The organism is Arenibacter antarcticus (genome assembly GCF_041320605.1).
In the GTDB taxonomy this organism is placed as follows: domain Bacteria; phylum Bacteroidota; class Bacteroidia; order Flavobacteriales; family Flavobacteriaceae; genus Arenibacter; species Arenibacter antarcticus.
This window is the reverse complement of the sequence record NZ_CP166679.1, coordinates 1,153,429-1,384,114: the sequence shown is the minus strand read 5'-3', so window position 1 is coordinate 1,384,114 and position 230,686 is coordinate 1,153,429. Positions and strand designations below refer to the sequence as shown.

166 protein-coding genes, 2 tRNA genes and 1 pseudogene (1 of these 169 cut by a window edge) are annotated in these 230,686 nt (G+C 39.1%); 94 read left to right on the top strand and 75 right to left on the bottom strand.

Features of this window, described 5'->3' with window-relative positions:
* On the top strand, nucleotides 1-845 hold the 3' portion of the coding sequence (locus KCTC52924_RS05695; RefSeq protein WP_251807603.1) for a nucleoside permease. It extends 385 nt beyond the left edge of the window; the window shows 845 of its 1,230 coding nt (coding positions 386-1,230); its start codon lies beyond the left edge, outside the window; the stop codon is at nucleotides 843-845.
* A gap of 19 nt (nucleotides 846-864) precedes the next feature.
* Complete coding sequence (locus KCTC52924_RS05690; protein ID WP_251807604.1) at nucleotides 865-2,001, top strand: Gfo/Idh/MocA family protein; 1,137 nt, start codon at nucleotides 865-867, stop codon at nucleotides 1,999-2,001.
* A 158-nt stretch (nucleotides 2,002-2,159) separates the two neighbouring features.
* Here KCTC52924_RS05690 and KCTC52924_RS05685 read toward each other — a convergent pair whose 3' ends face one another.
* Nucleotides 2,160-2,615: an ASCH domain-containing protein gene (locus KCTC52924_RS05685; RefSeq protein ID WP_251807605.1), complete on the bottom strand. Its 456-nt coding sequence runs from the start codon at nucleotides 2,613-2,615 to the stop codon at nucleotides 2,160-2,162.
* Between the two features lie 502 nt (nucleotides 2,616-3,117).
* Here KCTC52924_RS05685 and KCTC52924_RS05680 point away from each other — a divergent pair.
* The 6 genes from KCTC52924_RS05680 to nadD all read left to right on the top strand — a co-directional run bounded on the left by KCTC52924_RS05680 (nucleotide 3,118) and on the right by nadD (nucleotide 8,403).
* Nucleotides 3,118-4,170: a sugar phosphate isomerase/epimerase gene (locus KCTC52924_RS05680; protein ID WP_251807606.1), complete on the top strand. Its 1,053-nt coding sequence runs from the start codon at nucleotides 3,118-3,120 to the stop codon at nucleotides 4,168-4,170.
* 17 nt (nucleotides 4,171-4,187) lie between these two features.
* Nucleotides 4,188-4,970, top strand: coding sequence for a DUF1080 domain-containing protein (locus tag KCTC52924_RS05675; RefSeq protein ID WP_251807607.1), 783 nt, complete (start codon nucleotides 4,188-4,190; stop codon nucleotides 4,968-4,970).
* 105 nt (nucleotides 4,971-5,075) lie between these two features.
* Nucleotides 5,076-5,819 (top strand): DUF1080 domain-containing protein, encoded by a 744-nt coding sequence (locus KCTC52924_RS05670; protein WP_251807668.1) that lies wholly within the window; start codon nucleotides 5,076-5,078, stop codon nucleotides 5,817-5,819.
* Between the two features lie 467 nt (nucleotides 5,820-6,286).
* Entirely contained in the window at nucleotides 6,287-7,144 is an 858-nt protein-coding gene (locus tag KCTC52924_RS05665) for a YicC/YloC family endoribonuclease (RefSeq protein WP_251807608.1), read from the top strand.
* Nucleotides 7,144-7,728: a guanylate kinase gene (gene gmk, locus KCTC52924_RS05660; RefSeq protein WP_251807609.1), complete on the top strand. Its 585-nt coding sequence runs from the start codon at nucleotides 7,144-7,146 to the stop codon at nucleotides 7,726-7,728. Before KCTC52924_RS05665 ends, gmk begins: the two co-directional genes overlap by 1 nt.
* Before the next feature lie 87 nt (nucleotides 7,729-7,815).
* The gene (gene nadD / locus KCTC52924_RS05655) at nucleotides 7,816-8,403 is read left to right on the top strand and encodes a nicotinate (nicotinamide) nucleotide adenylyltransferase (RefSeq protein ID WP_251807610.1); all 588 of its coding nucleotides are present in this window, start codon (nucleotides 7,816-7,818) and stop codon (nucleotides 8,401-8,403) included.
* 32 nt (nucleotides 8,404-8,435) lie between these two features.
* On the opposite strand, the gene KCTC52924_RS05650 is transcribed toward nadD, so the two are convergent.
* Nucleotides 8,436-10,703 carry an inorganic phosphate transporter gene (locus KCTC52924_RS05650; RefSeq protein ID WP_251807611.1) on the bottom strand — a complete coding sequence of 756 codons (2,268 nt, stop codon included), beginning with the start codon at nucleotides 10,701-10,703 and terminating at the stop codon, nucleotides 8,436-8,438.
* Between the two features lie 74 nt (nucleotides 10,704-10,777).
* Nucleotides 10,778-11,974 (bottom strand): porin, encoded by a 1,197-nt coding sequence (locus KCTC52924_RS05645; RefSeq protein ID WP_251807612.1) that lies wholly within the window; start codon nucleotides 11,972-11,974, stop codon nucleotides 10,778-10,780.
* 323 nt (nucleotides 11,975-12,297) lie between these two features.
* Here KCTC52924_RS05645 and dgt point away from each other — a divergent pair, with 323 nt between their 5' ends.
* On the top strand, nucleotides 12,298-13,641 hold the full coding sequence (gene dgt, locus KCTC52924_RS05640) for a dGTP triphosphohydrolase (RefSeq protein ID WP_251807613.1): 1,344 nt from the start codon (nucleotides 12,298-12,300) through the stop codon (nucleotides 13,639-13,641).
* An 8-nt stretch (nucleotides 13,642-13,649) separates the two neighbouring features.
* Here the strand turns inward: dgt and KCTC52924_RS05635 are convergent, their stop codons facing one another.
* Together KCTC52924_RS05635 and KCTC52924_RS05630 are read right to left on the bottom strand one after the other, a co-directional pair.
* Nucleotides 13,650-14,792 (bottom strand): DUF3078 domain-containing protein, encoded by a 1,143-nt coding sequence (locus KCTC52924_RS05635; protein WP_251807614.1) that lies wholly within the window; start codon nucleotides 14,790-14,792, stop codon nucleotides 13,650-13,652.
* Between the two features lies 1 nt (nucleotide 14,793).
* Entirely contained in the window at nucleotides 14,794-16,572 is a 1,779-nt protein-coding gene (locus KCTC52924_RS05630; RefSeq protein WP_251807615.1) for a 1-deoxy-D-xylulose-5-phosphate synthase, read from the bottom strand.
* Between the two features lie 311 nt (nucleotides 16,573-16,883).
* On the opposite strand from KCTC52924_RS05630, the gene KCTC52924_RS05625 reads away from it, so the two are divergent.
* Complete coding sequence (locus KCTC52924_RS05625; protein WP_251807616.1) at nucleotides 16,884-17,333, top strand: nucleoside deaminase; 450 nt, start codon at nucleotides 16,884-16,886, stop codon at nucleotides 17,331-17,333.
* A gap of 103 nt (nucleotides 17,334-17,436) precedes the next feature.
* The gene (locus KCTC52924_RS05620) at nucleotides 17,437-17,865 is read left to right on the top strand and encodes a hypothetical protein (RefSeq protein WP_251807617.1); all 429 of its coding nucleotides are present in this window, start codon (nucleotides 17,437-17,439) and stop codon (nucleotides 17,863-17,865) included.
* A gap of 110 nt (nucleotides 17,866-17,975) precedes the next feature.
* On the opposite strand, the gene KCTC52924_RS05615 is transcribed toward KCTC52924_RS05620, so the two are convergent.
* From KCTC52924_RS05615 to KCTC52924_RS05580, 8 genes are all read right to left on the bottom strand, one after another.
* A complete protein-coding gene (locus tag KCTC52924_RS05615; RefSeq protein ID WP_251807618.1) occupies nucleotides 17,976-18,227 on the bottom strand; it encodes a hypothetical protein in 252 nt (83 codons plus the stop codon).
* 12 nt (nucleotides 18,228-18,239) lie between these two features.
* On the bottom strand, nucleotides 18,240-20,042 hold the full coding sequence (locus KCTC52924_RS05610; RefSeq protein ID WP_370671543.1) for a chloride channel protein: 1,803 nt from the start codon (nucleotides 20,040-20,042) through the stop codon (nucleotides 18,240-18,242).
* Nucleotides 20,043-20,281: 239 nt separating this feature from the next.
* Nucleotides 20,282-22,129 carry a chloride channel protein gene (locus KCTC52924_RS05605; RefSeq protein ID WP_251807620.1) on the bottom strand — a complete coding sequence of 616 codons (1,848 nt, stop codon included), beginning with the start codon at nucleotides 22,127-22,129 and terminating at the stop codon, nucleotides 20,282-20,284.
* Between the two features lie 286 nt (nucleotides 22,130-22,415).
* Complete coding sequence (gene aspS / locus KCTC52924_RS05600) at nucleotides 22,416-24,164, bottom strand: aspartate--tRNA ligase (RefSeq protein ID WP_251807621.1); 1,749 nt, start codon at nucleotides 24,162-24,164, stop codon at nucleotides 22,416-22,418.
* Between the two features lie 159 nt (nucleotides 24,165-24,323).
* Complete coding sequence (locus tag KCTC52924_RS05595; RefSeq protein ID WP_251807622.1) at nucleotides 24,324-27,824, bottom strand: efflux RND transporter permease subunit; 3,501 nt, start codon at nucleotides 27,822-27,824, stop codon at nucleotides 24,324-24,326.
* 7 nt (nucleotides 27,825-27,831) lie between these two features.
* A complete protein-coding gene (locus KCTC52924_RS05590) occupies nucleotides 27,832-29,001 on the bottom strand; it encodes an efflux RND transporter periplasmic adaptor subunit (RefSeq protein ID WP_251807623.1) in 1,170 nt (389 codons plus the stop codon).
* A 30-nt stretch (nucleotides 29,002-29,031) separates the two neighbouring features.
* Complete coding sequence (locus KCTC52924_RS05585) at nucleotides 29,032-30,369, bottom strand: TolC family protein (protein WP_251807624.1); 1,338 nt, start codon at nucleotides 30,367-30,369, stop codon at nucleotides 29,032-29,034.
* A gap of 43 nt (nucleotides 30,370-30,412) precedes the next feature.
* Complete coding sequence (locus KCTC52924_RS05580) at nucleotides 30,413-31,018, bottom strand: TetR/AcrR family transcriptional regulator (RefSeq protein WP_251807625.1); 606 nt, start codon at nucleotides 31,016-31,018, stop codon at nucleotides 30,413-30,415.
* A 145-nt stretch (nucleotides 31,019-31,163) separates the two neighbouring features.
* Here KCTC52924_RS05580 and KCTC52924_RS05575 point away from each other — a divergent pair, with 145 nt between their 5' ends.
* Nucleotides 31,164-32,138 carry a polyprenyl synthetase family protein gene (locus KCTC52924_RS05575; RefSeq protein WP_251807626.1) on the top strand — a complete coding sequence of 325 codons (975 nt, stop codon included), beginning with the start codon at nucleotides 31,164-31,166 and terminating at the stop codon, nucleotides 32,136-32,138.
* 46 nt (nucleotides 32,139-32,184) lie between these two features.
* On the opposite strand, the gene KCTC52924_RS05570 is transcribed toward KCTC52924_RS05575, so the two are convergent.
* The 3 genes from KCTC52924_RS05570 to KCTC52924_RS05560 form a co-directional block, all read right to left on the bottom strand.
* The gene (locus KCTC52924_RS05570) at nucleotides 32,185-35,595 is read right to left on the bottom strand and encodes a HEAT repeat domain-containing protein (RefSeq protein ID WP_251807627.1); all 3,411 of its coding nucleotides are present in this window, start codon (nucleotides 35,593-35,595) and stop codon (nucleotides 32,185-32,187) included.
* Nucleotides 35,596-35,691: 96 nt separating this feature from the next.
* Nucleotides 35,692-36,840 carry a lycopene cyclase family protein gene (locus tag KCTC52924_RS05565; protein ID WP_251807628.1) on the bottom strand — a complete coding sequence of 383 codons (1,149 nt, stop codon included), beginning with the start codon at nucleotides 36,838-36,840 and terminating at the stop codon, nucleotides 35,692-35,694.
* A 371-nt stretch (nucleotides 36,841-37,211) separates the two neighbouring features.
* Nucleotides 37,212-37,355: a carboxypeptidase-like regulatory domain-containing protein gene (locus KCTC52924_RS05560; RefSeq protein WP_370671542.1), complete on the bottom strand. Its 144-nt coding sequence runs from the start codon at nucleotides 37,353-37,355 to the stop codon at nucleotides 37,212-37,214.
* 198 nt (nucleotides 37,356-37,553) lie between these two features.
* On the opposite strand from KCTC52924_RS05560, the gene KCTC52924_RS05555 reads away from it, so the two are divergent.
* From KCTC52924_RS05555 to KCTC52924_RS05525, 7 genes are all read left to right on the top strand, one after another.
* Complete coding sequence (locus KCTC52924_RS05555; RefSeq protein ID WP_251807629.1) at nucleotides 37,554-38,213, top strand: metal-dependent transcriptional regulator; 660 nt, start codon at nucleotides 37,554-37,556, stop codon at nucleotides 38,211-38,213.
* A 155-nt stretch (nucleotides 38,214-38,368) separates the two neighbouring features.
* Nucleotides 38,369-39,244: a metal ABC transporter solute-binding protein, Zn/Mn family gene (locus KCTC52924_RS05550; RefSeq protein ID WP_251807669.1), complete on the top strand. Its 876-nt coding sequence runs from the start codon at nucleotides 38,369-38,371 to the stop codon at nucleotides 39,242-39,244.
* Nucleotides 39,245-39,317: 73 nt separating this feature from the next.
* Nucleotides 39,318-40,055 carry a metal ABC transporter ATP-binding protein gene (locus tag KCTC52924_RS05545; protein WP_251807630.1) on the top strand — a complete coding sequence of 246 codons (738 nt, stop codon included), beginning with the start codon at nucleotides 39,318-39,320 and terminating at the stop codon, nucleotides 40,053-40,055.
* A gap of 6 nt (nucleotides 40,056-40,061) precedes the next feature.
* Nucleotides 40,062-41,189 carry a metal ABC transporter permease gene (locus KCTC52924_RS05540; RefSeq protein ID WP_251807631.1) on the top strand — a complete coding sequence of 376 codons (1,128 nt, stop codon included), beginning with the start codon at nucleotides 40,062-40,064 and terminating at the stop codon, nucleotides 41,187-41,189.
* Entirely contained in the window at nucleotides 41,182-42,342 is a 1,161-nt protein-coding gene (locus tag KCTC52924_RS05535; RefSeq protein WP_251807632.1) for a metal ABC transporter permease, read from the top strand. The genes KCTC52924_RS05540 and KCTC52924_RS05535 overlap by 8 nt, the downstream gene beginning before the upstream one ends.
* 99 nt (nucleotides 42,343-42,441) lie before the next feature.
* Nucleotides 42,442-42,873: a PH domain-containing protein gene (locus tag KCTC52924_RS05530; RefSeq protein WP_251807633.1), complete on the top strand. Its 432-nt coding sequence runs from the start codon at nucleotides 42,442-42,444 to the stop codon at nucleotides 42,871-42,873.
* A 73-nt stretch (nucleotides 42,874-42,946) separates the two neighbouring features.
* The gene (locus KCTC52924_RS05525; protein WP_251807634.1) at nucleotides 42,947-43,333 is read left to right on the top strand and encodes a DUF423 domain-containing protein; all 387 of its coding nucleotides are present in this window, start codon (nucleotides 42,947-42,949) and stop codon (nucleotides 43,331-43,333) included.
* 29 nt (nucleotides 43,334-43,362) lie between these two features.
* On the opposite strand, the gene KCTC52924_RS05520 is transcribed toward KCTC52924_RS05525, so the two are convergent.
* The 6 genes from KCTC52924_RS05520 to KCTC52924_RS05495 form a co-directional block, all read right to left on the bottom strand.
* Nucleotides 43,363-46,014, bottom strand: coding sequence for a DUF5916 domain-containing protein (locus tag KCTC52924_RS05520; protein WP_251807635.1), 2,652 nt, complete (start codon nucleotides 46,012-46,014; stop codon nucleotides 43,363-43,365).
* A gap of 307 nt (nucleotides 46,015-46,321) precedes the next feature.
* Entirely contained in the window at nucleotides 46,322-47,713 is a 1,392-nt protein-coding gene (locus tag KCTC52924_RS05515; RefSeq protein ID WP_251807636.1) for a carboxypeptidase-like regulatory domain-containing protein, read from the bottom strand.
* A gap of 273 nt (nucleotides 47,714-47,986) precedes the next feature.
* Entirely contained in the window at nucleotides 47,987-48,136 is a 150-nt protein-coding gene (locus KCTC52924_RS05510) for a hypothetical protein (protein WP_251807637.1), read from the bottom strand.
* Nucleotides 48,137-48,212: 76 nt separating this feature from the next.
* Nucleotides 48,213-50,450 carry a ferrous iron transport protein B gene (gene feoB, locus KCTC52924_RS05505; protein ID WP_251807638.1) on the bottom strand — a complete coding sequence of 746 codons (2,238 nt, stop codon included), beginning with the start codon at nucleotides 50,448-50,450 and terminating at the stop codon, nucleotides 48,213-48,215.
* Nucleotides 50,447-50,689, bottom strand: coding sequence for a FeoA family protein (locus KCTC52924_RS05500; RefSeq protein WP_251807639.1), 243 nt, complete (start codon nucleotides 50,687-50,689; stop codon nucleotides 50,447-50,449). The genes feoB and KCTC52924_RS05500 overlap by 4 nt, the downstream gene beginning before the upstream one ends.
* A gap of 238 nt (nucleotides 50,690-50,927) precedes the next feature.
* Nucleotides 50,928-51,614 (bottom strand): SCO family protein, encoded by a 687-nt coding sequence (locus KCTC52924_RS05495; RefSeq protein ID WP_251807640.1) that lies wholly within the window; start codon nucleotides 51,612-51,614, stop codon nucleotides 50,928-50,930.
* A 163-nt stretch (nucleotides 51,615-51,777) separates the two neighbouring features.
* Here KCTC52924_RS05495 and rseP point away from each other — a divergent pair, with 163 nt between their 5' ends.
* The 15 genes from rseP (at nucleotide 51,778) to KCTC52924_RS05420 (ending at nucleotide 70,339) form a co-directional block, all read left to right on the top strand.
* Entirely contained in the window at nucleotides 51,778-53,094 is a 1,317-nt protein-coding gene (rseP, locus tag KCTC52924_RS05490) for an RIP metalloprotease RseP (RefSeq protein ID WP_251807641.1), read from the top strand.
* A 146-nt stretch (nucleotides 53,095-53,240) separates the two neighbouring features.
* A tRNA-Asn gene (locus KCTC52924_RS05485) sits at nucleotides 53,241-53,314 on the top strand.
* Between the two features lie 341 nt (nucleotides 53,315-53,655).
* Nucleotides 53,656-53,949: an AlpA family transcriptional regulator gene (locus KCTC52924_RS05480; protein WP_251807642.1), complete on the top strand. Its 294-nt coding sequence runs from the start codon at nucleotides 53,656-53,658 to the stop codon at nucleotides 53,947-53,949.
* Between the two features lie 32 nt (nucleotides 53,950-53,981).
* Nucleotides 53,982-55,178 carry a primase-helicase family protein gene (locus tag KCTC52924_RS05475; protein WP_251807643.1) on the top strand — a complete coding sequence of 399 codons (1,197 nt, stop codon included), beginning with the start codon at nucleotides 53,982-53,984 and terminating at the stop codon, nucleotides 55,176-55,178.
* Between the two features lie 256 nt (nucleotides 55,179-55,434).
* Entirely contained in the window at nucleotides 55,435-56,295 is an 861-nt protein-coding gene (locus KCTC52924_RS05470) for a toprim domain-containing protein (RefSeq protein ID WP_251807644.1), read from the top strand.
* A gap of 213 nt (nucleotides 56,296-56,508) precedes the next feature.
* Nucleotides 56,509-57,069, top strand: a complete 561-nt coding sequence (locus KCTC52924_RS05465; RefSeq protein WP_251807645.1) for a BfmA/BtgA family mobilization protein — start codon at nucleotides 56,509-56,511, stop codon at nucleotides 57,067-57,069.
* A 566-nt stretch (nucleotides 57,070-57,635) separates the two neighbouring features.
* Nucleotides 57,636-60,707, top strand: a complete 3,072-nt coding sequence (locus KCTC52924_RS05460; RefSeq protein ID WP_251807646.1) for a type I restriction endonuclease subunit R — start codon at nucleotides 57,636-57,638, stop codon at nucleotides 60,705-60,707.
* Nucleotides 60,704-62,335: a class I SAM-dependent DNA methyltransferase gene (locus KCTC52924_RS05455; protein ID WP_251807647.1), complete on the top strand. Its 1,632-nt coding sequence runs from the start codon at nucleotides 60,704-60,706 to the stop codon at nucleotides 62,333-62,335. Before KCTC52924_RS05460 ends, KCTC52924_RS05455 begins: the two co-directional genes overlap by 4 nt.
* A complete protein-coding gene (locus tag KCTC52924_RS05450) occupies nucleotides 62,328-63,686 on the top strand; it encodes a restriction endonuclease subunit S (protein ID WP_251807648.1) in 1,359 nt (452 codons plus the stop codon). The genes KCTC52924_RS05455 and KCTC52924_RS05450 overlap by 8 nt, the downstream gene beginning before the upstream one ends.
* A gap of 7 nt (nucleotides 63,687-63,693) precedes the next feature.
* Nucleotides 63,694-65,598: an AAA family ATPase gene (locus KCTC52924_RS05445; protein ID WP_251807649.1), complete on the top strand. Its 1,905-nt coding sequence runs from the start codon at nucleotides 63,694-63,696 to the stop codon at nucleotides 65,596-65,598.
* The gene (locus tag KCTC52924_RS05440) at nucleotides 65,585-66,523 is read left to right on the top strand and encodes a hypothetical protein (RefSeq protein WP_251807650.1); all 939 of its coding nucleotides are present in this window, start codon (nucleotides 65,585-65,587) and stop codon (nucleotides 66,521-66,523) included. The genes KCTC52924_RS05445 and KCTC52924_RS05440 overlap by 14 nt, the downstream gene beginning before the upstream one ends.
* Nucleotides 66,524-66,605: 82 nt before the next feature.
* Nucleotides 66,606-67,223 carry a hypothetical protein gene (locus KCTC52924_RS05435; protein WP_251807651.1) on the top strand — a complete coding sequence of 206 codons (618 nt, stop codon included), beginning with the start codon at nucleotides 66,606-66,608 and terminating at the stop codon, nucleotides 67,221-67,223.
* 39 nt (nucleotides 67,224-67,262) lie between these two features.
* Nucleotides 67,263-68,729, top strand: coding sequence for an AAA family ATPase (locus KCTC52924_RS05430; protein ID WP_370671519.1), 1,467 nt, complete (start codon nucleotides 67,263-67,265; stop codon nucleotides 68,727-68,729).
* Nucleotides 68,695-68,985 carry a hypothetical protein gene (locus tag KCTC52924_RS05425; RefSeq protein ID WP_370671518.1) on the top strand — a complete coding sequence of 97 codons (291 nt, stop codon included), beginning with the start codon at nucleotides 68,695-68,697 and terminating at the stop codon, nucleotides 68,983-68,985. Before KCTC52924_RS05430 ends, KCTC52924_RS05425 begins: the two co-directional genes overlap by 35 nt.
* Entirely contained in the window at nucleotides 68,978-70,339 is a 1,362-nt protein-coding gene (locus KCTC52924_RS05420) for an McrC family protein (RefSeq protein ID WP_251807653.1), read from the top strand. Before KCTC52924_RS05425 ends, KCTC52924_RS05420 begins: the two co-directional genes overlap by 8 nt.
* A 176-nt stretch (nucleotides 70,340-70,515) precedes the next feature.
* Here the strand turns inward: KCTC52924_RS05420 and KCTC52924_RS05415 are convergent, their stop codons facing one another.
* Both KCTC52924_RS05415 and KCTC52924_RS05410 read right to left on the bottom strand, forming a co-directional pair.
* Nucleotides 70,516-72,840 (bottom strand): ATP-binding protein, encoded by a 2,325-nt coding sequence (locus KCTC52924_RS05415; protein ID WP_251807654.1) that lies wholly within the window; start codon nucleotides 72,838-72,840, stop codon nucleotides 70,516-70,518.
* Complete coding sequence (locus KCTC52924_RS05410; protein WP_251807655.1) at nucleotides 72,837-74,312, bottom strand: metallophosphoesterase; 1,476 nt, start codon at nucleotides 74,310-74,312, stop codon at nucleotides 72,837-72,839. The genes KCTC52924_RS05415 and KCTC52924_RS05410 overlap by 4 nt, the downstream gene beginning before the upstream one ends.
* A 392-nt stretch (nucleotides 74,313-74,704) precedes the next feature.
* Between KCTC52924_RS05410 and KCTC52924_RS05405 the strand changes: the two genes are divergently transcribed.
* The gene (locus tag KCTC52924_RS05405; RefSeq protein ID WP_251807357.1) at nucleotides 74,705-75,490 is read left to right on the top strand and encodes a tyrosine-type recombinase/integrase; all 786 of its coding nucleotides are present in this window, start codon (nucleotides 74,705-74,707) and stop codon (nucleotides 75,488-75,490) included.
* Nucleotides 75,399-76,620: pseudogene (locus tag KCTC52924_RS05400) on the top strand (IS91 family transposase). Before KCTC52924_RS05405 ends, KCTC52924_RS05400 begins: the two are co-directional and overlap by 92 nt.
* A gap of 291 nt (nucleotides 76,621-76,911) precedes the next feature.
* Here KCTC52924_RS05400 and KCTC52924_RS05395 read toward each other — a convergent pair.
* From KCTC52924_RS05395 to KCTC52924_RS05375, 5 genes are all read right to left on the bottom strand, one after another.
* Nucleotides 76,912-78,243 (bottom strand): hypothetical protein, encoded by a 1,332-nt coding sequence (locus KCTC52924_RS05395; RefSeq protein WP_251806797.1) that lies wholly within the window; start codon nucleotides 78,241-78,243, stop codon nucleotides 76,912-76,914.
* Nucleotides 78,244-78,387: 144 nt separating this feature from the next.
* Nucleotides 78,388-79,317: an STING domain-containing protein gene (locus KCTC52924_RS05390; RefSeq protein ID WP_251806798.1), complete on the bottom strand. Its 930-nt coding sequence runs from the start codon at nucleotides 79,315-79,317 to the stop codon at nucleotides 78,388-78,390.
* Nucleotides 79,314-80,369, bottom strand: a complete 1,056-nt coding sequence (locus KCTC52924_RS05385; RefSeq protein ID WP_251806799.1) for a nucleotidyltransferase domain-containing protein — start codon at nucleotides 80,367-80,369, stop codon at nucleotides 79,314-79,316. Before KCTC52924_RS05385 ends, KCTC52924_RS05390 begins: the two co-directional genes overlap by 4 nt.
* A gap of 551 nt (nucleotides 80,370-80,920) precedes the next feature.
* Nucleotides 80,921-82,141 carry a site-specific integrase gene (locus KCTC52924_RS05380; protein WP_251806800.1) on the bottom strand — a complete coding sequence of 407 codons (1,221 nt, stop codon included), beginning with the start codon at nucleotides 82,139-82,141 and terminating at the stop codon, nucleotides 80,921-80,923.
* A 375-nt stretch (nucleotides 82,142-82,516) separates the two neighbouring features.
* Nucleotides 82,517-83,149: an RNA polymerase sigma factor gene (locus KCTC52924_RS05375; protein ID WP_370671517.1), complete on the bottom strand. Its 633-nt coding sequence runs from the start codon at nucleotides 83,147-83,149 to the stop codon at nucleotides 82,517-82,519.
* 73 nt (nucleotides 83,150-83,222) lie between these two features.
* Between KCTC52924_RS05375 and KCTC52924_RS05370 the strand changes: the two genes are divergently transcribed.
* The 4 genes from KCTC52924_RS05370 to KCTC52924_RS05355 all read left to right on the top strand — a co-directional run bounded on the left by KCTC52924_RS05370 (nucleotide 83,223) and on the right by KCTC52924_RS05355 (nucleotide 91,166).
* Nucleotides 83,223-84,371, top strand: a complete 1,149-nt coding sequence (locus KCTC52924_RS05370) for a FecR family protein (RefSeq protein ID WP_251806802.1) — start codon at nucleotides 83,223-83,225, stop codon at nucleotides 84,369-84,371.
* Between the two features lie 92 nt (nucleotides 84,372-84,463).
* On the top strand, nucleotides 84,464-87,829 hold the full coding sequence (locus KCTC52924_RS05365) for a TonB-dependent receptor (protein ID WP_251806803.1): 3,366 nt from the start codon (nucleotides 84,464-84,466) through the stop codon (nucleotides 87,827-87,829).
* Nucleotides 87,830-87,845: 16 nt separating this feature from the next.
* Entirely contained in the window at nucleotides 87,846-89,303 is a 1,458-nt protein-coding gene (locus KCTC52924_RS05360) for a RagB/SusD family nutrient uptake outer membrane protein (RefSeq protein ID WP_251806804.1), read from the top strand.
* Nucleotides 89,304-89,531: 228 nt separating this feature from the next.
* Nucleotides 89,532-91,166, top strand: coding sequence for a sulfatase (locus KCTC52924_RS05355; protein WP_251806805.1), 1,635 nt, complete (start codon nucleotides 89,532-89,534; stop codon nucleotides 91,164-91,166).
* A gap of 273 nt (nucleotides 91,167-91,439) precedes the next feature.
* Here KCTC52924_RS05355 and KCTC52924_RS05350 read toward each other — a convergent pair whose 3' ends face one another.
* Together KCTC52924_RS05350 and KCTC52924_RS05345 are read right to left on the bottom strand one after the other, a co-directional pair.
* Nucleotides 91,440-92,399: a glycerophosphodiester phosphodiesterase family protein gene (locus KCTC52924_RS05350; RefSeq protein ID WP_251806806.1), complete on the bottom strand. Its 960-nt coding sequence runs from the start codon at nucleotides 92,397-92,399 to the stop codon at nucleotides 91,440-91,442.
* 34 nt (nucleotides 92,400-92,433) lie between these two features.
* Nucleotides 92,434-92,913 carry a hypothetical protein gene (locus KCTC52924_RS05345; RefSeq protein WP_251806807.1) on the bottom strand — a complete coding sequence of 160 codons (480 nt, stop codon included), beginning with the start codon at nucleotides 92,911-92,913 and terminating at the stop codon, nucleotides 92,434-92,436.
* A 673-nt stretch (nucleotides 92,914-93,586) separates the two neighbouring features.
* Here KCTC52924_RS05345 and KCTC52924_RS05340 point away from each other — a divergent pair.
* The 4 genes from KCTC52924_RS05340 (at nucleotide 93,587) to KCTC52924_RS05325 (ending at nucleotide 97,513) form a co-directional block, all read left to right on the top strand.
* On the top strand, nucleotides 93,587-93,997 hold the full coding sequence (locus KCTC52924_RS05340) for a hypothetical protein (RefSeq protein ID WP_251806808.1): 411 nt from the start codon (nucleotides 93,587-93,589) through the stop codon (nucleotides 93,995-93,997).
* 10 nt (nucleotides 93,998-94,007) lie between these two features.
* Nucleotides 94,008-94,445 (top strand): response regulator, encoded by a 438-nt coding sequence (locus KCTC52924_RS05335; protein WP_251806809.1) that lies wholly within the window; start codon nucleotides 94,008-94,010, stop codon nucleotides 94,443-94,445.
* 1 nt (nucleotide 94,446) lies between these two features.
* Nucleotides 94,447-95,634 carry an ATP-binding protein gene (locus KCTC52924_RS05330; RefSeq protein ID WP_251806810.1) on the top strand — a complete coding sequence of 396 codons (1,188 nt, stop codon included), beginning with the start codon at nucleotides 94,447-94,449 and terminating at the stop codon, nucleotides 95,632-95,634.
* 790 nt (nucleotides 95,635-96,424) lie between these two features.
* The gene (locus KCTC52924_RS05325; RefSeq protein WP_251806811.1) at nucleotides 96,425-97,513 is read left to right on the top strand and encodes an ice-binding family protein; all 1,089 of its coding nucleotides are present in this window, start codon (nucleotides 96,425-96,427) and stop codon (nucleotides 97,511-97,513) included.
* A 177-nt stretch (nucleotides 97,514-97,690) separates the two neighbouring features.
* Here KCTC52924_RS05325 and KCTC52924_RS05320 read toward each other — a convergent pair whose 3' ends face one another.
* From KCTC52924_RS05320 to KCTC52924_RS05310, 3 genes are all read right to left on the bottom strand, one after another.
* Entirely contained in the window at nucleotides 97,691-98,404 is a 714-nt protein-coding gene (locus KCTC52924_RS05320; protein WP_251806812.1) for a lipocalin family protein, read from the bottom strand.
* Nucleotides 98,405-98,775: 371 nt separating this feature from the next.
* A complete protein-coding gene (locus tag KCTC52924_RS05315) occupies nucleotides 98,776-99,612 on the bottom strand; it encodes an alpha/beta hydrolase (RefSeq protein WP_251806813.1) in 837 nt (278 codons plus the stop codon).
* Between the two features lie 9 nt (nucleotides 99,613-99,621).
* Nucleotides 99,622-99,975, bottom strand: a complete 354-nt coding sequence (locus tag KCTC52924_RS05310) for a hypothetical protein (protein WP_251806814.1) — start codon at nucleotides 99,973-99,975, stop codon at nucleotides 99,622-99,624.
* A 381-nt stretch (nucleotides 99,976-100,356) separates the two neighbouring features.
* Here KCTC52924_RS05310 and KCTC52924_RS05305 point away from each other — a divergent pair, with 381 nt between their 5' ends.
* On the top strand, nucleotides 100,357-102,090 hold the full coding sequence (locus tag KCTC52924_RS05305) for a hypothetical protein (protein WP_251806815.1): 1,734 nt from the start codon (nucleotides 100,357-100,359) through the stop codon (nucleotides 102,088-102,090).
* A gap of 85 nt (nucleotides 102,091-102,175) precedes the next feature.
* Here the strand turns inward: KCTC52924_RS05305 and KCTC52924_RS05300 are convergent, their stop codons facing one another.
* Together KCTC52924_RS05300 and KCTC52924_RS05295 are read right to left on the bottom strand one after the other, a co-directional pair.
* Nucleotides 102,176-102,613, bottom strand: coding sequence for a hypothetical protein (locus KCTC52924_RS05300; RefSeq protein ID WP_251806816.1), 438 nt, complete (start codon nucleotides 102,611-102,613; stop codon nucleotides 102,176-102,178).
* Nucleotides 102,614-102,789: 176 nt separating this feature from the next.
* Entirely contained in the window at nucleotides 102,790-105,183 is a 2,394-nt protein-coding gene (locus tag KCTC52924_RS05295) for a patatin-like phospholipase family protein (protein WP_251806817.1), read from the bottom strand.
* A gap of 565 nt (nucleotides 105,184-105,748) precedes the next feature.
* Here KCTC52924_RS05295 and KCTC52924_RS05290 point away from each other — a divergent pair.
* Nucleotides 105,749-107,839, top strand: a complete 2,091-nt coding sequence (locus KCTC52924_RS05290) for an amino acid carrier protein (RefSeq protein WP_251806818.1) — start codon at nucleotides 105,749-105,751, stop codon at nucleotides 107,837-107,839.
* Between the two features lie 126 nt (nucleotides 107,840-107,965).
* On the opposite strand, the gene KCTC52924_RS05285 is transcribed toward KCTC52924_RS05290, so the two are convergent.
* Entirely contained in the window at nucleotides 107,966-108,607 is a 642-nt protein-coding gene (locus tag KCTC52924_RS05285; protein ID WP_251806819.1) for an HdeD family acid-resistance protein, read from the bottom strand.
* A gap of 373 nt (nucleotides 108,608-108,980) precedes the next feature.
* Here KCTC52924_RS05285 and KCTC52924_RS05280 point away from each other — a divergent pair, with 373 nt between their 5' ends.
* Nucleotides 108,981-110,153 carry a dicarboxylate/amino acid:cation symporter gene (locus KCTC52924_RS05280; RefSeq protein ID WP_251806820.1) on the top strand — a complete coding sequence of 391 codons (1,173 nt, stop codon included), beginning with the start codon at nucleotides 108,981-108,983 and terminating at the stop codon, nucleotides 110,151-110,153.
* Nucleotides 110,154-110,240: 87 nt separating this feature from the next.
* Here KCTC52924_RS05280 and KCTC52924_RS05275 read toward each other — a convergent pair whose 3' ends face one another.
* Entirely contained in the window at nucleotides 110,241-110,432 is a 192-nt protein-coding gene (locus KCTC52924_RS05275; protein WP_251806821.1) for a hypothetical protein, read from the bottom strand.
* Nucleotides 110,433-110,955: 523 nt separating this feature from the next.
* Between KCTC52924_RS05275 and KCTC52924_RS05270 the strand changes: the two genes are divergently transcribed.
* From KCTC52924_RS05270 to KCTC52924_RS05225, 10 genes are all read left to right on the top strand, one after another.
* Entirely contained in the window at nucleotides 110,956-113,658 is a 2,703-nt protein-coding gene (locus tag KCTC52924_RS05270) for a LuxR C-terminal-related transcriptional regulator (protein WP_251806822.1), read from the top strand.
* Between the two features lie 241 nt (nucleotides 113,659-113,899).
* Complete coding sequence (locus KCTC52924_RS05265; RefSeq protein ID WP_251806823.1) at nucleotides 113,900-116,953, top strand: TonB-dependent receptor; 3,054 nt, start codon at nucleotides 113,900-113,902, stop codon at nucleotides 116,951-116,953.
* Nucleotides 116,954-116,963: 10 nt separating this feature from the next.
* On the top strand, nucleotides 116,964-118,514 hold the full coding sequence (locus KCTC52924_RS05260; RefSeq protein ID WP_251806824.1) for a RagB/SusD family nutrient uptake outer membrane protein: 1,551 nt from the start codon (nucleotides 116,964-116,966) through the stop codon (nucleotides 118,512-118,514).
* Nucleotides 118,515-118,530: 16 nt separating this feature from the next.
* Nucleotides 118,531-120,285, top strand: coding sequence for a LamG-like jellyroll fold domain-containing protein (locus KCTC52924_RS05255; protein WP_251806825.1), 1,755 nt, complete (start codon nucleotides 118,531-118,533; stop codon nucleotides 120,283-120,285).
* Between the two features lie 10 nt (nucleotides 120,286-120,295).
* Nucleotides 120,296-121,672 carry a glucoamylase family protein gene (locus KCTC52924_RS05250; protein ID WP_251806826.1) on the top strand — a complete coding sequence of 459 codons (1,377 nt, stop codon included), beginning with the start codon at nucleotides 120,296-120,298 and terminating at the stop codon, nucleotides 121,670-121,672.
* A 58-nt stretch (nucleotides 121,673-121,730) separates the two neighbouring features.
* Complete coding sequence (locus KCTC52924_RS05245) at nucleotides 121,731-123,113, top strand: glucoamylase family protein (RefSeq protein ID WP_251806827.1); 1,383 nt, start codon at nucleotides 121,731-121,733, stop codon at nucleotides 123,111-123,113.
* Nucleotides 123,103-123,891: a prolyl oligopeptidase family serine peptidase gene (locus tag KCTC52924_RS05240; RefSeq protein WP_251806828.1), complete on the top strand. Its 789-nt coding sequence runs from the start codon at nucleotides 123,103-123,105 to the stop codon at nucleotides 123,889-123,891. The genes KCTC52924_RS05245 and KCTC52924_RS05240 overlap by 11 nt, the downstream gene beginning before the upstream one ends.
* A gap of 50 nt (nucleotides 123,892-123,941) precedes the next feature.
* Complete coding sequence (locus KCTC52924_RS05235; RefSeq protein WP_251806829.1) at nucleotides 123,942-125,747, top strand: family 43 glycosylhydrolase; 1,806 nt, start codon at nucleotides 123,942-123,944, stop codon at nucleotides 125,745-125,747.
* 37 nt (nucleotides 125,748-125,784) lie between these two features.
* Complete coding sequence (bglX, locus tag KCTC52924_RS05230) at nucleotides 125,785-128,052, top strand: beta-glucosidase BglX (RefSeq protein WP_251806830.1); 2,268 nt, start codon at nucleotides 125,785-125,787, stop codon at nucleotides 128,050-128,052.
* Between the two features lie 49 nt (nucleotides 128,053-128,101).
* Nucleotides 128,102-129,769 (top strand): sulfatase, encoded by a 1,668-nt coding sequence (locus tag KCTC52924_RS05225; RefSeq protein ID WP_251806831.1) that lies wholly within the window; start codon nucleotides 128,102-128,104, stop codon nucleotides 129,767-129,769.
* A gap of 802 nt (nucleotides 129,770-130,571) precedes the next feature.
* On the opposite strand, the gene KCTC52924_RS05220 is transcribed toward KCTC52924_RS05225, so the two are convergent.
* Nucleotides 130,572-131,564: a Gfo/Idh/MocA family protein gene (locus tag KCTC52924_RS05220; RefSeq protein ID WP_251806832.1), complete on the bottom strand. Its 993-nt coding sequence runs from the start codon at nucleotides 131,562-131,564 to the stop codon at nucleotides 130,572-130,574.
* A gap of 267 nt (nucleotides 131,565-131,831) precedes the next feature.
* Between KCTC52924_RS05220 and KCTC52924_RS05215 the strand changes: the two genes are divergently transcribed.
* The 10 genes from KCTC52924_RS05215 (at nucleotide 131,832) to KCTC52924_RS05170 (ending at nucleotide 145,801) form a co-directional block, all read left to right on the top strand.
* A complete protein-coding gene (locus KCTC52924_RS05215; RefSeq protein ID WP_251806833.1) occupies nucleotides 131,832-133,340 on the top strand; it encodes a sodium:solute symporter family protein in 1,509 nt (502 codons plus the stop codon).
* A gap of 1 nt (nucleotide 133,341) precedes the next feature.
* Nucleotides 133,342-133,557, top strand: a complete 216-nt coding sequence (locus tag KCTC52924_RS05210; protein WP_251806834.1) for a hypothetical protein — start codon at nucleotides 133,342-133,344, stop codon at nucleotides 133,555-133,557.
* Nucleotides 133,558-133,577: 20 nt separating this feature from the next.
* Complete coding sequence (locus KCTC52924_RS05205) at nucleotides 133,578-133,808, top strand: hypothetical protein (protein WP_251806835.1); 231 nt, start codon at nucleotides 133,578-133,580, stop codon at nucleotides 133,806-133,808.
* Between the two features lie 26 nt (nucleotides 133,809-133,834).
* On the top strand, nucleotides 133,835-136,408 hold the full coding sequence (locus tag KCTC52924_RS05200) for a glycosyl hydrolase 2 galactose-binding domain-containing protein (protein ID WP_251806836.1): 2,574 nt from the start codon (nucleotides 133,835-133,837) through the stop codon (nucleotides 136,406-136,408).
* Nucleotides 136,409-136,444: 36 nt separating this feature from the next.
* Entirely contained in the window at nucleotides 136,445-137,731 is a 1,287-nt protein-coding gene (locus KCTC52924_RS05195; RefSeq protein ID WP_251806837.1) for a DegT/DnrJ/EryC1/StrS aminotransferase family protein, read from the top strand.
* A 55-nt stretch (nucleotides 137,732-137,786) separates the two neighbouring features.
* On the top strand, nucleotides 137,787-138,629 hold the full coding sequence (locus KCTC52924_RS05190) for a glycerophosphodiester phosphodiesterase family protein (RefSeq protein ID WP_251806838.1): 843 nt from the start codon (nucleotides 137,787-137,789) through the stop codon (nucleotides 138,627-138,629).
* Between the two features lie 13 nt (nucleotides 138,630-138,642).
* Nucleotides 138,643-139,650 (top strand): Gfo/Idh/MocA family protein, encoded by a 1,008-nt coding sequence (locus KCTC52924_RS05185; protein WP_251806839.1) that lies wholly within the window; start codon nucleotides 138,643-138,645, stop codon nucleotides 139,648-139,650.
* Between the two features lie 27 nt (nucleotides 139,651-139,677).
* On the top strand, nucleotides 139,678-140,322 hold the full coding sequence (locus KCTC52924_RS05180; RefSeq protein WP_251806840.1) for an HAD family hydrolase: 645 nt from the start codon (nucleotides 139,678-139,680) through the stop codon (nucleotides 140,320-140,322).
* A 337-nt stretch (nucleotides 140,323-140,659) separates the two neighbouring features.
* Complete coding sequence (locus tag KCTC52924_RS05175; RefSeq protein WP_251806841.1) at nucleotides 140,660-144,073, top strand: SusC/RagA family TonB-linked outer membrane protein; 3,414 nt, start codon at nucleotides 140,660-140,662, stop codon at nucleotides 144,071-144,073.
* A 33-nt stretch (nucleotides 144,074-144,106) separates the two neighbouring features.
* A complete protein-coding gene (locus KCTC52924_RS05170; protein ID WP_251806842.1) occupies nucleotides 144,107-145,801 on the top strand; it encodes a SusD/RagB family nutrient-binding outer membrane lipoprotein in 1,695 nt (564 codons plus the stop codon).
* A 242-nt stretch (nucleotides 145,802-146,043) separates the two neighbouring features.
* Here KCTC52924_RS05170 and upp read toward each other — a convergent pair whose 3' ends face one another.
* The 16 genes from upp to KCTC52924_RS05090 form a co-directional block, all read right to left on the bottom strand.
* Nucleotides 146,044-146,697 carry a uracil phosphoribosyltransferase gene (gene upp, locus KCTC52924_RS05165; protein ID WP_251806843.1) on the bottom strand — a complete coding sequence of 218 codons (654 nt, stop codon included), beginning with the start codon at nucleotides 146,695-146,697 and terminating at the stop codon, nucleotides 146,044-146,046.
* 73 nt (nucleotides 146,698-146,770) lie between these two features.
* Entirely contained in the window at nucleotides 146,771-146,977 is a 207-nt protein-coding gene (locus KCTC52924_RS05160; protein ID WP_251806844.1) for a DUF2892 domain-containing protein, read from the bottom strand.
* Nucleotides 146,978-147,020: 43 nt separating this feature from the next.
* Nucleotides 147,021-150,218, bottom strand: a complete 3,198-nt coding sequence (locus KCTC52924_RS05155) for an efflux RND transporter permease subunit (RefSeq protein WP_251806845.1) — start codon at nucleotides 150,216-150,218, stop codon at nucleotides 147,021-147,023.
* Nucleotides 150,219-150,391: 173 nt separating this feature from the next.
* Nucleotides 150,392-151,471, bottom strand: a complete 1,080-nt coding sequence (locus KCTC52924_RS05150; protein ID WP_251806846.1) for an efflux RND transporter periplasmic adaptor subunit — start codon at nucleotides 151,469-151,471, stop codon at nucleotides 150,392-150,394.
* A 13-nt stretch (nucleotides 151,472-151,484) separates the two neighbouring features.
* Complete coding sequence (locus KCTC52924_RS05145) at nucleotides 151,485-152,789, bottom strand: TolC family protein (protein WP_251806847.1); 1,305 nt, start codon at nucleotides 152,787-152,789, stop codon at nucleotides 151,485-151,487.
* A gap of 277 nt (nucleotides 152,790-153,066) precedes the next feature.
* On the bottom strand, nucleotides 153,067-154,188 hold the full coding sequence (locus KCTC52924_RS05140; protein WP_251806848.1) for an ABC transporter permease: 1,122 nt from the start codon (nucleotides 154,186-154,188) through the stop codon (nucleotides 153,067-153,069).
* A 133-nt stretch (nucleotides 154,189-154,321) separates the two neighbouring features.
* Nucleotides 154,322-155,428, bottom strand: coding sequence for an ABC transporter permease (locus tag KCTC52924_RS05135; protein ID WP_251806849.1), 1,107 nt, complete (start codon nucleotides 155,426-155,428; stop codon nucleotides 154,322-154,324).
* 157 nt (nucleotides 155,429-155,585) lie between these two features.
* The gene (locus KCTC52924_RS05130) at nucleotides 155,586-156,320 is read right to left on the bottom strand and encodes an ABC transporter ATP-binding protein (protein ID WP_251806850.1); all 735 of its coding nucleotides are present in this window, start codon (nucleotides 156,318-156,320) and stop codon (nucleotides 155,586-155,588) included.
* A gap of 50 nt (nucleotides 156,321-156,370) precedes the next feature.
* Nucleotides 156,371-157,273: an ABC transporter ATP-binding protein gene (locus KCTC52924_RS05125; RefSeq protein WP_251806851.1), complete on the bottom strand. Its 903-nt coding sequence runs from the start codon at nucleotides 157,271-157,273 to the stop codon at nucleotides 156,371-156,373.
* A gap of 47 nt (nucleotides 157,274-157,320) precedes the next feature.
* Nucleotides 157,321-157,797 carry a hypothetical protein gene (locus tag KCTC52924_RS05120; RefSeq protein WP_251806852.1) on the bottom strand — a complete coding sequence of 159 codons (477 nt, stop codon included), beginning with the start codon at nucleotides 157,795-157,797 and terminating at the stop codon, nucleotides 157,321-157,323.
* Between the two features lie 12 nt (nucleotides 157,798-157,809).
* Complete coding sequence (locus KCTC52924_RS05115) at nucleotides 157,810-158,184, bottom strand: hypothetical protein (protein WP_251806853.1); 375 nt, start codon at nucleotides 158,182-158,184, stop codon at nucleotides 157,810-157,812.
* On the bottom strand, nucleotides 158,181-159,083 hold the full coding sequence (locus tag KCTC52924_RS05110) for an HlyD family secretion protein (protein WP_251806854.1): 903 nt from the start codon (nucleotides 159,081-159,083) through the stop codon (nucleotides 158,181-158,183). Before KCTC52924_RS05110 ends, KCTC52924_RS05115 begins: the two co-directional genes overlap by 4 nt.
* A 15-nt stretch (nucleotides 159,084-159,098) precedes the next feature.
* Nucleotides 159,099-160,370, bottom strand: coding sequence for a TolC family protein (locus KCTC52924_RS05105; RefSeq protein ID WP_251806855.1), 1,272 nt, complete (start codon nucleotides 160,368-160,370; stop codon nucleotides 159,099-159,101).
* Between the two features lie 34 nt (nucleotides 160,371-160,404).
* Nucleotides 160,405-161,028 (bottom strand): TetR/AcrR family transcriptional regulator, encoded by a 624-nt coding sequence (locus KCTC52924_RS05100; RefSeq protein WP_251806856.1) that lies wholly within the window; start codon nucleotides 161,026-161,028, stop codon nucleotides 160,405-160,407.
* A 177-nt stretch (nucleotides 161,029-161,205) separates the two neighbouring features.
* Entirely contained in the window at nucleotides 161,206-161,472 is a 267-nt protein-coding gene (locus tag KCTC52924_RS05095) for a heavy-metal-associated domain-containing protein (protein ID WP_251806857.1), read from the bottom strand.
* A gap of 88 nt (nucleotides 161,473-161,560) precedes the next feature.
* The gene (locus KCTC52924_RS05090) at nucleotides 161,561-161,905 is read right to left on the bottom strand and encodes a rhodanese-like domain-containing protein (RefSeq protein WP_251806858.1); all 345 of its coding nucleotides are present in this window, start codon (nucleotides 161,903-161,905) and stop codon (nucleotides 161,561-161,563) included.
* A gap of 632 nt (nucleotides 161,906-162,537) precedes the next feature.
* On the opposite strand from KCTC52924_RS05090, the gene KCTC52924_RS05085 reads away from it, so the two are divergent.
* Nucleotides 162,538-163,929 (top strand): NAD(P)/FAD-dependent oxidoreductase, encoded by a 1,392-nt coding sequence (locus KCTC52924_RS05085; RefSeq protein WP_251806859.1) that lies wholly within the window; start codon nucleotides 162,538-162,540, stop codon nucleotides 163,927-163,929.
* A 407-nt stretch (nucleotides 163,930-164,336) separates the two neighbouring features.
* The gene (locus KCTC52924_RS05080; protein WP_251806860.1) at nucleotides 164,337-167,363 is read left to right on the top strand and encodes an aminotransferase class III-fold pyridoxal phosphate-dependent enzyme; all 3,027 of its coding nucleotides are present in this window, start codon (nucleotides 164,337-164,339) and stop codon (nucleotides 167,361-167,363) included.
* 79 nt (nucleotides 167,364-167,442) lie between these two features.
* Here KCTC52924_RS05080 and KCTC52924_RS05075 read toward each other — a convergent pair whose 3' ends face one another.
* Nucleotides 167,443-168,357: an alpha/beta hydrolase gene (locus KCTC52924_RS05075; RefSeq protein ID WP_251806861.1), complete on the bottom strand. Its 915-nt coding sequence runs from the start codon at nucleotides 168,355-168,357 to the stop codon at nucleotides 167,443-167,445.
* 244 nt (nucleotides 168,358-168,601) lie between these two features.
* Here KCTC52924_RS05075 and rimK point away from each other — a divergent pair, with 244 nt between their 5' ends.
* Together rimK and KCTC52924_RS05065 are read left to right on the top strand one after the other, a co-directional pair.
* Nucleotides 168,602-169,477 carry a 30S ribosomal protein S6--L-glutamate ligase gene (gene rimK, locus KCTC52924_RS05070; protein ID WP_251806862.1) on the top strand — a complete coding sequence of 292 codons (876 nt, stop codon included), beginning with the start codon at nucleotides 168,602-168,604 and terminating at the stop codon, nucleotides 169,475-169,477.
* The gene (locus KCTC52924_RS05065) at nucleotides 169,467-170,432 is read left to right on the top strand and encodes a succinylglutamate desuccinylase/aspartoacylase family protein (RefSeq protein ID WP_251806863.1); all 966 of its coding nucleotides are present in this window, start codon (nucleotides 169,467-169,469) and stop codon (nucleotides 170,430-170,432) included. Before rimK ends, KCTC52924_RS05065 begins: the two co-directional genes overlap by 11 nt.
* A gap of 265 nt (nucleotides 170,433-170,697) precedes the next feature.
* Here KCTC52924_RS05065 and KCTC52924_RS05060 read toward each other — a convergent pair whose 3' ends face one another.
* The 4 genes from KCTC52924_RS05060 to KCTC52924_RS05045 form a co-directional block, all read right to left on the bottom strand.
* Nucleotides 170,698-171,681 (bottom strand): metallophosphoesterase, encoded by a 984-nt coding sequence (locus KCTC52924_RS05060; protein ID WP_251806864.1) that lies wholly within the window; start codon nucleotides 171,679-171,681, stop codon nucleotides 170,698-170,700.
* A 159-nt stretch (nucleotides 171,682-171,840) separates the two neighbouring features.
* The gene (locus KCTC52924_RS05055) at nucleotides 171,841-174,138 is read right to left on the bottom strand and encodes a glycoside hydrolase family 95 protein (RefSeq protein ID WP_251806865.1); all 2,298 of its coding nucleotides are present in this window, start codon (nucleotides 174,136-174,138) and stop codon (nucleotides 171,841-171,843) included.
* Nucleotides 174,139-174,778: 640 nt separating this feature from the next.
* Nucleotides 174,779-176,287 (bottom strand): RagB/SusD family nutrient uptake outer membrane protein, encoded by a 1,509-nt coding sequence (locus KCTC52924_RS05050; protein WP_251806866.1) that lies wholly within the window; start codon nucleotides 176,285-176,287, stop codon nucleotides 174,779-174,781.
* Nucleotides 176,288-176,306: 19 nt separating this feature from the next.
* A complete protein-coding gene (locus KCTC52924_RS05045) occupies nucleotides 176,307-179,483 on the bottom strand; it encodes a TonB-dependent receptor (protein WP_251806867.1) in 3,177 nt (1,058 codons plus the stop codon).
* Between the two features lie 462 nt (nucleotides 179,484-179,945).
* On the opposite strand from KCTC52924_RS05045, the gene KCTC52924_RS05040 reads away from it, so the two are divergent.
* The 18 genes from KCTC52924_RS05040 to KCTC52924_RS04955 all read left to right on the top strand — a co-directional run bounded on the left by KCTC52924_RS05040 (nucleotide 179,946) and on the right by KCTC52924_RS04955 (nucleotide 205,782).
* Nucleotides 179,946-180,818, top strand: coding sequence for an AraC family transcriptional regulator (locus KCTC52924_RS05040; protein ID WP_251806868.1), 873 nt, complete (start codon nucleotides 179,946-179,948; stop codon nucleotides 180,816-180,818).
* Between the two features lie 97 nt (nucleotides 180,819-180,915).
* On the top strand, nucleotides 180,916-182,247 hold the full coding sequence (locus KCTC52924_RS05035) for an L-fuconate dehydratase (protein ID WP_251806869.1): 1,332 nt from the start codon (nucleotides 180,916-180,918) through the stop codon (nucleotides 182,245-182,247).
* A 40-nt stretch (nucleotides 182,248-182,287) separates the two neighbouring features.
* Nucleotides 182,288-183,064: an SDR family NAD(P)-dependent oxidoreductase gene (locus KCTC52924_RS05030; RefSeq protein ID WP_251806870.1), complete on the top strand. Its 777-nt coding sequence runs from the start codon at nucleotides 182,288-182,290 to the stop codon at nucleotides 183,062-183,064.
* Between the two features lie 209 nt (nucleotides 183,065-183,273).
* The gene (locus KCTC52924_RS05025; protein WP_251806871.1) at nucleotides 183,274-185,517 is read left to right on the top strand and encodes an alpha-L-fucosidase; all 2,244 of its coding nucleotides are present in this window, start codon (nucleotides 183,274-183,276) and stop codon (nucleotides 185,515-185,517) included.
* A gap of 177 nt (nucleotides 185,518-185,694) precedes the next feature.
* Nucleotides 185,695-188,046: a PDZ domain-containing protein gene (locus tag KCTC52924_RS05020; protein ID WP_251806872.1), complete on the top strand. Its 2,352-nt coding sequence runs from the start codon at nucleotides 185,695-185,697 to the stop codon at nucleotides 188,044-188,046.
* Between the two features lie 13 nt (nucleotides 188,047-188,059).
* Complete coding sequence (locus KCTC52924_RS05015; RefSeq protein ID WP_370671516.1) at nucleotides 188,060-189,658, top strand: arylsulfatase; 1,599 nt, start codon at nucleotides 188,060-188,062, stop codon at nucleotides 189,656-189,658.
* A 119-nt stretch (nucleotides 189,659-189,777) separates the two neighbouring features.
* Nucleotides 189,778-190,635 carry a fumarylacetoacetate hydrolase family protein gene (locus tag KCTC52924_RS05010; RefSeq protein WP_251806874.1) on the top strand — a complete coding sequence of 286 codons (858 nt, stop codon included), beginning with the start codon at nucleotides 189,778-189,780 and terminating at the stop codon, nucleotides 190,633-190,635.
* Nucleotides 190,636-190,749: 114 nt separating this feature from the next.
* Nucleotides 190,750-192,210, top strand: a complete 1,461-nt coding sequence (locus tag KCTC52924_RS05005) for a sulfatase-like hydrolase/transferase (protein WP_251806875.1) — start codon at nucleotides 190,750-190,752, stop codon at nucleotides 192,208-192,210.
* Complete coding sequence (locus tag KCTC52924_RS05000) at nucleotides 192,210-194,357, top strand: GDSL-type esterase/lipase family protein (RefSeq protein WP_251806876.1); 2,148 nt, start codon at nucleotides 192,210-192,212, stop codon at nucleotides 194,355-194,357. The genes KCTC52924_RS05005 and KCTC52924_RS05000 overlap by 1 nt, the downstream gene beginning before the upstream one ends.
* Complete coding sequence (locus KCTC52924_RS04995; protein ID WP_251806877.1) at nucleotides 194,354-195,748, top strand: sialate O-acetylesterase; 1,395 nt, start codon at nucleotides 194,354-194,356, stop codon at nucleotides 195,746-195,748. The genes KCTC52924_RS05000 and KCTC52924_RS04995 overlap by 4 nt, the downstream gene beginning before the upstream one ends.
* A 13-nt stretch (nucleotides 195,749-195,761) precedes the next feature.
* A complete protein-coding gene (locus KCTC52924_RS04990) occupies nucleotides 195,762-198,125 on the top strand; it encodes a glycosyl hydrolase family 95 catalytic domain-containing protein (protein ID WP_251806878.1) in 2,364 nt (787 codons plus the stop codon).
* A 32-nt stretch (nucleotides 198,126-198,157) separates the two neighbouring features.
* A complete protein-coding gene (locus tag KCTC52924_RS04985) occupies nucleotides 198,158-199,498 on the top strand; it encodes an alpha-L-fucosidase (protein ID WP_251806879.1) in 1,341 nt (446 codons plus the stop codon).
* Nucleotides 199,499-199,523: 25 nt separating this feature from the next.
* Nucleotides 199,524-200,438 (top strand): alkaline phosphatase, encoded by a 915-nt coding sequence (locus KCTC52924_RS04980; protein WP_251806880.1) that lies wholly within the window; start codon nucleotides 199,524-199,526, stop codon nucleotides 200,436-200,438.
* 15 nt (nucleotides 200,439-200,453) lie between these two features.
* The gene (locus tag KCTC52924_RS04975) at nucleotides 200,454-202,004 is read left to right on the top strand and encodes a sulfatase (RefSeq protein WP_251806881.1); all 1,551 of its coding nucleotides are present in this window, start codon (nucleotides 200,454-200,456) and stop codon (nucleotides 202,002-202,004) included.
* 33 nt (nucleotides 202,005-202,037) lie between these two features.
* Complete coding sequence (locus tag KCTC52924_RS04970; protein WP_251806882.1) at nucleotides 202,038-202,820, top strand: SDR family oxidoreductase; 783 nt, start codon at nucleotides 202,038-202,040, stop codon at nucleotides 202,818-202,820.
* Between the two features lie 55 nt (nucleotides 202,821-202,875).
* On the top strand, nucleotides 202,876-204,189 hold the full coding sequence (gene fucP, locus KCTC52924_RS04965) for an L-fucose:H+ symporter permease (RefSeq protein WP_251806883.1): 1,314 nt from the start codon (nucleotides 202,876-202,878) through the stop codon (nucleotides 204,187-204,189).
* Between the two features lie 55 nt (nucleotides 204,190-204,244).
* Nucleotides 204,245-204,574 (top strand): L-rhamnose mutarotase, encoded by a 330-nt coding sequence (locus tag KCTC52924_RS04960; RefSeq protein WP_251806884.1) that lies wholly within the window; start codon nucleotides 204,245-204,247, stop codon nucleotides 204,572-204,574.
* A gap of 47 nt (nucleotides 204,575-204,621) precedes the next feature.
* Nucleotides 204,622-205,782 carry an alpha-hydroxy acid oxidase gene (locus tag KCTC52924_RS04955; protein WP_251806885.1) on the top strand — a complete coding sequence of 387 codons (1,161 nt, stop codon included), beginning with the start codon at nucleotides 204,622-204,624 and terminating at the stop codon, nucleotides 205,780-205,782.
* A 139-nt stretch (nucleotides 205,783-205,921) separates the two neighbouring features.
* Here the strand turns inward: KCTC52924_RS04955 and KCTC52924_RS04950 are convergent, their stop codons facing one another.
* From KCTC52924_RS04950 to KCTC52924_RS04880, 15 genes are all read right to left on the bottom strand, one after another.
* Nucleotides 205,922-206,938, bottom strand: a complete 1,017-nt coding sequence (locus tag KCTC52924_RS04950) for a LacI family DNA-binding transcriptional regulator (RefSeq protein ID WP_251806886.1) — start codon at nucleotides 206,936-206,938, stop codon at nucleotides 205,922-205,924.
* A 168-nt stretch (nucleotides 206,939-207,106) separates the two neighbouring features.
* Nucleotides 207,107-208,606, bottom strand: coding sequence for a sodium:solute symporter (locus KCTC52924_RS04945; RefSeq protein WP_251806887.1), 1,500 nt, complete (start codon nucleotides 208,604-208,606; stop codon nucleotides 207,107-207,109).
* Between the two features lie 252 nt (nucleotides 208,607-208,858).
* Complete coding sequence (locus tag KCTC52924_RS04940) at nucleotides 208,859-209,407, bottom strand: dihydrodipicolinate synthase family protein (protein WP_251806888.1); 549 nt, start codon at nucleotides 209,405-209,407, stop codon at nucleotides 208,859-208,861.
* Nucleotides 209,408-209,445: 38 nt separating this feature from the next.
* On the bottom strand, nucleotides 209,446-211,014 hold the full coding sequence (locus KCTC52924_RS04935; RefSeq protein ID WP_251806889.1) for an FAD-dependent oxidoreductase: 1,569 nt from the start codon (nucleotides 211,012-211,014) through the stop codon (nucleotides 209,446-209,448).
* A gap of 49 nt (nucleotides 211,015-211,063) precedes the next feature.
* On the bottom strand, nucleotides 211,064-212,584 hold the full coding sequence (locus KCTC52924_RS04930; RefSeq protein WP_251806890.1) for a sodium:solute symporter family transporter: 1,521 nt from the start codon (nucleotides 212,582-212,584) through the stop codon (nucleotides 211,064-211,066).
* Nucleotides 212,585-212,666: 82 nt separating this feature from the next.
* Nucleotides 212,667-213,947, bottom strand: a complete 1,281-nt coding sequence (locus tag KCTC52924_RS04925; RefSeq protein WP_251806891.1) for an exo-alpha-sialidase — start codon at nucleotides 213,945-213,947, stop codon at nucleotides 212,667-212,669.
* Complete coding sequence (locus KCTC52924_RS04920; RefSeq protein WP_251806892.1) at nucleotides 213,944-215,230, bottom strand: M14 family zinc carboxypeptidase; 1,287 nt, start codon at nucleotides 215,228-215,230, stop codon at nucleotides 213,944-213,946. Before KCTC52924_RS04920 ends, KCTC52924_RS04925 begins: the two co-directional genes overlap by 4 nt.
* A gap of 268 nt (nucleotides 215,231-215,498) precedes the next feature.
* Complete coding sequence (locus tag KCTC52924_RS04915) at nucleotides 215,499-216,332, bottom strand: hypothetical protein (RefSeq protein ID WP_370671515.1); 834 nt, start codon at nucleotides 216,330-216,332, stop codon at nucleotides 215,499-215,501.
* A gap of 542 nt (nucleotides 216,333-216,874) precedes the next feature.
* A complete protein-coding gene (locus KCTC52924_RS04910) occupies nucleotides 216,875-218,305 on the bottom strand; it encodes a glycoside hydrolase family 2 protein (protein ID WP_370671514.1) in 1,431 nt (476 codons plus the stop codon).
* A gap of 175 nt (nucleotides 218,306-218,480) precedes the next feature.
* Nucleotides 218,481-220,490: a VCBS repeat-containing protein gene (locus tag KCTC52924_RS04905; protein WP_251806894.1), complete on the bottom strand. Its 2,010-nt coding sequence runs from the start codon at nucleotides 220,488-220,490 to the stop codon at nucleotides 218,481-218,483.
* Nucleotides 220,491-220,910: 420 nt separating this feature from the next.
* Nucleotides 220,911-221,057, bottom strand: a complete 147-nt coding sequence (locus KCTC52924_RS04900) for a hypothetical protein (protein ID WP_251806895.1) — start codon at nucleotides 221,055-221,057, stop codon at nucleotides 220,911-220,913.
* Nucleotides 221,058-221,131: 74 nt separating this feature from the next.
* Entirely contained in the window at nucleotides 221,132-222,292 is a 1,161-nt protein-coding gene (locus KCTC52924_RS04895) for an exo-alpha-sialidase (protein WP_251806896.1), read from the bottom strand.
* Nucleotides 222,293-222,368: 76 nt separating this feature from the next.
* Entirely contained in the window at nucleotides 222,369-223,550 is a 1,182-nt protein-coding gene (locus KCTC52924_RS04890) for a sialidase family protein (RefSeq protein ID WP_251806897.1), read from the bottom strand.
* Nucleotides 223,551-223,632: 82 nt separating this feature from the next.
* Nucleotides 223,633-225,414 (bottom strand): L-fucose isomerase, encoded by a 1,782-nt coding sequence (locus tag KCTC52924_RS04885; protein ID WP_251806898.1) that lies wholly within the window; start codon nucleotides 225,412-225,414, stop codon nucleotides 223,633-223,635.
* 65 nt (nucleotides 225,415-225,479) lie between these two features.
* Entirely contained in the window at nucleotides 225,480-227,165 is a 1,686-nt protein-coding gene (locus KCTC52924_RS04880) for a ribulokinase (protein WP_251806899.1), read from the bottom strand.
* A gap of 290 nt (nucleotides 227,166-227,455) precedes the next feature.
* Between KCTC52924_RS04880 and KCTC52924_RS04875 the strand changes: the two genes are divergently transcribed.
* The 5 genes from KCTC52924_RS04875 (at nucleotide 227,456) to KCTC52924_RS04855 (ending at nucleotide 230,191) form a co-directional block, all read left to right on the top strand.
* Nucleotides 227,456-227,527, top strand: a tRNA-Arg gene (locus KCTC52924_RS04875).
* Nucleotides 227,528-228,168: 641 nt separating this feature from the next.
* The gene (locus KCTC52924_RS04870) at nucleotides 228,169-228,429 is read left to right on the top strand and encodes a hypothetical protein (protein ID WP_251806900.1); all 261 of its coding nucleotides are present in this window, start codon (nucleotides 228,169-228,171) and stop codon (nucleotides 228,427-228,429) included.
* Nucleotides 228,413-228,715 (top strand): type II toxin-antitoxin system RelE/ParE family toxin, encoded by a 303-nt coding sequence (locus KCTC52924_RS04865; RefSeq protein ID WP_251806901.1) that lies wholly within the window; start codon nucleotides 228,413-228,415, stop codon nucleotides 228,713-228,715. The genes KCTC52924_RS04870 and KCTC52924_RS04865 overlap by 17 nt, the downstream gene beginning before the upstream one ends.
* 436 nt (nucleotides 228,716-229,151) lie before the next feature.
* Complete coding sequence (locus KCTC52924_RS04860; RefSeq protein WP_251806902.1) at nucleotides 229,152-229,703, top strand: DUF3592 domain-containing protein; 552 nt, start codon at nucleotides 229,152-229,154, stop codon at nucleotides 229,701-229,703.
* Entirely contained in the window at nucleotides 229,700-230,191 is a 492-nt protein-coding gene (locus KCTC52924_RS04855) for a DUF3592 domain-containing protein (protein WP_251806903.1), read from the top strand. Before KCTC52924_RS04860 ends, KCTC52924_RS04855 begins: the two co-directional genes overlap by 4 nt.
* The last annotated feature ends 495 nt before the right edge of the window (nucleotides 230,192-230,686 follow it).

Here is a 230,686-nt window from a genome sequence, read left to right as displayed (position 1 = left end):
AATTCTCCTTTGTACGTGTATTTGGTACCATAGGATGGATCGTTGCAGGATTGGTAATCAGTTATGTGTTTTTATGGGATTCAGAATCCTCCAGAGAAGGCGGAATGCTGAAGAACACCTTCCTTATGGTGGCCATTGCTTCTGCAGTTTTGGGACTGTTCAGTTTTACCCTTCCCAAAACCCCTCCAAAAGTAGGAAAGGACGAGAAAACATCGCTTTCACAAATATTGGGCTTGGATGCTCTAAAATTGTTAAAGGATAGAAATTTTCTGATATTCTTTATCTCTTCCATTTTAATATGTATTCCGTTGGCATTTTATTATCAGAATGCAAATCCGTTTTTATCCGAAATAGGAATGGAAAATCCAACAGGTAAAATGACTATTGGGCAGGGATCGGAAGTGTTGTTTATGCTCTTACTACCCTATTTTTTCAGAAAATTTGGGTTTAAAAGAACGCTTATTGCGGGTATGCTGGCATGGACAGTTAGGTACTTTTTGTTTGCCTTTGGGGATGCTGGAGATCAGGCATATATGCTAATAATGGGAATAGCCCTTCACGGAATCTGTTACGACTTTTTCTTTGTTTCCGGGCAAATTTATACGGATTCCAAAGCGGGAGAAAAGTATAAGAGTGCTGCGCAAGGTTTAATAACATTAGCTACCTATGGGGTGGGAATGTTGATCGGATTTTGGGTTGCCGGAATAATTACAGATAGTTATATTATAGAGGAAGGTGTACATAGCTGGGTAGATATCTGGACATTCCCTGCAATTTTTGCTTTTGGTGTCATGATCCTGTTTACCATATTTTTTAAGAATGAAGAAGTAGAATATAAAGAATAAATCAGTAAAAAATAATAGTATGGCTAAAAAAATTAGATTAGGTATTTTAGGAGGTGGCGGCGATTCTCTTATAGGGATCTTGCACCGAGTGGCCTCTCAAATAAATGATAATTATGAAATTGTAGGCGCGGTTTTTAATCCGGATTTTGAATCGAATCTTGCTTTTGCAAAAGAAATAGATATCCCTACCAATAGGATTTATAAAGACTTTGATACCTTGGTAGAGGAGGAATTGAAATTGCCCAAGGAAGAGAGAATCCAAGTATGCTCTATCCTTACCCCTAATTTCCTGCATTTTCCAATGGCCAAAAAGCTTTTGGAAAATGGATTTCATGTAATTTGTGAAAAACCTTTTACGACCACCTATGAGGAGGCGAAAATTTTGCAGGCGGCTCAGGAGAAATCCAACACCGTAGTTGCTATTACCCATACCTATACTGGTTACCCGATGGTGCGTCAAATGAGGGAAATGATTAAGGCAGGTGTAATTGGAAAAGTGCACAAGGTAGATGTGCGCTATTATCAGGGATGGATCAACACCATCATCCACGATAAGGCCAAACGTTCCACAGTGTGGAGGTTGGATCCTAAAAAAGCGGGAGTTAGTTCCTGTATGGCCGATATTGGGGTACACGCCTTTAATATGGTAGAATTTACTACCGGATTGAAGATTAAGTCCATTTTAGCAGATTTTAATTATTTATACGATGACAATCAAATGGATGTGGATGGTACTGTTTTGGTGCGTATGGATTCCCATGTAAAGGGATTAATCCGTGCCAGTCAGGTGGCTACCGGAGAGGAGAATGGACTTGCCATTGCTATTTACGGAGAGAAAGGCGGCCTTAGATGGGAACAGGAGCACCCCAATTATCTAAAAGTGCAAAGTGATACGCAGCCATTGCAGATTTACACGCCTGGACATGCCTACAATTCCGAATTGTCTTTGGATGGCACCAAATTACCTCCAGGGCATCCTGAAGGAATTTTTGATGCGATGGCAAATATCTATAAAGGTGTTGCTAGGGCTATCAGAGGGGAAAAGTACAACGATGGGGAATTTCCTACAATATTGGATGCTGTCCGTGGAATGAATTTTATAGAATGTACCGTAGATTCCAATAAGAAAGGAAACGTATGGGTAGATCTTGATTAAGAACTACTTGTTTTAATAGTAAAAAAGGCTGCTCTAAAACGCAGCCTTTTTTTATTGCTATTAAAATGGAGGTAACAGTTCTTACCTCCTGTGATAAATTCTTAAAAAGTTCGGGTGGTATCTGTTTGTTGTGCTATAAGGATAGGGCGAAATTTAATTTAACCATATACCTTTTCAAACGATACGCAGACCACAATCATACTTTCTTTTGGGTCTCGATCATATAGGGATAGTTCTTTTATAAAGAAATTCCAGTAGGCAGTCTTCCAAAGGCTAAGGTTGTCAAAGCCGTCGAGTTTGGCGTATTCCTCAGTAATGCTGAACCATGGTTTTAGTATGGATGAGGTTATCCTTACAACACATTTTGCATTTGCCCTGCCATCGACTACCACTAAAAATGTCCCAGTTTTTGGAAGTCTTTCCTTTCTGTTCTGTATCCCTAATAAGGAAAAGGTAGTAGCGGTTTTTATCCTGTTGAGAACCAATGCTGTGTGCCGATCAGCATCATTTTCATTGTCAAAAAATTGAATTACTTCTGGAGCTTCCGCTAAGGCGAATTCTACATGGGCATCCAAAAAGTCGCCCCACATATTTCTGACTGATCTATTTTCCATTAATTTTATCTAAAGATTTTTTAAAGTCAATAATTGCCGCATTTCTATCCTAGTTCTCAAATACCTTGTTAGCCAATATTTTGAGGTGATTATGAAAGGTAAATCGCTTGATGTTTCATTTTTATTTATAAATCGGTATTTTATTGCGAGGTGATATTTGCTATTATATTCTGATAATTCTTAAGTAATTCCTATATTTATAACTTCACTTTTCAGTGATGATAAAATTATTATCATTCTCTAAATATAGGATTTAATTATTAATTTTTTTAAAACGAAAAAAGGCATTTTAGTATTCACCTAATTTAATATATGCACAACCTCATAAAATTTTAAGGTTATCTAATAGATCCATTAAGGTTATAGGAAGAGGTAATGTCCCACAATGTTGTGATGTTTATAGAAAGAGGGTATAGTAAAAAGCGGTTTTCTACGGGGATTCTGGCCTTAGACTTAATTTTCAGAGTCGGTTGGGGTCTTTAAAAACAATAAAAATAGATACATGAAGACAATTAAGGGGCCAGCAGTGTTTTTGGCACAATTTGTAGATGAGAAAGCACCGTTCAATACTTTGGACGGGATGTGTAAATGGGCATCCGATTTGGGATATAAGGGAATCCAGATTCCTACTTGGGTCGATTTTCTAATCGATTTAGACAAGGCTGCGGAAAGTCAGACCTATTGCGACGAGCTTAAAGGAAAGATTAATTCCTATGGATTGGAAATCACTGAACTATCTACCCACTTACAGGGTCAATTGGTAGCAGTACATCCGGCATACGACCTAATGTTCGATAATTTTGCGCCAGACAAAGTGAAGAACAATCCTAAGGCGCGTACCGAATGGGCTGTAGAGGTGGTTAAAAAAGCAGCTACGGCAAGTCGCAGGCTTGGTCTAAAAGCTCATGCCACTTTCTCTGGATCCTTATTGTGGCACACCATGCATCCTTGGCCACAACGTCCTGCTGGATTGGTAGAAATGGGGTTTGAGGAATTGGCAAAGCGATGGCTGCCTATACTTAACCATTTTGATAAGGAGGGAGTAGATATCTGTTACGAAATCCATCCTGGGGAAGATCTTCACGATGGGGATACGTTTGAACGCTTTTTGGCCGCTACCGGAAACCATAAAAGGGTAAATATTTTATACGATCCAAGTCATTTTGTACTTCAGCAATTGGATTATATCGCCTATATAGACCACTATCACGAGTTTATAAAGTCGTTCCATGTAAAGGATTCCGAATTTAATCCCACCGGAAAGAAGGGCGCCTTTGGCGGGTATAACGATTGGGGAGACCGTGCCGGTAGATATCGCTCCCTTGGGGATGGTCAAATCGATTTTAAGACCATTTTCTCAAAACTAACGCAGTACGGCTGTGATGTTTGGGCAGTAATGGAATGGGAATGCTGTATAAAAAGTCCGGAACAAGGGGCTAGGGAAGGTGCTAAATTTATCCAGGACCATATTATAGAGGCCACTGAAAAAACCTTTGATGATTTTGCAGGGGCCGAAATCGATAAAACCGTATTGAAAAAAATATTAGGACTATAAACCATAATTACACACTGATGAAAAATTTACTATATACTGCCTTAATCGCTGTTTTGGTGATCGGCTGCAAGGATAAGACTGATAAAAAGAACATGGATGTAGATTCAGATCCTATGGCAAACTCGGAAAAGAAGGGAACACCTCCACCGCCGCCGTCTGCAACAGGGGGAGAATGGCAGGTTCTTTTTGACGGTACCAATTTTGATGCTTGGAAGCGTTATTTAGAAGATGGGGTTGGAGATGCATGGAAAATAGAGGATGGGGCTATGGTATACTATCCGCCCAAAGATCGTAAAAAAGGAGAAAAATATAATTTAGTGACCAAAAAGGACTACACCAATTTTGTACTTTCTATGGAGTGGAAAATATCCGAAGGGGGAAATAGCGGTATCTTTTGGGGAGTAAAGGAAGTGGCAAGTTTGCCTGAAGCCTATCACTCAGGACCAGAGATTCAAATATTGGATAATGATAAGCATGCGGATGCCAAAAACGGTCCTGTCCGACAGGCAGGGGCTTTGTACGATATGGTTGGGCCTAGTGAGGACGTTACTAAACCTGTTGGAGAATGGAACACTTGTGTGCTAACGGTTAATCATAAAACCAACAAGGGCTTTGTGGTATTAAATGGCAAGGAAATTACCAGCTTTCCCGTTAATGGAGCAGAATGGGACGCCATGGTGGCAAAATCTAAATTTAAGGGATCCGAACATTTTGGGAAGTATCCCACGGGAAGAATTGGGCTACAAGATCATGGTGACATCGTTTCCTTTAGAAATATAAAAATTAAATCCTTGGATTAAATGAGATCCAACCTATGTATGAGAAAAAAATTTAGTTATATCCCACTTGTATTGTTGCTAACAGTGGCCTGTAAAGAAAATGTGGCGCTAAATACCTTGGAACCCATGGAGATCGCGACAACTGCCAATAGTGTGGTAGTTTACGATGAGTATTCTGGCACCGAACCTACCAAACCCGAGGAAACCGAAGTGTATAAGCCGGTTCCTCCTGTTATAAAATCTAATGCTTCTTTTAAAGAACCGCCAAGTGATGCCATTGTGCTTTTTGGGGGTGATAATTTGGATAATTGGATCAGCTCCAAGGATAGTACCAATGCTAAGTGGCAGTTAAATTCAGAGGGTAGTATGACCGTTGCCAATAAGACTGGGGATATACAGACCGTACAGAATTTTGGAAGTATCCAATTGCATTTGGAATGGAAATCCCCCGCCGATATCCAGGGAGAAAAACAGAGTAGAGGCAATAGTGGTGTGTTTTTGCAAGGACTTTATGAGGTTCAAATACTGGATAACAACAGTAATGATACCTATGTAAACGGCCAAGTAGGCTCCGTCTATAAGCAGCATACTCCTCTTGCCATGGCATCTGTGCCCAGTGGAGAATGGAATAGCTATGACATAATTTATCATGCCCCTGAGTTTAATGAAAATGGGGGTAAAACAAAATCAGGTACTATTACCGTAATACATAATGGGATCTTGATCCAGGACCATGTAGAGATAAAGGGAACTACGCCTTATGTAGGTTGGCCCAAAAACCCATCACATGGTAAGGGCCCTTTAAGGCTTCAAGACCACGGGGATAATAGTAGGGTAGGTTTTAGGAACATCTGGGTAAGGGAATTGTAATATAATTAGAATGGGAATTTTATATTACTGCTTTGGCTACTAGTTGCTTTGCTTTATAAAAAATTCCCTTCTAAAAACACCTACTATCTTTATGGTTATTCTACGCGAAGGAGCTTGAAAACCAAATAAACTAGGGGACTTGCCAATAAAATTGGTGTCCAGATGCTGTTTTTCTAAGTCTTTTAACCCTGGCTCTGGGTGCTATTGGTTATGCAATTTTACCCACTTGGTCTATATTTCTTTCCTCTTTTTCCTTAATTGTAGCTGTCAGCATTGGACTTTGGTGCTGTGAAAATCATTGAATTAACCATTTCGATAAAGAAGGAAATCCACTAAAACCTGGGTAGTAGTTTTATTTGTAATCCACTCTGGAGAAGTACAACTGGGCGCGCAATTTTTGAATGTACTGTAGAGTTGAGCTCAAAAAATCTATTTTGCTTACATTTGCCAAAACTTAATATTATTATATGATCCAATCCATGACGGGATTTGGGAAGCATGTTATACAGCTTCCTACGAAGAAAATCACTATAGAGATCAAATCCCTTAACAGTAAAAGTCTTGATCTAAATGCCAGGATTCCTTCCGCCTACCGGGAAAGGGAATTAGAACTGCGTAAGACCATTGCCAGTTCTCTGGTTAGAGGAAAGGTAGATTTTAGCCTGTATATAGAAAATACGGGGGTGGAAACCTCTTCAGTAGTGAACGAGGCCGTAGTGCGCCAGTATATGAATCAGTTAGGAGGAATTGTTTCTGGCAATGATATGGCGTTGCTAGAAATAGCCATGCGTATGCCCGATACCATGAAGACCGAGCGGGAGGATATAGATAAAGAGGAGTATAAAATCATTGAGGAAACCTTAACCGAGGCCTTAAAGGAAATTAATACGTTTAGATCCGAGGAAGGATTGGTCTTGGAGGACGATTTTAAGGCCAGATTAGCCGTTTTAAAGGAGTTGTTGGGTAAAGTCACCCTAATGGACAAGGATAGACTGCAAACCATTAGAGAGCGGTTGGAAAAGGCAGTATCTGACCTAAAGGTAGATTTGGATGTAAACCGTTTTGAGCAGGAGTTGATCTATTACTTAGAGAAATACGATATTACTGAGGAAAAAGTAAGACTGCAAAATCATTTGGATTATTTTACCACCACCCTTAACTCCGAGGATTCCAATGGAAAGAAATTAGCCTTTATTGGGCAAGAAATCGGTAGAGAAATAAATACTATTGGGTCTAAGGCCAACTATGCACCTATGCAGCAATTGGTGGTACAGATGAAAGACGAATTGGAAAAGATTAAGGAACAAATGCTCAATGTTTTATAATGAAAGGCGGTAAATTAATTATTTTTTCAGCGCCCTCGGGAAGTGGAAAAACTACAATTGTAAAATATCTATTAGACCAGCCAGAGCTTAATTTGGCGTTTTCTATTTCTGCAACATCTAGGCCCAGACGGGGCAAGGAAAAAAATGGGGAGCATTATTATTTTATGCATTTGTCCGAGTTTAAACAGCATATAAAGGCAGACGACTTTCTGGAATGGGAAGAAGTATACCGGGATAATTTTTATGGGACCTTGAAGAGTGAGGTGGAGCGACTCTGGGCAGAAGGGAAAAATGTAATATTTGATATCGATGTCGTAGGTGGCTTGCGGATAAAGAAGAAATTTCCAGAACAGACCCTTGCCGTATTTGTAAAGCCTCCCAGTGTAGATGAGCTGAAAATTAGGTTAAAAAAACGCAGTACGGAATCCGAGGATAAAATTAATATGCGTATCGCCAAGGCGTCTGTAGAGTTAGCAACTGCACCACAATTTGACCGGATTATAAAGAATTATGACCTGGATGTAGCCCTGAAAGAAGCACATGAATTAGTGGCAGAATTTTTAGGAGTAGAAATCAAGGATTAATATATACCTTATTTTATTAAGATTGCCTTTGGACATGTAGTCAACGGCAATTCAATTTTTTATAGCGTAAACGGACTTCAATTAGGCATGAAGAAAAAAGTGGGACTATTTTTTGGAACTTTCAATCCTATACATATTGGTCACTTGGTGATTGCCAACCATATGGTAGAATTTTCGGACTTGGATGAGGTGTGGTTTGTAATTACGCCCCAAAGTCCATTTAAAACCAAAAAAACACTGTTAGACGACCATCATAGGTATCAATTGGTGTTCGAGGTTACCGAACACTATCCCAAATTGAAGCCCAGCAATATAGAATTTAACTTACCAAGGCCCAATTATACAGTGCATACACTGGTTCATATCAATGAAAAATATGGGAATACCAATGAGTTTTCCCTAATAATGGGCGAGGATAATCTAAAGAGTTTCCATAAATGGAAAAACTATGAGGTTATTCTTGAGAATCATGATATTTATGTATACCCCAGAATTTCAGAAGGAAAGATGGAAAATAGGTTTGAAGGCCATGGAAGAATACATCATGTCCCGGCCCCAATTATGGAAATTTCATCAACCTTTATCCGTACCCAAATCAAGTTGGGGAAAAACATACGACCCATGCTCCCCGATGCGGTATGGAAGTATATAGATCATATGAATTTCTATCGCTAGGTATGTCCTGCTAAATTTTTAAATCGAGTTTCCTAAAGCTCTACCTTAGCGGGCTTTACCGTGCTATCATGCTCTTGGTAGTACAATTCCAAAAGATTCATAGTGGCGTTTATAAAATCTTTAGTTTCCAAGAGAATGGTAAAGTACAAGGTGGTATTCTTGGGACTGGATTCTTCGGTACGCGTCCTTGCAATCTGCCTTTCAATTTTTTGGGACACCATGTCTAGCAAGTTTTGTTTACTGCCTAAGATAGACCCAATTTGGGTGAAGTTGCGCGATTCAAACGCGTGTTTGGTTTCGCTCAGTAATTGATCTAGCTTTTGGTCTATTTCCTTAAGTTCTTTTATCTGATTGTATTTTAATTTTTTGTGATTGTTGTGTATGTGTTTGTGGCTAATCTTGGAAAGGTATTCCAGGGATTGTGCCATATCCTGTAAATATCCCAAAATATTGATGTAAAAGTTACTTGCACCTACACTGGCATCATCCAAGTTTTTAATGAAGTAAAAGATATGGTCTCTTAGCTCATCCACTTCGGCGGAAAGTTTTACCACCTGTTTTTTGTTCTTTTTGAGTAGGTCTAAATCCTGTTTTGCCAATCCGTCTATGGTATTGGTATATATCTTATTACCTCTTTTGGCAACGTTGGATATATTGTTGGCACTTTCCTCTATTACTCCCTGAATAGAACTGCTTTCCGCGTTCCTCAGACTATCTTCAGCGCTAATTTCTTTGGATTTTTTATTGTGGGAAATATAATTATGAACTAATAGGAACACCGCGATCAATAATAAAATGGCGACCATGGAAGGTACGTGAAGGTTAATCAGGTAAACAATAACCGCAGCGGATACAAAAGCAATTAATGCTGTAAAAAACCAGCCTCCAATAACATTTAACACTCCAGCCACACGGTAAACTGCGCTTTCTGCTCCCCATGCCCTATCTGCCAAGGAAGAACCCATGGCGACCATAAAAGTAACATAGGTAGTAGACAAAGGTAATTTGTAAGAGGTAGCAACGGAAATCAAGACCCCAGCAACCATCAGGTTTACGGCTGCTCGTACCATGTCAAAGGCTGGCATTTCAAAGGTTTTGTCCTTAGACAGGGTTATGATTGGTTTTTGAAACTTGGCGTCTAATTTTTCTCTGAGCGTATTCGGGATTAAAGCGTTGACCCCTGTAGATATTAACATAGCGGCCCTAACGATACTTCTCGATAAGAAATTGGGTTGAAATCGCTCTTTGGACTCTCCCTCACGTGAAAGATTAATCTCAGTTTGGGTAACATAACGCGCTTTTTTGGAAAACCAAAGGGTAAGCACCATGGTCATACCCGCTCCGAACAATAGGTAGGTTGGAGTGGAAACTTGTGCTGCAAGAAAGCCCATATTAAATTCGTTAGCCGGTATTCCTGAAGCTTGCCAAGCCTCAAAGGATTGCCAAGCGGCAATGGGTACCCCAATAAAGTTTACCAAGTCGTTACCAGCAAATGCCAGTGCCAGTGCAAATGTGCCTACAATAATAATGAGCTTGTAAACATCATATTTTAAAACGGTAGAAATTATATAGGAAATAATGGACCAGAGTACAAGGCTGCCAATTATGATGGCTAGTGAATATTCCTTAATGGATTCTAAAAGGGAATCACTGACAAATGAGGCTCCTTTTAAGCCTTTTATCAAAATAAAATAAGTGATAGCAGTAAGGGCCATTCCGCCAAATAGTGCTCCTATCCACTTCGCTTTTTTCCTAAAATCGAACGTCAGCATAAGGCGGGAAACATATTGGACTAGTGCCCCTATAGTAAAGGCAATGACCACCGAAAGCAGTATTCCTATAATTATTTCGGTCGCCTTAGAGGTATTTATATGGTTGTACACCTCCATATAGTCGCCAGAATCTGCCGCAACCTTTATAAAAGCCATTGCTACTGATGCCCCTAATAGTTCAAATACAATGGAAACGGTAGTGGAAGTGGGTAAGCCAATGGTATTAAAGAAATCTAATAATAGTATATCAGTAATCATTACCGCCATAAAAATTATCATGATCTCACTGAACATAAACTCGCTGGGGTTAAAGATTCCCTTTCGGGCAACCTCCATCATCCCACTCGAAAAAATTGCGCCGATGGCAATTCCAAGGCTCGCTACGATCATAACGGTTCTAAAAGAGATAGCTTTAGAGCCAATAGCAGAATTTAAAAAGTTGACAGCATCGTTGCTGACGCCTACTACTAAATCGGCTATTGCCAAAAAGACTAGGGCAATGATCATTAAAAAGTAAATATTATCCATAGTATCTAAGATAGAAGTTTGCAAATATCTAAAGTTCGTTGGTCGGTAATGTTATCTTAAGGTTATGTTATTGATTAAAAATGAATATCAAATTGCAATCTATACATTAATTCATCGGTTCCTCCATTCACGGATAAATAACTTAGATCCGTTTGAATCTTAAGTTTGTGGCCTACTATATACTTGGACAGGCCTAGGGTGTATTGATTTTCGGGTCGGTTTCCTGTAATATCTTCGTCCAAGGAAATATTGGTGTACCTGCCCGATACTTCCCAGTTTTTCCTAAAAAGATAGCCTGATTGTAAATTTATGCCATCACCGATCTGTACTATGTCTCCCGTTAGGCTGCCATCAGCATTTTTTGCGATGGGGTCCTTAGCATTCCTATGGGCGTATTCACCCATAAAAGAAAAGCCTCTATATTTAAACATGGTATCAAAAAAGAGGGTGTTTATATCGGTTTTATGAAATCCTATGTCATTAACCATATATGTGCCCTGATTACTCCTAGTCTTAACGGCATCTTTGTTATGGTCATAGGTTGCAGAAAGCATTAATTTAGGCATTTCTTCATGGACTAAGTCGCCCCCCTTATATTCGCCCCCATTGGTAAATTCACCAAAAGGGAGCAGTTCCAATCTTCCTGTGAATTGAGCGCCACCAATATTTCCGTTGGTGACATTTCTACCTTCTCCTTGTGAAATGGCAAATTTTTCACGGATCAAAAACTTGTTGTGAAGAAAAAAATGGTGACGTATCTGTAGGCCTGTTTCTCTATCTAATGTAAATCTGCTATTCAATAATGATCGGTCTACTTGTTGTAGGTTTCCGGAAGAGATAACGCGATCTATATTGCCAGGTAGCTTGGTCTGACCAATCCATAACTCAAAATTTTGATAAAAATTCCACATGACAACAGCATCTAAAATATACCTTGGAGCATTACTGGTATATTCGGAGGCACCAGACATATCCCGGTTAGAGAGTCCTAGTTCTATCTTATAAGTTAGCTTTGGTGAATAGGCAAATCCATCAAATTTAAATCTAGCCCTTCGGACCAAAGCTATACTGTGCGGGTCTACCCATTTATTATTACTGTTTTGGTCCCATGTTGTGGAAGTTAAAAACTGCATTCTTGTAGCAAGCTTCATACTCCATGTACTATCCTTTCCTACAATGTTTAATAAACCTTTTCCAAACTCTGGGGCCTCAGTTTGTGAATAGGAAATAGTAGATGAGAGAATGAATAGCAATAACGCTATACGCTTCATAAAATAGTTTTATTAATTTTTGTCGCTACAAATTACCGTATTGAATGTAAAGTTAATGTTAAGAAGCCAATAATTTTACTTTAAATAACACAGCTACCTTGATCAAAGTAGCTGTGTATCATTTCAATAGTCGACAAAAACTAATAAAAAAATGAAACTAAACTGTTTATAAACAAGGGCTAATTTAGGGTTAATAAGAAAATTAAATGTAAAATTAGGATTAAGTTATCATTAAAATAGAGCCCTCACAATGGAAATTGGATATAGTTTTTATAGGAGCCTGATCTCTGAATAATGTATCTTGCAAACTTTAAATATTTACTATGGAGTGGGAACAATTACTTTCGTTAAGACGATTTGGGGATGCTTATAAAAGATTGCGAAAGGAACAGGATGAAACCCGTTTGGGTTTTGAGGTGGATTATGATCGGGTTATTTTTTCAGCAGCCTTTAGAAGTCTCCAGGACAAAACACAGGTGATTCCCTTATCTAAGACAGATTTTGTACATACGCGTTTAACACATAGTTTGGAGGTTTCTGTGGTAGGAAGGAGCTTAGGGCGTATTGCTGGGAAGAAAATATTGGAGAAACATCCGTATCTAAGTGAAGTACACGGATATAAGTTTAATGATTTTGGAGCCATTGTGGCGGCGGCGGCATTGGCACATGATATTGGCAATCCGCCATTTGGACATAGCGGAGAAAAGGCCATTGGGGAATATTTTAAAAATGGGAATGGACAACGGTTTAAGAACGAGTTGTCTAATAAGGAATACCAGGACATTCTGGAATTTGAAGGAAATGCCAATGGGTATAAATTATTAACAGAATCTAGGAAGGGCGTTGAGGGTGGCTTACGGCTTAGTTATGCTACTTTGGGGGCGTTTATGAAATACCCTAAAGAATCTCTACCCAAGAAACCCACAAAGCATATTGCGGATAAAAAATTCGGTTTTTTTCAATCTGATGTTGATTCCTTTAAGGAAGTGGCGAGTGAGTTAGGGTTAAGTACTACTTCGCATAAAGGGGATGTTGCCTATAGTAGGCATCCTTTAACCTTTTTGGTAGAGGCTGCCGATGATATTTGTTATACTATAATCGATTTTGAGGATGGTATAAATTTGGGGCTTATTCCAGAAGATTTTGCTTTGGAGTATCTGATAAAATTGGTAAAGGACAGTATCAATACTAAAAAATACAATGAATTGGCCTATATGGAGGACCGATTGAGCTATTTGAGGGCCTTGGCGATAAACACTTTAATTTCCGATGCAATAGGGACCTTTGTAGACAATGAAGAGGCGATCTTAAAAGGGGAGTTTGACGTCTCCCTAATGGAAAAAAGTAAATTTAAAGCTCAGATTGAAGATATCTTATCCTTAAGTGTAAAGAAAATATATCAATCCCAGGAAGTTATAGAAAAAGAAATTGCCGGATATAAAATAATTTCTGACATTTTGGAGGTTTATACCACTGCTTTAACGCGACATAAAGAGGGGGACGGTTCTAATTATGATCAATTAATGATTTCTACCCTACCCGAATTTTATAGAGACACCACGGGATCTACCTATTCCATATTATTAAACGCCTGTTGTTATGTGGCCAGTCTTTCGGACAGTGCCGCGGTACACATACACAACAAGATTATGGGTAAGCAACTATAAAAAAACCATTAGAAATTATAGTTGATACCTACCCCAAAGAGTTGTTTAAACTGTATTTTTGGGGTGCCGTCACTTATAATGGATCCATCATCGGCTTTAATTGGGTCAAACTTAATGTCATCATCATAGAGTATATGTGTCCCAAAGTTGGTGCTTACATACTTATTGACTTTCAGCGTAAAATTAAGCTCCCATTCCACATCAATATTTCCAAAGCTTTTTAGATAATCCGAATACAGGCTTAAACGATGCCTTACCCCAATGTTCTCAAAAAGATCGCCCTGCCAAGTATTGGTAATCAATACTCCAAATTCCATAACTGAATTCTCTCCATCCTTGATTTTGTTCTTATCTGCATCGTACTTTGCTTTTTCCACTCCAAATGCACCTTTATCTGCGAGATTTTGATCTAATACAAAAGTTACCTTTTGGGTAAAGGGTGACAAATAGAGGTTAAACTTTTTCCCTTCTGGGATATACGAAGTTCCCGCACCAATAAAGCCATATCCAGGGGACATAAACCTAGAGACGGGGGCTTGCCTATTGGGGTACTTGTATCCATTGGAGAATTGGGTGTTAAAGTTAGCTCTAACACTGTAGTACCAATTGCTAATGGTATCACGTCTATAAGCAAATGTGGAACTAAAGCGAATTGCGTCGTCCGCTTTTCGCATTTTTTGATTTTCTTGGGAATTGAGGCCATATCGGAGTTCCAATAAATTTTCCCATTGGACATATCGAAATTTATAATTTCGGAGAAACTTTATATTCGCTAGGGCAGATATAGAATTGTTGCCCCCTGCGTTCCAGTTTACAAAAGCTACTTCATTTAAGTTTACGCTAAGTTTGTTTTCCTTTTCCCAAAAAGAAGGAATTCTAAAGGGTCGGTATTCTTCGTCCAGAGCCTTTGTTTTATTAAAGGTTATTACTGGCCCAGTCAGATTGGCTCCCCTAGAAAGGTTCTTTATTTTGTTTTGCAAGGTCCTGATCACAATGGTATCTACCCGCATTGTATCTATCCTCATGGTATCAACGGTGATGGGAGTTACCTTAGTGGTGTCGGTTTCGGATTTTTTGATAGGTGTTACCTGAGCGTTTATAGGAATTAACCAAAATAATAAGAGGACAATGAAGATGATTTTACCGCGCATGTTAATCTTTATTCAGTATATTATTAATATGATTCCAAAGGGTCGTTTTATCTATTCCAGCTATGCGTTGAAGTTCCTCCACTGTTCCATGTTCTATAAACACTTCTGGAACGCCAATTATTTGTATAGGTATTTTACAATTTATTTCATTAGCAAACTCTAATACGGCACTGCCAAAGCCACCGGTGCTACATCCGTCTTCAATGGTAATGACATGGGAGTACTCTTGGAAAATGTTTTGCAACATCTCCTTGTCAAGTGGTTTCACAAACCTCATATTGTAAAGTCCTACCTCATTTTCATTATTTAATTCCGAAAGCAATTCCAAAACCATATTTCCTATATGACCGATGGAGAGTATTGCAATTTTCGTGCCTTTTTTTAATTCTTCTGCGCTACCTATCGGAATCTCGGCAAATTTCTGTTTCCAATCTAAAATAACCCCTCTTCCCCTAGGGTATCTAATGGCAATAGGATGTTTTAATCCTAATTGTGCCGTATACATTATGTTTCTTAGCTCAATTTCGTTCATCGGCGCAAAAATAATAAGATTTGGGATACACCGTAATTGAGCCATATCATATAGACCGTGGTGGGTGGCACCATCTTGGCCTACTAATCCTGCGCGATCCAAACAGAATATTACGGGAAGGTTCTGTAGGGCAACATCGTGGATTAGCTGGTCATAGGCGCGTTGAAGAAAGGTAACATATATATTGCAAAAGGGAACCATACCTTCAGCAGCCATTCCAGCTGCCATGGTTACGGCATGCTGTTCTGCAATACCTACGTCAAATGCCCTTTCTGGCATCAGGTCCATCATATATTTCAACGAGCTTCCAGTAGGCATAGCGGGAGTTATTCCAACTATTCTGGGATTTAATTTGGCCAATTCAACTAGGGTATGTCCAAATACATCCTGATACTTAGGAGGTTCATTTTCAGAAATCTTGGGCAATATATCCCCGGTAATCTTGTCAAATTTTCCAGGTGCATGGTACACCACTTGATTTTCCTCTGCTTTTTTAAGTCCTTTCCCTTTGGTAGTAATGATATGTAGTAATTTTGGGCCGGCTACAGATTTTAGTCTTTCCAGTTCTTTGACTAGAAGGGGGAGGTCATGGCCATCTAAAGGACCTGTGTAATCAAAATTTAAGCACTCAAAAATATTCTCGTCCTTTGCTGTTCCTTTCTTAACATTGGTAAGGTATTTTTTTAACGCCCCAACGCTAGGGTCTATACCAATAGCATTGTCATTTAAAACTATAAGGATATTTGGATCGGTGTCTCCTGCGTGGTTCAAGCCCTCAAAAGCCATCCCACTGGCTATGGAGGCGTCCCCGATCACGGCAATATGCTGTTTTTTTGTTTCGCCTTTTAACCGAGATGCCATGGACATTCCCAAGATGGCGGAGATAGAAGTGGAGCTATGCCCAGTTCCAAAGGCATCGTATTTGCTCTCCTCCCGTTTAGGGAATCCACTAATTCCGTCGAGTTGTCTGTTGGTGTGAAAAATTTCCCTGCGTCCAGTAAGTATCTTATGCCCATAGGCCTGATGCCCAACGTCCCAGATAAGGTTATCATAAGGAGTGTTAAAAACATAATGTAAAGCTATGGTTAGTTCCACAACCCCCAAGCTAGCCCCTAAATGTCCTTCTTTGTTCGCTACAATATCGATAATGAATTCGCGTAATTCCTTAGCAAGTTGGGATAACTCTGCCACTGGTAGTGTACGAATATCGGTAGGAGTGTTAATATGCTGTAGAATTCCTTTTGACATCTATTAAAAAGTGAAACACAAAGCTAAGGTATTTAGATTTTGAAATCTGTAAAACTTTGGTTATGATTAATGCTATTTGTATCAATTTATAAGGAAATACCTCTTTTTGTTTTAGCGTTGCATTATAATTGAGTAGTAGTACAAGGTAATTGATACTTGTTTTTGTTAGATTTAGGTTGAAAATTTTTGCACCCTGCAATAAAGGACAGAATTTTTTCTGACGACGATATACCGTAAAAGCCGGGTTAGATGGTATAATTATTTTGGCTAAACTTAATTATTGATTATTATTGTTGCATAAAAGCTGTACCATGATCAATCCGTTTGACGATGTCTATTTTATGAAAAAAGCCTTTCAAGAGGCAGAGGCTGCCTTTGAGAAAGGGGAAGTTCCTGTGGGGGCCATAGTGGTTGTGGAGAATAGGATCATTGCTAGGGGACATAATTTAACCGAACAGCTTATTGATGTGACTGCTCATGCCGAGATGCAAGCCATTACGGCGGCATCTAACTTTTTGGGAGGGAAATATCTTCAGAATTGTACTTTATATGTAACCCTAGAGCCCTGTCAGATGTGTGCAGGAGCATTGTATTGGAGTCAGATTTCCAAAATAGTTTATGGCGCAAGGGACATGGAAAGAGGGTTTATTGCAATGAGCTCACAATTGCACCCCAAGACGGAAGTGGTAGGAGGAGTTTTGGAAGCGGAAGCCTCGGAAATTCTAAAAAGATTTTTTATTCAAAAGAGAAATCTGAATTGAAGTACAAGGCGCATAATCCTAAGGGTACGCAACCATTTTTTTGATACTACATCTATTGAATTATAGGTGATGTGGGCAGCTACTTTATTTAATAATGGTAACTATGGGAAAATTTAGTCGTATTAAAATTCTTCTCCTTATTATTTTAGTAGGTAGTTTAAAGGGATGTAGTAGGGAAAAAGAAGAGTCCACCTTTGAATTTATGGAGGGGAAATGGGAGTTGTTACATATTAGCGGAGGATTTGCTGGAATAGATGAGGATTTTGAGCCAGGTAGCATTGTCTGGAACTTTCATACGGATAGTGGTACTTTAATAATAGAAAATATGTCCAATTCAGATGCACTCTACAAAGGACTGCCTACAGGGGATTACTCGTATTCCGTGATAATTGCAAAGAAAAATTTATTTTTGGAAGTGAATTCCCAAGAGTTTGGGGGGCTTACTTTAACGAATAATCAAATGGTGCTAAATCAAAACATTATAACCAATGGCAGTGGTGCAGATGGATTTATATTGCGTTTAAAACGATGACTATTTACGGAAATTTCTATACATCAAAAGAATCGATTTGCATAGAAAAATGGTAGTCTAATTGTTTTTTGAATATCAATTAAAAAAATTGGGAATAATAAGAGTTGTGATTACTTCTTGTCCCCAGATTTTTTATCCTTTCCTTGCATTTTTCTTATATTTTCCTCGTTCAACATATAATCTTTCATTTTTTTACCCTTACTGACCTTGAACAGGAATAGTGGCATGGCGATTAAAAAAATGCCCACGGTGCCAAAACCGATACATTTATTGGCCAAGACCAGGTCTGTTTCCTGTATAGAAAATCCGTAAAGAATAGAGGACACCGATGCAATGAGAACTAGGAAAATAAAATATTTCATGATATGGGGTAATTACCTGGTAAAATTAATCAATTTTCTGCGGTAGGCGGTCAGGAGTTTCGATTTGGAAACAAATCCGATGTATTTTCCATTTTTTATTACGGGCAGGTTCCAAGCCGCGGTATCCTGGAATTTCTGCATTACTGTTTTCATATTGTCCTTTTCAAAAAAGATGTGTTCGGGCGGATTGTGCATGAAATTTTCAACCTTCATGGTCTCGTACAAGGTGGTATCGAACATAAATTTTCGAATATCGTCCAAGAGTACAATACCCACTAAAATATCATTGTCATCTATAACTGGAAAGAGATTTCGGGTAGATTTGGAGACACAGTTATGTAGCATGCTTCCCAGTGTCATATCGGGATGGACCGTTTTAAAATTCTTTTCTATAACACTTTCTAAGGTCATTGTCGTAAGTACATTTTGATCCTTGTCATGGGTGAGTAAATCGCCCCTTTCCGCCAATTCACGGGTGTAAATGGTGTGTTCTAAAGATCCTTTGGTGATAAGATAGGAAATAGCAACGGTAATCATCAATGGTATAAAAAGCTCATAGCCCCCAGTAATTTCCGCAATTAGGAATATGGCCGTTAATGGAGCGTGAATTACACCAGTAATCAACCCAGCCATGCCTACCAAAGTAAAGTTGGCTTCTGAGACCTCTATTCCCAGTCCTAAATTGTTGATAATCTTAGCCACAACATTGCCAAGTGCGCTTCCCATCACCATAGTAGGGATAATGACTCCACCTACACCTCCGGCGGCAAAAGTAACCGTCATTGCAATAGTTTTGAAAATGGTGAAGCCGATTAGAAGGGCGATTACCACCCAGATATTATCAATAAAATCATCAAATGGGGTTTCGCCCAAGGCTTGTAAGTGGTTCCCCTCGAACAAATCTTTGGTAAAACTTAGTCCCTCCCCATATAGTGGTGGGATAAAATACAACATCACCCCAATGGTAAGTCCGCCTACCAAGACTTTAAGGAAGGGTGTTTTAAATCGATCAAAAAAAGAGTAAACAGCAAAATAAATTTTCGTAAAGTATATAGATCCTATGCCCGTACCCAATCCAAGGAGAATATAAGGAGCAGCATCGTTTATAACAAATTTATCCACGATGTCGAAGCTGAAAATTGTTTCGTCCCCTAGAAAAAAGTAGGAGGTAAGCACAGAAGAAATAGACGCCGTCAATAGGGGCAATAAGGAGACAAAAGTAAGGTCTAGACTAAAGAGTTCTATGGCCAATACTACGGCAGCAATAGGGGTTTTGAACATGGAGGCCACAGCGCCCGAGGTGGCACACGCTATGAGCAGGGTTCGCGTCTTGCTGTCTACATTGAGCAAGCGACCCAAATTGGAGCTAATGGCCGAGCCTGAGGTTATAGCTGGACCTAACAATCCTACAGATCCCCCAAAACCTACGGTTAAGGGAGCCATGATTAAAGGGTGGTAAATAAGCTTATAGGAGAGGATTCCGTTTTGTCTGAGCAAAGAATATAGCAAGGAGGGAATGGCCCTTTTTATAAAGGAGGGTATCGGAGGGCGTAGGCCATTACGTAGAAGTACTTTTTTTGATAGGTAAACCAGTAGCAGGCCTACAAAGGGCAAAATAAAATAAAGTTGATTCTCGGAGAAAATAATCCCCTCTTCTAAGATAGAAGCTACGCTGTAGGTTAGATTCTTAATGGTTACTGAGGCCAACCCGGCTAATAATCCAACAACCGCACTTAAAATAAGCACAAAATTCTTTTGGGAAGTGTATTTGTACCTCAAGCGAAAAAACCGGGCAAGAATCTTTTTCTTTTTGATAACGAAATGTTGAATTAGTAACTAAATATATTGAAAAAATCTGCTGTTCTCGTTATAATTGGAGTGCAAGTTTAAAAAAGAGTATTAAGAATAGATGTACATTGTGGATAGTTGTTGGGACAATGGCAATGTTGGATTCTAATAGGTGAATTAACGAAAAGTTGTGCCTTAAAAAAGTAAGCGGTATTCTGTGAGTAATAAAAATAAATTATTTACACTAAGTTATGATAAATTTATAGTTATTCCGAGTAGTTTTTTAAAAGCTTTCGGTAATTGTTCAGTATCATAGAGCGACTCACAAAGCCATGGAATTTTCGTTCGTTATCCAGGACAGGGAGTTGCCAAACATCGGCTTCATCAAACATTTTTATTACCTTCATTACAGAATCTGCAGAAGATACTATGAACGATGGGTTTATCGCAAGTTTACTAACACTGGTTTCCTTGGTTGATTTTTTACCAAGAAGGTAAGGTCTCAATTGTTCCCGGTTCAAAATTCCCCAAAATTGATTATTACCATCAACGACGGCTATTGTATTTTGATCGCTGTTTCTAAACTTACTTAGGACATTCTCTATTTCGTCCAACGTACTTATTTTTAAGGATGCCCTATTCAGGCAATCTTGAAGCCGGATATGTGATAGGATGTTTTGATCCTGTCTGGTCGTGAATATCTCTCCCTTTTCTGCTAGGGTTTTATATACTGGATTAATTGGAGAGAAGTACCGATTTATTGCATAAGCTATAACAGCTACGATCATCAAAGGTATAAATAAGTCGTATCCACTACTGGTCTCGGCAATAAGGAAAATACCGGTCAACGGTGCATACATTGCTCCGGACATAACCCCAGCCATCCCTACAAGCATTAGGTTGGTGGTAGGTACATTGGGCATGCCCATCATCTCCAATGTAAATCCGAATAAATAACCGAGCAATCCGCCTGCCACCAGAGAAGGGGCGAAGTTTCCCCCATTTCCGCCGGCGCTGAGGGTGATGCTGGTAGCAAATGCTTTCAAAAGAAGTGTAAACGCTAAAAATGCGAGGATGATCAGCTCTGAGTCCCCAAAATAGCGGAACAAGCTCTCATGTACTAAGTTTTCAACATTTCCTTGATGGAGTATGCGGATATTCATATAACCCTCTCCAAAAAGTGGAGGAAATGCAACACATAAGAGAGAAAGTATTGTGCCTCCGATAAGGGCTCTCAAAAGGACCCGATGTTTGAAGCGTTCAAAAAAATGATGCACTTTCTTTCCGACCAAGAGAAAGTAACGTGCATAAAAACCGGTTAACACTCCTAGAGCAACATAGTAGGGGACATTGCCATAATTAAAGATTTCTCTCGCCTGAAAATTGAATAATACGTCTTCGTCCAAGATAATCATTGAGAGCAAACTACCACATATGGCGGCGATAACAAGTGGAATAAAATCGGTGAATACTAAACCTGTCAACAAAATTTCAAAAGCAAACATCACACCAGCTATGGGAGCGTCGAAGGCTGCTGCAATTCCTGCAGCGGCACCTGATGCAAGCAACAAGGTGCGTTCCTTAAAGCCTAAACGATAGCGTTGCGCATAGTTTGATCCGATAGCCGAGCCTGTTACAGCAATGGGTGTTTCTAGCCCGACCGAGCCTCCAAATCCCACGGTTATGGCGCTTTGTATTATCTGCGAATACATTTTATTCGGTTTTACCTTGCTGCCATTTTGGGATATGTCCTTTAAGACAAAGGAAAGCTCTTTCTCTTCATTGGATTTGAATAAATACTTAACGATTAAAGAGGTAAGTATAATCCCTACTAAGGGGAAGATGGCATAAACGAACATCCGTTCTTTAAAGGGCACATCGTTATTAATAAAGGATTGTATGTGATGGACGAGGATCTTTAAAAGTACTCCGGCCAATCCTGCACTTAATCCTACAAGGATTCCCGAAAGAATAAGAAATTGGGAGCGCGTTAATCGTTCATTGATCCAAAATAAGAGAATTTCTATAACATTGAATTTTCTAAAAGGATATTTGACAAATGCTTTTTTAAACTGCAAAAAGCTAACGACCAGTTTTTTAATCTTGTATAACATTAAGGCTTGATTTCTTTAAACATCCTAGACGGAAACTGAGGTAAATTTACAGTAAGAACTATAAAATATACTTTTACAGGAAGTCGCCCCTACCGGATCCGGTGCTAAACCACGGCAGAATATTGATTTGAGACACTAAATGTCGTTGTGAAATATGCTTCCCCAATCAGAAAGGTAAAAATTAAATAGGGCCATTTATTCGGATCGACATTTTGACTATTTTCTTCCCGTTCATTGCTACTACTAAATTTAGGCTTTGTTTAGAGACCTCCTACCAAAAGACACCTCATAGATCCAACTTCAAGCCCAACTCCTTCAACTGTTTTTGGTCTATTGCCGCAGGGGCATCGATCATCACATCCCTTCCGCTGTTATTTTTTGGAAAAGCAATAAAATCTCTAATCGTTTCCTGTCCCCCTAAAATGGCTACCAATCTATCCAGTCCAAAAGCCAATCCTCCGTGTGGGGGAGCTCCGTACTGAAAAGCGTCCATTAAAAACCCAAATTGCGCCTTAGCTTCTTCTGGGGTAAATCCAAGATGTTTAAACATGGTGGCCTGCATCTGCTTATCGTGTATACGAATAGATCCTCCACCAATTTCATTACCGTTCAATACCAAATCGTATGCATTGGCCTTTACGGCTCCTGGATCGGTATCTAAAAGTGATAATTGTCCTGGTTTTGGAGAGGTAAATGGATGGTGCATTGCGTGGTAATGCCCGGTTTCCTCATCCAATTCCAACAATGGGAAATCTATGACCCATAACGGGGCGAATTCCTCTTTTTTACGAAGTCCCAATCGTTCTGCTATTTCCATTCTCAAGGCACTCAATTGTGTTCTAGCCTTGTTGGCGTCCCCAGAGAGTACGCAGATAAGATCACCTGGTTCTGCACCCGTAACTTCAGCCCATTTTCCAAGATCGTCCTGATCAAAGAATTTATCGACGGAGGATTTAAACGATCCGTCCTCGTTGTATTTGGCATATACCATTCCCTTGGCACCAACCTGTGGACGGCGTACCCAATCTACAAGGGCATCAATTTCTTTTCTGGTATAGGAAGCCGCGCCTGGAATGGCAATTCCCACTACTAATTCGGCATCGTTAAAAATCCCGAACTCTTTGTGTTGCGCAACGGCATTAAGCTCGCCAAATTCCATTCCAAAACGGATATCTGGTTTGTCATTGCCATATTTCTTCATCGCATCATCGTAGGTCATCCTGGGGAATTTGTCTACGCTAACTCCTTTTATTTCCTGCAATAGATGTCTGGTAAGACCCTCAAAAACATTTAAGATGTCTTCTTGTTCCACAAAGGCCATTTCGCAGTCTATTTGGGTGAATTCGGGTTGCCTATCGGCCCGAAGATCTTCGTCCCTAAAACATTTAACGATCTGGAAGTATTTGTCCATTCCTCCGACCATCAGTAATTGTTTGAAGGTTTGTGGCGATTGTGGTAAGGCGTAAAACTGGCCTTCGTTCATTCGACTGGGAACCACAAAATCCCTTGCCCCTTCGGGCGTGGATTTTATTAAATACGGGGTTTCTACTTCAATAAAGTCTTGATCGGAAAGGTATTTCCTTACCTCCATAGCAACCTTATGTCTAAAAATAAGATTGTTCTTTACTGGATTTCTACGAATATCCAAATAGCGGTATTTCATCCTGATGTCCTCACCTCCGTCGGTCTGATCTTCTATGGTAAAGGGAGGTACAAGAGATTTGTTTAGAATTTTTATTTCGGAGACCAAGACCTCCACATTCCCGGTAGGGATATTTGGATTTTTGGAAGTACGCTCCAAGACCGTGCCTTTTACTTGAACTACAAACTCCCGTCCTAGAGACCTTGCAGTGTCCATTATCTCTTTGGAGGAACGTTCCTCATCAAAAATTAATTGGGTAATTCCGTACCTATCCCTTAAATCGGTCCAAATTACAAATCCTTTATCTCTCACGGTTTGTACCCATCCAGACAGGGTAACCTCTGAATTTTGGTTGGTTTCCCGTAATTCACCACAGTTATGACTTCTATACATTTTATTCTTGATCTATAAGAACGCAAATGTAAGAAGATATGCTGTTAACGGCTAAAAATAATTGGGCTGAATTTATTTATTGATTCTTATTTCTTTGGCTGTTAGGATGATGTCCTTATAAAAATAAAGCGACCATTATATTGGTCGCTTTATTTTGTTTTATTGGGATACCACAACTGAGTTGGGATCACTTTCGGTATTTCCCTTGGTTCCCTTTATTGCTATTTTTATTCTATAGGTGATATTGAACAGCACTGGAACAATGACCAAGGTAAGAAAGGTGGCAACGATAAGACCAAATATAACGGTCCATGCCAGGGGTCCCCAGAATACCACATTATCTCCTCCCACATAAATATGGGGGTTGAATTCCGTAAATAGTGCGAAAAAATCAATGTTTAGACCGATTGCCAAAGGAATTAGACCCAATACCGTAGTAATGGCCGTTAGGATAACGGGACGTAACCTTGCTTTTCCTCCTTGTATAATAGTTTCTGTTACTTGTTCCCTAGTTAGAAGATCTGAATCGTCCATATTGAGTCTCACCATCTTTCGATCGATCAATATTTGGGTGTAATCTAATAGGACTACTCCGTTGTTCACTACTATTCCCGCCAAGGAAATAATACCCATCATAGTCATCATGATCACAAAAGACCAACCGGTAATCATAATTCCCCCAAAAACGCCGATAAAGCTCAGGAATATGGCAATCATAATAATCAAAGGTTTGGAAATACCCCCGAACTGAAAGATCAATATCAACATAATTAAGCCCAAACCTGTAAAGAAGGCGCCAACCAAGAATTGCATCTGTTTATTTTGTTCCTCAATCTGTCCCGTATAATCAATTTTTATTCCCGCTGGCAGCTTCTTAAACTCTTCCATTTCTTTCTGAATTTCGGCCACTATCGCTGCGGCATCGGTAAACCCGGGTTGTAGGCCAGAATATACGGTAACTACACGTTTGCCATCCCTGTGCTTAATGGCACTGAAGGAGGAAGTGTTTTTTTCTGTCGCTACTGCAGATATGGGAATTTCCTTGATCTTTCCACTTGCTTGGTCCCTAAAAATAATATTTTGATTGAAAAGGGCACTTCTATTGTAGCGTAGGTCTTCATTGAACCGTATGTTTATGTCATAATCATCGCCATCTTCCTTGTAGATCCCAGCTTTTTCGCCAAATAATGATCTTCGCAATTGGTTTCCTACCTGTCCCACCGATACGCCAAGTCCCCCTGCTTTTTTTCGGTCCACGATAACTTGCATGGAGGGCTTGCTTTTGTTAACATCGATCTTTATTTCTTCAATCCCGGCAATACTTTTAGTATTGATAAAGTTTCTGATATTTTCGGCAGTATTGATAAGCTCGTCATAATCCTTACCTTCCAATTCTATATTGATAGGATATCCTGCAGGTGGCCCATTGGCGTCTTTTTCCACTGATATAGCCACACCGGGATAAATACCACTTAAACCAGCCTGTACTTTGGCTCTAATATCCTCGGTATCCTTTCCTCTACGGTATTTAAACTCACTAAAGTTTACCGTTAACTTTCCCCTATGTGGCATTTCTGCAGTAGATCCACCATCTGTTAACGGATTTCCGGCGCCTTCCCCAACTTGAGAGACCGCGGAAGTCATCATAAAGTTCTTTCCGTTATCCATGTATTCCTCATCATTTATAATGGCATAGACCCTTTTCTCTACATCTAGGGTTAATTCATTAGTCTTTTCGATGGAGGTGCCTTCGGGATATTCTATATACACATAAATCTCATTGGGCCTATTGTCTGGGAAGAATTCTATTTTGGTCCGTCCGCTTCCAACCGATATGCCAAACAACATAAATACACCCACCAATAATAAAACGGTTATCCCAAAATACCAGTACACGTTTTTACCTCGTAAGGCATGTACCAATCGTTTTTCGTACCAGTTTTCAAATTTGGACATCGCGTTTTTTTGAAACCCAATGGCCCATTTCTTAAGAAGATACTTATATCCCCAGAACAGTATTGCGGTAAAGATCATTACAGAGCCTAAACCGCGCATGGCACCGCCGAACACTAATATCAGCGATCCTAATCCACCTAAAATAATACTCAGGCGGATCAATTGTTTTACAGTGAGTTCCTTTTCGTCTGTATCCATGAATCTGGATACTAACATAGAGTTCATAAATATTGCCACGACCAGAGAAGATCCCAAAACAACGGATAAGGTGATGGGGAAGAAGATCATAAACTGGCCAAAAATCCCCGGCCACAGCCCTAAAGGCACAAAGGCAGCCACGGTAGTTGCTGTAGAAATAATAATGGGAAAGGCGATCTCTCCGATCCCTTTTTTGGCCGCTTCTATTCTTGGCATGCCCTCATCCATTAATCGGTATACGTTTTCTACCACTACAATACCATTGTCCACCAACATTCCCAATCCCATAATCATTCCAAAAAGGATCATGGTATTTAAGGTGTATCCCAACAAGGATAAGATCATAAAGGACATAAACATGGACATAGGGATGGCGAAGCCCACAAAAAGGGCATTTCGAAAGCCTAAAAAGAACATCAGAACGGTAACAACAAGGATAATCCCAAAAATAATGTTGTTTACCAAATCATCTACCTGGTTCAATGTTCTGGTAGAGGAGTCGTTGGCGATGGAAATATGTAGGTCTGCCGGAAAATAATTGGTTTGGGTAGATTTTACAATTTCCCTGATCTGGTCTGCGGCAGATATCGCATTACGGCCCGCACGCTTTTTAACGTCAAGCATCACTACGCTCTCTCCAAATTCACGGGCATAGGTAGTCCTTTCCTTTTCCTCAAAACGTATCTCAGCAATATTTTTAAGGTAAACGGTACCATCGTCGGATTTCACCACAAAATCCAAAAGATCCGTTGGGTTTTCTATTTCCCCCAATATACGTATGGTACGTCGTTGTCCACTAGCTTGTAAGTTTCCTGCAGACATGGTCATGTTTCCGTTGCCAATGGCTTGGATTATATCGTCAAAACTGACTTTAGCCGCCATCATTTTATAGACATCAACGGCAACCTCAACTTCTTTTTCCTGAGCCCCACGAATATCAGCTTTCTTTATTTCTGGAAGATCTTCAATTTCATCCTGGAGATATTCTGCGTATTCTTTTAATTTTTCCACGGGATAATCCCCTGTAAAATTAATGTTCATAATAGGCACCTCCTCGGAAAAATTAAGATCAAACACATTGGGATCTACCTTGGCACCATTAAAAGTGGGCCAGTCTTCACTTGCTTTTTCTGCATCAACTTCGTCCTTTACCTTTTGTTTTGCCGATTCAACCGTTATTTCCTCATCAAACTCCACCGTAATAATGGCGTAATCTTCCTGAGAGGTAGATACTATCTCTACTACGTTACTAATGTTTTTTAACCTATCCTCTAAGGGATCTGTAATTAAACGTTCTATATCTTCTGCCGTATTTCCAGGGTAAGGGGTGCTAATGTATATCTTGGTCTCTATAATTTCAGGGAAATCCTCCCTTGGCATAGCAAAGTAGGACGACAATCCGATCCATAGAAATATACCGATCATCACATAAATCACAGATGGATTATCTATGGCCCATGAGGACAGCTTAAATTCCTTGTCAGCGTTCTTTTGTAATTTGCTCATGGACTCTTTAGTTTATTATTTTTACTTTTTGGCCATCCTTTACACTTCGTGCTCCTTCTTGGATTATATAATCGCCTTCAGCAATACCTGACAATACTTCTACCATACCAAATTGGGTTTTTCCGGTAGTAATGATACTCCTTTTTACTACAGATTCATTATCACCATTGGGTTCTTCTGCTAAAAAGGCGTATTGCTCCCCTTCCGCATTCTCAGAAATCATACTGGAAGGTATAAGAACTGCTTTTTCGTTGGTGTAATCGTTAATTGAAACTCTTGCCGTTAAATTGGGCTTAATATGTCCATTGGCATTGGGTACCGGAATTTCAATTTTGAAGGAGCGGTTGCTTGGGTTAATAAAATTCCCCGTTTGTCTTACATGGGTGGTTAAACTGTCTCCCAACACAGGAAAGTACACTTTAGCTTCCTTGCCTTTGACAACGCTTCCCAAATAGGTTTCTGGAACATCTACATCTATATACATTTCTGAGAGGTTCACAATTCTGAATACCTCTGAACCTGGGCCTGGCGCCACTACAGTTCCCTGATCTTTTATCACATCGTCTATTATTCCGGAGAAGGGAGCCCTAATAGTGTATTTTCCCACCTGACTTTTAATCTGGTCTACCGAATTTTTGGTGGCCTCGTAATTGGTCTTGGCCTGTAAAAACTGAATTTCCGATCCAATTTTTTGATCCCATAATCTCTTTTGGCGATCAAAAGTAGTTTCCGCCAATTTTGCCTGTGTTTCCAATTGTTGCACTTGGCTAGACATACCACCATCGTCTATGGTGGCTAAAAGCTGACCTTTGCTCACCTTCTGACCTTCTTTTACATACACTTTTTGTAATATGCCCTGCATTTCAGGATAGATCAATACATTTTGTTTGGTCCGTACATCTCCCTGTAGATCTAAATAGTGGTTAAATTTTATGGGTTTTGCGACCACTGTGGTGACCAGCGGTAGGTTTTTGGTGCCTTGAAGTGATCCTATTACGGAATCTAATTGCTGGATTTTTGTGGTAGTGGACTGTTGTTGATCGGAGAGTTCCTTCCTCTTTGACAGAAGTTCAGTAAGATTTCCTTCCGAAATAAGGTCGTCTACCGTTTTTTGTTTGTCGGCCCCACAAGAAGTTAGGATTATTCCCGTTGCCATTATGTAAATTAATCTTTTCATTAGAAGCTATTTATTGGTTGATGCTAGTATTTATAATTTATTGTTTAGGACCATTTCCAAGTCGGTCTTTTTATTGATGACCTCTACCATGGACTGTAGATATTCCTGTTGGGCATTGTACAATTGGGTTTGGGCTTGTCGCAGTTCGAAGCTGGAAGCGAGACCTTCCTCATATTTGATTTGATTTTTGTTTTCTATTCGCTCTGCAAGGTTTAAATTTTCTTTGGCGGTGTTGTATTCTTCAATGGAAAAGAGGTAGTTGCTTTTCGCTGTTTTGTATTGTAAACGAAGGTTTTGTTCTGTCTCCGAAAGTTGGGTTTTTGCTTTGTCCAAAGCAATTTTTGCCCTTTGGGTTTTCGCACTCCTGCCCAACGAGCTGAAAATGGGGATATGAAGGTCCAATCCAAACACCGAGGAATCAAACCATTCCGCATCACTACTAAGAAAATTAAAGGAATCGCTGTAGGAGGTACTTCCGTAGTTTAGGAACGCATTGAGGGTGGGAAGTGCCATGCTTTTTTGCAGCTTTAACTCCAATTCCCTTTGTTGGGTTAAATTGGTGATAATTTTAAAATCCACATTATTCTCCATTATAAAATCGGTTTCCAAAAGGTCGGGCCTTATCTGCTGCTGAGCCAAATCGTTTAGATTCTCTAATAATTGGGTAGGGGCATTAATGTCGATGCCCAAAAGTAAATTCAACATCTGTAAGGTAATATCCTTAAGGCGTAGAGAATTCTTTAATTGGTTGTTTATGGAGGATAAGGTGATTTGTAATTGTTCTACACTTTCTTCCTCACCCAAACCATTTTCATAAAGCTTTTGGGTTTCGAAAAGATTTTTTTCCAGATTTGCTTTGTTCTTATTCAATATATCCACACTTTCTGTTGCCAATAACACATTTCCATAAGCTTCCACAACCGATTTGCGTACTTCTAAATCTGTCTTTTCCTTGCTGTTCTGGCTATATTTAATAAAGGTTTTAGCAGCTTGGATACCTACTAGGTAAGAACCGTCAAATAATTGTTGCCTTAAGGTAGCGGTAGCATTGGCCGTCTGTGGCTGGCCAAAAACAATAGGGATAAATGTTCCCGGTTCTCCACCACCAAATTCGGCCGGAATTAAGGATACCTGTTGTTTAAGTTGATTTTGATAACTGATGTCTCCCGATATCTGGGGCAGTCCGGTGGCAATGGTTTCCCATTTTTGCTTTTGGGCATCTATTAAATCGCGATCGGCATTTATGGCGCTATAATTATTTTCCAAGGCAAATTCAATAGCTTGTTGCAAGGTGAAATTATAGGTTTGCTCTTGGGCATTTGCCCAAGAAACGAATAGCACTAAGAGTATTGTTAAGCTATTTCTCATACAAGTGTGTTTACAGTTTTAAAAATTGGTGATCTAGTGGTCCTTATTCGTGATTGGAATTAATAACTCCATTTAATATTTTTCTGCCTTTTGGGGTAACGATGCCCCGTAAATGATATTCAAGAAATAAATCTTTCAATTGCTCAACAGGGAAAATGGGTTGCGGAAACATTTCAGGGTCTTGAATACTGTAAATTCCAGATATATATATTCTGGATACAAAATCTATATTGATATCCTCCCGATAGATTCCCATTTCCAAGCCCCTATTTAGGTTATTGATGGTACACTTCTGCATAAGCTCACTTTGCTTGGCGTTTATATGGCGGAAAATTTTGGGATAGTATTTTTGCAATTGGTATTGGGGGGACGATTTTTCATCTTTTAAATGGAAAATCACGTATTTCTTAATGTCGTACAACTCTTCGATCGGATTTTTACCGATGGCACAAATAGTATCAATACCCTCATTTATTTTATTAAAAAGACGCGTAGTGCACTCCTGCACCAATTTCGTTTTGTTTTCGTAATGGGTGTATATTGTTTTTTTGGAAATCCCTACTTCATTGGCCAGATCATCCATTGTAACGCTTTTAAAACCTAGGTTTAAAAACATTTCCGTAGCCTTGTCTAAAATTATTTCCTTCATAAGGTCGGCAAAGATAAGCAGGAAACTCCGAAAACCAATAAAGTTTCCTAAGTTTTTTAGTGGTTCTATTCCCTTTGGTTTATGAACTTGTTATTTCCTTATGCATAGTGCCCTGTTTGGTGTATTTTTGAAAAAAAATATCAATATGCCGAAAATTGACCTTTATCGTTCCAATTTTATAGCTTATTTAGAAAGTAAAGATCAAATTAAGGAGCCTCTAAATCTTTATGGGCCAATATCCTATATATTACATCTTGGGGGAAAACGATTACGCCCCGTGCTCACTCTTATGGCGACCGATATTTTTGGAGCCGATTATAAAAAGGCGATGGATGCAGCTTTGGCCATTGAGGTGTTCCATAATTTTTCCTTGGTGCATGATGATATTATGGACGGTGCCCCACTGCGTAGAGGCAAGCAGACCGTGCATGAAAAATGGGATGTAAATACTGGAATTTTATCGGGTGATGCTATGCTGATCTATAGTTATCAGCTTTTGGAAAGCTATCCTGATGCTATGTTTAAAAAATTGATGCATTTATTTAGTAAAACTGCCTTGGAGGTATGTGAGGGGCAACAATACGATGTAGATTTTGAGAACAGGGATGATGTAAGTATTCCAGAGTACCTATTAATGATCCAATACAAGACAGCGGTGTTGGTAGGAGCGGCCATGAAGATGGGTGCAATAATCGCGGAACAACCCAAACCGGTCCAGGATGTAATCTATGATTTTGGTTTGTATTTGGGAATCGCTTTTCAATTACAGGACGATTATTTGGATGCTTTTGGCAATCCCAAGAATTTTGGCAAACAGGTGGGAGGAGATATTATGGTCAACAAAAAAACTTTCATGTACCTAAAGGCCTTGGAGTTGGGGAATGCTACCCAGATCCGGGAATTGGAACATTTGTTTTCCATAAAACCAAGGGAAGCTGCAGACAAGATTTCCACGGTTAAAGCGCTATATATAGAAACCGGTGCGGTTGCCCACACATTAAAGGAAATTGAATTTTATACTCAGAAAGCATTTGCCATTTTGGAGCAACTTCCTATAGATCAATCGAAAAAAGAACTACTAAGACAATTTGGAACCTCCCTAATGAAGCGGGAGGTTTAAGTTGTTAATTAATATGAAGAACGAAGAGGTTGTTTCAATCTGAACACTACTCTTTCTTCAAATTTGCCAAGAATTCTATAACGTCCCGTAGTTCCCTTTTGGACATTACACTTCCCATTGGGGGCATTCCAGAGGCCATATTTTGTCGCTTTTCTATTCTGGAGGCTGCAATGATCAAGGGCTCTGCATCTGAAGTTCTTAAGACCAATTTGTCTATACTTTCCGATTCCAGAATTCCTGTTACTACTTGTCCTTCCTTTAAAGTAAGGGTTACTGTACCATAGCCGGGAGCCAAACGTGTGCTGGGATGAATTAAGGACTCCAAGATTTCTTCCCTGCTTAAAATAGTGCCGATATTATCCATCGGAGGGCCTACTGTTCCACCTTGTCCGTTTACGGAATGGCATCGCACACATTGCCCTGCGGAATTATTGTTAAAATATTTATATCCTTCTCTTTGGTTTCCTCCGTTTAGTGTTTCCACATATCCGTCCAAGTCATTTCCATCGGAATTTATCTGCTTTAACTGAGCAATTAATACCTCGGATTTACTGGCTTCCACTGCTTCGGTCAAATCTAGGATTACCCCATTGGAAAGGGTATTGGCAATCGCCTGATCAATTAAGGAACTTAGGACCCTACGGGTCTTTTCAATAGGCATTTCTCCCAGTACACTTAACATTTTTTGCTGCTCGGCAATAGAGCCATTCTTAAAAATGGGAGCTACAATAGTGGGGAGTTTTTCCGAATCTATATCCAATTGGGTGATTAAGCCCAAGGCTGCGGTGCGTACTTGTCGATCTTTATCACGCATTCCTATTTCCATTACCTCTTCAATGTTATCGTATTTCAAATCCCCAAGTGTCAATAACATTTCCGCCCTTACTTTAGGAGACGCATGGGTTTTTAGGGTCTTTGCCATTTCGGAGTTATACCCAACTATTTTTAAAATGCGTATGGTTTTTGCCAATGCCGCTAGTATATCGGGATTGGTGTCGGTTAGGAATTCGGGGATATACTTTTCCAATTTTTGTCGTACTACGTTGGCGTCCCTTCTTATTTCGCCCCTATACCTCCCATCTACTCTATCTAATACGGAAGGGGAGGCCCATGTGCCGATGGTTGCCAAAGCTTCACTTCTCAATGTTGCGGATACATTTGATCTTCTTGCAAAATTAATCAAGAGATCCAGCTCTTTTTCTCCACCCACCCTAAGCGCGGCATTTATGCTTCTACGCAGCAGCGGATCGGAAGTAAATCGTTCTTCTTTTAATAGCAAGGCCAAGGCTGGGAGTGCATTTTCTATGGACCAATCGTCATTGATAGCCCTTGCAGCTTCGGTGACAATATATTCATCCTGATCCTTTAAAAATAGAGCCACATTGTGGTTCTGTAACCTTCTTAAGACCAATACTGCGGCTATGCGTAAACTAGGGTTATTGCTTTGCGCCAAATCTACCATTGGTTGTATTTCTCCAATTCTTGAAAGCGCCAGAACGGCGGCATGTCTAAGGTAAAGATCTTCATCATTATTGGCCTCCAACATAGTCAATAACGGTTTAATCGCCTTATTTTCCTGTATTCTACCCAAGGCTTGGGCGGCAAAGAACTGTACCCTAGCATTCTCATGATGAAGTAGGGGGATTAAGTGTATTCCTGCCTCTTTATATTTTAAATCCCCTAAAATTTTGGCAGTTTGAGCTATAATTTCCGCATCATTGTCCTGCAATAAAGGCATCAGTAAGGCTGCTCTACCCCTTTTATGTCTTGCCAATTGGCCTATGCCCCAGATACCATGGACCCGGGCCATTTGATTATTGTTTTGCTCTATTGCTGTTTTTAGGCCTATTAAGCCATTCTTGTCCCTGGCAACCAATTCAAATTGTGCTTTCTGTCTTATGCGCATATCGGGGTAGGACAATAACTGGGTTAGCTTACCTAAACTTTGGTCAGCGTAACTAACAGTCATTAGGCGTTCTGTCTCTCTTCTTTCGGCGGCAAGATCGTTCTTGTTTTCGGCTACGTCCAATTTCCATACCCTACCGTAGTTTTTGGTGTCCCATCCGTTGATCCAATCTGCAATATACAGCGCGCCATCGGGGGCAAATCGGATGCCGGTAGGAAGTATACCAGTTAGGATATCTTGTTCGGTATATAATTCGAAAGAGGCTCCTTTTTGTTTTAGGTCGAAGCTCCAAATATGGGATCTGCTGGGATTCCCGACAAACTCGACCAAGAAAAATTTATTCCGCCATTCCTTGCCCAAGGCCGTACCTGGATTGTAGGCCATTCCGGTAGGACCATTATGAAAGTTTGTAATTGGAGGGATAATGTACGCTGCTTGGTTTTCCCAACGTGGAACAAATAGTTTCTCATCCATCCACACGTTATAGCCATTGTTTTTTGGGTCGGTATATTTTCCATATTGCCAATTGGAACGCCATCCTGCATCCGAACCTTCCACTATATAGACCAATCTTTCGCTCTCCCCACGGTGGTCTCCGTCGTTATCAGAGCTTATGATATTACCGTACTCGTCAAACACAAATTCGTGGGTGTTACGCAATCCCGCTGCAAAAACCTCAAAATCGCTCCCATCAGGATTGGCCCTTACGATTACGCCTTGGTTGGGATATTTATGGTTGGTGCCGTTCGCTGTGGTGATATTGGCCCCTATATCGCCAATTCCCCAATATATCCTGCCATCGGGACCTTCTATGGCACCGGACATGCCGTGGCCACCAAAACCAATATGCACCCCGTAGCCATGGGAGATAGAGGTTTTTTTGTTCATTATTCCGTCCCCATTGTCATCTGTAAATCGCCACATGTCAGGGGCAATGCCCACAAATATGTCGTTCTTCCTGACTAGGAGGGCTCCGGCCACGTCGGATACCTCCTCATTAAAGTCGTTAATTATCCTAGTGGCCACATCGGCCTTGCCATTCTTGTTAAGATCTTGTAGTTTCCAAACCTCATCTTTTTGAACGGTAAGGTCGCGCCAATCGTGGATACTATCTTTATTTAGATCTTTTAGCCAATTGTTTTCTTCACTTTTAGCAGTTGCAAAGGTCTGATGTAAAAATTTCCTTCTGTCTTCCACCGTTTGTAATGCAATGGAAGGGGTCATCCATTCCCTAAACCCCCTGATGTCGAATTCTGAATTTTTTTGGCGATTGGTCCTGGTTAAGTAGATGTTTCCCTCATCATCTATGGACATGGAAACTGGGTCCGGTGCTAAAGAGTCCGATGCCCATAAGGAAATTGTTAGGCCTTCCGAAACCTGTACGGGTACATTATCCTGGATTTCCTTAAACCTGAGATCTATAGTCAGGGAGTCTTCCTTAATAATAAGTAAGGGTTCCTCTTGTAGATTTGGATCTTGTTTACACGATAAAAAGAGGGTAGCTACTAAAAATAAGGAAAGTATATTACTTTTCGAAAATTGGATTCTCATCTAAATTGTTTAATGGTGCTTAGTGGTAAATTCCCCTAATATAATGGAGATCTTTTAAAAGTAAGGATATTACAAAAATCGTTTAGATTAAGCATGTTAAATTTTGAATATTCTACGTAGCAATGCCGAAATAAATTCTTTTTTGGGGCAGGCGGCTATTATTTGAAGATCTTCCCAAAAGGAGGTCTCCTCATCCAAAAATTTAAATATGTTTTGTGGACGTTGGTTTTTAAATAGTTGTTCAAATATTAATCGGCCCTTACTATTTTCTTTATCCAAAATATCTAGAAGAAGTAGGTCATAAAACCAGAATCTGTTTTTTTTGTTAAACCTATCCAAAGGGAGGTCTTTCTTTAGAAATGGGATTAATTGTTGGACTTTTTTATAGGAATGCATAAAGGTGTAACCAGAACTGGGTTTTGCCCATCCGCCAGAAATGCCAATATGCAAAATATTGGGGCTGTTATAGGCATTAAAATTGAAACAGCTCATAGGAATATTTCCTTTTTCGTGGTTTGTTATAACATAGTTCTCACAGCCTAAATGATCTTTGATATAAGTTTTTAGGCCTTCTTCATATGCTGCAACCGACAATACTTCTTTTGAAAAGAGGGTGTATTCTATTAAAGCTTCTGTTGTTGAGGTTGGAAGTACATACATAAACCTAGTGTTTCCTTTTTGAGGAATGGAAAAATCCATAAAGGTAGCCTGATCAACATCAAATAAGGGGTGTTCTGTTTTTATAAACCAACCCAAAAAATGCTGTTGTAACACGGGATACTTCTTTTGTTCTAATAGCTTTTTGTAATCAAATACGCTGTTAAACACCTTTTTTGCATGGTATATGGTGGTAGCAGTGGTTATCTGTACGAGAGCGTTTTTATTCTGTATGTCCGTAACTGTTCCCAAGGCGAAGGAAATATTGGGATAGGTTTTTAGTCGCTTTAAATAGGTGTCGTAAAAGTCCTCCCCACGGACCATTTTATAGGCATAGGGGCTAAGGTTAAGTTGTTCCGAATAGACCTCTCCAGCAAAAAATATCCGATTCCAGCTTTTGTGGAGCACACTGTTAAAGCTGCCCTCTCCGGTTTCCCAAAAACACCAGGTGCGGTCGTTTTTTTGCTTATTGTCCTTTTCCAGTAATAAGATAGATTTCTTTGAAAAAAACACATCCCTTCCTAGCGCATCGGCAAGCATTAAGCCGGATGCACCTGCGCCAACAATGATATAATCGTAAGTGGTCATGAAAAAGTAATGTGTTGCCGTTATACTGTCACGATCAATAGAGGTGTAAGCTGTCTAAGCCCCCTTGAACTGCTCAAAAATACTAAGAACAAAACTATAATTCATGATGCCTTCTTGTTATATTTTGTTTTCTATTTCTTAATGGTATACTAGTCTCGCAGGATACCCAATAATTGATCGGCATCCAACTATTAAAAATAACGGGCTTTTGCCTTAAAATGTTTATTACTCAATACCATAGCGGGTAGTCTAAGGGGTGCATTCTTTCTACTGGCTATCAGGGGGGGGATTTCGTGTATCGGTTTTGTGCCGGTAACCGCTACTTGGTCTAAGCCCATAACATCCTCACGAAGGTAAAAGTTGATCCTTTCTTAGGTATTTGAGTTTATGGTAATAGTTTTTTCCGCAGTTTTATAGCCAGTACTTTTACAATTAAGGGGATATGAGCCCGCTGGGGCTTTTAAGATATAATAACCCCCTTCGTCTTTGGTGGTCACTATGGTGGTTCCTTGCAGTGGTATACTTGCCCAATCCTAGGCCGCATTATCGGCTATTACTTGTCTTCAATGGTTCTAGCCTATGCTAATAAGGTGATTGACAGTAGAATTAGAGCTAAATATTAAATATTATCCATTAGTTCAAAATATAATTTAGGCTTAGCTAATAATTTGTTTTAACATTAAAAAATGTATTTTTGTGTAAACATCAAATTAATGACACGGTCTGAGGAAAATTATATTAAGACGATCTTTCATATTGGTAGGCAAGGGAAGGAGGCGGTGACTACAAATTCCATCGCAGAAAAAATGGAAACCAAGCCATCTTCCGTAACGGATATGGTAAAGAAACTTTCCGAAAAGAACTTTGTGAACTACAAGCGCTATCAAGGTGTTTCCTTAACTCCTTTGGGCAATAAAATGGCTCTAGGGATAATTAGAAAGCATAGATTGTGGGAAGTGTTTTTAGTGGAAAAACTCGATTTTAGCTGGGATGAGGTACATGAAGTTGCGGAACAGTTGGAGCATATAAAAAGTGACAAACTTATTGATAGCTTGGACCAACTGCTAGAGTTTCCAAAGTTTGACCCCCATGGCGATCCTATCCCCGATAAGAATGGAGAATTTAAGGAACGCGATAGAATACTGCTGAGCGAGGTCGTAGTTGGGGTAGAAGGGGTCTGTGTTGGCGTTAGGGATTCTTCCACTAGTTTTTTGAAGTTTTTGGATAAGAATAACATCGCCTTAGGGCATCAAATAAAAGTATTGGAGATTGAAGAATTTGATGAGTCTTTAATTATTGAGATAGGAGGGTCTAAAATGCAGATTTCCCATCAAATTGCCGCTAATCTATATATTAGAATCAAGGACAAATGATAAATGATCGGATGAAGATAAAAACTAAATGGAGATTGGCTATAGGGAGACATTTTGGTATGACTTCTGTTAGTGGAATACATACGAGCGCAGTTAATGCTTGTCGATTTTTAAGGTTTAGAAAAATTGTTTTACCTATACTATTAATCTGTTTGATGGGTTGTAAGACCGATCCCAATAAAAAGGATAACGGAAAACTTAAAGTGGTTACCACTACCACCATGATTACGGACCTGCTACACCGGATAGGTGGGGATGCTATAGAAATTCAAGGACTTATGGGGAGCGGGGTAGATCCACATCTCTATAAGGCCAGTGAGGGGGATGTGAACAAATTATTTACCGCAGATATTGTTTTTTACAGCGGACTCCATTTAGAGGGGAAATTAGTAGATATTTTTGAAAAGATGGAAAAGCAACACAATAAAACTGTTGCCCTTGCCGATAAATTGGATAAGAAAGAGTTGTTGGCTTCAGAATTTTTTGCCTCTAATTATGATCCTCATATCTGGTTTAATGTAACTTTTTGGAAAAAAATTACTCAATATGTCACTGAAAAATTACAGGAGGCAGATCCCAAGAACGCAGCATTGTTTGCCAAAAACAGCAAACAATATCTTACCGAACTGGATGCTTTGGAGATCGATATAAAACGAATCATAGAAACGCTGCCAAAGGAAAAACGTATTTTAGTTACTGCGCATGACGCCTTCAACTATTTTGGGGTGGCCTACGGATTTCAGGTGTTGGGACTTCAAGGAATATCTACGGCAACGGAAGCAGGGGTACAAGATGTGCAAAAACTATCTCAATTTATTATAGACAATAAGGTAAAGTCTATTTTCATTGAAACTTCGGTACCTCGGCGAACTATAGAAGCACTACAGGCATCTGTAACTTCTAAAGGTCATGATGTAAGTATTGGGGGCAGCCTGTATTCCGATGCCTTGGGGACTAAAGGAACAGAGGAAGGTACGTATATAGGGATGTTTAGACACAATGTAAACACTATAGTAAACGCGTTAAAATAGGCTTGTAATTTGGTGGTAACAGTTGGCAGTAAAAGGACCTACAACCGATAACTAATAATATTCAAAATGTAACATGAAGGATAAAATCGCTATAAAAGTGGATGACCTTACCGTAGCCTATAATTATAAGCCGGTACTTTGGGATATAGACTTGTTGGTTCCGGAAGGTGTGCTGATGGCTATAGTTGGGCCCAATGGTGCTGGGAAATCTACTTTGATCAAGGCTATGTTGGATATTGTTAAACCTATTGCGGGTTCTATAGAGATTTTTGGGAAGCCTTATAAGAAGCAATATAAAGAGGTAGCCTATGTGCCTCAAAAGGGAAGTGTTGATTGGGATTTTCCCACTACGGCCCTAGATGTGGTACTAATGGGGACCTATGGGAGTTTGGGCTGGATAAAGCGGCCGGGAAAAACCCAAAAGAAAGAGGCCTTGGAGGCCTTGGAAAAGGTAGGAATGCTTGAGTTGAGAAATCGGCAGATCAGTCAGCTTAGCGGTGGACAACAACAGCGTATATTTTTAGCTAGGGCCTTGGTGCAAAAGGCAAGTATCTATATTATGGACGAACCATTCCAAGGGGTGGATGCCACTACCGAAAAGGCCATTGTCAATATATTAAAGGAACTGCGAAAATCTGGAAAAACGGTTGTTGTGGTTCATCACGATCTACAAACAGTGCCCGAATATTTTGATTGGGTCACTTTTTTAAACGTCAAAAAAATAGCTACAGGTTCGGTCAAGGATATTTTTAATGATGACAACCTTACTAAGACCTATGGAATTAATTATAAAGTCAGCATTTTAGAGTAATATTTTATGTCCGTACAGGAATATTTTTCATTAGTGTTTACCGATTATACCCTGCGTACTATTACCATGGGTACTGCCATTCTTGGAGTGGTTTGTGGTATGCTGGGTAGTTTTGCGGTGCTGAGAAAACAGAGCCTTTTGGGCGATGCCATTTCCCATGCCGCCCTGCCAGGTATAGTAATTGCTTTTCTTATCACCGGAGCAAAAAATAGCAATACACTTTTAGTAGGGGCGTTGATAAGTGGTCTGATCGGTACTTTCTGGATCAGGGGAATTGTTAAGAATACGCATCTTAAGTCCGACACCGCCCTAGGTTTGATCCTTTCACTTTTTTTTGGATTTGGGATGTTGTTATTGACCTTTGTCCAAAAAATGCCCAATGCCCAACAAGCGGGATTGGACAAGTATCTATTTGGTCAGGCGGCCACATTGGTAGAGAGCGATGTTATGTTAATGGCGGTGGTAATGGGAATTTCCCTGTTGGTACTGATCATTTTTTGGAAGGAATTTAAATTGCAACATTTTGATCCGGATTATAGTAAGTCCTTGGGGTTTAACACTTATTTTTTAGATGTCGTAATGACCTCCTTAATTGTATTGGCCATTGTTATTGGGTTACAAACAGTGGGTGTGGTTCTCATGAGTGCCATGTTGTTGGCCCCAGCCGCAGCGGCCCGGCAATGGACCAATAATTTGGGAATTATGATTTTTTTGGCAGCGCTTTTTGGGGCTATGTCTGGGATTTTCGGCACAGCCATCAGTGCCACCTCTAACAATCTTTCAACCGGACCGGTAATTGTATTGATCGCGGCGGCCATTGTGGTAATCTCCTTTATTTTCTCTCCTGGGAGGGGACTTTTGTTCAAGGAGATACGGCACTGGAAAAATAGAAACGACCTACAATTGCATAAGACCCTCTATTTTATGTACGAGATTGCCAAAACCCATAGGGATATTTCACATCCGCACCATGTTAGGATCCTTAATGATTTTCAGGGTTATACCAGAAATTCCCTGAAAAATTTAGAGGTTAGGGAATATATTACCATAGAGGGGGCAATGTGGTCTATGACCCAAAAGGGATATGAGAAAGCGATGAACTTATACAACCAACAAGAGAATCTCAATGACTAGCGCACAAATAGAAATACAATTGATCGCTTGTGTCGTTGCCGTTGCATGCGCTATTCCGGGAACCTTCTTGGTACTGCGAAAAATGGCAATGATCAGTGATGCCATTAGTCATTCCATATTACCTGGGATCGTTATAGGCTTTTTTCTTACGGAAGATTTAAATTCTCCTTGGTTGATTTTATTGGCCGCTTTCAGTGGAATTCTTACGGTTGTTTTAGTAGAATATATCCAAAAGACCGGTTTGGTCAAGGAAGACACGGCCATAGGTCTGGTTTTTCCTTCCCTTTTTAGTATTGGGGTAATATTAATTGCCAAAAATGCGGGGGATGTACATTTGGATGTGGATGCAGTGCTGTTGGGGGAGTTGGCGTTTGCCCCTTTTGATCGTTTGCTGATCAATGGAACAGATATGGGGCCAAAATCACTTTGGGTGATTGGGACAATTTTAGTGATTACGCTAACACTGTTATTGGCCTTTTTTAAGGAGCTAAAGATCAGCACTTTTGATAAGCAATTGGCGGCCACCCTTGGATTTTCGCCTGTAATTATGCATTATGGCCTTATGACAGTCGCTTCGGTGACCACGGTAGGGGCTTTTGATGCAGTGGGGGCAATTTTGGTGGTGGCTCTTATGATCGCTCCGGCCGCTATGGCCTATCTTTTGGTCAAGGACCTAAAGAAAATGCTGCTGTTGTCCTCAATTTTTGGGATTATCGGTGCGATATCAGGCTATTGGGTGGCCCATTGGTTAGATGCCTCTATTGCAGGTTCTATAACCACCGTTTTGGGAGTGTTGTTCTTATTAATTTACCTATTGGCACCAAATAGTGGTTTAATTTCTGTGCTATATCGACAAAAACGTCAAAAAGTGGAAGTTCATTTATTGACCTTTTTGCTGCACCTACAAAATCATACGGAAAGATCGGAACGACATATTAATCACCTAAATGAACACATTAATTGGCACAAGGTTAGGGCGCAGTCTGTCTTGGATCTTGCCTTAAAAAACAATATGATCACCATAGATGATAGTATTATTTCCCTTACGGATAAGGGAAAAACATTTACCTCCGAGGCCATCACCTATATTATCACCAACAAAAGTGCTGCAATAGAGGAAATGAAGGATAGATTCTTTTTGTTTAGGGGTTAATGGTTTTTTTTTGAGGAAATTAGCAGTTATTTTTGATTCATCTTTCTAAGTTTAATTTTGGCTTGGTTCGAAAAATATAGGACCCTAATAATTAAGAACATGGCACAGAAAAGTAAAAGAACATGGCTTTTAAATATGCTCATAGTAATTACCTTGGTAGGGGTTGCTCTGGCTTATACGGCGCATTATAAAAATTGGACCGAAATAGAGAAGGATTCCTTTCGTGTTTTTTCGGGAATCTATTATTTAAAAATTCCTTTTTCGGAAATGGATAGTGTGAAAATGGTAGACAAGATCCCCTCTATGGAACGGATCAATGGATTTTCGGTCAAGGAAATTGAGAAAGGGGTATTTAAGGCAGATAGCATCGGGCAAGCAAAAGTGTATGTGTTTGTAGACAAACTTTCCCAATCTAAAATACGGGTGGTCTACCAAGATTCCCTGAAAATGTTCTTAAACTATTCGGATAGCACAGTAACCGAATCCACCTTTAAACTTTTAGCGGAAAAAATACAACCGACCAAGAAATAGCTGAACAACGCTTGATTTAGGGGCAACAATTGGATTTCAGGTTGGCTTATCGTTTTTATAATAAATAATAATTATGGTATTATTAGCACATGTTATTGGGTCTTTATACGGTTGTTTGGCCATTGTTTTTGGCGCTTTCGGGGCACATGCTTTAAAAAAAACGCTGACCGATGAACAGTTGAAAAGTTTTGAAACGGGCATAAAATATCAAATGTACCACGCTATTCTACTGATAGTGTTGGGTTTTAACCTGAATTTGGAAGCTGGTGTAGAAAAGTATATGGTCTATTGTTTTATGCTTGGAACGTTCTTGTTTTCCTTCAGCATCTACGGTTTGGTTCTTGGGAACTCCAAAGGTCTTAAAGTAAAATTTTTAGGACCGGTGACTCCAATAGGTGGGTTGTTGTTAGTGGTAGGATGGGGATTACTGCTGTATTCCTTTGTTAAAGAATGGGTATAGGTTTAAGGATATATTTATATAGAATCCATTTATAGGACAAAACGGTAGGTTACTTTTAACAGGAAGATATTTTTTGGTTTTTCCCCATTAAAAATATTGTCTTTTAGGCCGTTGAAGAGCGGGCTTTGTGGATCCCCCGAATGAGATACATCCTGTGACCAAACTAAGAATACCTCCGAACCCGGGATATATTCCCATCGCAACACCAAATTAGATCGGAATTGAATTACGGAGAAATCGGGATTTTCGAAGGTAAAATCTGCTGTCCCATCCAAATTGGCATCTACCGAATATAGATCTTCAATACGTGTTATCTGGTTAGTTTGATAGGTCCATATTCTGCTATTGAAAGACTTAGCCAAGGGGTCCGTTACTTCCTTAAAATCGGAGTACCTGCCATTGGAGATAAAAGGTTGTCCCCAATATTGAATGGAAAGGTTAGGATTGATGGTATAATTTAATCTTAGGGACATGCTCAAGGTCTTTTGATTCACGGAACCGTTGAGATAAGTAGTCGTGTTTCCCGCATCAATATTATCTATGTATTGTAATTTATTATTAGAAGTACTGTATTCTGGAAAGGCCGAAATACGCAAGGCGTTAAATGGTTGGTAGCTAAGCCCAAATTCTATTTCGTAGGATTTGTTAGAGTTGTCCAAGGCCTTACTGCCATTATGGAATAGGGATAATTGAAGTTTCTTCCGACTGTCCGTTTCCACCCCATTGTAAAAGCTTATTTCAGGGGAGAGTCGCAACCTAGGACCGCCCCTTAAGGCAAAATTGGAATACTGCACTGGAGTGTAGTTGAATCCAATATTGGTAAACCAGTTATTTTTCCAGTTCTGCCAACTATTGGTGTTGAATTGCAGGTTGTTATGGTTACCGCCAAAGTCCCAAACGCTCCAATGGTTGTAGTTGATGCCGATTTTTCGAAAGGATTTGTCTGGTTTAAGGCTCTGATATCCAATCCAATTATAATGCCTTAGGTCATCTGCTTGCCGTTGAAATCCTACATCGTTTAATTCTAGTTCTGGAGATCTCCAAGTGAAGCCGGTCTCAAATTTCCAATGACCATTACCTACCTTTCCCAATTGAAGATTTCCTCCGGTACCGCTCATGGAGGTGCTGTTTGGATCTAGGTTTATGTGGTCTGCGCCTACTCTTTGAAACAAATGGGTGATGGATTCCTGGGTCTTCCTTATGGCCGTGGTATCTCCGCGTACGTGGCTCCAAATAATATTTCCCGCTAAGTACCAGTCGCGCTGATTCCACTGATGTTTAAAATCGAACCCTCCTGTATAGGCCGATTTGTGTAGGAAGTTGAGGTTTTGGTTGAGATCCTCCCTATTGGTAGCAGTGAAAATGCTGCCTAAATAACTATTTCGGTCATTAAAATCTTTTTGTAATCGACCTATAAAATAATTGGTCAGAGGTTCCACTATTTCCCTTCTTCGCTGGCCGTTATTGTCTATGGTCGCATATTTTCTTGCGGTGGTACTTTCCATGACTCCTATAGACCATCCGTCCTTTGTTTTACCACTGAATTTTGCCGCACCCAAGATGGCGGTATTGTTGGGTTGGTCCACAAATTCGCCCTCTTCAGTCTCAGGAAATCCCTGTGGACTTCGTCCTATCCTTCGGGAATAAAACACATTATCGAACCCAAAGGTGTTTCCGGCTTGGGATCGGGAAACCTGGTAATTGAATATATTCTTGTTTTCCACAAAAAAAGGACGTTTCTCCTCAAAAAATATCTGAAAACCATCCAATGCAATAGCTGATGGGTCCGCTTCTACCTGTCCAAAATCGGGATTTATGGTGAGGTCTAAGGTCAGGTCATTGGTAATGCCGATTTTGGCATCTAGGCCACCCGTAAATTTTTCATCCTGTCCCGTAAGAAACGGATTGCCTTGTTCCGCATCGTAAGTTTCCAATTTGCTAATGGCATAAGGCTGAATCTCCAATTGTTTCTGGGGTTCTAGATCTATCAAACCTTGCAGTAGGCCAAACTCGCTTACAAAGCCAGGAGTGTCTTGGGGAAGGCGTTGCCATACGGAACGCTCTTCCTCCCTAAAGAGTCGGCGCATTACCTGCAAACCCCAGGTTTGTTCTTTAGATTTACCAAATTTGAGTTGACTCAGAGGTATTTTCATTTCTGCGGTCCAGCCTTCTGAATCGATCTGAGTTTTCGTGTGCCAAATGGGATTCCAGCTCTCATCCTCATTGTCCCCGTTGTTAGATTCAAATATATCTGCCTTGACACCCGCTGCGGTGACCAAAAAGCCGAAAGCGGTGCGTTTATCAAAATAGCTATCGATAAAAATCGCGATCCAATCCCCCTCAAAGCCATCGCGCCTAGAAAGGCGTTTTTCTATCTTATCCGGTTCGCTGTCGTAGCAACGGATGCCTACATAGAGGAAGTTCTTGTCATATAAAATTTTAAATTTGGTCTGATGATCTGGGGCAGTGTTTTCGTCAGGCCTTTGTTCAACAAAAGCTCCTTCCCATGGTACTAGAGACCAGGTATTTTCTTCCAAGATACCATCCACAACAGGGGGAGGCATGTCCTTTATGAATTCCGTAGTGTATGTCTTTTTTATGAGGGACTTTGTTGAGTCTTGCGCATAGAATACCACATGTGAAAGCAATAATACACTTGTGGTAAGACTACTAATGTTCATGTTATTGATTTTTGATTGATATAGTAATAGACTGTGGAAATGGACAGTCGTTACAGTTGACAATCGTGTTTAAGGAAATTTTAACATTTTAAAAAAGAATCTTCGGTGCCTTGATTGTGAATTGTTTACGAGAAAGTGATCTAGGACTAAATAGCCTTTCTCAGGTTAATGTAGGCTAAAAAAGCCACCCTTTACTTGTTGTGTGGAGGTGTAGTAATTAGGTAGCCATTGGAGTGCAGCCTAAGCAATCAGGGTGATTTAAAAGCAACACTATTTTTCGATGAGTGGCCTAAGTGATGGTGACGATTTATTCTGCAGAAGTAAATTCCCTAATGGCCTTATTGGGTTCTATGATATTATGTCCCTTCCAAAATTCTGGATCGTAATTGGGCATATAGGTTGGTAGAAGATCATTGTTTTCTTTAATCGATTCCAATTTGGTGGCACTGATGGTTTCTGTATCAAAAATTACGATCTGGTGTTTGTTGGTGCCAGTGGTGGCCATATCAATTTTCAAGGAGAGTTCGTTTTGTTTGTTCCTTCCTTTTACCCGTTTGTTAAGTTCAATGATCTTTAAGGGGCGTTTGATCCCTATTCTGGCTCCTAGTTCTTCCTCTAAATACTGTAGGTGGTAGGCGTTATTATCGCCTTTGGCGAATAACATTTTACCCGTCGCTAAATATTGATCCATGGAAACACCTAACAATCTAAAGGTTTTTAAGGATTTCACATTGCTGTAATCTACCCTGATGACGGCAAAATCATCAGCATTTATATAGAGTCGCCCTTTGTAGTCCTCCGATCTTTTGGGTTCAAAGTCTACCAAATAAACGGCTTGGTCACCCATATAGGTGAAATCGATTATATTAAAGTTATAGCGTCTGTTTCTTGCTATAAAATTAAGTTTGGAATCCTCTAGAAAGAACAACTTTTCCATAATATTTCCCAGGGCTTTTTTCTTAAAGGTTGCAAAGAACTTTTTCCGCTCCTCCTCTTTCTTTTTCTTTTCTTCCAGTTCTTTTTTTAGCGCCTCTGCATCCTGTGGGTCCGCAGGGGTAGCAAGTATCTCATCGGCATCTACTTTGGTGCCGAACCATCCGGATTTAATCTTAAAATAGGAGTCGGGTTTAATGTTTTTCTTTAGAATATCATTAAACTTATCTTCGAGGGCGGTAAGATCCAATTCGTTCTGTTTGTCATAGAGTTCTGATGCTTTTATAAGGGTCAGCTTTTGGTTGTCCTTATTAAAATCGCCATAAAAATCTCCTAAGATTTCGGTGTAATGGCTGGTTTCTTTGGGAATGGTTCGCAATACGCTGTCGAGAAATCTTTCATTAAGGGCTTCTATGGAAGATTCTTTAAACGTAAAATCGGTTTTAGTGAGGTTTTGGTGGTAAGAATCTCGAAAGAACAAGCGTTTTCTTGTGATATCCCAGCTATAATTCTGTTTCAGGTTATTTTTAACCGCTTCAATAAGTTCCTCTGCGGTATATTGTTTGTTACTAACGATTACCGGATTTAACTCGATTGCCTTAGGGGTCAATAGAATAACGGATTCCGTAAATTGATTAATGGGCTTGGCCAGTCCTTCGTACCCGATGCAGGATACAAAAAGTGAATCTGTTTCTTGGAATTGACTGGTTAATTGAAGGGTAAACCTGCCTTCTTCATTGGTAATTACCCCTTTTTTAGTAGACAATTGTATCGTTGCATAGGGAAGGCTGTTGGGTTTCAGCGTCCTTTACTACCGAGCTGATTGTTTGCGAAAACAATTGGGAGCAATTAATTGCAAAGAGGAAAAACCAAAGGATGACAGCTGTACTTCGCATAAAAGGTGGGTATTATATAACGAAATAACGAATAAGAATCCTTACGTCAGGTCATTTTTGGTAAATATTAAGAAGGTGTTGGTCTATTTTCAGCAAATAGGAAGAACCGCCATTTCTCATGAATCAGCTTTTATGAGCGATTGCTAATGACAGCCACAATCTCCCTCTCCACAACCTTTAGAGCTGCCTTTCTTACCGGCAAACAAGGATTTCGGCAATAGGAATTTTTTAATGAGATAACCTAGTGCAATGGCGACCGTGATATAGACCAATATGTCTTGAAGAATACTCATTTTTTTAATTTTATAGTTGTTGAACGTCCAAATGTCTGAAGTTGAAATTTCAAAACTCACCAGACCTTAGCGTCCGTTATTTCAATAATTGATAGGCAATCAGTGCTACAATATAAGCAAAAAGACTCATAAATACTAGCTGAGCTGCGGGCCATTTCCAAGTATTGGTCTCTCTTTTTACAATTGCCAAAGTACTCATGCACTGCATAGCAAATGCGTAAAAAAGCAAGAGGGAAATGCCTGATGCGAGATTAAACAATGGTTTTTTGGTTACAGGATCAATTTCTGCGGCCATTCTATTTTTAATAGTATCCTCTTCATCGCTGCCAACGCTATATATGGTGGCCAAAGTGCCTACAAAGACTTCTCTAGCCGCAAATGAGGTAAGTACTGCAATACCAATTTTCCAATCGTATCCTAGTGGTTGAACAATGGGGGTAATTGCTTTACCCATAATCCCCATATAGGAATTTTCCAATTTGTAACTTGCTACTTCCTGATTTTCAGCTTTTTGCTTTAATATTGCGGCTTTGTTTTTTAGGGAGTCAGCAATGGTTAATTGATCTAAATGATATGCGTTTTTAGCGATACTATCTTGCAAGGATTCCTTGTAGGAGGCTAAACTAGTCTCCATATTGGCAAGGTTAAAGTCAGTAAATCCTTCTTTTTCAATTTTTTCTTTAATGATGGTTTCGGCGTTGTGAAAATTATCGGAATATCCGTTAGACCCTAAAAACCAAAGAATTATGGAAATAGCCAGGATTATCTTACCCGCTCCTATAACAAAGCTTTTTGTCTTTTCCAGAACGGTGTACCCTACATTTTTTAGAAGTGGAAGCTTGTAATTTGGCATCTCCATCACAAAAAAGGTCTTGGTCTTTATTTTCATGATCTTATTTAGGATCATGGCCGAAAATATAGCGGCTCCAAAGCCAAGAAGATAGAGTAGCATTAGGGTGAGTGCCTGATAGCTAAGGCCAAGAAAACGGCCTTCTGGAATCACTAATGCGATAATTATCAGGTATACGGGGAGGCGTGCGGAACAGGTTGTAAAAGGGGTGACCAAGATGGTAATTAATCTTTCTTTCCAATTTTCGATGGTCCTTGTAGCCATAATTGCGGGTATGGCACATGCAGTACCCGAAATAAGGGGGACCACACTTTTTCCGGAGAGTCCAAAGGGACGCATTAAACGGTCCATTAAAAACACTACCCGACTCATATATCCAGATTCTTCCAACAAAGAAATAAATAAGAACAAAAAGGCTATTTGCGGTATAAAAATGACCACCCCACCTATTCCTGCAAGAATACCTTCTGCGATCAGATCTGTGAATACACCAGGGGGAAGGGTGTTCTTTACCCATTCACTACCCGAAGCAAAGAGTTCATCGATAAAATCCATTGGATAGCTGCTCCAGTCGTAAATAGCTTGGAAAATGGTGAGCAGGATTAAGAAAAAAATTAGATATCCGAATACTTTGTGGGTCAATATTTTGTCTAGGCTGGCCCTTAATCCCTTGGCGGCATTTAGGTCTACCTTATAGGCTTGCTTTAAGATACCGTTAATAAATTGGTACCTTAGGATGGTTTCTTTTTGTTGTAACCGTTTTAGTTCGGGTTTGGATTTTGTTTCAAAAGAGGCGGGAATACTGATCGGATTTTTCTCTATGGGCATAAAGTTTACATCCTGGGTAATTACCAACCATAGTTTGTAAATATCCTCTTTCGGGAAAGTGGTTTTCAGCTTGTTAAAATATTCTGGAGCAATTACGGAAGTGTCAATATTGGGAGTAACGGAGAGACTTTTGTAATTTGCAATCAATTCCTTGATCCGAATTATCCCTATACCTTTCCTAGTACTGACCAGTGCAATTTTGGTATCTAGTTTTTCCTCTAATAGATCAATATCTAGCGTAATACCTTTTCTGGTCATCCTATCGGCCATATTGATCACCAGAATTGCTGGTATTCTCAGATCTTTAATCTGGGTAAAAAGCAGTAAATTTCGCTTTAAATTCTCCACATCGCTGATCACTACGGCCACATCGGGAAAATCCTTGTCATTTTTATTGAGCAACAATTCTACTGCCACACTTTCATCCAAGGAGGTGGTGTTAAGGCTGTAGGTGCCAGGAAGGTCAAGAATATGGGCTTTAACGCCCCTTGGTAGTTTGCATATGCCCTCTTTCTTCTCTACGGTAATACCAGGATAATTCCCAACTTTCTGTTTTAGTCCTGTAAGCTGATTGAAAACGGAGGTTTTGCCAGTGTTGGGGTTGCCTATTAGGGCTACCTTTATCTGTTTGCTCATAGCGGGGAATCTTCAATAATTTCTAATTCTATTAAAATTGCAACAGACCTTCTTATGGCGATATGCGTGCCGTTACAATTAATATAAATCGGGTCCCTAAGGGGAGCTACTTGTACCAATTCTATTTCGTTGCCAGGTAAGCATCCCAATTCCATGAGTTTTATAGGAAGAACTCCATCAGAAAATTCTTTGATAATTCCCTTTTGCCCGCGTCTTAAATGTGCTACTGTGGTAGTCAATTTTTATTTAGATTGAATTTAAGTAAGCACAAAAATAAGGTAAAAAAATTAATAATGTAGTGGGTCTTTAAACAAATTGGGTAATTCGTTTGGTTTATGGAAAATAGGCTTATCAATCATACTGTGGTATTGGAAATTACCACTTATGTTGCTATTCTGGGGTGTCTATAAGAGTTATGTTAACTAAAAAGTATGCTTAATTAGATCGCAGCTGTGTAGTTTATAGAAATTTAAATCGTCAATGGGATGGATTATCGTCATAGATAGTTTTTAGGATTTCCAAATCGCTCATTAACTGTTCCATTTCCTCAGCGTTGGTACCGTCATAAAATCCCCTTATGCGTCTAGACTTGTCTATTAGGATGAAATTTTCGGTATGGATCATGTCAAAAGGTCCGCCATCGCCATCGGTTTTCACTACTAAGTACGATTTTCTGGCCAATTCATAGATCTGCTTTTTATCGCCGGTGACCAAATTCCATTTTTGGTCTAAGACTCCTTGTTCTACAGCGTATTTCTTTAATTGAGCAACAGAATCGATTTCTGGGGTAACGGAGTGTGAGAGTAGTAAAACATCGTCATCATCCTTTATCTTGTTTTGTATATCGGCCATATTCCGGGTCATGATGGGGCATATAGTAGGGCAGGTGGTGAAGAAAAAATCTGCAATATAGATTTTGTCTTCATAATCTTTCTGGGTCACTAATTTTCCATTTTGGTTGGTCAGGGCGAAATCGGCTATGGTATGGTATTTTTTAATGTGCTGCATAGTGCTGTCCACCAGCTCAAAATTCACCATGGAAGGTTGGTATACGGGTAGCGTTTTTTGCGGTCTTACCGCGTTCATGAACAAATAGATAATAATTGAGGAAACTATAAAAAGGGCAATGCCTATATATTTTAGTTTGCTAAAAAACTTGCGCATGATTTTTTTGGTAAAGGTAGTCCAGCTAGGCATATTTTTCAAGGCTTCTTGGGCACTTTCCTGCTAAATGTTTCTTAAATCGGATTGGGGGACAATAGTTTCTTTTTTTAAGAACTGTTAAAAATGTACTTTTGTTCGTTTTTAAAGTTTAAAACCATAGTTAATGACGATAGCAATTCAAATTATACAGTTTATCCTGATCATCTCAATATTGGTCATACTACATGAACTGGGTCACTTTTTACCGGCCAAATATTTTAAGACCAAAGTAGAGAAGTTCTATTTATTTTTTGATGTGAAATTTTCCTTGTTCAAGAAAAAGATAGGCGATACAGAATATGGAATAGGGTGGTTGCCGTTGGGCGGATACGTTAAGATTTCGGGGATGATTGATGAGAGCATGGACACCGAGCAGTTGAAGCAAGAACCACAACCATGGGAATTTAGGAGCAAACCGGCATGGCAACGACTCATTATTATGACAGGGGGAGTTATTGTCAATTTCCTATTGGCCTGGGTCATTTATACCATGTTGCTGTTTAATAATGGAGACACCTATATTCCGTCCGATAGTTTAAAATACGGTATTGTTGTAGATTCTATTGGAGAGCAATTGGGACTTAAGACAGGGGATCAGATTTTAATGGTGGATGACAAGCAGACCAAAAAGTTTAATGAGGCGATATTGGATATTATCCTCGGAGATGAGGTGACAGTTAGGCGTGATGGGAAGGAAATCACCTTTCCGTTATCCGATGAGGGTAAGGAAACTGTTTTTGCTACCCAAGGGAAAAGATTCTTAGGGTATCGCTCCAAGGCCATGATCAGTAAGGTGATGCCTAATTCAGTGGCGGAGAATGCAGGATTGTTGCCTGGGGACGAAATTATTGGTGTAAACGGACAGAATACTAAATATTGGGACGAATTTACAGCGAAGATTGGATCTTCTGTCAATCAGAAGTTAGATATCAGTGTCCTTAGAGCTGGTAAAACTGAGCATTTGGATCTTGTAGTACCAGAAGAAGGAGTGATTGGGATACAATTGGATTTAACAGATTTAAGTGTTACCGATAACTATAGCTTTTTAGCGGCTATCCCTGCGGGTTATAATAGGACCATACAGGTGCTTACAGATCAGATAAGGCAGTTTAAGGTTATTTTCAATACCAAGACAGGAGCCTACAAGCAAGTTAAGGGACCAATCGGAATCGTGGAAATGATGCCCGAAGTTTGGGACTGGACTTTCTTTTGGAGTTTTATGGCAATGTTCTCCGTTTGGTTGGCATTTCTAAATATTTTACCGATTCCGGCTTTGGATGGGGGGCATGTAATGTTTTTGTTATACGAGATGATCTCGGGAAGAAAGCCTAGTGAAAAAGTATTGGAGACCGGTCAAATAATTGGTTTTGTGCTTCTTATGGGGCTTATGTTGTTGGTGTTTGGTAATGATATTTGGAATATTGTAAAGCGGTTTATCTAGGGAAATAAAATATTTTCAAAAAATACCTATAAAACAATCAATTTTTGTTTGGCGTATTTGAAAAAACATTTATATTTGCACCCGCCTACGGAACGCTGATGGTGTTTCTTCGGCAGGCAAGCCCGCCTAAAGGCAATGAAATACACTCCTCCTTAGCTCAGTTGGTTAGAGCATCTGACTGTTAATCAGAGGGTCCTTGGTTCGAGCCCAAGAGGGGGAGCTACTATAAACAAAGGCTTTGCAGAAATGCAAGGCCTTTTTTTATTGACCTAGGTCAAACATAGGTCAAACAAATTCTTCAGGTTCTATTTCCTAACTTTCTTTACTGAGAACAGGGTATTTCATTAAAAATATCACTAGTTCTTACTATATGAGAAATGTTATACCGCGCTCTCTATCAAATACCATTATATGACAAGTGCGTGTTGCGTAATTCTAAACGATTTTTAAGAATCGTTATTAATCCCTCAAATAATATTGTTTTTTTTAGTTAAAATTTTCTAGATCTTCTTTCTGTGCTATTTGCTTCTATAATTTGAAGAAAACTAAAAAGCGAATATCATGGAAGAAAATGAAAACGTAGTGGGTCTCCTATCCGATATCAAAGGTCTGTTGTCCCACACCAAGAAAGTAATGAACGTAGAAGATCTGGCCACATACACCGGACTCTCCAAAAGCAAGATCTACAAGCTGACCCAGCTAAAGCTCATTCCCATGGGCAACAATCCCCATATCCGTCAGAAATTTTTTGAAAAGGATACAATAGATAACTGGTTATTGGGGGAACCCGATGTTTCGGATGAAACCTTAGAACACCAATTTAACCAGCAACTATTGAAAAATAGAAAGAGGTAGGTGATCTATTTCAGCTTCATTATAACAGAGCTATGAAAGACACACCTTACATCCGCGTGGGCACCTCCTATTACAAATTGGTATGTGTCCCGACCATTGCCGGGAATTTCAACGAAATTATCGTTCCATGGACCCTGGAGGCCATTCGCCAAGATCATGGTAGGAGTTTTATCGGTGGAATTAAAAAGTATGATGGGTTCACCTGTCTCCCCAGCCATATTCATTTTGAGCAAGATTGCCACGGTTTCTATAATACCTATGCTCCCTTGCCCCATAAACTGCGAGAGGGAGCTTTTCCCTATACGCTACAACTATTGGAGCATATTTTCGGCCCCCAGTTAGATTTAGGTCTAGATTATCTGCAGCTGTTATATGTAAAGCCGGTCCAGGTGTTGCCTATACTGTGTCTTGTATCTAAGGAGCGGTCAACAGGTAAGACCACCTTTCTCAAATGGCTAAAAACCGTGTTCGACAATAACTTGACCTATCTCACCAATGATAGCTTTAGCAGTCAATTTAATGCTGATTGGGCTAACAAGCTCTTAATCTGTATAGACGAGGTACTCTTTAATAAAGAAGAATTGACCGAACGGATCAAGTACTTGAGTACGACCAATTTCAACAAACTAGAAGCCAAGGGGAAGGATAAGAGGGAAGTAGAATTCTTTGGGAAGTTCATCCTTTGTAGTAACAACGAGGAGAATTTTATCAAGATAGATAATAACGAAACCCGTTTTTGGGTATTGAAGATTCCAACCTTGAAAAAGGAGGAAACACGATTTCTGGAATATCTTGAAAGGGAGATACCTGCATTCCTATTCTATTTGCAACAACGAAAACTGACCAGTCCCAATAGGACCCGGATGTGGTTTTCTCCTGCCCAGATAAAGACCAAGGCCTTGGAGAATTTAAGGCAAAACAACAAGAACAGGGTGGAAAAGGAACTTGCCAGTATAATCCTGAGCGCAATGGAAACTTTTGAATTGGAAGAGGTGCAATTATGCCCATTGGATGCCCTACACCTCTTGAACCAAACCCGGATTAAAACGGACCTTACCCAATTGAGGCATATCTTAAAAAAGGACTGGAAGCTCGTCAATCAGGAAAATTCCTTGGCCTATGGGAAATTGATGATCTGGCGGGAAGGAGGGATGGGGTTGATTGATGCCAAGGGTAGGTACTACACTATAAAAAGGGAGTTTCTGTCGGAACATTTTGGGGAAGAATAGTAAAACGATGAAACGATGACCAAACGATGAAGCGTTTAACGTACTGTTTGTGGGTATTACGGGCGATTTCGCATCATTTATCGAAAAATTCGCTGATGAAAAGAAAAAACAACCTTACCAATTATACTTTTTTTTGATGAAACGATGAGAGATAGAGTTAAGGTCAATAAATACGGGGGATTGGGCCGTCATCGTTTTGTCATCATTTTGTCATCAAAAATAAACGATGACAAAATCGAGAGCCAAATGATAGGATATGCAAAGAACCAATAAAATATCGTGTGAAAGAGCCCGAGATTATCCCATCGGAAAAGCGCTGGCAAAATTAGGGCACTTTCCTACAAAGGAATCTGAGAAAGAAGCTTGGTTCCTGAGTCCGTTCCGCTCAGAAACGCAAGCCTCTTTCAAGGTATCCAAGAAACTGAACAGATGGTACGATCATGGAGCGGGGAAGGGTGGCAATGTAATTGACCTGGTTTGTTTAATAAACGGCACTTCTGTTAAAGAAACCTTGGCTTGGTTACAAAAGGGGCAGATCTCTTTTTCTTTTCAGCAGCAGCCTTTAGTTACCATGCAAAATGGAAATGATATTCAGGTCCACTATGCACAACACATAACACATTTAGCATTGATCAGATATTTACATGCACGTAAAATTTCGTTTTCTACGGCAGTCAAACTTTGTCAGGAGGTCCATTATATTTTCCGGGGTAGGGAATACTTCGCCATAGGCTTACAGAACAGTTCAGGGGGTTGGGAGTTACGGAACAAATACTATAAGAACTCCAGCTCCCCAAAAGACATCACTCACATTAAGAATGGCAACAATTGGCTAGTAGTTACCGAAGGCATGTTTGATATGTTGAGCCTGATGGATATGGGTAATAATCTTATAGAAAAGAATGACCTTTTAATATTAAACTCCCTGGGCTTTATAGAAAAATCGTTTGACCTGTTTGACGCCTATAAATCTGTAGCGCTTTATATGGATAATGACAGAGCAGGTAAAAAGGCAGTTGATCTAATGTTGAAAGAAAATCCAAAATGTAAGGATAGATCAAATCTGTACAAGGATTTTAAAGATGTGAACGCATGGTGGACTGCTCAAAACCAATGACCCGAATTGGAAGTAATGCAAGCACTATGGTGTGAGCAAAATGGAATAGCAAGAGGGTAACGGGCAAAGCCACGTTACGCATTTATTTCAGCTCACAACATATTGATTGTTAATTGGTTAGAGAAATATTTAATTATTCGATTTTACAAATTTGCGTCAAATGGCCTGTTAGCGCCCATTTTTAGGGAGGAATTTGCGACAAATCAGAAAATTATGAACTCATTTAAAAGTATACGCTTTAAGAGTGAAACAGCCCGGGATTTCCAAAAATTTTCGAGGCGGTTTTTCAAGACCCATACGGAGGCACTGCAAACGATGTTGGATTTCTTTTTCTATAACGAGATTTCCCCAAAGGAATCTCTTGGACCTAATGGAAGGACCATAACAAACCTGATCAAAAAAAGGTTCAATGCTATGGCGGCCATGATGAAGAATATGGAAAAGAATGGGGTACTTCCGACCAAGGCCATGATAGAACTTTTATTTGAACACTCCGCCCAAAAGAAACGGAAACAAGCTCCCTTATTGATGGAGGGTGGGGAAGACGACCCAGAAAGGGATAGGTTCTTTAAAAAGGTGGAGGAGGCCCTTGTGATGGAAAGAAAATATACCAATCTAAAACGCGACCTAAGGCAGAACAGGGCAGAATTTATTGCTCTTTTGAACAAGGTACAATTGGTGAAGCGCAGTTTTGGGAAGTCCAGGTTACAATTGGACATGGCTCTGGAAGATTTTGAAAAGCTTAAGATAAAAATAGAAAAAGAATTGCCATAGGATAGCCCTATTGGATGAATTCGAAAAACAAATCCAGTCCCTGCGGAAGTTGAAAAACCTATGGATTTTCCAATCTCCTCAGGACCGCACATAAAAGCCTAGGGCGTAGAAAGAACGAACTAGGCCTTTAACTTTGCCAACGCAAGGTTATTGCCACGGATCAAAAAAAATGATGTTCCAAATTTACCTTAGCAGGTGCGCCCTATCCGATTTTTGCTTTACGATTATCTTCCGGAACACTACAAAAATCGGACAGGATCCAGGCGCAGGTAAGTGATGGTAAGATTTGGGGTTGTGTCCGTTTTTTAAAAGTTAGTTTTTGGGGACCCTCAAGTTTGAAGTTGATCATTCGGAAGATAGAATGCTTCGCTCGCTTAGGAATTAGATCATTAAAGAATTAATAACTGCCTGAGATTTGAATTTAGAATTATTGTAAAATTTTACCGTTATGTGCCAAGAGAAATTATAATTTGGAGCTACTTACTTGTAGGATTTTTATATTAAAAGGCTATATTTAAAGTTTTGCAAAAGTTCCCCTCCAATGTATTAAAGAAATTTAATAGTTAATGATTTTCAACGAAGACTCAAGAGTAAAACTACCTGCAATATTACACCTTACACAGTTAGGGTATAAGTATCTATCTCTAAAGGATGCTGAATGGGACGATGAGACCAACATTTTCACGCACATTTTCACAGAATCTATTGTTAAAATAAACAAAGGGATTACCGATGCAGATATAAAACGTTTGTACCTAGAAGTTAGTTTAGCTTTAGAAAACGAAGATTTAGGTAAAGTGTTTTTTGAAATGCTCACGAATAGGTCAGGAGTAAAACTAATCGATTTCGAGAATTTTGAAAATAACGATTTTCATGTGGTTACAGAGTTGCCGTATAAAAACGGTGAAGATAACTTTAGACCCGATGTTATTGCATTAGTAAATGGCATGCCGTTGGTTTTTATCGAAGTTAAAAAACCTAATAATCGGAATGGTGTTTTAGCCGAACGTGATCGTATCAATTCGCGTTTTCAGAATAAAAAGTTCAGAAAGTTTATAAATCTTACGCAGTTCATGATCTTTTCCAATAACATGGACTATGATGATAACGAGATTGAACCATGGCAGGGTGCTTTTTATGCTTCGCCTTCTTATCACAAACCTATTTTTAATTATTTCAGAGAAGAAATTGGTTTTAATTTATCACAGGAATTAAAACCTTTAGAGAATAATGTTGAAGATTTCTTATTAAAAGACACCAATTACCAGGCTATAAAAAATAGTGCCGAATACACAACCAATAAAAATTCTGATTCCCCAACCAATCGCATTTTAACTTCAATGCTTTCCAAGGATAGACTGAAGTTTATTTTGCAATACAGTTTGGCTTATGTAAGGGAGCATAATGGACTGGAAAAGCATATTATGCGTTATCCACAGTTATTTGCTACAAAGGCAATTGAAGAAAAATTGGATAAAGGTATCCGTAAAGGCATTATCTGGCATACACAAGGTAGTGGTAAAACAGCATTAGCGTATTACAACACGCATTTTCTGACCGATTATTACCAGAAACAACATATTATCCCAAAGTTCTATTTTATTGTAGATCGTTTGGATTTGTTGACCCAAGCTAGGGATGAATTTACAGCACGTGGATTGAAAGTGCATACGGTAAATTCTCGTGAAGCCTTTGTGGCCGACTTAAAGAAAATAACTGCTGTCAATAATGACAAAGGCAAGCGTGAAATCACAGTAGTCAACATTCAGAAGTTTGAAGATGATCCATGTGTTAGTACCACGACAGATTATAATATAAATATTCAACGGGTTTATTTTTTAGATGAAGTACATCGTAGCTATAATCCTGAAGGTAGTTTTCTAGCCAATTTGGAGCAATCGGATCGTAATGCTATAAAAATAGGATTGACAGGCACACCGCTTATCGGTGACACATTAAAATCTAAGCATCTTTTTGGGGATTATATTCATAAATATTATTACAACAAATCCATTGCTGATGGTTATACGCTTAAATTAATCCGTGAGGAAATTGAAACCGAGTATAAGGTTAAGTTTAAAAAAATTCTGGACGATTTAGATATTAAAAAAGGTGATGCCAATAAAAAGTTAGTATACGCACATCCATCTTTTGTGGCACCTATGCTGGATTACATTGTTGAAGATTTTCAAGATTTCAGGCAACGCAATAGTGATGCTTCCATTGGAGCCATGGTAATTTGCGACAGTAGTGAACAAGCTCAGGAGTTATTCAGTATTTTCAATGAGGTTTATGCCAATTCTGAAACGGAAGATTTTTTGCCAATGGCAGCCGAACCTGGTTCTAAATATAAAACCATTCTAAAAGAAGATTATCGCATTAAAAAAGCGGCGCTTATTCTTTACGATTCTGGTAGTAAAGAGGAACTTGGCACGTGGCGTGACGATTTTAAAGCTGGCAAAATAGACATCTTGTTTGTGTACAACATGCTATTAACTGGTTTTGATGCCAAACGTTTAAAGAAAATCTATTTAGGTCGTGTAATTAAAGCGCATAACTTGTTGCAAGCTCTAACACGTGTAAATCGTAAGTACAAAAATTACAAATACGGACATGTCGTTGATTTTGCAGATATTTCTAAAGAATTTGATAAAACCAATCGCGCCTATTTTGAAGAACTTCAAGATGTTTTAGGCGATGAAATGGAAAGCTATTCCAATTTGTTTATGTCTCGTGAAGAAATGGAAATATCCATTCGTGATATAAAGGAGGCCTTGGCTGATTTCGATTTAAAAAATGCAGAGATTTTTTCTTCACAAATTTCCCAAATTAACGATCATGGCGAAATGCAACGCATTAAAAAAGCCTTGGAAGATGCACGTGCATTATACAATATCATTCGTTTGGTTGGTGAATATGAATTGTTAGATCGCATCGATTTCAGAAAATTAGGCGAACTTCGCATAGAAGCCACCAATCATCTAGCCCTAATCAACGCCAAAGATGCTTTAGAGCAAAACGAAGAAGTCGGAAATCTTCTTAACATGGCTTTAGAGGACATTGTATTCGGTTTCCGAAAGATTGGAGAAAGCGAATTAGTACTTGCAGGCGAATTAAAAGATATTCTCAAGAAAACAAGGGAAGCCTTAGGTGGCAATTTCGACCCTAAAGACCCTGAATGGATAAGTTTGTATGAAGAATTACGTCGCTTATTTGACAATAAAAACCTAAATGAAGTGTCCCAAGACGAAATGCAGACCAACATTAACTCATTAAAATCTATTCATGAGAAAATAAAAGAATTGAACCGGCGTAACGATTTATTGAAAGACAAATATGAAGGCGATGCCAAATATGCCCGTGTTCAAAAAAGATTGGTAGAAGCTGGCAAACCTTCTCAATTAAAAACTGCCATTATTGAAGCTTTACAAAAAATTAAACAACAAACCGATATTGCTGTACTAGATAGAAACGATAGTTTAAATAACGAAAGTTATTTTGCCCGCGTCGTAGCCAAATTGGTCTTTAACGAGTTTAATGCCGCTATGGATACCCCTATGGACTTTGAAACCGTTGAATTTATACGCGACCTGATTGTAGAAGAATACCTTAACGAATACCACGGAAAAACCGCATGACGAAAGAGATTAACAACCAGCCCTTTGTGACCAAAACAAAAGCACTTATAGACGAGCTTAAAGCTGTTTGTGCCAGCTATGGATTAGGAAACGACGGCAACGAATTTAAAATTATTAGCCAAATATTTTTATACAAGTTTTTAAACGACAAGTTTGCCTATGAAGTAAAGAAGCTAAAACCAGAACTGGCAAAAAGCGAAAATTGGGAAGCCGATATTGCCAAAATGAAAGAAGGTGACTATAGTATGTTGCAATTTCAATTGGGTGAAGCCACCGCCTTTTTAAAACCGCACCATTTGATCGGGTATTTGTTTGACCGACAGAACGAACCCGATTTTGCCAAAACGGTAGACGATACCTTGTTGGATATTGCAATACTTAACAACGATCTGTTTGCGGTAAAGACCGAAGACGGCCAAAAAATACAACTCTTTGATCGCCTTACCGAATATGTAAGCAGCAAGCGCGATGGTTTTGCGGTAGCCCTATTTAACAAACTGGTTGTTTTCAATTTTGAGAATATTATGGGCGAAGGGTTTGACTTTTTCTCTACCATTTTTGAATACCTGATAAAAGATTACAATTCAGATGCCGGTGGTAAATATGCCGAGTATTACACACCACACGCTGTTTCAAAAATTATCGCCAACATTTTAGTGCCAGAACCAACTAGTAATGTTACCATTTATGACCCCAGCGCAGGTTCGGGAACACTTTTAATGAACTTGGCACACGCCATTGGTCCAGAAAAATGTACGGTTTATTCACAGGATATCTCTCAAAAATCATCCAACCTATTACGGCTAAACTTGGTGTTGAACAACTTGGTACACAGTATAGAAAATGTGATCCAGGGCAACACCATGACCGACCCATATCACAAAAAGGACAACAAGTTGCGTCAGTTTGATTACGTTGTAAGCAACCCACCCTTTAAGCTCGATTTTAGTGATGATGTGGATACGCTAAACAAAAAAGAAAACAAAGCCCGTTTTTTTGCAGGCATCCCCAATGTTCCTGCCAAGAAAAAGGAAAGTATGTCTATTTACACTTTGTTTTTACAGCACATTATCTATTCGCTAAAAGAAGGAACAGGAAAAGCAGCTATTGTAGTGCCAACAGGTTTTATTACAGCACAATCTGGAATTGAAAAAACTATACGCCAAAAAATAGTGGAGAGCAAGATGCTGGCAGGCGTAGTAAGTATGCCATCCAATATTTTTGCAACCACAGGCACCAATGTGTCCATCGTGTTTTTAGATGCTGCCAATAAAGGTGATGTGGTATTGATTGATGCTTCTAATTTAGGAACCACTGTTAAAGAAGGTAAAAACCAAAAAACGGTATTAACAGATGAAGAAGAAGACCAAATCATCAGCACTTTTATTAAAAAAGAAGCCAAAGACGATTTTTCGGTTGTGGTGAGTTATGATGCTATTAAAGCTAAAAACTACAGTCTCAGTGCTGGACAATATTTTGAAGTTAAAATCGAATATATAGATATTTCGGTCGATGATTTTGAAGCTCAAATGAGTGGGTTTAATAGCAAATTGAATATTCTTTTCGCTGAAAGTAAAGAACTGGAAAAAGATATACAGGATAATTTAAAGGCATTGAGATATGACTAATTGGCAACAATTTAAATTGAAAGATGTTGCAGATATTAAATTGAGCAATGTTGACAAAAAAACAAAAGCGAATGAACGTACTATACGCTTATGTAACTACACGGATGTCTACAAAAATTCATTTATCAATGCAGATAGGGCAATCGATTTTATGGTTGCATCGTGCTCTGAAAATCAATATCAGAAATTTATTTTAAGAGAAGGCCAGGTTGCAATAACTAAAGACAGTGAAAAGCCAGATGACATAGGAATTCCAACTTATATTTCCGAAGATTTTAATGATGTTGTTTTGGGATACCATTTAGCTCTATTTACCCCTTATGAAGATAAATTAAGTGGAAAATTTTTAAATTACTGGTTCCAAACAAAGTTCGCAAAAAGATACTTTGAAAATAACGCAGGTGGTAGTGGTCAAAGATGCACTTTGGTTTTAGATGTCATAAAATCAACTCCGTTATACCTCCCTTCAATAAACATCCAAAAACAAATAGCCAAAGTTCTTTCCGATTTAGATGCCAAAATAGAAGTTAACAACAAAATAAACCAAGAGTTGGAAGCGATGGCAAAAACGCTTTACGATTATTGGTTTGTACAGTTCGATTTTCCCTTCGACTTCGCTCAGGGTAAACCCGCTGCCAATGGTAAACCTTATAAATCTTCTGATGGGAAGATGGTATATAACGAGCAATTAAAACGTGAGATTCCTGAGGGGTGGAAAGATGGAACATTTGAAACAATATCAACAATTATTGGAGGTAGCACACCTTCAAAGGCGATAATTGAAAATTTTACATCCGACAGACATATGTCTTGGATAACACCCAAAGATTTATCATTAAATAAAGGGAATAAATTTATTACAAGAGGAGAATGGGATGTTACAGAACAAGGAATAAAAAGGGCTTCACTTAAAATTATGCCAAAAGGAACAGTCTTATTAAGTTCTCGTGCGCCAATTGGGTATTTAGCTATTTCTAGAGAAGAAGTTACCACGAATCAAGGGTTTAAATCGTTTGTTCCGAAAAAAGGTTATTCGCCAGAATTTATATTTTACTGTGTTAAAAATTTAATTCCTAAAATTGAAGCCAATTCTTCAGGTTCAACGTTTAAAGAAGTATCTGCATCAACTTTAAGAACAATTTCTATTTCAATTCCAGAACCAGAAATATTGGAAGAGTATTATAAAATATCGAAACCTATATTTAAAAAACAAGATTTAATAGAATTAGAAAACCAAAAACTCACCGAGTTACGCGATTGGTTGTTGCCCATGCTTATGAATGGGCAGGTTACTGTTGGTGAGGCAGAGGAAGAGTTGGGGATGGTGGCGGAAGAGGACATAAATACATAGAGTAAAAATGGAAATTTTAGCTATATATATCGAAGACCATTTTCTTTATAAAGAACCAATATATTTAAATTTTGGAGGGAGATTCATTTTTAAGTTTAATAAAGAGAAAGATTATTTAAAAATTACAAAGGAAAATAATATAAATTTTATAGAGGAATTTTATAGTAAAGGTATTTCTAATATTAGTGCTATTGTTGGAAATAATGGTGTTGGAAAAACTTCTTTGATGAGAGTTTTGAATCAAGAACCAAAATCTAATGCCTTGGCAATTTATGGCGAGGGAAATAAAATTTTTGTTCAGAATGCTACGAAAAACAAAATTGAATGGGATTTTGATTTCGAAAGTATTAACCATGAAGAAAGTCCTTTTCCGCTATATTATTCTAACGTTCTTGATTATAATTTAATAGATTTTAATAGTCCAATTTCTGAATCAAACAAAATTAATGACAGTCTTAGTGAATATTTTTATGATACTATATTACGACAAATTTTTTTTATTTATAAAAAAGGTGAGTCTTTAAAAAATAAATACCCGGAACTCCCTTTGTATGATGACGTTTCAATCTCAATTAATAATGTTTCAAAATCCCAATTATTGGATAATGACTTTTATAGAAATGCAACCATAGGTCAATCCATTAAAGAGCAGCTGAACATGTTGTGGGACTCTTATGGGCAATTGAATGAAGAAATGATTCATAAAAATGAGGAGTTTCTTACCAACTTTGAAGTTTTTATTTTAACTCTTTTAGTTACTGATGACATTTTTGCGCAAACAAATAACAATGGCTTTAAAATTGGATTTGATGAAATCCTTGATCAAGACGACTTTGATAAAAAATTAGAGCTATTTCTTAAAAAACGCCTGGATAATATTGATGGTCCTTTATTTGATTCTTTAGAGGAAAAATCAGGGATTAAATTCAATAATATTGATGACATAATCTATAACATTCGAGCAGATAAAATCTCCCAAATAGGTGGTGGGTTTGATTTTGTTAAGATTAAGGATAAAGCAATTAGGGTTATACTTCAATATCATAGAATTTTTTTATTATATGACTTTTTGAAGTTAAACAATCAAATCTTTCAAAATCACACAAATAAATCTGAACTAAAATTAAAAGTTAGCGATGAAACTACCCTGAGCATTTTAAAAGAACTATTTCGGCTATATGAGGATGTTCATGAAACACTTGAAAATTTAAATTTTAAGTATAGGGTATTCAATGTCAATCCAACAAGAAAAATGTCTACCGGAGAACTTTCAATTCTAAATTTATATAGCTCAATATACCAATTTGTAACTACGAGCAATTCTAGTAAAAATACTAGGGAATCTTATTTATTGCTATTAGACGAACCTGAGCATGCATATCATGCCGTTTGGAAAAAAAAGTTCATTTGGACTTTAAATGAAACCATTCAAGAATTGTTTGCTGATTGGGAACAGGATACTTTAATACAAATAATATTCTCAACTCACGACGCACTTACTCTGTCAGATTTGCCTAATGACAAAATATCTTATTTAAAAAGGTTAAATGATCAAACAATTAAGGCTTTTGATGAAGATGATAAGGATAGACCATTAAAATCATTCGGAGCAAACATCACTGAAATACTTGCGGATTCTTTTTTTGTAGAAGATGGTTTGATAGGTGATTTTGCTAAAGAAAAAATTAATAACACTATTGATTGGTTGAGAAATAAGGAGGATATTCAAAATTACGAATATCATAAAAAATTAATTCAAATTATTGATGAACCCATTGTTCAACAAAAGCTTTCCGAAATGTATTCTGAGAAAATGAATGTTGATTTTTCAAAGGAAATTCTTACACATCAAATAGAAAATCTTAAGCAAAAATTTAAAATTCAGACAGGCGACGATTATGATTCACTTTGATTTAGCATCTAGACCTAAAGTAATTTCTACTCATATTAATTGTTTAAATAAGGATTACTTAATAGAAAGTTTGAGTACTTCCACAATTAACCGGGAGTTGAAAACATATATAAATGATAACTTATATGAAATAATTACAGGAACTCCTGATGTCATTCAAAAATTGAATACCAGATTTAAAAGGCTTAAATCTTATTCCGAAAGTAAAATTGTATTGGGAAAAATTAGGGCAATTTTTAATTATGAGAAATTTGGCAGCAAAAGTGTTAGGCTCTATGATGCATATGATTTAGCAAATAATCTTGATGTGCGTACTTGTTTATATTGCAATCGTATGTACACAATTACAGTTGTAAAAGGTACAAAGAGAGATGAAAAAGTAACACGTCCTCAATTTGACCATTTTTTTGATAAAGCTAAAAACCCTTTACTAGCATTGTCAATTTACAACTTAATACCTAGTTGTACTATTTGTAACTCTTCCTTAAAAGGAAAAAAGGAATTCACATTAAGTGGTTATATGCACCCATATATTGACAATTATATTAATCAATATAGTTATAAGTTTATTCCTCATAATGTTTCATCTATTCTTGGGCAAAAATCAAATTTAGAAGTTGAAATAGATATTAAAGCATTAAGTTTAATTGATGGTGTTAAAATCAAGAAAACTTCTGATATATTTAAATTATCAGCTGTAATGTCGGGTCATTCAGAAGAACTTAAGGATTTATTCGATATTAGATATAAGTTTTCGCAACGATACTTCATGGAGCTTTTTTCAACCTATAAAAAACTTGGACTTTCATATGAAGAAGTGTATAGAATTGTTTTTGGCGTTCATTTTATTGAAGATAATTTCAATCAAAGGCCCTTTAGTAAGCTTAAGAAAGATTTACTTAAAGAATTAAATATAATAACTTAAAATAAGCTGTTTTAATTTGGTCATGTTTTTAAAGGCTTAAAGTATTTTATACTAAACAGGAAATTCAAGATAGTTTACAGTTATGGATTTAAAAAACTTAACAAATACTTTTAATGATCATATTAGTCAGATTGTAGAGTTGGTCACGGATGAGTCCATAAATCATCCCTTTGGTTTTACATTTACCTTTAACACTAAAAACTTAGAAAAGTATAACAAAGGTGTTAATGAAGCCTACGAAAGAGAATCATTTGTCGACTTATTTGAAAAGTTAGATGGAATGAAAAACCATTGTCTTTATTGGTTTGAAATTGAGGATAAGAAACAAAGGGATACGCTTATTGGTTTGCTAAATACGTATAGGGAGAATAAAAAAGAGGTAGGGTATAGAACTGTTCCGGCAAAAGCTTTAAAAAACTATGAAGGTTCCCAAAGTAATGTAATCTATGTAGGTGTTCGGACTGGCAAGGGTGAATATACAAAACAGAAACACTCTAACATTGCTGGTCGTATAAATCAACATTTAGGTTATTATGGTACGAATGCTACCCAGGGATTACAATTATGTAGTTATGCAAGTGGTCTGGATATAAATATTACCTTAAAAGTATTTCAGTTTAGCAATTTGGGGGATGACTATTTAAAACTTATTGAAAAAGCAGTCGCTAGGCATTTTAAACCCCACTGTGGCAGGCATTAATCATAAATTATATTTGAAAATTTTAAAATCACATTAGAGATGACATTCCACGAAACAATTTTGCAGAAACTACTTCAGTATAGGGAAACTCATCCTAATTTTAATTTCCTTACCCGTCAACGAAGCGGTACCGGAAAACGTTTCGAGAGCGGCCATTGGTTTCAGGGTAATGATAGCTACGCTTTTGTTGGTCTTATCAATGCTAGTGGTGGGAGCAATAGAACAAGAAGTGTAGGTATTACCATAATTCCAATTCAAAATGGCTACTCCTGCCATTTGGAGATTGTATTTAATGAAGAAAAAGACAAAGAACTCATCGCGTGCTATAAAGCATTGGCGAAAAGTTTCAAAGGAGTTAAATCTGTAGGAGAAACGAAATATCATGTCAAAATTGGGAATATAAGTGATAGTGACTTTTCCGATATCTACTCTTTTTTGGATAATAATTATGAACTGATTTTGAATAAATTTAGAATTAGTGGCAAGAAATCGGTTCTTGTTTCAGATAAGAAATTTGAGCAGGTAATAAAGAGAATTAATGAATACAGAATTAGAAAAAAATCCTATTCAAAAAATAATAACATGCCAAAAATATCTTTAAACCAAATTTTTTACGGCCCACCAGGAACTGGAAAAACTTATAATACCATTTTAGAAGCTGCTAAAATAATCACACAAGACGAATACATTAATTATGATGATGCTCAAAAAGTTTTTAATAATCATTTAGGCGGACGTATTGAGTTTATAACCTTTCATCAAAACTATAGTTACGAAGATTTTATTCAAGGTTTACGTCCGGATACAGAAGCAAGTGGTGAGTTATCTTTTTTTAAGAGTGACGGTGTATTTAAAAAAATAGCCGATAGAGCACTTAAAAACTTGCAAGATTCTGAAAATCCTGAATCTGCAAAAAAAGAATTTGACAAGGTATTTTATGAATTAATAAAACCTTTAAACGATGGAAAGGTAGAGGAGCTTGAAATAAAAATGAAGCAAACCTCATTTTACATTACGCAGGTTGGAGAGAAATCTATAGAATTTAGAAAGAATCAGGGTGATTCTAAGCATACTCTTAGTATCAATACATTAAGAAAAATGTATGACAAAGGTGTTAATGATATTATACTAGGAGGCTTGCAACCATATTACAATCCTATTTTGAAGCTCCTATTAGAAAAAGGAAAAAGAGACGTACTGCCTGTTGAAAAGCAAAATTATGTCATAATAATAGATGAAATAAATAGGGCAAACATTTCTAGAGTTTTTGGAGAGCTTATAACACTTATTGAAAAAGATAAACGGTCTCATGGGAAATTACCAATTACTGCAACCTTACCATCTGGTGAACCATTTATTGTACCGTCCAACTTGTATATTATTGGTACTATGAATACTGCAGATAAATCTATTGCACTTTTAGATATTGCCTTACGACGTCGTTTTGAGTTTAAAGCAATGTATCCCAAATATGAAATACCAGACAAAAAAAATCCACAAAGCTGAATTTTTAGAAAAATTAAATAGGCTAATTGTCGATTCGGGTAAGGGATACGATTTTACTATTGGACATTCTTATTTTATGTGCGATGAAAATGAAACTTTCGATTTTGAAATCACCATCAATAATAAAGTTATTCCATTAATGTTGGAATATTATATGAATGATGAAGATGAAGTTAAGAAAATAATGATAGGAGCTTTAAAGGATGATGGCTTTAAGGTTGACAATTGGCCTTTAGAAATACTACCAAATGATTAACCTTTTTGAATATAAAAATAGTGAGGAGTTCAAGGAAAAACATTTTGATGTTTTAGAAATATTTCTTGATAGTATTTGGGCAAAAAGAGAAAAATCCAGTTATTACTTTAATGACGAAGAAAATAGAGTAGAACAACAACGCTTTATTCAATTTCTGCATAAAACGAAGACATTAAAGTCTAATAAGTATGTTGGAGTTATTCATTTTGAAGGTGAAACTATCAATTTACTTCCAAAAATATTCTTTAAAGAAGGCGAAACGACTACTAATGATGTAAAGGCTATAAATAGGCATGTATTATGGTGGTTAAGCTATTGTAGAAGACTTAAATTTCCAAATTATCTTTCGGGATTGAATAGTGAAAAAGCAGATTTTTTTGAGATATTAATATATCTGTTTAGTAAATACACACGAGAACTTATTAATTCTTCCATTTATCAAAGGTATACTGAAGTAAATAGGGAATTAAACTTTGTAAAAGGCCGCGTAGATTTTAATACCTATAACAATAATAATTTAGCACGAGGAAGACACCATAAAATTAGTTGCGAATTTGATGCTTTTGAAATGGACAATGAGTTTAATAGATGCTTAAAGTTTGTGTCTAAACTATTGTTGTCTGCTACTAAAGAAAACCAAAGCAGACGTTTTTTAAACGATATTTTGTTTATTCTAGATGAAGTTGAGGATGTTAATGTATCAGTAGATAAAATGAAGCGAATGTCATTTAATCCGATGTTTTCAAACTTTGAAACCATTCGCGATTATTGCGTGTTGTTTTTAGATAATAGTGTGTCTTTTAATTATAAAAATTCCTTAAAAATTTTTGCGTTTCTATTGCCAATGGAATATGTGTTTGAAGATTTTATTTTTGGTTTTATGGATAGAGAAATAGATGAAATAAAAGCACAATCTCAAATAGGTATTAATTATTTAGATGAAGAAAAGAATTTTAAATTAAGACCAGATTTGCACCTGACCTTCGGTAATAGAAGTCTTATTGCTGATACCAAATACAAAATTGCTTACTCTGACGACTCTGACCAAAAAAAAGGCATTTCTCAAAATGATTTGTACCAAATGCTAGCCTATGCGGTAAGGTTTAAGGCTAATGAAATTATATTGTATTATCCAAATACAGTTAATAAAGAAGAATCCGAAAATTCAGAACTATCAATAATTGATGAATTAGCAGTGGATCAATTAATCCATGTTAAATCGTTTCAGTTACCTATAATCAATTTTGATTTATTTAAGGAATCATATGATTGTAAGGCATCATTGGCTTTGGATTTTGAATTTACAAAAGATAAGTTGGTGCGGGCTATTCTTAAATCTTTAAGTTTGTCTTAACAACGAGCTTGTTATTATTTAATTAGTAATTATATGTGTAGGCTACAAAATTAACACCCCAAAATCATATCATGGATTATTAATAAATAAAATATTTACTTTAATGTCCCGATAATTATCGGGATGGACTAGTGCTTTTTATAGGATATTGATGTTAGCTGCTTGTCTTTTCAGTTCTATGATTTATTGAAATCCGTAATAATATCATACCTAACATAAAACTCCTTTCTGCCTTCATGAATATCAAAATAATTAGTAAGGTCTGTTATTATAGGAACGAATATTCTGTTTTCAGTTATAATAGTCGTAGTTGGAATAGCTTTTCCTCCTGTTGATTCGTCAGAAAGCTTTTCTTTTAGTTCAATATCATAATAAAGAGAAAGATTATTGGAAGCATGAGTGAATATATAAACGACTTTGTGCATACTCCAAATTACTTTAGTTGTATGTGGTTCTAAGAAGAACTCTAATTGACTTTTAAAAATCTTATCGGAAAGGCTAAGAAACAATGAGAAATTATTCAAATGAGGATATTGTTTGTCTGTTTTTAAAATCTTCTTATCTGTTTTTGTTTCTCTTCTAATTATTGATGGAACTGCACTATATTCATCAAAAGCAATTTTGTCTGCTGCGTTGTTTTCAATAATACTGGGTATTTCCTGCTCGACAGTTCCGACCTGATTTTGTCTTACAAATTGAGAATGCGTCCTAATTATTGTTGTTGATTTCTTCAAAACCTCTGGGAAATCAATATCACCTGAAACATATTCTGACATAAGGGATTCCAATGCACCCAAATCCGAATATTCGTATTTATATAATTCTCTATTTCTCATAAGAATTTTATGTAATGCATCTGCTCCTTGTCTAGTAGAGGAAGGTACATATGCAGCAAACTTTTGATACAAATGGTTTCTTACAAAATCTTTAACAAAACTTGTGAATAATGGCCAATCAGTTGAATAAATTTGTAGTACTTGTTGAACTGCACTTGATTCTCTTGATATGTAGACAAATACTTGATTATTTTTATATTCAACTAAACTCGGAACTTGATGACTGATTTCCCCAATTATAATTTTGGAATCTGAAATTAAATAATCTTCATTTAAAATATTTGTTATTCTAATTAGTAAACTAACTTCAGAGAAAGAAAGCTCTTTGACACTAAATTCTTTTAGTATGGTAGCTTTATCGGGAATTTCTGATATGCCTTTTCTTTTGATATATTCTAATTGAATTCTTCTCCTTGGATTGTCTTGACTTAAAGTAAGTAAATGAGTGTTCTCATTTCCAAACTGTTGAATTGTCTTTTGGTCCCTACCTGAATAGTAATTAACTTTTTTCCCATCAATAATTGGTTGAATTTCACTCAAACTCCATCTTTCATCATTTGGTTGAACTACTATTTTTAAATTTTTAGCGAGTTCAAATCTCCTGTTAGATGATACATAATTCAAAAAACCTGAATTCAAGTCTGCAATTTCTAAATTAGAAATGGATTCAGCAATTTTCGTTTCAATTGTGTTGATGATTTGAGAAACTAATTCAATACTTTCCCGACTCAATGCTTCTCTTCCGGCAGTAGGGTGAAGTATTGATAGGTTTACAACTCCACCTAAATTAAAAAAACCTGAAACAGGAATTGGTGCTAATCCAAAATAATTTCTTAATCCGTAAATCCCACCACCACCTTGAGAAAGCACTATATTTCCATTAATTTTTTGAGAATTCCTAACGATGTTAGTGCAATAAATTTTTATTAAGTTTTGATTTGTATAATTTAATTGAAGTGTGAAACTTGAATTGTTTGGAGTTGTAACATTGTAAGTTTCTGTTTTGTAAAGATTTTCTGGTTTTACTTCAAAGATATTAATGTATTTAATTTGACTAACAATTGAACCATTAATAATTACAGCAATATTTAAATGTTTTATATAAGGATTAAGATAATTTATTGCTCCTTGTACAGTTAAGTTAAGATTATCATCAAGTTCAGCAATTACTTTAGTTCCTGCTTCTCTTTTTTCTTCATATGTTTTTATTTCTATACATTCTTCAGTTATTGAAAGCGATTCTCTATTGGCAAAGGTTTCTATTGTTTCATTGCCTTGGGCATAATGAGTAATTACTTTTATTGATTTACAAACACCAAAATTTGCCATTGCACCAATTCCAAAAGTTCCAACAACCCCAGCTTTTTGTGCTATTTCATTATTTTTTCCACTAGATCCTGCTTTCCAAAAATTGTTGCTAACGACATCCTTATTCATTCCAATTCCGTTGTCTTCAATTGTAATATATTTGGAGTCTATGGTTACAATTATTTTTGGTAAAAATGATTCTTTACCATCTAATTGCATCCTCATCAATATCGCATCATAACCATTTTGAATATTCTCACGGAGCAGTGCATATGGTGAGTCATAAATGTCATTAGAAAGAATTTCTAAAACTCTTTTAACTTCGATTTGAAACGATAATTTGTTAGTATTGCTCATCCTGTAATTGCATCAATTTTTTTATTTAATTCCATTATTCCTTTGTCGGTAAATGCATGATTTTTTATTTTATTTGACACTTCTTTCATTTGCATTTTATTACCTAATTGAATTGAAGCATTCAATACTGTAATTGCTTCTTCTGCTGTTTGTGGGTCGGTAAAGACTTGAATAGCTAATTCGAAATCTTCTGTTTGCAAAATGCACTCAATTAAAAATTTCCTAACGAAAATATCTTTCAAGTCAAGATTTAAAAGAGCCAATTTAGCGTCTGAATAATTTTTATCATTCATTAGTCTCTCAATTTCGATTAAGGTTCCACTAATGTCTGGCGCTTCTGGTTTTTCAATTTCAAAGGAGTAGTGGCTGATATTTTTTGAATCAATTCTACCCTCTGTCCATATTGGATTATTAAAATGAGAAGAATCTGTTTTCTCTCTCACGTGTAAAGTCACATATATTTTGGGGTTGTCATCAATGTTTTCAATTTCAATTAAGTTATACTGACGATTATTACCTACTGGTAATTCATTTGGGCCTCCACATAGTGTTCCAGCACTAAATACAATTATTTTTTTTTGTTCGATTACATCATTATATTCATGGATAAGTTCCGTTTTATGTTGATGACCATGAAACCCAATAGAGATACCTGATTCGATGAAATTTTTAAGATTACTATTGGCCATATAGTTTGATTCGTATGGAGAACCTTTAGTATTATGATGCCAAGTCGATAAAACTAATCTTCCTTTTTTTTTAAGTTGACGCAGTTTTAAATTCACATTGGCTATACACTCTGGGTGTATATCTCCTGAAAACCTTAAATGGTCATTTTCATAACAACTATTAAAAGCAGTAACAGTAAGGTTGAATTCAGGAAAATCAAAAATATCATATTGTTCTTTTGGCTCAATACTATAGTTTCTTTTGCCTTCATAGAAAGAAGTATAAAAATCCGAAAATGCCTCTAGTCTCTTGTTGTATATATTTTCATCAGATATTTTATAGAATGAAAGGTTTTTCCATGACCATCTAATATTAGAGTTTTGCTTCAAAGATTCATTTAAATACTCCCATTTGAAATTACTTTTGTCATCAAAAACTTTAGAATTATCAATCAATTCCATACTGGCTTTTGAAAATTTCCAATCAACATCATGATTCCCTGGAATAAGTACTATTCGATTTTTATTACCTCCAAGGAAATGTTTAGTTAAATCCGTAAGAAAGGATATAGCTTCATCATATTGATTTTGAACTTCAACCTCTGAGCCATCAGCTTTGATTGAGCCCCTAATGATATCCCCACTAACAATTATTATGTCTGGAGATTGAATTTTTGGATCTTCCGAAACTGTATATTTGTCCCTATCTTTTATCAATGACGCTAGCAAAGCGATATTTGAAACTTCACAGCCCTTACTTCTATGTAAATCGGATATATGAAGTATTGATATTTTTTTTTCCATTTTTTAATGTGTATTCATCATTTTTCAATGTACTGTTAAAGGTTTTATTTGACTTGCAGCTAACGGTCTCTTATAAGGACAAGTGCCGCGGAGTTATGGAAGCGGATTTGTCGGCTAAACGATTTTGTATATTATGGATGTAATTTTGTTCTTTTCTATTAAACCTGTCATTTGCGTTATACGTTGTTGAACGAATCCTCCCTACCGGTCGGAAGCCTTTCCAGAGCAAAATACAACATTTCTTATATTTATAGTACACTTAAAATTTACTGTTATGTATAAAAAAAAGTAAAACGATAGTAGAGACCGCTATCGATGTAGTTCCTGGCTTTGAAAACCTTTGCAGGGAATTACAAAAGAGTTTCACAATCAATGGCAAGGCCGAGAGTACCTTGAACAACTACACGCGGTGCCTGGCACATTTGGCCCTCCATTACAAGCAAAGCCCGGAGGCGCTTTCTACCGAGTTGATCGATGATTATCTTTTTCATTGCAAGAACTTGCACAAGACTCCGTCTGAGAGCTTTTTTAAGCATACCGTTTTCGGTCTTCGTGCCATTTATAAGGTCTTGGGAATAAAAGAAAGGCATGTCAAGCTTCCGCAAATAAAGCGCCAGAATAAATTGCCCGTAGTGCTAAGCAAGGCCGAAGTACGGATCCTACTAAAAACGCCAAAATACCTAAAACACCGTTTGATACTCGGGATGCTCTACGGTTGTGGTCTAAGGAGCTACGAACTCTGCGCACTGCGCCTTTGCGATGTCGATTTTGACCGACAGACCGTTTTTGTGAAAAAGCAAAAGGGCAAAGTAGATCGGTACCTGCCCCTTAGCAAACACTTGGCACGAGGGCTAAAAAAATATATTGAAACAGAATCTCCCAAAACCTTCCTTTTCAACAGTCAGGTAACCGACAATGGGGCACCACGGCCCATTACCACCACTGGGATACAATGGGTGATCAAAGAAAACAGGAGTAAGGTAAACACCCACAAGACCATTACCGCCCATTGCCTGCGTCACACCTACGCTACGCATTTGCTGGAAGCAGGTCTCAATATTATAAGCCTGAAAGAGCTTTTGGGACATGCTTTTATCGAGACAACATTGGTATACCTACACGTTGCAAACACTGGGAGTTCGCACAAGTTCAGCCCGCTCGATACGCTATTTGAATAATGCGCAGCCACTTCAAGGTAGCCGATGTGCTGGAGATGGAGCAGGACCAGATTTCGTCGCACGTATGTACAGGCTGGCATAGGCGTACCCTACATGCTATTCGTAGATGCCGGACACCTGCTATGGGAGGACATATAGATAAGTGCGATTGCTGCCATAAACTCCACATCAGTTACAACAGTTGCAGGAATCGTCATTGTCCTACCTGTCAGGGACATAAAAGGGAGGGGTGGATACGGGCGCGGGAAAGCGAACTTCTGAGTGTGCCTTATTTCCATGTGGTGTTTACCCTGCCCGCAGAGCTGAATATTTATGCCCTATCCCATCCGAAAATAATCTATGGGAGCCTGTTCAAAGCGGCTTGGGCAACCCTTGTACAATTCGGTGCGAACCCAAAATACCTTGGCGCACAGATGGGTATGATCGCCATCCTTCATACATGGGGCCAAAACCTGAGCCTGCACCCCCACTTGCACTGTATTGTCCCCGGTGGCGGAGTGAACAGATCCGGCAAATGGAAACCAGCTAAAAACAAGGGGAAGTACCTATTCAATGTGAAATCGATGAGCGTCGTGTTCCGTGCAAAATATGTCGCATTGCTACGTAAGAAAAAACTGCCCGTTCCAAAAGAAACTTACAATAAACTCTTTGATAAAAATTGGGTAGTGTATGCGAAACAGCAGTTCCATACACCAAAATATGTAGTGGAATACCTAGGCAGGTATACGCATAAGATAGCCATTAGTAATTATCGGATCAAACAATTGGACAAGGCGAACAGAACGGTAACTTTCCAGATGAAGAACTACAAAAAAGGAGGCCAAAAGGAACTGCTCAAACTCTCCACATACGAATTTGTACGCCGATTTGCACTGCATGTTCTGCCCAAGGGTTTTACACGGATACGGCATTACGGTATCTTGAGCAGTAGCTGGAAAAAAGAAAAGCTACCCGCCCTTCAAGATATGCTGGCCACAGAGCCGCTAAAACTCAAAGTGGAAAAGCCACCATTGCTCAAAGGGAAGTGTCCTATCTGCAAAAAGGGAAAATTGGTCACCGTTATGACCTTCGACGGGCGTGGACCTCCCCAATGCTGGAAGGAATTGCTGACGTTTACGAATCAACCATAGGAACTACTTGCAAACCGCGAGGCAGAAGCGCTATGCCTTAAGGTAAATGTTAAACCAAAAAGAAACAGGACGGTTCGCCAAACTGGCGCAAAAGTTGGATTTAGGTCACTAGAAAAATGCCGAAGTTCAATTGTCAATACAAAAGCACGGCAAGTCTGCCGAAATACGACTCCATAAAAAACGCTAAAAAGAAGGCTTTCCCCATAGAGGGAGACCGGATCCGTCAACAAGATATTCAGCCCTGGCCTATCGGCGGGCCGAATACTTAGTTATTGGCAATAGGTGTTTTGTCTAAATTTCTTTGAGAATTTCTTCTAATAATTGGGTCCATTCACTTAAATCTAAATTTAAAATTTTTCCCAAATCTCTATATGTATTGGCAAAATAATCTATATTAAAATCTTTCTTGGATTCATATAAGATTAAATCACTTTCAATTTTCTTTGTTATCCACTCAATTATAATTTTTCTTTCTATTTTTTTTCTAGCGAATAATTCCTTTGCAAAATTCTTTTGGGGAAATCTAACATCTCTATTTGAAGAGTAATAAAAGTCTATATAGTATTTATGAAGCTCATTTTTTATTTCGTTTGGATATAATTCCTCAAATTGCTCAAATATTTCAGTTAGATTATTTTCTCCTTCGAAATCAACAACTTTATAGAGATCAACTATTTTATTAAAGAAAATTTCTCTAGCACTTTGGTCAATTTTGTCAAATCTATTAATGAAAATTTCTAAAAATTTAAGAAGGTAAATCTTTGGATTTAGAAATATATATTGTGAAAAATATTTATCTGGTAAATCTTTTAATATTGAAATTGAGAAGTCTGGTTCGTATGTTCTAAAATATCTAGCAGTATTGAAATACGATTTAGGGACTGGCCAAGCCAACTTTAAAAGTTTTGGTGCAACTTTAAAAAGTGTTTTGAACACTTTGGCTTGTTCAGCCTTGTTTAGTTTTTCAAGTTCAATTTGAATATCTGAAGGTTCTACCGTTTCCTTGGTGACTATGCACTTTTTAAGAAAGCCATTTATTTTATCATCATTAATATTTATTTCTTTTTCCTGAAGAATTTTTGATATATCTTGAAATTCTTTTACTGATATGTAAGGGATATTATCAAATGAAAGTTTTTCGATAGTATATTTTAGAAATTCTTTTAGATTAACCGCTTCATTGAAAAGTAGTTTTACATCTTCCCCGTGTATTACTATGACATTTTGTTTTCTTCCTTTTCTAAGGGCGTTGAGGAAGTTTTCATTTAACTTATTATAAGATATGTATATTCCTAAAGTACCGTGGAATTTATTCTCTATTTTTCCTATAAACTCATATAATGATGAAGCCGCTAGTTTTTTCGCCCATTTAGCTTCTAATAAGAAAATTTTTCCATCAAAATTTACAACTCCATCAATTTGCTCAGATTTATTGTCTGAGGTATGGTAGCCATTTTTATTAATTATTGAAAGAAGTCCGTGGTGAAAAAACAGATCTCTTACCAATTTTTCAAAATCTAAACCTCTTTTCCTAGCAACCGCTGAATCGGATTCTGTTTTGAGATTTTCTAACTCTAAGAATCTTTCTTGTAAAGTCATAAATTTTCTTAATACTGTTGCCAACGGTTAGTAAATGAAAAGTAGGCGATTTTGAAGCTCCAAACTTTCGGTTAAACCCCAACTTTGATACGCCCCGTAACTCTTAAATTTATTACTGTTCGCCTATTTTTTATATTCATCTTTGTTACCTGCTGGGCTTTCGCGGATTTAAAATTCATCTATTATTTCGACAGTTTCTTGTGCAAATGGACTACTATCTATTTGCATTTGTAATACTCTTCTGAAATTGTTCAGCTCTTTTTGCTCGATTAACTCTTGAATTTTAGTTCTTCCCTTATAGCTTTTTTGAAGTATTAATTCTATAGCATCGTCAATTCCAGTTAAAGTACTCGGCATATCGTACATAATTGCAGTTGGGGCCTTTTTTTTGTCTAATTGAAACCATAAATGATGTTTTCTAAATTTTGCTTCCATTGCATTAGCAGAAAATCCATTTCGTTTATAAAATATCTGCGCCTTTTCCCTTATCATTCCTTTAAGGTCAGATGGAATTACAACTTTAAGCTTAAAGTCCGTGTATTCTACTCCATCAAGTGTCATTTTTTTAGCGGTTTGAACACTTTCAACTAAATCGGATATAAAGTTTTTATAATAGCCAATTGCTAAAGCTGTTGTTGGGTATAAACTTAAATGACCTAACTGATAATGTTCTTCTATTTTTGCTTTATACGTATCACAAGCATCTTTTATTGAAACATCATCATTTGTATCAAATCTTGGCATATAAATTCCATTGAAATCTGTTGGTAATTTTATGCCATTCTCTACTAACAAAAAGGATTTATGATGACCCATCGCTCCTAAAAATAAGGCCATTTCAAGAATGACGTTATCTCTTGGTTCAATTACTAATCGGTCATTGGTTTCTGTCAAATCATCAGCAGTTGCAACAAAGACACCAAAATCAAAGTAATTCGCCATACGAATTAGATTGTCGAAAGTACTTTTGTTAGGTTCCCAAATATCTGGTTCAGACCAAACAAAGCAGTCTGCTATGCTAGACAAATATGTTTTAACTTTTTCTGCTACTTCTAAACCTGCTTTTGAAGAGCCGATAAATATTTTAGGTCTAATCATACGATTGTTTTTTTTAAATCAACAAAAATCGCCTCTATTTCGGCAAGTAATATTCTCAAATTATCCTTTCTAGACTGCTTGTATCTATAGATGTATTCTCTTCCGTCTACAGAGACAAGACTATCTGCTTTGTTGTCATCTGTTACTATTTCTTTCATTTGATTATAAATTACTGGTACTAATTCATAAAAAGAAAGGTTCTCGTATTTGGATGGATGGATGTCGTAACATATGGCATTAATTTCGAAACTATTTAAGTCTATATCTTGATTTGAATTAGCCTTACTATTTTTTAAAAAACGTATCATTTTTTTTAACCTACCATTCGTTTCCGAACTTCTTTCGTTAATTCTTTTAATACTTAAAAATGGATAATCTGGATTTTCTTTTGAATTTGTTGCTTGGTTAAATATTTGAATACCTCTATAATCTCCTTTATTATTAATTATTGAGGAAACATCATCATACCAATTAGCTATTACAGTATCCACTTCTCGGTTAAGACTTAAATTTTTTATTTTAATTGCTTTAGGCTTCGATGTATCACAAACACTATAAACTCCATTTAAAACATTTTCGCTTTTAATTCTTAAATCTTTTAAATCCTGTATTGAGTTACCCAAATAAGATGATGCGTTTACCTCTTTTTCTAACTTTTCAATTGAGGATTGGTAATATTTAGACCTCCTTTCAGAACTTGCTAAAAGTTGCTGTATATTACTCGCATCATATGAATAAAATTTGTCTGAAATTGTCAATAGGTCAATATCACTATAACCCTTTATATGGGTATTGGTCATTACAGAACCTTGATATCTAAATGTAACGTTCTCAAGTTCTTTACTTAAATGCTCTTTAACTCTTTCTCCAGCATCTTTACTTCTTTGAGTATATTCTGGTTCTACACCTTTCATTGCAAGTCTAATATATATCAAAACTTGGCTATAAGAAATCGTTGATAATTCATCAGAAAAGGCTTTTTTTAATGCGAAATTTTCAGGGTTAATTCTTCCTCTTACACTTGATATTAATTGTTGGTAATCTTTCTGCATTAAATTTTGTTTTTAGTTCGAATGTTTATTCAGCCTTGCAGGTAACGTACGGATATATGTACCGGCACATATATTTCCATTTTACCTGGACCTACTTGTATACATTTTAGTGTACTATAAATCTTATTAATTAAATAATATTTATGAGGATGTATAGAGGGGGGAATACTACAACCAAGAGTTTGTTATAAACCTTCTAAGGTAGCAAATATTAGATTTGGTATGTGCTTAATCGATAAAGATCGAAAATAACCGTTGTATGGCATTTTTTTTGTTAGTTGAGACTGTGCATTCACATTGTACAATTACGAGAATAAATTTGCTCTCTCATTGTTCCCTGACTAACCCCGTTTTCATTTTTGAACTAATTTCATGTTACATGAAAAATCTAATTAATTGAAAATAAGAATAGAATATGGAGACAAAAGCAATTACTAGAAAAATACTTTACGATTTAATTTGGGAAAAAGGTCTACGAAATGTAGCACAACAAATTAATGTTATATCAAATAAGCTGAAAAAAATATTTGCTGAAGACTTATTCTGATTATTTACCTTGGTGGTTGTAATAGCACTTCAAGCGCCTTATCCACAATCTCCGTATCTAATTCTTTCAAGTATGCTTGGGTAACACCCAGATTTTGGTGGCCCAGGGATTCACTGATCACATCTGTAGCCACACCTTTTTGTTTGAGGCAATTGGCAAAACTATGGCGAGCAACATAACTGCTTACATTTTTGGTGATATTGCATAGTTTGGCCACTTCCTTAAGCTCTATATTGTATATGCCCAGCATTTTATGTTTTCGATCGGCAAGTTGGGTGGGGGTATAGTCTTCACGAAATAGCAAGGGAAATACATATTTGTTGCCATAACCATGTTCTCGGTAATAGGCAAGTATTTTTTGAACTGGAGGCATAATGGCGATGGAGAAGTTTCCTTTGGTCTTCGCTCTAGTGTAATAGATGACACTAGCTTCAACATCTCTCCATTCCAAGCACATCATATCGGCAAAGTTCATGCCTCTGGTATAGAAGCTAAAAACAAAGTAATTTCTGGTATTGATTAAATGGGGATTGTCAGACAAATCTAATTTGATGATACGCATAATCTCTTCAAAATCCAATGCACGTTTAAAACCTTTGCCTCTTAATCTGGATATCTTATAGGTCTTAAATGGATATAGCCCTTCCTTGATTACACCACGTGCTATAGCTTTATTAAACAATGCCCTTATGGCACGCATTTTTACACCAACACCACCATCCGTGCCACCTCTAGATCGAAGGAATGCATCATATTTACTTAAAAAAGTATGGTTTACATCCCTAAATTTGAGCTTCTTTATTTTATAAAATATTTGAATTGAAGTTTTTGTGTCTTTATAGGATTTAGCGTTTCCTATACGGCCGGCAAAGGTCATTTCTTGAATAATCTCATCAAAAAAGGCAAATACATCGTTACTGACAGGATTGAAGGTAATTCTGTATCGATTATCAAAATCTTGTAATGTATAGTCAGGATTTTCAATTTCCAATTCGGTAACAATTTTGTATGCTCTTTCTTTAAATTTTATGAGCAGTCGATTATTTTGTACATAATTGGAATTACGTTTATTAAATTTTTCACTAACAGCTACCCATTCGTCCGCTGTTGCCGTATAAGGAGTCTTATAATATTTACATTGCCTATTTTTGGTTACACGTAAATAAACAGGATGCCCATTCACATCTGATTTTTTTTTCTTTACAACAATTTTTAAATTAGCCATGTTTAGTATTTTAGGTCAAACATTTTAGTACTAATGATCCATAACATGCTTAATACCTGAAACTTATTTCTTGGAATTAGGTCAAACATAGGTCAAACAAATGGGCTATTAAATGTAAAAATTATATAACCAAATACAAAACAATTTTTCATAAAATATTGATAATCAGACTATAAGAAGATAAATGAAGCTGCATGAAACCACCACTTTTGAGGCTGTTAATCAGAGGGTCCTTGGTTCGAGCCCAAGAGGGGGAGCAAAAATAGAAATCCAACTTATGAAAATAGGTTGGATTTTTTTTGTTTAGGGCAGATTCTACAGTGTCTTCGACGAGAATGCCCATGGTTAGCCCAAATAAGTAAATCTGTTTAGATTTTATATGCCTGTAATTACTTGATTTCTGAAGTCGAACAATATAAAAAATATGGGCTGGACCTTATCCCCCAATTTCTCGCCTAATTTCTTGAAGGCTCTTGTCATATGACCCTCAACGGTTTTTGAGGAGATGTTGAGGTATTCAGATATTTCTGTGTGTGTAAGCCCGTCTCTTTTGTTCAACAGAAATATTTCCTTGCATTTGGAAGGAAGCTTGTCGATTTCTAAATGGACCAATTTTATCAATTCATCCAGATTTTCGTGTTCGTCTTGGACAACTAAGTCAATGGCCTCCAAATATTTTTTTTCTAAATATATTACCGGTTTGTTCTTTCTATATTGATCTATAAAGCAATTGTAAACTGATCGATAAAAATAATTGAAAATCGAATGGTCTGGATTAATGTTCATTCGGTTGATCCAGACTTCTACAAAAACATTCTGTACGATATCTTCCGCATTCCCATGGTCTTTGGTCAGTGAGTATGCGTAGGTGCATAACTTCTGATAGAGGGAATCCATAAGAAAATCATAGGCCTTTGAGTTTCCTAATTTCAATTGTTGCGCCAGATGTGTGCCATCCTTAAACTGTTGGTCCAAATCAAATATTTTAGTAAATGTAAAAATAAACATTTATTAATATAGAGGGGGTCTCTGTTTTTGAACGTAACTATGGTAGAATTGAAAAAAAGTGTGCAAATCAAAGATGGATAGAATTATTGCTAAATTCCTAAATAAGGAGGCAAATATTCATGAATTGGACTTATTGGACGAGTGGTTGACGAATAAGGACAACAGGTCAGTTTTCAACCATTTTGTTAAAACCGACTTTTTAATTACTGTTGGAATGTTAGAATATGATGTAGATAAGGCGAAAAAGGCCATAGGTCTAAGGCTAAAAAAAGAGGTGCGAAGAAAAAGGTTTGTCAAATACAGAAGAATAGCTATTGCCGCTAGTATTGTTTTGGTTTTTGGTATTACCTTATTTACGCAGTACGAAAGGAACCAACCAATAGAGGTAGTGGATAAGACCCCCGTGTCTGTTAATGGAGGTTTTGGAAAGGCTATACTAACTCTTGATAACGGTGACGAGGTGGCCCTGGAAAAAGGGAAGGATTTTCGAGCAGGAATGGCAAAGGGTAATGGGGAAGAGCTTGTGTATATTGTAGATGATAAGGTAAAGGATACTGAAGAACCTAAATTCAATTTCCTTACAATTCCAAGGGGCGGGCAATTTTCCCTTCTGTTATCGGACGGGACACAAGTCTGGCTTAATTCAGAGTCCAAATTAAAGTATCCCGTAAAATTTGAAAACAACAAAACTAGGAAGGTTGAACTTGTTTATGGAGAAGCCTATTTTAAGGTGTCGCCCAGTACAAATCACAACGGATCCACCTTTCTTGTGCGCACAAAATTTCAGGAGGTTAATGTTCTAGGAACTGAATTTAATGTTAGGGCCTATAAAGAAACTGATGAGGTGTCCACCACTTTGATCGAAGGTACGGTGCAGATTCGAAAAGGTGTTATCAGCCAAATTTTAAAACCAAACCAACAATCCAAAATCCGGTCTGATGAGGAAGGAATCTATATTGAGGATATCGATGTTTCTCAAGAAATATCATGGGTTCAAGGATTGTTTGCCTTTAATGAGGAATCATTGGAAGACATCATGATAGAACTGTCCCGATGGTATGATGTAGAGGTAGTTTTTGAATCCTCGGCACAAAGGAGTTTTGTTTTTACTGGTATCGTTGAAAGGGACCAAACAATCGGCGCTATACTAGATCTAATAGAAGGGACCAGTGCAGACCAAGTGAAATTTGAAGTTAAGGATAATACTATAATTATTAAATAAAAAAAGGAAAAGGCTAGTACGTTCCAAAGCAATAGCCTTTTTCCAGTAAGTAGATCAATTAAAACAATGTTTAATTAAACCAAAACAAATTTATGAAAATTAAATTCAAGCAGGGATTCCTTTCTTGTAAAAGAGGGATCCTTATTACAACGATTATGAGGGTATTTATTTTTTTATGTTGTTCAGTAGCTTTTGCGATGGGGACAAGCAAAGGAGTGGCTCAGAATGCAGATGTTGTCATCAATACAAACAAGACTTTGTCAATTAAGCAAGTCTTTCAGCTGATCAATAAACAAACCGATTATAAGTTTATTTACCGCCATGACCTAATTAAGTCTGCTCCAGACATCCATTTGGAAAAAGGAGTAATTAAGGCCTATGAATTACTCGACAAATGTCTTACTCCCATAAACTTTACTTATGAGTTTACGGATAAGGGTACTATTGTGGTTATGGAAAAACAGATAACCAATAGTTTGCAGAGCATTGAAGCACTCCAATTTCAGGTATCAGGAAAGGTGACGGATATGGATGGCGAAATGCTACCTGGTGCTAATATTGTGGAAAAAGGTACTGCAAATGGGGTAACCGTCGATTTTGATGGGAACTTCGTGATTGATGTGGCCGATGAGAATGCCATATTGGTGGTTTCCTATATTGGTTTTGCTACCAAAGAAGTAGCGGTTAATGGGCAGATAAATATCACTATTACCTTAGCTGAAAGTGCCTCGGCATTGGATGAGATTGTGGTAGTAGGATATGGTACTGTAAAGAGGAGTGATCTTACAGGAGCCGTTTCTTCCATAAAGCAGGATAAAATTGAAAAGGTTGCGAGTGGTAATGTCGGCAGCGCCATCCAAGGTCAAATGGCTGGAGTGCAAGTTACTTCGAATTCTGGTAAGCCAGGGGAAGGAGTAGATGTGAAAATTAGGGGAACGTCTTCCTTGGGGAGTAATGATCCGCTGTACATAATTGATGGAATCCCGAGTAATATCAACAATATCTCTCCTAATGACGTGGAATCTATAGAGGTTCTGAAAGATGGTGCTTCTGCTGCGATATACGGTTCTAGGGCTGCTAATGGCGTTGTGTTGATAACTACAAAGCGTGCTAGGGAAGGCAAATTTAGACTTGATGTAAATGGTTATTATGGTTTGGGATCCATTGGGAAGAACATCTCGGTCATGAATGCTGAGCAACATGTTAGGACCATGAATCAAGCCTACATAAATGATGGTCTTCAACCCTTTTACGAAAACTCCCCAGAATCTTATGGTGTGGGTACGAATTGGTCGGAGGAATTTTATTCTGTTGCTCCGATGGCGAACCTCAATCTTAATTACTCTGGTGGCTCTAAAAACGCCAAGGTTAACTCTTCTATAGATTATTTTAATCAAGATGGAATTGCCCTAAATACAGGATTCGAAAGGTTATCAGCGCGAATAAATTCTGAATTTACGAAAGGAAAATTCACATTTAACGAAAATTTAAGTGCTTATTTAAGTCAAACCAACAACGAAAGTCAAAGTTCGGTAAAACGAACATTGGAGATGCCTACAACAGTTCCAGTTTATAATGAAAATAATTTAGGCGGATATGGAGGGACTTATGGGGATATGTTTGATATTTTTAGCCCTATAGCTGCCCAAAATCTATTTACGAATAACACAAAGAACGATTTTATAAGGGCAAATTTCACCGTTAATTATGAGGCTATAGAAAAGCTGAACATTAAACTTAACACTGGTGGTACCCTGAACAATGGATATAACTTTAATCATGCACAAAGATATGATGTAGGAACTTTGAAGAGTCCATTGAACAGTATAAGCGAAAATCGAAGTCGGAATATTTCTTGGATAGTTGAAGGTACGGCGGATTATGAGTGGAAAATTGAAAAACAGACTTTCAATTTCCTTCTAGGGGTTTCATCGCAAAAAGAATCGTATCGAAATACTTCTGGATCCGGTAGTGGATTGCCTGATGGAATATTTGTTTTAGGTGCTAGTACCCAGGATATGTCGGTTTCCGGTACTGAATGGAACCATACTTTGGCTTCCCAATTTGGTCGTATTCATTATAACTATGACGAGCGTTATCTTCTTTCGGCTACTGTTAGGAGAGATGGTTCTTCTCGTTTCGCGGAGAAAAACAAATGGGCCGTTTTTCCTTCTCTGGCAATGGCGTGGAGAATATCTAATGAGTCGTTCTTTTCAGAGAGTAGTGTGATCAACGATTTTAAATTAAGAGCTAGTTATGGAGAATTGGGAAATCAGGAAATTGGGAATTACGCCTACTCTGCCCTAATTAATTCTTCCCAACACTATCCTTTTGGAATGGACCAAAGCCTAGATTTTGGCGCTACTCAGTTAAATTTGGCTTCTCCTAATTTAAAGTGGGAGTCTAATATCAGTAAGGATATAGGGTTGGATATTAGTATGTTAAGGAATACACTTTCGGTTACAGCGGATTATTATGAGAGTAATTCAAATGATCTTTTGTTAAGAGTACCTATCCCTATGTCAAATGGTTCTGCTCAATTTCCTTACCAAAATATTGGTAAGATTAGAAATAGGGGTTTTGAATTTGCAGTAAATTGGAACAAAGAAATTGGAGATTTAAGAATGAACCTATCTACCAACTTAACCACTGTAAATAACAAAGTGATTAAATTGGGTACTGGAGACCAGATTATTATGGCTGGTTCACCTTATCACCTTGCAGAAAATACTACGTTGACCAAACAAGGTGGAGAAGTGGGTGAATTTTTTCTTATTAAAACGGATGGTGTTTTTCAGAGTCAGGAAGAAATAAATAACTATACCCATATAGATGAAAGTGGTATAACCTCTTTAATTCAACCCAATGCTGTGCCTGGAGATATTCGCTTTAAAGATGCTAATAATGATGGGTCTATAACGTCGGGTGATCGTGTCTATGCAGGTTCTGCAATGCCAGATTTCACCTACGGTTTTAATTTTCAATTAGATTGGCGAAAATTTGATTTATACGGTTTCTTTAATGGTTCCCATGGCAATAAGATATTTAACGGTACCGCCTATGCTATTGAAGGATTGCCAAACTTCACTAATATGGGTACTAAATTATTGGACGCCTGGACGCCAGATAACTTATCTAACGTGCCAAGGGTATCAAGATTAGATCCCAATGGTAATAATAGAAGTTCTAGTGATCGATTTTTGGAAGATGGTTCGTATTTAAGGTTAAAGGAATTGCAGCTTGGTTATACGGTTTCCACAAATAAAAATGATGATACCAATACAGGAATAGATCACTTACGTATCTATGTCTCTGCCCAAAACCTCTTTACAATAACAAATTACTCTGGGTACAACCCTGATATTTATTCTAGCTCGGGCTTATTGAATCGTGGGGTAGATACGGGTATCTATCCTTATTCAAAAACCTTTATGTTAGGTGTACAAATTTCTTTATAAATAAAAATTTACGATAATGAGAATATTCAAAATAATTAGTGTTTTTTCTGTATTGATCGGATTGTTTAGTTGTGACGATTTCTTGGATGAACAAGATCCGTCGCAGATTACAAATGCCACTTTTTGGGGAAATGCGGATGAACTGGAACAAGGATTGACGGCAACTTATAGTGCCTTAAAGCAGACCTATTTATGGAATAGTCAAGGTTTTAAGAACATGAATTCCCGTGGTGATGATATTGTGGCCCGGATCCAAAATCCCCATATTTATCAACCAGATTTATTTTTAAACGACCCTTCTAATACTTTCGCTAGGGATATGTGGAAAAATGCCTATATCCTGATTTTTAGGGCAAACCAGGTGATAGACAATTCGCAGAACATCGAAATGAATGATCAAAGGAAACAGGAAATTGTCCTTGAAGCAAAATTTTTAAGAAGCCTTGCATATTTTGTTTTGGCTCAAAATTTTCAACAGGCTCCGCTGATCCTTTCGTCCGATCCTGAAACAAGATTCCCAGAAAAAGCATCTGAAGCGGAATTATGGACTCAAATCGAAAAGGATTTTATGGAAGTTTCGCAATTGCCCGAAAATTATTCTAGTGATATGACAGGGCATGCTACAAAATGGGCGGCCAAGGCTTTTCTCGCCAAATCTTACCTATATAGGGGGAAATGGCAGCTTGCTGTAGATGAACTCCAAGGAATTATTGATAGTGGCCAATTTTCTTTAATGCCAGATGTTTACGATAATTGGAATTCTGAAAATGAAAACAACGAGGAATCTATATTTGAAATCCAATATATGTTCTCCACGGCAAGTAACCAAATTAACCAGAGAGAAATTCATTTCGCACCGGCAGCGATCGGAGGGTACTATGTATTAAGTCCTAGCGACTGGATTTTCGAGGAATTTCAAAAGGAAAAAACCGTAGATGGTGATTTCGATGCGAGAATGTATGCCACATTTATATGGAACTATCCAGGTGCCGAGATTTATCAAGTACCTTTTACGGAATTCTTTTCGGATAACCCAGATTATATAGCATGGAAGAAATTTCAACTTTGGGATAAATCTATTGCCGAAGCTTCGCTTCACAGGTCGGAGATCAATGAAAGGATAATGAGGTACAGCCATGTTTTATTGATGTATGCCGAGGCACAAGCTGAACTCGGAAATCTTTCTCCATCTATACAAGCAATAAATGAAATCAGGAATAGAGCGAAGTTGTCTAGTATCCAGGAGGGGAGTATGACTCAAAATGAAATCTTAGAGGAAATCAGGCACCAACGTGCTCTGGAATTTCACTTGGAAGGAGAAAGATGGTACGATATTGTAAGGTGGGGAATTGGAAATGATGTCTTCAGCAATAACTTGGAAAGACCAGATTACATGGAAAAATTCAACTACTTTCCCATTCCACAAGAAGAATTGGATGCGAATAGTAATTTAATCCAAAATGACGAATGGTAATCATAGTTGCCACTTGTTAAAAAAGTCATCCTAGTGATAAATTTGAATTTTGGGTCTTTTCTCGGTTATTATTATCCGGGCACGAAAGACCCAAAAATTCAATTAATTTATTCAAACTCAATTAGAAATTTTTGAATAAGTGGAGTGTTGACTCCCTAAAGCTTTTGAGTATTAGGAAGGATCGAAAATAGTAAGACAGTATTAAACAAGAACCTAATGGTTTAAATTATGAAAATTATTTTAAAATTGAAGAACATTATATTGTTGACTTCGGTTTTCTTTTTTATGGCAGTATCTTGTAAAGACAAACAAGAAGTCCTAGAAGATGAAAATGCTCAAAGTCAGCCAAACATCATTTTTATTATGTCGGATGATCACGCCTATCAGGCCATTAGCGCCTATAGCGATAAGCTGATCCAAACGCCTAACATAGATCGGATTGCAAATGAAGGCATGCTCTTCACCAATGCCAGCGTCACTAATTCTATTTGTGCACCTTCTAGAGCGGTGATTCTAACGGGAAAACACAGTCACCTTAATGGAAAAATAGACAATCTCAGTAAGTTTGATACTACCAATGTAACTTTCCCTCAAATTCTACAAAGCGCCGGTTATCAAACAGCAATGTTTGGGAAACTTCATTTTGGCAATAACCCAAAAGGGTTCGACGAGTTTAAGATTTTGCCAGGACAAGGTGATTACTACAATCCGACATTTATTACGCAGAAGGGAGATACCGTCATAAATGGATATGTTACTGATATTACTACTGATCTTGCGTTAGATTGGATGGAGCATCGAAGGATTCCAGAAAAACCATTTTTATTGATGTATTTGCATAAGGCACCTCACAGGGCTTGGTATCCTGACGAGAAACATTATAAAGAATTTACGCAAAAAACCTTCCCACTTCCTGAAACTCTTTTTGACGATTATGAGGGTAGGGTAGCTGCGCAGACCGCCGAGATGAATATATTAAAGCATATGAGATTGTCCTATGACAATAAGGTAGAAGAGGATGTCTTAAAGCGATTGAACATTACAGATGGTGGAAGTAGATACGAATATAACCGGATGACTCCGGAGCAACGAAGTAGTTGGGATAAAGTGTACCAGCCTATTTCTGAAGATTTTGAAAAACGTTACCCCACTATGGATGATAAGGAGCTGATGGAATGGAAATATCAGCGTTATCTTCAGGATTACTTAGGGACTATAGCCTCCGTTGATGATAATGTAGGACGATTGTTGACGTATTTGGATGACAACAAGCTGTCTGAGAATACCGTAGTAATCTATACTTCAGATCAAGGTTTCTATTTGGGAGAACACGGGTGGTTTGACAAGCGGTTTATGTACGACGAATCCTTTAAAACACCATTACTTATAAAATGGCCCAACAAAATAACCCCTGGAACCACCGAAGATGAAATGGTCCAAAACCTCGATTTTGCTCAGACATTTCTAGAGATGGCAGGTGTAAAAGCACCAGAAGATATGCAAGGGGAAAGCTTGGTGCCAATACTGACGGGTAAAAAAGAACTTTGGGATAGGGATGCGGTATACTATCACTATTACGAATATCCTGCAGAACATGCGGTAAAAAGGCATTATGGTATTGCCACCAAAGAATACAAGATTATTCGCTTCTATTACGATGTGGATGAATGGGAGCTATACGATCGTATCAATGATCCACAAGAGATGAATAATGTATTTAACGATCCAAAATATGCAGAGGTGGTTGCTGAAATGAAACAAAAGTTGCAAGAAGTCCGCGAGAAATACAAGGATTCTGAAAAATTGGACAATCACTATATCCAATTGTATAACGATAAAACTCACAACAATTTAGAGGATTAGTCAAATATACTTGTAAACGATCATAAGTATCTGATAAGCATTTTTAAAAGCGGGATTTCCTTTATGGATTTCCCGCTTTATTTATTTCTTGATTTTAGCGCAAAACTTCAGCGGAGAACCTATTGCCAAACAGGCATTAACCAAATCCAAAATGATTTCTCGCCCAATATCTCATGGACAAATTTCCTCCAATTGTAGGGGTGTGTTTTTTAGAGCCAGTACTAAAGATCTGAATTTCCAGTACGATGAAAACCTTTAAGACTGGCAAACATATTAATAGTGGCTCTTTTTAATCTCCTGAAAGTATTTATTCTTGGGGCTGTTTTTAGGGATCACCGATTTAATTGCCTTATAAAATTCAATAGGGTAATCTGATTCAATAATACTAGCCCCATCTTTAATGATATCAACGTAGGCTTTATGGCGTTCAGACATCACCTCCAACTTATCATAACTCGATGCCGCTGAAATCATGCACATAACTCCTTTGGAGTTCAATAAATTATATATCTTATTATCCTCCCCTTTAATTTTGGGACCGATATAAGCTATCATTTGTGACCAAGGAACTCCAGAATTATCGAATTTTTCAAAATCTGCTTCTGTTTTAACAAACGCAGAAAACATTCTATCCTTATTTTTTTCATGATAGAACATCGCTTGCTCAGCATTGTGAACAGTAACCATTACGGTAGTTTCTTTATCTAATTCCTCAAGTACTTCGGCCATCAAGGAGATAGGTACATCTTTTTTATCTAAATTCAATATTGTCTTCCCTTTACTCCATTGAATAGCCTCTTGTAACGTTGGAATCTGATGATCTAGAATATTTCCATGAGCGTCCTTTAATCTTAATTTTTTTAATTCTTGTAGCGTGTAATCGGACACCTTACCCGTTCCATTAGTCGTCCGTTCTAAAGTGGCATCGTGCATTAAAACGATAACACTGTCTTTGGTAAGCCTTGGATCAATTTCAAAAAAGGCAGGGGTATGTTTAAGAACATCTTCTAGAGCCTCGATACTATTTTCTGCATACCCAATGGTCTTTTGCCCTCTATGACCGCTAATTATTGGAATATCATTACCTGTGTAATTAAAAAAATCACGTAAATCCTTGGCATTGCCTACCTTGATCACCTGTAATGTTTCGGTGTTTTTCACAATTTCTTTACAAGAGAATGTACTGAGGAATACTACAAGGGATATTGACCAAATTATATTTTTATTTATCATTTTCACTATTAATTAATTATTATACATCTAAAGTTTATACCCCACGACTGTTAAAAAGTTTTAAGCTGAAATCTCCATTTTCATCAATCGAAAACAGTGTTATTGATGAGTTCTCCTGAACTATTCCGCGGTAGTCCTTCAAATAAGCCACCCCGTCAGGTGTATTGCTATCATCCTTGTCAACATTGTCTAGCAACCCTCCAATGGCACCTCCTAAACCATCTCCTCCATCAGTTTTATAGTCAATTGTTCGTGTCCAATTAGCGCTACTTATATCTGTACTTTTTCCACAGGAACCATATCTAGATATAACTTTAGACGTTCCGACGATATAAAAAAATGAATCTTTTGCACCTTCCACCGAATTCCCAAGTGGACTATTAACGTTCAGGGTAAAATCATACAAAACGATTACTTCATCTTTAGTGACTTTATTAAGATTATCATCCTCATGACTACATGCGAAAAATAAAGTTAGTAGTCCTACTAATCCAATTAGTAAATAATTTTTCATGAAATTTATTAGGGTGTTACTATTTATAAAATTTTCTACTCCTGATTACCATCAAAGTAAGTAGCAATCCCTTAAGACGCATCCTTAACCACAATAATAACCCACGAAAGAGGATCGTCATTTGCATTATTTGTTACCTGATTCTATGAAATCTCACTTATCCGAGCATTAATAATCATAGGACAAAATGAAATAAAACAACAATAAAACATATATGGGTTTAAGTCTGTGAAGAAGAAAATGGCATTTAATTATTACTTTTTTAAGGTTTTGGCTATTCGATCCCTATTCTGAACACATAAATAAAATTAAAGTCTATTTAATAAAATAAGTTTAATTCGTTTAAACCAATATGGATTATTAATTAAACATTTCGTCCCTAAAAATACTGTATAATACTTGATTATTGACTGCTTTTGAAAATACATTCAGTTTAATTAAACTCTAAATTCTTCAGGTTATGAATATTACGGAAAGGCGTGAGTTTATACTTCAGATAGAAGAGGACGTATTGGCAGTTTTCTCTGAATCCGGGAAGTCTTTTGATCTTATTGAAGGTTCATAAAATAGCCATTTTATGGGATATCAATGGTAGTGGCTATGGCTTGTATAAGCTGGATTTAGACGAAAATCAACTATTTCAAGGTTGGCTAATATTTACTATATTTACTTGTTGAAAAAATTTCTGAAGCCGACCTATATTGCTGCCAAGGCTTGGTTACGCCTATTGGAAGATCGACCTAACACATCGCTAAACCAAATTGCCATGTACAACTTGCTATTAACGTCTTTAACGCAGTCTCATCTTGTAATCTGTATGACGCGATCTGAAGGGAGCGAGACAAATAGCAATTTATTGATGTCAAACGTATCTTTTGGTAAAGCACTCATAAATGCCAGGCATTTATTAACGATCCTTTTTTCTGTTAAACCCGAAATGATTCTTGGTGCACAAGGATTTAGAGCCCCGGATACCCCTATATTTTGTAGGGTGGTATATACTATTACAACTGCCCCAATGGCCATTGTTGCTATCGTTTATAATCATCTCCACGAGAGCAATTCTTACGCTTTAAAAATTTAAATACACACAAATGAAAAATATCTTTCTCGCTGATGACGATGCTGATGACCGCGAATTTTTTATTGATGCGCTTAAGAAAGTAGCTATCCCTACTGATCTAACGCTTGCAAACAATGGTTTGGAGTTGATGGAAAATCTTGAAGTTTTAACGCAACATCCTCCACCTCATGTTATTTTCCTCGACCTGAACATGCCTTTAAAGGACGGCTTTCAATGCTTGCATGAAATTAGAAATACACCGAAGCTAAAGAACATTCCAGTGGTTATATTTTCAACTTCAGACAACGATATTTCGGTCAATAAAACATATGAGCAGGGCGCAAATTACTATATCCGTAAACCTGCTTCGTTTCAGCTTTTAATAAAATCAATTGAAAAAGTTTTAGTCCTCGAAATGTGGCCATCACCACGAACACCAAAAGAAAATTATATTTTGTCAATTTCCTGATATGATAGAAAATAAATTGCTAAATGCCCTTAAAGCGATTGCTTTTCATACTACTGAGAAAAAAAAGCGGGCCGCGGAATTGGTCATTGCTAACAAGGAACTGGCTTTTCAAAACGAAGAAAAGGAAAAGCGTGCTGCGGAATTGGTGATTGCGAATAAAGAACTTGTTTTTCAGAACCAGGAGAAGGAGAAGCGGGCAGCTGAATTGACAGTTGCCAATAAGGAACTTGTATTTCAGAATGAAGAGAAAGAGAAGCGAGCGGCGGAATTGACTATTGCTAATAAGGAACTTGCTTTTCAAAACCAAGAGAAGGAGAAACGGGCCGCGGAATTGGTCATCGCTAACAAGGAACTTGCTTTTCAAAACGAAGAGAAGGAGAAGCGTGCTGCGGAATTAGTGATTGCCAACAAGGAACTTGTTTTTGAAAACGAAGAAAAGGAAAAGCGGGCAACGGAATTAATCATTGCCAATAAGGAACTAGAATCATTTACGTACATCTCTAGCCACGATTTACAGGAACCGTTACGAAAAATACAAATCTTTTCAGGCCGCTTAATTGACGATGAATCACAAAACTTATCCGAAAAAGGTAAAAGTTATATTATGGGAATGCGTGATGCATCTACCCGTATGCAAACCTTGATTCGCGATTTACTTGCATATTCCCGCACAACAACTTCGGAAAGGAAATTTATAACCACCAGTCTCAATACAGTAATAGAATCAGTAAAAAACGATTTTACAGAAACCATTGTTAAAAATAACGCCATCATTAAAGTAGAAGGCGACTGCGATGTCCAAGTCATCCCCTTTCAATTTCACCAACTAATACAAAACATCATTGGCAACGCCCTTAAATTTTCTAAACCAAATTTACCCCCTCTTATAATAGTAAAGAGTGAACTTGTAAAAAGCAGCGAGGTAAACAGCGAAAAACAATTATCTGCTGAAAGCTATTGTCACATTACAATTACAGATAATGGTATTGGTTTTGAACCCGAATACAACGATTACATTTTTGAATTATTTAAGCGCCTACACAACAAAGAACAAATATCTGGCACAGGTATTGGGCTTGCAATCGCTAAAAAAATCGCAGAAAATCACAAGGGTATAATTACAGCAACTAGCGAAGTTAATAAAGGAGCTACTTTTGATATTTATATTCCCTCATCATTGCCACTGTAAATGTGGATGCTTTAAAAAAGGGGTTTATGGACTTTCTGGGACGGCAGAACTTGGAATACGGATAAAAATAGGGTCAGTGCACTTGCCAACGTTGTCTCAAATGAACTAAGTGTCACCCCCACTGCTGACGGGCGTTACTTGTTAACCTATACGATCTTGGGTATTTCAGATAAAATTGGCATTCAGGTTGGGGAGTGATAGCTTCAAATACCTACCTGAATGCTAATCGAGCAATTGATGCAGTGGTCTTCCCGAAATTCCATTCGGATTAGATATCCCCAAAAGAGCTGCTATGGTTGGAGCGATATCTACAATGTTTGTATGCTCAGTAGTACTTCCTGTTTTTATTCCATGTCCATAAAAAATTAAAGGAATATGGGTGTCATAACGATACCCACTGCAATGAGTTGTTCCCGTTTTTGATGTGGTAGGGATAACACCTAGATCTTAAGTTTCTGCAGATATAAGCGAGAAGTATAATTAACAGGAACAGACTTGGTGAGTGTTGATTGTCATCTGTGAGGAATATCCTGATATAAAAAGGGATAATGTCTCATGAACATTCCACTAAGCTGTAAATTCTGGTTGGAATCTCTTGGCGAATATCGTATTACACTGGACTACATAGAGTTATGATGATTAGCGGAGTTTGTTGTTTTTTACGCTTAGTATCACTTCAAAATAACAGTAGTGAAGTTATGTAACTATTAGATTTTATTATGTAACTCCTGCGGATTTTATGGGCTTACCTTCGCCATGAAATAATATTTTCACATTTAAACAAAATTATATGAAGATAAAAAAAGCACCCTTCTTTTATGCAATGCTACTCCCGATCATGATCTTTGTAGGATGCACCAATGACGATGAAGGCAATTTGGTTGTTGTAGATGACACGGCTCCAATAATCGGTTCTACAAATCCTTTGAGCAATGCAACTGGAGTCGCACGAAATAAACCAATATCTATCATTTTCAGTGAATTAATGGAACCTGCTACCATAAATGCCACAACATTTACCGTGATGGAAGGAACCTCTGTGGTTGAAGGTGATGTAACGTATGCAGATAGTACTGCTACATTTACACCTGCTGCAAGCCTTGAATCAAATATTACATATACAGCAATGATTTCAAAGGAAGCTAAGGATTTATTCGGAAACGGATTGGTTAAAGACACTAGCTGGAGTTTTACAACAAGCGGAACTTCATCCACATTAGGAGTAGTGGAACTGGGGGGAGCAAGTAATTATGTTATTCTTGCAAAAACAGCTATTAATAATAGCTCAACCTCTGCAATTGTAGGCGATATGGGATTGAGCCCTGCTGCCACCTCATATATCACAGGCCTATCCCTGACCGATGCTACAGGGTATGCTACTTCAGCCCAAATTACCGGAAATGTATATGCCGCTGATATGGCAGTACCCACACCCATTAACTTAACTACTGCGGTTGGCGATATGATTACAGCGTACAACGATGCGGCAGGTAGACCAATTCCGGACTTTCTTGAACTAGGGTCGGGGAACATTGGAGGAATGACACTGACATCTGGACTTTATAAGTGGACAACTACTTTGACGATTCCTACCGATGTTACACTCACAGGAGATGCCGATGCTATTTGGATCTTTCAAATTTCGGGTGACTTGACCCAAAGTAGTGCAATAAATATTATTTTAAATGGAGGGGCGCAGGCCAAGAACATTTTCTGGCAGGTGGCTGGTGAGGCCACTTTTGGAGCAAATTCCCACTTTGAGGGAAATATACTTTCCATGACCGGAATCACCTTTCAAACGGGTGCATCAATAAATGGACGTGCACTGGCGCAAACGGCAGTCATACTTGACGCAAATGCGGTAACTAAAGTGCAATAAAATGTCCGTGTGATTATAAGCAAAAGCCATCTGAATATTCAGATGGCTTTTTTTTGAACCGCTCCGCAAAGACTCCCAACTTTGAGGCAATCAGTTAAGGTCTTCCATTTTTTATCTACTAATAGCGTTTATCTAATATGATTTATAGGCTACATTAATTTTATTAGAAAATAGGATTTACTCTTTTTTAAAAGTTAATATATTATTATTTTGCATGTTTAAAACAAGCTCTGTTTTTGTTAGGGATTGTATTTCCCAAATAATATTTTCAGAATTTGCTACTGTAATTTCAATTTGGTTGTTCTCGATAACCTTATAGGATGCAGCTGCTTGGTCTAGTACAATACAATCTCCGTTAGGGTTTATATCGTATTCTTTTATTTCAATGGATAAATCGTCCGTAAATCGAAAAAAGCCAGTTTTATAACAGTCTGAAAATGGCGGTTCTCCTTCTTTACTATAAAGCATCCATTTTCCTACCAAAGTTTCTGCGGTAGTCATATCTCTACTCATAAAAGAATCTATATTACTTTGGGTTGTATTTCCATGGCTGTCCTTCGCAGTCACCATCCAATAGAAGTTGGTTTCGGGTTGTAACTCATCTTGAACGCTTAAGGTGTTTACTCCAAGGTTGTTTGCAATGGAAGTTTGTGGTGGATTTTGAGTATCCAAATAAACCTGATAGGTAACACTGTCTCCATCGGGATCTGTTGCGCTTTCCCAGGTTAATTGTGGTTGTACATCCAGACCATCGGCAACTTCTAATAGGTTAAAGCTATTGGGAGCTTGGTTTACTGCTGCATTGTCATCATCACTGCTACAACTGGTAAAGGCCAAGCCAATTAATAGTAAAAAGAGAAAAGAATTAAATGTAATTTGTAGGTTTTTCATATCGAATTTATTTTTTTTTAGCTAAAAAATCCATGACAAAAATAGGAGGTGTGTTTTCCTACACAAGACCTACATAGAATTTGGCGCTTACTAATGAGAATTTGACTGATATGAGCTAGAATTCGACGATAGAGCTATTTTAATTGAGTAGTTTTAATGTTCCATCAGTCAAAAATGATATAAAATGAGAAGGCTTCAATACGATGAGGTTTTTTCGTAATCGTTGGTTAATCAACGTTTTTAGGAATATAAAGCAGTGGTTGATAGGTATGGTTTGGAATTGGGATTTCGTTAATCCTGAAATATATAAAAGGGGCATTCCGTTCTTAATTAAGGAAGGCGCCGCTTAAACAATTAGCAATAATATTTTTTTAATCTTTGGACTTTTTGTCCGTCTTTCCACTAATTCTACCAACTTCTTTTATCAAAAGTAGTATCCCAGGATTGTGCATTTCAATATGTCCAAACCCTTGAATTTCAATTAAGCGCGTTTCGGTGTGTCCAGCCGTTTCCATTAATCGTTTTAAATATAGATTTTCCTCATATCTACCTGCCATATCTAAATCTCTATCCCCCGTAATAAGTAATAAAGGTGGTGCATATTCCCTAGCGTGGTAAAGAGGTGCGTATTCGTCAACAATTACCTTTGACGAAGGTATTCCCCTTTCTTTTCTTACCGTTGAATGAGTAATTGTTTGTCCGCTTAAGGAAATCAGGCCTGCAATGTGATCCGCATCTATATCAAAATTATTTAGCCATTGCTTATCCAATCCAATCATTTTTGCAAGATATCCCCCTGCGGAATGTCCAGCTACAAATATTTTATCTGGATTCCCTCCATAAGATTCTATATTTTTAAATACCCAAGCTACAGCTGCTGCTGCATCCTCAATATAAGTTGGTGATGTTACTTTTGGGGATAAACGATAATTAACACTAACAATACATAGATCTTGGTTCAAAAGGGGATCGGGAAAATACTTGTCGTAAGAATTTAATCCACCACCATGAAACCAAACAACAGTACTGAAATCTTTTACCTTTTCTGGGTATCGGATATCTAATTTGCAGCGTGATTTAATATACGCATCTTCTGTTGCATCGGCATAATAGGATACGTTCAATACCTCTTTAAACGCAGTTTTATTTTGCCCAATTAATTGGGTCGTAAATAAAAGTGTTACGGAAATAACTAGTGCTTTTAGCATATCGGTTGGTTATGGTTTTATACACTGTGTAGTCTGCAGTTTTTTATCATTTAATTTTCTCATTACAGTTGCCGCTGAATTCAAATCCGAATCAATTAACCAAAGCATTAGTGTTTTGTGGTCTAGTTTAATCTTTAGATTGGTTTTGTTTTTAAATCCTGGTTCGAATGGGGCAGTCCAGAAAAAGGGTATGTACTTAAGTATAGCTGCCAAGCAGCTTTTGTTTATTTCAACCGATTTTAAACTGCCGTACGTATAGATTCCATTGTTCTTTGGAGTTCTATGGTCCATTATTTCAAATCCATCTTTTTGAATAGTAATTTCCAGCTTCGGTTTGTTCTTTAAAACAATTTTTTCGTTCATTCTTTCGTCGGGATTTAAGTCTTAATTGGCACTTCAACTTATAGAACACATTAATGCTATGATTTCTGGGCAGAAAATTTGAATGGCCAGCTTTTCTCATCCAAGAAATCAAACCCAGTTATTAAATGTAAGGAATTTAATTATTATAAAGTACCACTAAACTGTGGCTCTTGTTAGTCTGTATCGTGCTGCCGATGAACCCTGCTTTTCCTGAATTCTTTTTTAAGGGTTTGTTGTTCAATTCCATTGGGGTGAGTATCTTTATGTTCCTACTTCTTTTTGCCATCCTGCACAATGCCTTCCTCATTTTTGGGAGGCTACAATTACTTTCGATTAAAATTGCAAACCAAATTTTAAGACAACAAGATAAATTTAAAAAAAATGAATAGATTTTGTTTTTGGGCAATATTGAATTTGGCGCTACTATTGGGTTCTTGTAAATCGGATAATAAAGAAATTTTTGTAAATGCCGAACCTGTAGTGCAAATTCGATTGGACCGCATTGAGGCAATGCCAAATTTGCCTAAGCCATACAAAATAATGGACTTTAAGGCTTTGGCCAAACATTTCGACTCCCTTGCCTTTGACAAATCGCAGACGGGCGAATATTGGCCCTTGGTTTGGGAAGACGACTCTAGAAAGAATTATGATCAAAAAACTTTCGGAATGTATACCGCAATGGGCGATATCAGACAGGGTAAAAATCATTATAAAGGTATTTTTCACGAGTCCCTGTCGACCATGGGTACCGTTCTTGGTGCCAGTTTGGTAGGTATCGACAAATCGGAACAAGGTGGAGAAAATTATGTAGGTATGTTGAAGAACTATTTCAACAGCGAAACAGATTGGAACATCATGATGAACAACACCAGCCCCGAAGTTGCCATGTTGGGCGGCGGTTATGCCAGGGACTGGTGGTATGATGTATATCCGAATGTCTTGTTTTATGGAGTAGCCAACCTTTATCCCAATGAACCAGATTATGAAGGGCTACAACGCTCCATTGCCGATAAGTTTTATGCGGCCGATTCAATACTGGCCGGTAATTATACCTATTCCTATTTTGATTACTCGACCATGGAACCTAAGGAGAGCTGGATTTGCGCCCAAGAAGATGTAGCTGCAGGTCATGCCTATGTGCTCTATTCCGCTTATAAAAAGTTTGGGGATCCAAAATATTTAAAGGGAGCCAAATCTGCTATCGAAGCGCTTCTGAGCCAGCAAGAAAATAGATTCTATGAAATATTGATGCCCTTTGGCGCCTATGTGGCCGCACGTTTAAATGCGGAGCAAGGCACTGATTATGAGTATAAAAAAATAATGGAATGGACTTTTGATGGTACATCTGTTTGTCGTGAAGGTTGGGGCGTTTTGGTCGACAATTGGAACGGGTATGATGTTTCGGGTCTGGTAGGTAGTACTTTGGACCATGGCGGGTTCGCCTTCTTAATGAATACGTATGACACCATGTGGCCACTGGTACCCATGGTGCGATATGACCAACGTTATGCTAACGCAGTTGGTAAATGGATGCTCAATGCAAGTAATGCCCTTAAGTTTTTCTACCCCTATGAAATGCCCAACGACCATCAGACCCTACCGGAGCTAAAAGCACATACCAAAGGGGTTATTGCCTATGAGGGTTTGATAAAAGAGGCCCACTTTGAGGAATACCAGCATATAAAAGCGCCTGTAGCTATTGGCGATGGTCCGCATTGGATAGATGGTAACCCCGATGTTTCGCAATTTAGCGTGTATGGTAGCGGGCATGTAGGTATCGCAGGTGCCATAATCGAGAAAACGGATGTACGTGAAATTTTAAAGTTAGATTGTCTGGCGACCGATTTTTATCGTGAGAAGGCTTATCCTACTTTTTTGATATATAATCCACATTCTGAAGGTAAAATGATTACCTACCATTGTGAAACAGTGGAGAAAGTAGATCTTTACGATGCAATTTCCCATCAACTAATAGCCAAGAATGTACATAAATCCTCAAAAATAGAAATACCCAGAACGGCCTCTCGCCTCATTGTTGAGATCCCAGCTGATGCTGCTATTATACGTAAAGAAGGAATATATTATGTGAACAATATTGTGATAGCCTATAAGTAAGTAGGGGATGCGACCTTTGGTCTAATTTGGAGGCTTATAGGCAAGGAATCTTCAAGCGCCTATTTTTCTTTGGGATAGTTCTAGTTTACCCAACGTCAATATTATTTTTTAGAAGCTCGTTCTTAATATATTCCTTGTAGATTTCCATGGCTTGAGTTGCTTGCTCAGTACCTGTTTTATTATGAGTAATACTTATCTTAACTTGTACATAGTAAGAGTCAGTTGATGTGGTACTTATTGAGCTAATTTTCCTTGTATAACTTTTATGGATTTTTGAGGTACCTAAAGTAACGATCTCATAGCTTGCTTTCTTTAATTTCGGGAATCTTTTAATGATTTCATTATCGATTTCATTTGTGTCAATAGCGCGAATGATGGGGCGAATCTTGTCATAATTGGAGTCGAGATTTTTTAATGTACAATCAATTTTAATAGTTTCAGAAATGGTAGTTGTGAAGGGATTGCTGCAACTAGTAAAGAAAATAAGAATCAGAAAAGTAGGTAAATAAAGGTAGTTTTTCATGGTCAATTATTATATTTCTCTCCATTTGACCGTAACAATTGGTTTAATTGGAACGTTGTGGTTGGTTTTAGCGGAACAAGTTACGGTAATACTAGTATTCTGAATAATTTTCACAGAACTCTTTAACGGTATATAATAAATGTGTAGGAGCTAGTGAAAATGTAAAACGTCGCAGCTTAATCCGAGGCATTAAATTGATATCCGATCCCAATAAAAAAACGAACCTTATCCGTACTATTGACCCAGGATACATCAAAGTTGATTGGCCCTAAAATGGAGTTGTATGAGAAGGTGGTTCCGGCCGACATTAAAATACTGGGTTGGGTGGAGTCGGGCCAGTTTCCCTTAGAGATAAAGGCATCTTCTAGATACTCGTTAAACCTGCCGAATCCCACTGAGGCAATATCTAGATGGGGTGTTATGTAGAGTTTGTTTATTGCATTCAACTGCAGCCCAAGTTTCAGTTTAGTAAATTGCGATACACTCAGCTCCCCTTGGTGCAAACCGGGGAAAATAAAGTTGCCGTTTTTGGGATTGTTACTAATTCCGCCCAGGAAGTATTTGGAATTTAGTCCTAAATCGGAGAAAGAGTGGTCGGTATTCTTTAGTGCATCTTCAAAAATAAAATGCCCAGATGCTCCTATGATAGCTGTGGATCCTGACGATAAAGGGAATCTTTTTTCATAATCGACACCTATCCTAGTATAGTCATTGGTGGCTCCATCTACGGTAGGGGTCATTATATCCGTGTAGGTTATTTTTAATTTGTTTTGTAATGATCTGCCTAAAAAGCCTTTAAAAATAGCGCCTTGGGTTGCAAAAAAAACCTCATTCATGCTGTTGTAGCGATAATGGGTATATACTTCCGTGTCACTATTTTTATACTTATTGATCAGGAATACGTTCTCTTTAATTTGCGGGTCGATCGTGGGCTTTAGGCTGGTGTTATGGAATTTCAGCCCAACGCCAATATAGCTCCGTAATGAACTTAAATTACGGTTTAACTGATTGTCGAAAGCAAAGTAACGGTAACGGATATCATCGGCATATTCTCCGCTAATGAACACCTTCTGTTTCAGTTTCTGGCCAAAGGCTTCCGTACGCCACCACCAATCACGATCGCGACCAAAATTTTTCTGATGTTGAACACGAAATTTGGGCTGATCGGCGATATCAATGGTTAGTAATGAGCGGGAAGCATTGCCAATAATATTCCTGCCGGTATAGTTTAAAATTAGGCCAACACCATTGTCTCCGTCATAGTGTAAAGACCCCTTTACCTGATGCTGGGATCTTTCAATTCCATTTAAATGCAATTGTAAGGTGTCCCCAATTATGACGGGATTATAAGTTATCTGACTGAAAATAGTAGTTCCCATTGCCCTGTTAACCCCTTCCATTATATCTGTGATACGATAGGGAGTATGTGCTTTTATATTGGTCCTGGCCCTAACTAGGGCCAAGTTGTTCTCGCTTATTCCATGGTAAATAATGGTGTCTAAGCTTAATTGTTTCTCCACAACTGGAAGTTGATGGGGCCTTTGTTCGTAATTTTTTAAACGTTCGGAAAGAGCCGTTAAGCTTTTCAGGTTCTGTTGTACGGCTATTTTTCCTTCTTCGTAGATAACATTGCTTCTTAAAAAGTCAGCTGTGGAAAAAGTTAGGTTCGGGGTATGGTCAATTAAGATATCACAAAGTGCCCTGTTTTGCGGATTTTTCAGATTGCTGGTCATCATCCCTGCTTGAAACATCAGTGAGGTAAAACTATTGAGCTTTTCTTTTGTGGCCATTCCTCCCCCCACATCACTACCTATGATGATGTCGGCTCCCATATCCTTCGCTATATCTACTGGGAAATTGTTCATGAGACCTCCATCTACCAATAGGGTCCCGTTATAGCGCACAGGGGAAAAAACTCCTGGAATAGACATACTGGCGCGCATGGCAAAACCCAAAGAACCCTTATCCAGTATTACTTCTTTTCCATTTACGATGTCTGTAGCCACGGCCCGGAAAGGAATCGCCAAGTTATCAAAGTTGTTCATATTGTAAACAGGATAGGTAAGGGAAGAGATAAAATCCCTTAGGTTTTGATCGTTCAACAAAAAATTACCCAATTTTAAGTTGCCATCTGCCCAATTAAATTCTACCAAGTAACGTTTAAACTCAAATTTTTCTTCAGCACTTACATCCCCCAAAGAAACACCACCCCCAATTAAGTCGTCCCATCTTGCCTGTTTGGCAATGGTAGCTATGCTATCTCCAGAATACCCCATAGCGTAAAGGGCGCCCACAATGCTTCCCATACTATTTCCTACAACTAGGTCTGGCACAATACCTAGAGAGTCTAACATCTGTAAGGTGGGTATATGTGCTAAGCCTTTTGCGCCCCCCCCACTTAGTACTAGGGCCACTTTAGGTTTTTTCTCTTGGGATGCACTGGTTTGTGGTATAGCCCAAATGAACAACAGGGTAAGGAATAAACAGTGCTTGTGAAGTGTGGTTAAAATAAACCCCAGAGGGATACTTTTAAATAATTTACTTGTTATATGGAGCGTATTTATATACATTTTTATTTAGGTATTTTCATCGTTCTAGGTGGAACGAGAGCTGGACTATGCTTAAAAGTTTCACGAAGATCGTTGCCAAAAATAATCTATAAACCTCTAATTATTCACATCAATTGCTGGATTCTAAAAGCTATAAAAAATCAATGTGTTAAATAGCACACTTCAAAAAATTTAGGCTTTTAAAATTCTAAGAGCAGTGATAATCAATTAAGTTATCGCCCCTTGATCCGTATTCATGATAAATTATTAAAGTACGGGTTCCAAAGGTACAGAAAGAATTTAGTGGTAAATCTTTATGGGAGTTACTTATTTTATTATTGAAGGTATTTCTAGTTGTAGGTAGTTATATTTTTTCTCGTATTATTGTTAGACTAGCTGTTTCTTAGGCACTTAACTTGGTGTTTACAGATGTGTTAACTAAAAATTGGAGCGTGTATAACCTGCTTATAACCCCCTTTTTTCTTAAAAATTCCCGTAGAAATATGCCAAATACCTTGGGAGGCCTTTTTGTTATTGCTAAATTGTAAGTTTTGAAATTTTAACTGAAAAAGTAAACATATAATTGATGCTAAAAACAAGGCTTTTCCCCACCTTATTACTTTTACTAATTACTTCAATAACAAATGCAAAAGACCGAGTTGGGCTGGATGGCAAAATGACGGTGGATATAGAGCTGATCAATCCATCCAAGGAAATAAACAACGGAATAGCGGAAGTACACGTCATAGGGGGTAAAGCACCTTATAAGTACAAATGGAGCAATCCCAAGACTGCATTGGACCAAAATAGAGCTATTGGGTTGATAGAAGGGATGGAGCATTCGGTTAGTGTCACCGATGCGGATGGGAATACGGTTTCGAAAAGGTTTAAAATTCGGGCAGAATCCATAATAGAGATATTTAATAGCAATGTACAGCCGGCAGTGGACTATTTGGGAGCCATCTTGTTTTGGGATCCCTTTGCTGCATTAGGAGTTTATGACCCAGTGGTATATAGTGATCAAAGCACCATAGTTGTTCCTTTAGAGGATGTAATGGATCAAAATTATAAGCTGGGAAGTTGGTTTGTGTCTACGGGGCAGAAAGTTGAAAAAGGGCAGAAAGTTGCGCTTCTTATAAGTGATAATGCCAAAGAAATATCTGTTTATGCTACAGCAGATGGAATTTTAAAGCAGGTGGTAAAGGAAGGGGCCCTTTTTTCTCAATCAGGGAATGGACCTTCTTCGAGCGATATTAATTTAGCCGAAATTCAATATGAATATCCACGGCCATTATTGTATCCCAATGGGGATATAAGAACTAGTACGATTCCTTTTATCGTCATTTGGTTAATTCTGGGGAGTATATTTTTTACATTCCGACTAAAGTTTGTCAATATAAGAGGGTTTCTACACTCCATAGATTTGGCAAGAGGTAAATATGATGACCCCACCGCCCCTGGTACGATAACTCATTTTCAAGCTATGGCAACCGCCACATCGGCTACTGTAGGCCTAGGTAATATTGCAGGAGTCGCCGTTGCGATCTCACTAGGAGGGGCTGGAGCCACATTTTGGATGTTTACGGCCGGATTCTTTGCGATGTCATTAAAGTTCGCAGAATGTACTTTGGGCGTAAAATATCGATTTATTGATGAAGAGGGACGGATTTTTGGTGGACCGATGAATTATTTGCGCTATGGATTGGAAAAGCGGAATCTAAAAAAGCTAGGAAAATTCCTCGCAGCTCTATTTGCTATTCTGGGGATTGGAGCTTCTTTTGGCGGTGGAAATATGCTGCAATCCAATCAGGCATTCAAGATAGTTTCCGAACAGCTTCCCTTTTTACAAGGACAGGGGTTTTGGTTTGGAGTTGTGTTTGCCATCCTTGTAGGTGCGGTTATTATTGGTGGGATTAAGAGTATTGCCAAGGTTACCGAAAAAGTGGTTCCTTTTATGGCAATACTATATGTGTTGGGCTGTTTGGTGGTAATAGGAACTCATATAGAAAATATTGGATGGGCGTTTCGCGCAATTATAGATGGAGCCTTTTCAGCTGCTGCTTTAAAAGGTGGTTTTATTGGGGTGTTGATCATTGGACTTCAACGAGCTGCTTTTTCAAGTGAGGCAGGGGTTGGTTCCGCAGCAATTGCCCATAGCGCCTCAAAAACCAACCATCCCATTGCTGACGGGTTTACCTCATTGGTGGAGCCATTTATAGATACTATGTTGGTGTGTAGCATGACTGCATTGGTATTGATATTTACCGGAATGAACAATGTAGATGGCCTAGGTGGTGTAGAGCTCACCTCCGAAGCCTTTGGCAGCGTGGTGTCCTGGTTTCCAAAGGTATTAGCTGTGGCGGTCTTGTTGTTCGCATTTTCTACTATGGTGTCTTGGTCTTATTACGGAATGCGTTCGTGGACCTATTTGTTCGGTAGGAGTAAAAAACTGGAAATGGTGTATAAATTATTGTATTGCCTATTTGTAGTATTAGGGGCTTCCGTGAGTCTTGGGGCAGTATTGAGTTTTGCAGATATGATGATCTTGGCAATGTCATTCCCCAATATTATAGGACTATATATTCTGTCGCCCGAGATAAATGCTGACATGAAGGTGTATTGGAAAAAACTGAAGCAAGGAGAACTCTATATCAATCCTAAATTTCGAAAAAGCTAAATATAGCTTAATCAGGGTATCTAGGATTGATTTAGAGTGGTCTTTATATGCTCACCGTTAATTATGCTCTTCCCATTTGAATAGGAGAGTAGAGAACCTGTGTCATTGGTAACTTATTTCAATTTTTTACTGATTATCCCACTCCCTGCGGATGTCTTCAGCTAATTGTTCGTAACGTTGATTTAAATCTGATGAAAGGGTTTTAGAATATTTATGCAACCTTCTTAATTGCAGGGAGAAATAAATACTGAACAATCCGGCAAAAAGAAAACTCAGACTTATCAAAACCACAACACTCATTCCCGCAAATAACGGATTCCACAGTAGAATGAAAGAAAATAGAGCACCTAGGATTCCTAGAGCCATAAGACTGCCCCAATTTTTACTGCCATATTTCTTGATGTCTATAGCCATGCTGATCGCCGCAATGGAGCGGAACAGGATCACAAACCCAACATAAAATGCTAGGGTAGTAATGGATAGGGCGGGATTTAGCAGTAACAGAATCCCAACGATGAAAGTGATGATTCCAAAGGCTAATGTCCATCCCCAGTTCTCCAATTGATCTCTATTGACCAAGGAGAAAATTATTTCAGATATTCCTCCAAACAAGAAAGACATGGCAAACAAAATTGCCAAAGTGATAAGTGAACTTAGTGGCGCGGTAAAGGCGACAATACTGACGATTACAAAAAATATTCCTACAAGAAGGGGAATGTACCAATGTCTAATAGCCTTTTTAATCGATTTCAGAAATAATGTTTGCATAATGTGCTAATTTAGATGGATTTAATGGTTTAAAAATAGTGCTTTTACAGTGCCTTTTTCTATACTAAAATACCCTGCTATAGGGAGATTAAAATAAGAATTCATAATTTTTAAGTAAGCTGTTTTAAATCTTTGGGAGACAGTTACTATCTTCTAATAGTATTAAAATACTGTTTAGTTCGTAACTAAGCGAACTAAATGAGGTAAAGTTTTGTTAATGTTATGAATCGATTATTTAACCTAGGTTGTATATTAGCGAAATTACTAAACAATAGGGCTCTGAAAGAATAGGTGGACCATGGGCAAATTGATTATTTAGATCAACTTTTAAGTTACATTCAGTGGGTCTTTTATATCGTAAGAAATTTTAAATATGAAGCGACTTTTTTCCAATCTACTTTTCAAAGTCTTTTTGGCCATAGTTTTAGGGATTGTTTTTGGGCTGTTCTTACCCGAATCTATAAGCAGAATTTTTGCAACCTTTAATGCATTCTTTGGTCAATTTTTAAATTTTTCCATTCCCCTTATTATCATGGGGCTTATTATGCCGGCTATATCTGATCTAGGTCGAGGAGCGGGTAAATTACTATTGCTGACAGCTGCAATTGCCTATGGATCGACCCTTTTTTCAGGGTTTATGACTTATTTTGCGACTTCAAGCATATTTCCTTCTCTATTAGAATCGCACGTCGCCGATGCTGCCAGTATTACCCAAACGGGAAAGGAGCTCCTGCCTTATTTTAGTATTACCATTCCCCCAGCTTTGGATGTAATGACAGCTTTGGTATTCGCTTTTGTAATTGGGTTGGGACTGTCCTATCAGGAAAAATCTACCTTGGGGGCAATGGTCAAGGATTTTCAGGTTATTATTATGCAATTGATAGAAAAGGTGATCGTTCCCCTTTTGCCACTGTACATTATGGGAATCTTTGCTGGAATGGCCTTTAACGGAAAGGTGTATTCCGTACTCTCCGTATTTGTTACCATTATAGGAGTCATTTTTGCACTGCATATTCTCTTATTGATGATTCAATATGTTATTGCTGGGATTCTTACCAAAAGGAACCCTGTGAAATTACTGGTTACCATGTTGCCAGCCTATTTTACCGCCTTAGGTACGCAATCTTCTGCGGCGACAATTCCCGTGACCTTAGAACAAACTTTAAAGAATGGCGTTTCCGAAAAAATTGCAGGCTTTGTGGTGCCCTTATGTGCTACTATTCACCTGTCCGGTAGTATTATGAAAATTACCGCCTGCGCCATGGCCTTAATGATTTTGCAAGGTATGCCATTTAGCTTTACGCTTTTTGCAGGCTTTATATTTATGCTTGGCATAGCTATGGTGGCTGCACCTGGGGTTCCCGGAGGTGCAATTATGGCCGCTATTGGGATCTTACATTCCATGCTGGGTTTTAATGAGGAAATGCAAGGACTTATGATTGCCCTATATATTGCAATGGATAGTTTTGGTACTGCATGCAATGTTACCGGAGACGGAGCCATTGCCTTGGTGGTGAATAAATTGACGAAACAGGTAGGGACTTAAAAGGGGCTATGTTATAACGGATAGTTTTCAATTTTTCCACTTTCAACATAAATAACAGCACAAAGCTTAGGCAGTTATGATGTAAGCTTATTCCAGTACATTTTTAATGTTACCTTGCTTTTTTACTGTTTTGGGTTGTATCTCCATATTTGGTTGAATGTCTGTCCAGCCATTTTCATAATAAAAGCAGTACTTTAAATATTCCTTTTTTTCCTTATTGATGCAAATACGGATTTCCAGCATATCCTTGTTTGTGGGCACATAATCAAAATTGAACACCTCTTGCTGTTTACTTGCTGCAATAGCAGGTCTAAATTGCCATGGGCAAGTTCCTTAGCGGTATATTCTGGTGCCATAATTTCCCCCATATAGTCCGCTTTTGGTTATGAATTTGAGCGCAGCCTCCATATATGGTCCTCCAGACTGAGGTTTTTACAACAGCTACACAATTTAATTTGACTGGAAATTTTACACCTATAGAGGGGTTATTATTTACATGAATATAAATTTTTAGTGAATCTATCTATTTCCTTTCTATTTGCAAGCGTCTTTTTTTTGGATTAAAGCATATAACACTTTTTACTACTAGTCCTCACTATTTTGATTGGAAGGGCGAGTCTTAGGATCTGCTATTATGTTATAAAACATTCTATGGCATTGGGTAAACTGTCCTCTATCTTTTCCTTAGTTTTCGTAACTTCCGAGTTTATTGCAAACAAGCAATATTGTAGCTTTACTTATGGGAAATAGGAGAACTTTTATACTACTTGGTTTCTTGCTTTGTGCCTTTTCATATTCCCTTATGGGACAGGTCTTACTTCCTCCCATTCAGAACTATCGCATTTTTGAATATCAGGCCGCAAGTAAAAACTGGGACCTTTCCGTGGACCCTGAAGGGGAACTTTATGTGGCTAATAATAAGGGATTGCTCCATTACAACGGGGAGCAATGGACCTTGAACCAACTTCCCAATAAAACCACCATACGTTCCGTGGCATGGATCAAGGAAAGGATTTATACAGGCTCCTATGAAGAGTTTGGCTTTTGGGAAAAGAACGTTGTTGGTGGGTTGGAATATACCTCTCTTACCCATTTAATTCAGGATCATGAATTTACGAGTGAGGAATTCTGGCAAATATTGCCTTTTGGGGACTCCATTGTATTCCGATCTTTTTCTGGAATATATGTTTATAAGGACAATCATATTTCTATTGTGGAACCCCATTTCGTGGTGAACCATATGGTAGTCTGGGAGGGTAATATTTTTGTTGCAGGAGGACAAAATGGTTTAAGCTATATAGTAGATAGGGACCTTGTTCCCGTTAAGGATACTACAATCCTAAATGATAAGATTGTCGTAGATATGGAGCCTGTCCCTAACGGACTAATTATTGGCACCAAGTTGCACGGGGCCTTTGTGCTTTCTGAAGGCAGATTACAGCCTTTACCAGATAAGATCAATATGGAGTTGAAAAAGCACCAATTAAACCAGATCTTGCCTTTGGCAAACGGTAAACTAGCTTTTGGTACTATTAAGAACGGTATTTATTTCTATGACTGGGAATCGAATACCTACCAATGCCTAAATAGGGAAGTTGGATTACAGAACAATACCGTATTGGCATTGGAACAGTACAGAGAGCAGCTTTGGATTGGATTGGACAATGGTATCGACAGGTTGCAATTAGATAATCCTCTTACCTATTATACGGATTATACTGGGGCTGTTGGTACGGTATATGACGTTGCCCTGCATCACGGAATTCTATATTTAGGAACCAATACGGGAATTCATTACTTTGATGGGAATATTCTAAAATTTGTAGAGGGCTCCCAAGGCCACATTTGGGATCTGGAGGTAGTGGAGGGAGAGTTATTCTGTGGCCATAATACGGGTACGTTTATCCTCGAAAATGGACGCCTAAATAAGATATCTGATATATCAGGAGGGTACCAAATGGTAAAAGTACCCAGAGAGGGTTCCCTTTATCTTCAAGGAACCTATACCGGAATCGCAAGGTATATGAAGAACAGTGATGAAAAATGGGACGTTGAGGCAATCCAAGGAATTACTTTTCCAGTTAAATATTTGTGTTTTGAAAACCCTTCAACGCTATGGGTAGCACATCCTTATAAGGGATTATATCGGATAACCCTGAATGAGGATTATAATAAGGTAGTTCAGAAACAGGAATTTGGACCGGAGGCCATTCAGAATAACTATAATATAAAACTCTTTAATATCAAAAATCAAATTGTTTTTTATAGTGAGGGCATTTGGTATAAATATGACCCGATTGTCGGAAAAATAATCGTCTTTGAGGAGTTTCAAGACTATAATAATAAGGATTTGGTGCATTTTGATAATGATTACTATTGGTTTATTAACAATGAAGGAACCAAGGAGTTGCTGGTAACCAATCTTAAGGGTGACTATTTTGCCTTGGAGGATGAGCAGTTAAGTAGGCGGTTAGTTCCGGAGGCCGAGAACATTATTAAGCTTAATGACAGTATTTACTTTTTTACCCTAAGTGATGGTTTTAGTAAATTGAACCTTACCAAACTTCGCCGCCACCTTCAAAAATTTGAGCTTACTACCCCCAAATTAGTCAGCTTTAAGGACGAGAATAAAATCTATTCCTTAGGTGATGCTCCCTTGGTCATCCCCTATAAATGGTCTCAACGAATTTCGCTGGAAATGGCGGCCCCTGATCTAGTGATGCCTAGATATTACTATGAGTTAAGCGGTCCCTTGGAACAATCTGGTCATCATGAAAAGGGGTCATTTTCCTTTTACAACCTGCCTTATGGGGATTACAGACTGAACGTCTATACCATAGGGATAAATAACGAACGTTCCCTTCCCCAGCAAATGGAGTTTCAGATTAAGCCGCCCTGGTATTTATCTACGGTGAGTTTTGTGGTCTACGCATTGATGGGCATTTTGGTAATCTTTATGGTCCGAGGATACAATAGACGAAAGTTAGATCGTAAGCATACTTTACTAAGGGAAAAGTTAGAGCGTCAACAAGAGGAGAAATTGGCACAGTTGGAAAAGGATAAACTGGCCAAGGAAATACGAATGAAACAGAAGGAATTGGCCAGTACCACTATGAGTATGGCCAGGAAAAACGAACTTATCCTTGAGCTGAAGAACCTTTTGCTGATGAACAAATCTAAATTTAGTAATCAACAGCGCTATCGTTCCTTTATGAAAAAACTGAACAGTGCTATTAGCGATGATGAGGATTGGAGACATTTTGAAGTGAATTTTAAAGAATTGCACAACGATTTCTTTGACACACTTTTGCAACGCTTTCCTACCCTTACGCCAAAGGATCTAAAATTATGCGCTTACCTTAAAATGAATCTTGCCTCTAAAGAAATTGCACCTCTCATGGGGATTAGCACCAGGGGAGTGGAGATACATCGTTACCGACTTCGTAAAAAACTGGAATTGGACAGCGAACAGAACATTTCTAACTTCCTTATTACGCTTAAGTGAGTAGATGAAGGATTTAGGGTGAGATATTCCTATTGTTTAAAGCAGGTTTCCACTACATCAATACTACATCAACCTGTTAAAAATTCTTAATAAAACCTATTCATTACTACTGCAAGCACTTGCTAAATGGGGCTTATGGGGCCAATTTCTTTTCTGATGTAGTTTTTATGTACTCCTCGTCCCTTTATTGGGTTAATGATTTATTAATTTAGTAAGTATCTAACTCAATCATTACACAATTATGAAAATTAAAAACGTTTTATTGTTAATTTCGTTCTTGTTGTTCCAGTGGTTTGCTTTTGCCCAGGATAATATTACTGTCCGCGGTATGGTAACGGATAACAGTAATCAGCCCTTACCAGGGGCGTCTGTTATTGTTAAGGGAACAACCACAGGAACACAGACCGATTTTGATGGAAATTTTGTGCTGGACAATGTTTCGGCAAATGGAACCTTGGTTTTTAGTTATTTGGGATTTACCTCTTTGGAAATCCCCGTTAACGGTCAAACCCTTCACAACATCCAACTTCAGGAAGACACCCAGGCGCTGGATGAGGTGGTAGTTGTGGGTTATGGTTCGCAAAGGAAAGCAGATCTTACAGGATCTATTACTACTATTAAATCTGAAGATATTACCAGAACGCCTTCGGGTGCTGCAATGCAGTCATTACAAGGTAAGGTGGCAGGTTTGCAAGTGATAAGTAGTGGTGCCCCGGGTACCTCGCCTACTATTAGGGTACGTGGTCTTGGGTCTTATACAGGTGGAGGGGCATCTAACCCACTCTATGTTGTAGATGGCACTTTTTACGATGATATTAACTTTTTGAACAGCGAAGATATTGAAACTATTTCGGTGCTTAAAGATGCTTCGGCATCTGCTATTTATGGCGTAAGAGCTGCTAACGGTGTGGTGCTCATTCAAACTAAATCTGGAAAAGCAAATCAAAAACCTCAAATAACTTATAGTGGTTATCAAGGTGTACAGGTTGCTCAAAACATAGTAAAACTATCCAATTCAGAACAATTTTCCACATTGGCCAGAGAATCTGGATCTGTAGCAGAAGCGAGTTTTATAGACAATGCGATGCAACGCTATGGCCGTAGTAGGATTAACCCTAACATACCCAATGTAAATACTGATTGGTATGATTTGATCTTGCGCCATGCCCTAATACAAAATCACAGTTTGGGGGTTACAGGCGGAACAGAAAGTGTTACCTATTCATTAGGATTAAGTCAATTTGAACAAGAAGGTATTCTTAAGATGAAAAATGACTATGAACGTTTTAATATTAGAACGAAATTAAATGTGGACATAAGCGACCGCTTACAAGTAGGGGTTTCTGCTCTATTAAGTAATGCAACCAGATACCGTCCTGAAGACGGAGCGTTTAGTTCGGCCTATTTTGCGGTGCCCATAATGCCCGTTCTTGATCCCTCTAAAACCGATGCCTTTCCTAAGCCTTATGCAAATGCGTCTGATTTAGAATATAGAAGGCCTCAAAACCCGTTTCCTTTAATGGAAAACACCGAAAACAGGAATAAAATTCGAAATACCTTAATCAATTTTGATTTACAGTATCAGGTCATTCCAGATAAATTGACTTTTAAAACGGCATATTCCCATAATTTTGAAACCCTAGAAACTAGAGACGTGAGGCTTCCATTTTTTTATGGAATTGATGATGCATTTAGGGAAAATGCAGAGCTGATTAAAAGAAACGAAACGTTTTCTGAGCAAACTTGGGATAACACATTAACCTACAACGATGATTTTGGAAAGCACAATTTAACTGTATTGGCAGGTACATCTTTTAGGGATAGATCTTTTGAGCAGCTAGAAGTGAAAGGGTTAAACTTCCCGAACGGTCCTGGAATTGGTGATGAATCTTATTTTTTAGATTTAGCGAAGAGCATTGACCTGGATGGGGTTGGTGATCATGGGGTGAGACAATATTTCTTCTCTTACTTTGGACGTGTCGCTTATAATTATGACAATAAGTATTTATTATATGGGACGTTTCGTGCAGATGGGACCAGTAAGTACCAAGAAAAATGGGGCTATTTCCCTACCGTGGGTGCTGGTTGGGTAATTTCTGAAGAAACCTTTATGGAAAACCAGGGTGTTTTCGATTTCCTGAAAATAAGGGCAAGCTGGGGTGAATTAGGGAATGCCAATGTAAATGCCAGTACCGGAGGTATAACTTCTACGGAGGTTACTTCTGCCTTTGGTGATATCCGATATTCAGGATTGGTTACAAGTAGTGATTTTGAAGCCTTAAAATGGGAGGTTACTGCGGAAACAAACGTAGGGATTACTGCAAGGCTATTCAATAATCAGTTATCTATTGAGTCCGACTACTTTACTAGGGAAACAAGAGATGCCATCATCCCCGTTTCAAGACTTCTAGTGCCAGGAGAAACCAGACAAAACCTAGGGATCATAAAGAACTCGGGATTTGAAATAGCTTTGGATTGGAAAAAACAAGTATCTGATAAATTCAGCTATAGTATTGGAGCAAATTTTTCAACCTTAGAAAATGAAATACTGGATTTAGCAGGACAACCCAATTTAACCACCGGTGGTGATGTGGCACAACGATCCGTTGTAGGAGGGGCTATAAATTCTTTTTACGGGCTTGAAGTAGCAGGGGTGTACCAAACCCTAGAGGAGATTCAAGCAGATCCTGCTGCGCAAAAGGCTATTGCAGATGGAAATCCCAATGTACCAGCTGTGCAACCTGGAGATTTTAGATTTGTGGATCATAACGGAGACACTTTTATTGATGCTCAGGATAGAGTAGATCTAGGTTCTTATTTACCCACATACAACTTTGGTTTTAATTTAGGGCTTAACTACAAGGCTTGGGATTTTTCATTAAACGTTATCGGTCAAGGAGGAAATGTGATAGCAAACATTAAACGTTTCGCCATCAGGCAAACACCCGACCCCAATATCGATAGGGATTTTGCCGTTAACCGTTGGCATGGTCCAGGTACATCAGATACTTATCCTTCTGCAAGGGGGATAAGAAACCCATGGAGCAATCAATTTCTCAATAGCTTTTTTGTAGAAAAGGGCGATTTTGTGAGGTTGCAAAATGTAACGGTAGGCTACACATTGCCGCAGTTAAAAGGAAAATTCAATCCTAATATCAGATTCTACCTGACCGCAGAGAGGCCATTGACCTTGTTCGACTACAATGGCTTTACTCCTGAAGTTTCAGACGGCAGGGACAATCAGACTTATCCTATTCCTGGAGTGTATACCATGGGTGTAAACATCAAAATATAAAAAAACAGCTATGAAACTATATATAAAGACAAACAGATTTCCGGTGATTTTAGCATTGATAAGTGTACTTCTTATTGGCTGTTCAAACGAATTGAATCAACCGGAACTCAATAACAATTTTGCCGGGGGTACCGACTTTTCGAAAACCGACGATATGATTTTTTCACTGATCGGGGTCTACCAAACTGTTACTAACAGGGGTTGGGAACAACCCTTGGTGGTCTCTACCAGGGGAGATGATGTAAATGCGGCAGGGGACCAGCAGGGCCTTAAAAATCAAGATCGTTACGTATATGACAACTCCTTTTTTGGTTCCAGAACCTTATGGGAAACCTATTATGGTGATATTATCCGTGCCCATACCGGAATGGAGCAAATTGAAAGATATATGGAGTTCGCTGATGCTGATGGTATTGCCAAAGGAAACCAGTACATCGCGGAAGCTAAAGTGCTAAGAGCAATATTGCTTTTTCAACTTTCACAGGTTTATGGCGCAGTTTTTATTCCCGAATCTTCCGATCTTGATGATTTTGCCAACGTTACTTCAGTTCCTTCAAAGGATGAGGTGATGCAACATCTTTCCGATCAGATGGATGAAGCTCTCCCGTTTTTGTTGAACATGCGACCAAACGAACGGACGGATTTACCTGGAGGTGTAACTAGATATACCGCTTTGCATATTAAGGCTTTGGCCAACCAAGAACTTAAGAATTACCAAGCGGTAGCAGATGCTGCTGGACAAATTATAAGTTCCGGGAAATTCAGCTTAATGGACGATTATTATGAATTGTTTAAAACACCTGGGAAGTTAAGCAATGAAAGTCTGTTCGAATTTCAATATTCCGATTTTGGTGTTGGCACAGGTGATAGGGTAAGCCATCAATATTCACCTTATGGTCCTAACGGTTGGACACCAGCTGTTGCTGGTGCCGGTGCTGGATGGGGATTTTTTGAGCCTAGCATGAAATATGTTACGTTTATGTTGGATAGAGGAGAAAATAAGCGTTTAGAGACTACCGTGTTGTTTACTCAAAATGGTATTGACAGTATCATTGCAACTACCAATTATACGGCAGGAACATTACCGTCCTTTGTTTCTCCTACCACTAGGGATGGGGATATGTTAAGTGATAATGCAAGAGCCATATTTTGTAGTGGGAAACATTATTTGCCAACTAATCAATTGATTCCTGGGCGTACTTCTTACGGCAGCAATAAAAATTACATTGTTTACCGTTATGCCGAAACACTATTGATGTACGCAGAATCTTTAGTACAAGGCGCTTCCAATTCTGCCATGACGGCAGATCAAGCTGTTAATTTGGTAAGGGGAAGAGCAGGGCTTACACCAATAAATGGGGTGACTTTAGATCAATTGGTGGATGAAAAATATGCTGAACTGGCAATGGAATGGGGCAAGCGGTTTTTTGATATGGTTAGGTTGGAAAGATATGGAGAGTTGAGTTATGAAGGAAGAACTTTTACTAAAGATAAAGCCTTTGTAACCTATCATCAGGATCAGATAGATGAATTCCCAATATTGGGGGAAATCAATAAATAACAAACAACATAGAAAAATGAAAAATCTTAAACTAATATGTGCCAGCTTGATCGCCGTGTTTTTTTTCTACGGTTGTGATCAGGGAATAGATGCTATAACACAAGTTGATCCAGGGACCGATGCCACCGCGCCACAGATAAAGATCAATTACCCTACGGAAGGGGTGAAAATAAAAGTGTTGGATGTGGTAACCTCCATTACAATCGATTTTGAGGTGACCGATGATATAGAGATTGCCAAGATAGACGTGATGTTGGACGGGGGAAAGATTGGAACCTACAGCAGTTTTAAAGATTACCGTCGATTTATGGAAAAAGACCTGGTCTATGATAAATTGACCGATGGTTCCCATGAGCTTTCCATTTCCGCGACAGATACGGAAGGGAAGACTACAGTGGCTACAGTAAATTTTGAAAAAGAGCCCGCCTATACTCCACTTTTTGCTGGGGAGACTTTCTATATGCCGTTTGATGGGGATTATTTTGATCTAGTTGGTCTTAAAAAGGCAGACAAAGTGGGAACTCCCGGATTTGCCGGTCTGGGCTTAATCGGGACCAACGCATACCAAGGAGCAACGGACGCCTATCTAACATATCCAACCGATGGCCTACTGGGGACCGAATTCACCGCGGCCTTTTGGTATAAGGTAGATGCCAGCCCAGATCGGGCAGGTATTCTTGTTATCGGGGACGATGCCGATGATCGCAATCAAGGGATTCGGTTGTTTAGGGAAGGCAGTGCTACTAATCAGACTATAAAAGCCAATGTAGGTATTGGCACCGGAGAAAGCTGGAACGATGGCGGGGTGCTCGATGTAACCGCTGGGGAATGGGTACATATTGCTCTATCTATCTCCGCAACAGAAAGCACGATCTTTTTTAATGGCGTGCCAGTTAGAACTGCTACACTAGGTGCGCCTGTAGATTGGACAGGGTGCGATAAAATGACCATTGGATCCGGAGGGGAGACATTTAGCTATTGGGACCATAAATCCGATAACAGCGCTATGGATGAACTCCGCTTGTTCAACACAGCATTGACCGAGGCCGATATCCAGAACATGATCAATATTACCAATCCCTATACCGGGGAATTTGACGGGGAAATGTTTTACCTAGCTTTTGACGGGGATACCAAGAATAAATTCACGAATGCAGCCGCTACAATTATAGGTGCGCCTGGTTTCGCTGGGGAAAGCGTTAGGGGTACAGATGCCTATGCAGGAGCGGCAGATTCCTATTTAACCTATCCTACAACCGGATTGACCACACCCGAGTTTAGCGCTACCTTCTGGTACAACCTAAATGCCGCTCCAGATAGAGCAGGGATTTTGGTTATGGGACCAGAGGATTTGGAAAGGCCAGAATTTCCAACCGTACAAAATTTACGGACTAACGGATTCAGATTTTTTAGGGAAGGTAATGCCACTAATCAGACATTTAAATTAAATGTTGGCAATGGTACTGCAGATACTTGGGTAGATGGCGGTGCTGCTGCATCATTGGATCCTACCACAACCGGATGGGTGCATATGGCATTTACAATTGCAAACGGTAAGGCTATCGTGTATTTTGATGGAGAAATTGTTAAAGAATCAGATTTTTCAGGTGTGGATTGGACTGGTTGCGACCTGCTATCCGTAGGGTCTGGGGCACCTAGGTTTACCGAATGGGGGCATTCATACGATGCCAGCTTTATAGATGAACTGAGGTTGTTCAACAAAGCCTTGTCACAAGAAGAAATACAAAACATAAGAAATACCGATTTATAGGATTTAGAATATGAGATTATCTATAGTTACATTAACAATGGTCGTTGCACTTTTTTTAACAAGTTGTAACGGCCAAAAAAAGTCCAATGCAAAAAATCAGGCTATTGCTAACAACTCCATAATAGAAAACGGCACAGACGCTGAATTGCTGGACAAAGTTCAAAGGCAGACCTTCGATTATTTTTGGGAAGGGGCCGAACCTATTTCAGGCTTGGCAAGAGAACGGATACATATGGACAATATTTATCCCAGTCACGATAAGGATATAATTACCATTGGAGGGTCCGGATTTGGACTAATGGCTATTTTGGTTGGTGTGGAGCGTGGATTCATTACCCAAGAACAGGCGGCAGAACGTTACTTGCGGATACTGGATTTTCTGGAGAAAGCAGATCGTTTTCACGGCGTATGGCCACACTGGTTAAAACCCGATGGAACCACAACTCCCTTTAGTAAAATGGATGATGGTGGAGATCTTGTAGAGTCTGCTTTTTTAGTGCAGGGCCTACTTACCGTAAAGGAATTTTTTGATAGACGAGGTACTACCGAGGCAGAGAAATCCATTAGCAGTAGAATCCAAAAATTATGGGAGGAAGTAGAATGGGACTGGTATACCAAAGGAGGGGAAAAAGTGATGTATTGGCATTGGTCTCCTAATTATGGATGGGATATGAACTTCCCTGTTGGGGGTTATAATGAAGCTTTGGTGATGTATGTTCTTGCCGCAGCCTCTCCTACGCACCCAATAGATAGAGAAGTTTACGATAAGGGATGGGCGTTAAATGGTGAAATTGCTAAAGACACTGTCTATTATGGCCTTGAAACCGAATTAAACCATTACGAGCACGATAAATCACCAGTTGGTCCTTTGTTCTGGGCCCACTATTCCTATTTGGGATTAAATCCAAAAGGATTAACAGATCAATATGGTGATTATTGGAAGCTAAATCGGAATCATGCTCTTATCCATTACGAACATGCAGTAGCCAATCCTAATAATTATAAGGGATACGGGGAGAATTTATGGGGACATTCATCAAGCTACTCCATGGAAGGATATTCGGCCCACCGGCCAGATAAAGATTTAGGCGTAATTACACCTACAGCTGCTCTATCGTCTATGCCCTATACTCCAGAAGAGAGTATTCGATTTTTGCGCTATATGTATCAGGAACAAGATTCCCTGATCGGGAAATATGGACCTTATGATGCCTTTAGTTTTGAGCATAATTGGAGCGTTCCACGGTACTTGGCTATTGACCAAGGCCCTATTCCTGTAATGATCGAAAATTATAGATCCGGAATGTTATGGGAGCTGTTTATGAGCAATAAAGATGTTCAAAAAGGATTAAAAAAACTAGGGTTCACAAGTAGCGCTGCAGAATAACATCTACAGATTCCCTGAACCTTCAGAAACCAAATTTCGCTATCCCATAAATATGTAAATGAGAGCTATTTTTATATTCTTTTCGCTTGCCTTATTCTTTTCCTGCTCTGGGGATGGCTCCCAAGGGCCTACCGGGGAATCACAATTGCCCGATCCGCCCAAAGAGGAACCTCCAATAGTTGAGGTGATATCGGATGAGGAATTGATGGACCTTACCCAAAGGGAAACTTTTAAATATTTCTGGGATTATGCGGAGGTCAACTCGGGCTGTGCTAGGGAGCGCTATCATCCAGATAATCCGGCGAATGATGCCAGTACGGTAACCACTGGGGGAACCGGTTTTGGTCTTATGGCTCTTTTGGTAGGCATAGAGCGTAATTATATCCCTAGGGAACAGGCAGTTGCAAGGTTGCAAAAGATGCTGGATTTTCTAGAGAATGCGGACCGATTCCATGGAGCCTGGCCCCACTGGCTGGATGGAAACACCGGGAAAGTAAAGCCTTTTAGCACAATGGACAACGGTGGCGATTTGGTGGAAACCGCTTTTTTGGTCCAAGGCCTGATTACCATAAAAGAATATTTTAAGGAGGGTTCCCCAGCGGAAAAGGAACTGGCTACTAAGGCCGATGACTTGTGGAAAGGGGTGGAATGGGATTGGTACACTCAAAACCAAAATGTACTCTATTGGCATTGGAGCCCTGATCATAATTTTGACATCAACCTACAGCTTAAAGGCTATAACGAAACCTTAATTGCGTACGTTTTGGCAGCGGCCTCACCGGATTATTCTATTTCCAAGGAAGTATATACGAATGGCTGGGCAACTAATGGGGATATAAAATCGGATAAAACCACTTATAATTACCCATTGCTGGTGAAACATCCGGGCTCGGAGACCTATGGAGGACCTTTGTTTTTTTCGCACTACTCGTTTTTGGGATTAAACCCAATAGGGTTAAAAGATGAGTTTGTGGATTATGGGGAAGTAAGTATCAATCATGCCAGCATCAATTATCGGTATGCTGTAGAGAATCCCAAGCAATTTATAGGGTACGGTCCAGATTGTTGGGGTTTATCCGCTAGTTATTCAAGAAATTCAGATGGCAGTCTGGGGTATAGCGCCCATTCCCCCGCTAATGATGTGGGTGTAATTTCCCCCACGGCGGCCATAAGCTCTATACCCTACACCCCAACAGAATCGCTAAAGGCCATGCACTATTTTTATCAACATAAAGATAAACTGTTGGGACCGGCGGGATTTTACGACGCCTTTAGTCCGCAGTATAATTTTTGGGTGGCAGAAGCATATCTGGCAATAGACCAAGGACCACAGATCATCATGATTGAGAATTACAGAACGGGACTGCTGTGGAAACTGTTTATGCAGAACAAAGAGGTTAAAGCAGGTTTAACAAAATTAGGATTTACATATGGGAACTAAAATAAGACTATTATTATTCATGTTTTGTCTGGGTAACGTTGCTACCTACGCACAAAAGGATCTTTACCAAGCGGCAACTTTTAAGAAAGGGGCAGATTCTTTAAAATATCGAATTTTATATCCTAAAGATTTTTCGGACTCTGAGCAGTATCCTGTGGTGCTGTTTTTACATGGGGCAGGAGAAAGGGGTAGTGATAATACCAAGCAATTGACTCACGGGAGTTCTTTGTTTTTAGAAGATGCTAATAGGGAAAAATACCCTGCTATTATCATTTTTCCACAATGTCCGCAAGAGGATTATTGGTCCAGCGTAAAAGTAAATCGCAATAAGCAACCCCTGGAATTAACCTTTCTATATAGTGAGGGGCCCACAAAGGCATTAGATCTGACTATGGCGTTGATGGATTCTATCGTAAAGAAACCGTATGTAAAAACGGATCAAATCTACGTAATGGGATTGTCTATGGGAGGTATGGGTACTTTTGAGATGCTGTATAGAAAGCCAGATATGTTTGCCGCTGCAATACCCATTTGTGGTGGGGGAGATTTAAAAGCATCGGAAGCATATGCAGATAAAGTTCCCTTGTGGATTTTTCATGGGGCACGGGATAATGTAGTAGACCCACGATTGTCATTGGATATAGCTGCAAAAATTATGGAATATGGTGGGTATCCAAATCTCACCCTTTATAGTGATGCCAATCATAACAGTTGGGATTCGGTTTTTGCTGAGCCTGATTTATTGCCCTGGTTGTTTTCACTAAAACGATCTGAATAGAGAACGACCAAAGAATTTTGCAATCATAAAATTGTGTAAAACGGAACCAGATGAAAAATTTTAAAAAAATAATTACAACAGCGGTTTTACTAGTAAGTGTAATAATATATGCACAGGAAGTGGTTCCGGAAACTTATATCAATCCTCTGGATATTGATTATACCTATATGGTTTATAATTCGAGTAAGAATATTTCCTACCGTTCCGGTGCAGATCCCGCAGTAATCGAATTTCGTGGTGAATACTACATGTTTGTCACTCGGTCTTTTGGTTATTGGCATTCCACCGATTTGATTAACTGGGAATTTATTAAACCTAAACAATGGTTTTTCGAGGGTTCCAATGCCCCAACCGCATTCAATTATAAAGATTCGCTGGTATATTTTGCAGGTGATCCCGCAGGTTACGGAAGTATTCTTTATACCGATGACCCAAAAAAAGGGGAGTGGACACCTACCGCTTCAATTACCAAAAACCTCCAAGATTCGGAGTTGTTTATTGATGACGACGGGAAAACCTATCTGTATTGGGGCTCGTCAAACAAACATCCCCTTCGTGTGAAAATGCTGAATAAAGACGATCGTTTTCTTGAAACCGGAGTTGAGAAAGAACTTTTCAATTTGGTTGAAGAAGAACATGGTTGGGAACGTTTTGGCGAAAATAATTACCATCCAACCTTAAAGGAGGGATACATGGAAGGTGCCTCGATGACCAAACACGACGGGAAATACTATTTACAGTATGCTGCGCCCGGGACGCAATTTAATGTGTATGCCGATGCTGCTTATATTGGTGAAACCCCACTTGGTCCTTTTACTTACATGAAGAATAATCCCATGAGTTTCAAGCCGGGCGGTTTTGCTAATGGGGCAGGCCATGGTATTACCGTGAAACAAACCAATGGCCAATACTGGCATTTTGCTACCATGGCATTGGCTTCAAATTCTCATTGGGAACGTCGTCTATCCATGTTCCCCACTTATTTTGATGATGAAGGATTAATGTATTCCAACACCAGCTATGGCGATTACCCTTTATTCGGGCCAAATCATCCAACAAAAGCAGGACAGCATAGTGGCTGGATGTTGCTTTCTTACAAAGGAAAAACAACGGTTTCATCTTCACAAATGCAGGTGAAAAAAAGTACTTCTACCTATGATGATTATGACATCACCGAAATGCCACTTGAAAAGAATAGTGAAAGTGAAATTATTTCTAAGCTGTTAACCGATGAAAGCCCAAAATCCTTTTGGGTTGCTGAATCCAATAATGATGAGCAATGGGTTAAGATCGAAATGCCTTCACCTGGAAATATTTATGCTTTTCAATTGAATTTTCATGATCAGGAGTCGGGCATTTATACCCGTACCGAAGGCCTACGACATCGATTCACACTGGAGGTTTCAGAGGAGGGAAAAAACTGGGAAACTGTTGTAGACAGAAGTGGGAGTTATAAAGATGCGCCAAATGCCTACATCCCCCTTAATCAACCTATACGAGGAAAATACGTACGCTACAATAATGTGGAGGTTCCGGGAAATAACCTGGCATTATCAGAAATAAGGGTATTTGGAAAAGGTTTAGGAAAGAAACCGGAAAAGGTGAAGGGATTTGAAATATCCCGGGAGGAAGACAGAAGAGATGCCTCTTTTATCTGGAACGCGGTGAAAGGAGCACAGGGTTACAATATCCGCTGGGGTATCGCACCAGATAAATTATACCACTCCTGGTTGATTTATGATGTAAATGAACATTTTATGCGCAACCTCGATCGCGATACGCGATATTATTTTAGTATAGAAGCATTTAATGAAAATGGGATTTCAGATAAAACTGAGGTACAGGAAGTGAAATAAAGAAAAGAAATTATCAATTTTTTACATTATAACTAAGATGAGAAAATTTAATCTGTTTGTCGCTGTTCTGTTTTTTACAGGGCTTTCAAGTCTACAAGCCCAAGAAAGGATCCCGCAAGTTGAAGAACTTTTGGCAAAAATGACCCTTGAAGAAAAAATAGGACAACTAAACCTACTTACTCCCGGTGGTGGTGTAGCCACAGGTGCGGTGGTGAGCCAAAATGTGGAAGCCAAGATCAAAGCGGGCCAGGTAGGCGGACTCTTTGGCGTAGCGAGTCCAGAAAAAATGAAGGTAGCTCAGGATTTCGCTGTAAATGATACCCGATTAAAAATTCCATTGTTATTCGGTTCCGATGTAATCCACGGATATAAAACAACATTTCCCATTCCCTTGGGACTTGCGGCGAGCTGGGATATGGCTCTGATGGAAAAAACGGCCCGGATTGCTGCTATTGAAGCGACTGCCGATGGAATAAACTGGAACTTTTCCCCTATGGTAGATATCGCTCGTGATCCAAGATGGGGCCGTATCGCCGAAGGGGCGGGGGAAGATCCATATCTGGGTTCCGCTATTGCCCAGGCAATGGTAAAAGGCTATCAAGGGACTGATCTTACCTTGGCCAACACCATGTTGGCAACAGTTAAACATATTGCACTCTATGGAGCCTCTGAAGGAGGGCGCGATTATAATTCCGTAGATATGAGCAAGGTGAAAATGTACAATGAATATTTACCGCCCTATAAGGCTGCAGTAGATGCCGGGGTCGCAAGTATAATGACCTCTTTTAACGATATAGATGGTGTTCCCGCTTCAGGAAATAAATGGCTCCTAACCGATCTGCTGAGAGAGCAATGGGGTTTTGACGGGTTTGTAGTATCAGACTATACCTCGGTAAATGAAATGATTGCCCATGGACTTGGGGATTTGCAAGCCGTATCTGCCTTGGCCCTTAATGCCGGACTGGATATGGATATGGTGGGGGAAGGATTTCTGACCACTTTAAAAAAGTCACTGGAAGAAGGGAAGGTCACTGAAGATCAAATAACCCAAGCCTGTCGTAGAATTTTAGAAGCAAAGCATAAGTTAGGCCTTTTTAATGATCCTTACCGTTACATTGATGCTAGTAGACCTGCTAAGGATATTCTAAATGACGAACATAGAAATGTAGCGAGGGAAGCTGCGGCGCGTTCTTTTGTGCTTTTAAAAAACCACAATAACATTCTTCCTTTAAAAAAGAATTTAAAAATAGCCTTAGTAGGTCCTTTGTCAAATAACAAGAACAACATGTTGGGCACTTGGGCACCAACGGGAAATCCGGACTTATCGGTTCCTATTCTGGACGGATTAAAGTCGGTAGCCCCCAAGGCTACTATTAAGTACGCCAAGGGAGCCAATATTTCGAATGATTCCGAGCTGGCGAAAAAAGTAAATGTATTTGGCCCCAGAATAGAAATAGATGAGCGTTCCCCAGAGGAAATGCTCAAAGAAGCCCTAGATCTGGCCAACGATTCCGATGTTGTGGTCGCTGTAGTGGGAGAAGCCACTGAAATGAGTGGGGAAGCGGCTAGTAGAACCGATCTTTCTATTCCTGAAAGTCAGAAAAAATTGATTCGTGCCCTAGTAGCCACTGGCAAGCCTGTTGCTTTGGTACTTATGAGCGGCCGTCCTCTAACAATACCTGAGGAATTGGCCCTTCCAGTAAGTATCCTACAAGTTTGGCATCCTGGGGTAGAGGCTGGGAATGCCGTTGCAGATGTACTATTTGGGGACTATAACCCGGCAGGAAAACTAACCGCCACCTGGCCGGTAAACGTTGGACAGATCCCCATATATTACAGTATGAAAAATACCGGTAGGCCAGCAACTACCGAAAGTTTTCAGAAATTTCAATCCAATTATCTAGATGCCCCTAATGCCCCATTATTGCCGTTTGGCTACGGACTTAGCTATACGCAATTTGAGTATTCTGATCTTAGCATCGATAAAGCGGGAATAGGGCAAGGAGAATCTGTGACTATTACGGTTAGCCTTAAGAATACCGGCAACTATGACGGGGAGGAAGTGGTGCAACTCTATCTTAGGGATGTAGTGAGAAGCATTACACCCCCAATGCGGGAACTAAAAGGATTTAAAAAAGTATTTCTTAAGCAAGGAGAAAGCAAGTCGGTCAGCATTACCCTTGCCCCAGATGATTTGAAATTTTATAACAGCCAACTGGATTTTGTTTCGGAACCTGGAGAATTTGAGGTGTACATCGGCACGGATTCCAATGCTACGGAGAAAGTGAGCTTTATCTTAAATTAAAATAAATCTACTAGGTCAAGGAATACGGTTTGGCCCAAAAGAATTGATCATGTATTACTTTAATAAATTATTGCTTTTAATTTTTGTAGTATTTAGCTTTTCGTGCAAACGGGAGCAACCAAAAAAAACCGTTGAAAATAAAAGGCCCAATATTCTTTTTATAATGGCCGATGACCATGCCGCCCAAGCTATTAGCGCTTATGGGCATCCTATCAGTCAATTGGCGCCAACACCAAACATCGATAGAATTGGGGTTGAAGGTGCAATTTTTAGAAATAATTTTTGCACCAATTCCATCTGTGGGCCAAGTAGAGCGGTAATTCTAACCGGTAAGCATAGCCATATCAATGGATTTAGGATGAACGGAGACCGCTTTGATGGGGGTCAGCAAACGTATCCAAAGCTGTTGCAAAAAGCAGGTTATAAAACCGCCATGTTTGGGAAATGGCATTTGCACGGGGAGCCAGAAGGTTTTGATCATTGGAACATTCTACAGGACCAAGGCAATTACTACAACCCTAATTTTATTTCTGTAAATCCAGAAACAAAAAAAGTGGATACTACTATGGTTCACGGCTATGCAACAGATATTGTTACCGATGATGCCATCCGTTATTTAGATAAAATTAAAGACGATAGCCAACCTTTTATGCTTATGGTGCAGCACAAAGCCCCACATAGGAACTGGATGCCTGCGCTACGCCATTTAAATTTATATGATTCCATACAGTTTCCGGTACCGGACACCTATTTTATGGACAACGAAGGTTCCACGGCTTCCAAAGAACAGTATCAAACCATTTACCGAGATATGTATGAGGGTCATGATTTAAAAATGACTAAGAAAAAGGGCAGTCCGGAATTGGCGCACAACCCATGGAAAACAGATTTTGAACGCATGACCCCAGAACAACGTGCAGCTTGGGATAAAGCATATCAACCAAAAAATGATGCCTTTCACGATGCTAATTTATCTGGGAAGGACCTGGATCTTTGGAAACTCCAACGCTATTTACAAGATTATTTAACTACGATCGCGGCAGTTGACGAGGGTGTTGGCAAGATTTTGGATTATTTGGAAGCCAATGATCTGGCGGAAAACACTATTGTGGTATATACAACCGATCAAGGGTTTTATTTGGGCGAAAAAGGATGGTTTGACAAACGTTTTATGTATGAGGAATCTCTAGGAATGCCCATGCTTATGAAATATCCCGCGCTAATAAAACCAGGAACAGAAATTACGGCATTGACCCAAAACCTAGATTTTGCAGAAACGTTTTTAGATTTTGCACAAGTAGATATTCCTAAGGATATGCAAGGAAAATCATTAAAGCCACTGTTGACCAATTCCGTAAGGGATGAAGATTTTAGGGATGCTATCTACTATCATTATTATGATTTCCCTGCTTTTCATATGGTTAAGAAAATGTACGGTATTAGAACCGATCGTTATAAGTTGATTCATGTGTATGATGACATTAATGAATGGGAACTATACGATTTAAAAGAAGATCCTTCAGAAATCAATAATGTAATCCATGATGATATGTATAATGAAGTGGAACAGCTTTTAAGAAAACGATTGGCTCAATTGCAACAGCAATATCAAGTGACGCCAAAGGAATTTGAGCGGACAAAGCCCGAGGCTATCCAGCGGGCTTATAATGTTTTTGAGCGTTTAAGAGGGCAACCCATGAAGGCTTATCAGCATTAGGATCAATATATAAAACATCTTTATAAAAACTGGTTCCAGGCAATCAATAAAACACTTCGAATTACTAATGATTGTCGGTTTAATTTCTTTCCAATCTAGTAAAGAAAAGTCGCCCAAACCTGAAATGGACCAGGGGAATCAGCTCAGAAAGATTTTCTGACCTATTGCAACCCAATAGATATAGACTATTCCTATATGTCCCATTATCGGGCAAGAAACAATGTGTCTTACCGCTCTGGAGCAGACCCGGCCATTGTAAATTTTAACGGCATGTTTTACATGTTTGTCACCCGTTCCCATGGCTATTGGGCTTCGGACCATATGAGCAACTGAAAATTTATTAAACCTCAAAGTTGGTATTTCAATGGGACTAATGCTCCGGCAGCCGTGGTGAAAGATGGAAAGATTTTGGTGTATGGAGACCCTTCGGGGCGCGGGGCATTTCAAAAGACAAACTCAATCTTTCGGCCTTAATGTACGATACCCCAAATTATGAATTACGTGCCTTAAATACAGATACGAGCTATTATTATCAGGTGGAGGCATTTAATGAAAATGGTATTTCTAAAAAAAGCGATGTTCTTTTTACAGTTTAAGAGAGAGCGGTAATCATAGGGATTAGGAGATGATTGCAGGGATTGTAGAAAAGAATTTATGATGGTGCAATAACATTTCTGAATAGCCCCCAGATTTATCTGGGGGTATATAATAGATTACACGTTTGGGGCTTTAGCCCAACTCAAAAGCCCCGCTAGGTTTTGCCAGCTTTGTAGGGCTCAATTCAAATAGCATAATTCTTTAATTAAAGTAGAATCCTCCGCCCTTTCTCATGGCTTTCTTCCAATTTTTCTAGAACCAACATATTGTTAATGCCATCTTGCAAAGGGGTAGGTGCTGCTGAGTTGCTTAGGATAGATAAGGAAAAGGCGTCTAGTTGTAAGGTATATTGGTTGCAGGGATCACAACTGATGGTTTCCGTGCCATTCTCTTTATGGACCCAGATTTTTGATGGTCTGTCTGTAGGTGGATTAAAGGGATATTCAAATTCTATACTTCCCTTGGTCCCATAAAGCTGTGTTTTTTGATGATCTGCAAGTCGGATCGAACTAAAGAAGGTAGAAATTCCCTCCTTAAATTCCAAAATTCCGGAAGCGGACAGGTCTACTTTGGTTTCTGCATCCAATTCCAGTACGCCCGAAACCGCAATGGGTTCGGACTCAAAAATATATCGGGAAAGGGAGAGGGAATAACACCCAATATCCCTTAGACTTCCACCACCAAACTCCTTGTTGTTGACGATGCTTTTTGGATCATCGTCAAAAAAAGAAAAGGAAGAACTAATTCTACCCACCTTTCCAATAGTGTTTTCTGCAATTAATTCCTTGGCTTTGATCCATTGGGGATGAAATCGGTACATAAAGGCTTCCATTACCTTCATATGTGGATATTCCTGGGAAGTTTTTTGTAACAATTCCCCATCTTTTTTGGAGGTGCCGATTGGTTTTTCCACTAAAACATGTTTGCCCGCTTCAAGAGCTTTTATGGCCCAAAATACGTGTAGATGATTGGGCAAGGGAATGTAAACGGCATCAATACCGGGGTCGTTCAACAATTCTTGATAATCTCCATAAGATTTTATCCCTAAATAATAAGCTGCAATTTTTTTAGCCCTGGATATATTTCTGGAGGCAATAGCGCTTAGCTCTCCGTAATTGCTCTCTTGTATGGCAGGGATAAATTGCTCCACTGCAATGGTTGCCGCGCCTAAAATACCCCACCTAATTTTTTTCTCCATACTTCACCATTTTAAATGATTTCTATGTTCATTTTTATGTCATGCAATAATATTAACTCATTTTATTCGAATAAACCAATTCAATATAGGATTGGGACAATATCTAATGTGTATTGAGTAATATATGCTAATTGGTTCCTGTTTTATATTATTTTCTTTGTTAGGATTTGAGGCAGGATTAAGTTTAGGGTCGATTTGAAATTGTCTAAATATCAGGGTTTAACGCGATCAGAGGTTATGGAAACTTCAATACTAAAATAGAAGTATATGTTAACAGGGATAGATTATTTTATAGTAATAGCCTATATAATAGGAATGTTATTACTAGGGCTCTATTTTAAGAAATTCGTCAATAGTTCAGAAGATTATTTTCTTGGTGGTAAAAGCCTACCCTTTTGGGCGATTGGGATGTCCATTGTGGTTTCGGATATTGGGGCCTTGGATTTTGTGGGGGTTTCTGGACAGGCCTATAGATATGGTATTTCTGTTGGCAATTTTGATTGGGTAGGTTCAGTTCCGGCCATGTTGTTGGCAGCTTTTATTTTTATACCCTATTTCTGGCGTGGGGGTATGTACACCATACCCGAGTATCTAGGAAGAAGGTATAACCAGAAGGTAAGAACCATTGCCTCGGTAACATGGATTCTATTTTTTGCCCTAGATTTGGGGGTGCTTTTTTGGGCCAGTGCGGTACTATTAAACGTACTTATGGGTTGGCCTATATGGATTTCTATTATTTCTACTGCCGGGGTAGTTGGCCTATATACTTATTTTGGTGGGATTACTGCAGTAATAATGACCGATGTAGTGCAATTTATTATTATGTTCATTGGTGGTTTCGCCCTTGTTTTTCTGAGCCTTTACGAAGTTGGAGGTTGGGATAATATGGTAGAAAAAATCAGCACTATGGGACCTGAGTATCGAAACCATTTCGACATTATTCAACCGCAGGATACGAAATCTCCCTTCCCGTGGACAGGAATATTATTCGGTCTAACCTTTGTTATGGCCAACGCATATATGATTGGTAATCAATCTATTGTACAGCGATGCCTTACCGCCAAAAACGAATGGCACGCAAAAGCAAGTATGATTTTTGGTTCTGCTCTTAAAATGTTTATTCCTATATTAGTATTGTTCCCAGGTCTTATGGCTGTCGTGGTTCATCCCGGATTGGCAGACGGTGACCAAGCATTGCCAATGATGATTAAATCTATCTTGCCTCCAGGCTTGGTTGGACTTATGTTTGCCGCATTTTTTGCTGGACTTATGTCTAGTGTAGATTCCTTGTTAAACTCTACGGCAACCCTATTTACTAAAGATATCTACGAACCTTTTATTAGAAAAGGGGCAGATGACAACCATTATTTAAAAGTAGGACAAATCACAACCTTGGTTTTATTGGTGATTGGTGTGGCTACTTCACCTATTAGCAGTGATTTCCCGGGCATTTATGTGGCCATTCAAACGTTTATGTCCTATTTCCAAGGGCCCATATTTGCGATTCTCCTTTTGGGTATATTTTGGAAGAGAACTACAGAATGGGGAGGACTTTCCGCATTGGTCATAGGAATTGGATTTGCCATTTTCTTAAATGTATTTAAAGAGCGATTCTTTACTATAGAAGATCCTTTTCTTTATATCTCTTGGTGGTCCTTCTTGCTTGGCTTTATCATAAATGTTACGGTTAGCTTGCTAACTAAGAAACATACAGAGGAGCAATTGGAAGGTTTGGTGTTTAGTTCCAAAATTTTGGTAAAAAATAAAAAACTGTAATATGTTCAATTTTGACTGGCTTTCCGGTGTTTCGCAAGAAACTGCAAAAATGATATTTCTTTCTTTGTATGGAGTTATAGGAATTTTGGTGCTCTTGTTACCTACAGAGTATGTTTACGAGGGTATAGCAAAGGAAGATCGCCATTGGTGGAACAATTTAAAACTTTGGTCTATTAGTGTACTGGCCATATTGGCATCGATCTATTATCATTTTTAACCCCTAAATCCAAAAATAATATGGAAACAAATGAAATAAATGCAGGAATAAAGGCCGCCCAAATTAACAACGCCCTTGGGGTTTTTATTTTGGCTTTTGGGGTTATTGTGCTTTTTGCAATGATCTATACTGAAACCTTTGTAGAACATATGACCGATATGGTTGCTGGCTTGCTACTAATATCAATTGGAGGAGGCATGATATGGAAAGCGAAAAGCACCTTGAAGAAATTAAGAGCCAAGAAGGAATAATAAGAAAGAATAATAAGATATAGACAATGCATAATTCCGTAAAAATTGCGTTATCGGATAATTGGAGAATCCAGAGTTCAAATAAAGTTTCGGAAAAAGGGGGTGAAATTTCTACCGAGTCCTCAATTTCAAATAATTGGCTAACCGCTAAAGTTCCCTCTACAGTTTTGAGCACTTTAGTAGCCAATAAGGTTTACGAAAATCCCTATTTTGGGGAAAATCTAAAGTCAATTCCAACCGAGCTTTTTAAAGTGCCATGGTGGTATGCCACTAATTTTGAACTTACCCAGGAACAAGCGAATAATTTTGCAAGGCTAAATTTTGACGGCATTAATTACAAGGCCAATGTATGGTTAAATGGTCATCTTATTGCGAATACCAAGGCTATTGATGGGGCATTTCGTATAACTGCTTTTAATGTAAGTGACTACCTCATTAGGGGTACAAACGTATTGGCCATTGAGGTAATTCCTCCCAAACCAGGCGATTTCAGTACTGGCTTTGTAGATTGGAATCCTGCACCCCCAGATGGGAACATGGGTGTTTTTAGACCTGTAACCTTGCATCTCCACGGTGGGGTACACATTGAAAAACCCTTTGTACAGACCAAAGTAAACCTAGAAACCCTAAAAGAAGCCCACTTAACCGTTTCAACGGAGTTAATAAACTATTCTGACACTGTCATTTCAGGAGATTTAATTGGAACCATAGGGACTATATTATTTAAGAAAAAGATTAGCCTTGCCCCTAAGGATAAGGAGCTAGTCATCTTTACAAGTACAGCGTTTTCTGAACTTCATTTTAAAGAACCAAAACTGTGGTGGCCAATTCATTTGGGTAATCCCGATCTGTATGATCTGGATTTAAAATTTGTGGCCAGTGATGAGGTTTTAGATGAGACCCAGCTAAGATTTGGAATTCGCGAAATAGAGGATTATTGGTTAGATGATATTCACCGAGGATATAAAGTTAACGGAAAAAAGGTCTTGATTAAAGGTGGCGGATGGACAGATGATATGCTTTTAATGGATACCGATGAAAGTATTGAAGCACAGGTGAAGTACGTAAAACAAATGAATCTAAATTGTATTCGTTTGGAAGGTTTTTGGGGGAAAGATCATAAACTCTACGACTTATGTGACCAACATGGGATTTTGTTAATGGTAGGATGGAGCTGTCATTGGGAACATGAAATCCATATGGGGGTGCCCGTAAACGAGCGTTTTGGAGGGGTATACAAACCTAAGGATATAGCCCATATAGCCCAAGCTTGGGAAGATCAAGTAATATGGTTGCGCAATCACCCAAGTATCTTCGTTTGGACGGTAGCAAGTGACAAAGTCCCTATTACGGAATTGGAACAAAAATATATAGACACCTTTGCCAAATATGACCCCACAAGGCCATATTTAAATTCCACCGGGGGTGTGGGTAGTGATCAGCATGTTATAGGCAGCGAGGATGTCATTAGTGAGATTAGTGGATCTTCCGGAGTAAAAATGTTAGGTCCCTATGCCTATACCGCGCCGGTATACTGGTTTACAGACACCAAATTGGGTGGAGCCTACGGATTTAATACCGAAACAGGTCCCGGAGCACAAGTTCCCCAATTGGAAAGTTTAAAAAGGATGATTCCGAAGGAGCAGTTATGGCCTATTGGAGAAGCATGGAACTATCATTGCGGCCGGTATGAATTTGCGGATTTAAGTAGATTTACCAAGGCTATTGAGGAACGATATGGAACCCCAAGTTCTTTGGAGGAGTTCGATAAAAAGGCTCAGGCTATGAACTATGAGCTTATGCGCCCCATGTTCGAAGCTTTTCAGGTGTACAAAAAGAGATCAACAGGTGTCATCCAATGGATGTTGAATGCGGCCTGGCCCAAAATGTATTGGCAATTGTACGACTATTACTTAAATCCGACAGCTGCATTTTACGCTACGCAAAAGGCATGTAAGCCTTTAAGCCTGATATACAATTATGGGGATAAACACATTTATGCCGTTAATGACCATACGTATCGGGTAGAAAACCTAGAAGCCCAGATCAGGGTGTTTTCCATAAACTCAGAAATACTATTGGATGAAAAGGTTGCCATTAACTTAGAACCGGATTCATCTAAATCTATCCTGGCACTGAAGGAATTGAAAGGGCTAACAACCACCTATTTTATAGATCTACGATTGATTAATAAGGATGGAGTTGAAATCAACAATAATTTTTATTGGCTCTCCACAAAAGAGGAAGTATTGGATTATGGAGCAGATTTGGGCGATTTTGCCTTTCATACCCCCAGTAAAGAATACGCAGACCTTACGGAATTGAACCACTTGCCTAAAGTCCACCTAGAAGAGACACATCATTTTGAACAGGAAGGAGAAACTCAGAAAATTGAAGTTCAACTAAAAAATAATAACAATTATATTGCCTTTTTAATCAATCTTAAGCTAGTAGATAAGGTCACTGATAATTTAATACTCCCTATTTTTTGGGAGGATAATTTTTTAACCTTACTTCCTGGGGAAGAGCGGACTATTTCTGCAACCTACTCCTTCAAAGGGGAGGCGCAATTAAAGGTAGAGGGGTGGAATTTATTATAGTTTCAAGTATGCAGTAATAACATCAATTTATAAAAAATGAAAAAATTAGCAATATATGGGGGAGCCCCCTGTAGAGATACTACCAAGAATCCCTGGCCTAAATGGCCAGTATGGGGGCAAGAAGAGGAAGTTGCTCTGATTGAGGTTCTCCATAGTGGAGTATGGTCCTATAACGGTCCCAAGGAAACTGAATTTAATAGACTTTTTGCAGAATATACTGGAGTTAAGCATGCCATTTGCACGGTAAATGGTACCATAACTTTGCAAATTGCGCTTGAAGCCTTAGGGATAGGGGTTGGAGATGAGGTTATTGTCCCGGGCTTAACCTGGCAGGCCACTGCGGCTACTGTAATCGACGTAAATGCCACTCCTATATTGGTCGATGTAAGTGAAGATACCTGGTGTATTGATCCAAAAGAAATTGAAAAAGCCATAACTCCAAAAACAAAAGCTATTATTCCCGTGCATTTGTATGGGGCTTTTGCAGATATGGATGCTGTAATGGCCATAGCCAAGAAACATAATCTTTATGTTATTGAGGACTGTGCCCACAAACACGGTGGGGAATGGAATGGTAAAAAAGCGGGCAGTATTGGGGATATTGGTAGTTTTAGCTATCAATTGTCCAAACATCTGACCGCTGGGGAAGGTGGATCTGTAACTACCAATAATTCAGAATTGGCAGATAAATTGGATGCACTTAGAAACTGCGGTAGGAGACCTGAAGCTGCCACTTTGGAAGGAGTGGATAAGGGTGCTGGGGATTATGGAGATGACGATGGTAATTTTATTCAGTCAGGGAATCTACGGATTACCGAATTCCAGGCAGCTATCTTAATTGAAGGTCTAAAGCGCTTGCCTGCTCAAAATGCAAATAGAGATGCAAATGGGGAGTATTTAAATGCTCTGCTTTCAGAAATTCCTGGAGTATCCGCTATTGCAAGGGACAAAAGGGAAACTAAAAAAGCCTACTTTAATTTTGCGTTTAGGTACCATAAAAATGATTTTAAGGGATTGTCCATAGAAAAATTCAGAAGTGCCTTGGAGGCGGAATTGGGAATTGTAGTAGATGCCAGTTACGAGCCCCTGAACAATTGTTCTTTATACGTACCGCACACAAAACCTTCCAGACATAAATTAAACGATGCTTATTGGAAGGCCATTGATCCGAAGCGATTTTCACTGCCTGTTTGCGAACGGATATTTCAGGAAGAATCGGTTTGCATGCACCATAAATTGTTGATGGGAACCAAGGCAGATATGGATTTGGTAGCCTTAGCTATAGAAAAGATTTATACCCATGCCGAAGAATTGATGGATTAAAGAAGTAAACCTGCCAGTAGGTAGGCCAACTTTTAGGAAGCACTAAATTAAACGGATGAAATTACTGATTGGTCTTCTATTTATTTTCACATGGTCTAACCTTGTTCTATCTCAAGACTCCTTGGTTGTGCCAGATAATTACGGTTTACCACAAGTGGGTATTTGTGCCCATAGGGGTGCCAACGAAACCTATCCTGAGAATACTTTGGCAGCATTTGCTGAGGCTATTCGTTTGGGAGCGCAGATGATCGAGTTTGATGTGCAAATGACCAAGGATAAGCAATTGGTGATTATGCACGATGAAACGGTAAATAGGACCACTAATGGCCGTGGACTGGTTGGGGAGCTTACGCTAGGAGAAATAAAAAAACTGGATGCGGGGAAATGGAAATCCAAAAGGTTTAAGGGCGAAAGGGTTCCCACCTTAACGGAGGCACTTAATTTAATGCCCAGGAATATATGGCTCAATATCCATTTAAAAGGAGATGAACGTTTGGGAGCCGCAACGGCAAAAGCCGTGATTGCTAACAATAGAATGCATCAGGCTGTTATTGCCTGTGAAAATGAGGCGGCAAAAGGGGTAAGGCGGGTAAACCCCAATATTATGATGTGCAACATGGAGCGATTATCCAGTAGGGCAGAATATATAAAAGCAACCATAGAGAATGGCTTTTCATTTCTCCAATTAAGAAGTAGTCGCGACGATGAACATATGACGGAAGATTTAAAAAGGCTAAAAGAAAATGGGATTCAGATTAATTATTTTCACTCTGAAGATGAAGGTCAAGTGAAGGAATTAATGGATGCAGGGGTCAATTTTATTTTAACAGATCGTTTGTCCAAAATGCTTCAAGCCTTTGATACACTCAATTCAGCTCCATCTGTGGACCCAAAATAATATAAATAATTCAATGGAAAAAATTAAAATAGCCCTTATTGGTGCAGGATTTATATCGGATTATCACGTTCATGGCCTTCAAACGCTTGCCAATGTGGAAATTGTTGCCGTTGTTTCCAAAAATATTGATAATGCCAAAAAATTTGCCCTTAAGTATAACATCGAGGAAGCGCTTAACGATATTTCAACGCTCGTCGCAAGAGATGATTTGGATGCTGTAATTATTAGTACTCCCAATCAATTTCACGCTCCTTATGCAATCGCATTTTTAGAAAACGGCAAGGATGTTTTTCTTGAGAAACCCATGGGAATGAGTGGTGATGAAGGTAGACAAATAGCGGAGGTGGCTAAAAAGCATAACCAATTGGTGATGGTAGGGCATATGTGGCGTTTTGATGCTGATACTCGTTATATCAAGGATACCGTAGCTTCCGGAATGCTTGGAAAAGTATTTAAAACCAAAGGCTACGGAATACACGAAAATTGGGGCCCATCAGGCTGGTTTACAAAAAAGGAACTGGCAGGTGGTGGAGCCTTGGCAGACATGGGGGTTCATGCCATTGATGCCGTGAGGTATATTTTGGGAGATCCAAAACCTGCTAAGGTATATGCCAGAATTTCTACGGAATTTGGTGACTATGATGTGGACGATACAGGGATTATAATTATTACTTGGGACAATGGCACGGAAAGTATTATAGAAAGCGGATGGTGGCATCCTCATATGGACGGACCTGAAGCTAGTACTAGTCTGTTTGGGACTAAGGGATATGCCAATCTGTTTCCCACATTTTTAAAAATGAAAGAGGGGGAAGGCACGGTGACAACAGTACCTGAGCTTCCAAAAAGGGAGGATCATTGCGATCAAATAATCTATACCCGTCAAATGGAGTATTTTGTAAACTGTATCAAAACCAGACAGCAACCCGTTCCAGGACTTCTGGAAGGACAAATGGTGTTGGACATTGTGGATGCGGCCTATTCATCCGCCAAAACAGGCGAGGTCGTTAATTTAATATAGGACCCAGTCGCTACTAAACCTTGAATTATGATTCTGAGCGTATTAAAGGAAAACATTGAAAATATCATTTTTGATCTGGATGGTACCCTTTGGGACCCCATGCCCATGAGCATAAAGGCTTGGCATACAGCATTAAATAGGTTCGATTGTATTGAAAATCCTATTTCCCAAGAAGATATACAGGGCATTATGGGAATGCAACATAATCTGGTGGGCGAGAAATTGTTTCCCTACCTCTCTAAAGAGCAGCAAGACGAGGTTATAAACAGTTGTTATATGCAGGAGGTGCAAGATATTAAGCAAGCTGGAGGTGTTTTGTACCCCGGATTGGAAGCTGTTTTGGAGACCTTAGGAAAAAAGTACGATCTATTCATAGTCAGTAATTGTCAGGCTGGTTATATCGAAGCTTTTTATGAATATCATGGTTTGGGTGCCTATTTCAAAGATTTTGAATGTTCAGGAAACACAGCTATGTCTAAGGCTATAAATATCGGGATGCTGATAAAAAGAAATACTTTAAGAAATTCAATTTACGTAGGAGACACACTAGGGGACTATTTGGCAGCAGAAGACAATAAGCTTCCATTTGTCTTTGCCGATTACGGCTTCGGACAGGTTCCTGATATTCATTATGCCATTACACAAATAGGAGATTTAGAACAGATGTTATAAAATAGTGTGGAACTTCTTCCTTTTTTTAAAAAATTAAAATTCGTGCTGGTCTAAGGGCTGAGATAACCTGGAATTTTACATGTATTGCTATGCCCAAAAAGCGTACTGCAGCTTTCATATTAGATTCCCCTTGCCGAAATTTTTCCAATTGTGTATTAGGGGAGGTTTTTAGATGCTAATATTAAATTAACAATTAATTTCCATTTAATTAATATTATCTCAATATGGGTTAAGATATGCTGTATAATTAATAATATGTAATGTAGTATAGTGCGAATAATAGGATAGATTTGTTAGGTAATTAAATAATCAAACCGTTTAAACAAAACTCAAGAACATGAAAAACCAAAATTTAAAAATATTAATGCTCCTTCTGTTCGGCATGATGACTACCATCATGTTTGGGCAGCAAGAAGTAAGAGGAGTCATCACTAGTGATGCGGGAGAGTTGCTTCCAGGGGTTTCCGTTGTAGTAAAGGGAACCACTACAGGGGTGACGTCCGATTTTGATGGAAATTACAGTATTTCTGTGCCCAGTGGGAATGCGGTACTCGCATTTTCGTACCTAGGAATGAAGAACAAAGAAGTAACTGTAGGCAGCCAAACTACTATTAATGTAGTACTGGAAACCTCCTCTGAAGAATTGGATGAGGTGGTAGTAACCGCTCTCGGTATTTCTAGGGAAAAGAAATCCTTGGGATATGCGGTAAGTGAAGTTAGTGGCGATGCCCTAGACAATGTACCTCAAGAGAACGCGATGAATGCACTTTCCGGGAAAGTATCCGGTGTTGCCATCAACTCTACTGGGGGACCTGGATCTACTGTCAATATTAACATAAGGGGGGCCTCTTCCTTATCAAGTGACAACCAACCACTTTTTGTAATAGATGGAACGCCAGTAATTAATTCCCCCAATAATATAGGAGGAGTTGGTAGAGATAATAAAGTTGATTACGGAAATGCCATTTCCGATATCAATACCGATGACATAGAGAGCATGACAGTTCTTAAGGGGGCTAGTGCAGCAGCATTATATGGTTCTAGGGCCGGTAATGGTGTTGTGTTGATTACTACCAAATCTGGGAAAGCAAAAAAAGGATTGGGAGTAACTGTAAATTCGAGCACTGTCTTTGATATTCCGTATCGCTATTTGGATACCCATAGAAAATTTGCCGCTGGATCTAGGCCGTACACTGAAGACAATTATCCTGCTAATTCCTATGGAGCCATTATAATAGGAGAAACAAGTTCTGCTTGGGCAGGACCAGCTTTAGATCAGGGCATTAAAGCAATTCATTGGCCCTATACCGCGCAAGAGATTGCAAGTGGTATACCGGTTGCAAGGGAGCTAAAGTCATATGACAATGCAAAAAACTTCTTTAACACCGCTATTACCTCCTCCAATAATGTTTCTATTCAGGACAATTCTGAAAAAATGAATTATAGGTTGTCCTATTCGAATATGAAGCATGAAGGATTTATTCCAAATTCAGATCTTAGTAAGCACAGTATCAACCTAAATTCTGGCCTAAAATTAAACGAAAAAATAACGGTTAGTTCTAGCATTAATTATACTAAATCAGGTGCAGACAACAGACCTGCAACCAACCGAGGTGCAAACCCTATGCAGGCATTGTATGAGATTGCTCCTCATATTAATGTGCTTGATATGAAGGATTATTGGTTGCCTGGATACGAAGGAATTCGTCAGAATTCGCCTTTTGCCTTTGGAGACGACCCAACCGATACCGAATGGAACAACCCTTATTTCTTGGCACATGAGGTAAATAATGGTTTTGAAAGAAATAGGTTCTATGGTAACGTAACAGGTGATTGGCAGATTACAGATGAGTTCTCGGCCATGGTACGTTATAATTTTGATGAGATAAATGAGGTAAGGGAAACCAAAATGTCCAAGGGCTATACTGGCGACATTAACGGAGCCTATGGTATTCAAGATATCCTAAACAATGAAATAAATATTGACTTCCTGCTTACCTATGCGAAGAAATTTAACGACTGGGATTTTTCAGCCTCTGCCGGTGGTAATAAACGAACCACCAGTTCTTCTTCCGTAAGGAACTCAACCATAGATAGAGGGTCGGGTATATTGACTCCGGGACTATTTACCCTAGGTAATATTGCTCCAGATAACCTGGTTTATAGGTCTTATAAAAGCGAACGTCAAGTGAATAGTTTGTATGGTTTGGTAAGTGTTGGATTTAAGGAAATGTTTTATATAGATGCAACCGGTAGGAACGACTGGTCCAGTACACTTCCAGATGATAATAATTCCTATTTCTACCCGTCCATATCTACAAGTTTATTGATAAATAGAGCCCTAAATTTAGGGGGAAATGTTTCTTTAATAAAACTAAGAGCAGGTTATGCCGAGGTAGGTAATGATACCCATCCCTATAATTTAGAGCCTATACTTAATAGCGGTAGCTCTTGGGGTAATGCATCCCGACTTTCCGTTCCTGGAACGTTGTTAAATCCAGATTTAAAACCAGAATCTCAAGATTCTTGGGAAATAGGGACCGATCTAGCTTTCTTCCAGAACAGATTGCGTATGGATTTCACCTATTATGAAAGTGAGAATAAGAATCAAATATTCCCGGTTAAAGCTGATGTAGCATCGGGATATCCGGATAGATTTATTAATGCAGGTTTAATTACAAGTAGCGGCGTAGAAGCTGGTCTAAGTGGTACTCTAATAAGCAATGGCGATTGGAATTGGGATATGGGCTTTGTCTTTGGGCGTAACCGTACCAAAGTAATGGAATTAGCCGATGGAATGAATTCAGTAACCTTTTGGGAAGATGCCAAAGGAGGAGCCATCACTTGGTTGGGTGAAGAAATTGGGAATATTATAGATAGGGCATTGGTGAGAGTAGACGATCCCAATTCCCCTTACCATGGCTGGCCTATTATAGATGATTCTGGTTTTGAGGATAGTGATAGAACTTTAGAGGACGCAGATGGAAAAAGGGTTGCCCCGGTTATAGGCAACTTTAATCCAGATTTCACCCTGGGGATGACCACTTCGGCCTCCTATAAAAATTGGTCCATTTCCATGAATTTTGATTGGAGAAAAGGCGGACAATTTATTTCGCAAACCCACCGATATGGAGAATCAGATATGCATACTCAACGTTGGTTGGATAAGATGCACAATTTTAGCGATGTAGGGGATTTACCTACCTATTTGAAAAATAATGAAGGCAAATACCTATCCGAAAATGGTGAGTTTTATGTTTTAGTAGGAGGAGCTACCGCAAACACTGGTGGTTATCCAGTAAGCGAAGGTGGTATCACCTTAAACGACGGAGTGTTTATGCCAGGTGTACAAGGGGATTATGACGGTAATGGAAACTTTGTAGCCACTACCGAAAACCTAGGCGGGCCAGGTACGGTATACACCAGATATCAAGATCATTATGGTTGGGATTTTGCCAGAACATCTGCTTTTGATGCCGATTTTCTTAAACTGAGGGAAATATCCCTTACGTATAGTGTTCCTAGTAAGGCAATTCGCCAAATAGGATTACAGAATGTAGCCATTTCGCTTTTTAGCCGTAATATCATCTTATGGACTAAAGCCGATATTGGTGTAGATCCGGAAATGGCTTTTCAACAAGAATCTTCTGAACAAGGTAAGAGTGGTATCCAATTTAAGCAGGGTATAGAACGCTTTAATGTTAGCCCATGGGCCATACCAGTAGGGTTTAAACTTAATGTAAGTTTCTAAGTGGAGGCTATTAATACTAAATACGATAAAATTATGATGACTATAAATAAATTATTCAAATCATTTTTAGTGGTGTGCGTAGTGTTTGCGGCTTCCTGTGACAACGACATCACCGATATAAATACAAACCCCAACGGGGTTAACCTAAACGAAGGCAATCCCAGTTTTTTATTGACCGACGTAATGGCCAATACAGCTATGGATGTAGGGAATAAGGGATATAGCGACCCACTTTCCGCTTTTGTACAGTACACCCAAAAAGATTCCTGGGGCAATAACAACTACGACTGGACCGGTAGCGGCTGGGAAGGCTATTACGGTAATTTGCGTACCGCTAAATTAGCGAAGGAAAGATCCGTGGAATTGGGTTTTAAATTTCACGAAGCCGTAGCCACAATATTAATGGCTCATAACTTTGCCCTACTGACCGATTTTTATGGTGACGTGCCTTATACAGAAGCTCTGCAGGGTGATGGGGAAATACTTTTACCTAAATACGATTCTCAGGAATCTGTTTATAAGGGTGCCATCGCAGATTTTGAAGCTGCTTCAGCCATGCTTTCCTCCAATAGTGGGAGCTTGGAGGTTTTTAGTGCTACACAGGATATATTTTTCAAGGGCGATGCTCAAAAATGGATCAAATATGCCAATTCCTTGGCCCTTAGATACTATATGAGGTTGTCCGAAAAAGACCCGGGGTTTGCCGGTGCAGGAGTACAGGCTATCTTGGCCAAACCCTTAATAAGCAGTGTTGATGAAGAAGCCGCTATCCCCTATTTGGGTATAAGTCCGGACAATTCCCAACCCAGTAATGGACAGCAAGGAACTGCTTCCAATTTTACACGGGTAAAACCTGCGGCCACTTTAACTTACAGATTGGAAGAATTAAACGACCCAAGAAGGCATATTTGGTTCGATGCTGTTAAAATACCGATAAAAGTTGTTCCTGCAGCTGATGTTCCAGGAGGTGTTGATGATGTAGTGGAAGATGGAGTTCGTTACATTAACGAGGAGACCTTAGCAGCCAACAACTTTAAGATCTACAATCCAGATACCTGGTATCAAGACCGTTTAAACGGTTTAACTATGATTGATACCAATAGCGTTTATGTGGGAATTCCCGTTTCCAATCAAGGAAGTCAACCGTATACTTATAATTTAAATCCAAACCCTGTTCAGGGGGGTGGAAATCCACATGTGTCCTTGATGAATCCCATGTTCGATGCAGTGTCTGGAAACAATCTTAAAGCACGAGTATTCTCTTACGCGGAGGTATGTTTCTTAAAGGCTGAAGCCGCTCTAAAAGGTTGGGGAACCGATGCGCAAGGCAATTATAACAAAGGGGTACAGGCTTCTTTGGATACCTGGGGCATAGGGAGTGAATATGCTGATTATATAGGGAACCCAGATGTTGCTTTTAACGGCAGCTTAGAGCAAATTATAGAACAAAAATGGATCGCCAATTTTAGTTCTGCCTCCGAAGCATATTTAGATTGGAGACGAACCGGATTCCCTGATCTAAAAACAGGTCCATTCGCTAAATCTACAGTAATACCGGTACGTTTTGTGTATCCAACCAATAATAGCACTATAAATAGAGATAATTATTATTCTGCATTAAATAATTTGGAAACTACATCACACTCGGGTGATGTGCCAGGATATATAGAAAATGACACTCCATGGTCCAAACCTTGGATATTACAAGGTGTTGCCAAGCCTTGGTAGCGATAAGTTTATTTTATTTGAGTTAGTTAGTTTAAAAAATACCTGGGGACACTCAGGTATTTTTTTTTGATGTTGGGTTTGGATGAATTATAGAAAAGAGGCCTAAGGGGTCACGTGAGGACGTAGTTCCAAACAAGCAAAACCCCGAGATTTTAAATATTTTAATTCTTATGGCACCTTGAACGCTTTGGATAATCGACCACAAAAAGTATTTATAATCCTAATTCCGGCACCTACTTTAATTAAAGTTTGCTCCCATAGGACAGATCACCTGCATCACCAAGTCCAGGAAGAATATAACCCCTACTATTTAAGGCCTCATCAATGGCGGAAATCCATAAATGTGTGTTTTTTGGGAATACCTTTTCTACATGGGCGATACCCTCTTTGGAGCCTATGACAGACACAAGGTGTATCTGTTTTGGGGTGCCATAATCCTTTAGGGCCTTAAGTACATTCTCCAAAGTCCTTCCTGTAGCCAGCATAGGATCTATCAGCACCAATGTTTTATCCTTTAAGGAAGGAGTGGCAAAATATTCTACAAGAACTTCAAAATCGTCGGCATCGTTTGGGTGATGACGAAAGGCCGATATAAACCCATTTTCGGCCTTATCAAAATAATTCAGCATTCCCTGGTGCAAGGGAAAACCGGCCCTAAGTATGGAACACAATACCAACTCATTTTGGGGCAAGGTCATCTCCTTGGTCCCCAAAGGGGTAATAATGGTTTTTGGTCCATACTCCAAGGTTTTGCTCAACTCATAACTCAGGATTTCTCCGATACGCTCAATATTTTTTCTAAACCGCATCGCATCTTTTTGGATGTCAACATCTCTTAATTCCGCAACAAACTGATTTAATAATGAGTTTCCTTCCCCTAAATAATGAATAACCATATCCCCTTAAATTTGCATTAAAAGTACAAATTTATTGTGGGGATTAATATCCATACAACGGGATTTTACTCCCCTATACGGTGCAGCTATCCCCATCCTTCTTTACTCCCAGCTTGTGTAGAAACTTTTCCATAAGGCACCATTGCGTAAATGCAGATTGGAAAAGGTTGGCGCCAACGAAGAGTGTAAACCATAACCAGTTGATGTTTACGTACATGGCCAATAGTACGCTTATAATAATAAATGTTCCCGCAATTGCCCTGATATATCTGTTGATCATATTAGTATTTTTTAAAGGTGTAAATAATTTTTCACTGTATTCATTACTTATAATTCTTTCTTTCGATCATATAATATACTAACGGCACTACCAATAGGGTAAGTACAGTAGATACAATGGTTCCTCCCATCAAGGAAATGGCCAACCCTTGGAAGATGGGATCGAACAAGATCACAAAAGCTCCAATGACTACTGTTCCTGCAGTTAAGAGGATAGGGGTTGTCCTTACCGCCCCAGCTTCAATCACCGCTAATTTCAACGGTACTCCGTCTGCTAGCCGAATATTGATAAAATCGATCAGTAATACAGAATTTCGGACCATGATCCCAGCCAAGGCTATCATTCCAATAAAAGAAGTTGCTGTAAAAAAGGCTCCCATTATCCAATGCCCCAATACAATTCCGATCAGGGAAAGCGGTATGGCCACCATCATTACAATGGGCGCCCTAAAATTCTGGAACCACCCTACGATCAGGATATAAATAATGATGATAACACCAAGGAATGCCAATCCTAAATCCCGGAATACTTCCAAGGTAATCTGCCATTCCCCATCCCACTTAACGGTATAGTTGTCCTCAAAATCGGGTTGTTTTATATAGAGTTCATCCAAGGAATAGCCTTCTGGTAAATTCACTGTCTTCAACTTATCGGCCATTCCTAAAATGGCGTATACCGGACTCTCCAATTCCCCGGCCATGTCTGCCAGCACATAGACCACTCGTTTTTGGTTTTTTCTATAGATACTCTTGGCCTTGGTAGTTTGTTCTATGGTCACCAAGTCTGCTATAGGTACCATATTGCCATTTCCTTGTTGCGATTTCACCTTCAATTGGGCAATGTCCTGGATGGTGGATTTCTCTTTCTCATCCAATGCTAATATCAACCCAATCTGATTGGAAGCATTTTCATCGTACAAAGTGGTTACGGCCTTTTCGGACAAGGCCATATTCATGGTGTGTACAATTTGTTCCGGCGCTACTCCATAGAGCATAGCTTTTTCTTTATCTATAATAAATTGATACTCCACCTGGTCAGCTTCTACCATCCAATCTACATCCACCACATCCACAGTGTTTTTTAGAATCTGCTGTACTTGGTCAGCAACATCCATTTGGATATCGTAGTCCGGTCCATAAATCTCCCCAACAATAGTAGATAGTACGGGTGGCCCTGGCGGTACCTCTACAATTTTCACATTGGCATTGAATTTTTCTCCGATTCGTTGGATCTCCGGTCTTAATAAACTGGCAATATCATGACTCTGAGCACTTCGTTCGCCCTTGTCTATTAGGTTTACCTGTATATCGGCCGTATTACTCCCACCTCGTAGATCGTAATGACGAACCAGTCCGTTAAACGTAATGGGGGCTGAGGTGCCCACATAGGTCTGGTAATCGACTATTTCGGGCCGGGTACCCAGGTATTGGGCAATCTCCTTAGCAACCATCGATGTGCGTTCCAAGGTAGTTCCTTCGGGCATGTCTATGACCACCTGAAACTCGTTCTTATTATCGAAAGGCAACATTTTTACCGCTACCGATTTGGTAAAGAACATCGCAATTGAACCTAGTAATAATATAAAGGTCACTCCTAAAAACAACCAACGCTTCTTTTTGTTTTCTATCAGGGGACTCTCAAACTTATTGTAAATTCTATAGATCAAGGTTTCCTCCAATGGCTTTTCAACTTTTTCTTGACCCTTTTTTTCCTTTTCACGAAGAAAAATATACCCTAAATAAGGAGTAATCGTTAAGGCAACAAAAAGAGATAATAACATCGCAATAGATGCTCCTATAGGCATGGGTGACATATAAGGTCCCATAAGGCCAGATACAAAGGCCATGGGCAATACCGAGGCTATTACCGTAAAAGTGGCCAAAATGGTAGGGTTACCTACCTCATTTATGGCATACAGTGCAGCCTGCTTAAACGGAAGTCGCTTCATTTTAAAATGCCGGTGCATATTCTCCGCTATAATAATGGAATCATCTACCACGATACCCGTTACAAACACAAGGGCAAATAGCGTAATGCGGTTTAGGGTATAATCCAACATATAGTAACTCAATAAGGTTAGCGCAAAGGTTATGGGAACCGATAAAAATACCACCAGCCCCCCGCGCCATCCCATAGCCAACATCACTACCAAGGTTACCGCAATGATGGCCCCGAGGAGGTGCATTAGCAATTCCGATACTTTTTGGGAGGCCGTTTCCCCGTAATTACGGGTTACCTCAACATGTACATCATCCGGAATTAGGTTTCTTTTTAGGTGGTCTACCTTGTCCAAAATAATATCGGATAGTTTCATGGCATCAGCACCCTTGCGCTTCGCAATGGCAATGGTAACGGCCGGGTATTCGGACCTATAGGTTTCCGCCTTAGTACTTCCCTGTCCAAACCCTAGGGATACGTAGTCTTTTGGAACTTCGGGACCATCCAGGATCTGGGCAATTTGTTTTAGATAAATTGGGCGGTCCTGCTGGATTCCCACCACCAAATTTTCCACATCGGTAACCGACTCTAAAAATTTTCCGGTAGTCACCAGAAATTCTGTGTCGTTTTTATCAAAGGAACCGCTGCTCTTCTGATGGTTGTTGGCTTTTATCATTTGTGCAACAGACAGAAAATCCAGGCCGCTTTCTGCCAATTTATCCTTGTCCAATACTACCCGTAATTGTCGGTTACGACCGCCTATTTTTTGAGTGGCGGACACATCGGTGACTTTTTCAATTTCGTCCGTAAGCTCTTGGGCTATTTGCTTTAATTGATAATCGTCATAGGTCTCGCTCCATAGGGTAAGCCCTAACATGGGAACATCATCTATGGCCCTGGTCTTCACCAAAGGGAAGGTGACCCCCTGCGGCATTTGATCCATATGTTTATTAATCTCGTTGTATAGTTTTACATAGGACCGCTCAATATCTTCGCCCACGTAAAACTGCACTATAACCATACCTTGTCCCTCCATAGAGGTAGAGTAGACGTATTCTACACCCTTAATATTGGAAATTAATTTTTCAAGAGGTTTGGTTACCCGGCTTTCCACTTCTGTGGGACTCGCCCCCGGGTAGCCCACAAATATATCCGCCATAGGCACGTTTATCTGTGGTTCTTCCTCCCTAGGAATCAAGAATGAACTGTATACCCCAATAACCATGAATACGATCATTAAGAGCACCGTCAACTTAGATCCAATAAACGCTTTGGCAATTTTGCCGGCTAATCCTTCTTTCATCTTTTTTATATTGTTTTTGGACGTTCCCTTCGCTTAGCGCTCAGGTCGGGCTTTGCGCTTTTACGCCGCGTTTTTTTTGCTTTAAGAGGTAAAAATTCGCGGGGTAACCGCTGCAATCCCTGCCTATCGGCAGCCAGGCCTAACGCAAATCCATTTTCTAAATCAATTTTATACTATTGGATGCTGATTTTGACCCCGTTGTACAGCTTCCCCTCAGCAGATACTATGTAGTGCTCCTCGGCGGAAAGTCCTGATAACACTTCTACATTATCTCCAAAAGTCCTACCCAACCGCAACCATCGTAAAAGTGCCGTATTGCTCTCACTTACCGTATACACTCCAGACAATTGTCCGTTGTGCACTATGGCATCCAAGGGAATTTGAACGCTATTGGTATTTTCCTTTTTGGCTATGGGAAACTGAACTGTGGCATACATGCCAGAGAGAAGATTGGTTTCCGACTTGTCTAACAACACTTTTACCATATACTGTCCACCGGTATTTTTGGCCGAAGTACTTATTTCCGCCACTTTTCCCTTTATAGATTCATTAAGCGTTTTAATTAAAACATCAACTTCCGCATCTGCCTTGATCTGTAGAATTTCAGATTCCGGTACCATGGCCAATACTTGAAAATTACCTGGACTTTCCATTTCCAATAAGGGCATCCCTGGGTTTGCCATATCGCCTACGTTGATGGCCTTGTTGGTAATAACCCCATTAAAGGGTGCCCGTATATTGATATAGGAAAATTGGGAATTTACCTCGTTTTTCATTTGTTTGGCAGATTCCAATCGCGCTTTGGCCATGTTATATTGGGTAGTGATATCATCCAATTCCTTTTGAGAAGCACTGTTCTCCCCAAATAGAACGCTAAACCTTTGGTAATTCTTTTCGGCATTGTCAAAAGCAGCTGTTGCTTCGTTGATCCCAGCATTAACCTGAGCCAATTTGGCGGATAGATCTGCATTGTTTAAACTTAATAAGAGTTGGTCCTTTTTAACTTTTTCTCCAACCTGAACATGGATTTTTTCTACGTTTCCCATCATTCTCGTACTTAAATCGGCGCTTTTCACCGCTTCTATTTTTCCACTGGTAGATAGAAAGGGACTGCTGTTTTTCTGGGCAACGCTACTTATCCTAACAGCGACCACAGGAGAATTATCTGAGGTTGTTTTTTTGGTATCGTTCCCGCAACTGGAAATTGTGATGCCCAAGGTGATTAGTACAGCTATATATAGTCTTGTTTTCATAAGTAGATATTTATTATTCTTTGGTTAAAAATTGAACGTAGAGCAGGGCGTAATTGTGATTGAAAACGGTAGTGAAATAGTCCAATTGCTTTTGGGAATATTGTGTTTCCGCCAGTAATAGATCCGTAGTTTTTTCCAATCCCTGTTTAAAGCGATTAGTGCGTATACGGAGTGATTCTTCAGATTGTTGCAGGGCCAGGGAGGTGAGTCCTAAATTGTTTTTGGCATCCTGGAGCATACGCATGGCCCTGTTCAATTCTACCTGACTTTCAGCCTTATATTGATGGAGTTCCAATTTGGATTTCTCGTATTCCGCCCTGCTTTTTTGTGCTTTCCCAATCCGTTTACTGCCTTCAAATAGCGTCCATTTTAGCTCCGCGCCAAACAAGTATCCATTGGCATCGCCCTGAAAAATTTGATCGTCGTGAAGTTCATAGGTTCCAAAGGCATTTAAACTGGGCAGGAAACTCATTTTATCTGCCCTATACATTTGTTGGTACGCCTCGCTGGCCAAGGCCATGGCCTGGAGATCTTTTCTGTTATCGGGCAATCCTTCCACAACAAAATCATTAACCATAAGGGTCAGGGAATCTATGGGTTGAAAAGTGGCATAGTCAGTATCGTTCATTAATACCGATAGGTAATTGGAGGTATTGTGAATATTGCTCTTGGCGTATTGTAATTGGTTGTTTATTTCGGTAACCCTTACCGCTACAGCCAATACATCCGATTTTTGTAGATATCCCTGTTTAAAACTATTGTCGGCCAAGCGTTTGTTTTCCAAGGTCGCTTTTTGTACCCCTTCAAGTACCGCTACGGTTTTGTAGGCCAATTGTAATTGCATATAGGCCTTTTCTACCTCTAGGTTGATAAAATCGACCGTACGTTCAGAATTTAATTCGGTGGCGTTCCATTTTGCCTTGGCTGCCTTGCGTTGAAATATTCCGTCCAAATTTAATAAGGGCTGTTGTACCTGAATACGCGTGGCGTAATCCTCAATCTGCCTGGGATTGTTCAATAAGTAGGGATCAAAATCAGCCTGTGTCAAAATTTCCTGATTTAGTTTAACGCCAAAGGCCATCAAAGGATTGGTAGTGGCAATACCGGTATGGGAGATTCCTATATTGGGCAATATCACCGCATTGGTCTGATTAAAATCACCTTTAGCGGCCAGAACATCTTGCTGGGATATTTTTAGCGTATTGTTGTTTTCTTTTACCCTGGAAAGCACCTCTTCTTTGGTAATCAACACGGTTTGCTGCGCGCTTCCCAAAAAAATAGATCCTAAAAAGGATAGTATATAAATGATATTCTTCATCGCTCTCATTATTTAAGACAAATTTAAGGGGATAATAAAGATCGTACGGTAACATATGTTACCAAGCAAAGAGTTGTACTTGCACAGAAGAAGTTTATTGTGCTTTATAGAATATGACTTGGGGTTAGTGTACTCACTAAGTGAGATTTGAACGGTCCGACGCTTGAGTCGGAATGTTATCGGTAGTTTCCGTCCGATGACTCATGGGCTTACCCTGAGGTAATGGATTATATTGAAGCCTCCTAGGTCCAGTCTACGACTAAAGGTTATCTCTTACTTAGTTCACTTTCTTATAACTGACTACAGCCAACGCATTCATGGTAATGGCGAACAGTAATGTTTTTAAAACCTGGGGGTAAATATCTGAAAGACCGGCTCCTTTTAGCATCACCATCCTCATTACCTCCACATAATATTTAATGGGATTAAATTCCGTTACCCACTGCGCCCATTGTGGCATACTTTCGATGGGTGTGAACAAGCCGCTCATTAAAATAAAAATGACCATAAAAAACCAAGCTATAAACATGGCCTGTTGCTGGGTGTCCGTAAAATTGGAAATAAAGAGGCCCATCCCCAAAATCACCAAAATGTAAATAGTGGTATAGAAATATAATAAGGTTAGACTGCCCACTATAGGAACCTGAAACAGTAATTTAGAGATGATCAACCCCACCGTCAATAATACCATCCCCAACACTAGAAATGGAAATAATTTTCCGATGATGAATTGGTGTTTTTTTATGGGGGTTACGTTAATTTGCTCTAAAGTCCCGATTTCCTTTTCCCTTACGATGTTCATTCCGGAAAGAAATAACGTAATCATTGTTACTAAGAGCACCAGTATTCCAGGGACCATAAAGGTTTTGTAGTTTAAGGTCTCGTTGTACCAAAAAGACGGGATGGTCTCTATGTTTTGGGGGAGGTTTCCAAGGTCTGAAGAAACAAATGATTGTACTTGGACCCCACGATTAAATTGCTGTACAATCTGATTGATGTATACATTTTCCACTCCAGCCGCAGCACCATCAATGGCGTTGATACTAACGGAAAGATCTGCTTTTTTATTTTTGACCAGCTCTCGTTCAAAGTGTGAAGGAATTTCTAAGATCACATCTACCTTACCCTCCAGCATGGCTTTATTGGCCAATTTTGACGATGGAAAGTTGGACACTACGTCAAAATAAGTAGAAGCATCAAACTTTTCTACCAATTCTCTGGAAATAGAGGAATTATCATTATCGATATAGGCGAACTTTATATTTTTTACATCAAAAGTAGCCGCATTGGAGAGAATAATCAATTGAACCAGTGGCAGAACGAAGATAATAGGGAGCATCGCCTTATTTCTAAAGATCTGTTTAAATTCCTTTTGGATGATATAACGGATAATGTTCATATTTTTTTCTAGTACAAAGTAGTTAGATTAGTTGTAATCATTAACAAATATTAATTGCCTTTAAAGGCGATATTTTTTTGAGCCATAAATCATCAACTTTTACTCACCTGCCCACTGCTACCGCCTACTTTTTTTATTCCAATCGAATCTTATATTTTTTTACGCTAACGGTAATAAAAAATATAGTCATCCCGATCAATATCAAGGTTTCCTTCCACACAAAGGCAAGTCCCACACCTTTAAGCATAATGCCTTTTATAATGATGATAAACCATTTGGCGGGAATTATATTACTGATCAGTTGTAAGGGCATAGGCATACTGGAGATGGGAAAAATAAAGCCCGATAATAATATTACCGGGAGCATTAATCCCATTAACGAAATCATCATGGCCGTTTGCTGGGTGGTAGAGATGGTAGATATTAAAATCCCGAGAGACAGCGCATTTATGATAAACAAGGTGCTTTCCGCTCCTAATAATAACAAGCTTCCCTGTACGGGCATTTTAAAGACAAAGATGCTTAACAGTATAATCACCACGGCATTGATGATCGACAATAAAATGTAGGGAATTACCTTACCCACAATGACTTGGAAGGGCTTTAAGGGCGATACTAATAATATTTCCATAGTGCCCAACTCTTTTTCCCTAGTAATGGAGATGGAGGTCATCATGGCCGAAACCAACATTAATATTATGGTCATGACGCCAGGTACAAACATAAAGACACTTTTTAGTTCCGGATTAAAGACCATTCTTGTTTTGGGAACTATTTGATAAGGGAGGTTTATTCCCTTATTTGTCTCTTGTTGGTAATTTTGGAGAATGGCCCCCACAAAATTACTTATGGTATTGGCGGTGTTGGGGTCTGTAGCATCAGTAAGGATCTGGACCTTGGCTACTTTTTGAGTGACCATGTTTTTACTAAAGTCCTTTTCAAAATTTAGAACCGCTTTTATTTTTCCCTTTTTAAACGCTACCGGAATTTCTGCTTCACTGTTTAAATAGGCCTTAACGCTAAAGTACTGTGATGCTGCTATTTTGTTAATGATTTTCTTGGTGTTGGTATCCTTTGAATGGTCCAATATGGCGATATCCACATTATTGATCTCGTTGGTTATGGCAAAACCAAAGAGCATAACCTGAACTATAGGCATCCCAAACAGGATAAACAGCGATCGCCTATCCCGTAGAATATGGTAAAATTCCTTTCTGATGAATCCTATAAATCTGTTCATTTCATTTGAACTTTATATTTGATTAGATATGAGTATTGGGATGAGGATCGGCAACCCAATGTACAGCTTTGCCCTTTCTCTTTTTTCAGAATCCCAAATAGTGCTCGCATAACTCTTTGATGTTTAATTTATTAACTAGCTACCCGTCGATCATTGATTAATCAACATTCCTAGCCAATTTTAGGAACACTTTGTTCATTGAATCCACTTGATACTGTTCTTTCAGGTTCTTCGGGGTATCCAACGCTTCTATCTTTCCGGCTACCATAATGGAGACGCGGTCACAATATTCTGCCTCGTCCATATAATGGGTGGTTACAAAAATGGTAACTCCCCTATTTGCTTCCCTATAGATCATTTCCCAAAACTGGCGCCTTGTAATGGGGTCTACACCTCCTGTAGGTTCATCCAAAAAGATGATTTTCGGGTTGTGGAGCAGGGCAACGGAAAAGGCTACCTTTTGTTTCCACCCCAAAGGGAGGGACCCTACTAGGAAGTCGGCCATTTTTCCTAATCCCAATTCGTCTATCAACGCTTTGGATTTTGCCCTTATGGTAGAAGCTGTTAGGCCATATATGCCGCCAAAAAAGGTGATGTTTTCCTTAATGGTCAGGTCATTGTAAAGAGAAAATCGCTGGCTCATATACCCAATATTCATTTTCACTTGCTCAGCATGGGTAAGCACATCAAATCCGGCGACATTTGCATGCCCTTGGGTGGGTTTAGAGATGCCGATCAACATTTTCATTGCAGTCGTTTTCCCTGCTCCATTGGCACCTAAAAACCCAAAGACTTCCCCTTTGCCCACTTCAAATGTTAGCTTGTCTACAGCTGTGAAATCGCCAAAAGTTTTGGTGAGGTTTTTAACGGTTATAATGTTTTCTTTGTTCATCTGCTGCTTATCGGGTTGGTTTTATCAAGATGTAAAACCTAATATTTTTTTTATTTGGTCAGTTCCATAAACGAATCCTCAATGGTGGCCGCGGTTTCTGAAACTTCAATTTGAGCGTGATTTTTTTCCTCTAAAAATTGAATCAGCTCATCTCCTTGAAAATTATCCTTATTACTGGTAAAATGCATGTATTCCCCAAACGGATAGGCACTATGAGTATTTTGATATGTTTTTAGATCTTGGATCAGACGGTAGGTTTCCTTGGTTCGTACCTTAAATATTTTCTTGGGAAACGCTGCAATGATTGCTTGGGGTGTGTTGATCTGCAGTATTTTACCTTCGGTGATTAAGGCTATCCTATCGCACAGTTCAGCCTCATCCATATAAGGAGTAGATACCAAAATTGTGATGCCTTTCTGTTGTAAGCGTTTTAGCATTTCCCAAAATTCTTTTCGGGAAACAGGGTCTACTCCGGTAGTGGGTTCATCTAGAAACAATACCTTAGGTTTATGGATAAGCGCACAAGAGAGGGCCAGCTTTTGTTTCATCCCACCAGATAATTTCCCAGCTCTCCGATTCTTGAAGGGTTCTATTTGAACATAAATATCCTTTATCAAGTCGTAGTTTTCCGCTATGGTGGTCCCGAAAATGGTAGCGAAAAAATTAAGGTTCTCTTCTACGGTTAAGTCTTGGTAGAGGGAAAACCTACCGGGCATATAACCCACATGTTTCCTAATATCCTTATACTGTTTTACTACATCGTAGCCCGCAACAGAGGCATTGCCCTCATCCTGGATCAAGAGGGTGGTCAATATTCTGAAAAGGGTGGTCTTTCCCGCCCCGTCTGGACCGATCAGTCCAAACAATTCCCCGGGTTTCACCTCAAAGGAGATGTCCTCTAAGGCTTTTACCTTTTTGTAGGATTTACTGATATTGTTTAGGATAATACCCATGTTATTTAGGTGTTGCTCTGTTGTTCAATAGAAATTAAAACAATCCATCACTTAAAATAGGTGTAATACCCTTCTAAATGATCACTGATATTATTTTTGATTGTTACTCCCTCATCTGTCGTGGCCGTTTTTTGCAACAATTCAATTTTTTCGATCAAGGGGTGCAGAAAAACATGGAGATTATCATGTGATGCTCCGGTCATAGTGCATTCTTTAACTAGGGTGTTTTTTACTTCGTTTAAAGCATTGCCCAAGCGCTTGTAATCTTCCGTAGAGGTAGTCTTGGATTCTGAAATCAGTTTAGACATGGCCGCTACCCCGGTTGTAGTTTCTAGATTTGCTTCCCATTTAATTCCATTGTTGAGTGCAATCTCTGATACCCAATCATTATTTAAATGTAGATCTTGGTTTGTCTCCATAGTTGTGATCTGGGTCTCTGCTGATTTTGGGGACTCCTTTACCGCTTGCTTACAGTTAATAAGGCTTAGGGAAAGCAATAGTAAGAAGGTGATTTTTGTTTTCATGGTGTATTTATTTTATTTGTTACGAATAGTTTTTGGTTTTTTTAGGAGTATCAGGAGGAGTATTACCGCCCATACAACTATCCTAAAGACCATTGCCTTTATACTTTCTACAGCTACCCTGTCATCAAAAAAGAATAAATAGAAAAAGATGATAAGGTTTAGGAAGAGGATGCTTTTAATTATTAAATTTGATTTTGCATGTTGCTTGCCAATTAGGTAAGCGGCAATTAGAGACAGGATTCCAAGGACCACGTTAATGATCACCAACCAATCCAGTACCGTATAATCTACAGATCGTAGCCCTAATAGCACCATGGAGCCCGAGAAAACGGATAGGAGACCGACCAAGCCGGCCAGTATTGAGGCTATGATCCGTGATGTTTTCATTCTTTTTCTGTTGTTGTGGAAATCCACATTTCTGCAGGCATTCCAATTTTTAAATTCCCATCATTTTTAACATTGATCTTCACGGCATAGACCAAGTTTACTCGTTCTTCTTTGGTTTGAATGATTTTGGGTGTAAACTCTGCTGTTTCCGAGACCCAGGTAATCTTCCCAGAGTAGGATTGCATTGCTTCGCCAGCATCAATTTTCACCCTTACTTCCTGACCGATATGAATGTTTGCCAATTGGTTTTCACTGATATAGACCCTTAATGTCATCTGGTCCAGATCGGCTATCTTATAAAGTGGTCTTCCAAAGGTGGTGATTTCATGGGGTTCGGCATACTTCACCAGAACTGTACCTTTTACTGGGTTGGTAATGATGCTCTTTTGTAGCTGATCTTCTATTTGTTGTATTTGGATTTCAATGCCTTTCACCTCATTTACAATTGGTAAGTTTTGCGATTCTACACTTCTTATCTGTTGTTTAAGGATGTCCAGTTGCCCATTGATGTCGTCTAGTTGCTTTTGTGTTCCTGCATTTTCCTTGATCAGGCTTTCAATCCTGTTTTTGTCGTGTTGAGCAATTTTTAATTGTTCCCTAAGGACATCGCGTTGCGAGAGGACATTTCTTGATTTTGAGAAGATGGTATTCTTGGAGGCCATTAATTGCTCTTTCTTTAAGGAGAGCTGCACGGTATCTATTACGCCTACTATTGCATTTAGGTCTAATACGGCCCCTTCTTCTACTTGGAAGGATAAAAGTTTTCCATTGGCCTCTGCAGATACGGTGGTTTCCGTGGCTTCAAAATTGCCGTAACCATCGGCCTTGTCTCCGGTGCCATTGCAAGACCATAAAAGGACTATTAAAAGAGGTATTGTAACTTTTTGTAATCGTTTCATTTTGTCAGGTATAGGTTAGAATCTTGTTTTAGAATAAGTTCCATCTGTAATTTGGTATTGAATTTGATTCAATAGCAATTGCGTTTTATGCAGGTTTAGATTGCTTTTTGCTTCATAGAGGTTGGTGAATTCGGTGATATAAGCCGATGAGGTGATTACCCCGTTCTTTAACAGCGATTCTGACGTTTTCAGGATGTCTTCCCTTAGGGCGATTATATCATTGTCCGTCGTGATCAGGGCTTCAATTTTTTGTATTTCGGAGTGTATCTTTACCAGCTCCATCGTGTTGTTTAACTCAAAAGTCTCTTTTTGACTGTTGATTAACTCCTTATTTATTTCAAGGGATTGTTTTTCGACCTTGGTCGTGTTCCAGTCGAATAAATTCCAGTTTAGTTTTAATCCCGCCATATAGAAGGTGTTAAAGGAATTGTCCAACATGTTTAAACCTGGGTTTCCATAACCGCCCTGCGCAAAGGCATTTAGTTTTGGGAGTTTGGACTTGGATATCAGTTTAGAAGAATGGTCTATTTGTGCTGTTTGTAGCGCAAAAAGCTCTAATTCGGGTCGTTTTGATCCTGAGTTTGCCATGAAAATCGCTGGCCGTTCTAATGTTACTTCTTTGGTCAATTCTTTTCCGATCAATATGGACAAGCGTTGTACCATATCCCATTTAGTGAAATCGAGTTCTGTAAATTGTTGTCGTATTTTTAATCGTTCCGCTTCCAGTACCTGTTCAGAGGAGGCCAATAAGATGCCATAGGTGACACCTGCCTTTACTTCCTGGATCTTGGCCATAATTTGTTTCTCTTTGGCGAGAAGCAAATCGCGATTTTCCTGAAGTAACAGAACGGAAAGGTACAATTGGTTTACCTGATTTTTAAGGGCGTATAAACTAACCTCTAGCTGTTGTTGACTTACTTTAGAGGTGGCTTCGTTTAGTTTGGATTTGGCATCGATCAGGCCACCGTTGTAAATAGTCTGGTTTACATCCAAGGTGGCCCTGTATTGGTCCTTATTGGGAGGAGTGATAGTTGCATTCGGGATTTGAATGGGAAGCATGGTTACGTCGGATTGATACGTAGCTTGGGCATTGAGGTCCAATTGGGGCAGCTTGCCTTTTTGGATCGCCTCTTTATCCAAGTGGGACTGGTTTTCCAAAAGACCCGATTGCTTTGCCAAAGGATAATTTTGGGAAACCAGATAAAAACACTCCTCTAGGCTAAGCTGCTGCTGAGCTGTGATCAAAAGCGGGAAAACGAGGGCTATGGTCAAAATTAGTCGTTTCATCTTATGTGTTTTTTTTATCCTGGTTTATAGGCTTTTATATGGATGGGTTAGTTTCATTGTTTTTTATAGAATCGATAATAAGTTTGGGAATTAATCTCTTCCGTTCTTCCATCATTAGGTTAAAATCGGTTTCCTCCACATTTAAAATCCCTTTCACCAACCCTGTCGCGGCAAATGAAAATGCAGTTAAGGAAAACAGGTTTAATAGCAACTGTTTTGGATCTATAGGTTTTATAATCCCTTGTTCTACTTCCCTGGCTATCTGTTTTTCGAAGTGCTCAGGGTTAGGTGCCCCATGAGTTTGAAAGAAGGAATTGGCAAATGCTGGGTTGTTGTTTATTTCTTGGATCAAAAAGGACGGGAGATAGGGATTGTCCTGAACGAAGGTTATATAGCGATCCACAAAATTTTCAATTTTTTCAAATACGGGAGCTTCAGCATTAAAAATGGCGCTGATATGTGGAGCAAATTTGTTGAAGGCTTGCTGAAAAACTGCCTCGAATAATTTGTGCTTACTCTTATAATAATAGTGCAACATGGCCTTGTTGATCTTTGCTTCATCCGCTATTTCCTGCATGCGCGCTCCGGCCATGCCTTTCCGTTGGAATACGGTTATGGCGGCATTTAAAATATTCAGTTCTGTATTTTTATCTTTCATCAACTAAACGGTTTAACCATATGGTTAACAAATATAGAAATTTTTTTTGATTGTTTCCAAATCAGACGGATATAATTGTATTTATCTCCCTTATTTATAGGTTGTTATAATTGGGAAAGGAGCTATTTAATGATAGGAGAGAATAGTTTTAAGCTCCAATCTATACCAGTATTTCTTTTATTTGATTCTTCCTGTGGCACAGCTAAAGAAAGATTTAGCCTTATCGGCCAATCCATTTTTTGTATCCACTGCCGGATATCCCAAAGCCTTTAATTTATCCGTTACCCCTTGGATACCCATATTGTTTTCGGCTTCAAATGAAACCGTCCCAGAGGATACATCCACCGATACGTTGGTGATATTTTCCAGTTCCGATAATTTGGAAGTTATGGTATTGGCACATCCGCCACATTTTATGTTTTGTACTTTAATAGCTGATATCATGTGCTAAAGTTTAATATGGAAATTGTTTGTTTGGTTTATAAATTAAACCGTGCCAACTGCTACTGCTTTTTGTGTACTATTACTAGTTTTACTTCCATTGCATATACCCACCTTTCAGATCATAAATCTTTTCAAAGCCCATTCCTATTAATTTGTTAGCGGCTTTTCTACTCCTGGCGCCAGAACGGCAATATAGATATATTGGTTTCTCTTTGTCCATTTTCGCAAATGATTTGGTGAAATTATCAGAATTAAAAAAGTCTATATTGACTGCCTTAGAAATATGTCCGTCCAGAAATTCGTTTTTGGTCCTTACATCCACCAATTGTACTTTTTTCCCAGAGATGGCCTCTGAGTAAGCTGCCGCATTCAGGATTTCTATTTTGTCTGATGCTACTTTGTTTGATCCGAATAGTTTTGCTAAAAATGACATATTTATTTCTTTTTTGGGTGAAGGTCAGCGTAGAAAAAGGCGCTCATTTTATGGAAATGACCGCCTTTTGAACAACCGACCAAAAATATTTTTAAGTCCTACAAATTTAATCCATGTTTTATGAATTGGAGGTAACCATTGTTACATATCCTTTTGGAAAACACAAAGGTTCTGTATTACATGAGTTTTGTTTGCCTTGGAGTAATTGACCAATAGTTAGGATGAAAATCACTATCATTTTTGTTTAGGGCTAGAGGGTGTTGGTGCGTCAGGTGTTATTGTTAAAATGCTGATTATCAGAGTATTATTTCTATTATTGCTCATTTGTCCATATTTTTGTACTTTTGCAGTTCGAAAGATTTAAGGGTTCTCAATTTTAACCGATTCTGATAGTAGTCGTAGGAGTCCTTTTGATTTTTCGAATAGTAATGACGACAGCACAGAAGCCAATGACCTAGTTTTAGTAAAAACAAGGCTTCTTCCGCCCGAAAGTTCCAAGATTGGGTGGCAGCAAAAAGTAATATTAAGCAGCGTTTTGCTTGCATAGGTGATCTACTCCTGTCTTTAGGGGGAAGATTTTTATGGGATCATGCGAATGCTTTGTTTGGAATTGGAAAACAAATGAGAGATATATGAAGAAAAGAATTGGGATTATTGGGGCTGGACCTAGTGGTTTGGCGCAATTAAGGGCATTTGATTCCCTAGAAAAGGAAGGAAAGGAAATTCCTGAAATAGTTTGTTTTGAAAAACAAGGTGACTGGGGCGGACTTTGGAATTATACTTGGCGTACCGGAGTTGGAAGGTATGGAGAACCTATTCATGGCAGTATGTACAAATACCTATGGTCCAATGGTCCTAAAGAATGTTTGGAATTTTCCGATTACAGTTTCGATGAGCATTTTGGAAAACCTATTTCGTCCTATCCCCCAAGACCAGTTTTGTTCGATTATATCCAAGGCAGAGTGAAGAAAAGTGGGGTTCGGAAGCATATTCGCTTCAATACAGCTGCCCGTTGGGTATCTTTTGATGAGGAAACTCAGCAGTTTTCAGTTATTTTGGACGATTTGGTAAACGATAGAACCTATACGGAGATCTTTGATTACCTAATAGTAGCCAGCGGACATTATTCAACTCCCAATATGCCCTATTTTAAAGGTTTGGAAGATTTCCCAGGTGCCGTTATGCATGCCCACGATTTTAGAGGAGCAGATCAATTTGTGGATAAAAATGTCCTTTTAGTGGGAAGTAGTTATTCGGCAGAGGATATAGGGGTGCAATGTCATAAGCATGGTGCCAATTCCGTAACCCTTAGCTACCGCAGTACGCCTATAGGTGTAAATTGGCCAGAAGGAATAAAGGAAGTTCCCTTGCTTGTAAATTTTGATGGAGACCTCGCACATTTTAGCGATGGTAGTCAGGAACGTTTTGATGCTGTAATTATGTGTACCGGGTATCAGCATAAATTTCCTTTTCTGCCCGATGAAATGAGATTGAAGACCCCTAACTGTCTATTTCCCGATCATTTATATAAAGGAATTGTCTTTAATGATCTTCCTAAATTAATGTACCTGGGAATGCAAGATCAATATTATACATTTAATATGTTCGATGCTCAGGCGTGGGTAGCTAGGGATATAATCCTAGGCAATCTTACTGTTCCTGAAAAGTCGGTTCGTACAAAAGATATGGAAACGTGGTTGGATAGGTCTCTTGCCAATAAGACACATGACGATGAAATAGATTTTCAGACCGATTACATTAGAGACCTTATAAGTATGACCGATTATCCTGAATTTGATCTTGATACGGTTGCCGCCCATTTTAAACAATGGTTAAAGGATAAGGATAATAATATCCTAAAATATAGAGATGCAACTTTTCCATCGGTAATGACAGGGACTATGGCCGAAAACCATCACACCGAATGGATGGATGAGATGGATGATAGTTTTGAGCGCTATTTTTCCGAATCGGAAGAAACACCCGAAGAATCCCTAGAAAATAAAGTCTTAATGTCAAAATAAGAGTACTTATAACGTAATAACGTCCTAAATCGGTTTACTGTTTTAGGGCGTTTTTTTATGCTTTATTTTTAGGGGCTGATACTGTAAAAATGTTTTGGTCGTTTCTTTGTTCAGCGGTTTGGCCCTTGGACAGATGCGGTATGCTACGGCATTTTTTTAATTTTTTTATTCAAAAAAATCACCCGACTTGGCTAGGGCCTGTCAGGTGGAGTTGTTATATTTAACTTGCACTATTAGAAGAATGTAATTTTGGTTTAATCCTATAACCGGGTTTTAACAGGTGGCAGGAGAATTCTACATAGGGGTTACTGTTAAGAAGGTAGAATTCGGCAATGCCGTATTTTTAACGTACCTACAAAGGCCTAAGTGCGATAAAAAGGAATACCAATACAATCAATTAGTGATAAATGACCTATAGCAACTTACTCATAACCGCAGAAAAGGCAGAAAAGATAGCCTTGGAGCTTTTTAATGTTGAAGGGGCCGCAAAATCTCTTCCTGGGGAAATCGATTTTAATTTTAAGATCGATGCAGGGGATGGTAAGGCCTATATCCTAAAAGTATCGCGCCCTGGAGAAGATGAGAATTATCTCGATTTTCAACAGCAATTACTGCAATACGCCGCTAAACATGGAAAGGATATTATTTCACCAAGAGTCATTGCCGATATGGAGGGGAATCCGATTTCAGAAATTAAGGACGATTTTGACCAGATGCGGAAAGTGCGACTCTTGTCTTGGGTATCTGGAAGGGTATGGAGTGCCGTAAATCCGCAATTAGACAATTTACGGTATAGTCTAGGGGAACATTGCGGCAGGCTTACCCATGCCTTGCAGGGGTTTAATCATCCCGAGGCGCATCGCGAATTTGTTTGGGATGTGGCCCAAGGCCATTGGACCACCGCTCACCTGCACCTTTTTAAAGGCGATGAAAAAGAGATCGTTTCCTTTTTTCAGGCACTCTTTCTGCAAGCTCAACCCAGTTATTCCCAACTAAGAAAGGCTGTGGTACACAATGATGCCAATGATAATAATGTGATCGTTTCCAAAGATTTGGTGAACCCTAAGGTGGTTTCGGCAATCGATTTTGGGGATGCCGTTTATACCCAGATCATCAACGATCTGGCCATTGCCAGCGCCTATACCATTATGTACCACAACGATCCCTTGGAAGCGGCATTGCCTATTGTACAAGGCTACCATAGGGCTTTTGCCTTAAAGGAAGAAGAGTTGGAGCATTTATATATGGCCATCGCGATGCGATTGGTAATATCGGTGACTAAATCTGCCCTCAATAAAATAGCGGAACCAGACAATACTTATCTGTTAATCAGTGAAAAACCAGCTTGGGAGGTGTTGCGAAAATGGCGCCAAATCAATATCGAATTTGCCCATTTTAGTTTTAGGGAGGCTTGTGGGTATACCGCCCATCCCCATCAAGAAAAATTTTCCCTATGGGCCCAAAAGAATACATTTTCCTTAGCAAAGCTATTTCCTAGTATCGGGCAGGACGAAATTCAGGGTATAGACCTAAGTGTTTCCAGTGCCTGGATTGGCCATGAAAAGGATTTTAACGACCTAGATTATTTTCAATATAAAATCAACAAATTACAGGGAGAGCATCCTGCTAAAATATTGGCCGGAGGATATTTAGAACCTCGACCTATTTATACTACATCGTCCTATGATAAAATTGGGAACAAGGGCCGTGAGAGTCGCTCCATACACTTAGGGGTCGATTTCTGGTTGCCTGCTACTACGCCTGTACATGCTTTATTAGAGGGGGAAGTGGTAGTGGCCGTAAACGATACGGGAGATAAGGAATATGGGGGACTGGTAATTCTAAAACATAAGGAAGCCAGATTGGAGTTCTATTCCCTTTATGGGCATCTCTCCGTAGATAGTGCAACTAAGCATAAGATAGGTGATCAAATAGTATCGGGGCAGTTGATTGGAGTATTGGGAGAGGCACAGGAAAACGGAAATTGGGTACCACATCTACATTTTCAAGTGATGCTTTCCTTGTTGGACTATACCGACGATTATCCGGGTGTAGCCTATTTCAATCAACGTGCCGTTTGGGCAAGTATTTGTCCCGATCCCAATCTCTTGTTTAAATCAGCTACATTGGGGAAGGATACTGAGGTGTCCAATGCAGATATCATCGCCTATAGAAAACAACATTTGGGTAAAAGTTTAAGCCTTCAGTATAAAGTGCCTATAAAAATGGTGCGGGGAGCTGGACAATACCTGATGGATCAATACGGGCGGAAATACTTGGATACCGTAAACAATGTGGCCCACGTGGGCCACGAACATCCTTCAGTGGTAACGGCAGGGCAGGAGCAGATGGCCTTGATCAATACCAATAGTCGCTATTTACATGAAAACATCAACGAACTCGCCAAGGAATTGTTAGCGACTTTGCCTCCAGAATTGAGTGTGCTCCATTTTGTAAATTCGGGAAGTGAGGCCAATGAATTAGCCATTCGTATGGTGAAAGCCGCTACCGGACAACGGGATATTATTGCCTCAGAGGTGGGGTACCACGGCAATTCCAATATGTGTATCGATATCAGTTCCTATAAATTTGATGGAAAGGGTGGACAGGGTGCTCCAGAACACACCCATATCTTTCCACTTCCCGATGCCTTTAGGGGTAAATATAGAGGTAATAATTCCTCAGGGAAATATGCTGGGGAGGTTAAAAAACAACTCGAAAAAATTTGCGCTAAGGGCAGGAATGTGGGTGCCTTTATTATAGAGCCAATCATCAGTTGTGGCGGACAGATAGAATTGCCGGAAGGATTTTTAAAAGAGGCTTACCAAATAGTAAGAGAAGCCGGGGGCCTTTGTATTTCCGATGAGGTTCAGGTGGGATGCGGCCGTATGGGGAAGACCTTTTGGGGCTTTCAATTGCACGATGTAGTTCCTGATATAGTGACCATAGGGAAGCCTATAGGCAATGGACATCCTCTTGCGGCGGTAGCCTGCACCCCGGAAGTAGCCGAAAAATTTGCCAATGGGATGGAGTATTTTAACACCTTTGGGGGCAACCCGGTTTCCTGTGCCATTGGCGCCGAAGTGCTAAAAGTGGTCAAGCGTGAAAAACTACAGGAACATGCCTATAGGATAGGGGAGTTTTTAAAAGTGGAATTGAGGAAATTAGCAGCAGAGTATCCAATTATCGGCGATGTAAGAGGGCAAGGACTGTTCTTGGGAATAGAATTGGTAAATGATGCCGTGGAACCCTTGGCAGAACAGACCGATTATTTGGCCAATAGAATGAAAGAACACGGGATTTTAATGAGTACGGATGGTCCCGATCACAACGTGCTTAAAATTAAGCCCCCCATGGTGTTTACCCAAGAAAATGCGGAAGAATTAGTGTACTATCTAAGAAAAATTTTGGCAGAAGACTTTATGAAATTGTAACTGATTGTACATAATTAATCTTATAAACAGTATCAGTGTCCGGTTGAGCGCAGTCGAAATCTAAACCATTTAGCGTCAATTAGGGCTTCAGTCCAGACATCCACCCTATCCATTGGTCTGTCCAACTAGCGAGGTGAGGGTCAGATAATCCCAAAGCAAAACCATGTCCGCCAGTGGGATAGATATGCATTTCTGCGGCGACCTTGCTTTTGCGTAGCGCGGCATAAAAAAGAAGGCTATTTTCTACAGGCACTGCGGTGTCGTCCGTAGCGTGGACCAAAAAAGTGGGGGGAGTGTCTACTGTTACTTGTAGTTCATTGGAGAAATGATCTACCATCTTTTGGGACGGATTCTCGCCCAATAGGTTTTTTCTAGAGCCACCATGGGTATTAATTTCTCCCATGGTAATAACTGGGTAGGCCAAGGTCATAAAGTCTGGACGTGCGCTAAGTTGGTCAATTTCGTCCTGTTTGGCATATACCGCTTCGTTATAATGGGTACCCAAGGTAGAAGCTAAATGTCCGCCGGCAGAAAAGCCAATGATACCAATGTTATTGGAGTCAATATTCCATTCCATTGCTTTAGAACGGACAAGTCTCATAGCGCGTTGCGCATCCTGTAAGGGAACCTTATGCTTTTCGGTCGCCGATTTAGAACTGGGCAAACGGTATTTCACCACTATTCCTGCAATGCCTTTGGAATTTAGAAGCTTGGCGAAATCCGTTCCTTCCCAATCATAGGCCAAAATTCCGTATCCTCCACCTGGAAATATCAAGACAGCTTGTCCCGTAGCTATTTTTTTGGCCGGAAGGTATACTTCTATTGTAGGAGTCTGCACTTTTGAAATCCTTAGAATATTCTCATTTACGATTTCTTCAATTTCATCAGACTTTATAGAGTTCGGGATTTCTTTGGGCCATAAAGGTAAAACAGAATTTTGGGAAAAAATGGTCATAGTGGAAAAGCAGGTAATAAGAAAAACAAATGGTTTCATGGAATTATAAATCAGGTTGGTAGTGTTAAAGATAAATAATATGAATGAAGATAGAATAGTGTTTAAAAAATAAATTCCTAGGGGGTACTCGATTTATATTATTGGGTGTAAATAAAGTTTTTAACCAACATAATATAGAGTAGGCAAAATAATAAAAGGATTTGCCGTATATTAATACCAAAGGAGATAAATAGAACTCCAGTCCTTATAATTTGGACGTTTAGAACTCTAACAGTATAAAAATATGAAAATTGTAATTCTTTCCCAAAATCCCAAATTGTATTCCACCAGACGTCTTGTTGAGGCAGGTGAAAAAAAGGGGCATGAAATGTTGGTCGTGGATCATGGTAAATGTGATCTTGTTATTGAAAAAAAGAAGCCAGGACTTATATATAAAGGGGAGGAGATTAAGAATGTAAATGGTGTGATTCCGCGTATTGGTGCTTCCATTACTTTTTATGGCACTGCAGTGGTAAGGCAATTTGAGATGATGAAAGTTTTTACTGCCGTGGAATCCCAAGCGTTGGTCCGCTCACGTGATAAGTTGCGAAGTCTCCAAATATTGTCGCGGGCTGGTCTGGATTTGCCAAAAACTGTATTCAGCAATTATTCTAGAGATGTGGCTACCATTATAGATAACGCCGGGGGCGCTCCTGTGGTTATAAAATTGTTGGAAGGTACTCAAGGCCTTGGGGTGGTCCTAGCAGATAATAGGAATTCCGCCGAGTCGATCTTAGAAGCTTTTAACGGGTTAAAGGCTAGAGTAATTGTCCAGGAATTTATAAAAGAGGCCAAAGGAGCTGATATCAGGGCCTTTGTTATAGAAGGTGTGGTCGTAGGTGCTATGAAGAGACAAGGAAAAGAGGGAGAATTTAGGTCTAACCTACACCGTGGTGGGTCTGCTAATATTATAGAACTTACTGATGAAGAAGAGAATGCTGCCATTAAGGCTGCACGCGTAATGGGACTTGGAGTGGCAGGTGTGGATATGCTGCAATCAGCTAGGGGACCATTGATTTTAGAAGTAAATTCGTCTCCCGGTTTGGAAGGGATAGAAGCTGCGACCGGAAAAGATATTGCTGGGCTTATGATAAAATATGTGGAAAGACATGCCGAATAGTAAAATGGAGTTATTAGGGCAAGCTATTTTGCCTGGAAAAGGCTTTTTGCTAAATTTAGATATAGCAAAATTGCATACGGGGACAAAAATTGAAGTTCCCATTATTGTACAGAGAGGTAAGAAACCAGGACCTGTTTTATTGATTACGGGTGGGATTCATGGGAATGAAATTAACGGGGTGGAAATCATTCGCCAATTAATTTCAAAAAAATATAACAGGCCAGATTGCGGAACGGTCATTTGTATCCCAGTGGTCAATATCTTCGGTTTTCTAAACCAAACTAGACAGTTTCCCGATGGCCGGGATCTCAATAGGGTATTTCCCGGGAGTCCCCGTGGTTCTTTGGCTAGTAGGTTTGCCTATCATATCATGAAAGAGATAGCGCCTATGGTAGATTATTGTATCGACTATCATACGGGAGCGGAAAGCCGATTTAATGCACCGCAAACTAGGGTAAATAAGGACGATATAGAAAGTAAAGAATTGGCAAAAGTGTTTGGCGCCCCCTTTGTAGTATTAGCAAATACGAGGGAGAAATCTTTTCGGGAGGCCTTGGCCAATATGGGGAAAAAAGTATTGCTTTTTGAAGGAGGAAAATCCTTGGATATTAATGATAGGGTTACACAATCGGGAATTTCAGGTGCGCTACGGGTGATGGACCATTTGGGAATGAGGAGCTTTGCCGAGGAACTAAAATCCATGGAGGGAAGGTCCCTTCAACCTGTAACCATTGAATCATCTCAATGGGTTAGAGCAAAATATTCGGGGATGTTTCACCCTTTTATTGCTTTGGGGAGTCACGTAAAAAAAGGAGACCTATTAGGGAGTGTGTCCGATCCGTTTGGCAACTTTGAACGCATTATTAAAGCAGCTGCCAATGGCCATGTCATTTGTATAAATCAATCTCCTATAGTTAATCAGGGGGATGCGATTTTCCATATCTCCCAAGAATAACCACATGTAAGTTCGTTAAAGTATATTGAAAATATTATCTGAACCCTACCAACCATGAGTTTCATCATTAGACTTTTTATGATTGGAATTGGATTTTTAGTCAAATTCTTTCACAATTTGATAGCCGTATAGACTACCATGTCTGAGGACAAAAAGTAACATGTAGCGATAAAAAGCTTGCCCACTTTTATGGGCAATGGCTTTATTATCATTGATTAATAAGTAATGGTAGCTAGCTAAGCCTGCTTTACAAGTGTAAAGGCCCTTATTTAATAGCTGCCTCGTCCCATACCTTTCCTGTTTTTTCATCGATCATCTGGATGGAAACCTTTTCCCCATCGATCTTTACGGAAAGTACATAGTACATGGCTTCGGGGATATCTGTAACGGTACCGTCCATAGCGTGAAATTTATAAGGGGCAACTCCCTCTTTAAGGTCCTCATCTGTCCGTTTGCCATAGTAAGCATCTCCTGTAATGGCATCTTTTTCTCTTTTCAACTTGTAAATACTAGCCCCTGCACCAGCGGAAATAATATAGGTAGTATTTTTTCTTTTGGTACGGTGATAAATATGATCATGACCGCTAAAAACAGCAGTGACATTGTATTTGTCATATAATTTGGTGGTGGCTGTTTCTTCACCCTCCACATCGTCATAAGATTTGCTGCCTAAGGTATAGTGTGGACGGTGTTTGTAAACAAAAATGTGCTTTCCCTTCGCTTTGCGTAGTTCGCGCTTTAACCATCTTAATTTTTTAGGATCGTCCTTTACTTTTGGCCAAGGAAGGGCAATAAATTTAGCGTTGCCATAAGTAAAACTGTACATTTCCTTTTCCATTCCAAAGAAATTGGAGAAGTTCTCTATACCATCTTCCCCGCCAGATTCTTCGTGGTTTCCAACGGTGGGCCACATTGGATATTTTCGCATAAACCATCCTCCATCCTCGTCTAGGGTCTTGTAATCCACTTTACCCTGATCTCCTGCACCTCGGTTCACTAGATCAGCGGTAGTAATACAAAAATCAGGTTGAAGCATGTCCGCTCTTTTAAGAACATCGGGAAAATGTATAGACCCCTTACTGTCCCCAAACACCAAGAAGTGCATCTTAGTGGGCTTCTTTCCCTTCTCTGCCCTTAGCCGTTCCATTTTTGGTTCAGGATTATAGGGATTGTCAATTTTCTGAGAAAAACAGGACATCCCAATTAAAAGGGCTAACCCGCTTATTAAAATCGTTTTAAAATTAGGCATTGGTTGGTTTTTTAGTGGTTAATTTTCTTATTTATCCTTTCGGAGAATCTCTATTAATTGCTAATGTAATATTTTTTAAACAAACCAATTGGTCGGATTGGTCGTGTAAGCGTTTCATCTATAGAGAATAAACTTAATGCGTTATTCAATATTCAGACCCTATGGTCTAAGCCATATTTCTTGTCCTGGATGGGTCTCAATAGCTATGGTCTCACCAACCCCTTTAATGTTGATACCCTCATCAATGAAAATATCCTTTTTGTTAAACGGATTTTTTAGTCTTAATTCTCCGCCTTTCTCAGAGATTATCTTTACCCATTTTACTTCCCCAGATTTCTTTTGAGCCGATATCAAGAAGGCTCCCTCTGTTCGTAATTGGCTAAATTCCACATTCTCCCAATCCTTAGGTATGGCTGGAAATATTTTTATGGTTCCAGTATGGCTTTGTATTAGCATTTCCTGTAACCCAGATGCAAAGGCAAAATTACCTTCCAAGGTAAATGGCCTATACGTTAAATCTGATTTCCCGGTTCCCGATTGATCCCCGTTTACATGGAAACTATTGGGCAGAACAAAAGAAGTGGCAAAATCTTTTAATGCTTTTGCGGCTCCTTTACCATCTAGGGCCCGTGCTTTTAAATTGCCCAACCAACTAAAAGAATAGCCTACCCATTGTCCAGAACCTATTTCGTCCAAATTGGCAATAGTCTTTTGTATAATCTGTTTTTCTTCTTCTCCATGGGAAACATCTAAAAGTCCAAGGGGATGAATGGCCATAAGATGAGAAAAATGTCGGTGCGATTCGTTATACGGAAGGCTTGGAGATACCATTAACCCATTTTCATCAATGGCATACTCTGGCCATTCTTTTAAGGTAGCATTCCATTTATCGGCCTCTTCCTTTAAACCTAATTCCATGGCCAATTCAGCGGCATGGGAATAGGTCCACCTTATTAGGGAAAGGTCAAAATTGGTGATATCGGCAAACCAAGCATTGTGAGCGTTGTTATGGATTTCTGGACTAGAGCTCATCGGAAGTTTTCGCTTGCCATTTTCGTCCATTTCCGACAATTCATCAAAATGGAGGGCTACGTCCTTGATCCAAGGATAGGCTTCGTTCTTAAGAAATTCCCTGTCCATAGAATAACGCCAGTGCAAGTAAAAGTGTTGTCCCAACCAGGCTCCAACTGTTGGTCCAAAGGAGTATTGTATCCAGCCACCCATAGGGTCTCCAGTTAAGGTGGTCACTCCTGGAACGTTTAGACCGTTGGTGCCGTAATAATCTTTGGTGTATTTCTTAAACGTTGATTTGTAGGTACTCATCCAATCTATAAACCCCTGTTCTAAGGCAAGGTGGTTCCCTGAATAAGCGGGCCAATAACTTAATTGGGTGTTTAGATCGTGATGAAAATCGCCCTTCCAAGGTGGTAATTTCCCATTGTCTGCCGTCCACACACTTTGCAGGGAAATTGGGGGTGCTCCTTGTCGTGCCGCCGAGCCAAATTTGTACATTTCCATATACCATTGGTGCTGTAAAATGGGATCTGGTACGCTAACCGTAGATTGATTCCAGAAGTTATGCCACCAATTTGTGTGACTTTCCAAAGCAGTAGATATTCCAGATTTAAGGCTATTGGCAACAACTTGTTGGGCAGTCTTAGCTGTATCCGATGCCGAATTTTTTGAGCTGATACTCCAACTGCCCTTTAAATGGGTAGGAGTGGGCTCCCATTGGGTGTGCACTTGAAATCTAAAGTCTTCCCATCCCTGCTGGTCATAGGTAATGGTATTCTCCTTTTGAGTGACCCTTCCTCCATCATAATCTAATCTTCGGAGGTCTTGTCCCGCTACAGGATCTTCATTTCCCGCTTGTTGTAGGGATACGTATGGAGGGGGGATGATAGTGGGATTTAGGTCGCTGTTTACGTTTTCAAAAGAATACCAGCCAACAGGCTCCGTAGCGTGTACAAAGGTTTTAAGAGTAGCCCCATTTTTCCATTTAATTTCGCATACTGCCGTAGCAACATTTAATTTTACGTAATCTACCTCCCCAAGTCCGCTTATGTCAAATTCCAAGGCGCCACCAGGAATTTTGGAAGGTGCTGGTAATTGGTCATAAGGTAGGTCATAGCGATCCTGTACATTTTTATAGGTATCATTTTCCCATTGTTGTTCTACCCAATCGAACCCGTACTCCTTAAAATTTAAATTTTCCATAGGGCGTAGGTCCCATAAGTCTGCCCTGTCTAGGGAAAAGCGCAGCTTTCCATTTTTCTCCCATATAAGCGCACCTACTGTGGCATTTCCTAAGGGGATGGCTTCGTCCCAAGAGGAGGCTAATTCGTTGAATTTAAGTTCATACTTTGGAATACGGTCCAGTTCCGTATTTGTAATGTCCTTCTTGCAACTTACAAGTAAGCATATGCATAGGAGCGGGAATATTATTTTATAGTTCATTGGATCTGGTTAAGCTATTGAGTATTTTCCCTTGCATGAATTTTGATAAATAGTAGATTTTATTCTGTTAATCTGCGGGTTTTTTAGCGCGCCCCAATATACCTAACCTGCAAGAATAGAGCAACTAATACGAAAACTATGTTCAATATTTTTTTTGCTCTTTTTCGGGTGTTCTTAATTTTATGAGGTGATTTGATTACGGGAAACCGTGTATTCGGAACCAAGGCTTATAATCACTTGAAATAAAACTGGAAATACAATTAGTGGTAAAAAAAAATCTGGACACCTTTTAGGTTCCAGATTCTCTAAAACTAACTCAATTAACATTTGACGCCTTTATCCGCGCCAATTATTTTTCACTAATCTTAGCTATAAATAGGTGAAGAATTTGACCTGAATTACCTATCCAAGTGTTAATGGTACTATTTATTTTGCTTATAAGGAATCGAATTATAATTTCATTAAAAAACGGAACTGTGAATTAATGAGGTATATTTTAATATTGTTATCCAATGAGCTTTTTACGGATAATGAATAGAACAAATTGGCAAGGACATGGGTATTACAATACTTTATCCATGTCCTGCCAAGTTGTAAGGCTCTTATGTATGCCTAATAGTATTATGTGTCACTATCGAAATTAGTATCCTGTGTTTTGTGCTAGATTAGGGTTGTTCTGCATTTCAGATGTTGGTATCGGAAACAAAAGTTCCCTATCTGAAAGCGCTTTATTTGTTAAGTATGAAAAATTATGGCCCACAAATTCTTCCAATGTATTGGCTTCAGGGTCATACGCCTTTCTCCACCTAACCATGTCGTACCATGTCTGGTTTTCAAAACTTAACTCATGAACTTGCTCAATTCGTACTGCAGTCCTAAAGTCGCCTTGTGAGAGACCAGCCAAATCGTTAATTTCAGCACGTTGCCTAATTAGATTAACTGCACTATATGCATCTGTTGAAGGCGCTCCTTCAGCTTCGTTTTGCGCTTCCGCGTACATCAGTAATACATCGGCATATCTGTAGATGCTCCAATTCAAGTCGGACTGGGCGCTCGCTTCATTCGCTTCAATATCAAAAAGCTTATAGATATACGGTGCTCCTAGATTTATACTGTTGTTTCTATCAGCCTCTAAGGAATAGCTTGTAAAATAGAATTGCTTTTCTTCAGCACGTTTGTCACCCACCTCGTAGGAGCTTGCAAACTCATTTGTTGCAAATATGCCGCCAGTTTGAGACGAATAGGCTGATATTCCTAGGTTATATGGCAATATTGCTGGCTGCCAGTTACCTGATTGAATATTCGCCGCATATTGGGTCATGAAGATGTATTCTCCTGTATTTTTAGTAGCAGGGTCATGTAGTTCATCATAGGTGTCAAAAAGCCTAAATTCTCCTGAATCGATTACCTCTTTAGCCTTGGCGGCTGCAAGCGCAAAATTCTCAGTCTTTTGGAGTGGGTGGCCTGCCATGGTCAAATATACATCTGCCAATAGCGTTTTAATTGCTCCCATTGAAACTCTTCCTGATTCATTTTTCCAAGGTAGACCGGCGTTCTCTGCTTCTTTAAGATCGCTAACGATTAAATCATAGACTGCCTCAGGGGAAGATTGTTGAGGGTATAATTGCTCCGAGCCCAAATCGACCGAATTGGTAATGATAGGAATGTTTCCGAACATGCGTACCAAGCCAAAATAATAGTAAGCTCTAAGGAATTTAGCTTCAGCCAAATATTTTTGCTTCACTGTCTCGTCCATATTAATTTCAGGGATTTTTTCAATTGCCAAGTTGGCCCTAGAGATTCCTGAGTAATAGCCGGTCCAGAAACTGTTGCCATATCCATTGTCTGAATTGTTAATTAAATCTTTAACCAAGTATATATTCGTAGCCTGCCCTAAGGAGGTATTGGCCAAGCCTGTGGCAAATTCCAACATTAACCATGGGCCTCCACCAAATCCACTTTCGGTAATTGAAATCAAAGGTTGGTATATCCCATTTACAGCGCTCTTGGCATGTTCAGCCGTTGTGAAGTAGGTGTCGGTAGTGAAGTTAGACGCATCCTCTTCATCTAAAAAATCACTACATGCCGTTATGCATGATAATGCGGTTACTACGGCTATAGTTCTTATAAAGTTTCTATAGATATTCATTTTTTTATCTTTTATATGGTTATAGTCCAACATTTAATCCTAGCATAAAGGTACGGGGTCTCGGATAATCGTAAAGGGAGAATCCTTGGTCGAAAGCCCCACCACCATTCGAACTTTCAGGGTCATACCCTGGATAATTCGTTGCTACAAAAAAGTTCTGAACTGAAGTATATACTCTTATGCGATTCAAGTGCAAACGCTGGACCAATTCAGGTTTAAAAACATAGGATAGCATCAAATTTCTTCCTCTTAGAAATGAAGCATCCTTTAATTTTCCTGAATCGTTATTAGTGTCATATCCGGCAGCAATAGGTCTTATCTGGGCAATATGGGTATCCTGATTTTCAGGAGTCCACGCATTTAAAACAGTCTTGAAACTATTGGCAATTGTTTGACGGTCTTCAGAAGAATGTTCGTCTCGGTACATCACACTATTGCCATATTGAAACTGCAGGTCAACCAGTAGCTCTAGATTGCCATATCTGAAGGTATTTGAAAAGGTTCCGAAACCGTCGGCTATACCTTTTCCGATGATTGCCCTATCATCGCTATTGATGGCCCCATCATTGTTGAGGTCGCGGTATTTGATGTCGCCGGGCAACCTGTCATAGATTGCTGCCTGGGCTGCCTCATCGGTGTTCCATGTGCCCTCATCGATATATCCGAAGAAAGTACCGACAGGTTCACCAACACGGATCAATGTTGACCCCAAGAATATATCGGAGCCTCCTGAAAGCTCAACTACTTTATTTTTATTAATTGAAATATTGAAGTTGCTGTTCCAGCCAAAAATTTCATTATCTATATTGGTAGTATTCAAATTAACTTCAATACCCTTGTTTTCCATACTTCCCACGTTTCTAAATACATTGGTAAAGCCACTTGAAGAGGGTACGGGGGCATTTAAGAGCATATCGGTGGTCAACTTTCTATATACATCAATTTCTAACCCAATACGATTATTGAATAGGGCTATTTCAAGACCGGCATCTACCTGGTCCGTTTTTTCCCATTTTAAATCCGGATTGGCCATACGTCCTGGGACGGTATAGGGAGAACGAGCGCCATCAAAAATCACCGTGCCATTGGACAAGCCGGCCAATGCTCTGTAAGCTGGTATTTCAGAGTTGCCTGTTGTACCGTAACTTGCTCTAAGCTTTAGATTGGAAATAGCAGAAGCTTCTTGTAAAAAATCCTCTTCTGATACCCTCCATGCCAATGCCGCCGAAGGGAAAAATGCAAATTGATTTTCTGGTCCAAATTTTGAAGATCCGTCAGCTCTACCTGTAAGAGTGAACAAGTATTTGTTCTTGTAGTTATAGTTGACACGCCCAAAATAAGAGTTTAGCCCGTAAGCGATTTTACTGGAAGACGGCGCCTGTGGGTTGGACCCTGCCCCGAGGTTGTTAAAACCGTAAAAGTCATCGGCAAACCCACGGGTGGATGCCCTTGCGCTAAACTCATCTATATGTTGCCAAGAAAGGCCTAACATGGCCGATAATGAATTGTCACGATCAAAATCTTTGGTATAGGTCAAATAGTTTTCAAACTGCCATGAGTTATAACGAGCGTTGTCTACATATGCGGCTCCATCGGGCATAGCTATATATCTTAGGTCCTTACCTCCGTAATAATCATTTCTTTGATTAAGGATATTGGCGCCTAGAGTAGTTCTTAATTGAAGGTTTTCATTGAATTTAATATTGCTATAGAAATTCCCTAGAACAGTCTGGGTCTTTAGGAAATATCTGCGATCATTTGCTACCGCCACAGGGCTGCCGCCTCCTTCCATCCCTGGATAGTGTATGTTGGATCCCCAACTGCCGTCTTCATAACGGACCGGTATAATCGGTAGGGCTTCATAAACTTGGCGCATTGTAGTGATACCACCGCCACCAAGTTGGTCTACTTGCTTTTCGTTTTGGTCGTTATAGCTTAAACTTCCTCCAATCTTTAACCAGTCGGTAACATCGGTATCTAATGTAAATCTACCAGAATAGCGTTTCAGCCATGATTCTATGATTAGTCCCTCTTCATCCCTGAAACCCATAAATAGTCCGAAATTGGAGTTTTCATTACCACCAGTAAAAGAAAGTTGGTGATTTTGGATAAAAGCGTCCCTAATTGCTTCATCCTGCCAATCGGTATCATAAAGTGGGTTGCCGTTGGTGTCAAAAAGTCTAGGATCCGTTCTCTTTAATCTAGGGTCGGTATATCTTCCACCTGCCCACCCATCGGGGTCGTACTTTTCAGCATTGGCATATGCGATTTCCTCAACACGCAGAAACTCTTCTGAATTCAATAAATCAAGTTTCTTTGGTAATGTCCCTAAGCTGAAATCTACATCATAACTAATATTGGTGCGACCAGTAGTGGTGCCTTTTTTGGTGCTCACCAGAATTACCCCATTGGCGCCTCTTGCACCGTATATGGCTGTCGCGGAAGCATCTTTTAAAACTTCAATAGATTCGATATCATTGGGGTTCATGTAATCTATCGGAGTACTGCCATTGGGTAGGCTGGCGGCACTCAGTATTACACCGTCAATTACGTAAAGTGGTGTATTGGCGATGCTTACCGATGTATTTCCACGGATCCGTACGGCTGTTCTACCCCCAGGTCTTCCCGAGCCAGAAGTAACGTTCACACCGGAAACCCTACCGGCAATGGCCTGGTTCAATGAGGCTGCCGGTCTTTCTGCCAATTCTTCTGCCTTAACGGAGCCCACGGCGCCGGTGAGGTCACTTTTTTTCTGTGTTCCGTAACCGATTAACACTACCTCATCCAGTCCGGAAGCGCTTTCTTCCAAGCTAACGGCAACAGTGTTTTGTCCGTTGAGGGGGACTTCTTTAGAAGCAAACCCAATGTAAGAAATAACAAGGGTTGCATTTACATTGGCAACATTAATTGAAAAATTACCGTCAAAATCAGAGGTAACCCCATTACTGGATCCTTTTTCTACGATGTTTGCTCCGGGGAGTGGACTACCGTGAGTATCCGTAATTGTTCCGCTAACCGAATGTTGTAGAGCACTAGCATTTATAAGGTCTAATGTTGGTTTCGTGGTCTCTGCGTAAGAATTAGCTTGAATTTTAAATAGTGAAATTACAAGCAAAAGGGCGGTCAGTTTCATCTTTAAATGATACTTGCTTGGCCAATCCGAGGGGAAAGGCTCCGCTGAGTTTAATTTTTTCATGTTTTTGGTGTTTTGTTAGTTGGCTAATTTTTTACATCACTTTCTTAAACTGCGAATTCGCCAATAATAATAGATTATTTGTGAAAGTGAATCCTTTGATGTTTCTCTTTTTCAATACATTTTCATAAGTGTTTTTATTAAGTTAGTTTAGTTAGTTGTGATTCCTTTGTAAATTCAGATAACCTTATACCCAAGAGCTTACTAATTCTTTTAGAGCATTTTTAAATAGCCCTTATACAGTTTCGATTTTTGGAATTAATTAGTGATTATAACTGTATCCTTTATGTGTAAGTAGTTATCTGTAAAAAAAGGAATATTCGAATATATTTGGTATTTATTTATGAGTCAACCAAATAACAAGCAATTTACGATACTTTTTTTGCCCAAGTCGTAAAATTGGTCAAAAGTGAGTATATTTATAGTCTAAAATAGATTGTTTTAGTTGTTTATCTATACCATATTATGAAACTACATTTACTTGATAGGACCAGTTTGCAAAATAGTTCCTTCACTGTTACCCAAAACAGTTTTCCCTATTTTTTAAAAGTGTGGCATTATCATCCAGAATTGGAATTAGTGTATATTGTAAAAAGTACGGGAACCCGATTTATAGGGGATGGAATTGAGAAGTTTGAGGAGGGTGAATTGGTGCTTCTAGGTGAAAATCTGCCTCATATGTGGCTCAATGATGAAGTTTATTTTGAAGACCATTCCGAATTGTCTTCCGAGGCGATCGCCATCCATTTTAAGGAAGATTTTTTAGGGATGGATTTTTTAAAGACTATGGAAATGAAATCCATTTCCCAATTGATAAAAAGAGCAAGCCAGGGAATTAAATTTGTAGGTATAGATACTACTGTACTCACGAAGATTAGGGGCCTGCTCACTTTGGACCCGTTTAACAAGACGATAAGGCTTTTAGAAATTCTTCAGCTACTCGCCATTCATGAGGAATACCAATTATTATCCAGTCCGGGGTTTTTAAATTCGTTTAATAAAACGGATAATAAGAATTTGGATGAAATCTATGAATTTATTTTCAAAAACTTTAATCAACCCATAGGCTCTAAGGATGTGGCGGAAATAGCCAAGATGAATCCCTCGGCCTTTAGCAGGTTCTTTAAAAGGATTCACAGGAAGACATTTACGAGCTACCTTAATGAAATAAGAATTGGGTATGCCTGTAAATTGTTGATAGAGAATAGGGATAATATTACCCCGGTCTGTTATGAATCGGGATTTAATAATATTTCCAATTTTAACCGACATTTTAAATCAATAATGGGCATGTCTCCTTCTGCTTATATTAAACTTCATACTCAAAAACAGGATTAGAACTATAAAAAGGTCAAAAAAGTATCAGAAATGAGACTTGTGGTGGTTGAGATGTTGTAGGGTTAGTTTTAATTTTGTTTGTCTAATACATTATGCAATGAGTAGTAAAACCATAATCACGGATGTTTTAGTAAAAGATGTCCGATTCCCTACTAGTAAATCCTTAGATGGTTCGGATGCAATGAATCCTGATCCGGATTATTCCGCGGCCTATGTTATTTTGAAAACGGACCATCCAGACGGTTTGGAAGGTCATGGGCTTACCTTTACTATAGGTAGGGGCAATGAACTTTGTGCAGCGGCGATCCACTCCCTTGCTCCTTTGGTGAAAGGAAAATCTATGGAAAGCTTTATCCAGAACATGGGAGCTTTCTGGAAGATGATTACCGGAGACAGTCAGTTGAGGTGGTTAGGCCCGGAGAAAGGGGTGATCCATCTTGCCACTGGTGCCGTTGTAAATGCAGTTTGGGATCTATACGCTAAAATGGAAAAGAAACCGCTATGGAAATTGTTGGCGGACATGTCTCCAGAGGAGTTGGTGTCCTGTATCGATTTCACGTATATTACAGATGCTATTACACCTGATGAGGCCCTGCAGCTTTTGAAGGTAAAAGAGGCTGGGAAGCAGGAAAGAATAGACTATTTGCTTAAAAATGGTTATCCTGCCTATACGACTTCTGCTGGATGGTTGGGTTACTCGGATGATAAGATGAGGCGCCTCTGTAGGGAGGCAAAAGAAGCTGGATTTAAGCATATGAAAATTAAGGTAGGTTCTGATTTACAAGACGATATGCGACGCGCAGCTATTATCCGGGAAGAAATTGGATCAGATCTAAAATTGATGATGGATGCCAATCAGAAATGGGATGTGGACGAGGCGATAACCAATATGGCAGCACTTAAGAAGTTTGAGCCATGGTGGATTGAAGAGCCTACTAGTCCCGATGATATTTTGGGTCACGCTAAAATAGCAAAGGCGGTCCACCCAATAAAAGTAGCTACCGGTGAGCACTGCCAGAACAGGGTGATGTTTAAGCAATTAATGCAGGCCGATGCCATTGGTATCTGCCAAATTGATAGTTGTAGGGTTGGTGGCGTAAATGAAATTTTGGCCATCCTTTTAATGGCGGCTAAATTTAATATCCCTGTTTGTCCACATGCAGGTGGGGTAGGATTATGTGAATATGTTCAGCACCTTTCTATGATCGATTTTATTGCGATTAGTGGAACCATGGAGGATAGAATAATTGAGTATGTAGATCATTTGCACGAGCATTTTTACGACCCAGTGGTGATTAAGAACGGGGCCTATATGCCTCCTTCCATGCCTGGATATAGTATTACCATGAAGGAGCAATCCTTGGAGGATTACAGTTTTCCAAATGGTATTATTTGGCAGCAGGATGCGGCCGAAAAATCAAAGCAATAAAAAAAAGGATTTATAATAGAATATTAATCTGAACAAGAACATGACACTTTTTAGTTTAAAGAATAAAACAGCAATTGTTACTGGCGGGGCCAGTGGTATTGGAGAAGCCATTTCCAAAAAATTTGCGGCCCAAGGGGCGCAAGTGCATATATTGGAATTTAATGCGGAAAACGGAGATAGAACGGTAGCGGAAATTTCTGCTGCGGGAGGTAAAGCTACTTTTCACTCCTGTGATGTCTCCAATACGGAGCAAGTAGCTCAAATTGTGGCAACCATCGCCGAAAAACAATATATAGACATCCTTGTGAACAATGCTGGTATTGCCCATGTTGGGAACTTGGAAGGGACGGCTGTAGCCGATATGGACCGGATCTACAATGTAAATATTAAAGGAGTGTATAATTGTATGCACGCGGTAATAGGAAAAATGAAAGAAAAAGGTGGCGTAATAGTCAATATGGCCTCCATTGCTTCTTCGGTAGGAATATCGGACCGGTTTGCCTATTCCATGTCCAAAGGTGCGGTGATGACTATGACGCTTTCTGTAGCAAAGGACTATTTGGATCAGGGAATCCGTTGTAACAGTATTTCTCCAGCAAGAATCCATACCCCCTTTGTTGACGGATTTATAGGTAAGAACTATCCAGGAAAGGAAGCAGAGATGTTTGAAAAACTTTCTAAAACACAGCCTATTGGTAGAATGGGGAAACCAGAAGAAGTTGCTAATCTAGCATTGTATCTGTGTTCGGATGAGGCTTCCTTTATAACGGGAACCGATTTCCCAATTGATGGAGGATATATAAAGCTGAATGGATAGGTTTAGTGTGCTAATATATCAATGTGCTAATTTGTCAATTTGAAAAAGCGGTAATTTTTAGATGGGCAAATTAGACGATTATTAACAACCTAATCGTAAAGCCAATTACCAATAGTTCCTATTCCTGAGCAATCCGGAATTTTCCGTCCATTGCCTTTTGAGCTTACCCTGAGGAAATTGATTAGTAACAAAAGTGAATGAATAATAAAATGAATAAAGTATTTCAATTTTTAGCTATAGCAGTTTTTTTAACGGCTTGTTCCCAAAAACCAAAGTTTGATGCTTTGATTATGCCTGTTTCCAATACCATTCCCGTAAAGGATACGGATACCAAGGACTCCATCATTTTAAAAGCGGCGCATGTAGTTCCTACGTCTAACCAGTATGAGGCCTTAAAAAACGAATTTATCGCGTTTATCCATTTTGGACCTAATACTTTTACTAGAATGGAATGGGGAAATGGGATGGAAGATCCTACGGTATTCGACCTTCAGAATTTGGACACGGATCAATGGTGTAAGGCTATGAGTGATGCGGGAATGAAAAAAGTAATCCTTACGGTAAAGCACCATGACGGATTTGTACTGTGGCAAAGTAGATATACCGAACACGGAATAATGTCCACTCCATTTAAAGACGGAAAGGGTGATGTGTTAAAAGAGCTTTCGGAATCATGCGAAAAGTACGGTCTTAAACTAGGGGTGTATCTGTCTCCAGCAGATTTGTACCAGATAGAAAATGAGGAAGGCCTTTATGGGAACTTAAGTGAGTATACCGAACGCACCATTCCAAGAACGGTTGAAGGAAGGCCTTTTGAAAATAAGACCACCTTTAATTTTAAGGTAGACGATTATAACGAATACTTCTTAAATCAGCTTTTTGAGCTGTTAACCGAATACGGCCCAATCCACGAAGTGTGGTTTGATGGTGCTCACCCGAAACGCAAGGGGGGACAGACTTATAACTATTTGGCTTGGAAAAAATTGATAAGGACGTTGGCGCCAGAAACGGTAATTTTCGGTAAAGAAGATATCCGATGGTGCGGTAATGAAGCTGGGGATACAAGGGATACGGAGTGGAATGTAATTCCGTACTTAGAGGATCCAGCTAACCTGAACAGATTTGATGACATAACCGCTGAAGATATAGGAAGCCGTGAAAAACTGTATGAAGGCAAGTTTTTGCATTATCAACAAGCTGAAATCAATACTTCCATCAGAGAAGGTTGGTTTTATAGGGACGATACCGATCAAAAGGTGCGTAGCACAGACGATGTTTTTGATATTTACGAAAGATCTGTAGGTGGTAATACTACGTTCCTATTAAATATTCCTCCGAACAGAGAGGGGAGATTTTCTCCAGAAGATGTTCGAGTTCTGGAAGAAGTAGGGCAGCGGATAAAGGAAACCTATACGGATAATTTATTGGCAGGCGCTGATGGCCCCAAGATGGTCCTAGATACGGATACGGACAGCTTTGAGGTGTTCGACAAGGAGAATAGTGAAATTATCATAAGCACAAGGAATCCCATTACTCTAAATAGATTTGTATTACAGGAGGCTATAGCAACACATGGGGAAAGGGTAGAAAATCATGCTTTGGATGCTTGGATTAACAATGAATGGAAAGAAATAGCGGTATCCACTAATATTGGGTATAAGAGAATATTGCGATTCCCTGAAGTGACCACCAATAAATTAAGGGTGAGGTTGTTGCAATCTAGGTGGTATCCAGCCATTTCCAATATCGGGGCCTATTATTATAATACACGCCCCCCACAACTTACAATCGAAAGAAATGTAGATGGAATGGTAAGCATTTTCCCTAAAAAGGAAGATTTTGGATGGAAGCCCCATGGTCAGGATATTAGCGGAAATTTAAATGGGGAGTATACCATTAGGTATACCAAGGATGGATCCAATCCAACAGCAGATTCCCCTATCTATACAGAAAAGTTTTTATTTCCCTCAGGAGAGATAAAAGCAGTGTCCCAGATTAAGGAAGAAATGGGCAGTGTTGCCAATACCGAATTCGGGATTATCAAAAAGGATTGGAAATCCTTGGGTGAGGATAGCTATATCGGTGAACAAACAGCAGAAAAGGCCTTTGATGGCGATCCGGCCACTTTCTGGAGTTCCGGTGATAAGGGAGCCCCACATTATATCAATATCGATTTGGGAGAGGAGTATTCACTAAAAGGATTTACTTATACCCCACAGACGGAGTCTTCGGAAGGGATGATTCAACAGGGTCGGATACTATCTAGTGCTGATGGGAAATCTTGGAAAACGGTGGAGGATTTTGAATTTGGAAACCTGATTAACGATCCGGTGACCAGAAAGCATGACTTTAAATCGGCTATAAGTACTCGATATATTAGAGTGGAGTCCAAAGAAATTGCAGGTGGTAGTAAAGTTGCAGCTATCGCGGAGGTCGATTTTTTGGTAGATTGAAAATAGTATTGAGTACAAAGTATTGAGTAGTGAGATGTGGCTTCGGCCCCGCTCCGCCATTAGGTTTTGATGATGATTTAGTTTACCTGCCGATAGGCAGGCGTTGTCGAAATCGCATATAGTTGTGAGCCTAGTATCGACTAGTGAGAATTTAGGTAAGAAACTTTTATAATAGAAATGAAAAAAACAGTGCCATTTATTTTAGTGATAGCCTTATGCTTAATAGGGTGTTCCCCATCGGTATCCGATATTTATATAACGGCCAATGGGAAAGAATCTAAAGATGGAGAACTGGGTTTTAACGCTCTTGATGAAGGACTTAATGCCGTAGTTCAATTGAGAAGTGAAGGGGTTCAAAATACATTGACACTACACTTAATGGAAGGGGAGTATCGGTTAAGTTCCCCAATTAGGATTCAACCAGAACACGGACCTTTAAAAATAGTTGGCAAAGGTGCAGATAAGACTATAATTAAAGGTTCTAAAGTGCTTACCCCTAAATGGGAAAAGTACAACGATAATATATGGGTAGCACAATTACAAAAAGAGGATAAGTTTGATCAGCTTTTTGTTGATGGAAAACAGCAAATATTGGCCCGTTACCCCAATTATGATGAGAATGGAGGGCACTGGCAAGGTCATGCTGCCGATGCCATATCTCCAGAAAGAATAAATACTTGGGCAAATCCTGAAGGAGCCATAATTCATGCGATGCATAGTGGGGAGTGGGGTGGATTCCATTACGTTTCTAGAGGGGTTGATGAAAATGGCAAACTTATATTGTCTGGTGGACATCAGAATAACCGTCCTTCAGATATGCACAATAAGTATCGCATGGTTGAGAATGTATTTGAAGAATTAGACGTTCCAGGGGAGTGGTATTTAGATAAAGACTATAAGTTGTTTTATTGGCCCAAAGAGGGAAACACTATTACCAATGCCCTAATGGAAGGAGTTCAACAAAAGCATTTATTAGAGATAGTGGGCGTTGAGGAAAATCCGGTGCGTGATATTCAAATAAGTGGAATACGCTTTGAACATGCTCAACGTACAATTATGGAAGATTATGAACCTTTGCTTAGAAGCGATTGGACCATCTATAGAGGTGGCGCCATTTTTTTGGAAGGGACACATAATGTAAGTGTTCAGAATTGTGAACTGACCAACCTGGGGGGGAATGCCATCTTTGTAAGTAATTTTAATAGGGAAGTAACCCTATCCGAAAACCATATTCATAACGTGGGGGCATCGGGCATTAGTTTCGTAGGAAGTCCCGAAGCGGTGCGGTCACCTTCATTTCAGTATGGAAAATTTGTTCCCGTAGCAGAAATGGACACCGTTAAAGGACCAAAAAACAATACCTATCCCAGTAATTCTGTTGTAGATAATAATCTGATTCATCGTACGGGAAGAGTAGAGAAACAAACGGCGGGTGTGCAAATTGCCATGGCCATGGATATAACCGTAAGTCATAACAGTATTTATGATGTTCCTAGAGCGGGGATAAATATTGGGGACGGTACTTGGGGCGGACACATACTTGAGTACAACGATGTTTTTAATACTGTATTGGAATCTGGAGATCACGGGGCATTTAATTCTTGGGGTAGAGACCGCTTTTGGCACCCTAATCGGAATACGATGAATCAAATTGTGACCGATAATCCAGAGTTGCCAAAATGGGACGCCATCAAGACTACGATTATTAGAAATAATAGATTCCGCTGTGATCATGGATGGGATATAGACTTGGATGACGGTTCTTCCAATTATCATATCTATAACAATCTCTGTTTAAACGGAGGTATTAAATTACGGGAAGGATTTTATCGTACCGTAGAAAATAACATCATGTTGAACAACGGATTTCATCCTCATGTATGGTTTAAGAATAGTGAAGATGTATTTAAGCACAATATCGTTTTCACTCAGCATAAGGATATTCGCTTGGATGCATGGGGTAAAGAGATAGACTTTAACTTTTTTCCGGATGAAGAAAGCTTGTTATATGCTCAAAATAAGGGAGTCGATCAAAATAGTATGTATGGTGAGGTTCAATTCCTAAATGCAGAAGCCGGAAATTATAAGGTTAAAGAAGGTTCCCATGCATTGAAAATTGGATTCAAGAATTTTGAAATGGATCAGTTTGGAGTTACTAATGAAAAACTGAAGTCGCTTGCAAAAATTCCAGAGAACCCTCAGCTATTTTTCGGGGAAGACAGTGATAAGGAAGCAATATTCGATTGGTTGGGTGCTAAAATTAAAAATATCACCACCATGGCAGAACGGTCGGCATCTGGATTAAACAAGACGGCAGGTGTTTTATTAGTATCCATTGAAGGGGAATCCGTCGCTGGAAATTCGGAATTACAGCAAGGAGATGTCATTGTTCTAGCAGAAGGACACCAAATAGATACGGTCGCAGATCTTATGAAAGCGTACCAAACCTATAATTGGATGGGAAAATTAAACCTTACCGTAATAAGGGACCAGAAGGAAAATAAAATTATAATAAACACAAAAATCTAAACGCTGATCGGATATGAATAGTAGATTTTTAAGTTATTTAATTTTGGTTATAATGGCTGGGTCATTATCTTCCTGTGGTGCTACAAGCAAGACAAAAGTAAAAAAGGGAAAAATAATGCCCAATATCATCTATGTCCTTGCCGATGACCTTGGTTATGGGGATATCGCCATTTATAATCCTGATGGTAAGATAAAGACACCAAATCTAGATGCCATTGCTAAACAAGGGATGCGGTTTACGGATGCCCATACCTCCTCTGCGGTATGTACTCCCACTCGTTACGGAATCATAACGGGAAGGTATAATTGGAGAAGCCCCTTAAAAAGCAGTGTGCTTACAGGGAACTCTAAGGCGCTTATTCCCAATAATAGGACTACTGTAGCTTCATTGCTTCTAAAGGAAGGGTATGAAACCGCTTTTATTGGGAAATGGCATTTGGGCTGGGACTGGGCCCTTAAAGATCCCAAGGCTATATCTGGTGAAGGTTGGAATCCTAACGATTTTGAAAATATAAATTTTTCAAAAGCAGTAAAAAATTCACCCAAGGATTTAGGCTTCACCTATTCTTACGGACATAGCGGGTCGCTAGATATGGCCCCTTATGTTTATGTGGAAAATGGAATGCCTACTATGGTGCCCGATACGGTTACCGAAAGCAAAGATAAATATGGCTGGTGGCGAAAAGGTCCTACAGCCCGTGACTTCGATTTTGAGGATGTTACCCCCAATTTTTTCAGAAGATCCATTGACTATGTTAAAGAAAAATCCAAAAATGAAAACCCTTTCTTTTTATACTTGGCACTCCCTTCACCACATACCCCAATTCTACCCACCGAAGAATGGGCGGGAAAAAGTAATTTAAATCCTTATGGGGATTTTATGATGCTGATAGATGCCTATATGGGACAGTTGGCAGATGCAATTAAAGAATCGGGTATAGAAAATAATACTATCGTTATCTTTACGAGCGATAATGGCTGTTCACCAGCAGCAGATATTAATGAGATGCTAGCAAAAGGGCATAGTCCTAACGGAATTTACAGAGGTCACAAGGCCGATATTTTTGAAGGAGGACACCGAGTGCCGTTTATGGTAAAATGGCCATCCAAAATAAAAGCGGGTTCAGTTTCCGATAAAACGATTTGTACCACAGACCTCCTAGCTACATGTGCAGATATTGTTGGGGTAGATTTAATGGATAATGAGGCAGAAGATAGCTTTTCCATTTTACCCGTACTATATGATTCCAATTCTGAAGCCTATAGGAGAGAGGCTACCGTACATCATTCCATAAACGGAAATTTTGCGATTAGAAAAGAAAATTGGAAAATGATATTTAGTCCGGATTCCGGTGGATGGAGTGACCCCAAACCAAATTCGGAAAATATTGGGGAGCTTCCTAAATTCCAGTTGTATGACTTGGCTAATGATCCAAGTGAATCGACCAATCTTTATGGACAGTTCCAGGAAGTGGAAAAAGAACTTACGCAGTTGATGGTTGCCTATATTAAGAATGGAAGAAGTACGCCTGGGAAAAATCAGGAAAACGACCCAGAAGGTTATGGTAGTAAGAATTGGAAGCAATTGGAAGTTTTTGGTGATGAGTATTGAGTACAAAGTAGTGAGTATTGAGAGGTGGCTTTGACCATACCTGCCGATAGGCAGGCTCTGTAACCATCATTCTCGGAGATTAAGATTAGAATAAAAATCAATTTAAAAATAATAAAAAAATGAAATTAATTCGATTTGGAGAGGTAGGAAAGGAAAAGCCTGGTGTACAGTTGGAAAACGGTGCCAGGATAGACGTATCTGCATTTGGAAGGGATTACAACGAGGATTTCTTTGGAACAGACGGATTGGAGCAATTAAAAAAATGGTTGGCAGAAAATGAAAGTAACTGTCCTAAAGTAGCTGATAATGTTCGTTTGGGAGCTCCCTTGGTTAGACCCTCGAAAATTGTATGTGTTGGACTTAATTACGCGAAACACGCGGCTGAAAGTGGCATGGCGGTCCCTAAGGAGCCAGTATTGTTCTTTAAGGCTACTTCTGCAATAGTAGGTCCTAACGATGACCTTATCATTCCAAAAGGAAGTAAAAAAACAGATTGGGAGGTAGAATTGGCGGTTGTTATCGGTAAGAAAGCCTCCTATGTTTCGGAAGAAAACGCTATGGAACATGTTGCTGGTTACGTGCTGCACAACGATTATAGCGAAAGGGAATTTCAAATTGAACGGGAAGGACAATGGGTAAAAGGAAAGAGTTGTGACACTTTTGCGCCTGTAGGGCCATTTATTGCAACAAAAGATGAAATTAAAGACCCTAACAACCTGCACCTTTGGCTAAAGTTGAACGGGGAGACCGTACAGGATAGCTCTACCTCCGACTTTATTTTTAACATTCAGGAAGTAGTGAGCTATATCAGTCAGTTTATGACCCTTTTGCCAGGAGATATTATTTCTACTGGAACTCCGTTTGGGGTTGGTTTAGGATTTAATCCCCCTAAATACTTAAAACAAGGTGATGTGGTAGAATTAGGAATCGAAGGATTAGGAAGCTCCAAGCAGACAGCAAAGGCATACCAAGGTTAATAATTGATTTAGAAATTGAAATTGCCCTCATAAAATTAGTATGAGGGCAATTTATCTATAGTAAATCCAAATCGACCTATAATAAATAAAGCATTCGTACAAACTCCATGTAAAATGAGAAAGAATATATTTTCTCTACTGATTCTGGGAGCCCTCTTTTCCACCTGCAAACCGGTTGAGAAGAAAGAGGGGACCGCAGAATTGGAGGAACAGAAAAAACCGAATATCATTTTTCTATTTTCGGACGACCAGAGTTTTAAGGATGTGCATGCTCTTGGGAATAAAGAGGTGAAAACTCCGACTATGGATAAGTTGGTAAGGGAGGGCACCACTTTTACACACGCGTATAATATGGGGGGTTGGAACGGAGCCATTTGTGTTGCTTCTAGGGCGATGATCATTAGTGGTCGCTCTATTTGGAGGGCACAAGAAATTTCCGATCAATATGCCAAGGATAAGGAAACTGACAAAACATGGCCAAAGCTAATGCAGACTTCTGGTTATGATACTTATATGACCGGAAAATGGCATGTACAAGCAAAACCAAAAGATATTTTTAACCATGTAGGGCATGTGCTCAGGGGAATGCCCTTTGATACGCCCGAAGGATACAATAGGCCCCTAAATGTCCATGATACCGTTTGGAAGCCATGGAAAAAAGAGTTTGGCGGATACTGGAAAGGCGGTAAGCACTGGAGCGAACTGGTAAAGGACGATGCCGTAGCATTTTTGGATAGTGCCGCCAATAGAAAGAATCCATTCTTCATGTATGTAGCCTTCAATGCGCCACACGATCCAAGACAATCGCCAAAAGAATATGTGGACATGTACAATCTAGATAGTATTTCTGTTCCCAATAGTTTTCTACCTCAATATCCGTATGCAGAAACCATGGGAGCCGGACCAACTTTGCGGGATGAAAAGTTAGCTCCCTTTCCTAGGACAGAATACTCGGTAAAAGTAAACCGACAAGAATACTACGCCATTACTTCTCATTTAGACGATCAATTAAAGGATATTCTGGAAGCCTTGGAAAAAAATGGCCAAATGGATAATACCTATATCATCTACACTTCGGACCACGGTCTGGCCGTAGGAGAGCATGGACTTATGGGGAAGCAGAGCATGTACGATCATAGTATTCGGGTACCCTTAATGGTTATTGGGCCAGATATTCCAAAAGGGAAAAAAGTGGCCACCGATGTATATGTACAAGATGTGATGGCAACAGCGCTCGATTTGGGAGGGGTGGAGAAGCCCGATTATGTGGAATTTAATAGCCTGATGAATTTGATTAGAGCATCGGAAGCACAGGGAAATTATAATGCTATTTACGGTACCTATGAGAAAGGTTCTCAGCGAATGATCAGGAAGGACGGATATAAGCTAATTGTTTATCCAAAATTTGAAGTGTTACGGTTATATGATCTGGTGGCTGATCCTGAGGAATTAGAGGATATAGCGGAGGCACCTGAAAACAAAGTCAGAATAAAGCTTCTTTTTGAAGAACTAATGCTTTTGCAGCAAACGATGGGCGATAAGCTCGATCTAAAGCCTATTTATAATTTGATGTAATGGAAAAAAACAAACTAGTATTATTGGTTTTATGTTTTTTCTTAGTGGTGGAGGCTTCTTGGGCGACGTTTCAGGAACCTATTAAAATTGCCACCGTGGGTAATAGCATCACCTATGGCTCCAAGGTAGTCAATAGGGAAAAGAATTCCTATCCCGCCCAATTACAGGAATTGCTGGGTGATTCCTACGAGGTTCGGAATTTTGGGGTCAGCGGAAGGACCCTTTTAAAAAAGGGAGATAGACCCTACTGGGAAACAGAGGCTTATTCCAATGCATTGGAATTTGAACCCGATATCGTTTTTATAAAATTGGGGACTAACGATAGTAAGCTTCAAAATAGAGTTTATTTGGAGGAATATGAATCGGATTATACCGATTTGATCGCAAGTTTTAAAGCAGTAAATGATAAGGTCAGGATAGTAATATTATTGCCCTTACCTGCTTTTACTTCGGATACTACCAATATTTGGAATCCGATATTAAAAGATGAAATTATTCCCAAAGCCCGTTCGGTTGCCTATAAGACCGCTTCCGAGGTATTGGATCTGTATCAACTTTTTATAGATCAGCCAGAATTATTGCCAGATAACGTGCACCCTTCATCATTAGGGGCGACGGTTATCGCAAACCGACTTTATGAAACTGTGATGTTTCAAGAAAGTAGTACCATAAATATTTTTGAATCCGACGATATAAAAATTAAGGAAACCGAAAATTTTTACGGATACCGGCAAACCAATTTTGAATTTAACGGAATCCCTTCTAAAGTGGTAGAACCTAAAATAATTGCCGCTGGTAGGCCTTGGGTGTTGCGAGCACGATTCTGGGGGCATGAATCTCAAACGGATATTGCTTTATTGGAAAGGGGTTTCCATATTGCTTACTGTGATGTTGCCAATTTGTTTGGAGGTCCCGAAGCGGTTAAACGTTGGGATGTATTTTATGAGTTAATGACTCACGCGGGACTTTCCAAAAAAGTAGTGTTGGAGGGTATGAGTAGAGGTGGATTGATTGTTTATAATTGGGCGGAGAAGAATCCTGGAAAAATAGCGGCGGTATATGCCGATGCTCCTGTTCTTAATGGAAAGAGTTGGCCTGGTGGATTGGAAAATGGAAAGGGAAGTCTCTCTGATTGGGAAGCATTTAAAAAAGTGTATGCCCTAAAAAGTGATAGGGATATCGCTAATTTTAAAGGTGATCCTATTTATAAGATAAAATCCATTGCAAAGGGAGGTTATCCAATGTTGCATGTATGTGGTGCCGCCGATGAGGTGGTTCCCATTGCAGAAAATACAAAGCTATTTGAAGAAGGCATCAAAGCACATGGGGGCGCAATAGAAGTGATTTATAAGGAAGGGATTGGGCATCATCCACATAGTTTGGAGAACCCCAGCCCGATAGTCGACTTTATCCTTAGAGCAACGAATCAAAAAGTGAATTTTGCCGTAATACCGGCCCCTTCGCCAGAATATAGATCGGCCGCAGGCTGGATAGAAGGAAAAGATTGGTGGGCACAAGCGAACGATATTGATTCCCTGTGCCAAGCTTCAAAAGAAATTGATTTACTGTTAATTGGCAATTCCATTACCCAAGGGTGGGGAGGGAATAGGCCCAATGTTACCCATGCCCCAGGAAAAGAAGCTGCAGAACTTTATTTTAAGGATTTAAACTGGATCGGTGCAGGGATTTCCGGAGACCGAACCCAGCATGTTTTATACCGGATTAAAAATTGGAATTATGAAGCTGCAAATCCGAAGATGATAGTACTGGCGATCGGAGTTAATAATTTTGGGAATAATACCGCTTCTGAAATAGCCGCTGGAATTAGAGAAGCAGTAAAAGCCATTCAAGAAAAATTTTCACCGGCCACAAAAATAATGCTGTTCGGTCCATTGCCTACAGGCTTGGATCCAACTACCGATAGAAGGGAAAAATACAATAAAATTCATTCCCTCATCAAGAACCTTGGAGATCAAAGAAATGTATTCTATTACAATGTGGTCAACGAGTTTTCGGATGATAAGGGCTTTTTAAAAACAGCCTATTATTCAAATGACGGGATTCATTTACTGCCGGAAGGATATAAAGTTTTGGGCGAGTTTATTCGCAATAATAGTCTACATAACAATCAAATAAGAAAGCCATGAAAAAACTACTAGTATTATTTACATTACTATCTATGGCCAATTCCTATGCGGAAATATGGCTTCCTTCCATTCTTTCAGACAATATGGTGCTGCAACAGAATTCCGACGTCACTATTTGGGGCTGGACTACGGCTACCAGTGAGGAGATAACGGTATATGGCACTTGGAACAATGAAAAGATAACCACTAAAGCCCATCAAGGAGTTTGGACCATTCAATTACCAACTCCCAAAGCCGGAGGCACTTATACGGTTATAGTGGAAGGCCATGAAAAGTTGGAGATAAGCAATGTTTTAATCGGAGAAGTTTGGTTGGGATCGGGCCAAAGTAATATGCAATGGACGCCCAATCAGGGATTAGAGAACGCGGAGGAAGAAATAAATAACGCCAATTATCCCGAGATTCGATTTTTTCAGGTGGCTCAAAAAATATCCCAAACCCCACAAGACCAATTAAGAGGTAAATGGGTGGTATGTAGTCCTGAAACCATGCAGAAATTTAGTTCTGTGGCGTATTTTTTCGGTAGGGAATTACACCAGAAATTATCGGTTCCGGTAGGATTAATAAATTCCAGTTGGGGAGGCACACCAGTAGAAGTTTGGTTGAAAAAAGAGCTGATTACTGAAGATGAGGAATTGGGGGAAGCTGCAAGTAAACTAAGGGAGGTTGCCTGGTGGCCCAATAAACCTGGTTATGCTTATAATGCTATGATTCATCCGATTACTAAATTCAATATAGCAGGATTTATATGGTACCAAGGGGAATCTAATAGAGTTAATCCAAAATCATATTATAAATCTTTCCCTTTAATGATAAAATCTTGGAGAGCGGAATGGGGCAAGGAACTCCCCTTTTATTTTGTGCAGATAGCCCCATTTAAATATGATGACCCCAATGCCACAGATGCTGCCCATGTACGTGACGCCCAATTATACACCATGAAAAATGTAGGTAATACGGGTATGGTGGTCACCAATGATATTGGGAATTTAGATAACATCCACCCCTCCAATAAACAAGACGTAGGAAACCGATTGGCACGCTGGGCCTTGGCAAAGACCTATGGGAATAAGGATCTAGTGTATTCTGGTCCAGTTTATAAGTCGATGGAAATAAATAAGAAAAAAATTGTACTTAGTTTTGACTTTGCAGAAAACGGATTGGAGAAAAAAGGGAAGGAATTGGAGGAATTTTATATCGCTGGGGAAGATAAAGTGTTTTATCCAGCAAGGGCTAAAATTAAAGGTAGTTCCATAATTGTAACATCCACAAAAGTTAAAGAGCCAACAGCAATCAGATTTGCCTTTGCCAACGGGGCATTACCAAATTTTTACAATTCGGCCGGATTACCCGCATCCGCATTTAGAACAGACAATTGGGAATTAAAATAAAATTAATTAAGGAATGAATCAGATCAAGACGCTTATTCTAACACTAGTTGGGTTAACATTTTATTGTTGTCAGACTCAGGAAAAGGTTTTACCTTCTAATGAGATATGGTATGCACAGCCAGCGGCCAAATGGATGGAGGCTTTACCCGTTGGTAATGGTAGATTGGGAGCAATGGTTTTTGGGGATCCGCAGAATGAGCGCATTCAGCTTAATGAAGATTCTATGTGGCCCGGAGGTCCGGATTGGGGAGACTCCAAAGGAACTCCAGAGGACCTAGAACATTTTAGAAAATTGTTGAGGGAGGGAAAACCCCATGAAGTGGATGCTACCTACATGGATAAGTTTTCTTTTAAAACAGTGGTAAGATCACACCAGACTATGGGCGATCTTTTTATAGATTTTAAAGGGGATAAGAAGGTAGAGAACTACAAGAGGTCTTTAAACCTAAACAATGCCTTGGTAGAAGTGAAGTATACCAGTAATGGAGCCGAATATTCAGAAAAAGTATTTTCTTCCAATGTAGATGACGTTATGGTAATTCAGTTGAGTACCACTGCTGCTGAGGGAATGGATTTTGACCTAAAATTAGATCGTCCAGAAGATCACGGTCATAAAACGGTAACCACTTCAAATCCTTCAGAATCAGAGATAAGTATGCTCGGAATGGTGACCCAATACGGAGGGAAAAGAGAATCTCAACCCATTGAGATCGATTACGGTGTGAAATTTGAAACTAGACTGAAGGTAGAAAATTCTACAGGAAAGGTAATCGCCAAAAATGGAACTTTAAGCCTAAAAGGAGTAAAAGAAGCTACCATTTACCTTGTGGCCAACACTTCCTTTTATTCAGACGATTATAAAGCAAAAAATATTGAAACGCTGAATAGCTTGAAGGGGAAGACATTTTCGAACTTACTGGACAAGCATAGTGAAGATTATACCTCCCTGTATAACCGAGTTACTTTGGACCTAGGGGGGAAGGAGCTAGATTCCCTACCTACAGATGTAAGGTTACAAAGAATTAAAGAGGGTAAAGATGATCCAGATTTAGCCGCTAAATTGTTTCACTATGGTCGTTATTTGCTGATATCGTCTTCTAGGCCAGGGACTAATCCTGCCAACCTGCAAGGTATTTGGAACAATCATTTAGAGGCTCCTTGGAATGCCGATTACCATCTTAATATTAACTTACAAATGAATTATTGGCCAGCCGAGGTAACCAATCTCTCAGAACTTCATATGCCCTTGTTCGATTTTGGAGATCGCTTGTTGGAAAGGGGGAGAATTACGGCTAAGGATCAATACGGAATAGATCGTGGAGCAGTAATGCACCAAGCATCTGATTTGTGGGCAACTGCATGGATGCGCGCAGAAAGAACCTATTGGGGTGCATGGATTCACGGTGGCGGCTGGCTTGCCCAACATTATTGGGAACACTATAAATTTACGGAGGATGAGGAGTTTCTCCAAGAGCGTGCCTATCCATTCTTAAAAGGGATAAGCGAGTTTTATTTGGACTGGTTGCAGAAAGATGAAAATGACAATTGGATTTCATATCCAGAAGCCTCACCGGAGAATTCTTATTATGCGGCAGATGGTAAGTCGGTTGCTATGGCTATGGGGTCGGCTATGGGGCATCAAATTATAGCCGAAGCTTTTGAGAATACCTTGGCAGCTGCGCAAGTATTACAAATAGAGGACGAATTTATTAAAGAAGTAAAAACTAAATTAAAAGATCTCTACCCAGGAGTTAAGATTGGAAAAGATGGTAGGATTTTGGAATGGAACGAGGAATATGAGGAACCGGAAAAAGGGCACCGCCATATGTCTCACCTCTATGCACTTCATCCTGGTGTAGCTATTACCTCAAAGGATAAAGAGGCATTTGAAGCAGCTCAAAAAACAATCGATTACCGACTGCAACACGGTGGTGCGGGTACGGGATGGAGTAGGGCTTGGATGATTAACTTCAATGCACGATTGCTAGATGCTGCATCGGCAGAAGTGAATATTAATAAATTTATGCAGATTTCCGTTGCGGATAATTTATTTGACGAGCATCCACCATTTCAAATAGATGGTAATTTTGGATATACTGCCGCAGTAGCAGAATTGCTGTTACAATCCCATGAAGGGTTTTTAAGATTGCTGCCTGCATTGCCCCAAAACTGGAATACGGGATCGATAACTGGTTTAGTGGCCCGTGGTAATATTGAAGTCGACTTGGAGTGGAAGAATGGCAATTTGGAAAAAGTGGGTCTTAAATCCAAAAATACAACAGAGATAAAGTTGGTGTACGGTAATACCAATGCAAATATTGCCCTAGAAAAAGATCAGAAAATTTGGTTGAACTCAGCACTGAAAATAATTGATTAACCCCCTATTGGGTACACTATATATCTATACAAATGAAGAAACTGATTACTGCTATTTTCTTATTGACCATCACTTCAAACTTTGCCCAAGAACAAGTATCGGATACTGTATCCCAAAATGAAGAAAAAATGCAGTGGTTTAAAGATGCCAAATTGGGGATTTTTATCCATTGGGGACTATACTCCGTTAATGGGATAGACGAATCATGGTCCTTTTTTAATGGATATATCTCCCACAAAGATTATCTAAAACAAACCAAGGGATTTACGGCCACGAAATATGATCCAACCGCTTGGGTAGATCTTATAAAAAGGAGCGGAGCCAAATATTCGGTCATCACCTCTAAGCACCATGAAGGATTTGCACTATGGGATACTAAATTTGGGGATTTTAATTCGGTTAAAAGTACCCCCGCAAAACGAGACGTACTCACCCCCTTTGTTAAGGAGCTGCGAAAAAATAATTTAAAGGTGGGTATTTATTATTCTCTTCCGGACTGGTCCTATGCCGATTATACCCACTTTACCAAGGATTCCATGCGCTACAAAATAGCGGATGAATCTAAAAGATGGGATAAATTCTTAAAATACTATCAGGGGCAACTAAAAGAACTTTCAGACAATTATAATCCTGATGTATATTGGTTTGATGGGGATTGGGAACATAGTTCCGAAGAATGGCAGGCGCCAAAAGTGCGACAAATGCTTTTAGATAGGAATCCAAATACCATCCTTAATTCTAGACTAAAGGATCAGGGGGATTATGCCACTCCGGAACAAGGTATGCCCATTACCAGACCTGAGAATAAATATTGGGAACTGTGCCTTACTATGAACGATTCGTGGGGTTTTCAAAAGAACGATCACAATTATAAAACTACGGATCAAATTATTGGGATTTTTGCTGACGTAATTGGTAATGGGGGTAACCTATTGCTTGATATTGGACCAAAGGGGGATGGGAGTATTCCAGAAGAACAAGCTGCCATTTTAGAAGGACTTGGGAGGTGGACCAATAAGCATAAAGAAGCCATATACGGTACCCGTTCGGGGATTCCTAAGGAACACTTTTATGGGCCAACCACTTTATCAAAGGATCAAACCATACTGTATCTATTTGTAAAAGGTAATGCAGGCGGGGAAGTTGTGGTGCGCGGACTTAAAAATAATATCAATCGGATTTGGGTAGTGGGTGAAGGCACTAAATTATCACATCAGGTGTTAGGGAAAGTGTACTGGAGTCATTATCCAGGTATAAAATACATTAAACTGCCCGAACACGTATTGGATGAGAACATGACCGTACTTGCCCTATTGTTAGATGGTAAAGTGGATCTTTACCGTGAAGACGGAGCGGTAATAGAGAGTAATTAAAACTAATAACATCATAATCGAACCAATGAAAGATTTACTTAAAAACGTATTAGTAGGTATTATTTTATCTGTCCTTGTAATATCCTGTAAAAGCAGTCAATCTGCAGTAGCGCAAAAGCCTCTAGCAAAACACGTTATTTTAATCGGTTCGGATGGATTTGGTGCCTATGCGTTTGAAAATGCAAAACTTCCACATCTCCGTAAGATGATGGCAGATGGAACGTACTCCTTACAGGCAAGATCGGTTTTGCCGTCTTCTAGCGCGGTGAACTGGGCTTCCATGATTATGGGGTCAGGACCAGAGTTGCACGGGTACACGGAATGGGGAAGTAAAACGCCGGAATTACCTTCCAGAATTTTAGGGAAGGGCAATATATATCCTACCGTATTTAGTTTGGTTGATGAACAAATGCCATCTGCCAAAAAAGGAGTTTCTTATACTTGGGGCGGAATTGGCTATTTGTTTGAAAAAGACATGGTAGATCTGGATTTTAATGGAAGGACAGATGAGGAAACGATTGAAAAAGCCATGGATTTTCATTTGGAAAATAAATCGACCCTAACGTTTATACATCTTACCCATCCAGATAATGAAGGTCATGAGATTGGGCACGGAACGCCCGAATATTATACTGCAATAGAAAAGGTAGATGCTCAGGTAGGAGAGATTTTGGCATCTGTAAAGAAGGCAGGGATGATGGATGATACCATTATTATATTCACCTCAGATCACGGTGGAATAGGTAAAGGCCACGGAGGAAAAACATTAGCTGAGGTAGAAATTCCATGGATAATTTATGGGACAAATATTCTTGCCAAAGGAAAGTTGAATTCCAGCATAGTCACCTATGATACGGCAGCGACTATTGCATATGCCCTTGGATTAAAGATGCCTGATTTCTGGAGAGGAAAACCAGTATTGGAGGCTTTTAGCAATTAAAAACAATGGATTTAAATGAATAGCACTAAACAAATAATTGCCATATTTGGACTGATCTTATTGGGAAGCTGTAAGGAAAAGACAACTGATAAATCTGAATCGACATCCACCCAGCCCAATATTGTACTGTTTTTTGTGGATGATATGGGGTGGCAAGATACCTCTGTGCCTTTTTGGACAGAGAGGACCCCCTACAACGATCTGTACCAAACCCCAAATATGGAGCGTTTAGCAGAGGAGGGAATGAAATTCACCCAAGCCTATGCTACTGCGGTCTGTACTCCAACGCGGGTTAGTTTAATGACGGGGATGAATGCAGCAAGACATCGGGTAACCAATTGGACACTGCATAAAGATCAATTGCAGCCTATGGAAACCAATCATAAAACACTGCAATTTCCAGAATGGAACGTAAACGGAATGAGTCCTACAGAGGGAATTAATAAAGCGGTTTATGCCACTCCGCTGCCACAATTACTACATGATGCGGGCTATTTTACCATCCATGCAGGGAAGGCGCATTTAGGAGCTATTGGTACTCCTGGAGAGGATCCTCTAAATCTAGGTTTTGATGTGAATATTGCAGGTCACGCTGCGGGTGCACCAGAGAGTTATTTGGGTACAGAGAATTTTGGCAACGGAAAAAAAGGCAAGGAAGTATGGGCAGTTCCCGGCTTGGAAAAATACCATGGTAAAGATATTTTTCTTACCGAGGCTATTACTGTGGAAGCCATGGAGGCTATGGATTCTGCAATTGAGAAAAACCAGTCTTTCTTTTTAAATATGTCCCATTATGCGGTGCATATTCCGATTATGGCGGATGAACGATTTGTGCAAAAATACTACGACAAAGGGCTAGATTCTATTGAGGCAAAATACGCTTCCTTGGTTGAGGGAATGGATAAGAGTTTGGGAGATATTATGGATTTTCTAGAGGATAAAGGTCAAGCCGATAATACCATTATCCTTTTTATGTCAGATAATGGCGGATTAAGTGTCCATGCCAGAGGGGGAGAAAGAAATACCCATAATAAACCACTTAACAGCGGAAAGGGATCTGCCTATGAAGGTGGGATTCGGGAGCCCATGTTGGTGAAATGGCCAGGGAGAACTATGCCGAACTCGGTTACCGATAGGCAAGTCATCATAGAGGATTTTTATCCTACCATTTTAGAAATGGCAGGAGTAAAGAACTACAAAACTGTACAGCCCGTAGATGGCTTTAGTTTTGTGCCTACTTTGGAAAATAATAATAACAATTTAGAAGCTCGACCTCTGTTTTGGCATTACCCCAATGAATGGGGGCCTTCTGGTCCTGGAATAGGAGCTTCCAGTACTACTCGAGTTGGGGATTATAAACTAATCTATTATTACCTGGATAGTAGGATGGAACTTTTTAATTTAAAGAACGATATTGGGGAAACCAAAAATTTGGTGGAGGTAGATCCTGCAAAGGCTAAAGAATTGGCGAAAATATTGTCTGATCATTTGCGTAGAGTAGACGCGCAGATACCATCTAGAAAAGATACTGGGGTGAAAATTCCCTACCCTGATGAGGTTATTTAGTAGTAATAATTTTTTTACGAAATTAAAAAATTTATGGATTTACATCTTAAAGATAAAGTGATTATAGTGACAGGTGGTTCCAAGGGTATTGGTCAAGGAATCAGTATGCTACTCGCCAGTGAGGGAGCAATTCCTGTTATTATAGGAAGGGATAAGGAAAGTGTTTCGGAGGCGGTTAACGCCATTGAAAAAAGTGGAGGCAAGGCCTACTATGCCTTGGCAGAACTTACAGACCCAGAACAATGTAAACTGGCTGTAGAACGTACTATAGAAAAATTTGGTAGGATAGATGGTTTGGTGAATAATGCGGGTGTAAATGATGGGGTTAGTTTGGAAAATGGGAATTATGACGATTTTCTGCGCTCCATAAACCGTAGCCTTACCCATTATTATATGATGGCCCATTACGTGCTGCCAGAACTTAAGAAGTCTCAGGGTGCCATTGTAAATATAGGCTCCAAGACTTCGGTTACTGGCCAAGGTGGTACATCGGGATATGCTGCTGCCAACGGGGGGCGTAATGCTTTAACCCGTGAATGGGCCGTAGAACTGCTTCCTTTTAATATTCGCGTAAATGCGGTTATCGTTGCCGAATGCTATACGCCATTATACGACCGATGGATCAACTCTTTTGACAATCCAGAAGAAAAATTAAAGGGCATTACCGATAAAATTCCGTTGGGACGGAGAATGACTACCTCGGAGGAAATTGCTAGCACCGTTGCCTTTTTACTTTCAAAAAGATCAAGTCATACTACTGGGCAATTACTCTTTGTAGATGGGGGCTATACCCACTTAGACCGATCAATAACATAAATCTTGAAATACTAATTTCAAAAACCAGCAGAACAATATAACAATCAATAATCCAATGAAAGACCAAAAACCACCAGTAGTATCTAAAAAGGCACTTGTTCCATTTATTTTAATTACCTCCTTATTTGCCCTTTGGGGTTTTGCCAATGCGGTAACCGATCCCATGGTACAAGCCTTTAAGAAAGTTTTGGAGCTCTCCAATTCCCAAGCGGCTTGGGTGCAAATGGCATTTTATGGAGGGTATTTCTGTATGGCCTTACCAGCAGCCCTCTTTGTTCGTAAATACTCGTATAAAGTGGGGGTATTGATTGGGCTTGCACTATATGCGGTTGGGGCATTGTTATTCTACCCAGCAGCCATAACCGAGCAGTTTTGGTTTTTTTGTCTGGGATTGTATATACTCACCTTTGGATTGGCATTTTTGGAAACTACTGCCAATCCTTATATTTTAGCAATGGGGGCACCAGAGACGGCTACCCAACGCTTAAATTTGGCCCAGGCTTTTAATCCAGTCGGACTTCTATTGGGGTTGTTGGCGGCGCAACAATTTGTGCTTAAAAAACTTCAGTCTGTGGATTACGATGATTTTTCCGCACTCTCAGAGGCAAAAAAAGCGATGATCCGTACTTCGGACCTTATGGCAATTCGTGATCCCTATGTAATTTTGGGGTTGGTAATCCTAGCCATATTTTTTCTAATCTTAGTGAGCAAAATGCCCCAAGCCAAAGAGGAGGGAGGGATCCCCAGTTTAAAAGAGACTTTTGACGGTTTGGCCAAGAATAAAAAATATATTTTAGGAGTGTTAGCTCAGATTTTATACGTGGGGGCCCAAATTATGTGTTGGACCTATATCTATCAATATGCGGAAGCTATTGGGATGTCTAGTGAGGACGCTGCCAATTATCAGATACTCGCATTTATACTATTTTTAGTGGGGAGGGCTATTGGTACCTTTATGTTGCGATTTATAAGTCCAGGGAAATTGCTGATGTATTTTGCTATTTGTGCTTCATTGTGTACGCTCGGGGCTATTTATATAGATGGTATAATAGGCTTGTACAGTTTGGTGGGAATTACCTTGTTTATGTCTGTTATGTTTCCCACTATATATGGAGTAGCGCTTACGGGTCTTAATGAAGAAGAATCCAAAATAGGGGCAGCAGGCTTGGTTATGGCTATTGTAGGAGGTGCATTAATGCCCAAACTACAGGGAATGATCATAGATTTAGGGGGTAATGCAGTGGACGATATTAGAATTACAGGAGTTTCAGAGGTTAACTTTTCCTTTATCCTCCCACTCATGTGTTTCGTCTTCATTGCTTGGTACGGATTCCGCGTATTTAAAAAGTATGAAATAAAGCTTGCATAAAGTAGTATTAGTTAGCGATTGCTTAAATATTGGTTTAACCTCTTAAATAAAAGATATGAAAAGATTTTGTTTGGCCATGGATCTTAAAGACGACCCGGAGTTGATTAAGGCATATGACGATTACCATAAGGAAGTATGGCCAGAGATTCTTCAAAGCCTTAGGGAGTCAGGGATAAAGGATATGGAAATTTATAGGGTAAGGAATCGTATGTTCATGATTATCGACGCCGATGAAAGCTTTTCCTTTGAAAAAAAGGCAAAAATCGATGCTAAGTACCCTGAAAATGAAAAGTGGGAGGAATTAATGTGGAAATACCAACAGGCATTGCCTTTTGCCGAACCAGGTGAAAAGTGGATGCTCATGGAGCGGGTTTTTCAATTGTAAGATCAATTAGAGTAGAATAAGTCAAATCATCATAGGATTTAAGCGTTATGCAGCAAAATAAGAAAGAGATAAAGATCAATACCAAATACCCTTCCGTAACCGATTTAAGAAATAGGGCAATAGAAAGGATTCCAAAATTTGCTTTTGAATATCTGGACGGGGGTTGTAACGAGGATGTGAATTTGCATAAAAACACTTCCGAAATTAGGAAAGTAGAGCTTTTGCCTTATTATTTAAGTAAGCATACCGGATCTAGTATGAAAACGGAGCTATTTGGGCATACCTACGATGCTCCTTTCGGCATTGCTCCTGTAGGACTACAAGGACTTATATGGCCCAATGCTCCAGAAATCTTGGCGAAAGCTGCCTTTGAGCATAATATTCCCTTTATATTGAGTACTGTTAGTACTAGTAGTATAGAGCGGATAAGTGAAATTACCGAGGGTAAGGCGTGGTTTCAATTGTACCATCCAACGGAGGATAGTGTTAGGGACGATATTATTAAAAGGGCAGAAGCTGCAGAATGCCCTGTATTAGTGATTTTGGCCGATGTCCCTACTTTCGGATTTAGGCCACGCGATATTAGAAATGGTTTGGCCATGCCACCCAAAATGTCCGTAAAAAATATTCTTCAGGTATTGGGAAAACCTAGTTGGGCCGTGAATACCCTAAAATATGGTCAGCCTAATTTTGAGACCTTAAGACCCTATATGCCTAAGGGGCTAGACTTGGCACAGTTGGGGAAATTTATGGACCAAACATTTACGGGTAGATTAAACGAAGAAAAAATAAAGCCGATCCGCGATATGTGGAAAGGGAAATTAGTGATAAAAGGTGTCGCCAATGAGGCCGATGCCGAGAGTGCCATTAAGTTGGGACTAGACGGCATTATCGTTTCTAATCACGGTGGTAGGCAATTGGATGCCGGGGAGTCTACCATAAAGCCCTTGGTCAGAATTGCTGAAAAATACGGAGACCAAATAAAGGTGATGATGGATAGTGGATTAAGAGGTGGTCCGGATATCGCCAGAACTTTAGCCAGCGGTGCAGAATTCACTTTTCTTGGGCGCTCTTTTATGTACGGAGTGGCAGCCTTGGGTGCTGCGGGCGGAGATCATACTATATCACTTTTAAAAACAGAATTGCAACAGGTAATGGAACAGATTTGCTGTGAAGATGTAAGGGATTTCCCTAATCACTTGATCTAAAAGTGATACCCTTCAAGATAAATTAAAGCCTGATTAGTGGAGTGTTTTATTGAAATCCACTAATCAGGCTATTATAGACCCAATCCTTAGCTTAATGGTAAATTGAATTAAACCTTATCTAATTCAGTTTTGAACAACTTTATTCTAATTTTAGTGCGCTAGTTTCTAGACGGGTTTCAAAGGAGATCTGTTGAATGGCTTGGCTTGGGTCCTCTATCTGCCCTATAAGGATTCGCAATGCCTTTTGACCTATTTTTTTTATGGGTTGATGTAGATAGGGTATGGGATCCTCCAGGAATCGATAGGACGAATTTTGATCGAATACCACCACATTAATCCTCTTTAGTATTTTCCTGTCCAAGTCTAGCATTTGTGTTAAACCTTCTTCTGCCAAGGTATTGGTATGGAAATAGATGGCGTCTACTCCAGCATCTTGGACCAATTCTTGTACTACCCTTTTCATTTCTTTTTTTAAAGACCTATTATCAATCTTTTTTATGAATTCGCTATTCACGGGCAATCCGGCTTGCTTAAGAGCCTCTAAGTATCCTAGATGTCTTTCTTGATAATGATGTAAGGATGATTCATATAGTATAGCTCCAATTTTTTTGTTTCCTTTTTCCAATAAATAATTGGTTGCCTGCATGGAGGCCTTAAAATTGTCTACCGTAACAAAATTGGTATTTAGATCATTAAAGAACCTATCAATCAACACAAAGGGGGTATCCGCATTGGTAAGTTCAGCAATAATATCTTTTGACCCCTCTGGTGCCGCTATAATAAACCCATCGACCTGTCTCATTTTAAGAAAATCTAACACCTTATTGAATTTCTCCACCTTTTCGTCCGACGATCCAAAAATAACCGTATAATCCTGCGAAAACGCCTCGTCTTCAATAGTTCTTGCCAAGTGCGAGAAAAAGGGATTAGAAATATCTGCCACAATAACTCCAATAGATCTTGTTTTATTGGTTTTAAGGCTTCTTGCATTCCAGTTGGGATGATAGTTAAGTTCCTTCGCCACCTGCCTTATCTTCTTGGCAGTTTTTTCTGATACCCTATTCTCTTTCCCTTTGTTGCTTAGAACATACGAAACCAAGGGTATGGAAACCCCCACAACTTTTGCGATATCCTTTAATGATGTTTTAGGTTTCATGTTATTCTTAGATTCAAATTAATGATTTAATATAAATCTGCAAATGTAACTTAGTAGTATTCTGTAAGTTAATGGTTTTAAAGCAGATATTTTATAATTGTTAAAATTACAAAATTCTAACTAAGATTCATTGTTAACATGGTTTATGAATGTGGATACAAAATCGTATCATGATGTTCCATCTTCAGGATCATAGATTTCATCGGTTTTTTTGTTGATTATGGATATAAGGAAACCCACTAGGAATATGGCTGTCGTTCCAAATACAATGGTCAGATACGTATGGAATGAAGCACCAAGGGAATCTTCACCAAAAAGCGTGCTGGAAAGGCTCATCCAGATAATAATTAATAGGCCTACGAGTACTCCAACGAGTGCTCCTTTAATATTTTTAGTTTTAGAGAAAAGTCCTAATAGTAATAGTCCCAACATGCCTCCGCTAAATATGGAGGAAAGTTTCCACCAGGCATCAAGAGCACTTTTTACGTTTATCATGGCAATGGCAATAACGATTCCAATAACACTTATGATAGCTGATGAAATATAAAGAACTCGCATTCCTTCTTTGTCCGATGCGGTCTTTTTAAAATACTTATTATAATAGTCGGTAAGAAATACGGTAGCCGAACTATTAAAACTCGTTGATATGGTGCTCATTCCCGCCGCAAAGATAGAGGCGATCATAAGTCCCGTAAGCCCTGCCGGTAGGGCGTTAACGATAAAGTAGGGAAATACACTGTCACTTTTGTTTATATCCTGCAGGGCTACGGGAAGGGTGTCGGCGGAACTGTAATAGGCGAAAAGCGAAGTGCCAATAAAAAGAAATATGGCGGAAATGGGGAGGTAGATTAATCCCCCAATCAATGCTGATTTTTGAGCTTCCTTATCAGATTTCGAGGCCATATACCGCTGTACATAATTCTGGTCTATACCATAATTTTGAAGGTTGATGAATACTCCGTAAATCAATACTACCCAGAAGGTGGGTTCGGATAAGCTAAGGCTGAAACTTCCCAGTCCAAATTTATCATTCTCCGCAGCAATGGCGAATACTTGACCTGGCCCTTCGGGCATGTTAAAAAGAATAAATCCAACACAGACCAAGGCCCCGACAATTAATATAATTCCCTGAATGGCATCAGTCCATAATACCGCAGTGATTCCCCCTAACATAGAATATATAGAAACTACCAAACCCGTAAAAATTATTATGGTAATCATATCCCATCCTACAATAGCATTTAGCGTAAGGGCCAAGAGATATAAAATGGTCCCGATTCGCATTAGCTGTGTCAGCAGGTAGCAAAGGGACACATAGATGCGCGCCCAAGCGCCAAAACGTTGCTCCATATAGGTGTAGGCAGAAGGACTGTTGATTTTCCTGTACAACGGCACAAAATACTTGACTGCAATTAAGGAGGCAATGGGAAGGGAAAGGCTAAAAGCCAAGGCATTCCAGTTAGATAGATAGGCATTCCCTGGCAGGGCAAGGTAACTTATACTACTAACGAAGGTGGCAAAAATAGACATGGTCACTACCCATCCAGGGATGTCTTTATTGCCCATAGTATAGGACGAAGAAGTTCTACTCTTTTTAAAAAACGAGCCACCGAAAAGGGCTATTCCCGCTATGTAAACGAAGAATACGATTAAATCTAAACTGTTCATTATAATTGGTTATTTAGGTATTTGGTTTAATTTTTAAAAGTAGGATATTCAGCGTACTTAAGTGTTGTGTAATGGTAAAATCCTTTATTTTAATATGGCGTCAAAACCATTTAATAATGGATGAAAGTTATGCAGCACTAATTGCTTTATCGATTAAGCAATAGTAATTAATTATTTCACAATATCAAAAGAAAGTGGGTTTATTTTAATAAGGATGTGGTTTAGTTTTTTTTATATCTGTATTTGATAATTCTAAATATACTTCTGAGTGTGACCAGACAGCCCTAATTTCTCTATATTGGATTGAATTTCTTTCAAATTATTAGAGATCACTTCCATTTCCAATTCCTTGAACTGTTTAAAGGGAGGGGCAAGATATGGACTACACAAACCTAAAAGCGAAGCTGCTCCTTTCAATCCTTTTAGATAGCTAGATCCATATTTACCAATATTGTAAAGCATTCTTGCTACTTCCATAACTTGCTTCTGCAACTGTTCCATTCTTTGAAAATCCCTGTCCAATGAAGCTTGGTACAGTGCAACGTATAATCGTGGAAACAAGTTGGCTCCACCATTTACACCTCCATCGCCACCCATGAGTACAGTTTCCTTTATCATTTCCTGTCTTACATCATACCTTAGGCCTGTGGCCTCGCCAGTAGTTCCCAAGATGAATACACCATGCACTCCACCGAGGATTAAATGCTCAATTAGTCTGTTCACGGCTGATACATCCAAATTGAAACCATCGGTTAAAGGGGTCAATAAGGGTGGAATAATTGCTTTTAGTTTTTGTGCCATTTTGATTTTTTTAAGATAAAGTTTATTTGGCTATCTGATCATGTCAATTTATTTTTTAATACCTGACCTTGTTTTTTCAGAATATCCCTAACTTCAGAAATGTTCACATTTCTTGGAATATCACTGTTTTTGAGGCATACATGGGCAGCTACTCCTGCTGCTTGTCCTAGAGACATCCAAGTAGGCTCCATTCTAATGGAACAGAATGCTACATGTGTTGCGGATAAGGCAACCGGAACAATTAAGCCGTCTATCTTTTTAGGAATCATGGCTCGATACGGAATTTCATAAGGTTGGGTTAAATGGGCTAGCATACCCAAATACCCCTCAAGAACAATATTGTCTTTACTGGGTATTTTATGTACGGGAAAACTATCTATTGGAAATTCCCCCATGGCAATAGTATCGTGGTGGGAAAAAAAGTCTGGTGTACTTTCCGTAACTGCCACATCGTGTTCAGTGATAGTATATTCTCCCTTTAACCTGCGACCTTCCCTTATATATAGTTGAAAAGGAAAATTTTTATTGTCGGTAAATTCATCTAATGGGAGATTGTACTTTCTAGCCATTTTTCTGTGTTCCTCAGGTATTTCGGTATCGTTTTGTAGGAACCAAATTAGGCCTAAGGCAATATCCTTATGGCGATTGCAAATGCGATTTCGCGTTTCCATACTTCCTTCTATATAGCCTTTGTTTTCTTCAGGAAAGGGAAAGGCCAATGGTCTAGGGTTAGTGTTGCCATCAACTTTTGAATTTGGAAGATCGGTTACTGACAAGGCCCTAACCATAGTATCAAAATGTTCGGGATAGTAGCCCCAACCTTCATGGAAAGTTGATGGGGCACTTAACCTTCCCGATTTAAGATCGTCAAAATAGGGGGTATATATACTACGGTTGTAATTATCAGGTTCTTTTTCCAAAATCCTACTGTTATGGATGTCAGTGGTCATGCAATAACGGTAAGTATACGCCGGCAAACCATCATCTGCAGCACCCGTACTACCCGGAAGAAAAACCCCTTTATCGTAATCAAAATAAATTACTCCCGCATGCGGCTCATTATATTCGTCCTTGCCTTCCCGTCCTAGGGAGTATTCAGCGCCAGCTGCAGCATAAAGATCGCCCTCGTATGTGGCATCGATAAAAATAGTTCCAGCCAACTGCCTTAGTTCTTTTGTAGATTTTCGTAAAATAATAATGCCTGTTAGTTTGTTTCCCTCAACTAAGGTTTCTTTAAGTAAATGCCCCTTGAAAATTGTTATTTTGCCTGTTTCCTTTAACATTTCCATTAGTATGTACTCCGCAACAGAGGGTTCAAAATAATACCCTTCACGGCAAAGCTTAACATCATTGGAGTTTGGGCCGTATTTATCTTTATAAAATTCAAAAACTTTTTTAGTAAATTCTTTAAATAGGCCTCCTATAAATTCCTTTTGTTCAACATCGCTTTTGCCCAAACCGCTGGTAGTCATACCTCCTATGTGGTTATGTGGCTCTATTAGTGCGACTTTGTGTCCTAAGCGTGCAGCAGTTATTGCCGTGGCAATACCTCCTGGGGTTCCCCCCATTATTATTATTTCAAATTTATTTTCTTGTTGTAATGTCATTTCCATTTTAATTTTCTACATGAATAATTCGGTAAGCTTTTCCTCTTTATTAATTTTTCTTCATTGTCCAAACAGTAAGACCTGATAAATCATTATAAGTGTTTTTTCTAAAGGAGCTGATTCCATAGGCAACGATCATGAATGTGCCATTGACCATAGCGCCTACCCAATAACTATGTATGGGGATGGTAATTGAATCGGGCAAAACTTCAAGAACCCCAAGTCCAAGGTAGATATTTAAGGATACCGCGACACCTAAGGCAACGGTGGCAGAAAAACCATCAATACGTTTGGTGAAAAACCCCATTATAAACAGAGCCATAAGACATCCCCCAAATATGCTAGCGACCATCAAACTAATATCATTCATACTTTCTTTTTCCATAATGCTGAATACAATGGCTCCACTAATGACTATGATCGTTACCATACAGGCGATTATATGAGCCGATTTCAAGTAGAAGCTATCAGATTTCCCTTTGTTCAACCAAGGTTTCATCAAATCGATCACTGTTACTGTTGAGATCGAGTTTATGCCAGAATCCATCGTACTCATCCCGGCGGCAATAACAGCCGAAATAACTATCCCTGTAATTACAGGAGGAATCTCAGATAGTATAAAATAGGGAAGGATCTGGTCTGCTTCGAGGCTGTTTATTACTGTATTAGGAAATTCCTCATAGTACACGAAAAGAGCCGTGCCTATAAAAAAGAACATAATCCACATTGGAACCGCAATTGCTGAATACACTATGGTTGCTTTTTTGGCCTCGCGGGTAGATTTAGCCGATGCATAGCGTTGTACCATATTTTGATCCCCGGCATAGATGCCCAACCAATTGATAACCCCTAAAATTGCTACGGTGTAAAATGTACGTTTACCCAAATCGAAGTTCATTTCGCCCAAACTAAATTTATTATTGGCCGAACCGACCTCGAAAATCTGTCCTAACCCTCCGGGAAGATCCACGACCACCCATATACAACAAAGGATCCCTCCCACAATTAATATTATTGACTGTAAAACATCAGTCCAAATAACAGCTTCGAAACCTCCCATAATAGTATAAATCCCTATGAAGATTCCTGTTCCTATTATTACTAAGCTGATGGGAGCTCCTGTTAAAAATTGAATGACCAGCGACACTAAAAATAAAATCTGAGCCATTCTTATGAGTTGTAGGATAATAAAACTTACCGTGCCATAGATTCTAGGGACCTTGCCATATCTGTCCCCTAAGTACTCAAAGGCAGAAATGAGTTTTCCTCGGCGAAAAAAAGGGATAAATATTAAAACGGCAAGTACGGTAATAAAAGGTACCGCTAAACTTATGGTTAGCTGTCGCCAATCCAATATGTAGGCCGCAGCGGGAAGGGCCAAAAAAGTAGCTGAACTAACAATTGTTCCAAGCATAGAAAGCCCTAAAACCCATCCTGAGAAGGATCTGCTTCCTAAAAAATAATCCTCTGTGGTCTTGTTTCTTTTTGAAAAATAAATACCAACCCCCAGGAGCCCCAGTAGATAGACGAGAATCGTAATAATATCGGCGGTTCGTATAGAGACGTCCATTAATTAGTTGTTTTGGCCCTGCAGCTGTGTCGTAGAATGTTTGAAGTAAGAAACAAGAAGGAGGTGTTTTAGTGTATTCATTCTATTGTTTTGGATCGTAACCTGACATATTTAATTTTTCCAAATCTGTAATTTTTATTTTTAGGACTTCTATTTTTTGTTTGGTTCCAGAAAAGGCAATCAAAATATATCCTTCGTGTTCAATTACATTGGGGTAATCTATTTGCCGCCCGCCCATTAAGTAGCCCATTTTTGTAAATACCATGCCATCATCGCTAATGGACAGGGCAATCGGATCTCGTTTTGTTGGGTGGGGGTTGGAAACCAGTATGTACTTTCCATTGCTCAATCTCAAACCATGAAATTTGGATCTTGCATCGGGAAAATTAGTTTGAATAGGTTTCGACCAAGTACGGCCGTTATCTGTAGAAAATGCCCTATATAAATATCCGCTTTGCCGATTATCGCGAAACAGCGCCATGAGACTTTTTTCATCCGGGAGAACCCACCAATAGGGCTCTTCTGCGGCTAATTCACTAGTCGTGCCCAAAACTGGAAAAACTTTCCAACTATCTTTTCCGTCGATCCCACCAACCATAAAGTCCACTCCTTTTACTTTGTAGTCATGGGATCTTCTTGACATCATCCATTCTCCCGAAGGAATTTTTTTTGGAGGGAAGTTATTTATAGCATCATCCATAATTAGACCATCATCTTTCCACATTTGGGTAGTCTCATCCCATTTAAAAGCCCTTAATTCAAGGCTTGGTCCAAAAAATCCTGCTGCCTCATCTGAAGCCGCCAACGCCAGAAGTTCTCCGTTATATAGCCAAAAACCTCTTGCAATCCAGCGCATTCCTTTAGGGTTTCTAGTATTATAAAATTCTGATGTAGGGCTTGAGTTCGATAGATACGGAGTCATTATTTTAGGCTCGGTCCATTCGATTCCGTCTGGACTTGTGGCATATTTTACCACTTGCCCCACTCGGTCCTCCACACCTGGGCCCTCACTCCACATTAGCCAAAATTTATTCGCATGGAATATCAAATAACTATGCTGATTTACACCTCCTTTAAAGGTTTTACCTGAAAAGATATATTCTGCGCTATTGCCTTCCTCCTGTACATTGCTCACAACCACATGTTCATAAGGAATCTTGGGAAGATCACTAAAATTAATATCATGTGGATTTTGAACCCAGTCTCCCTGCAACATTAAATTTGAAGTTGGATTAGTACTTGGGTCGGGATAATTTTGCTGACTTTTACAGCCCAAACCAATGACCAAAAACAGACTAATGACCATTATAGATTTAGATCTCTCTTGATAAGAGATGAATAGATTTTGTATTCTGTTTTTCATTTTTGATGGTGTTTATTTATAAAATATTTTGATATTGCCTCTCCTAGTGCAATAGCCTCCGCCCTATAACCGGATTGTGTACTTAAGGGAGTGCCCATATTCACCTCCAAGGTCAAGGAAACAACATTGTCCGTTGTATTTTCATTTACCCATTTAACCGCGTTTTCCTTGCCTTTTATTTCTACACGCTCACTGAAATAAAATTGGGTCATAGACTGTGTCAACTTATTCATTTCATTGATTGGCCTTGCATCCAAGCTTTGGAAAAAATTCAACCTATTTTGTCGTTGTTTTGCACTGGACAAATCCTTTGCTAAAGGCACAATAAAGTAGGGGTGGCTAGAATTTCCCGGACCATGAAAATCAATGAATAAATCCATTTTTCCATTTTTGGCCCATTGCGCTAGTTGTAACTTAGATTCGGTCATTTCAGGCCAGAATGATGATTCCTTGTCCCATCCACGGTTATGGTCGTGTGGTTTCTGATTCTTTCCTGTTCTACCTTCCACAACAGAATCGACATCTACAATGGGCAAAATAAATATTTGTGAAATACTCCTTAATGCTTTGGCCTCTGTGCCATTGGACATTAACCAGCACATAAGTTCATGCAAGACCCAACTACTTCCCGATTCAAAGGCATGTGCTCTGGCCTGCAGCCAAATGCCATACTTAAAATCTGAATCAGGCCCTGTATTTTTGAGTAGAAATGCGCTGACCTGTCTTCCTTTTTTTGTTTTGCAAAAATCTAGAGTTTTGATGTCCGGATAAGTCTTTACCTTTTCGGCCAGAATAGCGTTAATGTGCTCGGGCGTATAAGGCAAATCATAGGAAAACCATGTTTTTTCCCCTCTAATGATATGTTTAACAACAATAAAGTCTTTGTCGTCTATACTTTTTATTTCCCCAGCATTGGTAAGTCCCCAATTTTTCTGGTCATAACTAAAAAACAATTGATTATTTGCCCCTGCCCCCAATTCCAACTCAAGAATAATTTCATCTTTAAGGTTAATTCCCGCTACCATAAAATGCCACCAGATTTTGCTCCAACCCCCCTCACCTTCATCATGAGCGCTAATTCGGATAATGTTCAACTCTTCATCCTGGATAGTAACTTTTCCACCACCGTTGACAAAATTGGTTGAAACGAATATTTTCTGATTAAAACTTGGACTTATACCAAATGATTTCACCGGAATTAAGCTTGGAAATAGCGTGACGGAAGCTGAAATGAAACCAGTTTTCACTATGAAATTTCGTCTACTTACTTTAGTGCTGGACATATATTTAATGTTAGAGGGCTATTAAAATCATTGTAACACCTTAGTTAGGTTCTTACATTAGATTGCTTTAACGATTAAGCTATATTAATTAATATATTTAAAAACAGCAACTTTATTTGACATTAATTTAATTTTTGCGCGGTTATATTGATTAATAAATAGGAAAACACCTTTTAAAATAGATAATTGACAAGGTTGATTTTCATGGTAGATGGTTATTTAAATTTTGACCCCTTGCTGTAAAGAGTAAAGAACATTGTTGAAAGTTTTAATTTTCGGCCCTAAAATCGAGCCATAATTTAATAGGATAATTTTCATCACCTGGACGTCCCGAATAAAAACCTTTTTGACTCTTTGGACCGAGCTTACTGGGCTCCTTGAATTTGGTTCCTATGGCTGGAATTTCATATAAGAAGGAAAGATTGCCCATTGGAAATAGGGGGGATACCTTACTTGAAGCATGCTCCGGTTCTTTTGGCCGAAAGAGTTGAAAATATAAATTTGGGGTTTCAGAAATAATGGTAAACGGGGTTTCCGTAGTTTTAAGTCGCGCCCAATACAAATTACCGTGATATCCTTTAAATTCTGGGTAAATCAAATTATTAAAAGTTTCTCCAGTAACCGTATTATTGTACTGTTTTTCCCACACCCCAAAATTACTACCCTTGATCCTATTCCTCCATACCCTATAAGGTCCTCTGCCCATCCACCTTACCCCAATACATTTATCTTCGGGATAATCGAATGAAATGCCTATATAATCAATACCTTCCATCTTTTTTTGAAGCGGACTTGCTTCTATTTGCAATAGGCCGGTTCTGTGAAATTTCCAGATTATACGTTCGGGATAGTTATCGCCTAAAATTTCGAATCGGAAGTTTCCATCTTCGTCTTTTCCCCATTTTGTATCTGTAATTTGAGCAGTGCTCCCAGCTGGAACTGCTCCTCCGGTAATTGAGATTTCTCCCTTACTATTTTTAACGGAATGAAGGGTGCCATCCTTTTTGTTAAATACAATTTGAACTCCATTAGCGGAGGCACTTATTGTTCCATCCAGTTCTTTTATGCTTATTTCTTTGGCGGTATTGGAAATAAGCCGCAATAGTTCTGTGGCCTTTTTATCGGGCTGTACAATAGGCCAGCTCCATGTATATAGTTCTTTTCCATTGTGGTCTTTGGCGGTAAATTCAAATATATCGGCATCTTGAAGGGCTTTGCGACAGTCTAGTTTTATTTTTGAGGCGGTACCTGGTGCAGTGTCCGGGCCTAAAATATGACCCGTGCCAACTATTTGTTTTTCATTACTTCCTATTTCTGTTTTTAAAGTTTTCCAATTAAATGAACATTGACTTAAATTGGTATAAATAAATTTATTATTTAAAATCAGGGTTCCGTTCCACTCCTTGTTAATGGTGACAGGTGAAATTTGAACTGGGGACCAGACCTCCTTTATGGTATAAAAACTGGCTTCTTTTTCACGATGGGGCCCTAGAATTCCGTCAGGAGCATGGTGGCCGTCACCATCTAATACATGGCCAGGTTTATCGGTTCGTAAAACGGCCTCGTCTGAAAATGCCCATAGAAACCCACCCGCAAACAGTGGACTAGTTTGATAGTTACGCCAATATTCATCTAGCCCGGCACCTAGCCCCCATCATAAAGACCATGTAATAGCTCAGTGGCCATAAAGGGATCGATGCCGGAAACTAACCTTCCAGTAGCATAATTATATTCGGGATAATGACTGGTATCTACTCCGTTACGCAGTAACCATGGATAAATTACTGGGCGTTTTTGGATATCCCAATAGTGGATCCATTTTTCATTGGCAAAATTCCAGCCTCCCTCGTTGCCATGGGCCCAAATTATCACACTGGGGTGATTTTCATCTTTTAATACAACTTCTTTTATCATTTTAGGACCTACAAGGGTATCGTAACCATCCTGCCAACCGGTAACTTCATTCAATACAAAAATGCCAAGGGAATCGCACAATTCAAGGAAACGCTTGTCGGGAACATAATGTGACATACGCACTGCATTCATATTCATCTCTTTCATTAGTCTAATGTCCTCGAGGTGATTTTCCTCACTCAGACTGCGTCCTGTTTCGGGCCAGAAGGAGTGTCGATTGACGCCTTTGAAGATTACTTTTTCTTCATTTATATAAAATCCATCATGTTGGCGAAGTTCTATTGTACGAAAACCAATCCGTTTTGTAACTTCATGTAAAACCGAATTTTCATGCTTTAATTCAAAGGTAATGTCGTACAAAGTGGGCCATTCGGGATTCCAGGATTTAATGTTGTTAAACTTCGTCGAAAAAATTTCTTCTGAGTTGCCTTTCTTTAAATAGCCTAAATGTTCTGTATGGATTTTATTGCCTTTTAAATCATAAAGATGGACTGTGACCGAATAGTTCAATTTAGGGTTGTTGACCGCAATTAGAACCTTCAAGGCCCCATCCGCTTTAGCGTCTATAGCCGCACGGGTTACATGGATTTTAGGAAGTATCTCTAGAAAAACTGGACGGTAAATACCTCCGAAAATCCAAAAATCGGCCTGTCTTTCGGCACGGTTTATCGATTCGTTTTCGGATTGTTTGGCTACATCAACTTCCAATAAGTTGGTCTGGCCATATTTTAATAATTTGCTGATGTCATATTTAAACCTGGTAAAACCTCCCTGATGTGTTGTTCCTGCAGACTTTCCGTTTATCTTAACCTTGGTGTCGGTCATGGAGCCATCAAAAACAATATTGATAGTTTTGCCTTTCCAATTTTCGGGAACAGTAAATGTATGTTTGTACAGCCCGTGTTCCAAGCCCAATTTCTTATCCTTGTTTTTCCAATCGTGCCCATAGTTGTAAGTGCCAAAACCTTGCAATTCCCAATTGGAAGGAACAGCTATTTTAGACCATTTTTTACTATTTTGGCCATCCGTGCAATAGAAATCCCACTCAACGGTATTGGCAGCGTCGGTGCCAGAAAGATGTACCACCTTTGTTTTCTGGGGATATAATTGTACGGAAAACCCAAGGGCTATTAATAAATAAAGTATTTTCTTGGATATCATGTCTTATTATAGATAGATGGTTTTTGACTTTTAAGGGGCTGCCCTTTACAAATTCTTTGTTTGTTGCTCTTTTGATGAATACTGTTTTACCGGCTAAAACTGCTTGGAATCTATTTTTGATCAGGAGTTGGATTGCAGAAGTTATCCAACTCCTAAAGCTCTAAAATATTGAGGACTAGCGTTTAAAATATTTATATTTTGCGGGTTGCTGTTTTCCTGTTGTGGTCATGGTAGTAGTTATTTCGTGATTAGGTCTTTCCCAATAGTATAAGACCCCAGTTTCCGTTCCTACCAATAGGTCGGGAACACCGTCGTTGTTAAAGTCGGACACTACTGGCCCATCGGTATGGCCCATAAGTGTTTTGGAGACCACCCGTCCCATGTATTGCAGAACCATTTTGCCGTCTTTCGTTCCCATGTTTTTCATCCAATCCACAGCAGGTTTAGAGGAAAAGACAAGATCTTCTAAGCCATCGCCATCCCAATCGGCAAATGTTATTTTTAACCTGCCATGGCTGGAACCGCTTAATTGATTTAATAAAATAGGGTTTCCATCGGGGAAGACGAAATTACGCATAGGATGTCCCAATTTTAGGGAACCCCCTTCCTTAATTCTAGGATAAACAACGAGATATCCTTCATAATCTAGCATGACCAAATCGTTAAGTCCATCCTGGTTTACATCCATTATGAACGGAGAAGTCCGCCAAGGTGCAAGTAATTCCTTTCCTACGGAGACTCCAGGTGTCCATGCCGGTTTTTGTGATTCTCCTTCCCACTCTACCTCAATAGGTTTTGGTTTGCAAAGTTTTGGTGCTTTCCGACTTCCAATGTTTTTTAACCACACGATATTTCCGTTGTGGTCGTTCACTAGAATATCCGCTAACCCATCACCGTCCCAATCGCCTACATCAATGGTGGTATAGCCCCAATGCGGTTCTTCGGTATTGGGTAGTGCCTCGGTCGGGATTATCCTTATAGGAACTCCTGCCACTTCTAAGGGTTTAGGGGCATCCCATTTAGGGAGGTATCCTCCCAAATTTTTGATAAAGCAAATATCACCAGCTCCATTACCACTTATAATATCTTGGAGTCCATCCCCATCCCAGTCATAAACACGGGGCGTGGCCAAAGCACCTACGTCCACGAACTTGGCTTCTTGTTGCAAGAACCTAGGCGGCAGGAATTCTGGGATTCCATCCACTATTTTACCTGTATTTTTCAAAAAGGAGACCTTTCCGTCTTCGTCACCTGCCAAGATATCCACGAAACCGTCCTGATTTAAATCTACTGCACGTAATCTAGTAGCATTTCCATATAGTGAATACAATTGTATTGGTTCATCTTTATATTTTAAGAGTTGCCCTTCTTGATAACTATATTTTTTTGAATTCCCCTTATTTTTAAAGTATATTATAGTTGAAAAATCACTTATAGCAATGTAGTCCAGATCCCCGTCATGATCGTAATCTGCCAAAGGGACTTCCAAATAGAGATGATGTCCTATGGGTTCCCCAGATGCTGTTAGCACTTTTTGGGGTGCCTCATATTGAGGGGATTCATTACTGCCATTGTTTCTAAAAAAAAGTAGGTAATCTCCATACTTTGAGGACAGGCCACACATTAAATCATAAATTGAATCATCGTCAAAGTCGATTAATTTCCAGGTATTATATTTGGTGTCCTGTATATGCCCTGTGGCTGGTATTTGTAATGTTACGCGTTTCCAAAATACATTTTCGGGAACATCGGCATACATCAATAATTGATCATTTGTTTTGTCTGGAGTTAAAACATGATACTGCCCATCAACTTCGGATACTTCAAAACATTTTCCATCATACCCTAGTCGAAATCTTTCTGTGGAAACCCGTTCTCCATATCTAAAAATTGGCATATCCACATTTCCGCTAATGTTTTCGTAATAGAACACCCCAGATTCCACATAGCTTCCTGATTGGGATACGAGTAGATCTAAATCCCCATCCCCATCAAAATCCATGGGCATTGGTACCGATTTAAACCCCACATCGAGATCTACCAATAAACCCGGATTGTTGAATTCGAGCTTTTGTATTCCATTGTTATTGTTAGAAGATACGGGCTTATTACTGGGGTCAGTACTACATGACACTAGGGAAGAAATAATTACAGTTCCAATAATAACGCTTTTTTTAGAAAACATTTTATACGAGTTTAACAGAGATATATAAATTTCAGAAATAGCTAGACAACTCCTTTTTTGATAATGTCACGTTTCTCAGTCATAATGAATTAACCTATTTGAAAAAACATAGTAAGGCAGGTATGCCATACTTCAATACATCATGACAATCCTTAAAATATTGGGCTGATTATAACCGAATTGTAATTTAACCAACTTAATGTCTTAACCCTTTTCCCGAAAATCCACCCTTCGCGCATTTCTGATAAATTCCCTTAGTGTACATAGATCATGGCCCATTTCTGAAATAAATATTTCTTACATTATGGTTGGTATCCTCAATACAAAAATCAATTGTAGGTTGCTTTACAATTCCTCCAATTCTGGAATCTTTATTTTCAACACTTCTATTTTTGGTTTAGCATCCTCTGAAGTGGCAATCTATAAATATCCATTGTGCTCCAAGACATGGAGGTATTCTTCGGTTTTATCTTTATTAAATCCTGAGAATAAAAAGGGAATAACCAACATATAAACTATGATAACAACCGACTGCAATTTTATAAACTCTTTCATTTTTTTGCTCATCTGTTGGTTATTTTAACCTTGTCCACTATAAATTCTTAGTGCTCTGTTCATTTGACCGATCACTATTTTACTGCCTACAATTGCTTTGGGTCTATTACCACATGTTTTACGGACTGTCTTACGTACGTATAGGTGATATGAACCAACCCATCGGCGGTCTGAATAATAGCCGGGTAGGAATATCCTGATTCTGCTGGGACATTTTCCAAGGTCATTACGGGTTTCCAACTAATGCCGTCATCGGATATGGCCAGATTAATCATATTTCTACCCTTAGGTTCTTCTCCCTCTCTTGTGGTGTGATTATATATTAACAACTGCCTTCCATCTTCTAAGGTCACAGCGTCCGTGCCAGAATTTGGGTTGGGAAGTTCGGTAGCGGTCATTTTACTCCAGGTCTGGCCTTGGTCATCGGACCAGCTTTGGGAGATTACATTTTGTCTTGTTCTACACAATACCTGCATTTTACCATTTGGATAGGTGAGAATGCTAGGTTGGATGGCATCAAATTCCTTTCCGTCATTTATAGGGCCTACAACCTCCCAAGTTTTTCCATTGTCTTTGCTTATTTCAAAGTGCACCATCCAATCTACATCGCCATCTTCCAATTTATATTCGGCACTAGTGGGTGAGATTATGGTTCCGTCGGCCAATTGGATGGGTTTGTTTTTGATGGGCCCCAGTAGGTGACCAATTTTTTCGTCAGAGCCCATTTTTTCCGGTTTGGACCAAGTTTTTCCACCATCCGGAGAAGTCATTACCATTCCCCACCATGTTCTAGGGTCAGGCCCCACCTTATAAAACAACATAAGAGGCCCTTCAGCAGGCTGAAAAAGAACAGGGTTCCAGGTTGGATAGCGGAGGGTGTCACTTTGTACTCCATTGACTACTTCTACCGGCCATGTCCATTTCCCATCCTCCATTCTTGATACCCAAATACCAACATCGGGATTTTTCTCATGGGTACCTGCAAAAAAAGCACTCACAAGACCAGTTGGGGTTTCCGCTATGGTAGAGGCGTGGCATTCCGGGGTAGGTTTGTTGTCTAAAGGGTAGATTAATTCCCCACTAAGGTAAGCACCTTGCCCTGGTTGGGATAATGGAGGTAAAGTGAAATTACCTGTAATGTCATTGCTGCTTTTGGTTTCTTCGGTTACGCTGTTTTTCTCCACTTTATTCTTACAGGAGATAATCATTAGAACCAAAACTGGAAGGAAATAAATTATACGTTTCATAATAGTTTGTTATTTTACTTATTTGGTGATTATTGAATGAAAATTTATCAGGTTATACGTTTTATAATAATGCTCCTTAATATGCTGGAGGATCCCAAATGGTAGCAGCAATATATCTTTCCGGACCAGTTTCCTTATCCATATAATAATATAGGGCTACTATTTTACCGTCCGCTCGTTGCACAACTCTTGGATAGCCAAGATCTTTTCCGGAACCGTCATTACGAAGCACATAATCCTTGCTCCATGTCCGTCCATTGTCCTTACTAATCTTTGCCCTGATTTCACTTTTGTCTCGGTTGTTTTTGATATCTTGCTCCAAGGCCCTGTAACCATAGATCAGACATATTCTTCCATCTTTCATTTTTACCATGGCAGGAGGATTGCCATCTCCACAGCTTTCCACTGGATTGGGCAAGGGGTTCCAGGTTAACCCATTGTCTTTGGACAGGAAGGCATCTATAAATCGGCCTGATTCTTCCCTTCTGCGTGTGGTTACCAATATTTCTTTGTCGGATAACCTCACGGAAGCCGGCATGATGGAAAATCCCACTGGTTCGGGCCCGATCCAAGAAACGAAGTCCCAGTTTTTACCGCCATCCATTGTTTTTACACATAGTACACGACCTTCTTTTCCGTTGGCTTTGGCAGCGGTAAGAAATAGCATACACTCATTTTCACCATCAATAATATAGTCGGTCCGTGCGCCAATCCCAGGCGTATTAAAATTAGGCAAGTTAAACGGGCCTTGCCAATCATGGCCCCTGTCATAGGAATACCAAATGCGCGATTCGGCACCGTGGTGGTCCGTCATACGCACCGTAAATGCCAGATTGGGGTTCTTAAAGTTGATACGATTAGCGGGAACTGGTTTAGGAGCTTGTACGTCTTTTCTTATAACCCCATGGTAGCTTCCATTATCGGGAACCACGAGATCCCCATCTACTGCTCCAGGGTCCTCTACAGCCCAATGCTCTCCGCCATCAAGACTGCGGGCCAACACATGAAGCTCCGGTTTTTCTTTGTCAAAATTATGACGGCCGGGTCCTAAGTCCTTGTAGTGACCTTTTGAGAAACCTACTAAAATCTCATTGCCCCAATTCCATACCCCATGGTTTGCTGGCCAGCCACCAAACATGCCCGGTTCGTAATATACTTTTACATGTTTAACATTTTCCTGTGGTAGCTGTCCATAGAAATTTGTTGTACAGAAAATGTACAAAAGTGTTATGACCAAGGTGAATTTAATTTTCTTCATGTTTTTAATAATATGGTATGGTCACGATTTTTAAATTCATAAAATGAGGTTGTCCTAGCTGACATATTAATTGGGTATCTTGTTAATAGATCGGTCCGTAATTCTCACATGCCCTATAATCTGCGGCTTCTTGATCCATTCCAAAAGAAGCCCAATCCTTGGGTCTAAATATTCTTTCGGGTTCCACATTATGCATATTTACTGGGATCCTTAACATGGAACAAAGGGTTATTATTTCATCACCAAAATGGCCATAGCTGAAAGCTCCATGGTTGGCCCCCCAATTGTTCATAACACTATAAACATCCTTAAAAGCTTGATCATTGTTTAATTTAGGAGCGAACCAAGTAGTAGGCCAGGTAGGATTGGTCCTCTCATCCAATGTTTTATGTACTTCTTCAGGAAGTGCTACCGTCCATCCTTCTACAATTTGCATAACAGGCCCCAGTCCTTTAACCACATTAATCCTGCACATGGTTACCGGCATTTCGCCTTTAGTGACAAAATGGGAAGAGTATCCTCCTCCTCCAAAATATTCGTACATCGCCGGAGGCCAGTCTGTAGCTTCCAAGCATTTTTCAGCTTCTTGTTCCGATATTTCCCAGTAGGGCTTCATGGCTGGTTTCCCATTTTTTTCCTGTTGTCCCGTGCCGTCTAGTGTTGAAGAACCCGAATTAATTAAGTGGATTATTCCATTGGCCGCTTTACCCTGTAGCTTATGACCAGTAACTCTTTCTATGGAAGTCGGACTCCAAAAGGTTCTTACATCGGAAAACATTTGTGCCTGATTGGTCAATAGATAACCAAATAGCATGGAGATGCCATTAAGGCTGTCATTTTCGGTAGCCATCATATAAGGAGGACGAATTCCGCTCCAATCAAAAGAAGAATTTAGGATGGCTTCCATAAAGTCGCCATTGGGCATATAATCGTTCCATTGTCTTTGACCTTGGAATCCTGCTGCAATGGCACCGTGTCCTAAGGCTTCCTCTCCAAAGCCTAACGCGGCCAATTTTGGATTGCCAATCATTAAATCTCGCGAAATCAAGGTCATTTTAACCACGGTCTCCCATTCTTCATCCATGCGTTCCCTTGATTTTTGTAAGTCTTTGGCATTGTAATTTTTACCTTCCTCACAATGCTCTTTGGTCCATTTTAAGGCTTTTTTAAATTCTTCCGGATCAAATATGTTGTGCTGTAACCTTCGGTTTACTTCGCTCATATCCACATATTCGTTTCGCATCCCCAAATAATTCTGAAAAAAGTCTTCACTAATTATAGAACCCGCAATCCCCATGGAAACAGAACCTATGGATAGGTACGATTTACCGTTCATCATGGCCACTGCAAGTCCGGCTTTAGTGAATTTCAATAACAACTTTTGCACATCTTCTGGAATGTTTTCATCATCGCTATCCTGTACCTCCTTGCCATAGATGCTAAAAGCTGGGACTCCTTTTTGGGCATGTCCGGCCAAAGCCGCCGCTAAGTAAACGGCTCCTGGTCTTTCTGTGCCGTTAAATCCCCATATGGCTTTTGGGCGTGTGGGATTCATATCTATGGTTTCCGTTCCGTAACACCAGCATGAGGTGACTGTTATAGATAGTCCAACGCCCTCTCTAAGGAATTTTTCCTCACATTTTTGTGCTTCAGGTACCCGACCAATGGTGGTGTCGGCAATAACACATTCTACATTTGTCCCATTATAGTTCTTTAGGTTAGCGGAAAGAAAGTCGGCTACCCTTTGTGCCATGGCCATGGTGGTCTGCTCCAAGGACTCTCTAATACCACCTAAACGGGCATCGATTACGGGTCTAATTCCTACTTTTGGTATAGCTCCTAAATGGTTGTGGTTGTTTTTCATCACTTATTTTTTTCGGTTTCTAATTTGTGTTTTTTAATGGATTTAACACTGGTCAGGTTATCGCCTTAGGCTTCCTGTAATTCTTGAGCTTCTATATAATCTGCCAATGTTGAGTATTGTGCATACAGGTTTTTATATTTTTCTACATTCTGGGATATAGGGTAGTATTCCTTTTGAAATCCGCTTCCCATAGCATCTTGGGCCTCCTTTATAGTTGAATGCATACCGGCGACTACGGCTGCCACCATAGCTGCACCTAGGGCACAGGTTTGTTCTGATTTTATAATCCTAATTGGAAAATCTAAGACATCCGCTAATATTTGCATCACGAATTCTGACTTTTGTGCCACGCCACCAATAGCAATAACACCGTCTATACGAACACCTTCGTTCTGGAATTGTTCAATTATTTTTTTCGATCCAAAGGCTGTTGCCTCTACTAGTGCCCTAAAAATATTAGGAGCCGTGGTGCCTAATGTTAACCCCTGAAGGGCTCCTTTTAGATTTTGGTTGGAATTTGGAGTTCTTCTACCGTTCATCCAATCCAATGCAATTATTCCAGATTCTTCTATTTCTATTTTACTTGCAGCCAAGGATAGTTGGGATAGCATCTCCTTTGCCATTTCCTGTAGTAATGCTGCTTTGGTGGCTTCGTCTAACAATTGGCTATTGGCAATTATTTTATTTGCGGGCCACATCAGAATATCTCTATACCAGGCATATAGATCGCCAAAGGCAGATTGGCCAGCTTCAAGACCTATCATATTGGGAAGGATAGATCCATCTACCTGACCACATATTCCGTGAATTGTTTTATTGCCAATTTCAGACTTGGGGGCTACAATCATATCACAGGTGGAGGTTCCAATAACTTTCACCATATGATAGGGTTCTATAGCCCCGCCAATAGCCCCTATATGGGCGTCTAAAGAGCCTACGCCAATCACCACGTCCTGGGGTAGGCCTAGCAGTTGCGACCATTCCGCTGAGATGGTTCCAGCAATATGGTCTGAAGTATAAGTGTCTGTATAAAGACGGTCCCTTAAACCGGATAATAAAGGGTCTAATTGTGTCCAAAATTCGTCTGCCGGTAGACCATTCCAGTCGGCATGCCACATGGCTTTATGTCCTGCTGTACATCTGCTCCTTTTTAGAGTTTCAAGATTAGTATTTCCAGTGAGTAGTGCGGGAATCCAGTCGCAATGTTCCATCCAAGAATATGCCGTTTCCCGCACATCTGTATCTATACGCAGGGTATGTAGGATCTTGGCCCAAAACCATTCTGAAGAATATTCTCCGCCACTGTATTTGGTATAATCGATGCTACTTCTGTTATGCGCCTGTTCGTTAATCTCTTTAGCTTCCCCTACGGCAGTATGATCTTTCCATAAGATAAACATGGCATTTGGATTTTCTTCAAAACTGGGGAGTAGCGCCAAGGGCACTCCTTCTTTATTGACTGCAACGGGTGTGGAGCCGGTACTGGCAACTGAAATTGCTGCTATGCCGTTTACTATTTCATCTGATAAGGTCGCGGTTACTTCTTTGATCGCCTGTTTTAAGCTCTCAATATGATCTAGGGGGTGTTGTCTAAATTGATTGTCTGAAGGATTGCAATACAACCCCTTGCCCCATCTTTCGTATTGGGCTATGGCATTGCCAACAATATGGCCATCACTGGAATCTACCACTATGGTCCTTACAGAATCTGTTCCAAAGTCGATTCCGATGGTGTATTTCCGATTCTTCATAAGCTGGTTTGTATAGAGGTTGACTTTAATTTAAACGTTTAAGCAAGCAATTTATGAAAAATATGTTCATTTTACATCAATTATATTACTTTTTTAGCATTTGAGGAAATTTGCTAAGAATACGATGGCTTTATGGGGTTAAAACTATGTTATCCCAATCGCGAACTGTAAATTGGCCTTAGATATCATTGGTTTGGCGAATTTTTAATAAACATTCCTCAAAGTATCGAGTTTTTTTATCAAATAAACTTTACTTTTGCAGCCGCGGATTTTAACAAGAATCTGCTAATGGCCTCATAGTTCAACGGATAGAATAGAAGTTTCCTAAACTTTAGATCCAAGTTCGATTCTTGGTGAGGTCACTAACCAAACGTGCGTAGCACGAAAAGCGCCAGCTTTGAATCGAAGCTTGTGCAGCGCGGAGTCGAAGTAATTCTTGGTGAGGTCACGAACCAAACGTGCGTAGCACGAAAAGCGCCAGCTTTGAATCGAAGCCTGTGCAGCGCGGAGTCGAAGTAATTCTTGGTGAGGTCACTAACCAAACGTGCGTAGCACGAAAAGCGCCAGCTTTGAATCGAAGCCTGTGCAGCGCGGAGCCGAAGTAATTCTTGGTGAGGTCACTTTTTAACTTATAAATCCGATCGTTTTATTATAAAACGATCGGATTTATAGTTTCTCAACTATTCTTTGATATCATATGATATTTAAAGGTTGACTGAACAGGGCTCCTGTTTCCCATCACTATGGGGATTGATTTTTAATGGTGGAGTTTTATTAGTGAATCTCGAAGACTTCACTGGTTCTTAAAATGATCAAAAATCTTTATCCCTTGTTGTTCAGGGTTCCTTTTTGATTGTTTACATGAAATAATTTTAGTTGTTTGGCCACAGTATTTCATATAATTTTTTGCCTAGATTAGTAATTTTAAAATAAATGGATAGTAAATTATTGCTATATCTGTACGTTATGCAACAGGAAAAAGCATTTCGGATAGATTGAAATAATGATTGAAATTAGTAACTTTGAGATTATGGATATAAATCTTCAAAATAAGAAAATCGAACTGATTCAGTGGCTTTCAACTCTGAACGATAAGTCCATGATTGACGAGCTGATGAAGCTGAGGGAAAAAGAAAGAACTGACTGGTGGAATGAGATTGAGTCCCATGAAAAGGAATCAATTGAGAAAGGGATACAAGATGCCGATGATGGAAAACTAACTTCTCACTCAACTGTAAAGAAAGTTTATGAGAAGTGGCTTTAAAATTGTTTGGGCAGATCACGCTTTATCCGAATTAAAAAAGACTATCGAATATTTGGAAACCAACTGGACCGAACGAGAGTTGAGAAATTTTTCCGCAAAACTTGACCACACCATTGAATTAATCTCTAAAACTCCTGAATTATTCCCTTCTTCAACAGAAAAATCAGGAATTCGAAAAGCTGTTGTTGAAAAATTCAACAATCTATATTATAGGGTCAATAATGAAAATGTTGAAATCATTTCATTGTTCTCAAATCGACAAAACCCTAAAAAGAAAAGAATATAATACCGTTGCATAAAATAGGCAATCGTTGCACATGCCATTAATACCTCTTGGATATACAACGATGTCGATGACATAGACACAATACAAATATATGTCGATTTTCCTATAATTTATCGACACCTTTGTAACTAATGATAAGGCTATATCGGAAAGTATCTAATTAAAATGGCATCAGCTGAAATATTAAGAAATCAACCTGCAGCTTTGATCTATCTTAATGCTTTAAGTCCTATTTTCCAATGGTGTTATTAGTTACTGTTTCTTATAAATGGCTATTCAGTATTACCCCGCTCTTTCTACTTTTTTTACTAATGGTTCCCATGGAAAACCAACCTTCTTTTCCATGAGACAGGGATTGGAGTTTTATCATGTAGTGATAATAACACAACTTTTCCCCACTTTTCCCGTTCCTAATAAACGTGTAACACCAATAAACATGAACCTACTAACATCTTTTATAGTCTACCTATTTGTTGCCGTACTCCTTGGTACATTGTTATTCTTCGTTGGGCAGGGTGGTTATAATTTATATGAAACCTACAATAGCCTTACTCATAACGATCGGTATCAATGGGAGCAAATTGAGGGAGATATTGTGGAAGTGGTCCTGAATAAGCGTCCTAATCCAAATCTGCCCGAAGAAACGGCTATGGTGTTCCCCTTAATGAAATGCATCATTAAATATTCTTATAGCCATAAAGGGGAAACTTTTACCAACGCATCTATAGGACTCAATAGCGAAAAGCACTATGACAGTTACTTTCACAGCAAGCTTTACTCAAAACTGGAAGATAAAAAGAAGGTGATGGTTTATTATAACCCCAATAATCCAGCACAATCTGCCCTTATTAAATACGATGTTGACCTAAGAAATATGGGTGAAGGAATTGCTATGTTGATCTTTCCTCTTTTACTTGGGTGTTGGATATTTATACATATGAGATACTCGGCGAATTACTTAACTGATAGAATAACTGTTGTAGCATGATAATTACTTTCCTTATCGGATTGGTCTTCAGTATATTTGGAATAGTCATAAAAATACTGGACCATAAGGCCAAAAGATGGCATAAAACAATTGGAACCATTAGCAAGGCTCAACTTGTGGAAAAGATATCTAAAGACTCTGATGGAAATCAGAAGATAAAATATACGGTAGACCTTGCCTATGACTACGAGTCGCCAGGAGGGGAACAAACCCTAGTAGGGGACAATCTTTTTCCTTACATGGGTACCTGGGGAACCAACAGCGAGGAGAAAAATAAAATCTTGGAAATATTAAAGGAAGGTACCCAGGTGAAGGTGTATTATAACCCGCATAAAACATCCCAGTCTTGCTTAATTGTTGGAGCAAATTATTCCATTAACTATGCTATTTCTTTCGGATTGGCCTTTCTCGGACTTGCCCTAGTGTTGTGGATTTATGAAAAAAGTGATAATTCACAATGGGTGCTGGACCAAATTTTGGTTAATTAAATCATACGTCAAAATAGAAATAGCGTAATGTTACAATTAGAAGTATAAGTAGTTTTTATTTTGAGCTTGAGCGAATTCTATCTTAGAATGTAGAATCCATCCCTCAGACGGGCCCGAGCAAACGAACTTTAGCTAAAATAAGTTTGGTGTTTAAAGGTAAGGTGCTAATTAAATGGCGGAGCTTTCCCTAGTACAAAGTAGTAAGTAGTTAGATTGGTTCGGTTCAAGCCTGTAGCATCTTAACTGTGAAACATTATTCCTTGGGAATATGAAGTAACGACCTGTGTCACGTTTTATATAATTATCTACTATCCATTTGAGCAGATCTGCGTTAGGTATATCGTTTTGTCTTCCTTATCCGCAGAGTACCGAACGGAAAATTTGAAGTGTGGAGCCAGTTGATGCGATAGTCTACGCGCCGTCTAGCTCCTCTAAGCCAAGGTTTATCGCACCTTAGTTTATCGGCACTGTTAGTTTCTTTTATTATACCCTTGT

Bases quoted from the DNA above. Each gene is read 5' to 3' on its own strand.
- KCTC52924_RS05670 (WP_251807668.1), top strand. From the start codon at position 5,076: ATGGAGATCGCGACAACTGCCAATAGTGTGGTAGTTTACGATGAGTAT.
- KCTC52924_RS05160 (WP_251806844.1), bottom strand. From the start codon at position 146,977: ATGATCAACAGATATATCAGGGCAATTGCGGGAACATTTATTATTATA.
- KCTC52924_RS05030 (WP_251806870.1), top strand. From the start codon at position 182,288: ATGACACTTTTTAGTTTAAAGAATAAAACAGCAATTGTTACTGGCGGG.
- KCTC52924_RS04995 (WP_251806877.1), top strand. From the start codon at position 194,354: ATGAAAAAACTACTAGTATTATTTACATTACTATCTATGGCCAATTCC.
- nadD (WP_251807610.1), top strand. From the start codon at position 7,816: ATGAAGAAAAAAGTGGGACTATTTTTTGGAACTTTCAATCCTATACAT.
- KCTC52924_RS05615 (WP_251807618.1), bottom strand. From the start codon at position 18,227: ATGAAATATTTTATTTTCCTAGTTCTCATTGCATCGGTGTCCTCTATT.
- KCTC52924_RS05150 (WP_251806846.1), bottom strand. From the start codon at position 151,471: ATGAAAACAAGACTATATATAGCTGTACTAATCACCTTGGGCATCACA.
- KCTC52924_RS05320 (WP_251806812.1), bottom strand. From the start codon at position 98,404: ATGAAAAACCTACAAATTACATTTAATTCTTTTCTCTTTTTACTATTA.
- KCTC52924_RS05495 (WP_251807640.1), bottom strand. From the start codon at position 51,614: ATGCGCAAGTTTTTTAGCAAACTAAAATATATAGGCATTGCCCTTTTT.
- KCTC52924_RS05185 (WP_251806839.1), top strand. From the start codon at position 138,643: ATGGAAAAAATTAAAATAGCCCTTATTGGTGCAGGATTTATATCGGAT.
- KCTC52924_RS05125 (WP_251806851.1), bottom strand. From the start codon at position 157,273: ATGGGTATTATCCTAAACAATATCAGTAAATCCTACAAAAAGGTAAAA.
- KCTC52924_RS05120 (WP_251806852.1), bottom strand. From the start codon at position 157,797: ATGAAAACAAAAATCACCTTCTTACTATTGCTTTCCCTAAGCCTTATT.
- KCTC52924_RS05665 (WP_251807608.1), top strand. From the start codon at position 6,287: ATGATCCAATCCATGACGGGATTTGGGAAGCATGTTATACAGCTTCCT.
- KCTC52924_RS05260 (WP_251806824.1), top strand. From the start codon at position 116,964: ATGAAACTATATATAAAGACAAACAGATTTCCGGTGATTTTAGCATTG.
- KCTC52924_RS04855 (WP_251806903.1), top strand. From the start codon at position 229,700: ATGATAATTACTTTCCTTATCGGATTGGTCTTCAGTATATTTGGAATA.
- KCTC52924_RS05285 (WP_251806819.1), bottom strand. From the start codon at position 108,607: ATGCAAACATTATTTCTGAAATCGATTAAAAAGGCTATTAGACATTGG.
- KCTC52924_RS05455 (WP_251807647.1), top strand. From the start codon at position 60,704: ATGACGAAAGAGATTAACAACCAGCCCTTTGTGACCAAAACAAAAGCA.
- KCTC52924_RS04865 (WP_251806901.1), top strand. From the start codon at position 228,413: ATGAGAAGTGGCTTTAAAATTGTTTGGGCAGATCACGCTTTATCCGAA.
- KCTC52924_RS05170 (WP_251806842.1), top strand. From the start codon at position 144,107: ATGATGACTATAAATAAATTATTCAAATCATTTTTAGTGGTGTGCGTA.
- KCTC52924_RS05675 (WP_251807607.1), top strand. From the start codon at position 4,188: ATGAAAAATTTACTATATACTGCCTTAATCGCTGTTTTGGTGATCGGC.
- KCTC52924_RS05475 (WP_251807643.1), top strand. From the start codon at position 53,982: ATGAAAGACACACCTTACATCCGCGTGGGCACCTCCTATTACAAATTG.
- KCTC52924_RS05080 (WP_251806860.1), top strand. From the start codon at position 164,337: ATGACCTATAGCAACTTACTCATAACCGCAGAAAAGGCAGAAAAGATA.
- KCTC52924_RS04945 (WP_251806887.1), bottom strand. From the start codon at position 208,606: ATGAACAGTTTAGATTTAATCGTATTCTTCGTTTACATAGCGGGAATA.
- KCTC52924_RS05385 (WP_251806799.1), bottom strand. From the start codon at position 80,369: ATGCAGAAAGATTACCAACAATTAATATCAAGTGTAAGAGGAAGAATT.
- KCTC52924_RS05220 (WP_251806832.1), bottom strand. From the start codon at position 131,564: ATGGAGAAAAAAATTAGGTGGGGTATTTTAGGCGCGGCAACCATTGCA.
- KCTC52924_RS04935 (WP_251806889.1), bottom strand. From the start codon at position 211,014: ATGACATTACAACAAGAAAATAAATTTGAAATAATAATAATGGGGGGA.
- aspS (WP_251807621.1), bottom strand. From the start codon at position 24,164: ATGTATAGAAGTCATAACTGTGGTGAATTACGGGAAACCAACCAAAAT.
- KCTC52924_RS05375 (WP_370671517.1), bottom strand. From the start codon at position 83,149: ATGTTTATTTTTACATTTACTAAAATATTTGATTTGGACCAACAGTTT.
- KCTC52924_RS05245 (WP_251806827.1), top strand. From the start codon at position 121,731: ATGAGAGCTATTTTTATATTCTTTTCGCTTGCCTTATTCTTTTCCTGC.
- KCTC52924_RS05690 (WP_251807604.1), top strand. From the start codon at position 865: ATGGCTAAAAAAATTAGATTAGGTATTTTAGGAGGTGGCGGCGATTCT.
- KCTC52924_RS05315 (WP_251806813.1), bottom strand. From the start codon at position 99,612: ATGCTAAAAGCACTAGTTATTTCCGTAACACTTTTATTTACGACCCAA.
- KCTC52924_RS05210 (WP_251806834.1), top strand. From the start codon at position 133,342: ATGTTCAATTTTGACTGGCTTTCCGGTGTTTCGCAAGAAACTGCAAAA.
- KCTC52924_RS05585 (WP_251807624.1), bottom strand. From the start codon at position 30,369: ATGAGAAATAGCTTAACAATACTCTTAGTGCTATTCGTTTCTTGGGCA.
- KCTC52924_RS04885 (WP_251806898.1), bottom strand. From the start codon at position 225,414: ATGAAAAACAACCACAACCATTTAGGAGCTATACCAAAAGTAGGAATT.
- KCTC52924_RS04985 (WP_251806879.1), top strand. From the start codon at position 198,158: ATGAAGAAACTGATTACTGCTATTTTCTTATTGACCATCACTTCAAAC.
- KCTC52924_RS05050 (WP_251806866.1), bottom strand. From the start codon at position 176,287: ATGAATATCTATAGAAACTTTATAAGAACTATAGCCGTAGTAACCGCA.
- KCTC52924_RS05305 (WP_251806815.1), top strand. From the start codon at position 100,357: ATGAATAGATTTTGTTTTTGGGCAATATTGAATTTGGCGCTACTATTG.
- KCTC52924_RS05090 (WP_251806858.1), bottom strand. From the start codon at position 161,905: ATGTCATTTTTAGCAAAACTATTCGGATCAAACAAAGTAGCATCAGAC.
- KCTC52924_RS05300 (WP_251806816.1), bottom strand. From the start codon at position 102,613: ATGAAAAACTACCTTTATTTACCTACTTTTCTGATTCTTATTTTCTTT.
- KCTC52924_RS05045 (WP_251806867.1), bottom strand. From the start codon at position 179,483: ATGAAAAAATTAAACTCAGCGGAGCCTTTCCCCTCGGATTGGCCAAGC.
- KCTC52924_RS05240 (WP_251806828.1), top strand. From the start codon at position 123,103: ATGGGAACTAAAATAAGACTATTATTATTCATGTTTTGTCTGGGTAAC.
- KCTC52924_RS05365 (WP_251806803.1), top strand. From the start codon at position 84,464: ATGAAAATTAAATTCAAGCAGGGATTCCTTTCTTGTAAAAGAGGGATC.
- KCTC52924_RS05295 (WP_251806817.1), bottom strand. From the start codon at position 105,183: ATGTATATAAATACGCTCCATATAACAAGTAAATTATTTAAAAGTATC.
- KCTC52924_RS04980 (WP_251806880.1), top strand. From the start codon at position 199,524: ATGAAAGATTTACTTAAAAACGTATTAGTAGGTATTATTTTATCTGTC.
- KCTC52924_RS05415 (WP_251807654.1), bottom strand. From the start codon at position 72,840: ATGAGCAATACTAACAAATTATCGTTTCAAATCGAAGTTAAAAGAGTT.
- KCTC52924_RS05060 (WP_251806864.1), bottom strand. From the start codon at position 171,681: ATGCCTAATTTTAAAACGATTTTAATAAGCGGGTTAGCCCTTTTAATT.
- KCTC52924_RS04900 (WP_251806895.1), bottom strand. From the start codon at position 221,057: ATGAGCAAAAAAATGAAAGAGTTTATAAAATTGCAGTCGGTTGTTATC.
- KCTC52924_RS05535 (WP_251807632.1), top strand. From the start codon at position 41,182: ATGACTAGCGCACAAATAGAAATACAATTGATCGCTTGTGTCGTTGCC.
- KCTC52924_RS04920 (WP_251806892.1), bottom strand. From the start codon at position 215,230: ATGTCCAGCACTAAAGTAAGTAGACGAAATTTCATAGTGAAAACTGGT.
- KCTC52924_RS05075 (WP_251806861.1), bottom strand. From the start codon at position 168,357: ATGAAACCATTTGTTTTTCTTATTACCTGCTTTTCCACTATGACCATT.
- KCTC52924_RS05425 (WP_370671518.1), top strand. From the start codon at position 68,695: ATGAAATACCAGACAAAAAAAATCCACAAAGCTGAATTTTTAGAAAAA.
- KCTC52924_RS05525 (WP_251807634.1), top strand. From the start codon at position 42,947: ATGGTATTATTAGCACATGTTATTGGGTCTTTATACGGTTGTTTGGCC.
- KCTC52924_RS05190 (WP_251806838.1), top strand. From the start codon at position 137,787: ATGAAATTACTGATTGGTCTTCTATTTATTTTCACATGGTCTAACCTT.
- KCTC52924_RS05330 (WP_251806810.1), top strand. From the start codon at position 94,447: ATGATAGAAAATAAATTGCTAAATGCCCTTAAAGCGATTGCTTTTCAT.
- bglX (WP_251806830.1), top strand. From the start codon at position 125,785: ATGAGAAAATTTAATCTGTTTGTCGCTGTTCTGTTTTTTACAGGGCTT.
- KCTC52924_RS05440 (WP_251807650.1), top strand. From the start codon at position 65,585: ATGATTCACTTTGATTTAGCATCTAGACCTAAAGTAATTTCTACTCAT.
- KCTC52924_RS05145 (WP_251806847.1), bottom strand. From the start codon at position 152,789: ATGAAGAATATCATTTATATACTATCCTTTTTAGGATCTATTTTTTTG.
- fucP (WP_251806883.1), top strand. From the start codon at position 202,876: ATGAAAGACCAAAAACCACCAGTAGTATCTAAAAAGGCACTTGTTCCA.
- upp (WP_251806843.1), bottom strand. From the start codon at position 146,697: ATGGTTATTCATTATTTAGGGGAAGGAAACTCATTATTAAATCAGTTT.
- KCTC52924_RS05235 (WP_251806829.1), top strand. From the start codon at position 123,942: ATGAAAAATTTTAAAAAAATAATTACAACAGCGGTTTTACTAGTAAGT.
- KCTC52924_RS05520 (WP_251807635.1), bottom strand. From the start codon at position 46,014: ATGAACATTAGTAGTCTTACCACAAGTGTATTATTGCTTTCACATGTG.
- KCTC52924_RS04940 (WP_251806888.1), bottom strand. From the start codon at position 209,407: ATGGCACAAAAACTAAAAGCAATTATTCCACCCTTATTGACCCCTTTA.
- KCTC52924_RS04870 (WP_251806900.1), top strand. From the start codon at position 228,169: ATGATTGAAATTAGTAACTTTGAGATTATGGATATAAATCTTCAAAAT.
- KCTC52924_RS05270 (WP_251806822.1), top strand. From the start codon at position 110,956: ATGGGACAGGTCTTACTTCCTCCCATTCAGAACTATCGCATTTTTGAA.
- KCTC52924_RS04970 (WP_251806882.1), top strand. From the start codon at position 202,038: ATGGATTTACATCTTAAAGATAAAGTGATTATAGTGACAGGTGGTTCC.
- dgt (WP_251807613.1), top strand. From the start codon at position 12,298: ATGGAGTGGGAACAATTACTTTCGTTAAGACGATTTGGGGATGCTTAT.
- KCTC52924_RS05175 (WP_251806841.1), top strand. From the start codon at position 140,660: ATGAAAAACCAAAATTTAAAAATATTAATGCTCCTTCTGTTCGGCATG.
- KCTC52924_RS05215 (WP_251806833.1), top strand. From the start codon at position 131,832: ATGTTAACAGGGATAGATTATTTTATAGTAATAGCCTATATAATAGGA.
- KCTC52924_RS05565 (WP_251807628.1), bottom strand. From the start codon at position 36,840: ATGACCACTTACGATTATATCATTGTTGGCGCAGGTGCATCCGGCTTA.
- KCTC52924_RS05580 (WP_251807625.1), bottom strand. From the start codon at position 31,018: ATGAAGGAAATAATTTTAGACAAGGCTACGGAAATGTTTTTAAACCTA.
- KCTC52924_RS04890 (WP_251806897.1), bottom strand. From the start codon at position 223,550: ATGAAGAAAATTAAATTCACCTTGGTCATAACACTTTTGTACATTTTC.
- KCTC52924_RS05360 (WP_251806804.1), top strand. From the start codon at position 87,846: ATGAGAATATTCAAAATAATTAGTGTTTTTTCTGTATTGATCGGATTG.
- KCTC52924_RS04910 (WP_370671514.1), bottom strand. From the start codon at position 218,305: ATGATATCCAAGAAAATACTTTATTTATTAATAGCCCTTGGGTTTTCC.
- KCTC52924_RS05420 (WP_251807653.1), top strand. From the start codon at position 68,978: ATGATTAACCTTTTTGAATATAAAAATAGTGAGGAGTTCAAGGAAAAA.
- KCTC52924_RS04925 (WP_251806891.1), bottom strand. From the start codon at position 213,947: ATGAAAAACAGAATACAAAATCTATTCATCTCTTATCAAGAGAGATCT.
- KCTC52924_RS04950 (WP_251806886.1), bottom strand. From the start codon at position 206,938: ATGAAACCTAAAACATCATTAAAGGATATCGCAAAAGTTGTGGGGGTT.
- KCTC52924_RS05550 (WP_251807669.1), top strand. From the start codon at position 38,369: ATGGGTTGTAAGACCGATCCCAATAAAAAGGATAACGGAAAACTTAAA.
- KCTC52924_RS05465 (WP_251807645.1), top strand. From the start codon at position 56,509: ATGAACTCATTTAAAAGTATACGCTTTAAGAGTGAAACAGCCCGGGAT.
- KCTC52924_RS05135 (WP_251806849.1), bottom strand. From the start codon at position 155,428: ATGAACAGATTTATAGGATTCATCAGAAAGGAATTTTACCATATTCTA.
- KCTC52924_RS05255 (WP_251806825.1), top strand. From the start codon at position 118,531: ATGAAAAATCTTAAACTAATATGTGCCAGCTTGATCGCCGTGTTTTTT.
- KCTC52924_RS05110 (WP_251806854.1), bottom strand. From the start codon at position 159,083: ATGAAACGATTACAAAAAGTTACAATACCTCTTTTAATAGTCCTTTTA.
- KCTC52924_RS05115 (WP_251806853.1), bottom strand. From the start codon at position 158,184: ATGAAAACATCACGGATCATAGCCTCAATACTGGCCGGCTTGGTCGGT.
- KCTC52924_RS05345 (WP_251806807.1), bottom strand. From the start codon at position 92,913: ATGAAAAATTATTTACTAATTGGATTAGTAGGACTACTAACTTTATTT.
- KCTC52924_RS04880 (WP_251806899.1), bottom strand. From the start codon at position 227,165: ATGAAGAATCGGAAATACACCATCGGAATCGACTTTGGAACAGATTCT.
- KCTC52924_RS05205 (WP_251806835.1), top strand. From the start codon at position 133,578: ATGGAAACAAATGAAATAAATGCAGGAATAAAGGCCGCCCAAATTAAC.
- KCTC52924_RS05650 (WP_251807611.1), bottom strand. From the start codon at position 10,703: ATGGATAATATTTACTTTTTAATGATCATTGCCCTAGTCTTTTTGGCA.
- KCTC52924_RS05445 (WP_251807649.1), top strand. From the start codon at position 63,694: ATGGAAATTTTAGCTATATATATCGAAGACCATTTTCTTTATAAAGAA.
- KCTC52924_RS05195 (WP_251806837.1), top strand. From the start codon at position 136,445: ATGAAAAAATTAGCAATATATGGGGGAGCCCCCTGTAGAGATACTACC.
- KCTC52924_RS05155 (WP_251806845.1), bottom strand. From the start codon at position 150,218: ATGAAAGAAGGATTAGCCGGCAAAATTGCCAAAGCGTTTATTGGATCT.
- KCTC52924_RS05200 (WP_251806836.1), top strand. From the start codon at position 133,835: ATGCATAATTCCGTAAAAATTGCGTTATCGGATAATTGGAGAATCCAG.
- KCTC52924_RS05605 (WP_251807620.1), bottom strand. From the start codon at position 22,129: ATGTTATACAAGATTAAAAAACTGGTCGTTAGCTTTTTGCAGTTTAAA.
- feoB (WP_251807638.1), bottom strand. From the start codon at position 50,450: ATGAGCAAACAGATAAAGGTAGCCCTAATAGGCAACCCCAACACTGGC.
- KCTC52924_RS05310 (WP_251806814.1), bottom strand. From the start codon at position 99,975: ATGAACGAAAAAATTGTTTTAAAGAACAAACCGAAGCTGGAAATTACT.
- KCTC52924_RS04960 (WP_251806884.1), top strand. From the start codon at position 204,245: ATGAAAAGATTTTGTTTGGCCATGGATCTTAAAGACGACCCGGAGTTG.
- KCTC52924_RS05595 (WP_251807622.1), bottom strand. From the start codon at position 27,824: ATGAGCAAATTACAAAAGAACGCTGACAAGGAATTTAAGCTGTCCTCA.
- KCTC52924_RS05430 (WP_370671519.1), top strand. From the start codon at position 67,263: ATGACATTCCACGAAACAATTTTGCAGAAACTACTTCAGTATAGGGAA.
- rimK (WP_251806862.1), top strand. From the start codon at position 168,602: ATGAAAATTGTAATTCTTTCCCAAAATCCCAAATTGTATTCCACCAGA.
- KCTC52924_RS05470 (WP_251807644.1), top strand. From the start codon at position 55,435: ATGCAAAGAACCAATAAAATATCGTGTGAAAGAGCCCGAGATTATCCC.
- KCTC52924_RS05380 (WP_251806800.1), bottom strand. From the start codon at position 82,141: ATGGCTAATTTAAAAATTGTTGTAAAGAAAAAAAAATCAGATGTGAAT.
- KCTC52924_RS04930 (WP_251806890.1), bottom strand. From the start codon at position 212,584: ATGGACGTCTCTATACGAACCGCCGATATTATTACGATTCTCGTCTAT.
- KCTC52924_RS05540 (WP_251807631.1), top strand. From the start codon at position 40,062: ATGTCCGTACAGGAATATTTTTCATTAGTGTTTACCGATTATACCCTG.
- KCTC52924_RS05620 (WP_251807617.1), top strand. From the start codon at position 17,437: ATGGGAAAATTTAGTCGTATTAAAATTCTTCTCCTTATTATTTTAGTA.
- KCTC52924_RS05015 (WP_370671516.1), top strand. From the start codon at position 188,060: ATGAATAGTAGATTTTTAAGTTATTTAATTTTGGTTATAATGGCTGGG.
- KCTC52924_RS05085 (WP_251806859.1), top strand. From the start codon at position 162,538: ATGAAGAAAAGAATTGGGATTATTGGGGCTGGACCTAGTGGTTTGGCG.
- KCTC52924_RS05645 (WP_251807612.1), bottom strand. From the start codon at position 11,974: ATGAAGCGTATAGCGTTATTGCTATTCATTCTCTCATCTACTATTTCC.
- KCTC52924_RS05590 (WP_251807623.1), bottom strand. From the start codon at position 29,001: ATGAAAAGATTAATTTACATAATGGCAACGGGAATAATCCTAACTTCT.
- KCTC52924_RS05265 (WP_251806823.1), top strand. From the start codon at position 113,900: ATGAAAATTAAAAACGTTTTATTGTTAATTTCGTTCTTGTTGTTCCAG.
- KCTC52924_RS04860 (WP_251806902.1), top strand. From the start codon at position 229,152: ATGAACCTACTAACATCTTTTATAGTCTACCTATTTGTTGCCGTACTC.
- KCTC52924_RS05460 (WP_251807646.1), top strand. From the start codon at position 57,636: ATGATTTTCAACGAAGACTCAAGAGTAAAACTACCTGCAATATTACAC.
- KCTC52924_RS05480 (WP_251807642.1), top strand. From the start codon at position 53,656: ATGGAAGAAAATGAAAACGTAGTGGGTCTCCTATCCGATATCAAAGGT.
- KCTC52924_RS05020 (WP_251806872.1), top strand. From the start codon at position 185,695: ATGAAAAAAACAGTGCCATTTATTTTAGTGATAGCCTTATGCTTAATA.
- KCTC52924_RS05575 (WP_251807626.1), top strand. From the start codon at position 31,164: ATGCCGAAAATTGACCTTTATCGTTCCAATTTTATAGCTTATTTAGAA.
- KCTC52924_RS05625 (WP_251807616.1), top strand. From the start codon at position 16,884: ATGATCAATCCGTTTGACGATGTCTATTTTATGAAAAAAGCCTTTCAA.
- KCTC52924_RS05450 (WP_251807648.1), top strand. From the start codon at position 62,328: ATGACTAATTGGCAACAATTTAAATTGAAAGATGTTGCAGATATTAAA.
- KCTC52924_RS05100 (WP_251806856.1), bottom strand. From the start codon at position 161,028: ATGAAAGATAAAAATACAGAACTGAATATTTTAAATGCCGCCATAACC.
- KCTC52924_RS05065 (WP_251806863.1), top strand. From the start codon at position 169,467: ATGCCGAATAGTAAAATGGAGTTATTAGGGCAAGCTATTTTGCCTGGA.
- KCTC52924_RS05180 (WP_251806840.1), top strand. From the start codon at position 139,678: ATGATTCTGAGCGTATTAAAGGAAAACATTGAAAATATCATTTTTGAT.
- rseP (WP_251807641.1), top strand. From the start codon at position 51,778: ATGACGATAGCAATTCAAATTATACAGTTTATCCTGATCATCTCAATA.
- KCTC52924_RS05335 (WP_251806809.1), top strand. From the start codon at position 94,008: ATGAAAAATATCTTTCTCGCTGATGACGATGCTGATGACCGCGAATTT.
- KCTC52924_RS05555 (WP_251807629.1), top strand. From the start codon at position 37,554: ATGACACGGTCTGAGGAAAATTATATTAAGACGATCTTTCATATTGGT.
- KCTC52924_RS05370 (WP_251806802.1), top strand. From the start codon at position 83,223: ATGGATAGAATTATTGCTAAATTCCTAAATAAGGAGGCAAATATTCAT.
- KCTC52924_RS05000 (WP_251806876.1), top strand. From the start codon at position 192,210: ATGGAAAAAAACAAACTAGTATTATTGGTTTTATGTTTTTTCTTAGTG.
- KCTC52924_RS05025 (WP_251806871.1), top strand. From the start codon at position 183,274: ATGAATAAAGTATTTCAATTTTTAGCTATAGCAGTTTTTTTAACGGCT.
- KCTC52924_RS05680 (WP_251807606.1), top strand. From the start codon at position 3,118: ATGAAGACAATTAAGGGGCCAGCAGTGTTTTTGGCACAATTTGTAGAT.
- KCTC52924_RS05350 (WP_251806806.1), bottom strand. From the start codon at position 92,399: ATGATAAATAAAAATATAATTTGGTCAATATCCCTTGTAGTATTCCTC.
- KCTC52924_RS04955 (WP_251806885.1), top strand. From the start codon at position 204,622: ATGCAGCAAAATAAGAAAGAGATAAAGATCAATACCAAATACCCTTCC.
- KCTC52924_RS04990 (WP_251806878.1), top strand. From the start codon at position 195,762: ATGAATCAGATCAAGACGCTTATTCTAACACTAGTTGGGTTAACATTT.
- KCTC52924_RS04975 (WP_251806881.1), top strand. From the start codon at position 200,454: ATGAATAGCACTAAACAAATAATTGCCATATTTGGACTGATCTTATTG.
- KCTC52924_RS05140 (WP_251806848.1), bottom strand. From the start codon at position 154,188: ATGAACATTATCCGTTATATCATCCAAAAGGAATTTAAACAGATCTTT.
- KCTC52924_RS05055 (WP_251806865.1), bottom strand. From the start codon at position 174,138: ATGAACTATAAAATAATATTCCCGCTCCTATGCATATGCTTACTTGTA.
- KCTC52924_RS05685 (WP_251807605.1), bottom strand. From the start codon at position 2,615: ATGGAAAATAGATCAGTCAGAAATATGTGGGGCGACTTTTTGGATGCC.
- KCTC52924_RS05130 (WP_251806850.1), bottom strand. From the start codon at position 156,320: ATGAACAAAGAAAACATTATAACCGTTAAAAACCTCACCAAAACTTTT.
- KCTC52924_RS05410 (WP_251807655.1), bottom strand. From the start codon at position 74,312: ATGGAAAAAAAAATATCAATACTTCATATATCCGATTTACATAGAAGT.
- KCTC52924_RS05225 (WP_251806831.1), top strand. From the start codon at position 128,102: ATGTATTACTTTAATAAATTATTGCTTTTAATTTTTGTAGTATTTAGC.
- KCTC52924_RS04895 (WP_251806896.1), bottom strand. From the start codon at position 222,292: ATGAAACGTATAATTTATTTCCTTCCAGTTTTGGTTCTAATGATTATC.
- KCTC52924_RS05290 (WP_251806818.1), top strand. From the start codon at position 105,749: ATGCTAAAAACAAGGCTTTTCCCCACCTTATTACTTTTACTAATTACT.
- KCTC52924_RS05250 (WP_251806826.1), top strand. From the start codon at position 120,296: ATGAGATTATCTATAGTTACATTAACAATGGTCGTTGCACTTTTTTTA.
- KCTC52924_RS05390 (WP_251806798.1), bottom strand. From the start codon at position 79,317: ATGATTAGACCTAAAATATTTATCGGCTCTTCAAAAGCAGGTTTAGAA.
- KCTC52924_RS05005 (WP_251806875.1), top strand. From the start codon at position 190,750: ATGAGAAAGAATATATTTTCTCTACTGATTCTGGGAGCCCTCTTTTCC.
- KCTC52924_RS05035 (WP_251806869.1), top strand. From the start codon at position 180,916: ATGAGTAGTAAAACCATAATCACGGATGTTTTAGTAAAAGATGTCCGA.
- gmk (WP_251807609.1), top strand. From the start codon at position 7,144: ATGAAAGGCGGTAAATTAATTATTTTTTCAGCGCCCTCGGGAAGTGGA.
- KCTC52924_RS04905 (WP_251806894.1), bottom strand. From the start codon at position 220,490: ATGTTTTCTAAAAAAAGCGTTATTATTGGAACTGTAATTATTTCTTCC.
- KCTC52924_RS05510 (WP_251807637.1), bottom strand. From the start codon at position 48,136: ATGAGTATTCTTCAAGACATATTGGTCTATATCACGGTCGCCATTGCA.
- KCTC52924_RS05105 (WP_251806855.1), bottom strand. From the start codon at position 160,370: ATGAAACGACTAATTTTGACCATAGCCCTCGTTTTCCCGCTTTTGATC.
- KCTC52924_RS05630 (WP_251807615.1), bottom strand. From the start codon at position 16,572: ATGTCAAAAGGAATTCTACAGCATATTAACACTCCTACCGATATTCGT.
- KCTC52924_RS05545 (WP_251807630.1), top strand. From the start codon at position 39,318: ATGAAGGATAAAATCGCTATAAAAGTGGATGACCTTACCGTAGCCTAT.
- KCTC52924_RS05325 (WP_251806811.1), top strand. From the start codon at position 96,425: ATGAAGATAAAAAAAGCACCCTTCTTTTATGCAATGCTACTCCCGATC.
- KCTC52924_RS05040 (WP_251806868.1), top strand. From the start codon at position 179,946: ATGAAACTACATTTACTTGATAGGACCAGTTTGCAAAATAGTTCCTTC.
- KCTC52924_RS05570 (WP_251807627.1), bottom strand. From the start codon at position 35,595: ATGAGAATCCAATTTTCGAAAAGTAATATACTTTCCTTATTTTTAGTA.
- KCTC52924_RS05355 (WP_251806805.1), top strand. From the start codon at position 89,532: ATGAAAATTATTTTAAAATTGAAGAACATTATATTGTTGACTTCGGTT.
- KCTC52924_RS05635 (WP_251807614.1), bottom strand. From the start codon at position 14,792: ATGCGCGGTAAAATCATCTTCATTGTCCTCTTATTATTTTGGTTAATT.
- KCTC52924_RS05435 (WP_251807651.1), top strand. From the start codon at position 66,606: ATGGATTTAAAAAACTTAACAAATACTTTTAATGATCATATTAGTCAG.
- KCTC52924_RS05280 (WP_251806820.1), top strand. From the start codon at position 108,981: ATGAAGCGACTTTTTTCCAATCTACTTTTCAAAGTCTTTTTGGCCATA.
- KCTC52924_RS05010 (WP_251806874.1), top strand. From the start codon at position 189,778: ATGAAATTAATTCGATTTGGAGAGGTAGGAAAGGAAAAGCCTGGTGTA.
- KCTC52924_RS05095 (WP_251806857.1), bottom strand. From the start codon at position 161,472: ATGATATCAGCTATTAAAGTACAAAACATAAAATGTGGCGGATGTGCC.
- KCTC52924_RS05530 (WP_251807633.1), top strand. From the start codon at position 42,442: ATGGCACAGAAAAGTAAAAGAACATGGCTTTTAAATATGCTCATAGTA.